This is a genomic window from Micromonospora arida, assembly GCF_042873195.1.
Classification (GTDB): Bacteria; Actinomycetota; Actinomycetes; order Mycobacteriales; family Micromonosporaceae; genus Micromonospora; species Micromonospora arida.
Map to the genome: position 1 here is coordinate 57672 of NZ_JBIALC010000009.1, position 217015 is coordinate 274686.

The window sequence follows — 217015 nt, forward strand, 5'->3', positions numbered from 1 at the left end:
GTTCGGGCTGACCTGGTGGGACTGGCTGGCCGGCCCGAGCGTGGCGATGATCTCGATCATCACGTTGGTCGTCTGGACCACCTCCGGCACCTTCATGCTGATGTTCCTGGCCGGGCTGCAGAACGTGCCGGTCACGCTGGACGAGGCGAGCACCCTCGACGGCGCGTCCCGGTGGCAGCGCTTCCGGCACGTCACCCTGCCGATGATCAGGCCCACCACCTTCCTGGTGCTCACCCTCGGCATGATCGGCTCCTGGCAGGTCTTCGACCAGGTGTACGTGATGAGCCAGGGCGACCCGGCCAAGACCACGCTCACCCCGGCGTACCTGTCGTACCGGACCGCCTTCCGGGACTTCGACTACGGCTCCGGCGCGGCAATCTCCTTCGTCCTGTTTCTGATCATCATCATCCTCACCCTGATCCAGCGCCGGGCGCTGGCCGAGAGGGACACCGACCGGCCGCGCCGCGGCCTGTGGCGTCGGCGCGTACCGGAAAGGTCCTGAGATGGCCGTGCTCACCGACCGCCCGGCGGCGGCGCCCGCGCGGCGACACCAGCGCGCGGCCCGCACCCTGGCCACCCGCTTTCTGGGGTACGCCACGCTGGTCTTCTTCGGGCTGGTGTTCCTCTACCCGTTCGTCATCCAGATCGGCAACGCGCTCAAGACCGAGCCCGACGCGGCGGCGAACCCGCTGTCACCGTTTCCGGACCCGCTCACGCTGGCCGGCTTCGAACGGATCTTCGCCGGCACCAACTTCCCGCTGTGGCTGGGCAACTCGCTGCTGGTGACGGTGCTCGTCACCATCGGCCGGGTCTTCTTCGACTCGCTCGCCGGCTACGCGCTGGCCCGGCTGCGGTTCCGGGGCCGCGGCGGGCTGTTCGCCGCCGTCATCGCGGTGATGGCGGTGCCCGGGGTGGTGCTACTGATCCCGAAGTTCCTGGTGCTCAACCAGCTCGGCCTCTACAACAGCTACGCCGGGCTGGTGGTGCCGCTGCTGGCCGACGCGGCGGGCGTGTTCATCATGAAACAGTTCTTCGAGTCGATCCCGGTGAGTGTCGAGGAGGCCGCCCGGATAGACGGGGCGAGCATCTTCCGTACCTTCTGGTCGGTGGTGCTGCCAATGGCGAAACCGGCGCTGATCACCCTCACCATCCTGTCGTTCCAGGGGTCCTGGAACGAATTCCCGCACAGCCTTGTGTCGGTGCAGGACCCGGACCTGTTCACCCTGCCGCGCGGGTTGGCCGACCTGGTCAGCGGATCGCTCGGCAAGGGCACCCAGTACCCGCTCAAGCTCGGCGCCGCGCTACTGGCCACCATCCCGGTGGCGATCATCTTCGTGGTGTTCCAGCGGTACTTCGTCCGCGACGCCAACGACGGCGCCGACAAGGGCTGACCTGGGTCGGTGCGGCGGCCTCGACCCCGGGGCCGCCGCCCCTGTCACTCGACCTTCTCGGCCGGAACGGCCACGTGCAGGCGCACCTGGGGCACCAGCATGTCGTCGACGTCCAGCGCCCGCGCCGCGCCGTCGGGCTCCCACCCGGTGCTGGTCAGGAACTTGCGGGTCGCCTCGTCACCGTCGAACGCCCAGGCCACCGCCCGGCTCATCCCGTCCTCGCGCCACAGGTCGACGGCGGCGGCGAGCAGCCGACTGCCGTGCCCCCGCCGGCCCCATCGCGGCTCCACCAGCAGGTCGGTCACCGCCGCCACGTCCGGGCCGAGCGCGTCGGCCGGCTCACCCGGGGCCAACGCCTCGCCGTCGGCCGGGCCGGAGGCGGCGAACCCCACCAGATACGATTGCTCGGCCTGTTCGACGGCGACCAGCACCCGGTGCGCGCCCGAGGGCGGCTCCAGCACCGCGGCGCTCCACCGCCGGGCGAGGAACGCCTCGTCCAGGTTGTCGAGCACATGCCGAGGCAGGATCCGGCGGTACGCGACCCGCCAGGTCGCGAGCTGGATGCGTGCGATCTCGCCGGCGTCCTCGGGACGCGCCGGGCGGACGTACCCGAGAGCCATGGGACGGAAGCCTACGCAGGGCGAGGGAGACGACGGTGGCGCAGGGTGCCAACAGGACGACCGCGCAGGTCGTCGGGGTGGTGGTGCTCGCCGCGGCGGTCACCGGGTTCCTCGCCGTCGCCGCCGTCCGGCACGGGTTCTTCGACCTGAAGGTCTACTACGGCGCGTTGACCTGGTGGGTGCGCGACGGTGGGGAGATCTACGACTACCTCAAGCCGGGCACCCAGTACGGCTTCACCTATCCGCCGTTCGCCGCGCTGGTCATGCTGCCGATGGCGTACCTGCCGTGGACGGCCGCGATCGTGGTGAGCGTGCTCGCCAGCGTGGCCACCACCATGGTGCTGATCTGGTGGCTGGTCGACCCGATCGCCCGCCGTGCCGGCTGGACCCGGTGGTTCGCCCTCGCCGTGGCGCTCTGCCTGGCCGCCGCGTTCGAACCGATGCGGGAGACCGTCAACTTCGGCCAGGTCAACACGCTGCTGCTCTTCCTGGTGGCGGTGGACCTGCTGCGGCTGCTGCCAGCCGGCAACCGGTGGGCCGGGGTGGGCATCGGGCTCGCCACCGCGATCAAACTGACCCCTGGCGTGTTCATCGTCTACCTGTTGGTGACCGGGCGGTGGCGGGCGGCGCTCACCGCCGGCGGCACGGCCGCCGGGGTTTCGCTGCTGGCCGCCGCGCTCTTCCCGGACGCGTCCCGGGAGTTCTGGACCGAGGCCCTGTGGAACACCGGGCGGGTGGGCGAACTGGCCTTCGTCTCCAACCAGTCGCTGCGCGGGGTGGTCGCCCGGCTCGACCCGGAGCACCCGAGCACCCTGCTGTGGCTGCTGCTGGTGCTGGGCACCCTGGCGCTCTGGGCCTGGCGCTCCCGGGCCGCCGTCGCGGTCGGCGACGAGGCGACCGGCCTGGCGCTGACCGGCGCGGTGATGTGCCTGGTCAGCCCGGTCACCTGGGTGCACCACCTGGTCTGGCTGCTGCCCGCGTTGATCCTGCTGGTCGACAACGCGATGGCCGCGCCGGCCGGCCGTCGACGGCAGGTCCTGCTGGTCGCCGCGACCATCGGGTACGCGCTGCTGATCAGCCGGACCGTCTGGCTCTGGGAGAAGGACTTCAGCGGCGTCGACGGCTTCCTGGGCAGTAACGCCTACGTGTGGGTCAGTCTGGCGCTGCTGGCTTTCCTGCCGATCCGCCGGTGGCTGACCCCGAACGGGTCAGCGGTCGAGGCGTCCGGTGTACCGCAGCTCGACCAGCCCGACCGGCGGGCCCCCACCGGCCAGCGGCACCTGGTAGGTCGACCGCTCACCGTCCGGTGACAGGCCGGCGCGCTCGCAGAACCGTCGGGCCCGCCGGTTGTCCGCCAGCACCCACGCCCGGTACCCGGCCCAGCCCCGCTCGGTGAGCCCCCTCCGGGCGGCGTCCAGCAGCGCCGCGGCGGTCCCGTCACCCCAGTGGGCCGGCTCCACGTAGAGCGCCACCACCTCGCCGACCGTCGGATCCAGGTCGTCCCGGTCCTGGTTGCGGCGGTACGGCCCGAAGGTGGTGAAACCCACGACCAACCCGTCCATCTCGCCGAGCAGTGTGGTGAACGGGTGTTCCGGATCGGCGGTGCCGACGTCGCGACGACGCTGTGCCCAGGCCACCACGTTGAGCCGCCCGAGCACCTCGTCCGGCATGAAGCCGGCGTAGCCCGCCTGCCAGCCGTGCACGTGTACCCGGGCGACCGCCTCGGCGTCGTCCGGTTCCTCCCGACGGATGGTCAGCATTGCACCGTTCTATGCCCCGTTGGTCGTCACGTCCAGCTTCCCGCACCGGCGTCGTACCGATGAATTAAGGTCGCCGACGATGACCGCACCGGAATCACTCTCGCTCGCCCAGGCCCGCCGCGTGGCGCTATCCGCCCAGGGCTTCGCCGACCCGGCGCCGACGGGCGTGCCCACCCGCCGACACCTGCGTCGCGTGCTGGGCCGGGTCGGGCTGATCCAGATGGACTCGGTCAACGTGCTGCAACGGGCGCACTACCTGCCGCTCTACAGCCGGCTCGGGCCCTACCCGACCACGTTGCTCGACCAGGCCGCCTACCGGCGCCCCCGCGAGCTGTTCGAATACTGGGGCCATGAGGCGTCGCTGGTCCCGGTGGAGCTGCACCCGATGCTGCGCTGGCGGATGGCCCGGGCGCACAGCGAATCGTGGGGCGGCATGCGGCGGATTGCCCAGGAGCAGCCGGAGCTGGTCGCCTGGGTCCGGGACGAAGTGGCCGCCCGGGGGCCGCTGACCGCTGCCGAGATCGAGCACGACGCGCCCCGGGAAACCGGCAACTGGGGGTGGAACTGGTCGGCGGTCAAGCGGGCGTTGGAGTTCCTGTTCTGGGCCGGGGAGGTGGCCGCCGCCGAGCGCAGCACCTCCTTCGCCCGCCGCTACGACCTGCCCGAGCGGGTACTGCCCGCGGCGGTGCTGGCCGCGCCCACCCCGACCGACGCCGAGGCGTACCGGACGCTGGTTGCCCTCGCCGCGCGGTCCCTCGGGGTGGCCGCCGAGCCGGAGCTGCGCGACTACTTCCGGTTGCCGCTGGCCGGCGCCCGGCAGGCCGTCGCAGAGCTGGCCGAGGCCGGTGAGCTGGTGCCGGTCACCGTGGCGGGCTGGCGGCAGCCGGCCTGGCTGCACACGTCCGCCCGGTTGCCCCGCTGGGTGCGGGGCAACACACTGGTCAGCCCCTTCGATCCGCTGATCTGGGAACGTGCCCGCACCGAGCGACTGTTCGACTTCAGCTACCGGATCGAGATCTACGTCCCGGCGCCCCAGCGGGTCTACGGGTACTACGTGTTGCCGTTCCTGCAGGGCGATCGGCTCACCGCCCGGGTCGATCTGAAAGCCGATCGGAAGGCCGGGGTGCTGCTGGTGCCGGCCGCCTGGCTCGAACCCGGCGTCGACCCGGGGGAGACCGCCGTCGCGCTCGCCGCCGAGCTGTACCGCCTCGCCGGCTGGCTCGGCCTGGACGCGGTGGCCCCGCCGACGGCCGGCGACCTGGCCGGTCCGCTCACCGCCGCGTTGGCCGGCGTGTCCGGTGTACCGTGAGCGCGTGACGAGCGCACCCGGACCGGTCGACCAGCCGCACCCCGCCCCGGGCGTGGTCCACACGGCGCCGGCCGACGGTGACACGGATCCAGGTGGCTTCAATTCCGGTGACACGGCTCCTGGTGGCACGGCTCCTGGTGGCACGGCTCCCGGTGGCACGGCTCCCGGTGGTGTGGGTCCCGGTGGCGCGGGTCCCGCCGGCTTCGCACCCTCCGGCTTCGGTCCCGGTGGCGCGGGTCCCGCCGGCTTCGCACCCTCCGGCTTCGGTCCCGGTGGCGCGGGTCCGGAGGTTTGGCCGACGACCCCGCCGGGCGGCTACCCGGCGCCTGAGCCGGACCGGCTCACCCGGTTCGTGCTGCGGCTCTACGAACGTTCCCCGCGCTGGGCGGTGCCGCTGGCCGCGGTCGGCTGCGTCGCCGTCGGCATGAGCTACGCGCTGCTCAGCAACCCGACCTACGCCGACCCGGACGCCGCGCCCACCTGTCTGCTCAAGTTGACCACCGGGCTGGACTGCCCGGGCTGCGGTGGCACCCGCGCGCTCTGGTACGTGCTGCACGGCGACCTCCCGGCCGCCGCCCGGCACCACTTCCTGTTCGTCTTCGCGCTGCCGTTCCTCGCGTACCTCTTCGTGGCCTGGGCGGGGAACCAGGCGTTCGGTTGGCGACTGCCCGAGCTGCGGATCAGCTCGAAGGTCATCGGCGGTTTCCTGGCCGCGTGGCTGGCCTTCTCGGTGCTACGCAACCTGCCCTGGGCGCCGTTCACCTCGCTCTACGTCTGACCGCGCCGCCGCCCGACCGCGCCGCCGCCCGACCGCGCCGCCGCCCGACCGCGCCGCTGTCTAACGCGCCGTCGCCCGACGCGCCGCTGTCTGGTGCGCTGCCGCCGCGCCGCCGCCGCGTCGGCCACGCGCCGCCGCCGATGCGGATGCGGGGTTCGGCCAGCGTGCGCTGTTTGGCGTCCTTTGGAGCTGATTCGTTTACGACATCAGGGGCCCCTCCGGCACCCATGATCGACTCGACATCCAGGAAACCGGGCCATCCACCCGACCCGGATGCCACGACTTTCAGGAACTCGAGTCGATCATCCAGTGGGCAGCCGCACACTCGCGTCCGCGGCGGACGGCGGACGGCGCATTTCGCCCCAAGATCGCGCTCGATCCTGGATGTAGTGGGGTCGGGCGCGACGGATGCCACTACATCCATGGTGTTGCGCGATCTTGCGAGCGAAAGCTGCGGCCGAGCCGCTCGGGCCGCTTGGGCCGTTCGGGCCGTTCGGGCCGTTCGGGCTCGGGCCGCTCGGGCTCGGGCCGCTCGGGCCCGGCTCGCTCGGCTCGCTCGGGTCGCTCGGGTCGCTCGGGTCGCTCGGGTCGCTCGGGTCGCTCGGGTCGCTCGGGTCGCTCGGGTCGCTCGGGTCGCTCGGGTCGCTCGGGCCGCCCGGGTCGCTTGGGCCGGATCGGTTTGTTCGGGTCTTGGGCGCCCGAGCGGAGCTCGGGCCTTGGTCGTCGGCGTGGGTGAGCCCATCCGCTGGGGCTGATGTCGCCAACGATTCAGCTCCAAAGGACGCCAATGAACTGTCCGCCCCGGCCTCGATGACGATGCCCGGACCTGGACCCCGGACCTGGACCCCGGATCTGGACCCCGGACCCTGGACCCCGGACCTGGACCCCGGACCCTGGACCCCGGACCCCGGACCCTGGACCCTGGACCCCGGACCCCGGACCCCGGACCCTGGACCCTGGACCCCGGACCCCGGACCCCGGACCCTGGACCCCGGACCCCGGACCCTGGACCCCGGACCCGGACCTGGACCCGGACCCGGCCAACGCCGTTGGTCGTCGGCGGGTCCGCGGCTGTCTGAGTGATCGACATTGCAGGGGGCGCGCCTGAGTTGGGCCGGGCGGCACCCCACCACTAAAGTCCCAGGAATGCCGGACATGGTGCAGCCCCAGGTCAAGTTGATCGCGTGGACCCAATTCGCGGCCCCGGACGACGTGCCGTGGTCGACCGACGCGGATGGCGGCCAGGCGCTCGCCGAGTTCGCCGGTCGGGCCTGCTACCAGTCGTGGAAGAAGCCGAACCCGGCGACCGCCACCAATGCCGGCTACCTGGCGCACATCCTCGAGGTGGGCCACCTGAGCGTGCTGGAGCACGGGTCGGTCACCTTCTACTTCACCGGGGTGTCCCGCTCCTTCACCCACGAGCTGATTCGGCACCGGCACTTTTCGTACTCCCAGCTCTCCCAGCGCTACGTCCCGGAGCGGGACGCGGCCATGGTCGAGCCGGCGGTCATCGCCGACGACCCGGAGCTGCACAAGAAGTTCGTGGAGGCCGCCGAGGCCAGCGTTCGGGCGTACACCGAGTTGCTGGAGGGCCTCGAGCAGCGCTTCTCCGACGAGCCGAACCCGACGCTGCGCCGCAAGCAGGCGCGGCAGGCGGCCCGGGCGGTGCTGCCCAACGCCACCGAGACCCGGATCGTGGTCTCCGGCAACTACCGGGCCTGGCGGCACTTCATCGCGATGCGGGCCACCGAGCACGCCGACGTGGAGATCCGTGAGCTGGCCGTGGAGTGCCTGCGCCAGCTCCAGGGGGTCGCCCCGAACGTGTTCGCCGACTTCGCGATCACCACGCTGCCGGACGGCACCGAAGTGGCGGCCAGCCCGCACGAGGCGTCCTGAGCCCTTCCCCGGCGGGCCTCGGCTGGTCGTCCGCTAGGTTGGAGGGTATGACGCACGACCACCTCGACGCCGCGACCCGACCGGCGTCCCGCCCCTTCGGCCGGCTGCTCACAGCCATGGTGACCCCGCTCACCCCAGACGGTTCCCTCGATCTCGACGGCGCCGCCCGGCTGGCGAGCCACCTGGTCGACGAGCAGGGAAACGACGCGCTGGTGGTCAATGGCACCACCGGCGAGTCGCCGACCACCACCGAGGCGGAGAAGGAACACCTGATCCGGGCCGTGGTGGAGGCCGTCGGTGACCGCGCCAAGGTGGTCGCGGGCGTCGGCACCAACGACACCCGGCACACCATCGAGCTGGCCGCCGCCGCCGAGAAGGCGGGTGCGCACGGCCTGCTGGTGGTCACCCCGTACTACAACAAGCCGCCGCAGAGCGGGTTGCTGCGACACTTCACCGCGGTGGCCGACGCCACCGGGCTGCCAGTGATGCTGTACGACATTCCGCACCGCTCCGGCGTGCCGATCGACACCGAGACGTTGGTCCGGCTCGCCGAACACGGCCGGATCGTCGCGGTCAAGGACGCCAAGAGCGACCTGACCGCCACCAGCTGGGTCACCAGCCGGACCAGCCTCGCCTTCTACAGCGGCGAGGACGCCCTCACCCTGCCGGCGCTGGCCGTCGGATGCGTGGGCCTGGTCGGCACCTCGACGCACTTCACCGGGGCGCTGACCGCACAGATGATCGAGGCGTACGACGCGGGGGACATGCCGACCGCGCTGGCCCTGCACCGGCGGCTGCTGCCGCTGTTCACCGGCATCTTCCGCACCCAGGGCACCATCCTGGTGAAGGCGGGCCTGGCGTCGCTGGGCCTGCCGGCCGGCCCGGTGCGACCCCCGCTCGTGGACGCCACCGACGACGAGATCGCCCAGCTGCGCGCGGACTTCGCGGCAGCGGGCCTGGAGCTGCCCGAATGAACGAACGACACGATGGACGTCGAGTAACGGCGTCGCAGAATGAGGTGGACGCGTGACCGAGGCGCACATCGAGGCGGAACTGCCCCCGCCGCTGCCGGAAGGTGGCCTGCGGATCATCCCGCTCGGCGGGCTCGGCGCCATCGGTCGGAACATGACCGTCTTCGAGTACGACGGCAAGTTGCTGATCGTCGACTGCGGGGTGTTGTTCCCCGACGTCGAGCAGCCGGGTGTGGATTTGATCCTGCCCGACTTCGGTCCGATCCTGGACCGGCTGGCCGACGTCCAGGCGATCGTGCTGACGCACGGTCACGAGGACCACATCGGCGCGGTGCCGTACCTGCTCGCCCACAAGCCTGACATCCCGCTGGTCGGCTCACAGTTCACCCTCGCCCTGGTCGAGGCGAAGTTGGCCGAGCGGCGGATCCAGCCGTACACGCTGACCGTGCGGGAGGGCGGCCGTGAGCGGCTCGGCCCGTTCGAGTGTGAGTTCTTCGCGGTCAACCACTCGATCCCGGACGCCCTCGCGGTGGCCATCCGCACCCCCGCCGGCCTGGTGCTGCACACCGGCGACTTCAAGATGGACCAGCTGCCGCTGGACGGCCGGATCACCGACCTGGCCGGTTTCGCCCGGCTCGGCGCCGAAGGTGTCGACCTGCTGCTGTCCGACTCCACCAACGCGGAGATCCCCGGTTTCGTCACGCCGGAGCGGGAGATCGGCCCGGTGCTCGACTCGATCTTCGCGAAGGCCAAGGGTCGGATCATCGTGGCCTCGTTCGCCTCGCACGTGCACCGCGTGCAGCAGGTGTTCGACTCCGCCGCCGAGCACGGCCGCAAGGTCGCGCTGATCGGCCGGTCCATGGTCCGCAACATGGGCATCGCCCGGGACCTCGGCCTGCTCAACATCCCGGCCGGCCTGGTCATCGGGATCGAGGAGGCGACCACGCTGCCGCCGGAGCAGATCGTGTTGATGTCCACCGGTTCCCAGGGTGAGCCGATGAGCGCGCTGGGCCGGATGGCCAGCGGCGACCACCGGCACATCACCATCGCCCCCGGTGACACCGTCGTGCTGGCCTCCTCACTGGTGCCCGGCAACGAGACCTCGGTCTACCGGGTGATCAACCGGCTCGCGCGGGCCGGCGCGGTGGTCGTGCACAAGGACGTGGCCAAGGTGCACGTCTCCGGGCACGCGCCCGCCGGGGAACTGCTCTACCTGCTCAACGTGGTCCGGCCCAGCAACCTGATGCCCGTGCACGGCGAGTGGCGTCACCTGCGCGCCCACGCCCGCCTCGGCATCGAGTCCGGGGTGGCCGCCGACCGGGTGGTGATCTGCGAGGACGGCGACGTGGTCGACCTTGTCGAGGGCCGCGCCAGCCTGGTGGGGCACGTGAAGAGCCGGTACGTCTACGTGGACGGCCTCGCCGTCGGTGACGTCAGCGAGTCGCTGCTCACCGAACGGCGGATCCTCGGTGACGGCGGTTTCATCGCCACCACCGTGGTGGTCGACTCGGTCACCGGCAAGGTGGTCGCCGGCCCGACGCTCTCCGCGAAGGGCTTCTCCGAGGACCCGGAGGCGTTCAACCCGGTGGTGCCGTTGGTCACCGAGGCGCTCAACCGGGCCGCGGCGGACGGCATCACCGACCCGCACCAGCTTCAGCAGATCGTCCGGCGGACCGTGGGGCGGTGGGTCAACGACAAGTACCGTCGTCGGCCGATGATCGTGCCCACCGTCGTCGAGGTCTGACCGCACGCGTCACGATGCCCGTCCGCACACGAGGTGCGGGCGGGCATCGCCGTTTTCACGATTGGGCTCGCCGTCGCGGGTCAGCCGCGCTGGAGCCTGCGTCGCAGGAGCAGCAGTCCGCCGCCGAGGGTCAGCAGCGACACGCCGATCAGGCCGTACACGATGGTGGTCGTGCCGGTGCGCGGCAGTTCCGTTGCCTCCGGGGCGGGCGTGGCCGGTGCCGTGGTCGCTGGCGTGGTCGGGTCGGCCGGTGGCGCGGTGGTGGCCGCCCCGCCGCCGGATCCGCCGCCGGTCAGGCGGAGCGTCACCGAGGTGTCCGGGTTGGTGTACCGGTTGGTGGGCGCGAGCCAGAGCCGAACGCTCTTCGTCCCGCCGGTGGCCGCCACCCGTACGTCGAAACTGTCCGTGGCGCCGTCCGCGAGGCGGCGCTCGCGCAGGATCTCGCAGCCCACACCGTTCGTCCGGCCGCTGTCGGAGCACCCCGGTGCGGTCACCCGCACCCCGTCCGGAGTGGCGACGTTCAACGAGTACCCGCCGATGTCGAACGTGCCGGTGTTCGTGACCCGGACCCGGATGGTCGCGGCACCGTCGACGATCGGGCCGGCGGTGGCCCGTAGCCGCAGCGTCGTGCGGTCTGGCCAGTTGATCCGGACGTCGGTGGGTCGGTCGGCGCGGCCAGTGGCGTCCTGACCGGCAACGGAACCCCACTCGGTCACGCCGAAGACCGGCTGTGCAGCCGATGAGGTCACCGTCAGGCGGTACGTCCGATCGCCTCCGGCGGGCAGTTCCGCGCCGCCGCAGACCCAGGTCCTGGGCGCACCGTCGCCGGCCCGGCAGTCGCCGCCCGCGGTCAGGCCGGCATTCGGTGGCAGGCGGAGCACGAAGAAGCCCTTCGCCGCTGTCCCACCCTCGTTGACGACTTTGACCTCCAGCGAACCCGACGGGTGCCACGGGTCGCCGCCGAGGAAGACGATGTCGGCCCGGGCCAGGATCGTCGGCGCGGCGCTCCCGGCCGTCGTGCTCGGCGAGACGGTCGGCTTCGCAGGGGTGGCACCGGCAACGGTTGGGGTGGCGAGGGCGGACAGGACGAGCACGGCGGCACCGAGAATGCCGGACCGGAGCGGGCGGTTCATGACGACTCCCGAGGGGTTGCGGTGGGCTGACGGCGATATCACCCCGGTGCCGTTCTCCCGGTTGCGAGCTGTCGGATGTCGTGCAGTCGCGCGGCAACTGCAACCGTTGGCGCCCCTGGCGAATCAGGGCAGCGCGGCGACGGCCTCGGCGTACGCGATGCCGGTGGCGATGGCGGCGTCCATGAGGACCCGTAGTTGCGCCGGGGCGACCCCGTGCGCCAGGTCGGTGGCCACGTCGCCGGCCAGCACCAACTCGTCGCCGAGGTCGTGCGCGTACGCCTTGGGCAGCAGCCGGTCGTGGTTCCACGCGTTGCAGAAGGCGTACGCCTCGGCGCGGCGGGCCGCCGGCAGCCGGCGGTTGGCCATGGCGCGGGCGTGCAGCACCTCACCGCGCTCACCGGCCCGCCGGAACTGGATCACCGCCCCCTCCCAGTGGCCGACCACGGTCTCGCCCTCGTCCACCAGGTACCGGTCGCCGCGCCCGTCCAGGATCCCGGTGATCATGCCGAGGGAGAGCGCGGACAACTCGCGGTCGCCCAGCTCGGGATCGGCCTCGGTATCGGGCTCGGCCTGGGCGTCGGCCCGGTCGGCGTCGGGCTCGTCGGGATCGTCGGGCTCGTCAGGTTCGTCGTCTGTGGGCAGCGGAACCGGTGCCGCGAGCGGGCGTTCGGACAGCCAGGCGGCCATCCGGCCGGAGTGGTGCCCCGTGCCGTTGCGCGCGTCGAAGCTGCCGGCCAACTCGTTGGCCACCCCGAGCAGCAGCGCCCCGAGCGTGGCGACGTCCAACTCGGTGGCGGTCCGCTCGCCGTACGCCGGCCGGGGCATCGTCCGCCCGCCCAGCCCTGTCTCCACGGCCAGCCCGCAGACCAGTGCCCCGGCGGCGGCGAACTCCATGGCGGCGAGATCGTCGGTCGGCCGGTCCAACCGGGGCAGCTGCTCGGCCAGGATGGTCAGTCCGCGTTCCAGGTGCCCGCCCAGCGCGCAGAACCGCAGGTGCGCGGCGAGGTGGGGGAACGCCGCGCGCTCCCGCCGGTGCCGGCGGTACGCCCGCACGTGCGCCGTCGCCGCCCGCGCCGGCTCGCCGGTGCGCAGTGCCGGCAGTAGACCGGCGACCAGGTCCCGCTCGGGCTGGTCGGTGCAGGACTGCGGGTCGCCGTCGGTCTCCCCGAGCTCGCTGACCGCGGCATGCCACTCGCCCCAGCCGGCCAGCAGCTCGGCACGCCGGGCCGAGGCGCAGCCCGGGCAGCCGCCGGCGGGGCCCGGCCGTTTTCCGGACCATCGCTCGTACCAGTGCCGGGCGGTGGGCTCGTCGCCCAGATGATCGGCGATCCGGCAGTGCAGCTCCGCGACTGTCGGTGTGTCCGGACCATCGGCACCGACCCGGTGGGCCAGGTCGTGCAGCAGGGAGCGGGTCTGGTCCAGCCCGACCCGGGGGGTGCCGAGCAGCGCCTCCACCGCGTACCGCTGGTAGCGCAGCAGCAGCCCGTTCTCCGTTTCGGTGAGCAGGTCGGGCCGGTGGTCGGCGGCGGCCCGGCTGCGCCGGACCGGCTCGACCAGACGCCACCGCTCCCCGTGCAGCAGATACGCCTCGATCAGCGCGAACCGCGCGTCCATCCCGGACCGGACGTCGCCGGCCGCGTCGGCGCGCTCGGCGAGCCGCTCCAGGGCCACCTGCCGGGCCGGGCCGTCGGGGAGGTCCCGGGCCTCGGTGAGCGCGGCCTCCAGCGCCGGTACGCAGCCCCGCGCGAGGCTGTCGCCGGAGCCGGTCGGTGGTGTGCCGGTACGGCTGCCGGTGAACTCGTCCCGGCCGGTCACGACGGCACCGCGCCGGGTAGTCGACGGACCGCCACGGCCAGCTGGCAGCCGGTGGAGATGCCACAGTCGAGCAGTTGGTCGAGCTGGTGTGGGGTCACGCCGCGTTCCAGGTCGGTGATCACCTCGCCGTACACCCGGGCCCGCCCGTCGTCGGCGACGTGGACGAACGCCTTCGGCCAGAGCCGGTCGTGGTTCCAGGAGTTGCAGAACGCGTACAGGTCGGGCACCCGTTCGATGCCGAAGGTCGGATCGACCATGGTGCGGATCTGGAGCAGCTCCCCGTCCCCGCCGACGCGGAGGAACCAGATCAGGTTGTCGTCGAAGTGGCCGACGAGGTCGCCGTCCGGGGTCGGGCCGACTGACCGGCCGCGGGCGGCGAGCACCGCAGCGACCAGTTCGCCGGTCAGCGGACGCAGTGCGCCAGGGTGCCCGGCCAGCGGATCGTCCGGATCGCCTTCGATTTCCGGCGACGCCATGGGGCATCCCTTCTGAGGCGGATATCACGACCGGCGGTGGGGTTCGTGTTACGACGCGCGGACACGACCCGGAAAAGCGGGGATCTGCCCGGCCCCACCGTTACCGTGACTCTATGGCGGGCCGTACCTCTCAGGCGAGCCGGCGGCGCGGCGCGTCGCCGCGCGGTGGCACCAACAGTCGTGCCCGTCAACCGGCGAAGAAGACCACCCGGGCACCGGTCCGACGTCGCACCACCCCGGCCCGGCCCGGCCCGGCGGTCTACGTCGGCCGTGCGGTAGGTGCATTGTGGATGGGGCTGGCGCACGGGATGGGCTGGGCGGTGCGCGCCGCCGGCCGGCAGGCCGCCTCGGCCCGCGACCTCGACCCGGAGCACCGCCGGGACGGCGCCGGGCTGCTCATGTTCGGGCTCGCCCTGCTCAGCGCCGTGGCGCTCTGGCTGTCCGGAGCGGGGCCGGTGGGCGCGCGACTGGCCGACACGGTCCGGCTGTTCCTGGGCGCGATCTCGGTGGTCGTACCGGTGCTGCTGATGATCGGGGCGTGGCGGCTGATGCGTCAGCCGGCCGATCCGGAGCACCGGGGCCGAGGGTTGATCGGCTGGGGTTCGCTGCTGGTGTCGACCGCCGCGCTGCTCCAGATCGGTCAGGACCCGGCCGACCCGCTGGAGCGTGACTTCGCCGGCGGTCTGGTCGGCGCGGGCGTCGGTGGACTGCTGGAGCGGGCGGTCACCGCCTGGGTGGCGGTGCCGCTGCTCGTCCTGCTGCTGCTCTTCGGCCTGCTCGTGGTGACCGCGACGCCGATCAACAAGATCCCGGAGCGGCTGGGTCTGCTCGCCGGTGGGCTGGTCGGCGCACCGGAGGCGGATGAGGAGGCGGACGAGGTGGCCGCCAAGCCGGCGCGCAAGCGACCGGCGAAGCGGATGCCCGCACCACTGGACCCGGACGACTTCGAGGACCTGGACGGCGCGGACCTCCAGGAGACCATGGTGCTGCCGCGCAAGTCTCCGGGGAAGGTGCCGGCGAGCCGCAAGCCGCCGGTCGATCCGCCGGAGCACTCGCCCGCCCCGACCCGGGCCGAGCAGCTCGCGTTGACCGGGCTGTCCGGGGACTACACCCTGCCGCCGGCCAACATGCTCAGCGCCGGGGCCGCCGCGAAGACCCGCAGCAAGGCCAACGACGAGGTGATCGCCGCGCTGACCGGCGTGTTCGACCAGTTCGATGTGGACGCCGCGGTCACCGGCTTCACCCGTGGCCCGACCGTCACCCGCTACGAGGTGGAGCTGGGGCACGGCGTCAAGGTCGAGCGGATCACCCAGCTGTCGCGCAACATCGCGTACGCGGTGAAGTCACCGGACGTGCGGATCCTCAGCCCGATCCCGGGCAAGAGCGCCGTCGGCGTGGAGATCCCGAACACCGACCCGGAGAACGTCGCCCTCGGCGACGTGCTGCGCTCGCGCGCGGCGACCAGCGATCACCACCCGATGGTCGTCGCGCTGGGCAAGGACATCGAGGGCGGCTACGTGGTGGCCAACCTCGCCAAGATGCCGCACATCCTGATCGCCGGCGCCACCGGCGCGGGCAAGTCGAGCTGCCTCAACACCCTGCTGGTGTCCATCCTCACCCGGGCCACCCCGGACGAGGTGCGGCTGCTGCTGATCGACCCGAAGCGGGTCGAGATGACCGGCTACGAGGGCATTCCCCACCTGGTCACCCCGATCGTGACCAACGCGAAGAAGGCGGCGGACTCGCTGGACTGGGTGGTCCGCGAGATGGACATGCGCTACGACGACCTGGCCGCCAACGGGGTCCGGCACATCGACGACTTCAACCGCAAGGTCCGCAACGGCGAGATCACGGCACCGCCGGGCAGCGAACGCGAGATGCGTCCGTACCCGTACCTGTTGGTGATCGTGGACGAGCTCGCCGACCTGATGATGGTCGCGCCGCGCGACGTGGAGGATTCGGTCGTCCGGATCACCCAGCTGGCCCGGGCCGCCGGCATCCACCTGGTGCTGGCCACCCAGCGCCCGTCGGTCGACGTGGTGACCGGTCTGATCAAGGCGAACGTGCCGTCCCGGCTGGCGTTCGCCACCTCCTCCCTCGCGGACTCCCGGGTCATCCTCGACCAACCGGGCGCGGAGAAGCTGCTCGGCCGTGGTGACGGGCTCTTCCTGCCGATGGGCGCCTCCAAGCCGGTCCGGATCCAGGGCGCCTGGGTCACCGAGCGCGAGATCGCCGACGTGGTGAAGTTCTGCAAGGACCAGCGTGAGCCGGAGTTCCGCAAGGACGTGCTGGCCCCGGCGCAGGAGAGCAAGAAGAAGATCGACGAGGACATCGGCGACGACCTGGACCTGCTGGTGCAGGCGGTGGAGCTGGTGGTCACCTCGCAGTTCGGCTCGACCTCGATGCTGCAACGCAAGCTGCGGGTCGGTTTCGCCAAGGCGGGCCGCCTGATGGACCTGATGGAGACCCGGGGGGTGGTCGGGCCGTCGGAGGGGTCGAAGGCGCGCGACGTGCTGGTCAAGCCGGACGAGCTGGACGAGGTCCTGGCCGGCCTGCGCGGCGACGGGGACTGACCCCCGCCGACCCCGGACGCACGACGGGCCCGCCGGAATCCGGCGGGCCCGTGACGTTGGGGAGCGGTCAGTTGTTCATCAGCGCGGCGAAGACCACCAGACCGAGGATCGCGGCGACGACACTGGCCGCGGCGGCGTACCAACCCAGCGGCTTGTCACCGAGCACCGCGCCGACGACGCCCGCGATGACGCCGAGCACGCCGAAGATGATCGGGTTGAGCAGCAGGGCCAGGACCGCGAAGACGAAACCCACGATGGTGATGATGCGGGCGGCGTTGCTGCGGGGACGAACGGTGCTCGGCATGTCGGCCATGTCTTCCTCCTGTTGAGAGCCTGTCGTGACGGATCGATCAATACCCACTGTGGGCGCTGGCCACGCCCGGCGACGGGACACCTCAGTGGAAGATCTTGAGACCGATCACGCCGGCGACCACCAGCAGGAGGCAGAGGATCCGCGGCAGGCTCGCCGACTCGCCGAGCGCCAGCATTCCGACCAGCGCGGTGCCGACCGCGCCGATACCGACCCAGACCGCGTAGCCGGTGCCGACGGGGATGTCCCGCAGGGCGTACGACAGCCCGGCCATGCTCAGCAGCAGGGTCACCACGAACACCACGGACGGGATCAGCCGGCTGAAACCGGCGCTGCGGTCCAGGGCGATCGCCCAGGCCGTCTCCAGCAGTCCCGAGATCACCAGTACGAGCCAGGCCATCGTTCACCTCACCGGAAGTGCCCGGGGCTGCCGCGCCGGGACGAGTCGAGTCTGCACGTCACGCGGGGCGTCTTGGCCTGACCGGGTACGCCCACCACTCGTCCGGAGCGGCCACGAGCATCCGGCCACCGGTGCCGACGCTAGCACCGACCCCGGCGGCGGGCGGTGACCACCGCCACGGTCCGTTGACCTCCACCTGACTTCAACTTGCAGTATCGCCAGCATGACCATGCTCTACGCCGACCCCGAGGTCGCCGCCGCGCTGGACGCCGCCACCACGGTCGACGCCATGCGCGCCGCCCTCCTGGCCGCGTACGAGGGACGCCTGATCGCGCCGCCCCGGGCCGCCGCACCGCTGAGCGGCGGGCGGATGGTGCTCACCGCCGGGCACCTGGTCGGCGAGTGGTACGGCTTCCGCTCGTACGACACCTTCGGTCACCCGCAGGGCGAGCAGTTGGTGGTGCTGCACGACGCCCGGACGGGGGCGATCCGGGCGGTCGCGGTCGGCGAGGAGTTGGGCTCCCGTCGTACCGGAGGGTTGGGGGGCCTCGCGGTCGACGCGCTGGCACGTCCCGACGCCGCCACCCTCGGGGTGATCGGCTCCGGCCGGCAGGCGTGGACCCAGGTCTGGGCCGCCGCCGCGGTCCGCCCGTTGCGCGAGGTGGTGGTGCACAGCCGCTCCTCCGCTCGCCGGGAGGCCTTCGCCGCCCGGGTCCGTGCCGAACTGGGCGTGCCGGCCCGTGCGGTGGCAGACCCGGGCTCGGCCGTCGCCGGGCGGGACCTGGTGGTGCTGGCGACCACCAGCCCGACCCCGGTGCTCTGTGCCGCCGACCTCAGCCCCGGAACGCACGTCAACGCGGTCGGTTTCAAGCAGCGCGACCGCAGCGAGTTCGGCACCGACCTGCTGGACACCGCCGACCTGCTGGTCACCGATTCACCGGCCCAGGCGGCGGACTACCAGCCGCCGATGCTCGCGGCCACACCCCCGTACGCCGGGCGGTTGCGCGACCTGGGCGGCGTCCTGGCCGGCGCGGTCCCCGGCCGGACCACCGCGGACCAGATCTCCGTCTTCTGCTCCACCGGCCTGGCCGGCACCGAGGTGTTCCTGCTCGACGCGCTGACCCGGGTGGCCGCCGCGGCGCGCTGACCGGCCGACGGGACGGGGCTGACCGAATGGTGTCGACCGTCTCCGCAGCCCGCGTGCGTGGGCTCACCCGGCCGGCCCGGTACCCTCGGATGGTGTCTGCCACCTCTCCTTCTCCCGCTGACCACGCCGAGGGCCGTCGCGTCGCCCTGCTGACCCTGGGCTGTGCCCGCAACGAGGTCGACTCGGAGGAGCTGGCCGCCCGCCTGCACGCCGACGGCTGGCAGGTCACCACCGACGGCGAGGGCGCCGACGTGGTGGTCGTCAACACCTGCGGTTTCGTGGAGAAGGCCAAGCAGGACTCGATCCAGACCCTGCTCGCCGCCGCCGGAACGGGCGCCAAGGTGGTCGCCGCAGGCTGCATGGCCGAGCGGTACGGCCGGGAGTTGGCCGACAGCCTGCCCGAGGCCCAGGCGGTGCTGAGCTTCGACGACTACCCCGACATCGCCGCCCGGCTGAACGCCGTCGTCGCCGGCGAGCAGATCACCGCGCACACCCCACGGGACCGGCGGGAGCTGCTGCCGCTGACCCCGGTGCAGCGCCGAGACAGTGGTGTGTCGCTGCCCGGCCACGGCACGGTGACGCGCACCGTCGTCGACACCGACGAGCACACCCCGGCGCACCTGCGCCAGGTGCTGCGCCGACGGCTCGACACCGGTCCGGTGGCCTCGCTGAAGCTGGCCAGCGGCTGCGACCGCCGCTGCGCGTTCTGTGCCATCCCGGCCTTCCGGGGGGCCTTCGTCTCGCGTACCCCGGACGAGCTGCTCGCCGAGGCGGAGTGGCTGGCCAAGAGCGGCGTACGGGAGCTGGTGCTGGTCAGCGAGAACTCCACCTCGTACGGCAAGGACCTGGGTGACCCGCGCGCCTTGGAGAAGCTGCTGCCGCAGCTCGCCGCGGTGACCGGCATCGTCCGGGTGCGGGCCAGTTACCTCCAGCCGGCCGAGACCCGGCCCGGGCTGGTCGAGGCGATCGCCACCACGCCGGGCGTCGCACCGTACTTCGACCTGTCGTTCCAGCACTCCAGCGAGCCGGTGCTGCGCCGGATGCGGCGTTTCGGCTCCACCGACCGGTTCCTTGAGCTGCTGGCCGGTGCCCGCGCCCTGGCTCCGGACGCGGGCGCCCGGAGCAACTTCATCGTCGGTTTCCCCGGCGAGACCCGCGCCGACGTCGACGAGCTGGTCCGGTTCCTGACCGAGGCCCGACTCGACGCGATCGGCATGTTCGACTACAGCGACGAGGACGGCACCGAGGCCGCCGGCCTGCCCGGCAAGGTCTCCGCCGCGACGATCAAGCGGCGCTACGACCGGCTCAGCGCCCTCGCCGACGAGCTCTGCTCGCAGCGGGCCGAGGACCGACTCGGCTCGACCGTCGAGGTGCTGGTCGACTCGATCGAGGACGGCGTGGTGGAGGGTCGGGCGGCCCACCAGGCGCCGGAGGTGGACGGTTCCACCACCCTGGTCGCCCCGGCCGAGGGCGGGGTCGACCTGGCCGCGCTGCGTCCGGGCGATCTGGTACGCGCAACGGTGACCGGCACCGAAGGGGTGGACCTGCTCGCCGTGCCGGATGAGATGATCTCGGCGGCGCCCGGCGCGGCACGGTGACGGCGGGCCCGAGCGGAGCGGGGGACCCAGGTGGTGCGGTGCCGGGAACGCCACGGCGGCCCGAGCGGAGTGCGGCGGTGACCGGGGCGACGGAGTCGACGCCGGGCCGGGTGGTGGCCGTGGTGCCCGTCGTCAACGCGGCAAACGCGTTGACCGCCCTGCGGCTGGTGCTGGTGCCGGTCTTCGCCGCCTCGGTGATCGTGTCCGGGATGACCCACTCCGGTTGGCGGATGGCGGCTTGCCTGATCTTCGCGGTGGCCTCGGCGACCGACCTGGTGGACGGCTGGATCGCCCGCCGCTTCGGCCTGGTCACCTCGGTTGGCAAGGTGGCCGACCCGATCGCCGACAAGGCGCTCACCGGCGCGGCGCTGGTGCTGCTCTCCTGGTACGACCAACTGCCCTGGTGGGTGACCGCGCTGATCCTCGTCCGCGAGCTGGGCATCACCGGGCTGCGGTTCTGGGTGATCCGGCACGGCGTCATCGCCGCCAGTCGAGGTGGCAAGGTCAAGACGGCGCTCCAGATTCTCGCCATCGCCTGGTATCTCTGGCCGATGCCGGCCGCGCTCGCCGCCGTCGGCCCCTGGATCATGGCCGCCGCCGTCCTGGTCACGGTCGCCACCGGTTTCGACTACATAGCCCAAGCCCTCCGCCTCCGCCGCCCCCGCTAACCCCACCCCCGCCCCCGCCCCCACCGGCCCTCCCGGGCCCCACCTCCGTTGATCATGGAGTTGGCGCCAGTCGGGACGGCGTGTCGTGACGCCAACTCCATGATCGCCGCGACGGGGTCGGGCGCGGTCGGGTCGGGCGCGGTCGGGTTGGGCGCGGTCGGGTCGTAGTTGGGTTGGGGATTGGTGGGTGGGGGATTGGTGGCTGGGCACGGACTGGTTTGTGCGACGGAGGTTGGGGTGTCGGTGAACGGTGGCGGGGCGGGCGGTGCCGGGGTGAGTGGTCCTGGGGCGAGTGGCGCCGGGGTGAATGGCGCTGAGGTGGACGGCGTCGAGGTGGGCAGTGCGGCGGCGGGAGTGGTGCACCGGCTGGCCGAACGGCACGAAACCCTTGCCACTGTCGAATCGCTGACCGGTGGGTCGCTCGCCGCTTCGATCGTGAACATCGCCGGGGTCAGCGGGGTCTACCGGGGTGGGCTCGTGGTCTACGCCACCGAGCTGAAGGCGACCCTGGCTGGCGTACCGGATGACCTGCTGTCCGAGCGGGGGCCGGTGGACCCGGACGTGGCGGCGGCGCTCGCCGAGGGTGGCCGGCAGCGGTGCGGCGCGGACTGGGGGCTGGCCACCACGGGGGTCGCCGGCCCGGAGCCGCAGGACGGGAAACCCGTGGGCCTGGTCTACGTCGCGGTCGCCGGTCCGAACGGTGGCGAGGTCCGCCAGCTCGACCTGGGCAGCGGGCGGGACCATGTCCGAGCGGGGGCGGTGGTCGAGGCGCTGCGGTTGCTCTCCGAGCGGCTCGCCGCCGCAACCTCGTGAAGCCGGCGCCAAAGCGGTCGGAGCCACCCGAGCCGACGCAACAGGGACGGCGGCGGGCCCCGGTGAGCCCGTCCCGACGAACCGACGGGCGGGGCGGGATGTCGGCCGGGCCCGCAACGGGTACGGTTGCGGGAAGGCTCCGACGTTCGGGGTCGGCGCGGTCCGCCGCGACCGACCGCCCAGCGGCGGGCGCGAGGTATCCCTCAGGGGGAGGTGCGATGATCCTGCTACGCCGGGTGATCGGTGACGCACTGCGAGCGCGCCGGCAGGGCCAGCAGCGCACGCTGCGTGAGGTCTCCACCGCCGCCAACGTCAGCCTCGGCTACCTCTCCGAGATCGAGCGGGGGCACAAGGAGCCGTCGAGCGAGCTGCTCGCCGCGATCTGCGACGCCCTCGGCGCTCGCCTGTCCGAGCTGCTGCGTGAGGTGAGCGACACCGTGGCGCTCGCCGAGCAGATGCCCGGGGTGCTCGTCTCGATGCAGGACGAGCCGGCCGACGCCGCGCCCAAGAGCACCAACCGGGGTGTCCGGCAGGTCACCTCCGACGGCAAGGTCGCTGTCTCGGTCCGCCAGGACTCGCCGCTCAAGGCCACCCTGCGCAGCACCCGGGTCCGCCCGACCGAGCGCGACCGGGACGTGGTCTGCGCGGCCTGAGCCCGCCGATCCGGTTGACCATGGGCGAGCTGGCCCCGGCCGCGTAGGGTTGCTCGCAGGAGCCGCCGGTGCTGTCGACCGCCCGGTACGGATGCCTCATTGGCGTTCGGCTGGGACGATGGAGACCGGCCGGTCCACGGTCGGTCGGTCCAGCCGGTCCGACGGTGGTGGAGCGACGCTACTGAGGGGATACCGCGGAGATGGCGAACCCGTTCGTCAAGGGTTGGAACTACCTGATGGCGCTCTTCGGTGCCAAGATCGACGAACATGCCGATCCGAAGGTGCAGATCCAGCAGGCCATCGAGGACGCCCAGCGGCAGCACCAGGCGCTGGTTCAGCAGGCTGCCGCGGTGATCGGCAACCAGCGTCAGCTGGAGATGAAGCTGTCTCGACAGATGACCGAGGTCGAGCGGTTGCAGGGCAACGCCCGGCAGGCCCTGGTGCTGTCCGACCAGGCCCGGGCCAAGGGCGACGAGGCCGAGGCGGTGCGGTTCGAGCAGTCCGCGCAGACGCTGGCCAGCCAGCTCGTCTCCGCCGAGCAGGCCACCGAGGACCTGAAGACCCTGCACGACCAGGCGCTGGGCGCCGCCGCCCAGGCCCGCCGAGCGGTCGAGAACAACTCGATGATCCTCCAGCAGAAGCTCGCCGAGCGCACCAAGCTGCTCAGCCAGCTGGAGCAGGCCAAGATGCAGGAGACGGTGGCCCGCTCGCTGGAGTCGATGTCGTCGCTGACCGCGCCGGGCACCACCCCGTCGCTGGACGAGGTGCGCGACCGCATCGAGCGGCGCTACGCGAACGCGATGGGTCGCGCCGAACTGGCCGGCAACTCCGTCGAGGGCCGTATGTTGGAAATTCAGAAGGCCACGATCGACTCGGCCGGCTCCGCCCGGCTTGAGCAGATCCGGTCCAGCATGGCGGGGGAGCAGCTCGGCGGCGCGGCCCAGCGACCGGCCGTGCCGCAGGCCGAGAAGACCGGCCCGGCCAACGACCCGACAGCCGCCGCCCGGCTGGACGAGCTGCGCGCCAGCATGGCTCGCGAGCGGGGCACCGGCGACCCGACCGCCGCCGGCTGAACGACCGGATCGAAGGGGTCACTGTGGCAGACGAGCGGACACGGTACTTCCGGAGGCTGGGTGGGCTTCGCCGGTCGGCCCGACGGTGGAGCGTGCTGGCCGGTGGGCTCGGCGGCGCAACGGTGGTGCTGACTCCGTACGCCGGCCTTGGTCTGCCCGACGCGGCCTGGGCCGGTGCCGCGGGCAGTGCGGTGGCGCTCGCCGCCTGGCGCTGGATCGACGTGCGCGCCCTGGCCGCCCAGCCGGCGCCTCCCGCGCTCGACCCGGCCGAGGCGGCGGCCCGTTCGCGGGCCCGATTGATCGCCGCCGTCGAGCGGCTGCCGGTCGGCCCGGGCGTGCTGGCCGAGGTGCGCCGGGTCCGCTCCCGGATCGCGCTGCGCGGCACCAGCGCCGGAGAACAGTGGGCCCGACTGGACCGGGCGGCGCTCACCCTGGCCGGGATGGCCCCACGGCTCACCGGGCTGGCCGAGCCGGCGGTGCTGGAAGCCGCTGCCGCCGACCGCTCGCTGCGCGACCTGGCCGCGCGGGTGGCCAGCGTCGAACGCGCGCTGCGGCTGGCCCCGGCCGACGCCCGGCCGCCGTTGGCCGAGGCGCACGCCGCGCTGACCGCCCAACTGGAGGGCGGGGTGGCGGCGTACGAACGGCTGGTGGTCGCCGCCGCCGGTTATCTGGCCGAGGACTCCCGACCGGAGACCGCCCACCCGGCCGCCGACCGGCTCACCGAGGCGACCGACCTGCTGCACGGGGTCGCCGGGGCCCTCGCCGAGCTGCGGGCCGTAGGCACCCCGCTGCGCGCGCCGACGCGCTGACGGTGCACGCCCCGAGAGGCCGCGCGCCGACGACGCACCCCACCGCGACCGCGCGGACCCCGGGCCGGTCACTGTGGTGTTGTCACCAGGACCGGCACGGTGTACGGCGAGGTGCCGACGACGTTGAACGACCGGATCCGGTAGTGGTACGTGACGCCCCGGGCCAGCCCCGTGTTGGTGAAGCCGCGGCCGGTCACCGTGAAGGTGGCCGTCTCCTGCTCGAAGGCAGGGTCGAGTGCTCGCTGCACGATGAACCCGGACCCCGCACCGCCGGGTGTGCTCGCCTCCCAGGCCAGGATCACCGTCGCGGTGTCCGGCCCCGGTGCGCTGGCGGTGGCGCTCACCCCGCTGGGGGTTCCCGGCGCGGGTGGTGAGGTCACCGTGGCGACCGTCGACCATGCCGAGGCGGAGCCCAGGTAGGTGGTCCGCACCCGGTAGTAGTACGTGGTGTCCGGTGCCACTGTCGCGTCCAGGTGGTTGTCGCCGACTCCGATCGCCGTGGTGCACGGGCCGCTGGTGAACGTCGGGTTGGTGGCCCGCTGCACGTCGATGCCGGTGGCGAACGAGCGGTTCGTCCAGCGCAGCGCCACCCGCAACGGCGCGGCCGGCGGGAGCGTCGCGACCAGACCGCTCGGCGCGGCCAGGTGCACCGAGGCGGGTACCCCGTTCGACCAGGACGAGTAGCTGACCGCGTTCTCCGCCCGGATCCGGTAGTGGTAGGTCACCCCGGGGGTGACTGTCGCGTCGGTGTAGCGGGTGGCGGCGGCCGCGACGGTGATCGTGGTGACCTCGCCGCCGAAGGTCGCGTCGGTGGCCCGTTGCAGCAGGTGGCTGGTGGCGGGCGGTCGCCCGCCGTTGCTGGTCCAGGCCAGCGCGATCGCGGGTAGCGCGGTGGCCGTGCCGGGCGCCGGTGTGGCGGTCAGCCCGGTCGGCGCCTTCGGCGCCACCCGCAGCACCAGCGGCCGGCTCATCCCGCCGTCGCGGTGGCCGGCGAGCTGACTGTGCCAGCGGTACTCCCAGCCCAGGTTGACCAGTTGGTTGACCACCGTGGCCGGTCGCCCGTCGATCGGGCTGACCGGCGTCGACCCGGTCCGCGCTCCGGCCGGGCGACCCGGGTCGAGCAGCCGGACGCTGTCTCCCAGCTTGAACGGCAAGGTCGGCGCGACCGGGCGCAGCGCCACCACCACGTCCTCCCGGGGGTTGACCCGGATGACTCCCTTCCAGCCCAGCTCCGTGCCGTGCGGGAGTCGCAGCGTGCCGTCCCAGCCAACCCGGTTGATCACCTGCACGTCGCAGCCGGCTACGTGCAACGGCTCGGTCTGCCGAACGTTGCCGCTGATCCGCCAGAGCTGCGTGCCGTCGGTGGGGGCGCCCACCGGCACGGCGGGGTCGGTGGCGAAGAGCACCTCGGTGACCGGGTCGGTCGCACCGAGCGGCAGCGTGGTCGGGTTGAGCGGCCCGGCGTGCGGGTGTCCGACGCCGAGCCGGCCCGCCGACCGGCCGTGGTCGGGCTCGAAGATCTGCTGTGCGGCCTTGACCGCGATCGGCAGGGTCACCGGGCCGGTGCCGGCCGTCGGCGTGAACGTCACAGTGGTGGCGTACACCGGCACCGTCGTCTGCGCCGAGGTCCGGGTGCCGAACGCCGGGTCGTACGCCGGCTGCGGGACGATCGGCGGGCGCTGGCTGGCCGCGTACGCCAGGGGCAGCCGATCGCGCAGCCGGCTCAGGTCGTACGGCGACTCGGGCGTCCCGGTGACGCGGAACTGGAGCACCGTGCGGGTGTTCGGGCCGTACCCCGGTTCGGTCGGGGGTGGGCCGCCCTCGGCGCTGCGGTCCGGGGCGTCGGTGTGCTGGTCGTAGCGGGGGTCGAAGGCGGGCAGCGGAGCGGGAGCGTCGTTGTACAGGATCAGCGTGCTGCCCGGCGGCACGGCGGAGAAGTCGACGAGCACGTCGGCCCGTTCGCCCGGGGCGAGCAGCAGGGTGTGTCCGTCGACGTTCAGCACGGTCGGGTCGAGCCGGTCGTAGCGGTAGCCGATCGGTTGGTTCGGCAGCACCACGGGCGCAGGCAGGAGACCGGCCTCGTTGCCGATCTGGATGAACTCCGGGCCGGCGGTGCGCGGGTCCGGTACACCGCCGTCGCGTCCGTCGGTCGGCCACCCCGCCGGACGGTCCGCCGCCCGCGCGGCGGGCACCATCGGCACCTCACCGGCGTCGGGGTCGGCGAGCACCCCGTCGGCCGTCCACATTTCAGCGTCCGAGCAGGCGCGGTAGAGCTGGAGGTTGAGGCTGCGGTCCAGGCAGGCGTTGAGGATCCGGAACCGGTACGTGCGTGGCCGCACCTCCAGGTACGGGTAGGCGACGCCGTTGACGAGCGGGGTGTCGCCGTACGCCTCGGGAACGGCCGACGGGTGCGGTACGCCGGGGTTCAGCGGCGGCTCGTCCGGCGCGCCGACCGGGTCGTGGTACGGGTTCGGCACCCAGCCGTCGGTGCGGGCGTCGTCCGAGGTGGAGTTTCGGGACCAGGGTCCGTAGTCCCAGCGACCGGTGGGGTTGCGTCCGCCGGACCGGTACGGGTTCTGCCGGGGTTGGTAGACGTGCGGGTGCCAGAGGCTGCCCCGGGCGCCCCAGCGTTCCCGGTCCCAGGTCGGGTCCTCGGCGGCGAGTTGGGTGTCGTCCGGAACGAACGTCTTGTCCTCGATCACCAACGGCACCTGGTCGGCCGGCAGCACCGCGTCGGCGACGAGTTGGTCCTCGGCCGGGTCGGTGAGCAGGTAGAGCGCGAGCTGTCCGCCGTAGACGGTGAGCCGGGCCAGGCCGAGGGTGTTGTCGTGGAACCACAGCAGCCGGCCGCTCTGCTCGTTCGGGAAGTAGAGCGTGGTGGCGCCGGCTCCGGGCGCCGGCATGTCCGGCACGTGGGCCAGGCCGGGCCCGGTCGGGTACGGGGTGATCTCCCCGGCCGGGGTGATCCACTGCCCCGGGTTGCCCGCGCTGGTCCAGCCGGTCTGCGCCCCGGCCAGGTGCAGCACGGCCCTGTTCTGCGGGTACGGCGCCGGTCCGCCCAGTGGGCCCAGGCCGGCCCCCTCGACGGTGTCGTCGACCGGCAGGAACAGCTCGCCGGACCGACCGGTGGGGAGCTGGTTGATGAACTTCACCCGGACCGGTCGACCCCGACGGGCGCGGATCATCGGCCCGAGGTGCCACGGTCGCTCCGGAGGCGCCACCGTGTTGTGGCCGGCCGGGTCGGTGCCCGGGTTGAGCTGCCGGTAGCCGCGCAGCCGGGTGACCGGCAGGTCCCGGTGCAGTCGCTGGGCGTACTCCTGTAGGCCGATCTCGTAGTAGTCGCAGCCCGGATAGCTGATGGTGTCCGGCACCGCCACCGGCAGGTGGCTGCCGAGGTCGCCGCTGCCGGGCTGGCCCGGGAGGGGCAGTGGGTCGACGAACTTGCGCAGCCCGGTCCCGGCCACCATCTGCCCGTCGGGGTCCCGCGTCGGGCGGGGGCTGTGGGCGAAGTTCGGCACCGGGCCGAAGTAGCGGGGCACGACGGCCGGGTCCAGGCTCGCCGTGACAACGGCCTCCTCGGCGGTACGCGGGGCCGGCACGGACCCCGCCCGGCCGTCGGCGTCGGTGTCGCGGGTGGTCCGCTCGAAGAAGGTGGAGCGGAGTCTGCGGAACATCGCCATGACTCTCCCCGGTTCGGGGCGCGAGGTCCGCCACCCCGGCGTGGGGGACCTTGGCACTCTGCTGACGGTCGGTGAGCACTCAACCGCAGCATGCGACTCCGGCGGCCGGTTAGGAATTACCCAATCGTCCGTTTCTGCCATGGATCCCGTCAGGCGAGAGCCTGGTCAGCCGGATGACGGCGGACCCGGACGCTCGGGCTGGCAGACCGGGCACCAGTAGGTGACCCGTTCGCCCAGCTCCTCCTTGCGGATCGCGGTGCCGCAGCGGCGGCAGGGCTGGGCGCGGCGGCCGTACACGTAGCTGGTCTGCCCCCGGTGCAGTGAGCCTGTGCTGCTCTGCGTCCACCTGCCCCGGTTGGCGGCGAGCAGCCGCTGTGCGAGGGCCACCAGGCCCGGCAGGTCGGGCACTTTGCCGACCGGGGTCCACGGTGACACGCCCCGCAGGAACAGCACCTCGCACTTGTAGAGGTTGCCCACGCCGGCCAGGTTGCGCTGGTCGAGCAGCGCCTCGCCGATGGTCTGCTCCGGGTGGTCGGCGAGCCGACGGACCGCCTCGGCCGGGTCCCAGTCGGAGCCGAGCAGGTCGGGGCCGAGGTGGCCGACCAGCTGGTCCTCCTCGGCGGTCGGCACCAGGGTCAGGTCGTGCAGGTGGTAGCCGACCGCGACAGCGCCGGGGCTGCGCAGCACCGCCCGGATCAGGTGCGCGGGCCGGCCGCTCCAGCGTTCCCCCGGGGCGTACGCCCGCCAGGCGCCGTCCATCCGCAGGTGGGAGTGCAGGGTCCAGTGCTCCCCGGTCGGGGCGTTGAGCCGCAGCAGCAGGTGCTTGCCCCGGCTGGCCGACTCGCGGACGGTCCAGTCGGTGAGGTCCGTGGTCGCCAGCTGCGGAACCCGGAAGTCACTGCCGGTGATCCGCGCGCCGGCCAGCGCGCGGTGCAGCACGCGCGCGGTGTTCCAGACGGTGTCGCCTTCGGGCACCCTGCCATCCTCCCTCTTTCGAGCAAGATTCGCATGTGTCGCTATTTGTACTCAGGTTCCTCCTGATCTCCTGACATGCGAAGGTCAGGGGGTTCTGAGGAGAATGCCCATGACGCGACCGCGTTGTCGTATCCCATCCGTCGCCCTCATCGCCACCCTCGCCCTCCTGCTCACCGCAGCGCTCCTACCCGCCACCGGCCCTGCCCCGGCCGCGTCCGGCGGCGCTCCGATCACCCTCGTCGCCGCCGCACCCCGCGACGAACGGTGGAGCGCGGACCTCGCCATCGTCGACCGCGACGATGTCAACGTCCGGCGTACCGACGCCGGCCTCCGCCTGCGGGAGACCCGGTCCACCGGACGCGGCGCCCGCAGCTCGCACAGCGCGGTCGCCGAGGGGATGTTGGTGACCGCTCCCCGCACCCTCGCCCGGCCGGCCACCCGGGTCCGCGCCGAGATCAACGCCGCGGTTCCGGCCCGGGCGACCGTGGAGGCGCAGGTCCGCGGCTGGCGGGCCGCCGGCTGGACGGAGTGGCGGGCGGCCACCGCCGGCGCGGTCTTCGACCGGCCGGTCACCCGGGTGCAGACCCGGGTGGTGCTCACCGCCCTCGATGGCGGCGCCACGGCGACGGTACGGGGCGTGCAGCTCACCGCCGACGCGAACGCCGCCGTCTCCGCCGCCACACCCGGCCGCACCTACCGGGTGTACGCCACCCGCATCGGGCTGGTCGGTGAGGTGACCGCCAACGGCCGGACCGTGCAACCTCGGGACCACTTCGCGGCGCTGCCGTCGCGGCGAGGGCTCTCCCCGCTCAACACCGGTGACTACACCGTGCGGGTCTGCACCACCAGCGGCTCCCGCTGCGAGTACGCCCCGGTCTGGGACGTCGGGCCGTGGAACACCCGCGACGACTACTGGAACCCCTCATCGGTCCGGGAGAACTGGAAGAACCTGCCGCAGGGCCGGCCCGAGGCGCAGGCCGCGTACCAGTCCGGCTACAACGGCGGACGGGACCAGTTCGGGCGGACCGTGCTCAACCCGGCCGGCGTCGACCTGGCCGACGGCACGTTCTGGGACGGGTTGCGGCTGACCACCAACGCCTGGGTGGACGTCGCCTACCTGTGGACCGGTGGCGGGCCTCGCGGGGTGGTCGGTGACGGGCCGCTCAACATCCGCACCGGGGCCAGCACGTCGTCCGCGACGCGGGGCCTCGCCGCCCGCCTGGCCCACGTGCCGATCCAGTGCTACGTCACCGGTCAGTCGGTCGCCGGCCCCTTCCGGACCACCACCCGCTGGAACCGTCTGGCCAGTGGCCAGTACGTCAGCCACGCGTACATCTCCAGCGTGTACGGCGGCAGCGTGCCGGTCTGCTGAGCCACGCTCACCCCGTCGGGCGCCCCGTCAACGTCAGGGGCGCTCGTCGGGGCGAGCCGTGCGCACCATGTCCTGGTAGCGCGGGTGGCTGGCACCGTAGACGGCGTAGTTGAGACGGGCGTGTGTGAGGCTCAGGTCGCCGTTGGGGCCACCGCGGACGGCGTCGGCGTCGGCGTCGGCCTGGCCGTCGTCGGTCCAGAAACAGACGGGGCACGTCCCCCCGCCGGTTCGGGATGCACAGCAGGGACAGCCCACAGGAACCACATGCTCACCCACCGGAGAAGCATTCCACAGTCGAACATCAGCCCGATACCCGCAGGAGGTCCCCCGGGGAGGCCGCGAGGAGGTCCCGGGCCGCCCGCCGTTGACTGCGACCGCGACAGTCGGTGGTCAGCGAGATCCAGGGCACGGCGGACATGCGCGCAGGCTCGTGGACCCGCGCGTTGTGCTGGCGGATACGGGACAGCGCAGTGGCCGACCGGCCCCTCCCGCCGCGGGAAGACGTTGGGCAGACTGCCCTGGTGACAACTCGGAACCTCCCCGCAGTCGGAATCCTGCTGGTCGCCGTCGCACTGAGCGCCGGTTGTGGCAGTGACGACGACGGCAGCCCGACCGCGACCCCGTCCGTCTCGTCCGAGGCGGCCCCGACCGGTCTGCCGACGCCCCAAGCCGCACCCAGTGCCGACGGCGTGACCCCGCCCTCCGCCGCCGCACAGGGCACGACGCAGCGGCGGCCGGCCAGCCCGCCGCCGGTGGTGCTGCCCAAGCGTCCGGCCAGTGCGCCCGGCGCGAAGCAGGTCATCGACGCTTTCCGGGCCGCCGGCCTCAAGGTGCCGCACCCGAAGGATCGCTCGGTCGACTGCGGGCCGGACGGCCTCGGCCTGGGCTGTTCCGAGCTGATCGCCACCGACGCCGTAACCGTCTACGTCTTCCCGGACGAGACCAGCGCCAGTGACATCGCGGAGACCTGGGGTGGCCAGTCGTACCGGCGCGGCGCGGTGGTGCTGAACTACCTGGAGGCGAAGACCCCGGCCGCCGACCGCCCCGGCTACGAGAAGGCCCTCGACAGGCTGGGCTGAGCCGTCGGCGTGTGCGAAGCATGTCGTTCTCTTGACTGTGATGTCTGTGAGTCATCGTGATGACTCACAGACATCAGGCTCTGTGCGGGATTGCCCTCGGCGCGGCCTTGGCTGGCGGGTCAGCCGCGCAGGCGCAGGCCGCGGGGGGTGGCCCGGAAGCCGGCGGCGGTCAACGCGTCCCGCAGCGGCGACGAGTGCACCGCCTCGCCGTCGGCCCGCTCCACCGACATCGCGCCCAACGCCCCGGAGTGGACGGCGTCGGCGAGCGCCTTGCCGGCCGCGGCGAGCGTGTCGGTGTCGTCGGTGAAGGAGAGCAGCGTCCGGCCGCCGCGTTCAACGTAGAGGACGAGGTCACCGCCGACCTGCACCACCAGGGCGCCCGCCTTGCGACCGGCCCGGTGCCCGGTCGCCGGGGTGGCCCCGTCGCCGGAGTCGATCACCCGTTCCGGCCAGGGCAGCGCCGCACCGTACGGGTTGGCCGGGTCGGTCGCGGCGAGCACGGTGGCCACCGCGCCCCGACCCCGGGCTCCGTCGGTCGGCTCGGCCAGCGCGCGCAGCCGGTCCACCGCACCGGGTACGGCGAACTGCGCCGCCCCGAGCCCTTCGACGAAGTAACCCCGGCGGGCCGCGCCGCGCTCCTCCAGCGCCGACAGCACCGGGTAGACCGCCGAGAACCCGCCGACCACCTGCTCGGCCATCACCGCGCCTCGGGTGACCACCCCGTGCCGCTCCAGCAGCAGGTCGGCGAGCGCGGCGGCGCGCCGGGTCGGGTCGAGGTCCCGCTCCGGGAGACGTGACCAGCGGCCGGCGACGGTCGGCGGGCCATTCCGGGTCGGCAGCGCCACCCGACCGGGCCGCCGGTAACGGGTGCGGGGCGCGGACGGCCGGGAGCGGTGCGCGCCGCCAGCGCCGAGCACTGCGCGCAGCGGGGCGAGGGTGTCGTTGCTGAGGTGCCCGGCCCAGACCAGGTCCCAGATCACAGCGGTCAACGCGGCGTCGTCGGTCGAGCCGACCCGGTCGGCCAGCGGTCGGAAGAACAGCGCCTGCCCGTCGCCGAGCGCGTCGAGCACCGCGTCGTGCAGTGGGGTACGGGTCAACGCCTCGTCCGGCGGTGGCAGCAGCAGCGGCGCGGTGTCCGCGTACGCCAGGGTGACCCAGCCGTCGCCCCCGGAGATCGCGCCCGACCCCGCCCAGAGCACCTCCCCGCTCGCGCACAGCTCGTCGAGCTGGGCGGGGGAGTAGTCCGCGACACGGGCGGGCAGCACCAACCGCTCCAGCGCGGACGCCGGCACCGCCGTGCCCTGCAACTGCTCCACAGTGGCGGCGAGCGCCTCCACACCTCGGGCGGACGAGCCGACCTGCTGCCAGCGGGGCAGGAACGTGGCGAGGGCCCGGGGCGGCACCGGCTCGATCTCCCGGCGCAGCGCGGCGAGGGAGCGGCGGCGCAGCATCCGCAGCACCTCGGCGTCGCACCACTGCGCGCCGGCCGAATCCGGGGTGAACTCCCCGGAGACCACCCGCCCGGTGGCGCCGAGCCGGCGCAGCGCCTGCTCGACGACGAACACCCCGAGCCCGAACCGGGCCGCGCAGCTGGCGGCGGCGAACGGCCCGTGGGTGCGGGCGTAGCGGGCCACCAGGTCACCGAGCGGGTCGGCCACCGGGGCGAGGTACGCCTCGGCCACTCCCATCGGCAGCGCCACGCCGAGGGCGTCGCGCAGGCGGGCGGCGTCCTCGACGCCCACCCAGCGCTGCTCGCCCGCGACCCGGACCCGCAGCACCCGGCGGGTGGCCTCCAGCTCGCTGAGCCACGTCTCCGGCACCCCCCGCTCGGTCAACTCGGCGTCGCTCAGGTCACCGAGCACCCGCAGCAGCTCGACGACGTCCTCGGCGTCGCGGGGGCGGCGCTGATCGGTCAGCCACCGCAGCTGCCGGTCGGTCTCGCTGAGCACCGCCGGGTCGAGCAACTCCCGCAGGTCGACCCGGCCGAGCAGCTCGCCGAGGAGCGTGGAGTCGAGGGCGAGTGCGGCGGCGCGGCGCTCGGCCAGCGGGGCGTCGCCCTCGTAGAGGAACGCGCCGACGTAGCCGAAGAGCAGCGACCGCGCGAACGGCGACGGCGCGCTGGTCTCCACCTCGACCAACCGCACCTTGCGGGTGGCCAGGTCGCGCATCAGCCCGGCCAGCGCCGGCTGGTCGAAGACGTCCTGGAGGCACTCCCGGGCGGCCTCCAGGGTGACCGGGAAGTCCGCGTACTCACGGGCGACGTCGAGCAGTTGCGCGGCGCGTTGCCGTTGCTGCCAGAGCGGTTGGCGGCGGCGCGGGTCGCGGCGCGGCAGCAGCAGGGACCGGGCGGCGCACTCCCGGAAGCGGGCGGCGAAGAGGGCGGAGGTGCCGACCGACTCCTCCACGAGTTGGGTGATCTCGTCGGGCTCGAAGACCACCACGTCGGCGCCGGGGGGCTCGTCGGCGGTGTCCGGAAGCCGCACCACGATGCCGTCGTCGGAGGGCATCACCTGGGCGTCCACCCCGTACCGTTCGGCCAGCCGGCGGCCCACCGCGAGGGCCCACGGTCCGTTGACCCGGGCACCGAGCACGCTGTGCACGGCCAGCCGCCAGTCACCCAGCTCGTCGCGGAACCGCTCGACCACTACCGTGCGGTCGTCGGGCAGCGAGCGGGTGGCCTGCCGTTGCTCGCGCAGGTAGGCCATCAGGTTGCCGGCGGCCCAGTCGTCCAGCCCGCCGTCGCGCAGCGCGGTCAGAGCCGCCTCGTCGGTCTGGCGCAGCAGGGTGCGCACCCGGGCGCCGATGGCCCGGCCCAGCTCCACCGGCCGACCGAGCTGGTCGCCCTTCCAGAACGGCATGCGCGCGGCCTGCCCCGGGGCGGGCGAGACCAGTACCCGGTCCGGAGTGATCTCCTCGATCCGCCAGGAGGACGAGCCGAGCAGGAAGACGTCGCCGACCCGGGACTCGTAGACCATCTCCTCGTCCAGCTCGCCGACCCGGGCGGCCCGCTCGGCGCCGGCCAGGAACACCCCGAACAGACCCCGGTCGGGAATGGTGCCGCCGCTGGTCACCGCGAGTCGCTGCGCGCCGGGGCGGCCGGTGAGCAGGTCGGCGGCCCGGTCCCAGACCAGTCGGGGGCGCAGCTCGGCGAAGGCGGTCGACGGGTAGCGGCCGGAGAGCATGTCCAGCACGGCGTGCAGCGCCGAGTCGGGCAACTCGGCGAAGGGCGCGGCCCGGCGGACCAGCACGGCCAGGTCGCCGAGCGCCCACGGCTCCAGCGCCACCATCGCGACGATCTGCTGGGCCAGCACGTCCAGTGGGTTGCGCGGGTAGTGCAGCTCCTCGATCGCGCCGTCGGTCATCCGCTCGGCGACCACCGCGCAGGAGAGCAGGTCGCCGCGGTGCTTGGGGAAGACCACCCCCCGGGAGACGGCGCCCACCTGGTGCCCGGCCCGACCGACCCGTTGCAGGCCGGCGGCCACGCTCGGCGGGGCCTCGATCTGCACCACCAGGTCGACCGCGCCCATGTCGATGCCGAGCTCCAGGCTGGAGGTGGCGACCACCGCCGGGAGCTGGCCCGACTTGAGCGCCTCCTCGATGTGCTTGCGTTCCTCCCGGGAGACGCTGCCGTGGTGGGCGCGGGCGATCACGGGCGGCGCGCCGGTGGCCGCGCCGGACTGGGCCATCACCTCGGCCGGCGGCCGGTTGCGCACCGGACCGGCGGGGCCACCCCAGCGCTGCGCGCCGGACGCCGTGCCGTCGTCGCCCGCCGTGTCGTCGCCGGCCGGCAACCCCTCCGGTACGCCGATCGCGCCCTTGTCCGACGCGGATGCGGCCACCGCCTCGGCGGCCAGCTCGTTGAGGCGGGCGCAGAGGCGCTCGGCACTGCGCCGGGAGTTGGTGAAGACGATGGTCGAGCGGTGCTGCCCGATGAGGGTGAAGACCCGCTCCTCCACGGCCGGCCAGATCGACGCCCTACGCGGCCCGGGGCCGCCGAGGTCGTCCTCCGGTGGCTGCTCCTGCTCGTCCAGGCGGGTCATGTCCTCCACCGGGACCTCCACGCTGACCTCGATGGTCTTCGGGGTGGCCGGCTGGACCACGTCGACCGGGCGGGCGCCGCCGAGGAACTGCGCGCAGGCGTCGATCGGCCGGACGGTCGCGGAGAGGCCGATGCGCTGCGCCGGGGCGGGCAGCAACTCGTCGAGGCGTTCGAGGGAGAGGGCGAGGTGGGCGCCGCGTTTGCTGCCGGCCACCGCGTGCACCTCGTCGACGATCACCGTCTGGACGCCGCGCAGCGAGTCGCGAGCCGCGGACGTGAGCAGCAGGAACAGCGACTCGGGCGTGGTGATGAGGATGTCCGGCGGGGTGCGGGCGAACGCTCGTCGCTCGTCGGCGGGCGTGTCGCCGGTGCGCATGCCGACGGTGATGTCGGGCGGTGCGACGCCCAGCCGGGTGGCCGCCTGCCGGATGCCGGCCAGCGGGGCGCGCAGGTTGCGCTCCACGTCGACGGCGAGGGCCTTGAGCGGGCTGACGTAGAGCACGCGGCACCGCTGGCGGGCCTCGGCCGGTGCTGGCTCGCGGGCGAGTCGGTCCAGTGACCAGAGAAAGGCCGCGAGCGTCTTGCCCGAGCCGGTGGGTGCCACCACGAGCGCGTTGCGGCCGGCGGCAACCGATCGCCAGGCGCCGGTCTGCGCGGCGGTCGGGGCGGCGAAGGCGTTGTCGAACCAGGCACGGGTGGCCGGACCGAACCCGGCCAGCACCGCGCCGGCGTCTGCGTCTGCCCCGGTCACCGGTCCATCGTGCCCCGCCGGTCCGACATCCACGAGCGACCCACGACGGAATGGGCCTCCGAAAGGTAAAAAGCGTGGAACGTGCGCTTAATACGTTAAGTCTCACTTAACTGCTTGATTCCAAGGAGCAACATAAAGTAACTTCACTCGCAACGCGAACCGGGGTGAGGGGATTTGATGGCCGGCGAGCAGCGCACCGTCGAACCGGGCACCGACGTGCTGATTCGCAAGGTCGACAGTCACCTCGCCACGCTCCGCGCAGGCCTGCACGGCCCCGAGCTCGAGCTCGCCGAACGCCTCGCCCACTGCCTGCGCGAGATGGTTCTCTGCACCGCCCAGGCCAGCGCCGCCGACCGGGGTCAGGTCCGCGTTGCCGTGCACTACTTCGTGCTGCGTCGCGAGAGTCGTGGCCGCCTGTTGTCGGTGCGGTCGCTGACCGCCGCCGAGCGGGTGGTCGACCGGGTCGCCCGCCAACTCGGCCGCCTCGACCTGCTGGCCGTGCTACGCCGCGACCGCCCCACCCCCGACGACGCGCAACCCCTCAACAACGCCCTGCTGCGCTGACGACGCCGCACCCCCCTCCCGCGTTGATCAAGAGGCTTGCGTCAGGAACGCGGGCGCGGATGACGCAAACCTCTTGATCAACGGTCCGGGTTGGGGTTGGGGATTGGGGTTTGGGGGGCGAATTCTGGCAAAACCGCCCGGCGGGGGAGGAACTGGCGTCTGATCGCTGCTAGGCGCCACCGCTGCCACGGGCGTCGGCCATGTCGATCGGGAGCGCAGGTGCTGGTACTGCTCATCCTCCATCTTGTGGCGGCCCTCGCCGCGCCCCTGCTAGTCCGCTGGTGGGGTCCGCGTGCGTGCTACCCGCTGGCGCTCGCGCCGGCTGCCGCCTTCTGCTGGGCGCTGGCCCGCACACCGGCCGTCAGCGACGGCGGGGCAGTGGTGGAGACGTACCCGTGGATCGGGCAGTTGGGTCTCGACATCGCGTTGCGCCTCACCACGCTGTCCTGGCTGATGACGCTGCTGATCGGCGGCGTCGGCGCGCTGGTGCTGGTCTACAGCGCCCGCTACTTCAGTGCCGGCTCCACCGGGCTGGCGCAGTTCGCCGCGGTCCTGGTCGCCTTCGCGGGCGCGATGCTCGTCCTGGTCTTCGCCGACGACCTGCTGCTGCTCTACGTCGGCTGGGAGCTGACCACGATCTTCTCGTACCTGCTGATCGGGCACAGCACCGAACGGCGGTCCAGCCGCTGGGCGGCGGCGCAGGCGTTGACCGTCACCACGCTGGGCGGCCTCGCCATGCTTGTCGGGTTCATCATGCTGGGCCAGCACGCCGGCACCTACCGCTGGTCGGAGATCAGCACGCAGCCGCTGCCCGGCGGCGGGTACCTGGTGGGCGCCGTGCTGCTGATCCTGGCCGGTGCCCTGTCCAAGTCGGCGGTGCTGCCGTTCAGCTCGTGGCTGCCGGCCGCGATGGCGGCACCCACGCCGGTCAGCGCGTACCTGCACGCCGCCGCCATGGTCAAGGCCGGCGTCTACCTGGTCGGGCTGCTCGCGCCGGCGCTCGCCACGGTCGGTCCGTGGCGACCGCTGGTGCAGATCGCCGGCGTGGCCACCATGCTGCTCGGCGGTTGGGCCGCGTTGCGGCAGACCGATCTGAAGCTGCTGCTGGCGTACGGGACAGTCAGCCAGCTCGGCCTGCTGGTGGCGGTGACCGGCTCGGGCACACCGGACGCCGCGCTGGCCGGCACCGCGATGCTCCTGGCGCACGCACTGTTCAAGGCGGCGCTGTTCCTGGTCGTCGGCATCATCGATCACAGTGCCGGCACCCGTGACCTGCGCGAGCTGTCCGGGCTGCGGCACTGGTCCCGGCCGTTGTTCGTGGTCGCGGTGCTGGCCGCGGCGTCGATGGCCGGGGTGCCGCCGCTGGTCGGCTTCGTGTCCAAGGAGGCCGTGTTCGGGGCGTTCACCGATCAGCCGGCGCTCCTCACCGGCCTGGTCGCCGGGACGGTGCTCACCGTCGCGTACAGCGCCCGCTTCCTCTGGGGCGCGTTCGCCGACCGGCCGGGGGTGGAACCGGTCCAGCCGGTCCCCATCGCCGCGTCGCTGCTGGTCCCGCCAGCGGTGCTCGCCGGGGTCGGTCTGCTCGCCGGCCCGGCCGCGAGTGTGCTGGACGAGCTGCTGCGCCCGTACGCCGATCTGCTCGGTGGGGTCGACGCGCACCTGGCGCTCTGGTCCGGGCCGACCCCGGCGCTCGGCCTGTCCGTGCTGGCGCTTGTCGGCGGCGGCCTGCTCTTCGCCCTGCGCGGGCCACTCGCCCCGGTGCTGGCCCGGCTGCGGTCACCGGTAAGGGGCAACCAGGGGTACGAGTGGGTCGTGGGCCGGTTCGACCGGCTGGCCATCGAGGTCACCGGCGCGACCCAGCGCGGTTCCCTGCCGCAGTATCTGGGCGTCATCCTTGTCACCCTGGTGCTGGTGCCCGGCGCGGCGATGCTCTCCGCGAGCCCCTGGCGGGCCCGGATTCCGCTCTGGGACAGCGCGCTGCAACCGGTGGTCGTCCTGGTGATCGCGGTCGCTGCGGTGCTGGCGGTCGGTGCCCGCCGTCGTCTGACCGCGATGCTGCTGGTGGGGATGACCGGGTACGGCACCGCGATGCTCTTCGTCCTGCACGGCGCGCCCGACCTGGCGCTCACCCAGTTCCTGGTGGAGACCGCGACGATCGCGGTCTTCGTGCTGGTGCTGCGGCGCCTGCCGGAGCGGTTCTCGGCCCGTCCGTTGCGGCGTACCCGCTGGGTCCGTCGGGCGATCGGGGTGGCGGTGGGCGTGGTGGCCGCCGGGCTGGCCCTCACCGCCGTCGGCGCCCGCCGGGCACCGGACATCAGTGCGGCCTTCCCGGACCTGGCGGTGCTGGAGGGGTACGGCCGAAACGTGGTCAACGTGACCCTTGTCGACATCCGGGCCTGGGACACCATGGGCGAGCTGTCGGTGCTGGTGGTGGCCGCGACCGGGGTGGCCAGCCTGATCTTCGAGCGGTCCCGGACCGGGCCGCGACCGCGCCGGCCGGAGTCCGATCAGCGGGTGGTCGAACACGGTCGGCCGGTGTGGCTGCGCGGCGGTCCCACCCTCTACGAGGAGCGCCGCTCGATCGTGTTGGAGGTGGTCATCCGGCTGATCTTCCATACCGTGGTGCTGTTCTCCCTCTTCCTGCTCTTCTCCGGGCACAACGCGCCAGGCGGTGGCTTCGCCGGCGGTCTGGTGGCGGGTCTCGCCCTGGTGGTCCGCTATCTGGCCGGCGGCCGGTACGAGCTGACCGAGGCGGCGCCGGTCGGTGCCGGTCTGATCCTCGGCGCCGGGCTGGCCATGGCGGTGGGCACCGGCCTGGTGGCGCTGCTGCTCGGCGGGTCGGTGCTGGAGAGCGCCAAGGTCGACCGGGCCCTGCCGCTGATCGGCGACGTCCACCTGGTCACGTCGCTCTTCTTCGACATCGGTGTGTACCTGGTCGTGATCGGGTTGGTGCTGGACATCCTGCGCAGCCTCGGCGCCGAGGTGGACCGGCACATCGAGGCCACCGGAACGGCCACGGGTGGTCTGGCCGTCAACAAGGGGGACCGGTCGTGAGCGCGAGGAGTGAGCCGGGTTTGCGAGCCCCGCAGTCGCGAACAGCGGTGGATTCCGTGAGCGCGAGGAGTGAGCCGGGTTTGCGAGCCCCGCAGTCGCGAACAGCGGTGGATTCCGTGAGCGCGAGGAGTGATCCGGGTTTGCGAGCCCCGCAGTCGCGAACAGAGGCGAAACAGTGACGTCGAGCGGTGCGCGGCCGACGCTGGTGCTGGTGCTGGCCGTCGCGGTGCTGTTCGGGTGTGGGGTGATCCTGCTGTTGGAGCGGAGCCTGACCCGGATCCTGCTCGGGGTGGTCCTGCTCGGCAACGGGGTGAACCTGTTGATCCTGCTGGGTGGGCGCTCGGGTGGGGCACCGATCGTCGGCACCGGTGCGGTGGGGCAGATGAGTGATCCGCTGCCGCAGGCGATGGTGTTGACCGCAATCGTGATCACCTTCGGGTTCACCGCGTTCCTGCTCGCGGTCGCGTACCGCAGTTGGTATCTCACCGGCGACGACGAGGTGCCCGACGACCTGGAGGACCGGCAGATCATCCGTCGGGCGGAGCGGAACGAGGTGGGTGCTGTCGATCACGGTGGGGAGGGCCCGGACGGCGACCCGGAGCAGGTCGATCCCGAGCCCGCCCGCCGTCGGCTCCGACGCGGGGAGGAGGCGTGATGGGTGCGCTGGTTCCGCTGCCGGTGGTGGTGCCGTTGCTCGGTGCGGCACTGACGCTGCTGCTGGCCGGGAAGCCCCGACTCCAGCGTTCGATCAGTGTGTTCTGCCTGGGCGGCACTCTCATCGTGGCTTTGCTGCTGCTCGTGCAGGCGTACCGGCACGGGCCGGTGGTGGTGGCGGTCGGTGGGTGGCCGGCACCGGTCGGCATCGTGCTGGTCGCCGACCAGCTCGCCGCGCTGATGGTGGTGGTCTCGTCGGCGGTGACCCTCTGCGTGCTGCTCTACTCGATCGGCCAGGGTCGCAGCGAGACCAGCGAGTCCACGCCGGTGGAGATCTTCCACCCGACGTACCTGGTGCTCACCGCCGGCGTCACCAACGCGTTCCTGGCCGGTGACCTGTTCAACCTCTTCGTCGGGTTCGAGATCCTGCTGGCCGCCAGTTTCGTGCTGATCACCCTGGGGGGCACCGAGACCCGGATCCGGACCGGGTCGACGTACGTGGTGGTCAGCATTCTCTCCTCGCTGATCTTCCTGACGTCGGTGGGTCTGGTGTACGCGGCCACCGGCACGCTCAACCTCGCCCAGCTCGCCCAGCGCCTCGACGACCTGCCCGACGGCGTCCGACTGGCCCTGGAGCTGATGCTGCTGCTGGCGTTCGCGATCAAGGCGGCGGTCTTTCCGCTGTCGGCCTGGCTGCCGGACAGCTATCCCACCGCACCGGCCCCGGTCACGGCCGTCTTCGCGGGTCTGCTCACCAAGGTGGGCGTGTACGCGATCATCCGCACCGAGACGTTGCTGTTTCCCGGCGGGCACGCGGACAGGTTGCTCATGGTCGTCGCCGGTCTGACCATGGTGGTCGGCATCCTCGGCGCGGTGGCCCAGTCCGATCTGAAGCGGCTCTTCTCGTTCACCCTGGTCAGCCACATCGGCTACATGATCTTCGGGGTGGCGTTGAGCACCGTCGCCGGGCTCTCCGGCGCGATCTTCTACGTGGTGCACCACATCACCATCCAGACCACGCTGTTCCTCGTCGCCGGTCTGGTCGAGGAGCGCGCCGGCAGCACCGACCTGCGCCGCATCGGTGGGCTGGCCCGGGTGGCGCCGCTGCTCGGTGTGCTGTTCTTCGTCCCGGCCATGAACCTCGCCGGGGTGCCGCCGTTCTCCGGTTTCCTCGGCAAGCTCGGCCTGCTCCAGGCCGGGGTGGCGGTCGGCGGGCCGCTGCCCGGGGTGCTGGTGGCGGCGGGCACGGTGACCAGCCTGCTCACCCTCTATGTGGCGTCCCGGGTGTGGAACATCGCCTTTTGGCGCGCGCCCCGGCTGGCCACCACCGAGGCGGCCGTCCCGCTGCCGAGGCTGATGACCGGGGCCACCGTTGCCCTGGTCGCTCTCGGGCTGGCGCTGACCCTGCTGGCCGGTCCGCTCTTCGACGTCACCTCGGACGCGGCCGCCGACCTGCGGCTGCGCACCCCGTACGTGCATGCCGTGCTGCCGGGTGGTGTGCCGTGACCGGCACCCCTGAGCCGGCTCCCGACGCCCCCGCCGTGGTGGGACGCGGCCGGCTCGGGCGCTGGCGCGACCAGGTGGCGGCGCTCGGGTGGCTGGTGGTGGTCTGGAACCTGCTCTGGGGCGACGTCAACTGGGCCAACCTGGTCGGCGGCCTGCTGGTGGGCGGCGCGGTGCTGGTGTTCTACCCGCTGCCGGCGGTCAGCTTCGGCGGCCGACTGCGGCCCTGGGCGCTGCTGGTCTTCGCCGGCCGGTTCGTCGTCGAACTTGTCAGCGCGAGCGTGCACGTCGCCCGGATCGCCGTGCAACCCGGCTACCGGCCGCGCGGGGCGATCATCGGGGTCCAGTTGCGGGTGCCCAGCGACCTGAACCTGGCGCTCACCGCCGAGGCGGTCTCGCTGGTGCCGGGCACGCTGATCCTCGAGGTGGACCGGGACTCCGGAACGCTCTACCTGCACGTCCTGGACACCCACAGGCCGGCTGACCTGGAGGTGGCCCGGGACCGCACCCTCACCCTCGAACGGCGAATCGTCCGCGCGGTGGGCTCGGCCGCCGAACTGCGCCGCATCGAGACCGATCCGTCCGCGAAGGGAACCCGCTCGTGACCACGTTCCTCGCCGTCGTCCTCACCGTCCTGCTGTCGGTGACCGCGCTGCTCGCTCTGCTGCGGCTCTACCGTGGCCCGTCACTGGTGGACCGGGTCATCGCCGCGGACATGCTGCTCGCCACGATGCTCGCCGCGGTGGGTGCCGAGGCGGCGGTCAACCGGCACGCGACAACCCTGCCCGTGCTGGTGGTGCTCTCCCTGCTCGGCTTCGTGGGCTCGGTGTCGCTGGTCCGCTTCGCGGTCCGGGAGCAGCAGTGATCGCGACCATCGCGAACTGGCTCGGCGCCGGTTGCCTGGTGGCCGGCGCGCTGCTCGGCCTGGCCGCCGCGATCGGCGTACTGCGCTTCCCGGATGCGCTGTCCCGGATGCACGCGGCCACCAAGCCGCAGGTGCTCGGGGTGCTCCTGTTGCTGCTGGGCATCGCGTTGCGGCTGCGGTCCCCGTCGGACCTCGGCATGATCCTGCTGGTGGCGGTCTTCCAGTTGGCGACCGCGCCGGTCGCGGCGCAGATGATCGGGCGGGCCGCGTACCGGTCGGGGCGGCTCGACCGGAGCCTGCTCGACGCCGACGAGCTGGCCGAACGGGGATCAGGTGATGGGTCGGCGAGGCCGGCGTGACGACCGCGGGCGTCCGCTGAACCGGACGATTCGCTCCTTCGGCCCACCCCCAGCGGAGTCCCAGCCAGCGCCGATAAAATGAAGGAATGATCGACTCTTCTGCCCAGGAGGGCAGCAGTAGCCAGCCGGGTCGTGCCCGGCATATCCCCGTACCGACGACCCCGGGAGCCCTGAGCGACCCGTGTTGATCGTCGTTGGTCTCCTTCTCATCACTGTTCTCACTGCCGCCACCGGCTACTTCGTGGCGCAGGAGTTCGGCTACGTCGCCGTGGACCGGGGCAAGCTGCGCCAGCTTGCCGACGACGGCGACCCCGCGGCCGCCCGGGCCCTGACCGTCACCAGCCGGCTCTCCTTCATGCTCTCCGGCGCCCAACTGGGCATCACCGTCACCGCGCTGCTGGTCGGCTACGTCGCCGAGCCGTACCTGGGCGGTGGCCTCGCCGACCTGCTCGGCGTGGCCGGCGTCAGCGAGGCGGTCAGCCTGCCGCTGTCGGTGGCGTTGGCCCTGGTCATCGCCACCATCGTGCAGATGGTCCTCGGTGAGCTGGCCCCGAAGAACCTGGCCATCGCCCGGGCCGAGCAACTGGCCCGGGCGCTGAGCCGCTCCACCCTGATCTACCTGGCCGTCGCCGGGCCGCTGATCCGGCTCTTCGACCGGGCCTCGGTCCGGCTGCTGCGCCGCATCGGCATCGAGCCGATCGAGGAGCTGCCCAGCGGCGCCACCCCGGCGGACCTGGAACAGATCATCGCCGAGTCCCGCGAGGAGGGCAGCCTCGACGCCGAGATGTCCACGCTGCTCGACCGAGGTCTGGACTTCCGGGAGCTGACCGCAGGCGAGGCCATGGTGCCGCGCGTCGACGTGCACACCGTCCGTGCGCACGAACCGGTGAGCCGGGTGGTCGAGCTGCTGGACACCGGCCACTCCCGCTTCCCGGTACGCGGTGCGGATGGCGTCGACGACCTGCTCGGCATCGTCGGCATCGCCGACGTGCTCGGCGTACCCCCGGGAGAGCGGGCCACCACCCCGGTGAGCGCGGTGGCCGGGCCGCCGCTGCTCGTACCGGAGACGTTGCCCCTGCCCACGGTGCTCGACCGCCTGCGGTCCGGGCACCGGCAGATGGCGTGCGTGGTCGACGAGTACGGCGGCTTCGCCGGCGTGATCACGCTGGAGGACATCGCCGAGGAACTGGTCGGCCCGATCCGCGACGAGGACGACCCACCGGAGCGGGCACCGGCCCGGCAGGACGACGGGTCCTGGGTGGTGCCGGCCCGCTGGCGGATCGACGAGGTCGCCGACAGCACCGGCATCGCCCTGCCCGAGGCCCCCGAGTACGACACCCTGTCCGGGTTGGTGATGCGGGAGCTGGGCCGGGTGCCCGAGGTCGGTGACCGGTTGGAGATCAGCCTGCAACCCGAGGGGGCGGATGCCGAGGACAACGAGGCGGAGCCCCGCGCGCTGGTCGAGGTGCTGGCCGTGGACCGGCACGTGGCCGACTCGGTGCGGTTGCAGCTGACCAAACCCGAGGTGACCGCATGAGCCCCGGGATCGCACTGTTCAGTTCGGTGATCCTTCTGGCGCTGAACGGGTTCTTCGTGGCCGCCGAGTTCGCCCTGGTGGCCAGCAAGCGCTACCGCCTGGAGCAGGCGGCGGCGAACGGTGGCCGGGCGGCACGGGCCGCGCTGGATGGCGTCCGCGAGCTGTCGCTGATGCTGGCCGGCGCGCAGCTCGGGATCACGCTGTGCACCCTGGGTCTCGGCGCGCTGGCCGAGCCGGCGATCGAGCACCTGCTCAGCCCTCTGCTGCACGCGGTGGGTCTACCGGACGCGGCCAGTCACCTGGTCGCCCTGGTCTTCGCCCTCGGGGTGGTGACCTTCCTGCACCTGGTGGTGGGGGAGATGGCACCGAAGTCGTGGGCGATCACCGACGCGGAGCGCTCGGCGACGCTGCTCGCGTTGCCGTTCCGCGCCTTCGCCCGGGTTTCCCGGCCGGTGCTCTCCGCGCTGAACGCCCTGGCCAACGCGATCCTGCGGCTGTTCGGCGTCAACCAGCAGGACCAGCTCGCCCAGGTGCACGGCCCGGACGAGCTGCGGATCCTGCTGGAGCAGTCCCGAGAGCACGGGCTGCTCGGTGCCGAGCAGCACCAACTGCTGACCAGCATGCTGGAGTTGCAGGGCACGTCGGTGGCGCAGGTGATGGAACCGTTCGCCACCATGGTCACCGTCCGCCGGAACGACCCGGCCGAGCGGATCGAAGAGGTGAGCCGGGACAGCGGCCGATCCCGGCTGGCCGTACTGGACGAGGCGGGCGACGTGTGCGGGCTCGTGCACGTCCGGGAGGCGGTACGGGCGGTCACCACCGGCCGGGTCGCCGTCGCCGGGGAGCTGATGACCCCCGCGTTCACCCTGCCCGCGACGTCCTCGGTCACCGAGGCGGTGGCGGCGATGCGGGCCCGGCAGTCGCAGCTCGCGCTGGTCCGCAACGGCGGTGGCCCGGCCCGGCCGATCGGCTTCGTGGCCCTGGAGGACCTCCTGGAGGAGGTCATCGGGGAGTTCGACGACGAGACCGACACGGTCCCGCGCGGGCGTCGGATGCGCTGACGTGTCGACCCGGTCGCACTGACGAAGTGCGGCCGGGTCAACCTCGGCACGGCAGCGCTGCTCGGCGCGGGCGGGCTTGAGCCGACCCCGACCGGGTAGGCGCGCCTGGTGGGGGCCTCCCGGGCCCCGTCCCGGGAGGGGGCGCGCGGTGCGGCTGACGGGAGTGTCCCCGGAGTCCGGTGGCACCGGGCTCTCCGTGCAGACCACGCTGCCCAATCCGAGTACCCGCCCGGGCCTGCGCCTGCCTGGGCGGGTGACCCTCGCGGCCGGCCCGGAGGACGTGCTGGTGCGGCACATCCGGCTCGGCCTCGTCACCACTGTCGAGCCGGAAGACCCGGCCGCGGCCCGCCGTCTCATGCAGTTTCACCAACTACCCATCGCCGGCCGGTTTGTCGTTCCGGCCGGCCGGCGGCGGGCTGTCGACTTCGCGTTTCCGCTGCCGTGGGAGACCCCGGTGACCACCTTCGGTGGGGTGCCGCTGCTGAGCCTGCGGATGGGCCTGCGGACCGAGGTGTCGCTCGACCCCGACCTCGACCAGGGGGCAATGGTGCCGGTCTTCGTGCATCCGATCCCCACCCAGCAGCACGTGCTGGCGGCGCTGGACACGCTCGGTTTCATGATCCGCCAGTCCGGGTTGCAGCAGGGCGGGTTGCCGGGGGTGGAGCACACCCTGCCGTTGCACCAACGTTGGGGCTACTGGGTGGGGCCGCTCTACGCCGGCCCGATCACCGAGCTGGAGGTGATCTTCGTGACCAACTCGGCGGGCCTGGAGGCGATCCTCTGGATGGATCGCCGGCTGGCGCTGGCCGGAATCACCCACCAGAGCATCAGCAGGTTCCGGATCTGGCACCAGGACGCCGACCGGCGGGACTGGGTCGCCACCGTGGACGGCTGGATCCGCCAGGCGATCAACCGGCACGCCGCCGCGGCCGCGCAGGCCGACTGGTCCGCGCAGATCACGGGGTCGGCCCACGTCAGCCGCCATCCCGACGAGCCGATCCGACCGGGTTACGGCCTCGGCGGCACCGCCGGCGGCGCCGGCGTAGGAGGAGGCGGCTCCGGCGGCGGCGACGGCACCTGACCCCCGACCCCGCGCCCCGCCCTCTCACCCCCGCGATCTTGCAGTTTTCGCGGCGACAAACCGGCTCAGAGTGTTCGTTACGACGACCGAAAGTGCAAGATCGCGGCGGACTAGCCGGCGCTGGCGGTGGCCAGCTTGAGGCTGAAGGCCAGGAAGAGGGCGGCCACGGCGGTGGTGCCACCGGCCGCCAGGCGGCGGCGTTGGCGGAACTGGGCGGCCAGGAAGGTGCCCGCGAAGATCAACGCGGTCAGGTAGAGCGCGCTGGTCACCTGCGCGATCAGCCCGAGCAGCAGGAACGACAGTGCCGGCCAGGCGTAACCGGGGTCGACGAACTGGATGAAGAACGAGATGAAGAACAGGATCGCCTTCGGGTTCAGCAGGCTGATCACCAGCGCCTTGCGGAACGGGCTGCGCATCGCCGCCGGTTCCGCGGCGTCGATGAGCCGCGGCGTGCTCGGGTCGTTGCGGTCGCGCCAGCGCCGCACGGCGCCGAGCAGCATGGTCACCCCGACATAACCGAGGTACGCGGCGCCGGCGTACTTGATCACCAGGAACAGCGGCGGGTACGCCTTGAGCAACGACGCCACCCCGGCGGCGGAGAGGAACATCAGCACCCCGTCGCCGACGAACACGCCCGCGGCGGCCCGGTAGCCGACCGCGACGCCTCGTTTGGCGGCGGTCGAGAGCACGAAGAGTGAGTTCGGCCCGGGCAGCAGGATGATGGCCACGGTGCCCAGCACGTACGTCCAGATGTCGGTGATCCCCAGCACGCCCGCCATCATCACGCCACCGGTGCCGTCCGCAGAAGTCTTTCCCGCAGCCTGGCCTGTGCGTTCGGCCACTCGTCGACGGTCATCGCGTACTGGACGGTGTCCCGCCAGGAGCCGTCCAGGCGTTGTCGGTGCATCCGCAGCACCCCTTCCCGGGTCGCGCCGAGCCGTTCGATGGCCGCCTGGGAGCGAACGTTGCGGATGTCGGTGTGCCAGGTGACCCGTACCGCGCCCAGGTCGTCGAAGGCCCGGCCGAGCAGCAGCAACTTCGCCTCGGTGTTGATCCCGGTACGCCACCAGGGCCGGCCGAGGAAGGTGTAGCCGATCGCCACCGCCCGCCGCTCCGGGTCGATCTCGTAGTAGGACGTGCTGCCCACCACCGCCCCGGTCGCCGCGCACCGCTGCACCCAGGCCACCCGCTCGCCTCGGTGCTGGGCGGCCAGGGCGGTGCCGATCACCTCGGCGGTTTCGGCGGGCGCGGTGGGCGGCGCGACGTTGAGGTGTCGCCACACCTCCGGGTCCGTGGTGGCGGCGTGCAGCTCGTCGGTGTGCGCGAGGTCCAGCGGCTCCAGCCGAACGTGCTCGCCGTGCAGCGGCACCGGGTCGTGCCAGGGCGTGCGGGGCGTCCGCAGGTACGCCGGCAGCGGCGCGGTGACCCCGGCGTCCGGCTCGGGTGCCCCGGCGGTCAGTCGCAGCGGCAGCACGCCGGCCCAGTGCGGCAGGTGCAGGTCGGCCTCGTCCTCGCGGACCCCGCCGGTGCGGGCTCGGACGGACACCTCGCGCAGTGGCAGCGCCAGTACGGCGGTCTCGGACAACTCGCGGCGGCTGGGCGGACGGGTGGCGGTGCTGCGTCCCGCGCCGACCTTCTCGACCAGCGCGGTGAGCATGGCGAGCTTCTCCCGCTCGTCGGTGACCAGTCGGGCGGTGCCGTGCGCGACGACCGAGCGGTAGTTGGCGCTGTGGTGGAACTGGGAACGGGCGTAGACCAGCCCGTCGAGCACTGTCACCGCGACGCAGACCGGCAACCCGTCGTCGCCCCGGGCGGCGAGCAGCGGCCGACTGCCGGTGGAGCCGTGCAGGTAGAGCGTGTCGCCGATGCGGACGTGCAGGGTGGGCAGCACCCGTGGCTGGCCGTCGACGGTGAAGCTGAGTGCGCAGTCGTACGCCTCGTCGAGCACGGCGTGGGCGGCGGCCTGGTCGTAGCTCATCTTGTCGCGGGAGCGGTGGGGTGTGGTCCGGGCGGTGGGTGGATACATGCGCGCGCCCCTTTGTTCTAGTACAATCTCTGATTTGTGTCAGCACACTATCAGCTCACCGGTACGACAGCCGTCGAGATTTCGGCCAGCATCGAGTCCGGCATCCGTACCGGCGCCCTGTCACCGGGGGCCGCCCTGCCGCCCGTGCGGGCACTCGCCGCCGAGTTGGGGGTCAGCCCCGCCACCGTCGCCCGTGCCTACCAGGAGCTACGCCAACGTGGTCTGCTCGCCACCGCCGGTCGGCACGGCACCCGGGTGCGCCCCCGCCCGCCGGTGGCCGCCCGCCGCTCCGCGCTGCGCCCCCCACCGTTGCCCGGCGCCCGAGACCTGTCCCGGGGTGAACCCGACCCCCGTCTGCTGCCCCCGCTGGGCCCGCACCTGGCGGCGCTCGCCACCGAGAACGGCCCGTCGGTCGGCTACTCCGATGCCGGAGTGCTGCCCGAACTGGCCGAGGCCGCCCGCGCCCGGCTGCGCGCCGACGGCGTACCGGCCGGGGAGTTGACGCTCACCGGCGGTGCGCTGGACGGCATCGAGCGGCTGCTCGGCGCCCACCTGCGCCCCGGCGACGCGGTGGCGGTCGAGGACCCGGGCTGGGCTAACCTGCTCGACCTTGTCGCCGCGCTCGGCCTGTGCCCGATCGGCGTACCGGTGGACGACGAGGGGCCGCTGGTCGCCGGGGTGGCCGCGGCGCTCGCCGCCGGAGCGCGGGCGCTGATCGTCACCAGCCGGGCGCAGAATCCGACCGGTGCCGCCGTCTCCGCGGCCCGCGCCGAGGCGCTGCGGACGCTGCTCGCCGGCCGCCGGGACCTGCTGCTGATCGAGGACGACCACGCGGCCGAACTGGCCCGCGTACCCCTGCACCCGCTCGCCGGTGCGACAGCGAGTTGGGCCTTCCTCCGTTCGGTGAGCAAGCCCTTCGGCCCGGACCTGCGGATGGCGGTGCTGGTCGGCGACGAGACGACGGTGGCCCGGGTGAGCGGCCGTACCCGGGTTGGGGCCGGCTGGGTCTCCACAGTGCTGCAACGCCTGGTGCTCGCCCTGTGGCGGGACCCGGCCGTCACCGAGTTGGTGCAGCGGGCGGCGCAGAGCTACGAGCAGCGCCGCGAAGGGCTGCTCGCCGCGCTGGCCGAGCACGGCCTGACCGCGCATGGTCGCAGCGGCATCAACGTCTGGCTGCCGGTCGCGGACGAGACCAGCACGGTGACCGCGCTCCGCGACGCCGGCTGGGCGGTGGCCCCCGGCGCGCTCTACCGCATCGCCGCCCCGCCGGCCCTGCGCATCACCGTCAGCTCCCTGGACACCGCCGACCTGGCCCCCCTGGCGGCGGCCCTGGCCCAAGCCGAGAACCCACCCCCCTCCCAAGGCTTCCCCACCTAACCCCCCACCCCCACCCCCACCCCCACCCCACCCCCACCCCGCCCCACCCCACCCCCACCCCACCCCCGCCCCCGCGATCTTGCAGTTTCGGTTGGCGAAATGTCGGGCCTGTGGAGGTTGGTCTGCGCAGAAAGTGCAAGATCGCGGGGATTCGGGACGGCGGGGACGGGTATGCGGGCGCCCGGAGGTGGGGGACATGGCTTCTGGTGGGGCTCGTAAGGGGATCTGGATCGCGGTGGCGGTGGCGATCATCATCATCGTCATCGTGCTGATCGCGATCGCGTCCGGCGGCGATGGGGGCGGCAACGGGTACTGACGCGAGGCGGCCGGTGCGCCGGGGGCGTATCCGGCGGTGAGCATCGAACGGGTATATAACAGTCGGCATGGCCGAGCAGACCGGGAGTGCTCCGGGCGCCCAGCGGTTCATCCCGCCCGACGCCGACACCATCGACGACCTGCGCACCGCCGCCGGCGGCTGTCGGGGCTGCGAGCTGTACCGGGACGCCTCGCAGACGGTCTTCGGCCGGGGCGACGAGAGCGCCCGCGTGGTGCTCGTCGGCGAGCAGCCAGGCGACATGGAGGACCAGAAGGGACTGCCCTTCGTCGGTCCGGCCGGTCGCCTGCTGCGCCGCGCGGTCGACGACGCCGGGCTCGACCCGGGTCACCTCTACCTGACAAATGCGGTAAAGCACTTTCGCTTTGAACAGCGCGGCAAGCGGCGGATCCACCAGACCCCGGACCAGGTGCACATCACCGCCTGCCGCCCCTGGTTGGTCGCCGAGTTCGCCCGGCTGCGTCCGGAGGTCGTGGTGGTGCTCGGCGCGACCGCCGCCAAGGCGCTGCTCGGCCCGTCCTTCCGGGTCACCCGGCAGCGGGGCGAGCTGCTGCCCTGGCCGGAGTCGGCCCAACACCCCGCGGACTTCGAGCAGGTGCCGGTCGACAACGCCGGAAAGCGGGCCGACGCGCCGCAGGCTCGGCTGCTGGCCACCATCCATCCGTCCGCCGTCCTGCGGGCCGACGACCAGGACAAGGCGTACGAGGGCCTGGTCGCCGACCTCACCGTCGTCACCCGCGCCCTGCCCGGCTGACCGGCGACCGCCCCACGCACCCTGCGCGCCGCCGTGACCTCTTCAGATCTTGGACACTTTCCGTTCGCAGCTGACGGAAACTGTCCAAGATTGACAGTGCGTCGCCGATAGCGCGGGTGGGTAACGGGGGTCGATGGACGTTGACAACGAGGAGCGTCGCGCCGGTGCGCCCGCTGCGGCCGCCGGGCGTCGCGGGAGATGGAAGCGGTTCTTCGAGCGGGCGCCCGGCTTGCAGCTCATGGCCGTCTACTGGGTGCCGATGACGGTGCTCATCGGGCTGCCGGTGCGCTGGCTGTTCGACCGACAGGAATCACTTGACGAAGCCGTGCTGGGTGCCGCGCTGAACGCCGTCTCGATCGGCCCGGCGCTCTACCTGAGCAGGCGGATGGCGGGCCAGCAGAATGCCCGGCGGGATCCCGAGGGGTCCGCGCTGCGCGAGGCGATGCTTACCGGCACCGTGCCCGAGGACGACGCGGTACGGGCCGACCTGCCCGGCTACCTCGCCGGACAGCGACGGGCCACGCGGGCGGCGCTGCTGTCCATCGTGGGTATCTCCGTCGGGCTGATCCTGCTCGCTCTCCTTGCCGCCGACAACGAGGGCTTCGCGGTGATCTTCGGCGTGGTCGCCGCCGTCAGTGTGGCCGTCGCCGCGCGGACCCTGACCCGGATCCGTCGGCTGGCATCCCTGCTGGCCGCGCCCAGCCCAGCGGAAACACCGGGATCGCGCGGGTAGGGCGGCTCAGCGGCCCGCCGTGATCTTGCTGAACACGTCCTTGGCGGCGATCAGACCATCCTGGACCAGATAGAGATCCACCCCGTGCAGCACGGTCCCGCGACGGGGCGTGCTCGAACCGACCGGTTCGGCTGTCGGCAAAACCCACTGCCGCTGGTCGGTGCGGGTGCGCGAGGATGAGTCTTCCCTTCCGACAGGAGCGCCGATGGCGACCGACCTGACCGCGCCGCGTACCGTCGCCCGACCCGACGTCGCGTCGATCCAGCGGCGTACCCTGCGGCTGCTCTTCACCACCCAGATCATCGGCGGGATCGGCGTGACCATCGGCATCGCCGTGGGCGCGCTGCTCGCGGCACGGATCGCCGGGACCGCGGTGGCCGGTGTCGCGCAGAGCGCCGGGGTGGTCGGTGCCGCGCTGCTCGCCGTACCGGTCACCCGGATCATGGCGCGGCACGGTCGCCGGCCGGGTCTGGTGCTGGCGTACGTGGTCGGCGCCGTCGGTGGCCTGCTTGTGGTGCTGGCCGCTGCCACCCGCTGGGTGCCGCTGCTCTTCCTCGGCATGCTGCTCTTCGGCGGGGGCACCGCGGCGAACCTCCAGGCCCGCTACACGGCGGTGGACCTCGCCGAGCCGGCCCGACGGGGGCGGCAGCTCTCCCTGATCGTCTGGGCCACCACCATCGGTGCGGTGGCCGCGCCGAACTTCGCCGCGCTGGCCGACCGCGTCACCACCGGCTGGGGGTTGCCCCCGCTGGCCGGCCCGTTCGCGTTCAGCGCGGCCGCGTTCGTGCTGGCCGCCGTCGTACTCCTCGGGTTGCTCCGGCCCGACCCGCTGCTCACCGCGCGGCGGCTCGCGGCGGCCGACGCACCGGTCGCCGAGCTGCCGCTGGCCGCCGATGCGACGGCGACCGCCGTGGCGGCCGAGGCGCCGGCGGCAGGTGGCGGTGCGACGCCGGCCGCCGCGCCGGTCGAGGTGCGCGCGCCGCGCGGCGCCGGGATGCGTGCGGCCTGGTCGGTGGTACGCGGACAGCCCGCCGCCCGACTCGGCATCGCCGCCGTGGCGGTGGGTCACCTGGTGATGGTGGCGGTGATGGCGATGACTCCGGTCCGGCTCGGTGAGTCGCACGCCGACGCCGACGTGTTGCGGCTGGTCGGCATCGTGCTGAGCCTGCACATCGCCGGCATGTACGCGTTCTCCCCGGTGGTCGGTTGGCTCACCGACCGGCTCGGTCGACGGGCGGTGATCCTCGGTGGGGTCGGGCTGCTGCTGGCCGCCTGTGCGGTCGCCGGCACCGCAGGGCACCACACGCCTCGGCTCTCGGTCGGTCTGGTCCTGCTCGGGTTGGGCTGGTCGGGGACGATGGTGGCCGGCTCGACCCTGCTGTCCGAGTCGGTGGCGGCCGAGGTGCGGCCGAGCGTCCAGGGGCTGTCCGACCTGATCATGGGGCTGGCCGGGGCCGGGGCCGCCGTGGTCAGCGGGTTTGTCATGCAATTCGCCGGATATCCCGTGCTCACCCTGCTCGCGGCGGTCGCGGCGGCGCCCCTGGTGGCGCTAGCGTTGCGCCCGGTGCCGACCGGGGCACCGGACGAGGAGGGCTGATCACTGTGCGGCTGACCGACTTCTGGACGCGGTTGGACGAGGCGTTCGGGCCCGGCTACGCGGCCAGCATCGCCCGCGATCAGGTGCTGTCCCAGCTCGGTGGGCGGACCATCGAGCAGGCCCTGGCATCGGGGGAGCAGACACACGTGGTGTGGCGGGCGGTCTGTGCCGCGTACCCCGACCGGGTGCCCGCTCGACTACGCTGAGCAGCCTTTTCGCCGGTTCCGCGTGTCGCTTGTCGAGTCGTACACCTGTTCGGCTATTGTCCACAGCGGGGTGCTCGTCCACAGCTCGCGGCCCGTCGGCTGGTTTTCTGTCGGACCTAGCGCCTAGCGTGTCCGCGTGACGCGAAGCTCAGCAAAGACGCCGGCGAAGGCAGGGGTGGCAACCATGGCAGCAGGGCCTGACCGGGAGAAGGCACTCGACCTTGCTCTCGCTCAGATTGACAAGCAATTCGGCAAGGGCTCGGTGATGCGGCTGGGTGACCGGCCGGTCGTCCAGACCGCAATCATTCCGACCGGCTCCATCGCGCTCGACGTGGCCCTCGGCATTGGCGGCCTGCCCCGTGGCCGGGTGGTCGAGATCTACGGCCCCGAGTCCAGCGGTAAGACCACGGTGGCACTGCACGCGGTGGCCAACGCCCAGCGCAACGGCGGCATCGCCGCCTTCATCGACGCCGAGCACGCGCTCGACCCGGAGTACGCGAAGGCCCTCGGCGTCGACACCGACGCGATGCTGGTCTCCCAGCCGGACACCGGCGAGCAGGCGCTGGAGATCGCGGACATGCTGATCCGCTCCGGCGCTCTGGACATCATCGTGATCGACTCGGTGGCGGCCCTGGTGCCGCGCGCCGAGATCGAGGGCGAGATGGGCGACAGCCACGTCGGCCTCCAGGCCCGGCTGATGAGCCAGGCGCTCCGGAAGATCACCGGTGTGCTCAGCAACACCGGCACCACGGCGATCTTCATCAACCAGCTGCGGGAAAAGATCGGCGTCATGTTCGGCAGCCCGGAGACCACCACCGGTGGTCGGGCGCTGAAGTTCTACGCCTCGGTCCGGCTCGACGTGCGACGCATCGAGAGCCTCAAGGACGGCACCGACGTGGTCGGTAACCGCACCCGGGTCAAGGTCGTGAAGAACAAGGTCGCCGCGCCGTTCAAGCAGGCCGAGTTCGACATCATGTACGGCAAGGGCATCTCGCGTGAGGGCTCGCTGATCGACGTCGGCGTGGAGCAGGCGATCATCCGCAAGTCCGGAGCGTGGTACACGTACGACGGCGACCAGCTCGGCCAGGGCAAGGAGAAGGCCCGGGAGTTCCTGAAGGAAAACCCGGACGTGGCCGCCGAGATCGAGAAGAAGATCCTGGAGAAGCTTGGCGTCGGGGTCGGCGCGGGTGACGCCGCCGGTGGCCCGGAGCTGCCGCCGGTCGACTTCTGACCGGTCGCTGACCCATGGCAGGACGACGCGCTCGTACGGGGCGAGGCTGGGATGCCAGTCCGCCTCGTACGGGCGACGCCACCGATGCGCCCCGCCCTCGGCGAGGTCGCCGGGGTCGGTCCGAGGAGGCCGACACCGTCGAGTCTCCGGCCCCTCCGCGCGACGAGTCCGAGGTGGCCCGCGAGATCTGTCTGCGCCAGCTCGCCGTCCGGCCCCGCACCCGGGCCGAGCTGGCCGGGGCGTTGGCCAAGCGGGGCATCTCCGAGGAGGTCTCGGCCGAGGTCCTCGACCGGTACGACGAGGTCGGCATCATCGATGACGCCGCGTTTGCCCGGGCCTGGGTGTCCAGCCGGCACGCCGGGCGCGGCCTCGCTCGCCGGGCGCTCGCCAACGAGCTGCGCCGCAAGGGCGTGGACGGCGAGGTGGCCACCGAGGCGCTCGGTGAGCTGGACGAGGAGACCGAGGCGGACACCGCCCGTGGCCTCGTGGAGCGCAAGCTGCGCACCGCCCGAGGCGAGCCGGACGCGGTCTTCCGCCGGCTGGTGGGCATGCTGGCCCGCAAGGGCTACCCGCCTGGCGTGGCCATCCGGGCGGTGAAGGACGCGCTGGCGGCGCAGAGCGCCGAGGCGGCCGAGTTCGCCGAGCAGATCGACGCCGACGCGCTCGCCGACGCCGAGGGCGAGGGCGAGTTGGAGCGTGACAACCGTCTGGTCGAGTGAGCGGTCCGCTGCGACTTCCGATGGAGGTGCGGGCACGATGTTGAAGGCATGTCTGAACGGTGGGCACGGCCGGGAGGCCCATCCGGCCGTGCCGCTCACGGCGGCGGAGCTTGCCGCCGATGCGGCCCGCTGCGCGGCGCTCGGGGTCGCGGCCGTGCACGTCCATCCCCGGGACGAGGCCGGCGTCGAGTCGCTGCGGCCGGCGGTGATCGCTGACGCGCTGACGGCGATCCGTACCGCCCGGCCGGGGCTGCCGGTGGGGGTGAGCACCGGAGCTTGGATCGTGCCGGATCCGGCTGCCCGGGTGGCCGCCGTCCGGGCCTGGCCGGTGCTGCCCGACTTCGCCTCGGTCAACGCGCACGAGCCTGGCGCCGAGGCGGTCGCGGCTGCCCTGCATGAGCGTGGTGTGCTCGTCGAGGCAGGGCTGTGGACGCTCGACGCGGTCGCGGCGTACCGGAGGTGGCGGGTGCCGGCCGGGCGGGTTCTGGTCGAGTGCATGGCCGAGGACGTGGCGGTCGCGTTGGCCGACGCCTCCCGGGTTCTCGCCGCGCTGCCGGCGGACGCGCCGTCGGTGCTGCTGCATGCCGAGGGGCCGGCGACCTGGCCGGTCCTCGCCGAGGCGGTACGCCGGGGTCTGCACACCCGAATCGGGCTCGAGGACACCCTGTACATGCCGGACGGCTCGCCCGCCGCGGACAATGCGGCGTTGGTCGCGGCAGCGGTGGCGGTCGGCGCCAGCTGACGTCGGTTAGACGGTTGGGTCACACCTCGCTCGGTCGTCGGCCCCGTCCGACGACCCCTTGGACGGCACTGAGCAGGCCTGACGCGTCCAGGGGGCAGCACACCTCGCGGAGTTTGTCCCTTCCTGTCCGACGTGATATCAGCGCGCGGTGATGGTTCAACTTCTCTCCGTTCGGGGGGTTTGATCATGAGTCCTTGACCGGAGCACCCCCGGCGACCTAGCCTCGCCATACAGGCTCACATTGCCCGACCAGCGCAGGCTAAGCGCACAACATAGATCGCGTAACAGAACAGCATCACTTTGGCCGACTCCGCGGCCTTTGGCGGCAGTTCCGGACAGGCCGGTCCGGAACGCTGCGACAACTGCACCCGGTCGCCGACGCTGCCCACGGGCACCGCCGGCGGAGAAAGCTACCCACGGCCAGCCGCTCCGGTCGGGCGTCCACAGCCGCAGGAGTGTGCCCCCGGCACGGTCGCTGCGGTCTCGACGTTAGGGGAGGCGGCCATGGCGGGGCGGCGGCACAGGTTCACCGGTAGACCCGACGGGGTCCCGGCATGAACGCGTTCGACCTCGTGCTCCTCGCGGCCGTCCTCGTCCTCGCGGTGGTGGTGATCGGGGCCGTGCTGGTCGGCATCCGGACACTGCGCCGGATGGGCGCCGCGCCGGCCCCGGAGGATCCCGCCTTCATCGCCGAGAAGGACCGCCAGGAGCAGTCCCTCGCGGCCCTGCGGACCGCGGCCGACCAGGCGAACAGCACGATCGACGTGGCGAAGTCAGCGGCCGCCGCGGCCCGTACCGAGGCGGCGGCGGCGAAGGCCGAGGCGAAGGCGGCCCGCGCCGAGGCGCGGCGGGTCCTCGACGACGCCCGGGCCGAGGCGGACACCGTTCTGGAGCGCGCCCACAAGCAGGCCGAGGCGGACGCCGAACAGTTGCGGACGGCAGCCCGGCGCAGCGGCGAGCGGGAGGTCGCGGTGCTCGCCGCCACCACCCGGGAGCAGGCCGCCGAGGTGGAACGTCGGGCAGCTCGGATGGACGAGCGGGAGCGGATGCACACCGAGGAGGTGGAGCGGTCCGCCGAGCGGGAGCGACAGCTCACCGCCGCGAAGGCTGCCCTCGCCGCCCGGGAGGCCGCGCTCGCCCAGCGGGAGGCCGAGCTGACCGAGTCGGAGGAGCTGCGCCGCCGGGAGCTGGAGCGGGTCGCCGGGCTCACCGCCGAGTCCGCCCGACTGGAGTTGGTCGACGCCATCGAGACGCAGGCCAAGCGGGAAGCGGCGCTACTCGTACGGGACATCGAGTCCGACGCGCGCAACACGGCCGAGCAGCGCGCCAGACACATCGTGGTGGACGCGATCCAGCGGGTCGCCAGCGAGCAGACCGCGGAGAGCGTGGTCAGCGTCCTGCACCTCCCCGGTGACGAGATGAAGGGGCGGATCATCGGCCGGGAGGGGCGCAACATCCGCGCCTTCGAGTCGGTGACCGGCGTCAACCTGATCATCGACGACACCCCCGAGGCGGTGCTGCTCTCCTGCTTCGACCCGGTCCGTCGCGAGGTGGGCCGGGTGACCCTGGAGAAGCTGGTCCTGGACGGGCGCATCCACCCGCACCGGATCGAGGAGGTCTACGACCTGGCCCGGCAGGAGGTGGAGCAACTCTGTCTCCGCGCCGCCGAGGACGCCCTGGTCGAGGTCGGCATCACCGAGATCCACCCGGAGCTGGTGACCCTGCTCGGCCGGCTGCGCTACCGCACCTCGTACGGGCAGAACGTGCTCAAGCACCTGGTCGAGACCGCCCACATCGCCGGCATCATGGCCGCCGAGCTGCGGTTGGACGTGCCGATCATCAAACGGTCGGCGTTCCTGCACGACATCGGCAAGGCGCTCACCCACGAGGTGGAAGGCAGCCACGCCATCATCGGCGCGGACCTGGCCCGCAAGTACGGCGAACACGAGGACGTGGTGCACGCCATCGAGGCGCACCACAACGAGGTGCCCCCGCAGACCATTGAGGCCGTGCTCACCCAGGCTTCCGACGCCTGCTCCGGTGGTCGGCCGGGCGCGCGCCGGGAGAGCCTGGAGGCGTACGTCAAGCGGCTGGAACGGATCGAGGAGATCGCGGCGGGCAAGCTCGGCGTGGACAAGGTCTTCGCCATGCAGGCCGGCCGGGAGATCCGGGTGATGGTCAAGCCGGACGACGTCGACGACATCGGGGCGGCGGTGCTGGCCCGCGACGTGGCCAAGCAGATCGAGGAGGAGCTGACCTATCCGGGTCAGATCCGGGTCACAGTGGTCCGCGAGTCCCGGGTCACCGAGATCGCCCGCTGAGTCAGACCGACGGCCGTCGGCAACGGACGCTGGCAGAAGCCCGAAGGCCGCCCCGGATTGCTCGGGGCGGCCTTCGGGCTTCTGGTCGGTGTCGCGTGCTCAGGCGCCGCCGCCGCCGCCCCCGCCCCCGGCCTGGGAGATCAGGGCAGCCGCCGGCGGGTTCTGTGCCGGGGTGCCGGCGGTCTTGCGGCCGCGGGCGAGCCGCCGTTGGACGTACTGGGCGAGCTTCGACAGCGAGTAGTTCACCACGATGAAGAGCACGGCGATCACGACGTAGACCTGGATCGGGTTGCTCAGCACGCCGATGAGCTGCTTGCCGATGTTCAGGGTCTCCTCGTAGCTGATGATGAACCCCAGCGAGGTGTCCTTGAGCACCACGACCAGCTGGCTGATCAGTGCCGGCAGCATGACCCGGAATGCCTGTGGCAGCAGGATCATCCGGGTGGTCTGCGCCGGCGAGAGCCCGATGGCGGCGGCGGCCTCCGCCTGACCGCCGGGCAGCCCCTCCATGCCGGAGCGGAGGATCTCGCCGATCACCACCGAGTTGTAGATGGTGAGGCCGATGACCAGGTACCAGAAGTTGTCGAAGTAGAGGCCGAACTCGGGGAAACCGCGAGCCACGAAGAAGATGGTGAGCACGACGGGCAGGCCGCGGAACACCTCGACGCAGACCCGGGTGACCGCCGACAGCACCCTGCTCAGCCCGCGCAGCAGGTACGCCACCGGCGTCGCCACGCCGGTGAAGCGTCGTCGGATCAGGCTCTTGAGCTGGATCCGCAGCACGGCCAGCAGCGTTCCGACCGCCAGTGAAGCCACGATGGCCAGGGCTGCGGCGAGCAGGGTGTTCTTGAAACCGAGGCCGATCCGCTCCCACACCTGGGAGAAGTTCTCGTTGGAGGGGTCGATCAGCGGGCCCCACAGCTCCATCGAGAGCTGGCCATTCTCGTCCAGGGGCCGGTAGATCAGGAAGTATGCGCCGACGAGCAGGACCACGCCGGCGACGAGGCTGCTGATCAGGGTGATCCGCCGCTGCCGGGGGCCAGGGACGTCGTAGAGGACGCTGGTCTGCTGACTCATCGGGCCACCGCCTGTCGCTTCTCGATCCGGTCCAGCAGGGCGCCGAGCGGCACGGTCATGATCAGGTAGCCGATCGAGATGCCGATGGCGACCGGGACGAAGGCGTAGCCCTCGGCCCCGGTGAGCTGGTCGGCCGTGGCCGACAGGTCACCGGCAACCCCGAAGAAGCCGGCCAGCGCCGAATTCTTGATCATCGCGATGATCACGGAACCGAGCGGGACGATCGAGGCTTTCCAGGACTGTGGCAGCACCACGTAGCGCAGGTTCTGCCCGAAGGTCAGGCCTAGCGACCGCGCCGCCTCCGCCTGGCCGGCGGGCACCGCGTTCACCCCGGACCGCAGCGCCTCGCAGACGAACGCCGCGGTGTAGAGCACCAGGGCGATCAGCGCGAACCGGAAGTACGGCAGGTCGGTGCCGAGCCGGGTGAACAGCGAGTCGAGCACCGGGATGCGGAGGAAGTCCGCGTTGGAGCCGAGCGCCGGCAGGCCGAACGCGGCGAAGAACATCACCACTGTCAACGGCATGTTGCGGAAGACGTTCACGTAGCCGGTGCCGAGCGCGCGGAGCGGCGGCACCGGTGAGATGCGCAGCACCGCAACGATGGCGCCCAGGACGAGGGCACCGATCGCGGCGAGAATGCAGATCTGGAGGGTGAGCCAGAAACCACCCGCAAAGACGTCGAACTTGTCGATGAGCACGTTCACGGGTCGGTGTTCCTCCCCACCCTCCAGATCGAAGGATCAGATCAGTAGCGGTTGATGGTGGGCGCCGAACCCAGTTCCGCGCCGAACTTGCCGGCGGTGTTGTCCCAGGCCTTCTTCCAGCTGCCGTCGGAGACGGCCTTGTCCAGCGTGTCGTTGATGAAGCTGCGGAAGTCCGCGTCCTCCTTCTTCACCCCGATGCCGTACGGCTCCTTGGTGAAGTTGCTGCCGGCCAGCTTGAACGACGCCTCGTCCTTGGCGATGTAGCCGAGCAGGATCACGTTGTCCGTGGTGACGGCGTCGACCTGGCCGCTCTTGAGGGCGTCCCGGCACTTGTCGTAGGTGTCGAAGGGCACCAACTGGGTGGCGACGTCCTTGACGTACTTCTTGATCTCCTCGAACGGCGTCGAGCCGGTGACCGAGCAGACCTTCTTGGTGCCGTCCTTGAACGAGTCCGGACCGGTGATGGTGGTGTCGTCCTTCTTGACCATGATGTTCTGGCCGGCCTCGTAGTACGGGCCTGCGAAGGCGATCCGCTCCTTGCGCTTGTCGTTGATCGTGTACGTCGCGGCGACCAGGTCGACAGTGCCGTTGACGATCACGTCCTCGCGGACCTTCGAGGGGGCCTCGACCCACTCGATCTTGTCCTCGGGGATGCCGAGCTCCTTGACGATGATCTTGGCGATCTCGACGTCGAAGCCCTCCGGCTTGCCGGAGAGGCCCTTCAGGCCGAAGCCGGGCTGGTCGAACTTGGTGCCGACCTTGATCTTCTGGGCCTTGTTCAGCTTCTCCATGGTGCTGCCGGCGGTGAAGGACTTGCTGCCAGCACCGGTGTCCCCGCCCTCGTCGCCACCACAGGCGGTGAGGCCGAGCGCCAGAGCGGCGACCGCGGCGACTGCCGCAACGCGCTTGATACGCATACTCTTCTCCTTCTTCAACGGAGCCCACCGAGTACGGCGCGCTCCACTACGGACGCCTAGTGCGTGAGGATCTTGGAGAGGAAGTCTCGGGCCCGCTCGCTGCGCGGGTTCGCGAAGAACTCCGCCGGTGGGGCGTCCTCGACCAGTTGCCCGTCGGCCATGAAGATGACCCGGTTCGCCGCGTGCCGGGCGAAGCCCATCTCGTGGGTCACCACGACCATCGTCATGCCGTCGCTGGCCAGCGAGGTCATCACGTCGAGCACCTCGCCGACCATCTCCGGGTCCAGGGCGCTGGTCGGCTCGTCGAAGAGCATCGCCTTGGGCTGCATGGCCAGCGCCCGGGCGATGGCCGCCCGCTGCTGCTGGCCACCGGAGAGCTGGGCCGGGAACTTGTCCGCCTGGTTGGCGATGCCGACCCGGTCCAGCAGGGCCAGGCCGCGCTCGCGGGCGGCGGTCGGCTTCTCCTTGCGGACCTTGATCGGGCCGAGGGTGACGTTCTCCAGGATGGTCTTGTGCGCGAAGAGGTTGAACGACTGGAAGACCATGCCCACCTCGCTGCGCAGCTTCGCGAGGGGCTTGCCCTCGGCCGGCAGCGGCTGACCGTCGAAGGTGATGGTGCCCGAGTTGATCGGTTCCAGTCGGTTGATCGTGCGGCACAGCGTCGACTTGCCGGAGCCGGACGGGCCGATCACCACGACCACCTCGCCCCGACCCACCGACAGTGAGACGTCGTCCAGCACGTGCAGCGGCCCGAACCACTTGTTGACCGCGTCCAGCACGATGAGCGGTTCGCCCGTCGTCACGTCGTCCACCGTCCCCTGTCGTCTCCCGGATCGGGGTCGGTTGACCCCCGGTGCGGCCACTGTAGGCGGCCTGATGTGGCAGAACGCAACCCAGCGGGTCACGGAGCGGTAACACCGGTCACGATCGTTCTCGGGCGTCCGATTTTGGTCACCGGATGGGTGGTCGCGGTGGCGATCGTGGCGCCTTGTCGCGATCATTGGTGGATGACCGAACCCGTACGGTTGACCAAGTACGCCCGCGGCGGTGGCTGCGCCTGCAAGATCCCGCCGGGCGAGCTGGAGATCATGGTTGCCGGTCTCGGCCCGGCGACCGGCACCGCCGAGTTGCTGGTCGGGTTGGACCACGGCGACGACGCGGCGGTGGTGCGCCTGGATGAGCGGACCGGCCTGGTCAGCACCGCCGACTTCTTCACCCCGGTGGTCGACGACGCGTACGACTGGGGTCGGATCGCCGCGGCCAACGCGCTCTCCGACGTGTACGCGATGGGCGGCACCCCGCTGGTGGCGCTCAACCTGCTCTGCTGGCCGCGCGACGTGCTTCCGCTGGAGTTGGCCCGTGAGGTGCTGCGCGGCGGCCAGGACGTGGCGCGGGAGGCCGGCTGTCACCTGGCCGGCGGGCACAGCGTGGACGACGACGGCCCGAAGTACGGTCTCGCGGTCACCGGAACGGTCAAACCGGAGGAGCTGATCACCCTCGACGCCGGGCGGGCCGGGGTGCCGTTGTCGCTGACCAAGCCGCTCGGGGTGGGTGTGCTGAACACCCGGCACAAGGCGACCGGGGAGAGCTTTCCGGAGGCGGTGGCCACGATGAGCGCACTCAATCGGGGGGCCGCCCGCGCGGCGGTCGCCGCCGGCATCCGGTGCGGCACCGACGTGACCGGGTTCGGGCTGCTCGGGCACGCCTCGAAGCTGGCCCGGGCCAGCCAGGTCACGGTGGCCATCGACACCGCCCGGGTGCCCTATCTGGCCGGCGCGCGGGAAGCGCTGCGCGACGGGTTCGTCAGCGGCGGCAGCCGGCGCAACCTGGAGTGGGTGACCCCGTGGACCGACTTCGGCGCGGCGGACGAGGCGGAGCGGCTCCTGCTTGCCGACGCGCAGACCTCCGGTGGCCTGCTGGTCGCCGGCGAGGTGCCCGGCGCTCCGGTGGTGGGCGAGCTGCTGCCACGGGGGGAGCATCGGGTCGTCCTGCGCTGACCGGGACCGTCGACCTGCGGCGGGACACGCGGTGGCCGGTGGCGCGAATGGCGCACCATACCCGATAAACTGTCACCTTCCCGCTACTCCGAGCAATGCGGCTCAGGGAAATTTTGCCCGGAATGGTCACAGACCGGTAACTTGCCCCCGGCTGGGGTCAAATGCCCCCCACCATCGTGTGTAAGGCCCGATCCGGAGGCCGGTGGAGACGAACGCAGCGAGGAGGCGGAATGACCGAGCTGTGGAACTGGAGAATCGACGGGGCTCAACCCGTGGAGGTCTACCCGGCGCTGGCGGAAGCGCTTGGTCGGGTGGTGATGCCGCTGGCGGTGGCCGACCCGGCGCGGCTGCCGGCGTACGCGGTGGTGTGTGACGTCTGGCAGGCGCCGGGCGAGTTCGCGACGGTGGTGGACTGCTACGGCGTGCCCGAGCAGCTCTCCGAGCACGCGAGCATCGCCGCACTGGCCCGATTGCTGGGCCGCAACTGCCTGTTGCGCGACGACACGCTCGACGCGGGCCGGCACCTGCTCGTCGCTCCGGACGGCACGGTCCGTCCGGTGCACTTCGACGTGCGGGACACTGAGGACGGTGAGGTGCTCAGCAGGCTGCGGCTCTGCTCGCTGGGTGACCCGGGTTGTCGGGGCTGGTCGCAGTGCCACCGCTCGCGCTGGGCGCCTGACACTGTCGCTCCGGCGCTCGCCGCGGCCTGACCCTCTTCAGGGTCAGGCCCGGCCGGGTGCCGTGACGGTCAGCGGTGGTCAGTTGGCGGCGGTGGCCGACCGGTCGGTGGTGCCCGATCCGGCACCCCGCACCACCAGTTGGTCGAGCAGGGTGCGCGTCGCCTCGGCCACGGCGGCCACCGCTGCGTCGAACGCGGCGGCGTTGTGCGCGGCGGGCGCCCGGAAGCCAGAGATCTTCCGGACGTACTGCAACGCTGCCGCCTCGACGTCCGCGTCGGTCACCTGCGGGGTGAACGGCTCACGCAGCGTCTTGATGCTCCGGCACATGTGGGTTCCTCCTCGGTTGGTGCGCTACTCGACCAACGATGACATCGCTGGGGCTGTTGCCTGTTCCGCGAAGACCCCGAATCGCCCAGAAATACGTTCTGTGCCGCAGTGAACTGCCCGCCGTTGACCCTCACCGTGGGGCGGTGGGCCAACGCCGCAGGACGGGACAACGCCGGTCGGAGGTCCCCCCGGACCGGGCCGCTACCCTGGTAGCCCGAGGGGAAGGGGCACCAACAGGGTGGCTAGGACCTACAACGTCGTCACGTACGGCTGCCAGATGAACGTGCACGACTCCGAACGCATCTCCGGCCTGCTTGAGCAGGCGGGATACGAGCGTGCACCCGCTGGCGACGACACCCCGGACATCGTGGTCTTCAACACCTGCGCGGTGCGGGAAAATGCGGACAACCGGCTCTACGGCAACCTCGGTCGTCTGCGCCCGGTCAAGGACAAGCACCCCGGGATGCAGATCGCGGTCGGCGGCTGCCTCGCCCAGAAGGATCGGGGCGACATCGTCCGCAAGGCCCCCTGGGTGGACGTCGTCTTCGGCACCCACAACATCGGCGCGCTGCCGGTGCTGTTGGAGCGGGCCCGGCACAACGCCGCCGCCGAGGTGGAGATCCTGGAGTCCCTCGACGTCTTCCCGTCCACGCTGCCCACCCGCCGCGAGTCCACGTACGCCGGCTGGGTGTCGATCTCGGTGGGGTGCAACAACACCTGCACGTTCTGCATCGTGCCGGCGCTGCGCGGCAAGGAGAAGGACCGGCGCCCCGGCGACATCCTCTCCGAGGTGCGCGCGCTGGTCGACGAGGGTGTGCTGGAGGTGACCCTGCTCGGGCAGAACGTCAACTCGTACGGTGTGGAATTCGGTGACCGGTACGCGTTCGGCAAGCTGCTGCGCGCCTGCGGCGACATCGACGGGTTGGAACGCGTGCGCTTCACCAGCCCGCACCCGAAGGACTTCACCGACGACGTGATCGCCGCGATGGCCGAGACGCCGAACGTCTGCCACTCGCTGCACATGCCGTTGCAGTCCGGCTCCGACGACGTGCTCCGGGCGATGCGCCGGTCCTACCGCTCCGAGCGCTACCTGGGGATCATCGAGAAGGTCCGCTCGGCGATGCCGGACGCGGCGATCACCACCGACATCATCGTCGGCTTCCCCGGTGAGACCGAGGCCGACTTCCAGCGCACCCTGGACGTGGTCCGGGAGGCCCGGTTCTCCTCGGCCTTCACCTTCCAGTACTCGAAGCGGCCCGGCACCCCCGCCGCGACCATGGACGATCAGCTGCCCAAGCAGGTCGTGCAGGAACGCTACGAGCGGTTGATCGCATGCGTCGAGGAGATCACCTGGGCGGAGAACAAGCGCCTCGTCGGTGAGACCGTCGAGGTGCTGGTCGCGGTCGGCGAGGGCCGCAAGGACGAGCGGACCGGCCGGATGTCCGGTCGGGCCCGCGACGGTCGACTGGTGCACTTCGCGACCGAGACCGCCGACGGGGAGTCCCTCGCCGGTCAGATCCGGCCGGGCGACATCGTGCACACCACAGTCACGTACGCCGCCCCGCACCACCTGAACGCCGACGGAGCGCCGGTGGCGCACCGTCGCACCCGGGCCGGTGACGCGGCCGAGGCGGGTCGCTCCCCGCGTACACCTGGGGTGTTGCTCGGTCTGCCGACGATCGGCGCACCGCCGGTCGTGGCTGCCCCCGCCGCTGGCTGCGCCACCCACTGACCGCACGGAGGGGCCCCTCGCTGAGGGGCCCCTCCGCGGTCAGACGGTGATCTTGCCGGCGCCGGCGCCCGCCGTCACGATGGACTTGACGTTGCTCGCGGTGTCCAGCTGGTAGGAGTACGGGATGCTGGCAACGCTGCCGCCGGTCTGGCCGGTCGGCGAGTTGACGAAGTGGTTGTTGCGGGCGACCAGGCTGCCGGGCCCCGAGTCCCCCTCACCGAGGTGGTACGGGTCGTCGACGTTCTCGAAGTAGTTGCCCTCGACGAGCACGCCGGCGTTCTCGGTGGACGCCACGCCGTAGCCGCCGTTGGCCCGGTAGTAGTTGTTGTACACGTGCACCGGGTTGCCGAAGCGCACCCGGGGGTTGCGCTGGTTGCTGCCGTCGAACCAGTTGTGGTGGTAGCTCACCCGCAGGTGACCGACGTCCTGGCTGGCGTTGTCGTCGCTGTGACCGAGCAGCATGGTCTTGTCGTGGCTGAAGACCCGGTTCCACGAGACGGTGACGAAGTCCGAGCCGCGCTTGATGTCGACGGCGCCGTCGTACCCGTTGCTGAAGCTGTTGTGGTCGATCCAGATGTTGGTGGCCGACTCCTGCACGTTGATCGCGTCGTCGTTCCAGTTGCGGAAGGTCAGGTTGCGGATGATCACGTTGCGGTCGCCGCTGACGTTGAACCCGCAGCCGACGATCGTCGCCCCGTAGTTACCGATGATGGTCTTGTTGGACCGAACCCGCAGCATCCCCGAGCAGGTGATCGTCCCGGTCACCCGGATGACTGCGGCGCCTGTCGCGTTCAGCGCGCTGGTGAGGCCCGAGGCGTTGCTGACGGTGGTCGTGGCGGCGTTGCCGCCACCTGTGGTGCCGCCGTTCTGGGTGGCCCAGCCGACCAGCGCCGACGGCTGCTGGCCGGGCGGGGGAGTGCTCGACGGTGGCGGGGTGGACGGCGGTGGGGTGGTCGGCGGTGGGGTGGTCGGTGTGGTGCTGCCGGTGCAGGCGACGTTGTTCAGGCTGAAGCTGCTCGGAGCCGGGTTGCTGGAGTTGTTCCAACTCGCGTTGAAGCCGAATGTGGCGCTGGCGTTGGTCGCCAGGTTGCCGTTGTAGTCGACGTTGGTCGCGGAGACCTGGCTGCCGCTCTGCGAGGCGGTGGCGCCCCACGCCTGGCTGACCTGCTGGCCGGCCCCGTACGACCAGCGCAGCGTCCACCCGGAGACCGGGTCGCCGAGGTTGGTGACGGTGACGTTGCCGGTGAATCCGCCCGGCCACTGGCTGGCGACCGAGTAGGCCACCTGGCAGCCGGCGGCCGCCTGGGCGGACACGGAGGTCAACAGCCCGGCGGTGACCAGGGTGGCGGTGGCTGCGGCCGTGGTGGCGATCAGCGTCATTCGACGCCGTCCTGTGCGCATGCTGCTTCCTTTCGGTGAGGCGGACGGAGGTGTCGCGACGCCCATGCCCGTGGGCGGCGAATCTCGGCCGGGACCAGTGGTCCTCGGGCCCGCCAGTGCAGGTTCGTGAAGGAAAGCGGCTCCCGCGCTCGCGCTCACCGACAAAGAGGCAAGCGCTTTCCCGATAAAAACATAGAAGACTCTGAATGTAAATGGCCGGGACGGCCGATGCGCTGCGCACCGGCCGTCCCGGCAGCAGCACACCGGCCGCCCGGTGGATCAGCAGCTGGTGCCGCTGAGTTTCACAGTGCCCGGCGCGCTGGCCGTGCCGTTGGCGGTGAAGCCCACGGTGACCGACCCGCCCGCCGGCAGGGACGGAGCGTGGCTGGGAGCTGCCGCGGTGACCGTCGTACCGGACTGCGTGACGGTGGCGTTCCAGCCACTGCCCAACGTCACCCCGGACGGCCAACTCCAGGTGACCGACCACGGGTTCACCGCGCCCGAGCCGGTGTTCTTCACGGTCAACTCGCCCTGGAAGCCGCCCTGCCAGGCGTTGACCTGCCGGTAGGTGGCCGTGCAGGCGCCGGCCGGCGGGTCCGTCGGCGGGTCCGTCGGCCCGCCGGTCGGCGGCCCGCTGGTGCCGCCACCGGACGGCGCGATCAGGTACGGCTGGAGGATCGCCTGCTTGGCGGTGTTGATGTTGGTCCAGTCGTCCAACGCGATACCGCCGGTGTCACCCGAGTTGGGGTTCCACGACCAGTAGGTGAAGGACATCCCGGTCACCCCGGTCCCGGTGTACGCCATCAGCTTCTCCAGCCACACCTTGTCCTTCGGGTCGACCAGGGTGCTGCCGAACTCGCCCATCATGATCGGGGCGATGTTCTGCTTGTAGAGGTAACCGAAGTACTTGTCCCAGATGGCCGGCATGTTCGCCGGGTAGTCCGGGGCGTCGAACCAGGTCTGCCGGTACACCGAGGTGGCGTACTCGTGCGGCGAGTAGACCAACCGGTTGGCCACGTTCAGCCGGACCGGGAACTGACCCGCCTTCGACAGGTTGCCACCCCACCAACCGCAGTCCTCGTCGTTGCTGGTGTCGCCGTCCCAGACGTTGGAGAGGCCACCACTCGGGCAGCTCACCCCCTCCACGAAGATCAACCAGTTGGGCTGGACGCCGAGGACCGCGTTGCCGGCCCGCTCGGCGGCGAGCCGCCAGTCCCGGGTGGTGTCGCCGCAACCCCAGCACGCGCCGGTGGCCGCCGGGTTGGTGCCCTCCGCGTGCGGCTCGTTGTGCAGGTCCGCGCCGATCACCGTCGGGTTGCCCGCGTACCGCTGGGCGAGCATCTTCCAGTCGTTGATCCAGGTCGCCTCGGAAACCGTCGACGTGTACCAGAGCGGCGACTGCCCGGCCGCCGTCGGCCGGTGCCGGTCCAGGATGATCCGCATGCCCTTGCTGCCGGCGTAGTCGATCACCTTGTCCAGGATCTGCAACGGCGACAGCCCGATCAGGTCCGGGTTGACGAAGTCGTTGATCCCACTGGCGGTCGCACCCGGCTTCAGCGCGTCGTTCGAGTACGGCACCCGCAACGTGTTGTAACCCAGCCGGGCCATCGTGTCGAGCTGTCCCCGCCACGGGTTGTTCGACCACAGCCCGTGGAAGGTCTTGTTGTCGGTCTCCATGCCGAACCAGTTGATGCCGGTCAACCGGACCGTCGCGCCGGTGCTGTCCACGATCTGGTTGCCACTGGTATGCAGATAACCCGTACCTGTGCCGGCGGCCACGGCCGGGCTGGTGCTGACGGCGGCGGCGAGGAACACGCCAGCCGCGACGGTGACGAGCGCGGTGAGCGCGCCGCCGAGAGCTTTGGGACGGAACAATTCGAGCTCCACTTCGGAGTTCCGGCGCCGTCCAGAAACGACGCCGGCGGGCGGCCGTCCGCACGTCACGGTCCCCAGGGGTACGCGGACAGTGCGCGACGGCCCATGTCACGCGGACGTGCTCACTCGCGGAAGCTGACCGGCGACCCTCGACGGCGGATGTTCCGCCTTCGTCGCCCTCGCGCCGGTGGCCCTACCTGGCTCCGTCGCTCATTCTGATCAGCCCACGTCAATGCGTCAACCTGCCCCGTCGCCCCGTCGCCCCGTCGCCCCGTCGCCCCGTCGCCCCGTCGCCCCGTCGCCCCGTCGCGTGCCCTGCATGATCGCGCTGGAACATGGATGTAGTGGTATCTGGCCGCCAGGTGGCCACTACATCCTGGATCGAGCGTGACCTTGAGGGCCGTGGGCGGGGGCGGACACGCGGGAGCCCCCGGTCCCGAGCGGGACCGGGGGCTCCGGACGTCGTCAGCTCAGCCGGCCTGCTCGGCGAGTTGGAGGAACTGCCGCTTGGAGGCGAGGGCCTGCTCAGCCTCCTTGATCCGGCGTGAGTCCCCGGCGCTCTGCGCCCGGGCCAGCCGGTCCTCGGCCTCCGCCACCTGCGCCCGCATCTGGGCGAGCAGCGGGTTGTCCTCCTTGGTGGTGCGGCGCCACGCCGAGTCCATCACGTCACGGACCTTGTCGTCGATGACGCGCAGTCGACGCTCCAGCCCGGCGGCCGCCTCGCGGGGCACCCGGCCGGCCTCGTGCCACTGGGCCTGGATCTCCCGCAGCTTGGCCTGGGCGCCCTTCGGGTCGGCGTCGATGTCCAACGCCTCGGCCTCGGCGAGCAGGGCCTGCTTGCGCTCCAGGTTGCCGCGCTGCTCGTTGTCCCGTGCGGAGAAGACCTCGCTGCGCCGGCTGAAGAAGGCGTCCTGCGCACCCCGGAACCGTTCCCAGAGCTTCTGCTCGGCCTCCTTGGAGGCGCGCGGAGCGGCCTTCCACTGGGTCATCAGGTCCTTGAGCTGGTTGGCGGTGGCGGCCCAGTCGGTGGAGTCCGCGAGCTTCTCCGCTTCGGCGACCAACTCCTCCTTGGCGGTCTGGGCCTGCTTGCGCTGCGAGTCCAGGGAGGCGAAGTGGGCGCCGCGGCGGCGGGTGAAGCCGTCCCGGGCGGCGGCGAACCGCTTCCACAGCTCACCGTCGGCCTTCTTGTCGACGCCGCGGATGGTCTTCCACTCGTCGAGGATCTCCTTGAGCCGGTCCCCGGCGGTCTTCCACCCGGTGGATTCGGCGGCCAGCTTCTCGGCCTCCTCGACCAGCGCGGTCTTGCGGGCCAGGGCCTCGCCGCGAGCGGCGTCCCGGGCGGCGCGCGCTTCGCCGGCCTTCTCCTCGGCGAGGGTCGCCAGCTTGTCCAGGCGGGTGGCCAGCGCGTCGATGTCGCCGACCACGTTGGCCTCGGGCAGCGAGGCACGGATCCGCCGGATCGTGCTCAACGAGTGCCCGGCGTCCGCCGCACCCGACTTGAGTCGCGCCTCGGTCAGGTCCACCTCGGTCACCAGGTCGGCGAAGCGACGGGCGAAGTGCGCCAGGCCCTCCTCCGGTGCTCCCGCCTGCCAGGATCCGACCACCCGCTCTCCCTCGGTGGTCTTGACGTACACGGTGCCGTCCGCGTCCACCCGTCCGAAGGCAGTCCAGTCGCTCATGTGCCCATCCTCGTTCTCCCGGCGTCGAGGGATCGATCCCCCGTCGCCGCCACGGCGCAGCCAAGTTGCTTCCGGCATTGTCACAGGTCCGACCCGGTCCGCGTCGAGCGCCTATCGCCGACCGTGACCATACGGTGTCCTAGGGGCCGAATGACCGGATCGGCGCGGAGACGCACCGGGGATTCCCGCTACGGTGGACGGGTGCCACTGGTCGCCGCCGCCGTCTGCCCGCATCCGCCCCTGCTCGTGCCCGAGGTGGCCGGCTCCGCGGCCCCGGAGCTGGACGATCTGCGGGCGGCCTGTGACACCGCCGTACGCCGGCTGTTGGCCACCGATCCGGACATTGTGGTGCTGGTGGGCACCGGCCCGGTGACCGGCCCGATCCGCACCCCGGCGAGTGGTTCTCTCCAGCCCTGGGGTGTCGACCTGGACGTGCCGTTGGTGTCTGGCCGACCGGACCGGGGTGCGGTGCTGCCGTTGAGCCTGACCATCGGCGCGTGGCTGCTGGCCCGTCACGACACTCGACCGCAGGTGACCGCCGTGCAGGTGGCCGCCGACGCCGGCCCGGCCGAGCTGGCCGCGCTCGCCGACGAGGTCGGTGCCGCCGGTGACCGGGTGGCGTCGCTGGTGCTCGGGGACGGGTCGGCCTGCCGGGGCGAGAAAGCACCCGGGTACGACGACGCGCGCGCCCTCCCGTACGACCAGGGGGTTGCCGCGGCGCTGGCCGACGCGGACCTGGACGCCCTGCTCGACCTCGACCCGGTGGTGTCGACGGAGCTGAAGGCCGCCGGTCGCGCCCCCTGGCAGGTGCTCGCCGGCGCGGCCCGCGTGGCCGGTGGTGGGTGGCGCGGCGAGTTGCTGCACGACTCCGCCCCCTACGGGGTGGCCTACTTCGTAGCGTCCTGGGAGCGGGTGTGACGGGCACGGTCGTCGCTGTGGTCGGCCCGACCGCGGCCGGCAAATCTGCGCTGAGCATCGCGTTGGCGCACGCCCTGGACGGCGAGGTGGTCAATGCCGACTCGATGCAGCTCTACCGGGGCATGGACATCGGCACCGCCAAGCTGACCCTCGCCGAGCGGGACGGGGTGCCGCATCACCTGCTGGACATCTGGGAGGTCACCGAGCCGGCGAGCGTCGCGGAGTACCAGCGACTGGCCCGCGCGGCGGTGGACGACATCCTGTCCCGGGGGCGGGTGCCGCTGCTGGTCGGTGGCTCCGGGCTGTACGTGCGGGCGGTGCTGGAGCGCTTCGAGTTTCCCGGCACGGACGCAGCGCTGCGGGAGCGGCTGGAACGGGAGTTGGCCGAGGTCGGCCCGGCCCCGCTGTACGCGCGGTTGCGTGCCGCCGACCCGGTCGCCGCCGAGAGCATCCTGCCCGGCAACGGCCGGCGGATCGTGCGGGCCCTGGAGGTGATCGAGCTCACCGGCGCGCCGTTCGCCGCCTCGCTGCCGCAGCCCACGCCGTACTACCCGTCCGTGCAGCTCGGGGTCGACCTGGACACCGGCCTGCTGGACGAGCGGATCGCGCTGCGGGTCGACCGGATGTGGGCCGACGGCCTGGTGCCGGAGACCCGTGAGCTGGTCGGGCGCGGCCTGCCCGAGGGGCGGACGGCGAGTCGGGCCCTCGGCTACCAGCAGGTGCTGCGCCTGCTCGCCGGTGAGCTGACCGAGGCGCAGGCGCACGACGAGACGGTCCGGGCCACCCGGCGTTTCGTCCGGCGGCAGCGGTCCTGGTTCCGCCGGGACCCGCGGATCCACTGGCTGGACTCGGCCACCCCGGACCTGATCGGGGCCGCCCTGCGTCTGGTGCCGGCGGCTGCGCGATGATGGGGGAGTGGAGTTCACCAAGGGCCACGGCACCGGCAACGACTTCGTCATCCTTCCCGACCCGGACGGTCAGCTCGAGCTGACTCCGGAGCTGGTCGCGGCGCTCTGCGACCGGCGTCGGGGCATCGGCGCGGACGGCGTACTGCGGGTGGTCCGCGCGGCCAAGCATCCGGACGGCGCGGGTCTGGCCGGCGAGGCCGAGTGGTTCATGGACTACTGGAACGCCGACGGCTCGTTCGCCGAGATGTGCGGCAACGGCGCCCGGGTCTTCGTGCGCTACCTGCTCGACACCGGCTTGGCCACGCCCGCAGGCGCGGCGCTGCCGGTGGCCACCCGGGCCGGCGTCGTGCGCGCGCTGGTCGAGGGCGACACCGTGTCCGTCGAGATGCGCCGACCCCAGGTGTACGACAGCTCCGCCGCCACCCTCGGCGGACTGACCCTGACCGGTGCGGTGGTGGACGTCGGCAACCCGCACCTGGTCTGCGTGCTGCCGGCCGGCGTGGATTTGTCGGCGTTGGACCTGACCGTCGCGCCCGGGTTCGACCCGTCGGTCTTCCCGAGCGGGGTGAACGTGGAGTTCATCGTGGCGGGCGACCCGGTCGACGGCACCGACGAGCACACCCTGATGCGGGTGTACGAGCGCGGCAGCGCCGAGACGCTGTCCTGCGGCACCGGTGCCTGCGCGGTGGGCGCGGTGGCGCTGCGCGACGCCGGCCGGGACACCGGAGTGGTCGCGGTCGACGTGCCCGGCGGCCGCCTGACGGTGACGGTCACCGAGAACTCCTGCTGGCTTTCCGGCCCCGCCGTCCTGGTAGCCACCGGCGAACTGAACCCAACAACCCTCCACCCCTAAAGCGCCCCCACCCCCACCCCCACCCCCACCCGTGTTGATCAAGAGGTTTGCGTCAGGGACTACGCGAAACCTGACGCAAACCTCTTGATCAACGGCGTGGCCGGTGGGCGGTTCGCGCCTTACGGGGTGGCGCTGGCGTTTGCCGCGATCTCGGGGAGGTCCGCCGGGCCGGGGTCGGCGGCCGGGAGCGGGCTCGGGTTGTTCGCAGCGGCGCGGACGGCGGCGGCGACCGCCGGGGCGACCCGGGAGTCGAAGACGCTCGGCACGATCACCGTCGGGTTGATCTTGTCTTCGCCGACCACGTCCGCGATGGCCCGGGCGGCCGCGATGGCCATCTCCTCGGTGAACTCCTCGGCGTGCGCGTCCAGCATGCCGCGGAACACCCCGGGGAACGCGAGCACGTTGTTGATCTGGTTCGGCTGGTCCGAGCGGCCGGTGGCGACCACTGCGGCGTGCTTGCGCGCCTCCCGCGGGTCGACCTCCGGGTCCGGGTTCGCGAGGGCGAAGACGATCGAGTCCTTCGCCATCTGCGCGATGTCGTCGCCGGTGAGCAGGTTCGGCGCGCTGACCCCGATGAACACGTCGGCGCCGCGGATCGCGCCGGGCAGGTCGCCGGAGTAGTTCTCCTTGTTGGTGTTCTCCGCCAGCCACTGCCACGCCGAGTTGAGCCCGGTCTGCCCGCGGTGCAGGGCGCCCTCCCGGTCGTACGCGATGATGTCGCCGACGCCCTGGCGCAGCAGCAGCTTCATGATCGCGGTGCCGGCCGCGCCGGATCCGGAGACGACCACCCGGACGTCCTCGAGCCGCTTGCCCACCACCCGCAGCGCGTTGGTCAGCGCGGCCAGCACGCAGATCGCGGTGCCGTGCTGATCGTCGTGGAAGACCGGGATGTCCAGCGCCTCGCGCAGCCGGGCCTCGATCTCGAAGCAGCGCGGCGCGGCGATGTCCTCCAGGTTGATGCCGCCGTAGGCCGGCGCGATCGCCTTGACGATCTGCACGATCTCGTCGGTGTCCTGGGTGTCCAGCACCACCGGCCAGGCGTCCACCCCGCCGAAGCGCTTGAACAGCGCGGCCTTGCCCTCCATCACCGGCAGCGACGCGGCCGGGCCCAGGTTGCCCAGGCCGAGCACCGCCGAGCCGTCGCTGACCACCGCGACGGTGTTGCGCTTGATGGTCAGTCGCCGGGCGTCGGCCGGGTTCTCGGCGATCGCCATGCAGACCCGGGCCACCCCCGGGGTGTACGCGCGGGACAACTCGTCGCGGTTGCGCAGCGCGACCTTCGAGGTCACCTCGATCTTGCCGCCCAGGTGCAGCAGGAACGTCCGGTCCGACACCTTGCGCACGTCCACGCCGTCCAGCGCGGTCAGCGCGTCGACCACCTGGTCGGCGTGACCGGCGTCGGCGGTGTCGCAGGTCAGGTCGACGATCACGTGGGTCGGGTCCGAGTCCACCACGTCCAGCGCCGTGACGATCGCCCCGGCCTCGCCGACGGAGGTGGTGAGCCGGCCGATCGAGGAGGCGTCCGCGGTGACGGCGATCCGGATGGTGATCGAAAATCCGGCGCTGGGCAGTCGGGTGATGGCCACGGGATCCCTCCGTAACGGCTGTGCGGCCGCTCGGCCGCCGCCCGCATTTCTACCGGGTTGTCGCGGCCGACCAGCAATCGCCCCCACTTTTGGCGAGCTTCACCATGGGCATATAGCAGGTGCGTTCGGCGTTGTGTCATGTCAGGATTACGTTCTACTTATCAAAACGGACAGGAGAACCGCTTGCGAGACCAGGAGAGCTTTGTCCCCGTCGAGGACGAGCTCGACGACGTCACCACCGGCGAGATGGAGCTGTCGGAGCGGCAGTCCCTCCGACGCGTCCCGGGCCTGTCAACCGAGCTCACCGACGTCACCGAGGTGGAATACCGCCAGCTGCGGCTGGAGCGGGTCGTCCTGGTTGGCGTCTGGACCGAAGGCACTGTCACCGACGCGGAAAACTCGCTGACCGAGCTCGCCGCGCTGGCCGAGACCGCCGGGTCGCAGGTGCTCGAAGGGCTCATCCAACGTCGTACCCGACCCGACCCGGCCACGTACATCGGCCGAGGCAAGGTCGACGATCTTGGCGCGGTGGTGCTCTCCACCGGCGCCGACACGGTCATCTGTGACGGTGAGCTGTCCCCGTCGCAGCTGCGCAACCTGGAGCAGCGCACCAAGGTCAAGGTCGTCGACCGCACCGCGCTGATCCTCGACATCTTCGCCCAGCACGCCAAGAGCAAGGAAGGTAAGGCGCAGGTCGAGCTGGCGCAGCTCGAATACCTGCTGCCCCGACTGCGCGGTTGGGGTGAGACGCTCTCCCGGCAGACCGGTGGTTCCGGCCGGGGTGGTGGCGCCGGCGGCGGTGTGGGTGTTCGTGGTCCCGGTGAGACCAAGCTGGAGACCGACCGGCGGCGCATCCGTCACCGCATCTCCCGGCTGCGTCGCGAGATCAAGAGCATGAAGACGGTACGCGTGACCAAGCGCGCCCGGCGTTCCCGCAACGCCGTTCCCGCGGTCGCCATCGCCGGCTACACCAACGCCGGCAAGTCCAGCCTGCTCAACCGCCTGACCGGCGCGGGCGTGCTGGTGGAGAACGCGCTGTTCGCCACGCTGGACCCGACGACCCGCAAGGCCACCGCCTCGGACGGGCGGCTCTACACCCTCTCCGACACGGTCGGCTTCGTCCGACACCTTCCGCACCAGATCGTCGAGGCGTTCCGCTCGACGCTGGAGGAGGTCGCGGAGGCAGATCTGGTGGTGCACGTCGTGGACGGCACCCACCCGGATCCGGAGGAGCAGGTCCGGGCGGTCCACGCGGTGCTTGCCGAGGTCAGCGCGGACCGGCTCCCCGAGCTGTTGGTGGTCAACAAGACCGACGCGGCCGACGAGGACACTCTGCTGCGGCTCAAGCGGCTCTGGCCGGACGCGATCTTCGTGTCCGCCCACTCCGGGCGGGGCATGGACGAGCTGCGCACGGCGATCGAGGACCGGCTGCCGAGTCCGGCCGTGGAGGTCCGGGCCGTGCTGCCGTACGACCGGGGCGACCTGGTGGCTCGGGCGCACCGCACGGGTGAGGTGCTCAGCACGTCGCACCTGCCGGAGGGCACTCTGCTGCACGTCCGCGTCGGCGCGGAGCTGGCGGCGGAGCTGACGGCCTTCGACGTGGAGCGGCAAGGGCAGGCGGCCGGCAGCCGGTCCTGAGCGGCCACGGCGTCATCCACCGGAAACGCGCGGCATGCGACACTGGCCGAATGCGCCGCGTTGTTTCCTCGATCACGGTTGCCCTCGGCCTGCTCGGGGCAACCGTGGCGCTCGCCGGAGTCGCCGCAGCGGCTCCCGCCCCTGGGGCGTCCGGGCCGCCCGCCGCGAACCCTGGCCAGAAGCGATGCACGATCACCGACGAGCGGCTACGGGAGCTGTCCGGGCTGGTGGCCACCAAGAGTGGCTACATCGTCATCAACGACAGCACCGACGTCGCGGCGCGCAAGCGGGTGTTCTTCCTCGACAGCAAGTGCAAGATCTCGAAGGAACCGGTCCGCTACTCGGGGCAGGGTCCGTTCGACACCGAGGATCTCGCCCTGTCCAAGGACGGCCGCACCCTCTGGATCGCCGACACCGGTGACAACCCCGACTCGAAGGAGCGCCGCAGCCGCGTCGCGCTCTGGTCGATGCCGGTCAGCGGCGCCAAGGAGCCGACGCTGCACCGGCTCTCCTACCCCGAGGCCAAACCGCACGACGCTGAGGCGTTGCTCATCGGCGACGACGGAAAACCGCTGATCATCACCAAGGTGACCAGCGGCAAGGCCGAGATCTACACGCCGTCGGCGGCCCTCAGGAGCGGCGACACCGAGCCGGTGCCGATGCGTAAGGCCGGCGAGATCACGCTGCCGAAGACCCAGACGGAGAACACCCTCAACACGTTCGGCCGGATCGCCATCACCGGCGCATCCCGGGCACCGGACGGCTCCCGGGTGGTCCTGCGCACGTACGCGGACGCCTTCGAGTTCGACGTGACCGGTGGCGACATCGTGGGCGCGCTCACCACCGGCAAGCCGCGGGTGACGCCGCTGGCCGACCCCTTCGGCGAGGCCATCAGCTACACCTCGGACGGAAAGTCGTTCGTCACCGTCTCCGACGCGGGCCGGTTCACCGAAGACGAGCCGGTCGACATCCTCGGCTACACCCCGTCCACGTCGACCGCCGTGCCACTGGCCCCCGAGGACGGCGCCAAGCCGGCCGCCTCGAAATCGTGGACCGACGGGCTGAGCCTCGACGACATCACGTACATGGTCGGGGCGGTCGGGCTGATCGGCCTGCTGTTGGTCGCCGGCGGAATCTTCGGCATCGTTCGCGCCCGCCGTCGGCCGCCGACCGCTGACGCGTCCGACCCGTCGGAGCCGGACGGCGAGCCGTTCGGCCCGCGCGGTGGCCGCGCCGTTGACGGGTTCCCGGCTGACGATGACCGTAGGGGTGGTGTCTACGGAGGCGGCGCACCGGCCGGCGGCGCGGTCTACGGCGGTGGTGCGGGTCGTGGTGGCCCGGCCCCGGCGGGTGGTGCGGGTCGCGGTGGCCCGGCCCCGGCGGGTGGTGCCGTGTACGGCGGTGGCGGCCGGCCGGCCTCGGCTGACGGTGGTGCGCCACGACCCGACGGCGGCGGTGCTGGCGTCTACGGCGGCGGCGGTCGTCCCCCGGCTGGCGGCGGTGGCCGTCCCCCGGCTGGCGGCGGTGGTCGTCCCCCGGCCAGCGGTGGCGGTCGCCCCCCGGCCAGTGGCGGTGGCCGTCCCCCGGCCAGTGGCGGTGGCCGTCCCCCGGCCAGTGGCGGTGGCCGTCCCCCGGCCAGTGGCGGTGGCCGTCCGCAGGGCGGCGGCGGTGGCCGTCCCGGCGGTGGCGTGTACGGCGGCGACGGCGGTCAGCCCGGTCGCGCGGAGCCGCCACGGCGCGGAGGGCAGGAGCCCGACTACCGGGGTCAGCGGCCCGGCCGCCGCCGCGACGACGACGACGCGCCGGTAGACCCGTACGGGCAGTATCCCGGGGGCGGTCGCGGTCCCCGGGGCGACCGTTACTGATCGGACGCTGAGGGCGCTCAGCCGCCCTGACGAGCGGTGTGGGTGAGCGCTGTTGGCGCCCACCCGCCGATCGGTCAGATCCGGCGGAGCACCGCCACGACCCGGCCCATGATGGTGGCGTCGTCGCCGGGGATCGGGTCGAAGGCCGGGTTCTGTGGCATCAGCCAGACGTGCCCGTCGCGCCGCCGGTAGGTCTTCACGGTCGCCTCGCCGTCGAGCATGGCGGCCACGATCTCGCCGGAGTCGGCGGTCGGCTGCTGCCGGACGACCACCCAGTCGCCGTCGCAGATCGCCGCGTCGAGCATCGAGTCGCCCTTGACCTGGAGCATGAAGACCTCGCCCTCACCCACCAGCTCGCGGGGGAGCGGGAAGATGTCCTCCACGGCCTGCTCGGCGAGGATCGGCCCACCGGCGGCGATCCGACCGAGCATCGGCACGTACGCCGGGGTGGGCCGCTGTGCCCTCGACAGCTCGTCGTCGATCGCCTCGCTGGGGGCGCGGACGTCCACCGCGCGCGGCCGGTTCGGGTCGCGGCGCAGGAAGCCCTTCTTCTCCAACTCCTTGAGCTGGTAGGCGACGCTGGACGGCGACACCAGGCCGACCGCCTCGCCGATCTCGCGGACGCTCGGCGGGTAGCCGTGGCGTTCCACCCAGGTGCGGATGAACTCCAGGATGCGCCGCTGGCGCGCGGTCAGGTCGACTGTCGCCGGGTCGGGGAAGGCGCTGACCACCGGGGTGACCTGGCGCACGGCGGGCTGACCCGTCCGGCTGCGCGCGGCGCTGCGGCGTCGGGTGGCCGGCGGGCCCGCCTCGGTGATCTGCTGCGGGCTCTTCGGCCGGCTGGCCCGGTCCTCGGTCACGTCCGTCCTCCCTGGTCGGCGCTGGGTGCCTCGTCGGCTCGTGGTGCGTGCGGTGGTGCCACGTTGTTCATGACCGTATAGGTGAGATCAGTCATTTTCAAACATCTGTACGACCTCTCACCGGCGTGTCGGGGTGAAAAAGCGCTCCGGTCGTACGGATGTTCTGATAAATGGTACGTCAGGTAGCACTGGTGTTCGATCCTGGACCATTTTCCGGCCGTGTTCGGCCGGCTGGCCGGTAACCCGGGCGGCATCGTGACGTTGGGTCTTCGGGCGTTGTCCGGTGTGTGGATGACCGGATGGTCCGTGACGCGCCGGACACGCCGGCCAACTTGACCCGGGTTCCCCAGCGACATACGGTCAACCCCTAGATGTAGTAGTGACACGGGCGTAAGTTGCCTACAGGTTGGGTTTGACTACCGACCGCACTCCCGTAACGTCGATCACGGCGGGAGCCATCCGAGGATGGCACCGTCGCGGTGAGTCGTGCCCGGGGGCGTCCGGTGTGCTCGCAGTTGATCATTATTTGGAGGTGGGCGATGCGGTGTCCGTACTGCCGGCACGCTGACTCCCGGGTGGTCGACTCGCGGGAAGCCGACGACGGCCAACTCATCCGACGGCGGCGGTCCTGCCCGGAGTGCGGCAAGCGGTTCACCACCGTCGAGGAGGCGGTCCTCGCTGTCGTCAAGCGCAGCGGGGTGACCGAGCCGTTCAGCCGCACGAAGATCATCGGCGGGGTGCGTAAGGCGTGCCAGGGCCGGCCGGTGGACGACGACTCCCTCGCGCTGCTCGCGCAGCGGGTGGAGGAGTCGGTCCGGGCCAAGGGGGCCGCCGAGATCCCCAGCCACGACGTGGGCCTGGCGATCCTGGGTCCGCTACGCGACCTGGACGAGATCGCCTACCTGCGGTTCGCCAGCGTCTACCGCTCGTTCGACTCGCTCGCCGACTTCGAGCGCGAGATCGAGACGTTGCGGGCCGCGGCGCGAGCCCGGGAGCAGGACCGGGCCGATGCGGTGGAAACCGCCGGCCGTACCAGTTGAGTCTTCACAGTTTTTCAAGAGATTGGGACGCGCGGTGGGGCACCGCGCAGACGAGGGGGGCGACGGCGTGACAACTAGCCGTTCACGAAACAAGGCAGGCGCGGGGCTGAAGATCGAGCGGGTGTGGACGACCGAGGGGGTCCACCCGTACGACGAGGTCTCCTGGGAGCGCCGTGACGTCGTGATGACGAACTGGCGGGACGGCTCGATCAACTTCGAGCAGCGTGGGGTGGAGTTCCCGGAGTCGTGGAGCGTCAACGCGGCGAACATCGTCACCACCAAGTACTTCCGGGGAGCGGTGGGGACCCCGGAGCGCGAGTGGTCGCTCAGGCAGCTGATCGACCGGGTGGTCACCACCTACCGCACCGCGGGTGAGGAGTACGGCTACTTCGCCAGCCCTGCCGACGCCGAGGTCTTCGCGCACGAGCTGACCTGGATGCTGCTGAACCAGGTGTTCAGCTTCAACTCGCCGGTCTGGTTCAACGTCGGCACGCCGTCGCCGCAGCAGGTCAGCGCCTGCTTCATCCTGGCCGTCGACGACTCGATGGACTCGATCCTCGACTGGTACAAGGAGGAGGGGCTGATCTTCAAGGGCGGCTCCGGCTCCGGAGTCAACCTGTCGCGCATCCGCTCGTCCCGTGAGCTGCTCTCCTCCGGCGGCACCGCCTCCGGCCCGGTCAGCTTCATGCGCGGTGCGGACGCCTCCGCCGGCACCATCAAGTCCGGCGGCGCGACCCGCCGGGCGGCCAAGATGGTCATCATCGACGTGGACCACCCGGACATCGAAGAGTTCGTGGTCACGAAGGCGCGCGAGGAGGACAAGATCCGCGCGCTGCGTGACGCCGGGTTCGACATGGACCTCGGCGGCTCCGACATCGTCAGCGTGCAGTACCAGAACGCCAACAACTCGGTCCGCGTCTCCGACGAGTTCATGTCGGCGGTCGAGAACGGTAAGGGCTTCGACCTGCGCGGCCGGCTGGACGGCTCGGTGATCGACACCGTCGACGCCAAGAAGCTGTTCCGCACCATCTCGCAGGCCGCCTGGGAGTGCGCCGACCCGGGCCTGCAGTACGACGACACCATCAACGACTGGCACACCTGCCCGGAGACCGGGCGGATCACCGCGTCGAACCCGTGCTCGGAGTACCTGCACCTGGACAACTCCTCGTGCAACCTGGCCTCGCTCAACCTGATGAAGTTCCTCCGCGCCGACGGTGGCTTCGAGGTGGAGAAGTTCGTCAAGTCCGTCGAGTTCGTCATCACCGCGATGGACATCTCGATCTGCTTCGCGGACTTCCCGACCGAGAAGATCGGTGAGACGTCCCGCGCCTACCGGCAGCTCGGCATCGGCTACGCCAACCTGGGCGCCCTGCTGATGGCCACCGGCCTGCCGTACGACTCGGAGCAGGGCCGCTCGGTCGCCGCGTCGATCACGTCGCTGATGACCGGCACCGCCTACCGCCGTTCGGCCGAGCTGGCCGGCGTCGTCGGGCCGTACGACGGCTACGCCCGCAACGCCGAGCCGCACAAGCGGGTCATGCGCAAGCACGCCGCGGCCAACGACGAGATCAAGCCGACCAGCCCGGTGGCCACCGCGATCGTCCGCGAGGCGACCAAGCAGTGGACCCAGGGCAACAAGATCGGTGACAAGTTCGGTTGGCGCAACGCGCAGGCGAGCGTCCTCGCCCCGACCGGCACGATCGGCTTCATGATGGACTGCGACACGACCGGCGTGGAGCCGGACCTGGCGCTGGTCAAGTTCAAGAAGCTGGTCGGCGGCGGCTCGATGCAGATCGTCAACCAGACGGTGCCGCGCGCCCTGCGCAGCCTCGGCTACCCCGAGGAGCAGGTCGAGGCGATCGTCGAGCACATCGCCGACCACGGCCACGTGGTGGACGCCCCCGGCCTCAAGCCGGAGCACTACCCGGTCTTCGACTGCGCCATGGGGGAGCGGACGATCGCCCCGATGGGTCACGTTCGGATGATGGCGGCCATCCAGCCGTTCGTCTCCGGCGCCATCTCCAAGACGGTCAACATGCCGGAGGCGGCCACCGTCGAGGACGTCGAGAAGATCTACTTCGAGGGCTGGAAGCTCGGCCTCAAGGCGCTGGCGATCTACCGGGACAACTGCAAGGTCGGTCAGCCGCTGTCGGTGGCCAAGTCCAACAAGGCCACCGAGCCGGCCGCCGTCGAGACCGCAACGGCCGCGCCGGCCGCGGTCGAGAAGGTCATCGAGTACCGGCCGGTGCGTAAGCGCCTGCCGAAGAAGCGCCCGTCCGAGACGGTCAGCTTCTCCGTCGGTGGCGCCGAGGGCTACCTGACCGCGTCGTCCTACCCGGACGACGGCCTCGGTGAGGTCTTCCTGAAGATGTCCAAGCAGGGCTCGACCCTGGCCGGCGTGATGGACGCCTTCTCGGTGGCCATCAGCATCGGCCTGCAGTACGGCGTGCCGCTGGAGACGTTCGTCAGCAAGTTCACCAACATGCGCTTCGAGCCGGCCGGTATGACCGACGACCCGGACGTGCGGATGGCGGCCTCGGTGATGGACTACATCTTCCGTCGCCTGGCGCTGGACTTCCTGCCCTACGAGCGTCGCGCCGAGCTGGGCATCTTCACCGCCTCGGAGCGGGCCGCGCAGCTGCGGGCCGAGGCCGACGCGGAGGCCGCCGGCGTCACCGGCGCCGAGCTCACCGCGATGGCATCGTCCGCGCCGGTGGAGACCCCGGCCAAGCCGGAGGCTGTCGCCCAGCCGGCCCAGGAGATGGCCGACGTGGCCGCCGCCAAGCCGGCGCCGAGCGTGGGTTCCAGCACCGAACTGCTGGAGGCCGTGATCGGCAAGGCCGCCGACGCGCCGCTCTGCTTCACCTGCGGTACGAAGATGCGGCCCGCCGGTAGCTGCTACGTCTGCGAGGGCTGCGGCTCCACCAGCGGCTGCAGCTGACGTACGCGAAACGCGGCGCTGCCCCGGTCTCCTTGCTGGAGGTCGGGGCAGCGCCGTTTCCAGGTAGCGGTCCGCCCGGTGTTGCCATGATCAGGTGATGAAAAATAGGTGTCAGGGGCCTTCTCCTACCTACTTTTCATCACCTGATCATCACAGGTCGAGAGGAAGTTCGACCAGGGCTGGCCGCTGAATCTCAGGACCGGGTCGGCGATCAGCTTTTGGCGCTGCATCCGGGCTGCGGCACCAGCGTTTCCTGGGCTGGGTCCGATGACCGGGCTACTGGCTTGCGCGTTCGGCGGCCCGCACGGCATTGCGGAACAGCATGGCGACGGTGGTCGGGCCGACTCCGCCGACCCGGGGCGTGATCGCGCCGGCGACCTCGGCGCACGCTTCGTCCACATCCGGTAGGAGGCGCCGCCCGTCGTAGCGGACGCCGGCGCCGATGACGACCGCGCCGGGCTTGACGTGCTCTGGCTTCACGATCCCGGGTACGCCGGCGGCGGCGACGAGGATGTCGGCGCGGCGGGTGTAGCGGGCCCAGTCCGGCACACCGGTGTGTACGACGGTGACGGCGGCGTTCGCGGTCGGGCGCTTCTGGGCGAGCAGCATCGCCAGGGGCCGGCCCAGGGTGGCGCCCCGGCCGAGGATCACGACCTCACGACCGGCGACGGGGATCTCGTAGTACGCCAGGAGGGCTTCGATGCCGGCGGGGGTGCAGGGCAGCGGGCCGGGCAGGCCGACGGCGAGACGCCCCATGTTCAGCGGATGCATGCCGTCGACGTCCTTGTCCGGGTCGATGGTCTGCAGCGCCGCGTCGTAGTCCAGATGCCCCGGCACGGGGTACTGCACGAGCAGCCCGTGTACGGCCGGATCAGTGTTGAACCGGGCGATGGCCTGGTGCAGTTCGGCCTGGCTGGCGGTGGCAGGCAGATGCACGTGCGGGGAGGCGAACCCGAGCGCGGCGGCCTGACGCTGCTTGATGGCGATGTAGCCGGCGCTGGCGTCGTCGTCGCCGACGAGGATGGTGGCGAGGCTCGGTGTGATGCCGCGGCTGCGCAGGCGGGCGGCAGCGTCGGCGGTCTCGGCCAGGACGGCTTCGGCGACGGGTGCACCCGGCAGAAGTCGGGCCGTGCCTGATGGGGTGTGGTGCCCGGCGGATTCGCTGGTCGTGGTCATGACGGTTCCTCGACGCAGGCGCCCAGGCGGTCGACGCCCGCGAGAGGCTCCCCGATGGTTCCACCATCCCCGTGCCGCCAGTCGCCGGTGGTTCGATAATGCCGCATCACCAGGGTGGCTGCCCAGTTGGGCCAGCAGCGCCGCCGCCGGCGCCGGGGCGGGCCGTTCGGTAACACTCGTGCTCCGCCTTACGAAGAAGGGGTGTGAAGGCTACGAGGGAGGACGGCCTGTGAATGAGCCGAACCGAGCCGATGACGACATTTCTGGCATCGGAGCCGATCCGGTGGCCTTCGAGGTCTTCTACCGGCGGCACCTGGAGGCGGTGGGTCGGTTTGTGGCACGGCGGGTGGACGACCCACACCTCGCCGCCGACCTGACCGCCGACGTCTTCCTGGCGGTGATCGAGTCGGCGGCCGGCTACCGGCCGGAGCGGGGTAGCCAGATCGGCTGGCTGTACGGGGTGGCCCGCAACGTCATCGGCGACGAGCGGCGTCGAGCGGCCCAACGGCTGCGGGTGACCGGCCGGCTGGCCGGACGGCGGGACCTGGGCCCCGATGACATCGCCCGCATCGAGGAGCGGATCGACGCCGAGTCGGCGGCCCGCCGCACCCATCGGGCGCTGAGCGAGCTGCCCGAGGGCACCCGGACGCTTGTCGAACTCGTCGCCGTGGACGGCCTCACCGTCGCGGAGGCGGCGGCGGTGCTCGGGGTGTCGCCGGTCGCCGCTCGGGTCCGCCTGCATCGTGCCCGCCGCGTCGTACGCGCCGTGCTTGCCCGTCCGACCACCACCCTCGCTTGATGAGACGGAGATGACGCCATGAACAAGATCGATCAGTCGCCGCAGGGTTTCGAGGAGCAGCTCCTCAGGGATCTGACGGCACACGTCACCCGGCGGGCCGAGATGGTGTCAGCGACCCATCCGGCCGGACGCCGTACCCGGTTCCTGCGCGGTTGGCGCCTGGCCGGAGCGTTCGGGCTCGCAGTGACGCTGACCGCCGGTGCGTTGGCGGTCCAGACCATCAGGGTGGGCGACGAGCCGCCGCCGACGGCCAGCGCGTCGGAGATCTTCCATCTGGCGGCCGACGCGGCCCGGCAGCAGCCGGAGCTCACCGCCCGACCCGACCAGTACGTCTTCACGGAATACCTGGTGACGATCCGGGACCTGCCGGACAGCGGCCCCTACCGAACGGTGCGCAGGCAACTGTGGCAGTCGGCCGGGGGAGTCGCGCACACGCAGGGACGTAGTCGACCGGAAGACGATCCGAACGGGTGGAGCGAGCTGAGGGTGATCCGCATGGGCGATCCCGCCGACCCCGACAAGGAACTCGACGCGTTCCCGCCGCCCGCGTACCACGGCGACCTACCCACCGATCCGGAAACGCTGCTCCGATACCTTCGGGAAAACCCGGTCGACCTGCACCTTCCCGAAGCAGCCGACGAGAAGGCCGTCTACGGGGGCGAGAGCATGCCGTACACCACGGCCCGGTCGATGCTCGACGGCTACGTGCCGCCCCGCGCGCTGGCGGCGCTGTTCGAACTGTTGGCACGGGAGCCCGGAGCGACAGTCATCTCCGGCAACGTGTCGGACGCTGCCGGCCGACACGGGGTAGCCATCCGGATGCCCGGCGTCATCGGTGCGAACATCGACTTGATCTTCGACCGGAACACCCACATCTTCCTCGGCAACCGTGACTCCCTGGTGCGCAACGGCAAGGAGTCGCTGTTCTGGACTGCCGCGCACCTGCGGATCGCAATCGTCGACCGGCCGGGCCAGTTGCCGTGAGTGCTCTGACGTGGCTCGGGTCGGTCAGGGCTGGGCGAACAGCGGGCCGTAGTTCGAGCGGAACATCTGCTCGCCGAGGCGGCGCATGACCAGGTCGCGCAGCGCGGGAGGGAGCCCGGTGGCCTTGTCGCGGCGGTGGGTCTGGCTGAGCACCCATCCGGTGCGTGGGCGTCGCCGCGCCTCGTACCCGCGCAGGGCCTCGGCAATGGACCCGGCGGTGGCCAACGACGAGGCGAGCACGACCGCGTCCTCCAGGGCCATCGCCGCGCCCTGGGCCATGTTCGGCGAGGTGGCGTGCGCGGCGTCGCCGATCAGCAGCACCGGCCCCCGGAACCAGGAGTCGAGGACGACCTCCTGGTTCGGCCCGGCGTGCAGGGTGCTGTCGTCGTAGTCGAGGGCCTTGAGCATGGTGGTGACCGGCTCGGTGAACGTCGCGGCCAGCTCGTCGCGCCAGCCGGGCCGGTCGGCCACCGGGCCGTCGTTGTAGTAGCAGTACGTCTGCTCGGAGCTGATCGGGATGGTCAGGAACTGCCTGCCGCGCCCCAACTGCACCGACCAGACCGGCTCGTCGTCGACGCGGGGAGCAACCCACCGGTACGCGTACTGGCCGAGGTCGCGGGCCGCCTGACCGTCGAAGGCGAGCCGGCGGACCGCCGAGTTCACTCCGTCGGCGCCGAGCACCAGGTCGTACCGTTCGGTGGCACCGTCGTCGAACTCGACGGCGACCTGGTCGCCCTCCGCCACGAGCGCGACCGGTTGGCGGCCCCAGCGGATCGGGGCGTCGCCGACGCCGTCGAGCAGCGCCCGGTGCAGCTGCGCCCGGGGCAGCGACACGCACGGCCCGACGCCCTGCCACAGCGCGGCCACGTCGATGTCGAAGAGGCGACGCCCGCGCTGGTTGGCGCTGCGCTGCCGGCTGATCTCCACGGCGACGTCGACGACCGGCTCGGCCAGACCGAGTACGTCGAGCATCCGGGCGGCGTTGCCGGTGAGGTAGATCCCGGTGCCGGAGTCGGTCGCCGCGGACGCCCGCTCGACCACGTCGATCGTCGCGCCCCACTCGCGCAGCGCCGCCACCGTCGCCAGTCCGGCGACACCCCCACCGACGATCAGTACCCGGACACCGTCACCCCGCACGACACGTACCTCCATTGCTCAGGCCGCCTGAGCTGCTGCTCAACGAGCCGGCCGCCGCAGCACTCTACGAGGCGGGTGAGCCAGCGCACGGGAATGGGGGCTGAATTACCGAGGAATGGGCTGCGACGATGAGGCATGACGACCGCTGAGACGTACGCCGAGTTCGGCAGCCGCGAGGCGCGCGGAGTGTCGCCCACGTATGAGCGCCTGTCGCAGGCCGTCGCCCGCGACGACGATCTCCTCACCCTGCTGGACGGGCTTCCGCCGGCCAAGCGGCAGCCGAATCTGCTGTTCGGCGTCGTTCGCTGGCTCGGCGGCCCGGTCGACGACCCGGCCGCGTTCCACGACTACGTGGTGACGCACTGGCCGGCCATCGAGACGCAGATGCGCACCCGGGCGACCCAGACGAACGAGGCGGGCCGGTGCGCGGTCCTGCTGCCGGTGCTCGCCGCGTTGCCGCAGCCCCTCGCCCTGCTGGAGGTTGGCGCCTCGGCCGGGCTCTGCCTCTACCCCGACCGCTACGCGTACCGCTACGGCGACCATCGGGTCGGCTCCGGTGAGCTGGTCCTCGACTGCGCGGCCGACGGGTTGGCGCCGCCGGCCCGCGTACCCCAGGTGGTGTGGCGGGCCGGCCTGGACCTCAACCCGCTCGACGTGACCGACCCCGACGACGTGTCCTGGTTGGACGCTCTGATCTGGCCGGAGCACGCCCACCGGCGGGCCCGGCTGCGCGCCGCGGCGGCGGTCGCCGCGGCCGACCCGCCGCTGCTGGTCCGCGGCGACCTGGTGGACGACCTGTCGGCGCTGGCCGCGCGGGCGCCGACCGACGCGACGCTGGTGGTCTTTCACACGTCCGTGCTCTATCAGGTGCCGCCCCCGCGCCGAGACGCGTTCGTCCGGTTGGTCCGCGAGCTGCCGGGGCACTGGGTGGCGAACGAGGGGCCGGCGGTGCTCCGGTACGACGGGCTGCCCGACCCGCCGAGCGACGTGCTGCACAACGTCCTCGCGCTCGACGGAAAGCCGCTCGCCTGGGCCAGAGGCCACGGCCAGGCGTTGACCTGGTTCGGCTGACGTCACCAAGCCGCTCTTGCGACGCGGTCAGCTCAACGAGCCGGCCCGGGCATCCGGTGGCGCAGGGCCCGGATGAACCAGTCCACAGCAGGAACCGTCGCATCGCCGGCGGGCCAGCCGTTGAGCACCGCCAACAGGTCGAGGTAGCGGTCCCGGCGCGGGTCGTTGGCCGGCACCAGCCGTTCGAGCAACCGCCGACGCAGGTCGGCCTCGTCGGAGTGACCGTGCAGGCTCGCGTACCGGTTGGTGACGGCTGCGATTACCGGATCGGCGTCCGGGCTGCCCGGGTCGAGACCAGCGGCGAGGGCGGGGGCCACCGCGTCCCGGACCACCGCGACGGCGTCCGGGCGGGGCAGCCCCGGGACGTCGTGGTCGGCGGCGTGCTGTCGCGCCAGCCGCCGCATCCGGGCCTGGAACGCGGGGTCCCGGCACAACTCGGCCAGCTCCAGCCACGCCTCGATCTGCTCGGTGCTGGGGTCGTCGGGAAGCTCCGGCGTCAACGAGACGATCACACCCGGGTATGCGGGCTGGTCGCCGAGGCCGGCGAAGACGCTGTCCAGGAAGTCGGTCACCAACTGCCCGCGTTCGCGGTCGGTGAGCTGGGCCAGCCGGTGCAGCTCGTCCACCTCGCCCGGGCCCGACCCACGCCTGGCCGCGACGGTGAGCACCGCCTGGCGCAGCCGCAGCACCCGGATCTGCACGGCCAACGCCTCGGCGTGCGCGGCGGCGACCTCGTGCAGGGGTACCTCGTGATCCACCACCCGCCGGATGGTGGCCAGGTCCAGGCCCAGGTCACGCAGCGTCCGGACCAGCTCCAACCGGGCCACGGCCGCCGGGCCGTACCGCCGGTAGCCGGCCGCGCTCCGGTCCGTCGGCGGTACGACCCCGCTGTCGGCGTAGTACCGGATGGTCTTGACGCTCAGGCCGGTCCGTCGGGCCAGGTCGCCGATCGTGTGAAACGTCTGCCCGCTCATGCCCCCACCTTCGCGTCTCCCCCCGGTGGAGACTCAAGCCGCCGCGCTCATCGGTCAGCGGACCCGCTCGTGGCGGAGCAGGACCACGCCGTTGCCGAAGACCCGGCTCTCCACCAGCCGCAGACCGGCCGGGGTCTCGGCGTCGGGGAAGAGTCGACGGCCCCGACCGAGCAACACCGGGTGGACGTAGATCCGGTACTCGTCGATCAGGTCGTGCCGGGCGAACGTCGCGGCCAGGTCGGCCCCGCCGAGCGCCAGGTCGCCGCCCGGTTCGGCGGTGAGCTTGCGGACCTGCTCGACGTCGACCTCGTGCACGACAGTGGCGTTCCAGTCGGCGTGGTCGAGGGTGCGCGAGTAGACGATCTTCGGCATGTCCCGCCAGATCCGGGCGAACTCGCGCTCCGGGCCGGTGGCGGTCGGGTCCTGATCGGCGGTCGGCCAGTAGGCTGCCATCAGTTCGTGGCTGACCCGGCCGCTGAGGAACCCGCCCATCGGGGCGATCACGTCGTTGAAGTGCTGGTGCAACTCCTCGTCGACCTGGTGCCAGCCGATGTCGCCGCCCGGGCCCTCGAAGAACCCGTCCAACGACAGACTCATCTGCACAACGATCTTCCGCATCGTTTCCCTCCGTATGCGTCGACGGGTGTCGAACCCGATCGTCGTCGGACCGTACGACGAAACGACCGCTCACCGCGACGACGCCGGAGGTATGTCGGGTGTCGGGGCAGCGGGAGGCCGATCACGACCGGTACCTAGACTGCTGCGGTGAGCGGAGAGCCGAAACCCCTGGCCGACCGGCCGCTCACCGAGCCGCACCCGTCCCGGCTGCCGTCCGAACACCCCGACCGGGCCCGGATCCTCGCCGCGCACACCGCCGCGCTGGCCGCCGGCGAGGCCGGTTACCTCGACCCGGCGAGCGGGCTGTTCGTGCTCAGCGCCGGGTTCCTGGCCCGCCGCGGCACGTGCTGCGGGCGCGGCTGTCGGCACTGTCCGTACGTGGATGATCCACCCTCGGAACAGGCGTAGACGAGGACTTCCGCGCGACACCGACACCCCGTACGGTGTCCGACGGACACCTGGCGGGCGCCTTCCGCCGTCGGTCGGCGAGAGGGTGGAGTGTGCGCGGGCGGATCGTGATCGCCGGGCTTGCCGGGCTGCTGGTGAGTGGCTGTGCCGACGAGGCGGAACCGGCGGCGGTGCCGCCGCCGGTTCCGATCGCGGTGGACGTGGCGGCGGCCTCCTCGGGCGGCGCCTGCCGCCTGCTGGACTTCGCGGTGATCGAGCAGGTGGTGAAGGTCCGCTTCGACGTGGCGGCGGCCAGCGAGCAGGGCGACACCCACACCTGTGTGGTGCGGGCCGCGGGTGCCACCCTGCCGGAGCTGACGCTCAGCGTGACCGAGACCACTATCGACAAGGCCAGCTTCGGCGCGGACGTGGTGCCGGACAAGGCGGCGAAGGTCACCGGGCTGGGTCAGCAGGCGTACAAGCGGACCACCGCCGCGGCGAGCGGGCACGGGCCGGTCGCCGAGGTGGGCTGGCTGGCCGGCGACGGACGGCTGGCCACGGTGAGCTGGACCACGCCCCGTGGCAGTGAGCGCTCGGCGGTGGAGAAGCTGACCGGTGACCTGACCGCGTTGGCGAAAAAGGTGGACACCCGGGCGTTGTGACGCCCGGGTGCCCGATTGGTCAGTTGGCGGCGACGAAGACCCGGGAGGCGACCTCGCGGGGCAGCCGCACCCGGTCACCGGAGCGGTCGATCGACACCCCGTCGCGCTCCTGCGCCACGGTCACCGTGGCGCCCGGGTCGACACCAGCGGCGTGCAGTTGGCGCAGCACGTCGGCGTCCTTCTGCACGCTCTCGCAGATGCGGCGCACCACGACCGACCCGGAGAGGCCGGGGAAGGCCAGGTTGCGCTCGCCCTCGGCGGCCTCGGTGGTCTCCGCCGCCGGCGAACCCAGCTCCTGAAGCCCGGGGATCGGGTTGCCGTACGGGGACCGGGTCGGCCGGTTGAGCAGGTCGTAGACCCGCTTCTCCACCGCGTCGCTCATCACGTGCTCCCAGCGGCAGGCCTCCTCGTGGGCCTCCTCGTAGGGCATCCCGATGACGTTGACCAGCAGCAGTTCGGCGAGGCGGTGCTTGCGCATCACGGACACGGCGCTGCCGCGACCCAGGGCGGTGAGCGTCAGGTGCCGGTCTCCCTCGACGGTGAGCAGGCCGTCGCGCTCCATCCGGGCGACGGTCTGGCTCACTGTGGGGCCACTCTGCTGCAGCCTTTCGGCGATCCGGGCACGCAGCGGTGGCACCCCCTCTTCTTCCAACTCGAGGATGGTGCGCAGGTACATTTCGGTCGTGTCGACCAGGTCGTGAGACTTCATAAGGTCAGCGGCCCTCCGATGCACGATGTTACCTCGGGGAACGGCTGGTGACCTTCGGCGAACCGCGTGGCCTCTGCGTCAATGGTGTTGGATGGTCGCCATGTCCGGTACCCAGGAGCCGTTGGTCGAGGTCGATCGGCTGGTCGCCGAGCTCGACCAGGTCGATCCGCCCACCCTGCTCGACGTCCGCTGGCGGCTCGTCGGCCCGCCCGGCCGCGACGACTACCTCGCCGGCCACCTGCCCGGGGCGGTCTTCGTCGACCTGGACACCGCGCTCTGTGGGGCGCCGGGCGTCGGCGGCCGGCACCCGTTGCCCGACCCGGCAGCGTTGCAGGCCGCGCTGCGGGCCGCCGGCGTCCGGGCCGGTCACCCCGTGGTGGTGTACGACGGCGGCGACGGCATGGCCGCCGCGCGGGCCTGGTGGACGCTGCGCTGGGCGGGTCACCGGCCGGTACGCCTGCTGCACGGCGGCTACCCGGCCTGGGTCGCCGCCGGCCGGCCCGTCTCCACCGACGCGCCCGGCCCGCCCCCCGGTGACGTCGTGGTGCGTCCCGGTGATCTCCCGGTGCTCGACGCCGGGCAGGCCGCCGCGCTGGCCGCCGCGGACGACGCCGTGCTGCTCGACGTACGGGCGGCGCCCCGCTACCGGGGCGAGGTCGAGCCGATCGACCCGGTAGCCGGGCACGTGCCGGGAGCGGCGAACCTGCCCGCCGGGGAGTACGTCGGGCCGGACGGCCGTTTCCTGGCCGCCGAGGTGCTGAGCGAGCGGTTCGCCGCCGCCGGGGTGACCGAGGCGCGGGCCGTCGGGGCGTACTGCGGCTCGGGGGTGACCGCCGCCCAGGCGGTGCTCGCGCTGCACCTGGCCGGCCGCACGGACGCCGCGCTCTACGTTGGATCGTGGAGCAACTGGGTGGCGGACCCGGCCCGACCGGTCGCCTCCGGGTCGACACCCGGCCGCTGACCAGCGCGTGCGGTGGGCCGGCGCCGATCCTCGTGCAACGATGGGCTCATGTCCGACGACACGGTTGTGGTGTGGGACGAGTCGCTGCTCGCCTACGACATGGGTGACCATCCACTCGACCCGGTCCGGGTGGAGCTGACCATCGCGCTCGCCCGCGAGCTGGGCATCCTGAATCGACCCGGGGTGCGGATGGTCAAGCCGGAGCCCGCCGACGATGCCCTGCTCACCCGGGTGCACGCGCCGGCCTACCTCGCCGCGGTGCGCAACGCGCCGCGCGACCCGCTCTTCGCCGGGTACGGGCTGGGCACCTCCGACAACCCGGTCTTCGAGGGCATGCACGAGTCCAGCGCGCTCATCGCCGGCGCCACGGTGGCCGCAGCCGAGGCGGTCTGGCGAGGCGACGCCCGGCGGGCGGTGAACGTGGCCGGTGGGCTGCACCACGCGATGTCCGCCCGAGCCTCCGGCTTCTGCGTCTACAACGACCCCGCGGTGGCCATCGCCCGCCTGCTCGACCTGGGCGCCGAGCGGATCGCGTACGTGGACGTCGACGTGCACCACGGCGACGGAGTGCAGGACATCTTCTGGAACGACCCGCGCGTGCTGACGGTCAGCGTGCACGAGACCCCGCTGGCGCTCTTCCCGGGCACGGGTTTCCCGGACGAGACGGGTGGGCCGGGTGCGCAGGGCACCGCGGTCAACATGCCGTTGCCGCCCGGTGTCGACGACCGCGGCTGGCAGCGCGCGTTCCACGCGATCGTGCCGTCGGTGCTGCGCGCGTTCCGGCCGCAGGTGCTGGTCAGCCAGTGTGGCGCCGACGGGCACCGGTTGGATCCGCTCGCCGACCTGAACCTGACGGTGGACGGGCAGCGGGCCACCTACCTGGCGATGCGGGCGCTCGCCGACGAGCTGTGCGACGGCCGGTGGGTGGCCACCGGCGGCGGCGGATACGCGCTCGTCGAGGTGGTGCCCCGGGCCTGGAGTCACCTGCTGGCCGTGGCCACCGGTGACCCGATCGACCCGGCCACGCTCACCCCACCCGCGTGGCGGGACCTGGTCGCCTCCCGAAGTCTGGGCCGGGAGGTGCCGCTGCGGATGACCGACGACGCCGACCCGTCGTACGAGCCGTGGCAGCCAACCGGCGAGCCGAACGCGGTGGACCGGGCGATCGCGGCCACCCGCAAGACGGTCTTCCCGCTGCTCGGGCTCGACCCGCACGATCCACGGGACTGAGCCGGGCCGGGGGAGGACGTTCCGGTGACGACCGTGGACCAGCCGGTCGACGTGCTGCTCAGCGATGGCAGCACGGTCCAGTTGCGACCTATCGACCCGGCCGACGCTCCGGGCATCGTGGCGATGCACAGCCGGTTCTCCGAGCGCACCCGCTACCTGCGGTACTTCTCGCCGTACCCGCGCATCCCGGAGCGGGATCTGATCCGTTTCGTCACCGTGGACCACCACGACCGGGAGGCGTTCGTGGTGCTGGCCGCCGACCAGATCGTCGCGGTCGGCCGGTACGAGCGGCTCGGCCCGCAGGCCCCCGAGGCGGAGGTGGCCTTCGTGGTGGAGGACGCCTACCAGGGGCGGGGGATCGGCTCGGTGCTGATGGAGCACCTGGCCGATGCGGCCCGCCGCAACGACATCATGAGCTTCGTCGCGGAGGTGCTGCCGGCCAACGGGACGATGCTGCGGGTCTTCGCCGACTTCGGCTACCAGGTCCAGCGCGAGTACGCCGACGGCGTGGTGCACCTGAGCTTCCCCATCGCACCCACCGAGGCCAGCCTGGAGGTGCAGCGCGGCCGCGAACACCGGACCGAGGCCCGCTCGATCGCCCGCCTGCTCGCCCCGCGCGGCATCGTCGTCTACGGCGCCAGCGCCACCGGCCAGGGCGTCGGCGCGGCGGTGCTCGGGCACCTGCGCGACGGCGGGTTCACCGGTGCGGTGGTGCCGGTGCATCCGAGCGCGTCGACAGTGGCGGGCCTGCCCGCGTACCCGTCGGCGGTTGATGCCGGAACGCCGGTGGACCTGGCGGTGGTGGCGGTCCCACCGGAGGCGGCGACCGCGGTGGTCGCCGACGCCGCCGCCGCGGGGGTGCACGGCCTGGTGGTCATCTCAGCCGGCTTCGCCGAGGCCGGCGGCGAGGGCGCGGCCACCCAGCGGGCGCTGGTCCGCGCGGCACACGCGGCCGGGATGCGGGTCGTCGGCCCGAACTGCCTGGGCGTGGCCAACACCGACCCGACGGTACGCCTGAACGCCACCCTCGCCCCGGCCCTGCCGCCGGCCGGCCGGGTCGGCATCTTCAGTCAGTCGGGTGCGTTCGGCGTGGCGCTGCTCGCCGAGGCGGACCGGCGGGGCCTCGGGCTGTCCAGCTTCGTCTCGGCCGGCAACCGGGCCGACGTCTCCGGCAACGACCTCCTGCAGTACTGGCAGGACGACCCTGGCACCGACGTGATCATGCTCTACCTGGAGACCTTCGGGAACCCGCGCAAGTTCGCCCGGTTGGCCCGGCGGATCGGCCGCGCCAAACCGGTCGTCGCGCTCGCCTCGCCGGCCCGCCCGCCCGGGGTCGGTGACGCCGCCGGGCCGGACGAGGTGGCGGTGGCGGCGCTCTTCGCCCAGTCCGGGGTGATCCGGGTGGACACCGTGCCGGAGTTGCTCGACGTGGGTGTGCTGCTGGCCAACCAGCCGTTGCCGGCCGGAGGCCGGGTCGGTGTGGTCGGCAACTCCTCGGCTCTCACCGGGCTTGCCGCGACCGCCTGCGTCGGGCAGGGCCTGAGCGTGGCCGACGGTTATCCCCGCGACGTCGGGCCGAGCGCCGGTGCCGCCGAGTTCGCCGCCGCGCTCGCCGAGACGGCCGCCGACGAACGGGTGGACGCCCTGGTGGTGGTGTTCGCCCCGCCGCTACCCGGCCAACTGACCGAGGTGGACGCCGACGTCACCGCCGCGCTGCCGGCCGCCCTCGCGTTGGGCAAGCCGACAGTGGCGACGTTCCTGGTCGGGCGGCTGCCACCGGGGGTGCCGGCGTACGGCGGCGTGGAGGAGGCGGTCCGCGCTCTCGCCCGCGCGCACCGGTACGCCGAGTGGCTTCGCCGCCCGCCCGGGGTGGCACCGGAGCTGCCCGACCTCGATCGGGCTGCCGCGCAGGCCGCGCTCCGGGCCGAGGCCACCGACCCGGGTGCGCTGCTGGCCGCGTACGGCATCGACGTGGTGGCCTCGGTGTCCGTCGACTCGGTCGACGCCGCGGTCGACGCGGCGGCGCGGCTGGGCTTCCCGGTGGCGCTCAAGGCGGCCGCCCCCGGGCTGCGGCACCGGCTCGACCTCGGCGCGGTCCGGCTGGACCTGCCCGACGAGCCGACCCTCCGCCGGGCGTACGCCGACCTGGCGGCGACCTTCGGCGCGGACGCGCTGGTCCAGCCGATGGTCCCGCCCGGCGTGGCCTGTGTGGTGGAGGTGGTGGAAGACCCCGCGTTCGGGCCGGTGGTCGGCTTCGGCCTGGGTGGGGTCGCCACCGAGTTGCTCGGCGATCGGGCCTGGCGGGCGGTGCCGCTGACCGACCGGGACGCGGCCGAGCTGGTCGAGGAGCCTCGGGCGGCGCCGCTGCTGCGCGGGCATCGGGGGGCCGCGCCGGTCGACCGGGCAGCCCTGGCCGATCTGCTGCTGCGGGTGGGTCAGCTCGCCGACGAACAGCCCCGGGTGCGCTCGCTGACCCTCAACCCGGTGCTCGCCCGCCCGGATGGCATCTCGGTCCTGCACGCGCAGGTGGGGGTGGGTGGCGTGGTCGCCCGCCCGGACACCGGCCCCCGCCGCCTGTGAGCGTGCCCGGTCAGGCGCGGCTGGAGATCTGCTGGACGCCCCAGGTGTTGCCGTCCGGGTCGGCGAAGAAGACGAAGCCGACGTTGTCCAGTGGATCCGGCACCGGCCGGGGGTTCTGACCGACCACCTGGATCTCGCTGACCTCCACACCCCGCCCGACCAGCTCCTCGTGGGCCCGCTTCAGGTCGGGCACCACCAGTTGCAGGCCCTTGAGTGAGCCGGGCGGCATCTCCGGGACGACGCCCTTACCGATCACGATCGAGCAGCCCGAGCCGGGCGGCGTCAGCTGGACGATGCGCGCGTCGTCATTGATCACCGTGTCGTGATCCACAGTGAAGCCGAGCTGGTCGGCGTAGAACTTCTTCGCCCGCTCCACATCGGAGACCGGCACGATCACCACTTCGAGTGTCCAGTTCATGAGTGCTCTTCCTCTGTCGTCGTTGTTGAGTGCAGCAGATCGGCCAGTCGGGTGAAGCTCTGCCCGACGCCCCGCGCCATCGGATAGCGCAGCACGATGTTCCGCCCCTCTGCGGTGGCGTAGAGCAGCGTGGTGGTGACTGTCGTTCGCCCGGCCACCTCGGAGAACTCGTGGCTGACCAGCGTCTCGCCCGGATAGGACTGGTCGTCGAAGCGTTCGGTGCAGACCAGCCGGTGTGGTGGCTCGATCTGCCGGTAGACCCCGGCCTGGACCATCCGGGCACCCTCCGGGCCCTGCGACACGAACCGCCACCGTCCACCGATCCGCAGGTCGACGTCGCACTCCGTCAGCCTCCAGCCGCGCGCGCCGTACCACCGGGCCAGCAGTTCGGGTCGGGTGAAGGCGGCGAACACCAGCCGCGCCGGTGCCTCGAACAGCCGACTCAGCACGATCTCCCGATCACCCGGGGTGTGGACGACGAGCGGGTCGTCGACGTTGGTCAACCGCCCGTTCCGTTCGGTCTGGCGGGCCGACGCTCGGTGCCGGTGTGGTCGACGGACTGGAGTTCGTCGAGCAGTACGTCGAGACGTTGGTAGCTCTCCACCCAGTAGTCGCGGTAGTTGGCGAGCCAGGCCGTGGCATCGCGCAGTGGGCGGGCCTCCAGTCGGCACGGACGGCGCTGGGCGTCCCGCCCCCGGCTGACGAGGCCAGCGCGTTCCAGCACCCTGAGGTGCTTGGAGATGGCCGGCTGGCTCATCGCGAAGGGTGCTGCCAGCTCTGTCACGGTCGCCTCCCCAGCCGCGAGTCGGGCGAGGATGGCCCGCCGAGTCGGGTCGGCCAGCGCCGCGAAGGTCGCATCCAACAGCTCGGTGTCCGCCACCTATAACCTCCTGGTTCTATAACCAGTTGGTTTGTATCGTGATTGGGCGTCTTCGTCAAGCACCCCGACAGCACGGAAGGCCCCGGCGAACCGCCGGGGCCTTCCGTGGGAACCGGGTGCGTCAGCAGGCGTACGCCTCCAGGCGCTGGGCCCGCTCCGGGGCGCGCAGCTTCAGCAGCGTCACCTTCTCGATCTGCCGGATCCGCTCCCGGGACAGGCCGAACTCCCGGCCGACCTCGTCCAGGGTGCGCTGGCGGCCGTCGTCCAGGCCGAACCGGAGGCGGATGACTGCCTGTTCCCGCTGGGACAGGGTGGAGAGCACGATGCTGACCTCGTTGCGCAGCTCGCCCTGGGCGGCGGCGTCGCCCGGCTCGGTGCGCGGGTCCACCGAGGCCACGAAGTCGCCGAGCGCGCTCTCACCGTCGTCGCCGACGGCCTGGTCCAGGCTGACCGGTTCCCGGTCGTAGGAGATCAGCTCGATGACCTGGATCTCGGGGATCTCCAGTGCGCGGGCCACCTCGGCGACCGTCGGCTCGCGGCCCAGCGTCACCGCCAGCTCGCGGCGGGCCCGAACCATCCGGTTGACCTGCTCGACCATGTGCACGGGGATGCGGATGGTGCGGGCCTGGTCGGCCATGGCGCGGGTGATGGCCTGTCGGATCCACCAGGTGGCGTACGTGGAGAACTTGTAGCCCTTGGCGTAGTCGAACTTCTCCACCGCCCGGATCAGACCGAGGTTGCCCTCCTGGATCAGGTCGAGAAACGCCATGCCACGGCCCGTGTAGCGCTTGGCGATGCTGACCACCAGCCGCAGGTTCGCCTCCAACAGGTGGTCCTTGGCCGCCCGGCCCTCCGCGACGATCAGCTCCAGGTCGGCTCGCAGCTCCGCGGAGACCGGGGTGCAGGTGGCCAGCTTCTCGTCGGCGAACAGGCCAGCCTCGATGCGCCGGGCCAGGTCGACCTCCTGCGCGGCGGTCAGCAGCTTCGTCCGGCCGATTCCGTTGAGGTAGGCCCGGACCAGGTCGGTGGAGATGCCGCGCTCGTCGGTGGCGTCCAGGTCGACGAGGGCCTCGGGGGCCCCGTCAGTGAGGGGCGTGGTGGCCGGGCGCGTCCGGTGTTCCGTCATCTGAAGGACCATCTCTGTCTCTCCCCGCTTCCACGTCGGTGCCGTGTTCCCGGCCCAGTGGTGCCGGTGTGAACAACAGCTTGGCGGGCAGGGCGTAAAACGGGAGTGAGGCGATCGGGCACCCGACAGGAATTGCGTCGGATCGCTGGTGCGGTGTGTCGTCGGAGTGTGTGGTTGCCCGCCCCGGCTACGTTGCGGACGGCCGGCCACCTCTGGTCGGCCGGAAACGACAGTTGGAGGACGGTGTGGTCTTCAAGCGGCTCATGAAGGCGATGGGCGTCGGTGGTCCGTCGGTGGAGACGGTGCTGGCCAACGCGAACTGCCGCCCGGGCGGCCAGATGGAGGGCCGGATCCAGGTGCTGGGCGGCGACCACCAGGTCGACATCGACCACGTCGCTCTCGGCCTGGTCACCCGGGTCGAGGTGGAGAGCGGCGACAACGACTACGACACCACTCAGGAGTTCCACCGCCAGCAGGTCACCGGCGCGTTCCGGCTGGAGCCGGGGCAGCGCTACGACCTTCCGTTCCGCTTCGACGTGCCGTGGGAGACACCGGTCACCGAGCTGTACGGGCAGCACCTGCACGGGATGACGATGGGCCTGCGTACCGAGCTCGAGGTCGCCCGCGCGGTCGACAAGGGTGACCTGGACGCCGTGTCGGTGCACCCGCTGCCGGCGCAGGAGCGACTGCTGGACGCGCTGCTGCGGCTGGGCTTCCGGTTCGCACGCGCCGATGTGGAGCGTGGTCACATCTACGGCGTACGCCAGACGTTGCCGTTCTACCAGGAGATCGAGTTCAGCCCGGCGCCGCAGTACGCCCGCTCGATCAACCAGTTGGAGGTCACCTTCATCGCCGACGCGCAGCAGATGCAGGTGGTGCTGGAGGTCGACAAGCGCGGCGGTGTCTTCACCGAGGGGCGGGACGCCTTCGGCCGGTTCACTGTCGACCACGCCACCGCCGACCGTACCGACTGGACAGCCGAACTCGACAACTGGCTCCGCCAGTCCCTAACCCGCCGAGGCCTCTTCTCCTAACCCCAACTACCTCCCACCCCCACCCTCACGCCCACCCCCCACCGGCCGCCCCCGCTGATCATGAGGTTGGCCGGCGATTCGATCTTCAAAAGGCCCGTCAACCTCATGATCAACCGGGCTGGGGTGGGGTGGGGGTGGGTGGGGTGGGTGGGGTGGGGTGGGGTGGGTTAGAGGTCCAGGAGGAGGGTTTGGGGGCCGATGTTGGTGCTCTCGACCAGCATGTGGGTGCGGAAGCGGCCGGTCTCCACCTTCGCTCCTCGTTCGCGTAGGGCGTCGACCACCGCTGTCACCAGTGGCTCGGCGACCTCGGCGGGGGCGGCGGCGGTCCAGCTCGGTCGGCGGCCCTTGCGGACGTCGCCGTAGAGGGTGAACTGGCTGACCACCAGGATCGGCGCGCCGGTGTCGGCGGCGGACCGCTCACCGTCCAGGATGCGTACCTCGTGCACCTTGCGGGCCATCGTCTGAGCGGTCTCCGCGGTGTCGGTGTGGGTCACGCCGAGCAGCACCAGCAGGCCGTTCTCGATGGCACCGACCACCTCCCCGTCCACCGTCACGCTGGCCTGCCCGACGGTCTGCACCACCGCCCGCATCAGGCGCTCACCGGCTCGATGAAGCCGCGCTCCACCAGGTGCGCCACGATCGGGCCGGCCGCCTCGGCCATCTCGTCGGGCTCGACGTCGTGCGCGGCGGCGAGCAGGGCGAGCTGGTCACGCAGCGGCAGCCGGCCGTCGGCGCCGCCGACCAGCGCCAGCACCAGCGGGTCGATCTCCTCGGTCCAGCGCAGGCCGTGCGGCATCGCGAGGACCTGCCGGTCCACCCCCCAGCCCTCGTCGCCCATGGTGGCCTCCTGGCGCAGTTGGAGGCCCTCGGCGGCCCGGTAGCGCTCGGCGAGCAACGCCTCGGTGTCGCGTACCCGGAGAAAGTCCTGGCGGTCGAACCAGGCGGCGACCTGGTCGCCCAGCGGTGGCTGCACCCGCTGGCGCAGATCCTCCACCCGGACCACCGGGTCGGAGTGCCCGCTGCGACGCAGTGACACGATGCCGAAGCCGATGCCCTCCACCTTGTGAGCGTCGAACCAGTCCAGCCAGACGGCCATCCGCTGCGGGTCGGCGGTCTCGCCGACGTCGGTGAGCCACAGGTCGACGTACGCCATCGGGTCGGCCACCTCGCGCTGGATCACCCAGGCGTCCAGGCCGGTCCCGGCGAACCAGCCGGCCACCCGCTCGTCCCACTCCTCGCCTGCGACGTGCACCCAGTTCGCCAGGTACTGCATGGTGCCGCCCTCGGTGAGCAGGCCCGGGGCGGCGGCGGCCAGCTCGGCGCCGATCGCGTCACCGACCCGGCCGGAGTCGCGGTACACGTGCGTGGTCGTGCCCGGACCGACCACGAACGGTGGGTTGCTCACCACCAGGTCGAACCGCCGACCGGCCACCGGGGCGACCATGTCGCCGCGGAGCAGCTCCCAGTCCTGACCGTTGAGGGCGGCGGTGGTCGCGGCGAAGCGCAGCGCCCGCTCGGAGAGGTCGGTGGCGGTCACCGACCTGGCGTGGGTGCCCAGGTGCAGGGCCTGGATGCCGGAGCCGGTGCCCAGGTCCAGTGCGGTGTCGACCGGCCGGCGCATGGTCGCGCCGATCAGGGTGTGGGTCGCCCCGCCGACGCCGAGGACGTGCTCGGCGTGCAACGGGCGACCCGGGCGGGCGCTGGCCGGCACGTCGGCGAGCACCCACCAGTCCTCGCCGTACGGCTCCAGGTCGATGCCGGCACGCAGGCCGTCGCCGTACCGCTCGACCAGCCCGCCGGCCAGCGCCTCGGCCAGGCTCAGCGGCGCCAGCGCGGCGGTCACCGCCGCCTCCGACTCGGTCTGGGCGCAGATGAACACCCGGATCAGGGTGCCGAGCGGGTCGCCGTCCCCGGTGGCCAGCAGCGCGGCCCGGTAGTCGTTGCGGGCGACCGCCGCGGTCGCCTGGGCTCCCAGCCGCTCGGCGATGCCGTGACTGGTGAATCCGGTCCGGGTCAGTGCGCTGCGCAGCGCGTCGACGCCGGCGGGGGAGAGCAGCATGTCGTGTTCGTCCACCCCGACATCCTGCCCTCCGTTGGGTCCCGGGTCAGCGTCACCCGCCGGTAGACGTCGGAGCGTCGGTGTCCGCCCGGGTCAGTGCGCCAGGCAGGATGGTCCGCATGACGCTTGTCCTGCCCATCGACCCGGAGGCCAACCGGCTGCTGGAGCGCAGCCCGCTGGCCCTGCTGCTCGGCATGGTTCTCGATCAACAGGTGCCGATGGAGAAGGCGTTCTCGTCGCCGTACGTGCTGGCGCAGCGGCTCGGCCATGAGCTGGACGCGGCGGAGCTGGCCGGGTACGACCCGGAGGCTCTGGTCGCGCTCTTCGCCCAGCCGCCCGCCCTGCACCGGTTCCCCAAGGCCATGGCGGCCCGGGTGCAGGAGGTCTGTCAGGTGCTGGTGGAGCGCTACGACGGTGACGCGGCGTTGCTCTGGGCCGAGGTCGCCGACGGGCCGGAGCTGCTGCGCCGGGTCGCCGCGCTGCCCGGCTTCGGCAAGCAGAAGGCACAGATCTTCGTGGCCCTGCTCGGCAAGCGGTTCGGGGTGACCCCGCAGGACTGGCGGAAGGCAGCCGGAGACTACGGCGACCCGGGCGCGTACCGGTCGGTGGCCGACGTCACCGACGCCGATTCGTTGCGTCGGGTGCGGGAGTTCAAGCAGCAGATGAAGGCGGCGGCCAAGGCGAAGGCGACCGGCGGCTGAGCCGTCTGCTCAGGCGGCGGTGGGGTGCGCCAGTGAGGCCAGCGCGCGCCGGACGTCGGCCAGCGAGACGGTCGCCGAGTCGTCCAGGTCGGCCAGGCCGGCCTCGATCCACTGGCGCATCAGCGTGGTGACCCCGATGCCCCGGGCGTCGGCGGCGGCGCGAACCCGCTCGTAGGTGTCCAGTGGCAGCCGCACCGAGCGGCTCACCATCGGCACGTCGCTGTCGGGGGTTGGCAGCTCCGCCGCCGGGCTCTCGTCGATCAGCTCGGCGATTCGCTCGCCGCCGCCGTGGAACTGCTTGGTCGCGTCGTTACGGTGCATCGTCACGGCCTCCTCATCTACCGAGATCTCCGCACGGCCTCGTCGTAGCGCTTGGACTCGACGTCGCTCAACTCGCGGGCGGAAAGAATGTCCCAGTCGTTGTCGGTGCCATCGGCCTCGGCGAGCAGCACCGCCAGCCGGCGGCCCCGACGGCCGACGGCGTAGACCACCATCACGTCGTCACCCAGATGACGGATGACCCGTCGGGCGCTGTGCAGCGCCTCCCAGACTTCCCCGGGTGTGACGTCGTAGACCCTCAGGTTGGCCAACGCCTCGTCGGTGAAGCTGAACCTGCTGCCCACATCGCGGAGCGTACCACGTGCGTAACACGAAGCCGGATGACTCGAAGTTCGCTGATCACGGACCTGCGGTGACAGGATGAGGCGTAACCCCCTCGAGGAGGTCCATGGTGAAGCGTCAGGCGTACCAGCCGATTCTGATCACTGACGCCTCGCGCAGCCAGGGCGATCAGCTCAACAGCCGTCAGCGCCGCTACGTCCTGATGATGGGCATCCGGGTGGCCTGCATCATCGCCGGCGCGATCCTGGTCGGTGCGAACGCCCCACTGCTCTGGCTCTGGCTGCCGTTGTGCGCCCTCGGCATGGTGCTCATCCCCTGGCTGGCCGTGCTGCTGGCCAACGACCGGCCGCCGAAGGAAGAGCACCGGCTGGCCAACCGGTTCCACCGCCGGCACACCGACGACACCCCGCCGATGAGCCTCACCGCCGAGGAGCGCCCACACAAGGTCATCGACGTCGAACCCTGACCGCGAACGGGCCAGGGTTCGATCCGTCACGGCCGCGCTGTGCCCGGTGACCGTACGCCGGCCGCTACGCCTGTGGCCGAGCCCCAGCGGTGGAGACGGCGAGCGCACCCAGGTCGGTGGCGCGGCTCAGTGCCGCGGTCGGGGTGGCACCGGCGAGCCACGCGGTGAGCAGGCCGGCCGCGAAGGCGTCGCCCGCGCCCGTGACGTCCACCACCGCCACCCGGCTGGCCGGAGCCACGCAGACCGGCGTGGTGCGGTCCACCCAGACCGCGCCGGCCGCGCCGCGCTTCACCACCACCCGCCGAGCCGTCGCCGACAGCGCCCGCCCCTGCGCCGCCGGGTCCAGCCCGCCGGCCAGCACCGTCGCCTCGTCCGCGTTGACCAGGAGCAGGTCGATGTCGCGTACCCAACCCAGGAACGCCGCCGCGCCGACCCGCCGCAGCGGCGCCGCGGAGGCCGCGTCGACGCTGATGGTGAGCCCGCGCTCGCGGGCGGCGGCCAACGCCCGCAGCCCCGCGCCGCGCGACTCCGCGTCCAACAGGGTGTACGCGGACAGGTGCAGATGCCCAGCGTCGGGGGCCGCCGCGAGGGCCTGCTCGACGTGCGCGGCGCTCAGCCGCAGGTTCGCGCCCCGCTGGCTGACCATGGTGCGCTCGTCGTCGGCGGCCAGCACGATGACCGTGCCGGTCGGGGCGCCCTCGATCCGCTCGATGGCGCAGTCGACGCCCGCCCGCTCCAGCTCGGCCACCCGGTCCCGCCCGGCGTCGTCGTCACCGACGGCGCCGACGAGCGTGACGTCCACCCGCTGTGCGGCGATCCAGGCGGCGGTATTGGCCGCCTGACCGCCACCGCCGAGACTGATCGCGGCCCCGGTGTCCGAGCCGGCCGCGAGCGGCCCGGACAGCACGGCGACCACATCGGTGATCACGTCCCCGACGACGACCACCCGGGCCGGTCGGGTCATGCCGGGACGGCGGTGCCGCGGGCCACCGAGGCGACCGCGATCCGGGCGGCCAGGTCGGCGTTGCGCAGGATGATCCGCACGTTCACCGCCAGGCTCGCGCCCTCGGTGGCCGAGTGGAAGTGCGCGAGCAGGTACGGGGTGACGGCCTTTCCGGTGATCCCGTCCCGCTCCAGCAGGGCCAGGCCCTCGGTGAGCGTCCGGTCGTGCAGGTCCGGGTCGAGCTGCTCGTCGACCGGCAGCGGGTTGGCGATGAGCATCCCGCCGGTGTGCACGGCGTGCTCGTCCCGGGCGGCGAGCACGGCGGCGACCTGCTCCGGCGAGTCCACCGACCAGTCCAGGTCGAAGCCGGCGTCGGTGAGGTAGAAGCCGGGGAACCGGCGGGTGCGGTAACCGACCACCGCGACCCCGAGGGTCTCCAGGCGCTCCAGCGTCGCGCCCACGTCGAGGATCGACTTGACCCCGGCGCAGACCACCGCGATCGGGGTCTGCGCCAGGGTGACCAGGTCCGCCGACTCGTCGAAGGTGTGCGCGGCCTCCCGGTGCACCCCACCCAGCCCGCCGGTGGCGAACACGCCGATGCCGGCGGCAGCGGCCACCGCGCTGGTCGCGGCCACCGTGGTCGCGCCGTCCGCGCCGGTCGCGGCAGCCACCGCGAGGTCGCGGACGGAGAGCTTCGTCACCCCGTCGACGGTGGCCAGCCGGGTCAGCTGCGCGTCGTCCAGGCCGACCACCAGCTCGCCGGCGATCATGCCGATCGTCGCCGGAACGGCCCCGGCGTCCCGAACGGTTCGCTCGATCTCCCTGGCCACCCGCAGGTTCTCCGGTCGGGGCAGACCGTGCGAGACGATGGTGCTCTCCAGCGCGACGACGGGCCGGCCGTCGCGCTGGGCTTCGGCGACCTCGGTGCCGTAGCTGATGCGAAAGTCAGTCACACAGGCACCGTACGGGGTGGGGCCTCGGCCGGCCTCAAGTGGACCCGGCCATGATGACCTGCCAAACTTGTCGGTCGGAGGTGCAGACGTGAGCACAGAGGTTCTCGAGCGTCCGGAGCTGAAGGACGCGGATACCGGTCCCGAGATGTTCCACTACGTCCGCAAGGAGAAGATCGCCGAGAGCGCCGTCATGGGCACTTTCGTCGTCGCTCTCTGCGGCGAGACCTTCCCGGTCACCAAGGCGGCCAAGCCGGGTTCGCCGGTCTGCCCCAAGTGCAAGGAGATCTACGACTCGTACCGCGAGTGAACCTCGGCCGGTGCTTCAGCCGGCGACGTAGCCTGCGGCGGTGACCACCTCCACCGCCCTGCTCCTCGCCGACCTGACCGGGGTGGCGGTGTTCGCCGCGTCCGGGGCCTCGGCGGCGGTGGCCAAGCGACTGGACCTGTTCGGTGTCGCGTTCGTCGGCTTCGTGGCCGCCCTCGGCGGTGGGATCCTCCGGGACCTGGTCATCGACGAGGTGCCGCCGCTGGCCTTCGCCGACTGGCGGTACGCGGCCACCGCCGCGATCACCGCGCTCGCCGTCTTCTGGCTGCACCCGCAACTGGTCCGACTGCGCACCACCGTGCTGGTGCTGGACGCGGCCGGCCTTGCGCTGTTCACCGTCACCGGCACGCTCAAGGCGCTCGACGCCCGGGTGCCGGCCGTCGGGGCCTGCCTGATCGGCATGCTCACCGCGATCGGCGGCGGGCTGGGCCGCGACCTGCTCACCGCCGAGATTCCGGTCGTGCTGCGCCGGGAGATCTACGCGCTGGCCGCACTGGCCGGTTCGGTTCTGGTGGTGCTGCTGTACGTCACCGGGAAAACCGGGCCCGCCCCGCTCACCGCCGCCGCCGTCCTGGTCTTCGGACTGCGCCTGATCGCGCTGCGTCGACGCTGGTCCGCGCCGGTGGCCACGCTGCGCCCGCCGCGCGCCGACGGGGCGGATCCCCGCACCGACCGGGAGTGGTGAGACGGTCGGGCCGCTGTTCGGTCAGGTGCCGGATTGTGACCAGCGTGGCGTCGCCTGGGCCCGACGGCCCGTGCTGGTTATGCTGAGTCGGCCTTCGCGGCAGCTTCTGCGCGGAGGCGTTTTCATGGGCGGCGGATCCTCGTGGCCCTCGCCCGGGGTCCGCCATCGTGCGGTCGGAGAGGAGCTTCGCGTGGCAGCCCGGACGCCGGTGCTCGAGACGTTCCCGGCGCTGCGCGCCTGGCAGCGCAAGGCGATGGTGGAGTACCTGCGTCGCCGTAGCGACGACTTCACCGCGGTCGCCACGCCCGGCGCCGGCAAGACCACCTTCGCCCTGCGGATCGCGGCGGAGTTGCTCGGTGACGGCACCGTGGAGGCGGTCACCGTGGTCGCTCCGACCGAGCACCTGAAAAACCAGTGGGCAGACGCGGCGGCCCGGGTGGGCATCCAACTCGATGCCGCCTTCCGCAACGCCGACCTGCACTCCGCGGCCGACTTCCACGGCGCGGTGGTCACCTACGCGCAGGTGGGGATGGCCCCGCAGGTGCACCGGCGACGCACCATGACCCGGCGCACCCTGGTCATCCTCGACGAGATCCACCACGCCGGCGACTCCCGGTCCTGGGGCGACGGGGTGAAGAACGCCTTCGAACCCGCCGTACGCCGGCTGATGCTCACCGGGACGCCCTTCCGCTCCGACGACAACCCGATCCCGTTCGTCAGCTACGAGCGGGGTGGGGACGGGCTGCTGCGCTCCCGCGCCGACTCGGTGTACGGCTACTCCGACGCGCTGCGCGACGGCGTGGTCCGGCCGGTGCTCTTCCTGGCGTACTCCGGGGAGACCCGATGGCGTACCAACGCGGGGGAGGAGCTGGCGGCCCGGCTGGGCGAGCCGATGACCCAGGACCTGGTGGCCCAGGCGTGGCGTACCGCCCTGGACCCGGCCGGCGACTGGATGCCACAGGTGCTGCGGGCCGCCGACGCCCGACTCACCGTGCTGCGCAACGCGGGCATGGCCGACGCCGGTGGTCTGATCATCGCCACCGACCAGCAGACCGCCCGTTCGTACGCCAAGCTGATCGAGCAGGTGACCGGCGAGAAGGCCGCCGTGGTGCTCTCCGACGACCAGGGCGCGTCCGCCCGGATCGCGACGTTCGCGGCGTCCGACCAGCGGTGGCTGGTCGCGGTGCGGATGGTGTCCGAGGGGGTCGACATCCCGCGACTGGCGGTCGGGGTCTACGCCACCAGCGCCAGCACGCCGCTCTACTTCGCCCAGGCGATCGGCCGCTTCGTGCGGGCCCGCCGGCCCGGGGAGACCGCGTCGGTGTTCCTGCCCAGCGTGCCGCACCTGCTCGGGTTGGCCAGCGAGATGGAGACCGAGCGCGACCACGTACTCGGTAAACCCAAGGAAGCCGACGGTTTCGACGACGACCTGTTGGAACGCGCCCAGCGCGACGACCAGGCCAGCGGGGAGCTGGAGAAGCGGTTCGCCGCGCTCTCGGCCACCGCCGAGCTCGACCAGGTGATCTTCGACGGCGCGTCGTTCGGCACCGCGGCCCAGGCCGGCACTCCCGAGGAAGAGGAATACCTCGGCCTGCCCGGTCTGCTCACCGCCGACCAGGTTTCGCTGCTGCTGACCAAGCGACAGGCCGCACAGCTCGCCGCCCAACGCCGTCGTACGGCCGACGGGGGCGCTCAGCCGGCCGCTGCGCCCACCGCAGCGCCACCCGCACCCATGAGCGCCGCCCAGCGTCGCGTGGCGCTCCGGCGCCAACTGAACGCCCTGGTGGCCGCCCGACACCACCGCACCGGTCAGCCGCACGGCAAGATCCATGCCGAGCTGCGCCGGCTCTGCGGCGGGCCGCCGAGCGCCCAGGCCACCATCGAGCAACTTGAGGAACGCATCGCCACCGTGCAGACACTCTAGATCTGCCCAGCTCGAGGCTGCCCAGCCGCAGCCGGCTGGCTGGGGCGCCGAGGATTGCCTGCCCGGGACGCCCGGGATGCCCTCTACGGGGTGTCTCGGTCAAGATCGCGCAATATCCCGGATGTAGTGGCATCGGTGCGTCGGTGAGGCCACTACATCCTGGTTCGAGCACGATCTTGGCGCTGGGCGCTGGGCGCTGGGCGCTGGGCGCTGGGCGCTGGGCGCTGGGCGCTGGGCGCTGGGCGCTGGGCGCTGGGCGCTGGGCGCTGGGCGTACGGACAGAAAAAGCTGACCGGAGGCACCCTCGGGGTGCCTCCGGTCAGCTATGTCGGTTTGCGGATTTAGTTCGCCATCAGATCGGCGCCACGCCAGCTGAAATCGGGCTCCGTTGCGAACCGCTCGGTGATCTTCACGAGATCCTCCGCGTACTTGTTCGCGTGGTGCCCGCAGAACACCAACTCGCTCCCACCCGCCAGAGTGATCCGGAGCTTCCCGGCAGCATTGCAGCGGTCGCACCGTTCATCGGCGGCTGGGGGCGCCACCGTCTCGGGCGGCGGCGTGAGGGTCGGGGTCATCGCCTTCCTCCTCTGGTCGTCACCGATGAACAATCTCTTCGGTCGTTGCTCACCTATCGTGCAACACCCTTACTAGGCACTGCCTTCCCTGTGTGCCCGCGGGGGACCGAGGTCACACCTGGAAGGGACAGTGTGCCGTGCACCCAGGGTGCCACGTCAACGATCACATTCGTGCATCCGGACGATCACCATCTGGTGTTGCACACCAGGTGGTCAAAACGACACGTTCGGTTGACGAAACCCGCTCAGTCCAGGTAGTCCCGGAGGACCTGCGACCGGGACGGGTGACGCAGCTTGGACATCGTCTTGGACTCGATCTGCCGGATCCGCTCCCGGGTCACCCCGTAGACCTGGCCGATCTCGTCGAGCGTCCGCGGTTGGCCGTCGGTCAGGCCGAAGCGCAGGCGTACCACACCCGCCTCACGCTCGGAGAGCGTCTGCAGCACCTGCTGGAGCTGGTCCTGCAGGAGCGAGAACGAGACCGCGTCGACCGCGACCACGGCCTCGGAGTCCTCGATGAAGTCGCCGAGTTGGCTGTCGCCCTCGTCGCCGATGGTCTGGTCCAGTGAGATGGGCTCCCGGGCGTACTGCTGGATCTCCAGCACCTTCTCGGGTGTGATGTCCATCTCCTTGGCCAGCTCCTCCGGAGTGGGCTCGCGGCCCAGGTCCTGGAGCAGCTCACGCTGTATGCGGCCGAGCTTGTTGATGACCTCGACCATGTGCACGGGGATGCGGATGGTGCGGGCCTGGTCGGCCATGGCGCGGGTGATGGCCTGTCGGATCCACCAGGTGGCGTACGTGGAGAACTTGTAGCCCTTGGTGTAGTCGAACTTCTCCACGGCCCGGATCAGACCGAGGTTGCCCTCCTGGATCAGGTCGAGGAAGGCCATGCCTCGGCCCGTGTAGCGCTTGGCCAGCGACACCACCAGTCGGAGGTTCGCCTCCAGGAGGTGGTTCTTGGCCCGCTCGCCGTCGCGGGAGATCCAGCCCAGGTCACGGACCATCTCCCGGACGAGCTTCTCCTCGCCCTCGTCGGCAGCCCGCAGCCGCTCGGCGGCGTAGAGCCCGGCCTCGATCCGCTTGGCCAGCTCCACCTCCTGCTCGGCGTTGAGCAGCGGAACCTTGCCGATCTGCTTCAGGTACGCCCGGACGGAGTCGGCGGAGGCGGTCAGCTCGGCGTCGCGTCGCGCCTGCTTGAGGGCCTCGGACTCCTCGTCGTCCCACTCGAAGTCGTTGTCGGTCGCGGAGGCGGCGGCGTCGGTCTCGGCGGCCTGGGCCAGCTCGGCCGGCTCCTCGACCACCACGTCCTCGATCGCGGCGGCCAGCTCCTCCGGGTCGATCTCGCCCTCAGCGCCCTCGCCCTTGGCCTTGCCGCCAGCCTTGGTCGGCTTGGCTCCGGCTGCCGCGGCCACCGTCGCCTTGGTGGCTCGGGTCGACTTGGTCGCCTTCGCTGGCGTCGCCGTGGCGGCCTCGGCGGCGGTGCCGGTCGCCTTGCGGGCGGCCACCTTGCGCGGGGCCGACGTCGCCGGGGCGTCGTCGCCGGCGGGCGCCTGCTTCGGTGCCGGCGCGGCGGCCTTCTTGGTGGTCTTGGCGGTGGTCGCCCGGGACGCTGGCGTGGTCGAGCGGGCCGCGGCGACGCGGCGCCGGGTGCTCGCCGAGCCGTCCACCACGACGGTCACTCCCGCCTCGGAGAGCGCCCGCAGGATCTTCTTGGCCTGGGCCGGAGTCACCTCGGCGGACTCGACGGTGCGCGCGAGCTGAGCCGACGTGAGCTGATTACCGGCGCTCTGCGCGTGGGCGATCAGGGTGTCGGTGAGCGAGCGAACGTCGGCGCCGGGCTGGCGGGGTTCTGTCACGAATGACCTTCCGGAGGCGAAGAGCGGGCACGGCGGGTTCGTCCAGCGCAGCGAGGGTTACCGTGCCGGGCGATGTGGTTGAGGGACCCTCGCGTCACGGTCCGGCCGGTCTTCGGCGGTCCGTGCCGCGTGGGCAGGGGTGAATTGTAACGCCGTCTGCGGCGATCATCCTGCTCCGCACCGCGTACCGCCGGTGGGGACCGTCGGTGGGGTGGAGATATGGGCTTCGCGGTAATGATAGCCACGCGGCCGGCGAAGGGCTTCCGTCGTCGAGCCCGGTGGCGCGCAGATCGTGTCCAAACTGCCGTTTGAGCAGGCAGTACGAGGTCAACCTCGCGGTTGCGAGGGTGCGGGTGTGGATCACCGAGGTCGCTGTCGGTCCGGCCGGTGGCGTCCCCACCAGGTCGCGGTTGGGCAACGGTTGTGAGCCGAGCATGGACGGGGCGGTAAGCACTTAACCGACATTACCAACCGAAAGGGGCATATTGGCGGAGGTCGGCCGCTCAAGCTGCGAGGGCGTGCGGGTGCGCTCACCTCGTAGCGGATTCCAGGCGCCAGAAGATCCTGGTCTGGTGCCGTCGTGCGGCGTCGGGAACGATGATCTTCGGAAGCCGGGGTCGGAAGTTTCACCCACCCCCATGCACCCGGAGTGCGGAAAGAGGCGAATCATGACCAACTCGGCCACGACACCGTCGGAGCTGTTGACCATCGCTGTGGAGGTGGCTCGGGACGCGGCGGACACCGCGTACCGGATGCGCGCCGAGGGGGTCGTCGTCGCCGCCACCAAGAGCACTGTCACCGACGTGGTCACCGCCGCCGACCGGGCGGTGGAGCGGCAGATCCTCGACGCGTTGGCCGCGCTGCGCCCGGACGACTCGGTGCTGGGCGAGGAGTACGGCGAGGGAGCTTCCGGCGCGACGCGCAGCGGTGTGCGCTGGATCGTCGACCCGATCGACGGCACGGTGAACTACCTGTACGGGCTGCCGCACTCCGCGGTCTCGCTGGCCGCCGAGGTGGACGGGGTGGTGGTTGCCGGCGTGGTGCGCAACGTGAGCACCGGCGAGCAATGGACCGCCACAGCCGGCGGTGGAGCCTGGCGCGACGGTGTCCGGCTGCGTTGCTCCGGCGAGGTCGATCTGGGGCAGGCGCTGGTCGGCACGGGCTTCGGCTACGACGCCGGCCGTCGGGCGCACCAGGCGCAGGTGGTGGCCGGGCTGATCGCACACGTACGGGACATCCGCCGGCTCGGCGCCGCGGCGCTGGACCTCTGCCTGGTCGCCGAGGGGCGGCTCGACGCGTACTTCGAGAAGGGTCTTGCGGCCTGGGATCTGGCGGCTGGCGGGCTGGTGGCCGCCGAGGCGGGGGTTCGGGTCGCCGGCCTGGCCGGTCGGCCGCCAGGGCCGGATCTGGTGGTCGCGGCCCCGCCCGCGCTCTTCGCGCCGCTGCACGACCGGCTGGCCGCGCTGGACGCCGCCGGCGGTCCCTGACCGGCGGACCAGGCCGGCCGGCCCTCTGAGCGGCCGGCTCCGGCCTTCTGGGCGGGTGGTTCGAGCCTCTGAGCGGCCGGTTCCGGCCCTTGAGCGGCTGCCTCTGGTCGGCGGGCCAGGTCGGTGCCGGTCGCCGACCTGGTGCTGCGGTGGGCCGGTTACGCCGTCACTTGGCGGGTGGGGACGGGCAGGAGCCCTTGGGAGCCTCGGGCGGACCCGAGTCGCCGAGCGACTGGTTGACCTCGGTCGTGGTGGCGAGCTGCTGGAAGTTGTTGCCCAGCACCACGTCCACGGTGTCGTCGGTGCGCTTCGGGTCGTAGCCCGGGGTGGCGTTGTTGAGGAAGTACGCCTGGAGCAGGTGTGCGGACCCGACGCCCTTCGGGCCGTACCGCAGCAACGCGACGCTGTTGACCTTCTTCTCGTTCCCGGTCTTCTTGACCTGGAACTGTCGGTTGCTGAACTCGTCGGCGACGGTGTGGGCGAGGCCGGGCTGATCCGTGGCATTGAACACGTTGATCTTGACGTCTTTGCGCTCGCGCAGGGTCAGATCCGCCAACGGCCAGCCCTCGGGGCAACCCGCCGCGGTGCCCACGTTGCCCTGGCTGTCGCGGACCACGGCCACGACGACGAAGACCAGGGCGATGATCGCCAGCAGGCCGACGACGACGAGTGCTCGCACGCGCGCAAAACTCATCAGGGCACTCCCCGGACCTCAGTGGGTGGTGGCGGCCGGGAACGATCGCTCAGGCCGCCGGCCGTCGAATACGCCGCTGAGGTTAACGGTTGTCCGGCCGTCGCGTGGAAACAGCCCGACATGCCGGCGCGCCGACCGCGAACCGGGTACTACTACCCCTATCTTCGTGTCGCCTGAATCACATTGGGAACAACTTCGCGTGCGGGGGCGTACATCTCAGCCGCAAGGGCGGTATACATGCCTCGCCCAAGGGGGGGTAAGGTTCCGCGCTCGCAGGGGAGTCGCCCCGGCGAGCTCGACCCGTTCGGTCCTCGGGTCGGGTGCCCGACACAAGTGGTGGCCGGCCAACGGAACCGAAACAGCGTCGTCCGGCGTTACAACCGGAAGCGACAACATCGATATGGGAGAGTGAAACCGATGGCCACCGACTACGACGCCCCGCGTCGCGACGAGGTCGACCTCGGCGAGGACAGCCTGGAAGAGCTCAAGGCACGGCGCGTCGACTCACAGTCGGGCGCGGTGGACGTCGACGAGGCCGAGGTGGCCGAGAGCTTCGAGCTGCCCGGTGCCGATCTGGCCGACGAGGAGCTCACGGTCAAGGTGCTTCCGATGCAGCAGGACGAGTTCCGGTGCGCCCGCTGCTTCCTGGTCCACCACCGTAGCCAGCTGGCGGTCGAGCGTAACGGCGAGTTGATCTGCCGCGAGTGCGTCTGACAGCCACAACAACACCGGCGGCGGCCTCCTGAACGAGGTCGCCGCTGCCGGTGTAGGCATGCGGCAGCGGTGGGTACCTGCTTGACTCGTAGCGGGTAGCCACAGCACCGGGAGGTCCGATGAGCGATCGAGGCGGCACCACCGACGGCGGCACGGACGGCCTCGGCGCCACCCGTGGCACGGATGACCTCGGTGCCGCCCGTGGCACGGACGACCTCGGTGCCACCGGCGCCACGGACGACTTCGGTGCCACCGTCGCGGCGTTGACCGCGGACGACATCGCGCCGGCCCGACGCCGTCAACTCCTGACCCGGATGGTCGGGCAGGCCCGTGCCCGGGGAATCTCCGACCTGTTCAAGCCGCGCGCCGCCGTGCGGTGGATGGTCGACACCGTCACCGAGATCGCCCCACACGTGCCGGTACGGGACCTGGACACGCTGCGCCAGCACTTCCCCGGCCTGGACGACGCCGCCCTGGCCGACCGGCTCATCCGCAACGCGTCGAGGACCACCGCGGCGGTCGGCGCGGCCGGTGGGGGCGTCGCCGCTGTCGAGTGGACGGTGGCCCCGACCCTGCTCTCCGCGCCGGTGCTGCTCGCCGCCGAGACCGTGGCCGTGGTGGCGGTGGAGCTGAAACTCGTCGGCGAGCTGCACGAGATCCACGGCGTGGCACTACCGGCCGTCGGCAGCCAACGGGCGGTCGCGCTGGTGCACTCCTGGGCCACTCAACGCGGCGTCAACCCGATGGTGCCCGGCGTGGGAGTGGGAGCGGTGCTCGGCACCGCCGCACGCAAAGAGTTGCGGGACATGCTGCTGCGGCGCTTCGGTCGCAACCTCACCACGCTCGGGCCGTTCCTGACCGGAGCGGCGGTGGCCAGCTTCCTCAACCGCCGGGCCACCCAGCAGATGGCCGACCAACTCCAAGTGGACCTGCGCCGGCGGGGCATCGCCCGGCCCGCGCCACCGGCGGCCCTACCGGGCCCACCGACCGGCACCTGAGCGGCCCTTCGGCGTCGGGTCAGCCCGGCGGCTCGCCCGCCGTCGGATGGGTAGCCGCCAGGGCGTCCCGGGCGGTCAGCACCGCCTCGGCCAGCTCGACCGGGTGGCGGGTGCTCACCACCCAGAACGGGGTCGGATCCGCTGGATCGTCGAGGACCACCTGCACGGCGCCGCCGATCCAGGGTCGCTGCACCACGAAGGCGAGCGGGTCCGCGCCGACGCCGAGAACCTCACGTCGGCCGGCCACGTCCAGTGGCACCACGTCGGCCACGAAACGGACCGGCAGGCGGGCGTCGTCCACCCGCAGCTCGGCGTCGGCCACCCCGACCCGGATCCGGCCCAGCCACCACAGCCCGACTGCGGTGAGCGGCACCAGCACGGCGAACGGCAGCCAGGCGCGGACGCCGGAGGCGCCCATCCAGATCTCGACGGCCAGCAACGCGGCGGCCACCAGCCCGGCCAGCCACAGCCACCAGGGCAGATTCAGCCGCTCGGTGTATGCCGAGCGGGCGGCGACCGGAGGCTGATCGGCGGACGGGGAGGGCGACATGCTCACTCCTGCGAGGGTACGGCGCACGGCAGGTCGACGAACCGGCAGGATGGCAGGGTCACCCCGCGAACCGGACGGAAGAGGGGACCCGTGACCGACGTCGTACCCGTGCCCGTGCAGCTGCTCGACCCGGAGCTGCCGTTGCCCACGTACGCCCATCCCGGCGATGCCGGGGCCGACCTGGTGGCGGCCGCGGACGTGGAGCTGCCACCCGGCGGCCGTGCCCTGGTGCCCACCGGCGTGGCCATCGCGCTGCCGGAGGGGTACGTGGGCCTGGTCCATCCCCGCTCCGGTCTGGCGGCCAGGCTCGGCGTGACGGTGCTCAACGCGCCCGGTACGGTCGACGCCGGCTACCGGGGTGAGATCCTGGTCAACCTGATCAATCATGATCGGGATGTGCCGGCGAAGATCTCCCGCGGCGATCGGATCGCGCAGCTCGTGGTCCAGCAGGTCGCGCGGGCGCGGTTCGAGCCGGTGGTCGAGCTGCCCGCGTCCCGGCGCGGGACCGGTGGGCACGGGTCCACCGGTGGGCACGCCGGGCTGGTGCCGTCGCCGACGGGCCAGGACCGGGTCGAGCGGCGGCCGAGCGAGCCGGGCCGCGGGCAGACGGAAGAGGTGGCAGGGTGAGTGTGAACAGCGGAGGGCAGGCGCAGTGATCTTCTCCCGAAAGCGGGCCGATGCGGAGCGGCAGACCCGTGACGAGCGGGCCACCCAGGTCCCGGACCAGGGCGATGCGACGCCGACGCTGGAGCGCGGCCCGTACGACATCTCCGAGAGCTACGACGACGTGCAGCGACTCGACCTGGGCAGCCTGCACATCCCGGCGATCGCCGACGTCGAGGTGCGGGTGCAGGCCGACCCGCAGGGTGTGGTCCAGCAGGTGGTGCTGGTGCACGGTGACAACGCGCTCCAGTTGGGCGTCTTCGCCGCCCCCCGGTCCGAGGGGATCTGGGACGAGGTGCGCGAGGAGATCCGGCAGTCGCTGCTCCGCGACGGCGCGAGCGCGCAGGAGGTCGCCGGCGAGTACGGCCCGGAGCTGCACGCCCAGGTGAATACCCCGGACGGCCCGACGAACCTGCGGTTCGTCGGAATCGACGGGCCGCGCTGGATGGTCCGGGGCGTGTTCCAGGGTCCGGTGGCCGTCGACCCGGCCATGGCCGGGCCGCTCGTCGAGTGCCTGGACGGCCTGGTGGTCGACCGTGGGCAGGAGGCGAAGCCGGTCCGCGAGCCGCTGCCGCTGCGGCTGCCCCGGGAGGTCGCCGAGCAGGCCGAGGCCGAGGCCGAGGCGGGCGACGCCGCCGCCGCGCCGCGGCAGGTCTGACCCGCGCGCACCGGCCCGCCGGAACCAGCCCCGTCGGCGTACGCTGGCGGCACGGTTCCGGCGCCGCCGGGTCCGGCCGGGGACGGCGAGCGTGGAGAGGGTGACGCGGAGGTCATGATGACCGACGAGGGCCGGGTGTCGCTGCGGCGCATCCTGCAGAGGTTCACCGCCAGCGAGGCCGAGATCGACGCGCAGGAGCTGCGTCGGGAGAGCGCCGAGTGCGGCGGAATCCCCGCCCAGCAGTGCTCCCGGGGTCAGCTGGTCTCGGTCGCCGGTCGGCTGCGCACGGTGGTCTACACGCCGCGCACCAATCTGCCGACCCTTGAGGCCGACCTGTACGACGGCAGTGACGTGGTGACCCTGGTCTGGCTGGGGCGCCGGCACATCGCCGGGATCGAGCCGGGCCGGCACCTGACCGCCCGTGGGCGGGTGGCCGTGCGCGACGACCGCAAGGTCATCTACAACCCCTACTACGAGCTGGACTTGCCCAAGTGACGGCACTGCGGACGGAAGGCCGGCGATGACGACGGGACAGGACCGGGCGGCACAGCCGGATACCGACCCTCAGGGCGAGGAGCCGCTGCCGACGATCGCCGAGCAGATGGCCGACCAGCTCGGCGGCTGGCGTGGGCTGGTCGAGTCGAGCATCCCGGTCGTGGTGTTCGTCGTCGCCAACATCATCGGCGAGCTGCGGCCGGCGGTGATCGCGTCGATCGCGGTCGCCGTGCTGATCGCCGGGCTGCGGCTGGCTCAGCGTCGGCCGATCCGGCACGCCGTCAACGGGCTCTTCGGTGTCGGCGTCGGCGCGGCCATCGCGTGGCGCACCGGCGACGAGCGTGACTTCTACCTTCCCGGCATCCTCTACGGCATCGGCTACGGCGTCGCCCTGCTGATCTCGGCCGTGATCCGGCAGCCCCTCGTCGGCTGGATCTGGTCGGTGTTGGTGGCCAAGGGCCGTTCGGAGTGGCGGTCCGACCCGAAGCTGGTGCGCACCTTCACCCAACTGACCGTGCTCTGGGGCGTGGTCTGGCTGGCCAAGGTGGGCGTGCAGGCCGGGCTCTACCTGGCCCACCAGGACACCGCCCTGGGTGTGGCCCGGCTGGCGCTGGGCTACCCGCCGTACGCGCTGCTGTTGCTGATCACGGTCTGGACGGTGCGCCGGGTCACCCGGGAGTCGCCGCCGGCCCCGCTGCCCAGCGCCTGAGCGAGGCCGGGCCACCCGGATCGCGCAGCGCGCCCGTCGGGGTCAGCGTGAGCTGCGGGTCCGTTCGACGCTGTCCGGCCCGAGGATCACCGCGCGGACCTCGTCCTCCACCTCGGCGGTGCAGACGAAGATCAGCTCGTCGCCGGCCTCGATCGGGTCGTCCGGGCTGGGCACCAGGACCCGCTTGCCGCGCAGGATCGCCACCAGGGCGGAGTCGCGGGGCAGCGGCACGGCGTGGATCGGCTGGCCGACGTAGGGGGCGGTCGGCGGCAGCGTGATCTCGACGAGGTTCGCCTCGCCCTGCCGGAAGGTCATCAGCCGGACCAGGTCGCCGACGGTGACCGCCTCCTCGACGAGCGCGGCCATCACCCGCGGCTTGCTCACCGCGACGTCCACGCCCCACTGCTCGGTGAACAACCACTCGTTCTCGGCCCGGTTGACCCGGGCGACCACCCGGGGCACCGCGAACTCGGTCTTGGCCAGCAGCGACAGCACCAGGTTGGTCTTGTCGTCGCCGGTCGCCGCGACCACCACGTCGCAGCCGGCGACGTCGGCCTCCTCCAGGCTGCTCAGCTCGCACGCGTCGGCCAGCACCCACTCGGCGGCCGGCACCCGGTCCGGGCGCAGCATCTTGGGTTGGCGCTCGATCAGCATCACCTGGTGGCCGTTGTCGATCAGCTCCTGGGCGATCGAGCGGCCCACGTTGCCCGCGCCCGCGATGGCGACCCGCATGGCTCAGTGCCCTCCTTCCGGCGGCGTCGCCGCCACCGACGTGACCGTCGCCACGATGTCATCGCTGACCAGCATGAAAACCTGGTCGCCCTCCTGCATGACGGTGGAGCCGGTGGGCAGCGTGCCGATGCCGAAGCGGATCAGGTAGGCCACCCGTGCCCCGGTCGCGTCCTCCAGCGTCCGCACCGGTCGGCCGATCCAGTCCTTGTGTACGGGCACCTCGACGATCGACACCGTGCTCGTCGGGTCGCGGAAGATCTCCACGTTGCCCTCCGGCACCAGGTGTCGCAGCATCCGGTCCGCCGTCCACCGCACTGTCGCCACGGTGGGGATGCCCAGCCGCTCGTAGACCTGCGCCCGGCGCTGGTCGTAGATGCGGGCGGCGACCCGGGACACGCCGAACGTCTCGCGGGCCAACCGGGCCGAGATGATGTTGGAGTTGTCGCCGCTCGACACCGCCGCGAAGGCATCCGCGCGCTCGATGCCGGCCTGGCGGAGCACCTCGCCGTCGAAACCGGCCCCGGTCACCGTGATCCCGGCGAAGTCGGGGCCGAGCCGGCGGAAGGCGTCGGCGTCCTGGTCGATCACCGCCACCGAGTGCCCTCGGGACTCCAGGCTGTGGGCGAGGGTCGACCCGACCCGACCACATCCCATGATCACGACGTGCACGCTGTCCCTCCCAAGGTGCGTACCACTTCCGCTGCCGGTGGCCTTCGAGTGCGAGCCTGCCACGTCCCGGTCGCGAGCGGGGACCGACCGTACCCCGCCGTCGCGAGCAGCGGTGATCGCCCACCCCCGCGCCCCCGCCGTGGTGGTCGTACTCTTGGCGTTCGTGGCCAGTCCCACCTCGCTGCTGAAGCGGCTTCTCCTCGGTCGACCGTTCCGGTCCGACCGGCTCCAGCACACCCTCCTGCCGAAGCGCATCGCGCTGCCCGTGTTCGCGTCCGACGCGCTGTCCAGCGTCGCGTACGCGCCCGACGAGATCCTGCTGACCCTCTCCATCGCCGGTGCGTCCGCGTACTTCTTCTCGCCGTGGATCGCGCTGGCCGTGGTCGTGGTCATGCTCACCGTGGTGGCGAGCTACCGGCAGAACGTGCACGCCTACCCCTCCGGCGGCGGCGACTACGAGGTGGCCACAGTCAACCTGGGGCCGAAGTTCGGCGTCGGGGTGGCCAGCGCGTTGCTGGTCGACTACGTGCTCACGGTGGCGGTGTCGGTCTCCTCCGGAGTGGCCAACCTCGGCTCGGTGGTGCCGTTCGTGGCCACCCACAAGGTCCTCATCGCGGTGAGCGCGGTGGTCCTGCTCACCGCGGTCAACCTGCGCGGGCTGCGCGAGTCGGGCACGGCGTTCGCCATCCCCACCTACGGCTTCGTGATCGTGATGCTCGGGATGCTGCTCACCGGGCTGTTCCGGGTCTTCGTGCTGGGCGACGAGCTTCGCGCACCGAGCGCCGACCTGGTGATCCAGGCCGAGCACAGCGTGACCGGTTTCGCGCTGGTCTTCCTGCTGCTGCGGACGTTCAGCTCGGGCGCCGCCGCGCTCACCGGCGTGGAGGCGATCTCCAACGGGGTGCCGGCGTTCAAGGCGCCGAAGAGCCGCAACGCCGCCACCACCCTGCTGCTGCTCGGCACCATCTCGGTGAGCATGCTGGTCGGGATCATCTGGCTGGCCCGGCTCACCCACCTCCAGTTCGTCGAGGATCCGAACCTCCAGATCGTCTCCGGCCCCGAGGGGTACGTGCAGAAGACGGTCACCACCCAACTCGGCGAGACGGTCTTCGGTTCCGGGTCGATCCTGCTCTACGTGCTGGCCGGGGTGACCGCCCTGATCCTGTTCCTCGCGGCGAACACCGCGTTCAACGGCTTCCCGGTGCTCGGCTCGATCCTCGCCCAGGACCGCTACCTGCCCCGCCAGTTCCACACCCGGGGCGACCGGCTGGCCTTCTCCAACGGCATCACCTTCCTGGCCCTCTTCGCGATCGTGCTGATCGTGGGCTTCCAGGCCGAGGTGACGAAGCTGATCCAGCTCTACATCGTCGGCGTCTTCGTCTCGTTCACCGTCTCCCAGGTCGGCATGATCCGGCACTGGAACCGGCACCTACGCACCGAGCGGGACCCGGAGGCACGTCGCCGGATGCACCGCTCCCGGGCGATCAACACGTTCGGCGCGGGCCTGACCGGTGCGGTGCTGGTGATCGTCCTGATCACCAAGTTCCTACTCGGCGCGTGGATCGCGATCGCGGCGATGGCGGTGATCTACGTGCTGATGCTGGCGATCCGCCGGCACTACGACCGGATCGCCGTCGAGCTGACCCCACCGGACGAGGGCCGGGCCGTGCTGCCCGCCCGCAACCACGCGATCGTGCTGGTCAGCAAGGTGCACCAGCCGACGCTGCGGGCCATCGCCTACGCCCGCGCCACCCGGCCGGACACGCTCACCGCGGTGACCGTCAACGTGGACGAGAAGGACACCCGGGACCTGCAGGCCGACTGGGAGCGACGGGAGATGGCGATCCCGCTCACCGTGATCGACTCGCCGTACCGGGAGATCACCCGCCCGATCCTGGACTTCGTCGCCTCCACCCGCCGCAAGTCGCCCCGGGACGTGGTCACCGTGTTCATCCCGGAGTACGTGGTCGGCCGTTGGTGGGAGAACCTGCTGCACAACCAGAGCGCCCTGCGCCTCAAGGGCCGGCTGCTCTTCGAACCGGGTGTGATGGTGGTCAGCGTGCCGTGGCAGCTCGCGTCGACAGCGAGCAAGAACCTGGACCGGCTGGACGCCACGCTGTCCCGGACACCGGCGCGGGGGCCCCGCAGCGCCGTGCCACCACTGGTCGCCACGCCGCCGGTGGCCGCGCCGCCCGGCGAGGGCGGGCCCGAGAACAGCGCAACGATGGGGAACAGTCGTGACTGAGCCGGGCGGTCCGCGGACCGCGACACCCAGGACGCCGTCGGCGTCGGCCTCATCGGCGTTCGAGCGGGGGCTGGCCGAGACCGACCGGGTCGAGCTGACCGTCGACGCCGTCGCCCCCGGCGGGCACTGTGTCGCCCGGGTGGACGGGCAGGTGGTCTTCGTCCGGCACGCGCTGCCCGGTGAACGGGTCATCGCCGAGGTCACCGAGGTGCACCGGGGGTTCGTCCGGGCCGACGCGGTGACCGTGCTGGAGCCCTCACCGGACCGGGTCGAGCCGCCCTGCCCGTACGCGAAGCCGGGTGCCTGCGGGGGCTGCGACCTCCAGCACGTCGCACCGGCCGCGCAGCTTGCCTGGAAGACCGCAGTGGTCCGCGAGCAGTTGGTGCGCCTCGGTGGGCTGACCGACGTCGAGCTGGACCGGCTCGGCGTCCGGGTCGAGGCGTTGCCCGGTGGGCTGCTCGGCTGGCGCTCCCGAGTCCGTTACGCGGTCGACGCCGCCGACCGGGCCGGCCTGCTCAAGCACCGCTCGCACGAGGTGGTGCCGATCGACCGCTGCCGGATCGCCCACCCGGCCATCCAGCAGCTGCCGGTGCTCACCCCCGCCGGTGCGCGCTGGCCGGCCGCCGAGGCGGTGGAGACCGTCGCCAGCACCGGCGGAGACGTCACCGTCACGGAGATCCGCGATGGGGTGCCCGCCCCGGTCAGCGGCCCGACCGAGGTCCGCGAGGTCGCCGCCGGACGGGACTGGACGCTGCCCGCGTCCGCGTTCTGGCAGGTACACCCGGCCGCCGCAGACGCCCTCTCCACGGCCGTGTTGGAGTTGCTGGACCCGCAGCCGGGCGAGGTCGCCTGGGACCTCTACGGCGGCGCTGGGTTGTTCGCCGCCGGGCTGGCCGCACGGGTCGGCGCGACCGGCCGGGTGACCCTGGTCGAAGCGGCGGCGCAGGGTGTCGCCGCCGCCCGGGAGAACCTCGCCGACCTGCCCAGCGTCGAGGTGGTGTCGGCCCGGGTGGAGACCGCGCTGGCCCGCCGACGAATCACCGGCCCGGTCGACGTGGTGGTGCTCGACCCGCCGCGCTCCGGGGCCGGCGCCCCGGTGGTCCGCGCGCTGGCCGCCGCCGGCCCGCGGGCGGTCGCGTACGTGGCCTGTGACCCGGCGGCGTTCGCCCGGGACGTGCGTACCTTCGCCGACCTCGGTTGGCGGCTGGCGGCGCTGCGCGGATTCGATCTCTTCCCGATGACGCAGCACGTCGAGCAGGTCGGGCTGCTGCTTCCGCCGGACGCGCGGTAGAACACCCCGCGTCGGCTGTGGCAGCGCCTGACCGGGGGCTCAGCTGCCCACACCCCGCCCGGCCCGGGTGCGTGGGGCTCGGGCCGGGCTGCGGAGTACCGGGGGGCCGATAGACTCTCCGTTCATGAGTGTTGAAGAGGACACGGCCAACCACGGCCGGCTGCTGGGGACGGTTCGCGGTCCGCAGGACGTCAAGCGGATGTCTGGCGAGGAACTGGACGTCCTCGCCGCCGAGATCCGGGACTTCCTGATCACCAAGGTCTCCCGTACCGGCGGGCACGTCGGGCCCAACCTCGGTGTGGTCGAGCTGACGCTCGCCATGCATCGCGTCTTCGACTCACCCCGGGACCGGCTTCTGTTCGACACCGGCCACCAGGCGTACGTACACAAGATCCTTACCGGGCGTCAGGCCGGCTTCGACAAGCTCCGCCAGCGCGGTGGCCTCTCCGGCTACCCCAGCCAGGCGGAGAGCGAGCACGACCTCATCGAGAACTCGCACGCTTCCACCGCGCTCTCCTACGCCGACGGCCTCGCCAAGGCGTACGCCCTGCGGGGCGAGGCGCGCAGCGTCGTGGCCGTGGTCGGTGACGGCGCGCTGACCGGCGGCATGTGCTGGGAGGCGCTGAACAACATCGCCACCGCCGGCAACTCGCTCGTGATCGTGGTCAACGACAACGGCCGGTCCTACTCGCCGACCATCGGCGGGCTGGCCGACCACCTCTCCTCGCTGCGGCTCAACCCGGGCTACGAGAAGGTCCTCGACACCGTCAAGGACGCCCTCGGCTCCACGCCGCTGGTCGGCAAGCCGATGTACGAGGTGCTGCACGCGGTCAAGAAGGGCATCAAGGACGCGGTCGCCCCGCAGGCCATGTTCGAGGACCTGGGCATCAAGTACGTGGGCCCGGTGGACGGGCACGACGTGACGGCGGTCGAGGCGGCGCTGCGCGCGGCCAAGAACTTCGGCGGCCCGGTCATCGTGCACGCGGTCACCCGCAAGGGCTACGGCTACCGTCCCGCCGAGGAGGACGAGGCGGACTGCCTGCACGGCCCCGGCAGCGCCTTCGACGTGGAGACCGGCGCGCTGCTGGCCGCCCCGTCGGTGAAGTGGACGCACGTCTTCGCCGACGAGCTGCTGGCCATCGCCGACGAGCGCCCGGACGTGGTGGGCATCACCGCCGCCATGGCCGAGCCGACCGGCATCGCCAAGCTCGCCCGCAAGTACCCCGAGCGGGTGTACGACGTGGGCATCGCCGAGCAGCACGCGGCCACCTCGGCGGCCGGGTTGGCGCTCGGTGGTCTGCACCCGGTGGTGGCGGTCTACGCCACCTTCCTCAACCGCGCCTTCGACCAGGTCCTGCTGGACGTGGCGATGCACAAGCTGCCGGTGACCTTCGTGCTGGACCGGGCGGGCATCACCGGCCCGGACGGGCCCAGCCACTACGGCATCTGGGACATGTCGGTCTTCGGGGTGGTGCCGGGGCTGCGGATCGCCGCTCCCCGCGACGCCGCCACCCTGCGTGAGGAGCTGCGCGAGGCGATGGCCGTCGACAACGGCCCGACCGTGGTGCGGTTCCCGACCGGTGCGGTCGCCGCGGACCTACCGGCGCTGCGCCGGGTCGGCCCGGTCGACGTGCTGGCGGAGTCCGCCCGTACGGACGTGCTGCTCGTCGCCGTCGGCTCCTTCGGCCAGTTGGGCATGGAGGTGGCCGCCCGGGTCGCCGAGCAGGGCTACGGGGTCACCGTCGTCGATCCCCGCTGGGTGCGTCCCGTCCCGGCGGAGCTGGTCGACCTGGCCGCCCGCCACCGGCTCGTGGTCAGCGTCGAGGACGGCGTCCGGGTCGGCGGGGTGGGCGACGCGCTCGCCCAGGCGATGCGCGACGCCGACGTCCGGGTGCCGCTCAAGGACCTGGGTGTGCCGGCCGACTGGCACCCGCACGGCACCCGCGCGCAGATCCTCGCCGACCTGGGTCTGACCGCTCAGGACGTGGCCCGCAACGTCACCGGTTGGATCTCCGGCCTGGACGCCACCCCGGACCGCCTCACCCCCAGCGACGCGGCCGCACAGAACTGACGAGAACGAAAGACGGCGGGCGTCCCGAGGGACGCCCGCCGTCGCATATCCACCCCAGCCACGACCTCCCGGCCCTGCCTCCGCCCGGCCTTCGCCGATCTTGCACTTCCGGTTGCCGTGATGCGCCTTGAGTGCCGATTTGTCGGCACAGAAAGTGCAAGATCGCGCGGGGTGGGGGTGGGGCTAGCGGGGGGAGATTGAGCGGTAGTGGGTTTTGTCGGTGTTGGCGAGGCTGTAGGTCTGGGAGCGGGACGGGGTGGGGATGACCACCAGGCCGGGGCGCTCGACCAGCAGGGGAGTGCCCGGCGGAACGGACAGGGAACTGTCCCGGGTGGCCCGCCAGCTCAGCACCACCAGCGGCTGACCGGGCACCGGCAGCTGGTACGCCTGCAACGGGGTGGCCCGGTCGGCGGGTGAGACGACGGGCGCGCTCCCGTCGGCCGGTCGATAGATCACCGCCGTCATCGCGCCGGCGTCGGTGTCCCAGCTGAGCTGCTGCAACTCGGCCGGCTCGCCGCCGCCGAGGGCCACTTCGCCGAGCGAGCGCACGGTGAGCTTCGCCATCGGCCAGGACGTCGGCACCGAGCGTGGGGCGTCCCGGTCCCCGATCCGGCGCGGGATGCTGCCGAAGGGGCCCCGATCGCCGGACAGCACGCAGGTGTCCAGGCCGGTGAGCGCCCGCCGGCCCGTGCCGGACTCGTCGCGGACCAACGGGTAGCGCGGGTCGACGGTGCCGGTGCCGAGGTCGAGCAGCCGGTCGGCGGCCCGCCCACGGGGGAGCGACTCCGTGGTTCGCAGGGTCGCGGTCACGCCGACTGCCGTGCAGGACGGTACGTCGACCGGTGCGCTGAGACCATCCGCGATGGTCAACGTCCGGTCCTGTGGCCCGAGGAGACGCTGCACCCGGGCCGAGACCAGGTAACGCCGGCCACCGGCCGTCTGCACCGGCAGCACGTCGGAGTAGACGAGGTAACCCGGATCGGTGTACTCGGTGGCGCGGGTCACCGCGTACCGGTCGCCCTCGCGAGTCAGTTGCAGCAGCCAGGACGCGCTTTCGCCGGGCACGTCGGCGGCCACCAGCGCCACCGGGGCGCCGTCGACCCGACCGGAGAAGAGGATGCCTGACGAGGGCAGGTGCGCGCGGTCGTCGGCCGGCGACCGCCAGCCCCGGACCGCCGCGGTGACCGCTGCCGTCGCGGTGGCGTCCCCGGCGAGGTCGCCGCGGGGCGGCCAGACGGCGAGGGTGCCATCCAGGCTGTCGTACCCGACCCGGAGGTCCTGCGGCTTCCGTTCGGCTACCGGACCGCAGGCCGTGCCGGCCAGCAGCGCGCTCAGCAGGACGGGAAGCGCCCTGCCGTACCGACGGCCTGGAGTCACCTGGCCCGCCCCCGATCGCCTCGCCGTCGCTGTCGGAAAGCGCCATAGTACGAGATGTCCGATGCGGCGCCTCAGTTGGCCGGCAACCGAACCACCACAATGGACACCACCGGCGGTTCAGGGCGTTTTGGTTGCTCCGGTAGACTCCGCCGACTGTGACGCCTGCCGAGTCCCGCGCCCTGCCCGCGCCGCACCCGGAGGCGGCAGCCGACTCCGCCGAGCTGGTGAACTACCGCACACCGGCCGGCCTCTTCGCCGGCCCGCCCGCGTTGGCTGCCCCCACCACGGCGCCGGCCAGCCCCGTAGCGCCGGCCGAGCCCACAGCGCCGGCCGAGCCCGAAACGCTGGCCGAGCCCGGAGCGCCGGCCGAGAGCGCGGTGCCGACGCGGGCGCGGTGGCGTCGGTGGACTCGGCGTCGGCAGCACCTGGCGGTGGGCGGGTTGTTCCTGCTCGCCGCACTCTGGGTGACCAGCCGGATCTGGCTGGACCCGTCCGGTCGGGTGGCCTCGCTCTACACCGGTGACCCGGCGCAGGTGCAGTTCTTCCTCGCCCATTCGGTACGCGTGGTGCTGCACGGCGAATACCCGTTCTTCACCGAGCAGTTCAACTACCCCGACGGCGTCAACCTGATGGCCAACACGGCCGTGTTGGCGCTGGGCATCCCGATGGTCCCGGTGACGCTGCTCTTCGGGCCGGCGGTCTCCTTCGTGGTGCTGGTCACGCTCGGTCTCGCCGGCACCGCCATGGCCTGGTACCTGATGCTCTCCCGCCACCTGGTGCGTACCCCGCTCGCGGCGGCGGTCGGTGGCTGGTTCTGCGGGTTCTCGCCCGCGATGCTCTCGCACGCCAGTTGGCACCCGAACATCATCAGCCAGTTCCTGCTGCCGTTCATCGTGTGGCGGGTGCTGGTGCTCACCCGCTCCGCAAAACCGGTTCGGGACGGGGCCCTGCTCGCCCTGCTGGTCACCGCTCAGGCGTTCATCAACGAGGAGATCCTGCTCTTCACGGCGCTGGCCTGCGGCGTCTTCCTGCTGGCGGTGCTGGCCCAGGAGCCGGCCCGTTGGCGGGCGGCGTGGCGACCCCTGGGCGTCGGCGTGGTGACCTGCGCGGTGCTGGCCGGGGCGCTGCTGGCGTACCCGCTCTACGTGCAGTTCGCCGGGCCGATGGCCTACCACGGGCTCAGCGACGCGGTGAAGGACTACGGCAACGACATCGCCGCCTTCTTCGCCCCCGGCTCGCCCACCCTCGGCGGCAACCAGCGAGCCAACATCAACCTGGCGCCGAACTACTCCGAGGAGAACGCCTTCTTCGGCTGGAGCCTGTCGATGCTGGCCATCGGCATCGTGGTCTGGCTGCGCCGGGAGTTGATCGTTAGGGCGCTCGCGGTGACCGGCGTGTTCTTCGCCGTGCTCTCCCTCGGCGAGCGGGTCTCCTGGTGGGACCGCGAGCTGATCACCGGGCCGTGGCAGTGGTTGGTCCACCTGCCGCTGCTGGACGCGGTGGTGCCGACCCGGTTCGGGCTCATCACCAGCGTGGTGATCGGTCTGCTGCTGGCGCTCGCCGTCGAGCGGGCCTGGGCGCTACGCCCGGCCGACCGCCGTACCGTCCGGGTGCTGACCGCAGCGGGCCTGGCCTTCGCGCTGCTGCCGATCGCACCGATGCCGCTGCGGATGGTCTCCCGGCCGCCGGTGCCGGACTTCATCACGGCGGACCGGTGGCGGGCGTACGTCGGGCCGGACCAGACGCTGGTGCCGATCCCGGTGCCCAGCATGGGCAACACGCACGGCATGCGCTGGGCGGCGGCCACCAACCTCGACTTCAAGATCCCCGGCGGTTACTTCCTCGCGCCCCGCAACGGCAACACCGGTGACGCGGGCCGGTTCGGCGGTCGTCCCAGTGGGGTGGGGCAGATGCTGGAGGAGGTGGCGACCACCGGCCGAACGCCCAAGCTGGACGACCGGCAGCGTCGGCGCTTCGCCGACGAGCTGCGGCACTGGCGGGCGGCGATCCTGGTGTTGCCGGTGCGGCAGCAGAACGCCGAGCCGCTGCGACGTACGGTCGAGGAGCTGGTCGGCCCGGGCCGCCAGGAGTTGGATGTCTGGGTCTGGGACGTCCGGACGCTCACCGACCGTTCGGTCTGATGACCACCGGGACGACGTCCCCGAACATCTCGCCCCCGGCGACGGTCGGCGCGGACCGCTCGGCCTGGCTGCGGGACGCGCTGGTGGTGGCCGGCTATCTGGGCCTCGCCGTGCTGGTGACCAGCGGGCAGTGGGGTCACCCGTGGCGGCTGTTCCACCAGGCGGGTGACCAGATTCTCTTCGAGTGGATGCTGGCCCACGCGGCGCATGCCGTGGTCGAGGGGGAGAACCCGCTCTTCAGCACCGGGTTGAACGCGCCCGACGGGGTCAACCTGATGGCGAACACCTCGGTGCTCGGCCTGGGTGTCCCGCTCACCCCGGTCACAGTGCTCTTCGGCTCGCAGGTGGCGTTCTGCGTGGCGGTCGTCTGCTGCCTCGCCGGGACCGCTGTCGCCTGGTACGTGCTGCTGCGCCGCCGGCTGGTCGGCACCCGGGCCCCGGCCGCGGTGGGTGGACTGATCTGTGGCTTCGCCCCGGGCATGATCGCTCAGGCCGGCGCCCACCTGCACATCGCCGCCCAGTTCCTGGTGCCAGCGATCCTCGCCCTGGTGTTCCGGCCGGCCTCGGAGACGAGGCGACACGGCGTGTGGCGGCCCGGCGTCGGCCTGGGACTGCTGCTCGTCTGGCAGGTTTTCATCGGCGAGGAGGTGCTGGTCTTCCTTGTGCTCGCGGCCGGCGTCTTCGCATTGGGTTACGCGCTCGCCGACCGGGCGGCCGCACGGCGGCTGGCGCCGGCGCTCTTCGGTCGACTCGCGGTGGCGGCCGGCGTGGCGGCGGTGCCGTTGGCGTACCCGCTGTGGTTCCAGTTCCACGGCCCGCAGCACTACTCCGGGATGGCGTTCGCCACGCAGGGTTTCCAACTGGACGTCGCTTCGTTCACCGCGTCGGCCCGGCAGACCGTGCTGGGTGACGACTGGCTGCCGGGGTTGCTCTCGCCGAATCCGACCGAGGAGAACTCGTTCTTCGGCCCGGGCCTGCTGGTGCTCGCTGTGGTGATCGTGATCTGGCAGTGGCGACGACCGCTGGTCCCGGCACTGGCCGCCTGCGGCGTGGTCTTCGCCCTGCTCTCGCTCGGCGGCGAGCTGCGGGTGGACGGTGAGGCCACCGGCATTCCGGGGCCGTACCGGCTGGTCGGCGGGCTGCCGTTGCTCGATCTCGCGGTGCCGGCCCGGTTCGCGCTGGTCTGCGTACCGGTGCTGGGTGTGTTGGTGGCCCTGTCCCTGGACCGGGTCCGGGCCGCGCGTGGGCCGAACGTGGCGTCGGGCCTACCGGTGCGGCTGCTGTGGGCCGGCGCGGTCGCCGCCGCGTTGCTGCCCCTGATTCCGACGCCGATCCGCGTGGTGCCGGTCGCGCCGGTGCCGGCGTTTCTCGCCGCCGGTGGCTGGCGTCCGCTGGTGCCGCCCGGTCGGACGGTGGTCGCGGTGCCCCCGGTCACCGGTGCCGGGCGCAGCCCGGTGATGCTCTGGTCCGCCCGTACCGGTCTGGCGTTCGCCGCGCCGGGCGGTTACTTCATCGGCCCCAGCGGCCAGGACGACCCGGCGGCCCGCTGGGGTGCGCCGGACCGGCCCACGTCGGTGCTGTTGGGGCAGGTGGCCGAGACCGGCGTGGTGCCGGTGCTCGGCGACGCCGACCGCCGCCAGGCCGTCGAGGACCTGCGGCACTGGCGTGCCGCGGTGGTCGTACTCGGGCACCTGGAGCACGGTGACCCGGTCCGCCGAACCGTCGACGACCTGCTCGGCCCGGGCCGACCGGTCGACGGCGGATGGTTGTGGGACGTCCGGGACCGGGTCGGCTAACTAACCCACCAGGGCGCGTACGTCCCACACCCAGACGTCGTCGACCCGCTGCGGCGACCCCAGCAGGGCGGTGACCAGCTCACGGAGCACCGCCTCGCGGGGGTGCGCCCCGAGCACCACCACCGACGCCCGCCAGAACCGCAGGTCCTCGACGGCCTGGCGGCGGTTTTCGTCGGTCAGCTCCGGAACGGTGCCGGTGTCCATGGTGGAGTAGATGAGGGAGCTGGTCGGTCGGTTCGGCGCACCGAAGACCCCCTCACCCAGCTCGTTCGGGCCGATGAAGTAGCCGCCCGGAACGGGAAACTCCTGCCCGGTCAGCGCACTCCACCGCAGCGTCGGCAGACCGTGCACGTTGCTCGGGATCGGCACCGGCACCAGGGTTCGACCCGCCGGCACGTACGGCCGCCAACCGCCCGCCGTGATGAAGTGCGGCGGTGGGTCGATCTGCTGGGCGGGCAGCGGGCGGGGGAAGAGCGGCAGCACGGCGAGGGCGACCGCCGCGTACCCCACCGGGCGCAGCCACCGACGGCGCGACGCGACCGGCTCGGCGGGCTCGGGGGAAACAGCCGGGGCCCCTTCGGCGGCGCGCTGGGCCGGCACCCGCGGCCGGTCGGCCACCGGGCGCCCCTGGCGGTGCGCGGCGTCCCAGGTCAACGCGAGCAGTACGCCCACCGCGGCGGCGACCACCAGCGTCAACCGGGTCGGCATCATCATCTCGACCAGCGGCAGATCGTCCGACACGTACGACCACGGGCCGCGCACACCGGTCTCCACACCGTTGAAGCGCACCCACGGCCCGATCGCGGCCACGCTGAACACCACGATGAGCACCGCGGCGATCCGGGCGGCCAGCGAGCGGCGTACGAGCAGCACCAGAGCCACCACCGAGAGCAGCACCAGCGGCCAACCGAACCAGGTGTTCTGCTCGGTCAGACCGATCGTCTTCTCCACTGCCGGGTCACCGGCCCAGGTGTCCCGGGCGAAGGTGACGAAGGCGACCAGGTCCTCGCCCCAGTTGTGGAACACGCCGCCCTGCAGGCCCCGGTAGGACTGCGGCCCGTTGAACTGGAACCAGATCGGGTACGCGGTGAGCACCAGGGCCAGTCCGCCGGCGACCCCGAGCCCGGCCAGGAACGTGCCGGCGGCGGCCCGGGTGGCCCGCGGCCGCTGCACGGCGTACGCCAGCACGATGACCAGGCAGGCCAGCGCGGTGAGCAGCAGCATCTCCTCGTTGATGAAGATCTGGTACGCCACCAGCGCACCGAGCACGAGACCGTTGCGGCGCCACCGGCCCGGCTCACCCAGGGTCAGCACCCGCACCACGATCAGCGGGAGCAGGAAGTTGGAGACGAAGTTCGGTTGGCCGTTGGCGTGGTGGATGATTCCCGGCGCGAAGCCGAGGAACGCGCCGCCCACGAACGCCGCCGCTCGGGAGCGCACCAGGTGGCGGGAGAGCATCCAGTAACCGGTGCCGGCGGTGGCAGCCAGCGCCGCGCCCAGGTAGAGCGAGTACATCACCTGGGGGCCGAGCAGCATGGTCAGCGGGGCCAGCGGCAGGGTCACCCCGAGCAGCGAGGTGTTGGCCATCATGTTCACCCCGTCCGGGGCGTTCTGACGGGCCGTGAACAGCGGGTTCTCCAGGTGCCGTACCGAGTACTCGCCGTGCGCGAACAGCCACTCGAACCAACTGTGATCGGTGGGCAGGTGCGAGGAGACCCGGCCGTTGACGTCACCCCAGTAGTTGAGGCAGACGAAGACGCCCAGCAGCACATAGGCTCCGAGGGCCAACAGATCGGCTCGGGCCGGACGGCGTCGAGGCCGCCGTGTCGACTCGGCCTCGGCCGGGTCGGCGTCGGTCACGGGATTCAGCGAAGGGTCTACCACCGGCACAGCCACGACGCGCCATCGTACAGGCGGGGTTCCGTCACTTTTGCCGGGCCGGTGCGCTGACGGTCGGTTTGCCGGACGGTGACTCGTCGGCCAGCCTTACCTGGTGACGGAAGGACGGTCCTTGTCGATCATCGAGCTGGGCGAGATCCGGGACGAGCCCGTGTCGGCACCTCCGGTTCGCCGCCCGCGCGCCGTCGGTCGCCCGCTGCACAGCGCGACTGTGCTGGTGCTCAGCCTGGTGATGCTGGCCGGTGCCGCGCCGCAACCGCAGAGTACGGTGAGCGTGGTGCCGGCGTCGCGGATGGCCACCGCGTATCTGGCCGGCGACGCCGTCTACGTGGTCGATCCGCCGACACCCGACGGGGAGCGGTACCTGACCGCGTACGCCCAGCCGGCACCGACCGGCGTCGGGGTGCGGCGGCGGTGGCAGGCGCCGCTGGCCCGCACGGGTGACTACCTCGACGTCCGGGTCGAGCGGGGGTTGGTGCTGGCGCTGGCGGTCAACGCCCCGAACCGGCTGTTCCAGACCACCGCCTTCGACACCGCGACGGGCAGGCAGCGCTGGCAGCATCCCGGTGCTGCCCAGCCGACGCCCGGCGGTGTCCTGATGGTGACCAACGGCCGGGAGGGCGGGTCGGGCGCGATGAGCGGGGTTGAGCCCGGCACTGGCCTGGTGCTCTGGTCGGTGCCGATCCCGCCGGCCGCCAGCCCCACCTACCACCTCACTTCCGAGGGGCAGGTCGACCGGTTCGTGCTCCTGCAACCGACCGGCGAGGTGCAGGTGCACGACGCCGGCACCGGCCAGCTGCTGCGCAGCATCGACACGCTGCCCGGGGACCGGTCGGCGTACCAGCGGGTGCAGATCGTCGACGACCTGCTGCTGCTCGTTCCGCCGGGCAGCACCCGGCTGGTGAGCTTCGGGCTGGCCGAGTTGGAGCCACGGTGGACGGCGGAGGTGACGTTGGTGTCGCATGTGCTCGAATGCGGTGGCCTGCTCTGTGCGGTACCGCAGACCGGTGGCCTCCAGGTGCTCGACCCGGCCACCGGCTCGGTGCGGTGGTCGGAACCGGGCCAGGACGTCCTGGCCGACGTCCGGTACGGTCGGCTGCTGATGGCCCGGCCCGGCCAGGGGTACGCGGTGCGGGACGCGGCCACCGGGCAGGTACGAATCGAACTGGGCGTGTGGAGTCTGATGCCGGTGCTGGGGCCGGACGATCCGCTGGTCGGTGTGCGGCGGGGTGACGACGGTCGGATGGTCGTCGCCGAACTGGACCTGGTGGCCGGTCGGACGCGGATCGTCGACGTGCTGCCGGGCATCGCCGGCAGCTGCCAGGCGTCCCTGCCGGTCCTGCTCTGCCAGCGCCTCGACGGCACCACCGCGCTGTGGCGGTTGACGCGATGACCGGGCCGGTGATCGACCTCGGTGAGCTGCGGCACGACCCGGACCCGGACCCGGTGCCCCGCCCGCCCCGCGCTCATGGTCGTCCGCTGCGCTTGGCGCTGGTCGTGGTGCTCGCGCTCGTCACGCTCGCCGGCTCCGTCGTCACACCAGCCCGGCCGGCCCCGGTGACGCTGCCGGTCCGGTCCGGGTCCGACGTCATGGTCGACGGTGACCTCCTCCTGGTCCTGGAGCCGACCAACACCGCGACCCGACGGGCGCGGGTGGCCGCCTATCGGTTACCCGGCGGCGAGCCGGTCTGGCAGGCGCCGCTGTCGGCGGAGGCCAGGTACTGGGGGATGACGCCACTGGCCGGGATGCTGCTGGCCACCGGCTACGAGATCGGCCCGGAGGGTCGGGACACAATCACCGTCGCGCTGGACCGGGCGACCGGGGCGTACCGGTGGCAGCAGCCGGGCACCGTCTCCAAGCTGACCGACGGCAATGTGCTGCTGCGTAGCGGCGGCGAGACCTTACCGTCCACTCTGCGCGCGGTCGATCCGTGCTGCGGCACCGTGCGCTGGCAGCTCTCCGGCACCAGCCCCGAGACGACTGTGCGGGGCACCGACCGCGGGGTGGACCGGGTGGTGCTCAGCCAGGTGGATGGGCCGGTCGAGGTACGCGACGCGATCACCGGCGCGGTGCTGGCCCGCGCCGACCTGCGCCCACCCGACGGCGGTCGGATCGGCCTGGACCTGACAAAGGACCTGCTGCTGGCCATCGACAGAGGCTCGGGCACTGTCACCGCGTACGAGCTGGACCAGCTCAAGCCCCGCTGGACCCGGGCCAGGGTGCACGTCGACTTCGCGCTGGACTGCGGCCCCGTCCTGTGTGTGCGCACCGGCAACAACGAACTGCAGGCGCTCGACCCGGCAACCGGCGAGGTGCGCTGGAGCAGCACCCAGTGGGGGTGGGCCTGGCCGACCGACGGCCGGCTGATGGCCAACATCAGCGGGATCGGTCCGTCGGAGCAGTACGTCGTGCTCGATGCGCTGACCGGCCGGCAACTGGCCGACCTGGGCCGGTGGGAGCTGTACCAACTCGGTCCCGGCGGTCGGTTGGTCGGCATACGGCGGCACCCCGACGCAGGGGTGATCGTCGGCGAGTTGGACGTCGGCGCCGGAGAGGTGCGCATCGTGGACGTGCTGCCCGACGCCACCGGGGAGTGTCAGGCGATCACCGGCTACCTGGTGTGCAGTGCGGCCGGCGGGTACCAGCTCTGGAAACTGACCGACTGATCACCAGTTGGCCTGGGCGGGTGGCGGGGGCAGCGGCACCGACGCGGGTCGCAGCACGTACGCCACCCCACGGCTTCCCCGTTGCCAGACCGCCTCGAACGCCTGCCGGGGCACTGTGCGACGGACAGCGTCGTCGTCCGGGGCGTACGGGTCGTTGAGCACCGGGTCGCCGTCGCCGCTGAAGCCGACCAGGACCATCAGGTGCCCACCGGTGTCGTACCCGAGCCCCGGCACCTCGTCGGCCCGGAACGCGGCGGAGACGATCAGGGGGATGCCGGCGGCGACGAACTCCTCCGCCTCGACCAGCGACCGCAGCCGGGTGACGAACGCGTCCACCCCGTGCAGACCGGCGTACGCGGTGTTGAACGGCCAGTTGCCGGCCCCGGCGTACGCGTGGTCGTAGCAGTGCCGGGCGGCGTGCACCACCACCGGACGCGGGCCGGACGGCTCCACCCAGGCGTAGCGGTCCGGCGTCGGCTCGGCGCCCCAGTAGGCGAGCACCATCGAGGTGCAGGTGGGGCTGCACCAGGAGTCCCCGCCACCGCCCCACTGCGGGTACTGGCCGGCGTGCAGGCGCTGCGAGTAGCGGGGCACGTCCAGGACCCGGCCCCAGGCAGCGGACGGGACGGGCTCCCCCGCGTACCCCTGGTTGGCGATCGTGGGGCCGGTGGCGACCGCGCCGATGCTGCGCAGCACCGGCCCGGTCGGGCTGCCGGCGGGCCGGCACAAGGTCACCCGCGCCTGCCAACCGGTGGCCGTCGCGCCGGTCACGATCAGGGTGTCGGTGTCGACCCGGGCGGCACTGTCACGCTGTCCGGGCAGCGAGGTGCGCCGTACGGTGCCGTCGCCGGCGGCCCAGCGGGCCAGCCGGTACCAGTCGGTGCTGGGCGCGTCGTCGTGCCAACCGCGCAGGTCGACCTCGATCCAGCAGCCGTCCGGGGTGTCGGCCGTCCAGGACGGCACCACCTCGGCGACGGCGAAGCCGACCCGTACCGGCGGCGACGTCCAGGTGCCCCGTTCGGCGACGCCGTCGAGGACCAGCCCTCGACCGCTGGCGAGCAGGCCGTCGCCGCTGCCGCTGCTCGTGTCGGCCGGCAGGTGGAAACCCTGGTAGGCGATGTCCCGTCGGGTGGGTGGTGCCGCAGTGGTCATGCCAGTCCGTCCGTCGTTCGGTGCCGCCGGCCAGCATCGCGTACGCCGCGGTCGCCCGCAACGCCGGCCGGCACGGACGGCGAGGGACGATGGTTGCCGGCCGGCACTAGGTTGTCGGTGGTCAGCAGCGAGGAGGCCGGGATGCGGGTACTGGTGGTCGAGGACGAGCGCAACCTCGCCGACGCGATCGCACGCGGGTTGCGCAAGCGGGGGATGGCGGTCGACGTGGCGTACGACGGCGACGCCGGCCACGAGGCGGCGTTCGTCACCCGGTACGACGTGGTGGTGCTCGACCGCGACCTGCCGGGTGTGCACGGTGACCAGATCTGCGCCGACCTGGCGGCCTCCGGCGCGTTGACCCGGGTGCTGATGCTCACCGCCAGCGGCACTGTCGCCGACCGGGTGGAGGGGTTGCAGCTCGGCGCGGACGACTACCTGCCCAAACCGTTCGCCTTCGACGAGTTGGTCGCCCGGGTGCAGGCGCTGGGCCGGCGGGCCACCCCGGCCGCGCCTCCGGTGCTCGAACTGGCCGACCTGGTGCTCGACCCGGCCCGCCGGGTGGCCACCCGCGCCGGGCTGCCGGTGGACCTCACCAACAAGGAGTTCGGGGTGCTCTCCGAGCTGCTCAAGGCGCGTGGCGCGGTGGTCTCCAGTGAGGAGCTGCTGGAACGGGTCTGGGACGCGAACACCGACCCGTTCACCACCATCGTCCGGGTCACCGTGATGACGTTGCGCAGGAAGCTCGGTGACCCGCCGTTGATCGAGACCGTGGTCGGGGCGGGCTATCGCACCGCCGAGGTGGGCGCATGAGCCGCCGGCTGCGACCCACCCTGCGGCTGCGGCTGACCCTGCTCAACGGGGTGCTGCTGATCGGGGCGGGAGCGATCCTGGTGTTGCTGGCCTGGCTGCTGGTCCGCGACGCGTTGCGTCCCACCGACGAGTTGGTGCCCGGCACGATCGTGCTGCTCTCCGACGGCCGGCAGATGGACGCCGCCGAGTGGCAGCGGCAGTTGGTCGACGCCGCCTCCGGGGAGCTGCTGGCCAAGGGCCTGGTCGCGCTGCTGGCGATCAGCGTGGTCGGGGTGGCCGGCGCGTACGCGGTGGCCGGTCGGGCCCTGCGCCCACTGCACCAGGTCACGGCGACCGCCCAGCGGCTCGGTGAGGCGACCCTGGACCAGCGGATCGGCTACTCGGGCGCCGACGACGAGGTGGCCGAGTTGGCCAAGACGTTCGACGCCATGCTGGACCGGATCGCGTCCGCCTTCGAGGCCCAGAAGCGTTTCGTGGCGAACGCCTCGCACGAGCTGCGTACCCCGCTCGCCGTGATGCGGACGGAGATCGACGTTACGCTCAGCGACGACGACGCGGACACCGCCGAGTACCGCCGGATGGCGACAGTTGTGCGCGACGCTTCCGAGCGGGCCAACGGCCTGGTGGACGCGCTGCTGGTGCTGGCCCGCAGCGAGGCGCAGGCCGGGCGGCAGTTGGGCCGGCGTACCGAGTGTGACCTCGCCGCGGGCACCGCCAACGCGCTGTCGGCGATGCGCCGCGAGGTGGAACGGATCGGCCTGCGGGTGCAGACGTCGCTGGAGTCCGCGCCTGTCGTCGGTGACCCGGGGCTGCTCGACCGGCTGGCCGGAAACCTGATCGAGAACGCGGTGCGCTACAACCACCTGCACGGTCGGCTCTGGGTGCGTACCGGCACCGACGGTGACCGGTCCTGGCTGGTGGTGGGGAACACCGGGTTCGAGGTGGACCAGGCCGACGTGCCGGGGTTGTTCGAGCCGTTCCGCCGTGGTGGCCGCGAACGCACCGGAGCCCGTGGCTCCGGCCTGGGGCTGTCCATCGTCCGGGCGGTCTGCGCCGCGCACGGCGGCACCGTACGGGTGGTCGCGCAGCCCGGCGGTGGCCTGGAGGTGACTGTCACTCTGCCGTCGTCGGACGCCCCGGCCGTGCCCGGAACGGTTTCCGCCGCCGGCTGATCGGGGTTGCGCGCCCCGCTGGCCCGGTGGCAAGATCGCGTCGTCAGCTCGAGAGGGAAGGGGGTGCGTCGATGTCCACCAATCTCGGCTCCGCGCCCCGGGTCAGCGTCGGCTGACGTCCCGGAGGCGGAGCGCCCCCGCACGGGTAGGGCGCTGATCGCCCACTCGATGGGGAACCAGTTCCTGCGTGGTGCGCCGGGTACACGGGCCGCACCACGTCACCACCGTGGAGGACCACTGTGAGTTCGACGATCCACAACATCAGCATCGACTGTTCCGACACGTACGCGCTCGCCGGCTTCTGGGCGCAGGTCTTCGACTGCCCACGGCAGCCCGACGACTTCCCCGGCGACCCGGAGGCGATGCTCCTGCCGCCGGGTGGCCCGGAGGTGCTGTTCATCGCGGTACCCGAGGGCAAAACGGTGAAGAACCGACTGCACCTGGACCTGCAACCCGCCGACCGGACCCGGGCCGAGGAGGTCGAGCGACTGCTCGGCATCGGTGCGACGCTCGTCGCCGACCACGTCGGCCCGACCGGTGGTGGTTGGGTGGTGCTCGCCGACCCGGAGGGCAACGAGTTCTGCGTGCTCGGCAACGCGGCCGAGCGGGCGGCGGCAGCGGCGGCGCGAGCCGCGGCAGCGGTTGCCGAACCGGCCTGACCGTCGACGTACGGCACGGGGCCCGGCCACCCTCGGGTGGCCGGGGCCCCGTGCCACGCTGCTGGGGCAGGACTTGCCCGCGAGATTCCGGCGTTGGCCGTGTCGTAGCGCGGTGACTAGACGAAGGCTGTCATGCCCTCGTATTCCGCCACCGGGGCGGCGCCGACATGCTCGTACTCGAGCAGGAGCAGACCCTTCGCCGTCGCCTCGTGGTGCACCAGTCGGAGGCCGACGGATGCGCTCGGCTGGTCGAGCAGCCGCCGCCCGGAGCCGGCCACGGTGGGGGCCACGACGAGTCGGAGTGTGTCGACGAGGCCGGCCGACAACAGAGCCTTGCCAAGTCGTGCGCTCCCGTGGATCTGGAGCTCCCGTCCTGGCTGAGTCCTGAGCTCCCCGACGGTGTGGATCGGGTCGCCGTGGAGCACGGTCGTCGGGTGCCAGCTACCGTCCGCGAAGGTGTTGGTCACGACGTACTTCGGTAGTGAGTTCATCCGTTCGGTGAACGGATCGTCCGGGTCGGTGATCTGCGGCCAGTCGCGAGCGAACGCCTCGTAGGTCCGCCGTCCGAGCAGCAGACCGTCGGCAAGACCCAACCAGTCCGAAGTCCGGCGGACGAAGACTTCATCCAGGTAGGGCACGAGCCAGCCGCCCCGGGTGAAGTCGTCGCTCGTGTCCTCGGTCGGCGAGCCGGGACCCTGGCTGACGCCGTCGAGAGTGACGAACTGGGTAAGGACGATCTTCACAGCGCCCCCTGGCTCTCGGCGAGCCCGGCGAGTTGTTCGGTGACCGAGCCCCAGCCGTCCGCGAAGCCGATCTTCTCGTGAAGGTCACGAGCGGCGGGATCACCGTGGCGGACGATGATCCGGTAGTCCGTGCCGTCCGGATGGTCCTTCATGGTGATCTCCGCCGTCATCGGAACCGGGGTGGGGTTCGCGGGCCGCCAGGCGCTGTCGATCACGTTGGTGAACACGATCCGTTCGAGGTCGTCGACGACGAGGAAGCACGCGTCGAGGTGCCTGACGAACTCCACCCCGTCCTCGCTCAGTCGGGTCACGAGCGCGCCACCGGGCCGGGCGTCCAAGCGATCGACGCGGCACAGGGCCGGCGCCGGTATCCACCACTTCTCGAAGCGGGACGGGTCGGTCCAGGCGCCCCACACGGCGGCGCGAGGGGCGCGGATGACCCGCGCCATGGTCAGGTCGAGGTCGGGATTCATTGCTGGTTCTCCTGCTCATCGGTGACGAGGCGTTCCAGGCGATCCGTGCGCTCTTCCCAGATCCGGCGCTGCTCCGCAAGCCAGTCGTCGACGACGGCGAGGCGCTCGCGGTTGAGCACGCAGGTGCGCACCCGGCCGGACTTGGTCGTGTGGATCAGTCCGTTCGACTCCAGCGTCCGCACGTGCTTCATGAACGAGGGGAGGGTCATCGGAAGTTCGCGGGCGAGGTCGCCGACGCTTGTCGGACCGCGGCCGAGGCGTCGGATGACCCAGCGCCGGGTCGGGTCAGCGAGGGCGACGAACACGCCGTCGAGCTGCGCCGAATACTGTGCCATGCGGCTAAGTGTTGCTGGAGTTGACACTTAGCGCAAGAGCAAAGTATCCCCGGCCCGGGGAGTGGCTGCCGTGCCGACCGCAGCCGGTCGGCGAGCTTCAGGAGAGCAGCAGGGGCCCCGGCCACCCGAGGGTGGCCGGGGCCCCGGTCGCGTACGGATCAGGACTGCTGCTCGACCTGGCCCCGGATCGCGGTGAACTCGGTCTTCGCCTGGTCGGCGGACTTGAAGTACATCACCACCATGCCCAGGCTGCCCCGGTCGGCCCAGACGCAGATGCCCAGCGGCACGGTGTCGGCCTTGCCGTCGCCGCAGCGCGCCTCACCGCCCAGCGGGCCGGCGTCGACGGCCGTCATCTTGTTCACCGTCAGCTGCTTGGACAGGCCGTCCACATAGGCGTCGAGCTCCTTCTTCGGGTCCGACAGCAACCCGGACACGCCCGTGATCATGACGAGGTCCTGCTTGGTCGGGTCGCCGTAGAAGGCGGCGACCGTGCTCGTCTCGTTCCCCGCCGCCGTCTTCATCCCGCTGACCGCCTGCTCGGCGGCCGTCTGGAGCTCCGGGTTGGTGAGCTTCGGCCGGCCGGCGAGGGTGGCCGGCGCGACGACCCGGGTCTTGCTGGCGTCCAGCGCTTCGTTCACCGGCCCCTTGGCGACGGCCCAGATGATCGCCGCGCCGCCGACGCAGAGCACCAGCACCACTGCCAACACGATCAGCACGATCTTGCCGACGTTCGACTTCTTCGCCGGGGGAGGACCGCCGGCCAGGTTCGGGTCACCGTACGGCTGACCCGGCTGCGCGGACGGGAAACCAGGCTGGGCCGGCGGGAAACCGGGCTGCGCGGGCGGGAAGCCCGATTGCGCGGGTGGGAAACCACCGGGCTGCTGTGGGTGTCCCTGCTGCTGCGGCGGCGGCCAGCCGCCCGACTGCTGCGACGGGTCGGGGGAATCGTGCGGCGGGCCGTAGGGATTGGCCGGCGGCTGGGACATCAGTCAGCTCCAAGATGGGGGTGCAAAACGCGTGATCCTAACCCGGCGTGGCGCCCGCCGTCGTCCCCGCGGAAACCCCATCCTGCTGCCGCCTGATCACAAACGGTCGCGGTGGCCGGTCCGTCCAACAGGGACGGTCCGACCACCGCGACGGTGGTGCTGCGATCGGTCAGGCCGGCAGGCTCGCCGCACCGCGCGGCAGGAACCGCTGGCCGGTCACCCGCTCGGAGGTGCCGGTCCGATCCAGGTACGGCGTGACGCCGCCCAGGTGGAACGGCCAGCCGGCGCCCAGGATCATGCACAGGTCGATGTCCTGCGCCTCGGCGACCACACCCTCGTCCAGCATCAGCCGGATCTCCTGCGCGAGCGCGTCGAGGGCGTTCTGGCGTACCTGCTCGGCGGTCAGCGGCTGGTCACCAACGACGAGCAGCTTGGCCACCTCGTCGTTGACCTGGTCGTCGACCACGATCGGTTGGCCCGAGTCGGCGATCCGCTTGAGGTTCTCGCTGACCCCGAACCGGTCCGGGTACGCGGCGTGCAGGGTGCCGCCCACGTGGTACGCGACGGCCGGCCCGACCAGCTGGAGCAGGGCCAACGGGCGCATCGGCAGGCCCAGCGGGTCCAGTGCGCTGTTGGCCACGTCCAGCGGGGTGCCCTGGTCGACGGCGGCGAAGACGGTGCCCAGGAAGCGGGTGAGCAGCCGGTTCACCACGAACGCCGGAGCGTCCTTGACCAGCACGCTCGACTTCTTGAGCTGCTTGCCCACCGCGAACGCGGTGGCCAGGGTGACGTCGTCGGTGCGCTCGCCCCGGACGATCTCCAGCAGCGGCAGCACCGCCACCGGGTTGAAGAAGTGGAAGCCGACCACCCGCTCCGGGTGCTCCAACTCGGCGGCCATCTCGGTGATCGACAGCGAGCTGGTGTTGGTCGCGAGCACCGCCTCCGGGGAGACGATCTTCTCCAACTCGGCCCAGACCTGCTTCTTGACGCCCAGGTCCTCGAAGACCGCCTCGATGACGAAGTCCGCGTCGGCGAAGGCGCTCTTGTCGACCGTGCCGCTGACCAGGCCGTACAGCTTGGCGGCGGTGCCCTTGTCCATCCGGCCCTTGGTGACGGCCTTCTCGATCTGGGTGTGCACGTAGCCGACGCCCTTGTCCACCCGGGACTGGTCGAGGTCGGACATCACCACCGGCACCTGGAGGCGGCGGGCGAACAGCAGCGCCAGCTGGCTGGCCATCAGACCCGCGCCGACGATGCCGACCTTGGTGATCGTGCGGGCCAGGCCCTTGTCCGGTGCGCCGGCCGGGCGCTTGGCCCGCCGCTGCACCAGGTCGAACGCGTACAGCCCGCTGCGCAGCTCCTCGGAGAAGACCAGGTCCGCGAGTGCCTCGTCCTCGGCGGCGGTGCCGGCGGCGAAGTCGCCGTCCTTCGCCGTCTCCAGCAGGTCGAGCGCCTTGTAGGCGGCCGGGACCGCGCCGTGCAGCCGCTGGTTCAGCGTCTCCCGGGCGAAGTAGAGCACGCCCGCCCACATGTCCTTGTCGACCTCGGGCCGGGTCACGGTGACCTGACCCCGGACCACGCCGGCAGCCCACTCCAGGGACCGCTCCAGGAAGTCCGCAGGCTCCAACAGGACGTCCGCGATGCCCAGCTCGGCCGCCTGCTTGGGCTTGAGCATCTTGTTCTGCATCAGCGGGTTCTGGATGATCACCTGGGTCGCGGCGGGGATGCCGATCAGGTTCGGCAGCAACTGGGTGCCGCCCCAGCCGGGCACCAGACCGAGGGAGACCTCGGGCAGCGCGAGGGCCGCCGCGCCGCCGGAGAGCGTCCGGTAGTGGCAGTGCAGCGCCAGCTCCAGGCCACCGCCCATCGCCGCGCCGTTGACGAACGCGAAGGTGGGGACGGTGCTGTCCTTGAGCCGGGCGAAGACCCGGTGGCCGAGCCGGCCGATCTCCAGCGCCTGCTCGCGGTCGGCGAGCTGCGGCAGGCCGACGATGTCCGCGCCCACGCAGAAGATGTACGGCTTGCCGGTGACCGCGATGAACGCCGGGTCGGCGGCGAGCGCGGCGGTGATCGCCTCGTCCAGGCTGGCCAGCCCACCCGGGCCGAAGGTGTTCGGCTTGGTGTGGTCGAAGCCGTTGTCCAGCGTGATCAGGGCGGCGGGCCGGTCCAGCCCCGGCACGTTCACCTGGCGCAGCAGCGCCCGGGTGACGACCTCGTTCGGTGCGGCGAGCGCGCTCACTTGTTGCCCTCCGTCCAGTGCGGGTTCTCCCAGATGACCGTGCCGCCCATGCCGATGCCGATGCACATCGCCGTGAGGCCGTAGCGGACCTCGGGGTGCTCGGCGAACTGGCGGGCCAACTGCGTCATCAGCCGCACGCCGGAGGACGCGAGGGGGTGGCCGATGGCGATCGCGCCGCCCCACGGGTTGACCCGCGCGTCGTCGTCGGCGATGCCGAAGTGGTCGAGGAAGGCGAGCACCTGCACGGCGAACGCCTCGTTCAGCTCGAACAGGCCGATGTCGTCGATGCTGAGCCCGGCGAGGCGCAGCGCCTTCTCCGTCGACGGGATGGGGCCGATGCCCATCACCTCCGGCTCGACTCCGACGAAGCCGAACGACACCAGCCGCATGGCGACCGGCAGGCCCAGCTCGCGGGCGGTTGCCTCGTCGGCCAGCAGGCTCGCGGTGGCACCGTCGTTCAGACCGGCCGCGTTGCCCGCGGTGACCTTGCCGTGCGGGCGGAACGGGGTCTTCAGGGTGGCGAGCTTCTCCAGCGAGGTGTCCCGCGGGGCCTCGTCCACTCCTGCCAGACCCCAGCCACCCTCCGCGTCGCGGATGGCCACTGGCACCAGGTCGTCCTGGAGCTTGCCGTTGGCGTACGCCTTGGCGGTCTTCTGCTGCGAGGCGAGCGCGAACGCGTCGGTGCGTGCCTTGGTGATGTGCGGAACCAGGTCGTGCAGGTTCTCCGCGGTGGAGCCCATCACCAGCGCGGACGGGTCGACCAGCTTCTCCGCGACGATGCGCGGGTTGGGGTCGACGCCCTCACCCATCGGGTGGCGGCCCATGTGCTCGACGCCACCAGCGATGGCGATGTCGTACGCGCCCATGGCGATGCCGCTGGCCACGGTGGTGACCGCGGTCATCGCCCCCGCGCACATGCGGTCGATGGCGAAGCCGGGAACGGTCTTGGGCAGCCCGGCCAGCAGGGCGGCGGTGCGGCCGATGGTGAGGCCCTGGTCGCCGATCTGGGTGGTGGCCGCGATGGCGACCTCCTCGACCCGCTCCGGGGGCAGCTGCGGGTTGCGGCGCAGCAGTTCCCGGATGCAGCGGATCACCAGGTCGTCGGCGCGGGTGTTGGCGTACATGCCACCCGCCTTGCCGAACGGGGTACGGACGCCGTCGACGAAGACGACGTCGCGAACTTCACGGGGCACTTGAGCCTCCTAATCGACCGTGGTTCGGCCTTCGCGCCGGGCGGCACGCCGGACCGGACAAGGGTCGCCGACACGGGCACGTTTCCCTCGAATGCTACTCGCCAGTAACCAACCGCGTCCCCACCCCCGCCTGTGGCCCACCCCACACCCACCACTCCACAACCACCAACCGCACACCCCCGCTCGTCCAGCCTCCGACGATCATGAGGTTGACGGGGCTGTGGATCTCCCAAAGGCCCGTCAACCTCATGATCACCCGGGCTCGGGGGGGGGGTGGGGGGGGGGTGGGGGGTGGGTGGGGTTAGGGGGTTGGGGTTGGTGGGGTCAGGGCTTCGGTCAGGTCGGGGGCGAGGAGGCCGATCTGCCACTCGCGGGCATTGAGGCCGCGCAGGGTCTCCGCGACCGACGCCTCGGTGATCTCCTCCGGCGGGGTCCAGGCCACCCGGCGGATCGAATCCGGAGTGATCAGGTTTTCCGGCGGAAGGTCGTGCTCACCGGCGATGCGGATCACGACCTCCCGGCAGCGGGCCAGCCGACCGGCCGCCACCGGGTCCCGCTCGGCCCATCGGTGCGGCGGAGGCGGGCCCTCCACGGCCGGCGAGACCGGCAGGGAATCCTCCGGCAGTTGCCGGGCGTCGTCGAGCGCGGCGAGCCAGGTGCGGGCCAGCCGACGGACCGACCGACCACCGAAGCCGGGGAGGGTCAGCAGGGTCTTCTCGTCCTTCGGGTCCAGTTCCGCCGCGGCGATGATCGCCGAGTCGGGCAACACCCGACCGGGAGCGGCGTCCCGCCGGGCCGCGATCTGGTCCCGGGCGTACCACATCGAGCGGACCCGGGCCTGGGCCCGCGCCCCCCGCAGCCGGTGGATGCCGGAGGTACGCCGCCACGGCTCCGCCCGGACCCGGGGCGGACGTGCCCCGGTGCGGACCAGGGCGGCGAACTCCTCCGCGGCCCAGGCCGACTTGCCCTGGCGGGTCAACTCGGCGTCCAGCGCGTCGCGCAGGTCGGTGAGCATCTCCACGTCGAGGGCGGCGTACGTCAACCACGACTCTGGCAGCGGTCGGCTCGACCAGTCGGCCGCCGAGTGGTGCTTCTCCAGGGTGAACCCGAGCAGCTGCTCGGTGAGCGCGGCCAGCCCGACGCGTTCGAAGCCGGCCAGCCGAGCCGCCAGCTCGGTGTCGAACAGTCGGCGTGGACGCAACCCCACCTCGGCCAGGCAGGGCAGATCCTGGCTGGCCGCGTGGAGGACCCACTCCGCCTCACCGATCACCGCGTCCAGCGCGCTGAGGTCGGGCAGGGGCAGCGGGTCGATCAGCGCCGTGCCCGCACCGGCCCGGCGCAGTTGCACCAGGTACGCGCGCTGGCTGTAGCGGTAGCCGGAAGCCCGCTCGGCGTCCAGGGCGACCGGGCCGGTGCCCGCCGCGAAGCGGGCCACGACCTCGGCAAGCTCGGCCGGGGTGGCCACCGGATCGGGGGTGCCGTCACGCGGTGCGATCAGCGGAACGGGCCCACCGTCGGTCGGGTCGGCCCCCTCGCCCGCCGGCTGCGGCTGGGCCGACGGCGGGTGCTGGGGTGCGTTTCCCGGAAGTTCTTCGGTGGGCCGACGGCGCAGGGGTGGTTCGTCGGTCACCTGCCAACCCTAGTGCGCGCGGAGATCCGGCGGGTGCAGCCGGTCCGGCGTGTGTCGATCAGGTGTCCGCAAAGTGTCCTCCCGAGGGCCGAACGTCAGGCTGCGCCGGCCGGGCGGCGATCGGAGAGGGCGGTGACGCCGGGTGGGGGGAGACCGGCGGTGGAGGCGAGCAACGCGCACCAGCCGTGCAGGTGTGGGGTCAGGTCGTCGTCGATCGGCGTCCAGGACGCGCGGATCTCGATGTCACCGATGGTCGGTGGCCCGGCGAGATCGCCGAACCGGGTCGACATGGTCTGCGTCACCGTTCCGCCGATCGCCCGGTGGCCGGCGTCCTGGGCGTCCAACGCGTCGGTCAGCCACGTCCAGCCGACCCCGGGCAGCAGCGGGTCGGCGGCCAGATCGACCTCCAACTCGGCGGTCACGTAGGTGACCAGCCGCAGGGTGCCCTGCCACGCCTCGTGCCCGACCGGGTTGTGCAGCAGGATCAGCCGGCCGGTCGCCACCTCGTCGTCGTCGCGCAGCACGGTCGCGGCGAGCGCGAACGTGTACGGGGCCAGCCGCTGGGGCGCGCCGACCTCCTCCAGGGTGATCTCCGGCCGCGGGGCGGCCGACCGCAGCCCGGCGACCGCTCGGGCGAACGTCTCCGGGAGGGCGATCGGGGGGGCCATGTCGGCAGCCTATGCCGCCGCCCGTCGCCCGCTTCGACGGCGCGCCGACGCTCGTGAAGGGCGCCGGGCGTAAGGAACGGTGCCCTTCCTCTCACCCCCACCCGATTGGGGGTGGCCGGCGTGGCACGATTGCGGCGATGACCACGGACACCACGGGCACTGTCGCCCGAGACGGAGATTCCCGCCCCGGCGGACCGGCCGACTCGCCCTTCATCCGGGCCTGCCGACGTCGGCCCGTCCCGCACACCCCGGTCTGGTTCATGCGCCAGGCCGGCCGCTCCCTCCCGGAGTACCGGGAGATCCGGGCGAGCGTGCCGATGCTGGAGTCCTGCCGGCGCCCGGAGCTCGTCACCGAGATCACCCTCCAGCCGGTGCGCCGGCACGGCGTGGACGCGGCGATCCTGTTCAGCGACATCGTGGTGCCCGTCGCCGCCGCCGGGATCGACCTGGACATCGTGCCGGGCACCGGCCCGGTGGTGGCCGAGCCGATCCGCACCGCCGCCGACGTGGAACGGATCCGCCGGATCACCCGCGACGACGTCTCGTACGTCGACGAGGCCGTCCGGCAGTTGGTGGTCGAGCTGGGCGACACCCCGCTGATCGGTTTCGCCGGCGCGCCGTTCACGCTGGCCAGCTACCTGGTCGAGGGCGGGCCGTCGCGCACCCACGCGAAGACCAAGGCCCTGATGTACGGCGACCCCGAGCTGTGGCACGCGCTCTGTGCCCGGCTGGCCGAGGTGACGTTGGCCTTCCTGCGGGTGCAGATCGAGGCCGGCGTCTCCGCCGTGCAGCTGTTCGACTCGTGGGCCGGCGCGCTCTCCGAGGCCGACTACCGCCGTTTCGTGTTGCCGCACTCGACCACCGTGCTGAGCGGGCTGGTCGATGACTGCTCCGGGTCGGGGCGCGGCGACAGACGCGCCGAGCCGGAGCGGTCGCCCGCCGGGGTGCCCCGGATCCACTTCGGGGTGGGCACCGCCGAGCTGCTCGGCGCGATGGGCGAGGCCGGGGCCGACGTGGTCGGCGTCGACTGGCGTACGCCGCTGGACGTGGCCACCGGCCGGATCGGCGCGGACAAGGCGGTGCAGGGCAACCTGGACCCGTGCGTCCTGCTCGCGCCGTGGCCCGTCGTCGAGGCCGAGGTGCGCCGCATCCTGGAGCAGGGCCGGGCGGCCCCCGGGCACGTGTTCAACCTCGGCCACGGGGTGCTGCCGGAGACCGACCCGGAGGTGCTGACCCGGGTGGTCGCGCTGGTGCACGAGCTGTCCAGCCGCCGAGCCGACCAGGGCTGACCGGGAATGCGGCAGCCCTGGCGGGTGGCGGTGGTCGGCGGCGGGATCGCCGGCCTGGCCGCCGCGGTCCGCCTGCGCGACCGCGCACCCGCCGGCACCGAGATCACGGTGTACGAGCAGTCCGGCGTGCTGGGCGGGAAGTTGCGCTCCGGGGAACTGGCTGGTCAGCCGGTGGAGTTCGGCGCGGAGTCGTTCCTGATGCGCGACCCGACCGGCGCCGAGAGCGCGGCGGTGGCGTTGGCCCGCCGGCTCGGATTGGCCGAGAAGATCGTGCACCCCACCGTGGGGCGGGCCGCGCTGGTCATCGACGGAGGGCTGCGCCCCATCCCGGGCGGCACCCTGGTGGGCGTACCCGGGGATCTGGATCGGGTGGCCACGGTCGCCCGCCCGGCCGCGGACGCCGACACCGACGGCGGTCGGCCGCTGGTCGGGCCGGACGCGGACGTCTCGGTGGGCGCGCTGGTCCGGTCCCGCTTCGGCAACGAGGTGGTCGAGCGGCTGGTCGACCCGATGCTGGGCGGCGTGTACGCCGGCCGCGCCGACGATCTTTCCCTGGTCACGACGATGCCGGCGCTGGCCCGCACGGCCCGGGTGGAGCACACCCTGGTCGGCGCGGTCCGGGCCGCGCAGGCCGCCGCGCCGCGTGCGCCCGGCGCCCCGGTCTTCGGCACCCTCGCCGGTGGGCTGAGCACCCTGATCGAGGCGGCGGTGACGGCCAGCGGCGCGACGGTACGGCGGGACGCCGCCGTGCGCGAGTTGACCCCCACCGGCACCGGCTGGCGGCTCACCGTCGGCCCGACCCGTGACCCCGAGCTGGTGGACGTGGACGCCGTGGTGCTTGCGGTGCCGGCGCGCCCGGCGGCGCGGCTGCTCGCCGGCCCCGCGCCGGCGGTGGCAGCGGGCGTCGGCGCGCTGGACTACGCGAGCGTCGCACTGGTCACCATGGCGTTGCCGCAGCCGCGACTGCCCGAGCTGTCCGGCTTCCTGGTGCCGAGTACCGAGGGTCTACTGATCAAGGCGGCGACCTTCTTCACCACCAAGTGGGGGCACCTGCGCCGGCCCGACGGGTTGGCCCTGGTGCGCGCCTCGGTGGGCCGGTACGGCGAGGAGGCGCACCTTCAGCGCCCCGACACGGACCTGGCGGCCACCGTGCACCGGGAGCTGTCGGCGGTGCTCGGCACCCCGCTACCCGCCCCGGTCGACGGGCACGTGCAGCGGTGGGGCGGTGCGCTGCCGCAGTACGCGCCAGGGCACGCCGACCGGCTCGGCGCCGCGCGGACAGCGCTGCGGGCAGCGCACCCCACCCTGGTCCTCGCCGGCGCCGGCTACGACGGCGTCGGCATTCCGGTCTGCGTCCGCTCCGGCGAGACGGCGGCCGAAGAGATCATCACAGCACTGGGAGGATCGGCGAGATGACCGAGCAGACCAACGCGGCCCGGTTGCGGGAGCTGAACGAAAGCATCCGCTACACCATGTGGTCGGTGTTCCGGGCCAGTTCCCCGCTGCCGTCGCTGCGGGACAACGTCACCGGCGAGGTGGTGTCCCTCTTCGAGGAGCTGGCCGGCAAGGACGTCGTGATCCGGGGCGTGTACGACGTCTCCGGGCTGCGCGCCGACGCGGACGTGATGATCTGGTGGCACTCCGCGTCCAGCGACGCGCTCCAGGACGCTTACCTGCGGTTCCGCCGCACCACGCTGGGCCGGGCGCTGACCCCGGTGTGGTCGCAGATGGCGCTGCACCGGCCGGCCGAGTTCAACAAGAGCCACATCCCGGCGTTCCTGGCCGGTGAGGAGGCTCGCCCCTACATCTGTGTGTACCCGTTCATCCGCTCCTACGAGTGGTACCTCCTGCCCGACGCCGAGCGGCGCGAGATGCTGGCCGAGCACGGCAAGTTGGCCCGCGGCTACCCGGACGTACGGGCCAACACGGTCGCCTCGTTCGCGCTCGGCGACTACGAGTGGATGCTCGCCTTCGAGGCCGACGAACTGCACCGGATCGTTGACCTGATGCGGGACCTGCGCGCCTCCAGCGCCCGCCGGCACGTCCGCGAAGAGGTCCCGTTCTACACCGGCCGCCGCCGTTCGGTAGCCGAAATCGTCAACTGCCTGGTCTGACGGGCCCTCCGCCCCCAGCCTTCCGCTCGCCCCCGCCCCGCCCCGCCCCCGCGATCTTGCACTTTCTGTCCCGACGAAAGGGGCATAGGGCGCGATCTGGCAACCGAAAGTGCAAGATCGCCGCGCTGGCTGCCTGGACTCGTCGATCACGGAGTTGTGGTGCCTGTTTTGGGAATCCGTGGGCGCTTTGTCGACCACCACAACTCCGTGATCGACGAGGGGCGCGGGGGTTGGACGAGCCGGCACGGGGTTGGGGAGGCGGCATGGAGGGTGACGGAGCGTCTCGCTCAGCGTGACGGGGTGAGGTGTGGTGGTTGGAGGGGGCGGAGCATGATCTGTTCTCGGCGTACGCCGTCGGGCATCAGGTCACCTGGCTCGTCGGTCAGGCGGAAGCCAGCGCGGTGGTAGAGGGACTTGGCGCGCGCGTTGTCCGTCCTGACGGAGAGGCGTAGCCGCTCGGCGCCACGCTCCTGGGCCCAGCGCGCCACCTCGTTCACCAGGCGGTCGCCGACACCGCTGCCGCGAGCGTCGGGGTGCACCCACATCGAGATCAGGTCCACCATGAGCGGGTCCGACGTGGGTACGCCGCTCGACATCCCAACCGGACGCCCGGCCAGGACGGCCACCAGGTGGAGTGAGCCGGGGATGCTCAACCGGTCGCGCCAGCGCTGCTCGCGATCGCCGTCGCCCTGCCAGTCGGCGAGCCGTGAGCCGAACGCTTCCGGTGCCTCGGCGAGGGCGGCCAGCCGCAGCTCCCGCCAGGTGGGCCAGTCGTCGGGGGTGAGCACCAAGATGTCGATCATGCGGAGATGGTGCCCCCCGCGGATCGCCGGGCACCACCACATTTTCCGCCGTCCGGCGCCGCACCCCCGCCCGGGTGCGGCGCCGGACGGGGATCAACTGGTCGTCGTACAGGAGACCAGCGGAACCGGGTTGCTGCCGTTCCACGAGCCGAGGAAACCGAACGTGGTGCTCGCTCCGGCGGCAAGCGTGCCGTTGTGGTTGGCGTTACGTGCGGTGACCAGCGTGCCGTTGGTGCTGACCGTCGCGTTCCACGACGAGGTGACCTGCTGGCCGTTGCCGTAGTTCCAGCTCACCGACCAGCCGCGGGTCGGTGAACCGCCCGCGGTCACCTTCACGTCGGCCTGGAAGCCACCGGACCACTGACCGGTGACCTGGTACGTCGCCGTGCAGGCACCGGCCGGCGGCGGGGTGGTCGGCGGGGGCGTGGTCGGCGGTGGGGTGGTGGGCGGCGGTGTCGTCGGCGGGGGCGTGGTGGGCGGTGGGGTGGTCGACCCGCCGCCGAAGTCGACGTCGCTGCACAGGTAGTACGACTGGTCCAGGTGGCTGGCCTGCCAGACGGTGTAGACGATGTGCCGTCCGGTGCGTCCCGGTGCGTTCACCGGGATCTGGATCGAGACACCGCCGGTGTCCGGGTCCCACTGGGAGGCCGGGGTGTTACCGATCTGGCCGGCCAACTCCAGGTTGCCCCAGCCGAGCGGTTGGGTGGCGGAGTTGAAGCCCTGCTTCGTCACGTACACCCGGATGTAGTCGGCGCCGTGACTGGCCTGGTCGAAGAAGCGGAGCCGGAAGTTGTTCGACACCGCTGTGGTCTTCCAGGCGCCGATGGTGTCCAACGCGTTGTAGCGGGGGCTCTGCGTGCGTCCGCCACTGCACAGTTGGCCGTCGGGGACGGCGGCCTGGTGGTTGCCGCCCACGCCCTCGCGGAACAGGCCGTTCCAGTTCCACATGGCGGCCGGGTCGGCCTGCCAGGCCTGCCAGCACATCGGGTCCTCGGTGGCCATCCGAGGGTTCTGGAAGTCGCTGCCCCAGCGTTGCCAGCAGCTGTAGTTACGGGACGCCGGGTCGACGACCGAACCATGCGCCGAAGCGGACTTGGGCAGCATGGTGGTCAGTGCGGTCGTCAACAGGAGCGTGATGGTCGCCATGATGGCGAACAACCAGAGCACGCGTCGTGATCGGGTGAAAGACATGGAGCCCCCGGGGGGATGAGGTCGGACGTCGACACCCGGATCGCCGGGAGTTGCCCACTCCCGTGCCTGGTCGCTGGCTCCCGCGACGGCTCTACCCGGCACCATGCCAGCTCGATCGTCAACCGTCAATGGCATCGCGCCGCATCGGGGTGTGCGGGATGCCGTCCTCGACGTACTCGGGGCCGCTCTCCGCGAAGCCGTGCCGGGCGTAGAACGCGACCAGGTGCGACTGGGCGTCCAGCACGCACTGTCGGTTGCCCACCACCTCCAGCGCCGCCGTCATCAGCCGGCCGGCGTGTCCGCCGCCACGCGCCGCCGGGGCCACCACGACCCGACCGATCCGGGCGACACCGTCCGGGTCGGCCAGAATCCGCAGGTACGCAAGCGGCGCGCCGCCGTCGGTGAGCCAGACGTGCCGGGTGCCCGGCTCGACGTCCCGCCCGTCCAGCTCCGGGTACGGGCAGTTCTGCTCCACCACGAACACGTCGATGCGCAGTTTGAGCAGGTCGTGGAGGGTGCGGGCGTTCAGGTCGGCGAAGGAGGCCGTCCGTAGTTCGGTGGTCTGCTGGGGCATCCACCGATGGTAGGTCGGGCGGGTTCACCGGAGATCCGCCCGGTCGGGTGCGAGGTAGGTGGCGGCCACGGCGGTGAGCAGCAGGACACCGCCGACGATCACCGGCAGGGGGAGCGGTTCGCGCAGCAGCGCCACCGCCAGCGCCGCGGCGGTGAGCGGTTCGAGCAGGGTCAGCACTGCCGCGACGCTGCCCGTGGTGGTGCGCAGCCCGGCGTAGAACAACGCGTACGCGACGGCCGTGGTGACCACACCGAGGTGCAGCAGCAGCGCCAGGGTGTCGAGGCGTACCGGCACGCTGACCCCGGCGACCAGGGCGAACGGTGCCAGGGTCAGCGCGCCGACCGTGGTGGAGATGGTGGTCAGCGTCATGGGCGCGGTGCGCTGCGACACCCGACGGCTGACCAGGGTGGTAGCCGCGTACCCGAGGCCGGAGCCGGCTGCCGCGAGCAGGCCGAGCAGCGGGGCGGGCGCCGCCGCGCCGGGGTGCTCGGTGGCGGCGGTGATCAGGACGAGGCCGGCCAAAGCCGCAACCAGCGTGCCGAGTCGCAGCGGGCCGGGGAGCCGGCGGGCGTGCGCCGACTCCCAGGCCGCGGCGAGCACCGGTGCCAGGCCCAGGCTGACGATGGTGGCCACGCTGACTCCGGCCCAGGCCACGGCGGCGAAGTAGAGCGCCTGGTAGAGGCCGAGGCCGACGCCGGTGAGCAGCAGCGGTACGGGTGCGGCACGCAGGGTGGTCACGATCGTGCGGAGCCGGCCGGCGGTGCACGCCAACAGCACGAGCGCGGCGATGGCGAGGCGGTGGAAGCCGATGCTCACCGGGCTGAGCCCGGTGTTCTCGCGCAGGAGTTGCACCGCCACACCGGTGGTGCCCCACAGCACCCCGGTGACGGTGATCTGGATCAGGCCGCTGCGGGCGGCGTGGCTGGCGGCCAAGGCGGCCGGCAGCGCGGTGCGGGTCGTGGACACGGGAGCGCTCCGAAGGGTGAGCCGTTGACGGGGACGACGTCGACGGAGCGCGTACGACAGGGTGGCCGAGCGGGGTCAGGTCACCCGGTCGGCGAGAGGCGCGGCGCTCCGCTCAGGAGCGCGGCGGGGGCAGGACGCCCAGGAACGGCCGCATGGCGACGACCGTACCCCAGCGTGGTGGTCCGGTTGGCCCGCGGCCGGGTGGGCGCGGTCAGGCCGGGCGGGCGGGCGCGGTCAGGCCGGGCGGGCGCCGACGGCGTCGCGGATCTCGGCGCCCACCGCGCCCTCGACGGCGCGGGCGCAGTGTGCGCAGCAGAAGAAACGGCCGTTGACCTCGACGCCGTGCCCGACGATTTTGACCTGGCAGTGCTCGCAGATCGGTGCCATGCGCTGGATCGCGCACTCGAACGAGTCGAAGGTGTGCACGTCGCCGCTGACGGTGTGCACCTCGAACGCCATCCAGTAGTCGTTGCCGCAGACCTCGCAGGTTGCCACCGAAAACCTCCGTTAAATGGACAAGTGCCTACAGAATCCCTCAGGCGGCGCCGACGTGGGGCGGAACGTCGACGCCTGGCCACGGCGGGCGGCGTGTCGGCGTCGGCGTGTTGCCCGTCGTGCCGGGTGAACCGCCGCAACCCCCGGAGGCCGTTACCTCGGCACCGGCGGCGTCTGGTTGGACGACGGGTCGGCCGACCAGGTCGACGACCGGGACAGCCTGCTCCAGCTCTGCGAAGAAAACTGCCGTCATCTATGGATTTATCGATGAGAGTCTTTACTGTTAACAATGTTTAAATTACGTTGAGGGCACCCACCGGACCCTGGAGAAGGAGCTGTCCCCATGCGTCGAAGAATCACCGTCCCGCTGGTGGCGGCGGGCGCCGTCGCCGCCACCCTCACCGTTGCCGCCCCCGCCCAGGCGCACGGCTACGTCTCCGCCCCACCGAGCCGGCAGGCGCTCTGCGCGCAGGGCAGGGTGCCCGACTGCGGGCAGATCAAGTACGAGCCGCAGAGCGTCGAAGGGCCCAAGGGCCTGCGTAGCTGCAATGCCGGAATCGCCCAGTTCGCCGTCCTCAACGACGACAGTCGGGGCTGGCCGGCCACCTCGGTGGGCAGCTCGCTGACCTTCACCTGGGTGAACACTGCCCGGCACGCCACCAGCAACTGGGAGTACTGGATCGGCAACACCCGGGTCGGCGTGGTCAACGGCAACGGCCAGCAGCCGGGCGCAACGGTGTCGCACAACGTCAATCTCGGCGGCTTCTCCGGCCGACAGAAGATCCTCGCGGTGTGGAACATCTCCGACACGGCGAACGCCTTCTACTCCTGCATCGACGTGCAGATCGGCGGCGGAGGGTCGACCCCGACGCCCACCCCCACCACCTCACCCACCCCACGGCCCACCCCGACCACCACGCCGACGACTCCGCCCGCGCCGGGCGGCAGTTGGACGACGGGTCGGGCGTACCAGGTCGGCGACCAGGTCACCTACGGCGGAGCGACGTACCGCTGCCGGCAGGCGCACACCGCGATCCCGGGCTGGGAGCCGCCGAACGTACCGGCGCTCTGGCTCCAGGTCTGACCGCACGGGTGCGGCCCCATGGTCGCACCCGTGTCGCCGCTCTCGCGTGAACGGAGCAACCGGCATGCCCCGCCGTACCCCGCTGGCGTCCCTCGTTGCGGCTCTGCTGCTCACCGGAGCCTGCGCCGGACCGCCCACGTCGAGCCCGTCGACCCTGCCGCAGCCGGCCCCCGCGTCCCCGGCCGGGTCGGCGGCGGCCGGGTCGGCGGGTGCCGGGTCCGCGATCGAGGCGGACGCGATGAGCGGGATCGACGTGGTGTTCCTGAGCACCATGGTCGGGCACAGCGAACGCACACTGCAGATCGTCCGGCTGGCCCGGGACCGGGTGCGCGACGACGCGCTGCGCACCCTGGCCGCCGCCGTCGAGGCGACCGAGGCCGACGAACTGGCCGCCATGCGCGGCTGGTTGCCCACGACCGGGCCGGGTGCCAGCGCGACCGCACACCACCACGACGGGCACGGCGACGACGCCGCGCTCGACCGGCTGCGGACCGCGCCGGACGCGGACGTCGACCGAGTGCTGCGCGACGTGCTCGCCGACCACCAGCGATCGGCCGCCGACCTGGCCCGATCCCACGTCGGCGTCGGCCGCAACGAGCGGGTCCGCGACCTGGCCCGGCGGATCGAGCAGTCCCGGACCGCCGAGGTCGAGCTGCTCAGGGGTACGGGTACGCCCTGAGCGCGGTCACGCGGTCACGCCCTGGGTGCCCGGGTCAGCGGGGTTCCAGCTTGATGGAGACCGAGTTGACGCAGTGCCGGGTGTCCTTCGGGGTGAAGCCCTCGCCGTGGAAGACGTGCCCGAGGTGACTGTCGCAGCGGGCGCAGCGGATCTCCGTACGTGCCATGCCGAGGGTGCGGTCCTCGATCTCCTTGACCCGGCCCGGGATGGCGTCGTCGAAGCTCGGCCAGCCGCAGTGCGAGTCGAACTTCGTATCGCTGGAGAACAGCTCCAGCCCGCAGGCGCGACAGTGGTAGACCCCCTGGGTCTTCGTGTCCACGTACTCGCCCGTCCACGGGCGTTCGGTGCCGGCCTCCCGCAGGACGTGGAACTCCTCGGGGGTCAGTCGGACCCGCCACTCTTCGTCGGTACGGGGCAGCTCGTTGTCGTCAAGACTCACCCCTCAACGGTACGTCGAACGTCGGGGGCGTGGCATAAGGTCGCGGGATGGGTGGCACCAAGGCTGCGGCCGCCGAGGTCGAGGTGGCCGGGCACACCGTTCGGCTGAGCAGTCCGGACCGGGTGATCTTCCCCCAGCGGGGGTTCACCAAGGCGGACGTCTTCCACTACTACCTCGCGGTCGGCGACGGGATCATGCGCGCCCTGCGGGACCGACCGACCACCCTGCAACGCTTCCCCGAGGGCGTCGAAGGCGAGGCGTTCTTCCAGAAGCGGGTGCCCACCCGTGGGGTGCCGCCCTGGGTGACGACCGCGCAGATCACCTTCCCGAGCGGGCGGAACGCGGCGGAGCTCTGCCCGGCCGATCTGGCGCACGTGGCCTGGGCGGCGCAGATGGGCACGATCGTCTTCCACCCGTGGCCCGTGCGGGCCGCCGACGTCGACCGCCCCGACGAGCTGCGCATCGACCTGGACCCGCAGCCCGGCACCGACTTCGCCGACGCGGCGCGGGCCGCCGGCGAGGTCCGCGCGCTCCTCGACGAGCTGGGCGCGACCGGTTGGCCGAAGACCTCCGGCGGCCGGGGCGTGCACGTCTACCTGCGCATCCAACCCCGCTGGACGTTCACCGAGGTGCGCCGGGCCACCATCGCGCTGGCCCGGGAGGTGGAGCGCCGCAACCCCGACCTGGTCACCACCGCCTGGTGGAAGGAGGAGCGCGGCACCCGGGTCTTCGTCGACTTCAACCAGATGGCGCGCGACCGCACGATCGCCTGCGCGTACTCGCTGCGGGCCAACGCGCGGGCCACCGTCTCGACCCCGGTCAGTTGGGACGAGCTACCCGACGTCGACCCGGACGACTTCGACCTGCGCACCGTGCCGGCCCGGCTCGCCGAGCGAGGTGATCCGCACGCCGGCATCGACGACGCACCGTGGGACATCACCCCGCTGCTGGAGTGGGCCGAGCGCGACGCCGCCGCCGGCCAGGGCGACCTGCCGTACCCGCCGGACCACCCGAAGATGCCCGGCGAGCCCAAGCGGGTCCAGCCGAGCCGCGCCAAGCGCACCCCCGACGGCCCGTGACCGCCCCGCTGCGTCGATGGCGGGTGCGGCCTGGCTCGATCCCGACCAGCTCCCGCGCCGCAACCACCACCGACGGACGTAGGCGGAACGGCATCGACCAGGCGGGAAGGCTGCTGGGGTGTGGGGCGGGCCCTCGGCGGTCTGCCGCTCGGTGACGATCTGCCGTCGACCACTGTGGATCTTGTCGTACTAGTCTGTGCCGCATGGCCTTACGACCGGACGAGTTCTACGACCGCGCGGTCGCCGCCGCGGACGACGAGCGCCGCCTTCCCCTGGCGCGGATGACCGGGTGGGAGATCAGTCCGTTCGAGCCGGACGGACTTCGAGTGTCGCCGCTACGGCCTCCGGTGCTGCCGGAGCCGGCACGGCACGGCGAGGACCCGGCGGACTGCGATACCTGCCGCAACCGGGACGAAGGGATCTGGTTCAACGAGCGTTGGCGGTTGATCCGAATCCCGGGCGTGGGCGTCCCGCTGGCGCTCATGCTGTTGCCGCTCGATCACCACGACATGGAGGATCTCCCTGACGAGCTGGCTGCCGAGCTTGGGCTGTTGAGCACCCGGATCGTTCGTCACATCCAGGCGCTGCCGCACGTCTCGCGGGCGCACGTCCACCGCTTCGGGGATGGCGGCGCTCACCTGCACGTCTGGTTCTTCGCTCGGCCCGAGGGGCAGGCTCAGTTGTTCGGGTCGTGGCTGATCGCCTGGGACGACCTGCTGCCGGAGTACCCATCGGACGTGGCGGACGCCGACGCCGCGGCCGTCGTGGACGCGTTGATCGAGTCCCACGGAGGTCACCGGCTGTCAGACCCGGCGGATAGCTTGCCCGCATGACGAGCGCCGAGCTGGCTGAGCTGATCGTCGCGGACGCCGACGCGTTACGCGCCTGGTTGTCGGCCAACCACGCCACGTCGCCCGGCGTCTGGCTCGCGCTGACCAGAAAGGGTGGCACGGTCACGACGCTGACCTGGCAGCAGGCGGTCGACGAGGCCCTGTGCGTCGGCTGGATCGACGGTCAGGCCCGTAAGCGGGATGAGGAGTCGTCCTGGATCCGGTTCACCCCACGTCGGCCCCGTAGTGTCTGGTCCCAACGCAACGTCGCCAACGTTGCCCGGTTGGAGGAGCAGGGGCGGATTCTGCCGGCGGGCCGCGCCGCGGTGGACGCCGCGAAGTCGGACGGGCGGTGGGCGGCCGCCTACGCCCCGCCGTCGGAGGCGGAGGTGCCGGCCGACCTGCTCGCCGCCATCGCCGCCGAGCCCGCCGCCCAGGCCATGCTGGACGTGCTCACCAAGGCCAACCGGTTCGCCCTCATCCACCGCCTCAACGCGGTCAAACGGGCGGAGACCCGCGAGCGCAAGATCGGTGAATTCGTCGCCATGCTGGCCCGTCACGAGACGTTCTACCCCCAGAAGGCGAAGCCGGCACCCGAGCCGACGCTTCCACGACCAGGCAGCCGCGACCGAGACAACCGATTGACTTTCGATAGGTAACGAGCGAAACTCGTCAAGCTGCCGAACTCACCCTGAGGTCAACGGACCGTCGTGCTCGCTGCCGGCCCAGGCATCCGAGTTCGTGCCCGCTCGATGTCTGGGGCGTGCGCGACTGCCCATTCGCCGACGGCGATGACCAGTGGCAGGAGTGAGCGGCTCAGGTCGGTGAGCGCATATTCGACACGCTGCGGTGTCTGATGACGGCTGATCAGCCCGTCGCTCTCCAGGGTGCGCAGGGTGCGGGTGAGGATGCGTCGGCTCAGACCGTGAATGGTGCGGTCGAGTTCGTTGAAGCCACGGGGGCGTTCGCGGAGCACCGCGAGAACGAGAACACTCCACTTCTCGCCTACGCGACGCAGCACGTCGGTTGCGGGACACGCCGCGCGGTGGGCGAGGGTCACGGGTAGCTGCAGTGCCGGTGACATCGATGTGCCTTCTTTCGAGTGGGCCGACAAAAGCCAACGATGAAGTATGCGCACAGTGGTGATTGCGGGCGGGACACGTGGCATCGGCGGTGCCCTTGCCGACGAACTGCGGCGGGCCGGAGATCGGGTGGTCGCGATCGGCAGTGCCGACGCCGACCTCACCTCGGTCCGGGAGACCTCCGCACTGGCAGACCGGTTACCGGACAAGATCGACGTGTTGGTACTGGCGGCAGGGCGCTTCGACCAGCGGCGGATCGTCACCAGTGAGGGCTTCGAACAGACCTTCGCGATCTACGTCCTCGGGCGCTATCTGCTCGCCGAACGGCTCCGCCCGGCATTGGAACGTGCTCAGACACCGGTCATCCTCAACCTCAGCGGCACCGGCGGAATCCGGGCCGGCCGAATCCACTGGAACGATCTGCAGTTGGCCAGCGGGTACACCATGTTCAAGGCGACGATGCAGGGCGCGCGCGCCAACGACCTCCTCGGCGCCGGCTTCGCCGCGCACAACCCGCACAGCCCCATCCGATACGTGCTGTACAACCCGCTGTTTGTCGACAGCGGTATGCACCGTCAACTCCGCCAACCGATGCGCGCCCTCGTAGGGGCGTCCGCCGCGCTCCTCGGATCCTCCACCGCTAGCGCGGCCACTCTCCTGGCTGCCTTGCTGGCCGAGCCGCCGGCCGCTCGGCTGACTGCGCTGCGGCGCGGCGCGCCGGTCCCCCTCACGCGACCGGAGTTCGACCAGTCGGCGGCTGCCCGGCTCTATACGATCCTTGCCGAGCTGACCGCTGCCGCGTGAGCCGTCCTGTGGCGCCCCGGCGGCGCGCCGGTTCGGGAGGGCGGCTGCCGGTGCGGCGCAGTGGAGGCGCGACAGACCGATTGACTTTCGATAGGTAACGAGCGAAACTCGATGCATGGTTACGGAGCATCGAGCGGTTGCCGCTCTCAGAGTCTTCCTCGTGGTGCTGTTCGGGGTCCTGGTCGTGTTCCAGACCCTCTCGCTGCCCGGGCAGTTCGCGTACATGGCCCAGGAGTCCCCGGAGGACGCCTACCTCCGCTGGCCGGCCACGATCGTTGCGGTGTTCTGGGTGCTGTGCGTCCAGGTCGTCATCGTCGCGACCTGGAAGCTGCTCAGCCTGGTCAAGAGCGACCGCATCTTCACCGAGGCATCTCTCAAGTGGGTGGACGCGATCGTCTGGGCCATCGCCGCCGCGTGGGTGGTGCTGGTGGCGGTCTTCCTCTGGGTCGGGTTCAACGCGGACGACCCGGGGCTGCCGCTGCTGCTGTTCCTGCTGACGGTCGGCGTCAGCGTGCTGGGGCTCCTCATGGTGGTGATGCGGGCGCTGTTGCGGCAGGCCACCACCCTGCGGACCGACATGGAAGCGGTGATCTGATGCCCATCGTCGTCCGCATCGACGTCGAGTTGGCCAAGCGCAAGATGAGCGTCGGCGAGTTCGCCGAGCGCGTCGGGCTCACCCCCGCCAACGTGGCGGTGCTCAAGAACGGCCGCGCCAAGGCGGTCCGCTTCAGCACCCTCGAAGCGATGTGCCGAGTCCTCGACTGCCAACCCGGAGACCTGTTGGAATGGGTCGAGGAGGAAACGCCATGAGATACGTCCTGATCGTCGGCGTCGTCCTCTCGGTAGCGCTCGGCACCACCGTCGTGGTGCTCGGCGGGGCCGACGACTCCCCGGGACTGCAGCTCATCGGCGTCATGCTGGTGCTCTGCGCGGTGGTTTTCGGCATCCGCAACCTTCGAGGCCGCAACTAGCCGTCCCGCCCCGACAGACTCTCGGTAATAACGATCATGTAACGGGCGCGAACCTTTCCCGGTAGGTGGCCTGTCTTGATGGTCGTCGGCCCGCCAGGGCCAGGGGAGGCGTCGGATGAAGCTGGTGTGGAGGCGGGCCCGCGAGGCGCGAGGGTTGCTGGTTGCGGCGGTGATCGCTGCCCTCGTCGCCGTCGCGTTGGTCACGGGGCTGTCCGACTACAACCGTCGGGCGGTGGACGCCGGGCAGCGGGCACTGGTCGCCGCCTCGCCCGCCGAGGAACGCGGCCTTCTGGTCAGCGGCTCGGGTGGGCGGGACGCGGCCGAGTTCGCAACCCGGGACAAGGCGGTCCGAGCCGAGTTCGCCACCGGGCTCGGCGGCGTCCCGGTCAGTGTCACGGCCGCCCGTTACGGCACCGGCCGGGAGCTGACCGGCGACCTCGGGCAGATCCCGCGTACGGCCGACGAACCGGTCTTCGCGAACCTGGCCACGCTCCCCGACCTCGCCAGCCACGCGGAGCTGACCAGCGGAGCCTGGCCCAGCCCCGGAGCGAACCCCGTCCAGGTGAGCCTGCCCGAGCGGGTCGCCGGCGCCCTCGGCCTGGCCGTCGGCGAGCGCGTCCCGGTACGCGACCGGGCCACCGAACGACGCGGGGAGTTGGTGCTCGCCGGCACCTGGCGGCCCCGCGACCCGTCGGCCGCGTACTGGCTGCTGGCCCCCGGCGTGGGGGCGGGCAGTGCCAGTTCCGGCACCTCCTACGGGCCGTTCACACTCGACCCGGCCGACTTCGTGGCCACCTTCCCGGGCTCGGTGTCGGCGTCCTGGCTGGCCCAACCGGACCTCGGTGCCGTCGACACCGCCGACCTGCCCGCCGTTCGGAAAGCCCTCACCGAGGCGGTCTCGGCCGTGCCCGAGGCCGCCCAACTGGGCAGCTCCGGGCAGACGGTGACCAAGATGCCGCAGTTGCTGGACCGGATCGGTCGCGCCGACCTGGTGGGTCGCTCGTCGCTGGCCACCCCGCTGCTGCTCATCCTGGTGCTCGCCGGGTATGCGCTGGTGCTGGTCGCCGCACTGCTGCACGAGGACCGCCGCCCACAGACCGCACTGCTGCGCGCCCGCGGCGCCGCCCGTCGGCAGTTGGCCGGCCTGGCCGCCCGTGAGGCGACCCTGGTGGTCGCCCCGGCCGCCGTGCTCGGTCCGCTGATCGCCGGTGAGGCGTTGCGGTACATCCGACCCGGCGGGTCGGGTGACCTTTACACCGCCGGCGGCAACACCACCCTGGTCTGGGCGGCGGCAGCGGCCACCGCGGCCGGCTGCCTCGTCGCCATGGTCCTTCCGGCGCTGCGTGGCGCCGGGACGTACGTCGCCGACATGGCGGCCCGATCCCGGCCGAACCGGGCCGCGAGCGTCCAACGCGCCAGCGTCGACCTGGTGCTCGTTGCGCTCGCCGTGCTCGCCTGGGTGCAGCTGCGCCGGTACGCGTCCCCGCTGGCCGGTTCGGGTGGCCAGCTCGGGCTCGACCCGCTGCTGATCGCCGCCCCGACGCTCGGTGTGCTGGCCGGTGCCGTGCTGGCGTTGCGGGTGCTCCCGCCGCTCACCCGGTTCGCGGAGCGGTTCGTCGACCGACGCCCCTGGACCGCCACCATGTTCGGCATGTGGCAGGCCGGCCGTCGTCCCCACGCCGGCCCGGTGCTGCTGCTCGCCCTCGCCGTCGGCGGCAGCACCCTGGCCTGGTCGCTGATCAGCACCGGCGAGCGGTCCCAGGTCGAACAGGCCGGCCACACGGTCGGCGCCGACCTCCGGGTGACCGAACGGACCGGGGGCGCCCCACCGACCCGGGCCGGTGAACTCGCCGCGCTGCCGAGCGTGGACCGGGTACTGCCGGCGTGGCGCGACGAGATCCGGGTCGGGCGGGAGAACCTGCCGGCGACCGTGATCGGTGTCGACCCAGCCAGCGCCCCGGGCGTCGTCCGGCTCGCCGACCGCCTCGGCGACGGATCGGCGGCGGAGCAGTACCGGAAGATGGTCGACGCGCGGGGAGAGCCCGCCGGCGTCGAACTGCCCGCCGGGGCGCGCGAGATCACCGGCACGATCCGTACCCCGGTGAGCAACGCCGCCCGGTCGGTGAAGGTCGCGGTGACGCTGCTGGTCACCACCCCTGACGGGCTTGCCCGGCGGCTGCCGGCGGCCAACGCCGACGGCGACGGCCGGGCCACCCCGTTCACCGCGCCACTGCCCGACCTGAGCGGGGCGCGGCTGCGGCTGGTCGGCTTCGAGGCCGACGGTGGGTTGGCCGCCGGCAACTCCTACGAGCTCCAGGTGGACGGGCTGACGGTGGTCAAGGCCGACGGCACGAAGCAACCGGCCGAACTGGGCGGCGACTGGGTCGTGACCGCCCCCGGGATGCAGCCAATGCCGGTACGGACCACCGGCGCCGGGTTCGCCGCAGCCCGCTCGGTCGACGTGATCCCCGGCGGGCAGTTCAGGTACCAGCCACCCACCCGGTTCACTGTCGTGCCGGGCGGAGACAACAAGCCCATACCGGTGTTGATGACCCCTGGGGTCATCAACGCGCTGAGCCTGCGCATCGGCGACACCGTCGACCTGACCCTCTCCGGGGCGACGCTGCCGGTGCACCTGGTCGGCGAGCTGGACTCCGTGCCGGCCACCACCGGCGAGGGCGTCCTGCTGGACCTGCCGGTCGCGGTCGACGCGATGATCCGGAGCAGCGGCGCGGTGCGACCCGTACCGGAGTGGTGGGTCGGGGCCAGCGACGCGAACGCCGCTGCCCAGGCGGCCAGAGCGCTACCCGGCGTCACGGTGCTCAACCGGGAGGCGGCCATCGAGGCGGCCGCCGACGACCCGTACTGGCGCGGCTCGCGTACCGGAATGCTCGCCGCCGCGCTCGGCGCGGTGCTCCTCGCTCTCGTCGGCCTGATGGTGGACGTCTGGGCCACCGCCCGGCGTCGGCTCGGCGAGTTCGCGGTCCTGCACACCCTCGGCGCCACGCCCCGGCTGATGGCCCGGGCGCTGCTCGCCGAACAGACGTTCCTCGCCGGCATCGGCGTGGGCGTCGGGTTGTTACTCGGCACCGCGGTCAGCGCGACGATGGCCCCACTGGTCATCCTCACCCCGGCCGCCGGCCGGCCGACACCCCCGGCGGCGTTCGTGCTGCCCTGGGTGCCGATCGGCCTGACCGCGGTCGGTCTGCTGCTGGCGGCGCTCGCCTTCAGCGCGTTCATCGCCACCGGCATCCGTCAGCGGGTGGCGGCGGTGCAGCTGCGAATCGGGGGAGAACGATGAGCGTCGGGGCGGCCGTCCGGCGGGTCCGGGCGTACGGGGGGCAGTTCCTGCTGCTGGCGGTGCTGACCCTGGTGGTCACGCTGCTGATCAGTGGAGTGCCCCGGCTGGTCAACCGGCTCGCCGAACAGGGGCTGCGAGCACAGCTCAACAGCGAGCCGGCCGCGCGCCGGGACATCTCGTACACCACCAGCGTTGAGTCCGCGACGTCGCGCCGGACGGCGATGGGCGACGCCGCCGAACGGTTCGACGCCCTGGCCGCGGAGATGCCGCCGCCGGTGCGTTCGGCAGTGACCGAGCGGTGGTACAGCGTCGAGACCGCAGCGGCCCGCGTGGTCGGACCGGACCTGGCGGCCCGCAACCTGCTGGTCGACATGGGCCTGCGGGCCATGCCCGACATACAAGGCGCGAGCACCCTCGTCGAAGGGGCGTGGCCGAGCGAGACCTACGTTCCCGACCGGCCGATCGAGGTGGCGCTCGACGTCGACGTGGCCGGCAAGCTCAACCTGCGCGCCGGCAGCCAACTGCGCATCGGCAACACCGACGACAAGGGCAGACTCACCGACGGTGCCCCGTTGGTGGTGACCGGGCTGTTCCGCCCCGTCGACCGCGCCAACGGCATCTGGGACGGGCTGCCACAGCTGCTGCGGATCATCGAACCGCAGGGCGATGGCCAGCCGTTCGTCATCGTCGGCGTCGTCGCGCAGTCGCCCCTCAACAAGCGGGCCGCCGAGGGCTGGCCGATCCAGTCCAACTGGCGGTACCGACTGGGCGTCGACCGGATCGACGCACGTGAGCTGGACCAGCTCATCGACGGCCTTCAGGTGATGCAGCGCAACCAGCCGACGGGGCTCACCCTGACCCAGGGCGCCGACGTTCCGTTGCGCGCGTTCGCCGCTCAGATCAACGCCGTCCGGACGTTGCTCGCGGTGATCGCGGCCGGCGTCCTGGCCACCCTGGCGGGGCTCATCGTGCTCGCAGCCGGTCTCGCCATCAGACGACGTCGCTCGGAGTTCGCGTTGCTGCGCGCCCGTGGCGGCGGGGCCACCGCCGGTGCCCGGCGCAGCCTCGCCGAGTCGGTGCTGGTGGTGCCGGTCGCCGCCGTGCTGGGCTGGTGGCTGGGCACCCTGGTCCCCGGTGCCCCGGATCCGACCACCCCGTACGTCATCGGCGTGACCGTGCTGGTCACGCTGGCCCTGCCGTTGGCGACACTGGCCGTACCGGCCGGCGGAGCGGGGCGCCGGGACCTGATCCGGGTGCGCCCGTCGGCCCGTCGGCTCACCGTCGAGGTCTCCCTGCTGCTCCTGGCCGGGCTCGCCGCGGTGCTGCTGCGTCGGCGTGGCCTGACCCTCGGCGAGGTGGACCCGCTGCTCGTGTCGGTGCCGGTGCTCCTCGCGATCGCGGCGGCGGTGCTGGCGCTGCGCGCGTACCCCTGGCCGTTGTTGCTGGTCAGCCGGCTGGCCGCGCGGACCCGGGGCAGCGTGGCCTTCCTCGGCACGGCCCGCGCCGGCCGAGCGGCGGTCGCCGCCCCGCTGGTCGTGGTGGTACTGGCGATCGGCACCGCGGCGTTCTGCGCGGTCGTGGCCGCCGGCGTCGACGCGAGCCGGGAGCGGGCCGCCGCGCAGATCGTGCCCGCCGACGCGGTGATCCGCGGGGAGCGCTTCGCACCCGACACCGTCGACGAGCTGGGCCGTCTGCCGGGGGTCCGGGCCGTTACCCGGGTGCTGTACCAGGACGATGAGCGGTTTGCGTCCGACGAGGTCGGCACCGACGCCTTCATCGAGCAGACGGACGTGCTGCTGGTCGACGGCTCGGGGTTGGACACCGTCGCCCGCGAATCCGAGGTGGACCTCCCGGTTCCGGCCGCGCTGCGCACCGCCGCGCCCGGCTCGGGTCCGCTGCCGGCGATCGTCTCACCGGCGGTCGCCGCGGACCTGACGAAGGCCGGGCTGGACGACTCGGCCTTCATCTCGGTGCAGGGCCAGCGGTACGAGTTCCGGGTGGCCGGCACCCAGGACCGTTTCCCGTTGCTGGCGGCGAACACCAGCCGGTTCGTGATCCTGCCCTGGCAGGCCCTGCCGACGCGTACCACCATCCCGGTGCCGACCAGCCTGCTGATCGCCGGGGACTCGCTGGACGCCGAGGCGCTGCGCGTCGCCGGCGACCAGGGGCAGGAGCGCTACCAGCGGGACGGCACGGTCACCGGTCGGGAACGGATGATCGGGGTCACGGTCGACACCCGGGCGGACGTCCGCCGTGACCTTGGCGAGGGCGGGGCGAACGGGGTGCTGGCCTTCGGTTTCGTGGCCGGCGCCGCCGGCGGCACCGTGCTCGGGCTGTTGGCCATCGCGTTCACCGTGCTGGCCGGGGCGCGTGCCCGGGGCCAGGTGCTGTCCCGGCTGCGCACCCTCGGCCTGTCCCGCCGGCAGTGGCGAGGGCTGCTGCTGGTCGAGTTGACCCCGCTGGTCGCGGTGTCGGTGCTGACCGGCGCGCTGGTCGGTGCGGTGCTGCCCCTGCTGCTCAACCCGGTGCTCGGCCTGTCCGCGTTCACCAGTGGTGTGCCGGTCCGGGTGGCTTTCGAGCCCAGCCTGGTCGCCGCTGTGCTCGCGCTCGGGGCGGTCGCCCTCGGCTTCGCGGTCGCCGTCGAGGCCCTGAACAACCGCCGGTTGCGCCTCGGAGAGGTGCTTCGGCTCGGAGAGGAGAGCTGAGATGACCGCTACCGCCCAGACTCCACTGGTGCCTGACCTGGCCGCCCTGCAACAGCGGGCCGCGCTTCGCGCCGCCGAGCGGGCCGGCGGGCAGGACCGCCTACGCGGGCACATCGTCTGCGACGGCCTGGTGCGCATCTTCAAGACCGAGGGGGTGGAGGTGGTCGCCCTGCAGGGGCTCGACCTGGTCATCGACCGGGGTGAGCTGGTGGCGATCGTCGGTGCCTCCGGTTCGGGCAAGTCGACCCTGCTCAACATCCTCTCCGGCCTGGACACCCCGACCGCCGGTATCGCGCGGGTGGCCGACTACGACCTGCTCTCGCTCTCCGCGAAGCGACGGCTGAGCTACCGCCGGCAGCTGGTCGGGTTCGTCTGGCAGCAGACCGGCCGCAACCTGCTGCCGTACCTCAGCGCCCTGGAGAACGTCGAGCTGCCGATGCAGTTGGCCGGCAAGCGCAGCCGCAGGGCCCGCCGGGAGCGGGCCCGGGAACTGCTCGACCTGGTCGGTGTGGGCTACTGCGCCGACCGGCGGCCCGGGCAGCTCAGCGGTGGCGAACAGCAGCGGGTCGCGGTGGCGGTGGCGGTGGCCAACGACCCGGAGGTGCTCTTCGCCGACGAGCCGACCGGTGAGCTGGACGAGGCGACCGGCGCGGAGGTCTTCGGGGCGCTGCGCACCATCAACGCGGAACTGGGCGTGACCATCGTGGTCGTCACCCACGACCACGCCGTGGCCACACAGGTCCGCCGGACCGTCGCGATCCGCGACGGCCGGACCGCCTCCGAGGTACGCCGGACCGCGCGGACCGACGCGGACGGCAACACCGAGCTGGTCAGCGAGGAGTACGCGGTGCTGGACCGCAACGGGCGGATGCAGCTGCCCGCCGCCTTCGTCGACGCGCTCTCGCTGAAGGAGCGGGTCCGGCTCGACCTGGAGCCGGACCATGTGCAGGTACGGCCCGGCAACCGGGCCTCGGACGAGCGGGGGGCGCGGGCATGAGCCGGCAGAACGTAGTGGTGACCGGGGCGGCCGGTCTCGGCGGTGCTGCCCCGGCGGGCCCCGACGAGGTGGTCCGGGTCAGCGGGGTCAGCCGGACCTTCGGCCGGGGTGAGCACGCCGTGCACGCGGTGCGGGACGTGTCGTTCACTGCCAACCGGGGCGAGCTGGTTGCCATCCGAGGTCGGTCCGGGGCCGGCAAGACGACGCTGCTGAACCTGATCGGTGGGCTGGACCGGCCGGACAGCGGTCAGGTGGTGGTGGCCGGGCATGAGGTGACCTCGGCCGGGGAGACGGAGCTGCTGCGGCTGCGCCGGGGCACCGTCGGGTTCGTGTTCCAGACCTTCGGGCTGGTGCCGATCCTCTCCGCCGCCGAGAACGTGGGCGTGCCGTTGCGGCTGGCGCAGGTGCCGGCCGCGGAGCGGGAGGAGCGCGTCGCGGTGCTGCTGGAACTGGTCGGCCTGGGCGGGCACGCCGCACAGCGCCCGTACGAACTCTCCGGTGGCCAGCAGCAGCGGGTCGCGGTGGCCCGGGCGTTGGCCAACGAGCCGGACCTGCTCATCGCCGACGAGCCAACCGGTCAGCTCGACTCGGAGACCGGCCGGTCCATCATGGACCTGCTGCGCGCGGTGGTGCACGCCCGCGGTATGACGGCCCTGGTGGCCACGCACGACCCGGCCCTGATCGACCTCGCCGACCGGGTGCTCGTCCTGCGCGACGGCCGCCTGGTCGACGGCTGACGGCCAGCGAACTGCTGCCCGACGCTGTCCCACGCCTCCCGCCTGCGGCGGGTGGGAGGCGGGTGGGCTGGGCGACTCCCACTACCCCGCCGGGCGAACGCGACGCCGGGTCAGAGCGCGAGCTTCATGCCCTCGTGGCTGGCCACGAAGCCGAGGCCCAGGTAGAAGCGGTGCGCGTCCTCGCGGGTCTTGTCGGTGGTGAGCTGCACCAGCGCGCAGCCACGCTCGCGAGCCTGGTCGACCGCCCAGGTCATCAGCTGTCGGCCCAGCCCCTGGCCACGCCGGTCGGAGCGGACCCGGACCGACTCGATCAGCGAGCGCTCGCTGCCGTGCCGGCCCAGGCCGGGGATGTAGGTGATCTGCAGGCAGCCGACCAGTTCGCCGGCCTGCTCGGCCACGATCAGCTGGTTACGCGGGTCCGCGTCGATGGCCGTGAACGCCCTCTCGTACGCATCGTCGACCTCGGTGAAGTCGCGCGCCTTGCCCAGGACGTCGTCGGCGAGCAGGGCGATGACGGCGGGCAGGTCGGCCCGGACCGCCTCCCGGTAGATCACGTCGCTCATGCTGGCGATCCTGGCACACCGAAACCGGTGAATGGGTCTGTGTCGGTTGCGGACGAGGGGCAGCATGGGGCGGCATGGAGCTAGTGCTACTGCCGTTCCGCTGGATATACCGGGCGTTGGTGTGGTTCGCGAACTCGCCCCGCACGCTGATCACCTCGTACCTGTTGATGATCGTGGTGGCCGGGGTCATCTACGGGGAGGTCGAGCAGCGCAGCCCGGCCGACGCCGTCTGGTGGGCGGTGGTGACCGCCTCCACCGTCGGATACGGCGACATCTCGCCGACCACCTGGGCGGGCCGCACACTGGCCGCGCTGCTCATCTCGACCATGGTGCTGCTGGTCATCCCGCTGATCACCGCGCACTTCGCGAGCCGGCTCATCGTCGACGACGACGCCTTCGAGCATGAGGAGCAGGAGCAGCTCAAAGCCGACGTGCGCCGGATGCGGGCGCTGCTGGAGGAGTTGGCCACCCGGCAGGGGATCAATCTGCCCCCACTGCCGCCCACCCAGCCCGTCAGCGGGCCGGGCAGCGCTGCCCCTCCGGTGGCACGGTCAGGTCGATCAGGTAGGCGTCGACCGCGTTGGTGATGCAGGACGTCTGCGGGTAGGCGGTGTGCCCCTCGCCCTCCCAGGTCAGCACCCGACCGACACCCAGCATCGACGCGAGCCGCGGCGTCTGCTCGTACGGCGTCGCCGGGTCGCCGGTGGTGCCGACCACCACGATCGGCGGCGCGCCGTTCGCCTTCCCGGTCGGGTACGGGTCACGCCCGCCCGGCCACTCGACGCAGCTCAGCATGCCGACCGCCAACGCCGGCCCGAACAACGGGTATTTCCCGCGCCACTCGGACTGCAACTGTCGGATCTGCTCCCGGCTCGGCTTCTCCGTCTCGTCGGCGCAGTTGATGGCCAGGTTGGCGTCGAACAGGTTCGAGTAGTGCCCGTCGTCCTCCCGGCCGGCGTACGCGTCGGCGAGCCGGAACACGTCCTTCGGGTCGCCCTCGGCGAGCTTCTCGATCGCCTGGGCCAGCTCCTGCCAGCCGGATTCGGTGTAGAGCGAGGAGATGACGGCGTAGAACACCCAGCCGGCGGTGGCCTCCCGCCCGTCGGCGCCGCGTACCGGGGAGACCTTGGCCTTGTCGATGGCCGAGGTGACCGCGGCGCGGGCGTCCGGGGCGATCGGGCAGCGGCCGGCGTTCGCCGCGCACCAGCGGGTGAAGTTGGTGAAGGCCCGTTCGAAGCCACGGGCCTGGCTCTCCGAGCCCTCGACCAGCCGCTGCTGCGGATCGACCGCACCGTCGAGCACCAGCGCCCGCACCCGCTGTGGGTAGAGCTGGGCGTACGTGGCACCGAGCAGGGTGCCGTACGAGTAGCCCAGGTAGGTGAGCTTGTCGTCGCCCACCGCGGCGCGAACCGCGTCCATGTCGCGGGCGGCCTGCTCGGTGCCGTACAACGGCAACTGGTCGCCGTAGCGGTCGCCGCAACCGCGCCCGATCCGCTGGCTCAGGCCGACGAAGCCGTCGAATGCCGACTGGCTCGCCGGATCCGGGTCGAAGCCGAAGCTGGCGTCCAGGTCGGCGTCGGAGATGCACTTCACCGGGCTGGACCGGGAAACCCCGCGCGGGTCGAAGCCGACGATGTCGAAGCGCTCGGTGATCGAGGCCGGCAACCCGCCGAACTGGGGGCCGAACGAGAGGTAGACGGCGGTGTCGACACCGGAACCGCCTGGGCCGCCCGGGTTGATCACCAACGAGCCCACCCGGTCGCGCTGCTTGGTGGACCGGGCGCGCAGCAGGGCGATCTCGAAGGTCTGCCCGGCACCCGGGCCGGCGCTCGCCCCGCCGCCGGTGCCCCAGTCGCGGGGCACCGCGATCCGGGTGCACTCGTAGCGCATGTTCGGTGCGCCCCGCCCGACCAACTCGTCGGGCACCTCCGGGCAGGGCCGCCAGTTCGGTGCGCTGCCGGTCGGGGCGGCCGCGCCCTCCACCTCGGTGCGCGGTGCGAACGCCGGCAGCGTGCAACCGGCGGTGAGTAGCGCGGCGACGCCGAAGGCGGCCAGAGTGCGACGGACCCGGCGGCTGGTCGCCATTCGAGGCTGGTCGGCGGTGCGGGTCACGTGGTCCTCCGGAATCGGGTCGACGGCCAGGCTACGCCGAGCCGGTGGCGGCTCGGTCCACGGTGGCCGTCGGGTCGCCGCGCAGCACCTGGTCCACGTCGAAGCGGATCGGCCGGTCGAGCTGGTCGTAGCGGCAGGATCGGGGGTCGCGGTCCGGGCGCCACCGAACGAACTGGGCGGTGTGCCGGAACCGTTCGCCCTCCATGGCGTCGTAGCCCACCTCGACCACCAACTCGGGGCGCACCGGCTCCCACTCCAGGTTCTTCGTGCCGGTCCACCGGCTGACCCCACCCGGGATGCGTTGGCCACGCTCGTGGTCGCCGTGCACCCACGGGTGCTCGCCGCCGGTGTCCCGATAGGGCGCCAGCTCGTCGAGCAACTCGGCGCGGCGGGCCATGCTGAACGACGCGCTCACGCCCACGTGGTGCAGGACCCCGTCGTCGTCGTACAGGCCGAGCAGCAGCGAGCCCACCACCGGGCCGGACTTGTGCCAGCGGAAGCCGGCCACCACCGCGTCCGCGGTGCGGGCATGCTTGACCTTGAACATCAGTCGCTTGCCCGGCTCGTACGGCAGGTCGGCCGGCTTGACGATCAAACCGTCCAGCCCGGCGCCCTCGAAGACGTCGAACCAGCGCCGCGCGGTGTCCGGGTCGGTGGTGACCTGGGTGACGTGCACCGGCGGGCGCACCCCGGCCAGCGCTTCCACCAGCCGCTCCCGGCGGCGCGGGTAGGGCTGGTCGAGCAGGGCCTCGTCACCGATCGCCAGCAGGTCGAACGCGACGAAGTCGGCCGGGGTGGTCTCGGCCAGCATCTTCACCCGGGACGCGGCCGGGTGGACCCGCTGGGCCAGCAGCTCGAAATCCAGCCGGGGCTGGCCGCTCGGCCCGTCGCGCCGAATCACGATCAACTCCCCGTCGACCGCGCACCGCTCCGGCAGCTGCCGGCGGGCCTGCTCGACCACCTCGGGGAAGTAGCGGGTCATCGACTTGCCGCCCCGGCTGGCCAACTCGACCTCGTCGCCGTCGCGGAACACGATGCACCGGAACCCGTCCCACTTGGGCTCGTAGGTCACCCCGGGCGTGGTGGGCAGTTTGGGAACGCTCTTGGCCAGCATCGGCTCGACCGGCGGGTTGATCGGCAGGTCCACGCCGACCAGTCAATCAGACGGTGCCGACAGTCGTGAGGCAGATCACCGTGGATGGCGGGGCGGCGTGTCCGCCTACGCGCCGCTCGTCCCCGCCGGGCGAATCGAATAACCCCAGGTCGGAGCTACTTTCGCGAGGTGTCCGAGTGGGTCTGTGACTGCTGCGGGCGGTGGCGGGTGAGCGTCGAGCTGATCCGGGGCCGCTACCGCTTCCGGCTGACCCGCCGCTACCCGGAGCGGTTCGGCGGCGGCCGGAACGTGCTCGGCGAGGTCGGCTCGGTACCCGAGCTGGAGGAGCTGCTGCGGCGGCGTACCCCGCTCACCCTGGCCGACCTGCGCGAGGCCGCCTGATCCGCGCGCGGCGGCGGCGTGCGGTGTGCGCGGCCGGGAACCAGCGGGTGCCAGGCCCGGTCCGCCTCCACTGAGGAGGGACGGACGGGATCGAGCCTCGGTGTCACAATGCTCCCGGCGGCCTCGTCCGGATCCCTGGCGGTGCCGAACGGTGCCGCCGGGGAGGAGACGACATGCGGTTCGAGGCCGACACCGAGATCGCCGCGGATGCCGAGCAGGTCTGGGCGGTGCTGGTCGACGTGCCCCGCTGGCCCGAATGGACGGCCTCGGTGACCCGGGCCGAGCGGGGGGAGCCGGGGCCGCTGACCGTCGGCGCCACCGCACGACTGACCCAGCCGAAGCTGCGGCCGGCGGTGTGGCGGGTCACCGAGCTGACCGAGCGGCGGGAGTTCGTCTGGGCCTCCGACGCGCCGGGTGTGCGGACCACGGGGGAGCACCGGCTGCTGCCGCTGCCCGACGGGCGTACCCGCGTCGAGCTGGTCATCAACCAGTCCGGCCCGCTGGCCGGCCTGATCGGCTGGCTGTACGGCGGGCTGTTCCGCCGCTACGTGCGGATGGAGGCCGACGGGCTCAGGCGTCGCTGCGAGCGGGGCTGACGGCCGGCTTCTCCAGCACGGCCAACGAGATGCCGTTCGGGTCCGGGCGGTGCGCGACGATCCGGTAGCCGTGCCGCTGGTACAGCCGCAGGTTGCGCGCGCTGTCCGCGCCGGTGAACAGGGTGAACCGGGCCGCCCGGCCGGCGCAGGCCCGCTCGACGGCGGTGAGCAGTTGCGCCCCTACACCCCGCCCCTGCTGGTCCGGGGCGACCGAGAGGCGGCCGACGTGCGCGGTGTCCCCGTCCAGGTGGGCCCGCACCGAACCGACCAGCCGGTGGCCCAACCGGGCGGCGAGCACGATGCTCGGGCCGGCCAGCACCGCCGCGACCTCGTCCAACGTCTCGGTCAGCGGAGGCAGGAACGGATCGGTGTAGTGCTGCGCCTCGCTGAGGTACGCGGCCCGCTGCACGGTGAGGATCTCGCCGGCGTCCACGACACCGGCCGGGACGATGCTCGCCTCTGCGTTCATCCGGGCAGCACACCACAGCCGCCGTGGCCATCGACGGGCGACCCGACCGCACCGGCCGTACCCTGGCCCGTGTCCGGTCGAGGTCGAGGGGGCAACGGTGGCCGAGCTGACGTACCCGGAGGTGGGGTCGACCCGGCGCGGGCCGCTGCCTGGCGGGTACCACCACCTGCGCCACCGGTATCCGTTGCCCGGCGGCTGCTTCGACACCGCCGCCGACGCGGTGCTGAGCTGGCGGCTGCACCGTGCCGCCGGCGTCCGGATGCGCACCGACGCGCCGCGGGCCACCGACGGTGTGCTGGTGACCGCCGGCCTCGGCGTCGGCCCGGCCCGCCTCTGGGGGCCGTGCCAGGTGGTCTGGAGCGTGGACTCGCCCACGCTCGCCGGTTTCGGCTACGGCACCCTGCCCGGGCACCCGGAGCGGGGTGAGGAGGCGTTCGAGGTCGTCCGCGACGACACCGGCGCGGTCTGGTTCGAGGTCCGCGCGTTCAGCCTCCCGGACCGCTGGTTCACCCGCACTGGAGGGCCGGCGGTTCGGGCCGTGCAGCACGCGTACGCCTGGTGGCTCGGCCGTACCCTGCGTCGGCTCTGCGCCGGTCGCTGACCGCCGTGGCGCCGGCGAGACTCAGAAGCGGGCGAACGAGCGGATCGGGGCGCGCGGGCCGTACTTCGGAGCCCGGATGCCGGCCGCCTCCAACAGCAGACACACCCGGCCCCGGTGACCTCTGAACGGCTCCAGCAGGGCCATCATCCGGGTGTCGTCGCCACGCGGTTCGCCGGCGAGCGCCCAGGCCACCGTGTTCGGGATGTGGTAGTCGCCGACGCTGACCGCGTCCGGGTCCCCGTACGCGATCCGGACCACCTCGGCGGCCGTCCACGGCCCGATGCCGGGGATCGCGGTCAGCCGGCGGGTGGCGTCGTTGGCGTCGGTGCTGCGCTCCAGGCGGTCGGCCATCGCGGCGGCGCGCCGGAGCGTGTCGGCTCGGCGCTGCTCCACCCCGAACGGGTGGAACACCCAGTACGGGGCCGCGGCCACGGTGGCTGCCTCCGGCGGCAGGAGCAGCGGCTGCAACGGGCCGGGAGCCGGCTCCCGGAAGTGCCGCACCATCGCCGCGTACGCCCGGTAGGCCTCCTTGCCGGTGACCTTCTGCTCGAAGACCGCGCGCAGCAGTCGGGGGAAGACCTCCCCGGTGGCGGGCATCCGGAGGCCCCGGTGCTCCCGGGCGAGCCGGGCGACCAACGGGTGCGCCGCAGCCAGTTCGGTGAAGCCGGTCAGGTCGTCGCGCAGCCCGGCGATCGCGTCGGCGCGGGCGAGGACGTGCTCGGCGCCGGGCCCGTACCCCTCGGCGAGCAACTCGCCGCCAGCCGGTCGCAGCGCGAGCGTCGCCGGACCGTCGGGGGTGCGGGTGGCCCACCAGAAGGTGCCGGCCGCCACCCGGGCGCACGGGTCGTACGGGCTGAAGGTGAGCGCGCGGACCGAGGCGGTGAGCCGGTAGCCGACCGGCGGGTGCAGCACCCTGGTCGCGGCGGGCTCCGTGGCGGTCACCCCGCCACTGTGCCAGGCACCGAGGCGGCACTGGTAGCCGGTATACCGGTGCGCGGCCGGATCCGGCAGCAGCGGGAAGACATCATCGGTCCACCGTTGTGCCGCATTCGTGCCATCCGAACGGACAGAATTAATTGGGCGAAATAGTGCAAGACTATCATATGTGACGATTGTCGGTGGGCGGGACATCGGTCGTGTGGTTGTTTGGTGACCAGTAGGTGAAGATGCTGCTACGGGCTCACCTGCGGTGGCTATACCCGTCCGGAACGGGCAGGCCCGGGGTTGGGTGGTGGTCGGTGATCCGCGGCAGTAGCTGCATGCGCCTCGACCCTGCCCAGCTCGTCGCGCAGCGTAACGGGGAGCTGTGGAAAGGCATGCGGTGATGGCTGCGCGAGTGAACGTCCGGTCAGAACGGCCACCCGCATGATCGCCCTACGGATCTACCGCGCGCTGCCCCCACCTGTGCGGCGCCGACTGGTCAACCTGCTTCCCGCGCACCGACGGCTGGGGGTCGTGCGTACCCTCTCCGGGCCGCGCGGGGGCGGCACTGTCCACCCGCTGGGTGCCCGGGTGGCGGTGCCTGACGGCGGGGTCCGTACCCGGGCCGAGGTGGTCGCCACGGCCACGCCGTTGGAGGTGTGGCACCGCAACCTGACGGCGGTCACGACCGCCCTGGAGTCGGCCGGAATCGACTACCACTGCCTGCGTAACGATGACTTCCTCCGCAGCTCGGTGGCGGTTCTCGACGACCACCGTGCCGCCGTCAGTCGGCTGGTACGGTCGGCGCCCGCGCTGGAGGGCGCGCACGTCCGGGTCGTCGAGGTGCTGCCTGGCCGAGATCAGCCGGAGGCGGCGCCGGCAGAGGTGTTCCAGATCTGGTTCCCGACGACCGACGCCCGAGCGGGTGTGGTTCTCGGCGCGCAGTTCGCCTGCGAGGTCGAGTTCTGGACGCGACACGACGACGTGGTCCGCGCCCCCCGGCACAACGCGGTGATCGACGAGGCGCCCGTGGGGGCGGAGCCGGTCCGGGTCGCCGCCGCGCTGCTCAGCCACTTCGTGCCCGAGGCGGACGACCACACGTACCGCACCCGGCGGGATCTCACCGTTCGCGCCCCCGACCGGGTGGGCTTTCCGATCGACGCCGTGTACACCTGGGTGGACGGTTCGGACCCGGAGTGGTTGAAGCGGAAGATGGCAGCACTCGGCACCCCCGATGGTCCGCTGCACGCGATCGCGGCGAACACGTCGCGCTACCACAACCGCGACGAGCTGCGGTATTCGATGCGTTCGCTGCACAGCTTCGCACCGTGGCTACGCCGGATATTCCTGATCACCGACAGTCAGTTGCCCAGCTGGCTCGACCCGACCCACCCGATGGTCACCGTCGTGTCGCACGCCGAGCTCTTCGCCGACCTCGGCGGTCAGTCGTCGTTCAACTCCCACGCCATCGAGGCCCGGCTGCATCGCATCGACGGTCTGGCCGAACACTTCCTCTACCTCAACGACGACGTCTTCCTGGGCCGGCCACTGCTGCCGACGCACTTCTTCCACGCCAACGGGATCGCGAAGTTCTTCCTGTCACCGGCGCAGTTCGGGCTGGGTGAGGCGAAGCCGACCGACGCGCCGGTGAAGGCTGCCGGAAAGAACAACCGCCGGCACATCCAGCGGCAGTTCGGCGTCACGATCACCCAGAAGATGAAGCACACGCCGTTCGCACTCCGGCGCAGCATCATGCGCCAGATCGAGGTCACTCTGCAGGCGGACGTGACGGCGACCGCCCAGCACCGCTTCCGCCACTACGGCGACCTCTCGATCCCGTCGTCGCTGCACCAGTACTGGGCGTACCTGACCGCACAGGCGGTCCCCGGGGACATCGAGTACGAGTACGCCGACCTCGGTCACCCCTCGACGCCCGCCCGCCTCACCGAGCTGCTCGCTCGTCGGCACCGTGACGTCTTCTGCCTCAACGACACCGACTCGGACCCGAATACGTTCCAGGAGCAGGAGAGCATGCTGGCCGACTTCCTGCCGCGCTACCTGCCCTTCCCGGCCCCGTTCGAGCTGCCCGACGACGTGATCGCCGAACGCCGGAAGCTCGGGGCCACCGACCTGTGGCGACAGGCTCGCGGCGCCGACCGGCGCGGTAGGCAGTTGGACGCGCCGACGACCCCCGCACTTCGGGTCGGCCGGCATGCGGACTCGGCAGTGGTGCACAAACCCCGGGTAGGACCGCGGCTGGACGCGCCGACGCTACCCTCGGGCCGCATCGCCTCCGGCCGGCATGCCGCGCACCAGACGGAGGATCCCCGCCCGGGACCAGACCTGCCGCCGCGGTAGACCCGAAGTCGAGGTTCCCGCTGAGCGGGAACCTCGACAGGGCTCCGCTCAGCGGGCCCGGTTGCGGATGCTGCCTCGCTCGAACTGACTGGCCACGGGGAAGTAGCTCTCGAGGAAGGTCATGACGATCCGGCCCTGCTCCGCCGCGTCCAGGTGACCGTGGTGAGTGTCGTTCAGGCAGAACGAGTCGTAGCTCCGGGTCGTCATGATCTGGGTCAGCTGCGGGTGCTCCGACGGCTCGCCGGTGTTGACGTAGCTCATCCGGATGCTGCCCGGCACGGACCGCCCGGTGAGGTAGCCGACGTAGTGGTGCAGCGAGGACGCGACCGAGACGTCCGAGTGGGACCGTAGCTGGGACGTGGCGGTGAGCTTCACGTCGTCGGGGAACTGTCGATCCAGGTCGTTGGCGACGCTGCGGGTCATCGCGTATGGCGCGTGCAGCAGGCCATGGGTCAGCGTACGACCGAACGCGCTCCGGATCAGCTGGCGGTTGTTCTTGGCCGCGCTGAAGTTGTAGTCGTCCTCCGCGGCGACGTCGAGCATCGGGATCGGTGTCGGCGACAGGAAGAACTTCGCCAGGCCGGTCGGGTCGAAGAACAGCGTCTGCCGGACCGGGCGGCCCAGGAAGAAGTCGTCGTTGAAGTAGATGAAGTGCTCGGCGAGGCCGTCGATGTGGTGCAGTTGCGACTCGATGGCGTGTGAGTTGAACGTCGGCAGGGTGCCGCGTCCCCCGAACAGCTCGCGGTGGTCGACGACGGAGACCCGGGGGTGGTCGGTGTCGAGCCAGGTCGGGGTCTGCCCCGCCGTCACCACGTAGATGTTGCGGACCCACGGCGCGTACATGTCGATGGAGCGCAGCGAGTAGCGCAGTTCGTCGCGGTCCCGGAAACGAGCTGATCCGTCCGCCGCAGCGAGTGGCTCCCGCCCCAGCTCCGCGAGGACCCGGTCCTTGGCCGCGCGCCACTGCGGGTCGTCGCCGTCCACCCAGGTGTAGACGACGTCGACCGGGAAGTCCAGATCGGATACGAGTCGGTGGGTGAAGGGCTCGATGGTGGGATGCTCCCGACCCCGCACGGTCAGGGTGGCCGGTGTCATGGCCGCCACCGGGACGCTGGGGCCGACCAGCGTGGGACGAGTGGCGACCAGCGCCGAGCCGTCCTGGGACGGGGTCCAGAACTCGACGTCACAGCCGAGCGCTGGCCCGTACCGGAGGGTCCGCGACGACGACACCACCGGCCGGAACAGCCGCAGGCCGATGGCCTCGGCGGCCTGACTCTCGCTGGTGAGGCACGCGGCGAGGGTCACGGCCGTGACCTTGGCGCCCGTGGTGAGGGTCTCGGCGTAGAAGGGCGCGGCGGAGAACTCCTCCGCGAAGGCGGCGAAGACCGCGTCACGATGCTCCGGGGCGACCACCACCCGGTATCGGACGCCGTGGTCGCGCGCCACCCAGTAGGAGATGCCATGGCGCCAGAGGAGATCGGTCACCGCTGTGAAGTTTTCGTGGGCGGCGTCGGCGGGTGTCAGGTTGTCCCGGACGATGCTGAGGCGACCGCCGGAGCGGACCAGCCCAGAGACGGTCTCCTGGATGCGCGCCTCGACGGTCGCCACGTCCAACCCGCTCGTGACATGAGCGGGACGGGGAGCGGCGGGAGCGAAGCCGGCTCCGCCGGTGCGCCCGATCCACGCCGCGAGCCGGTCGGCACGCGCCTGCTCGCCCTCGGCCCGCCCCGCGATCAGGTCCGCGTAGAGCTGTTCCCAGCGGTGCATGATCGGGTCGATGCGGTAGTCCTCGGCGGCGCGCAGGGCACTGGCACCGAAGTCCTCCCGCAGCCGATCATCCGCGATGAGCTTCATCATCGCGTCGGCCAGACCGTCGATGTCGCCCGAGCTGACCAGGAAGCCATTCGCGCCGTGGGTGATGATCTCGGCCGGGCCGGTCTGGATGTCGTACGCCACCGCCGGCACGCCGGCCGCGAACGCCTCCAGCAGCACCAACGGCAGTGCCTCACCGTCGCGCGAGGAGAGCAGCGCGATACTGGTCTTCGACCACTCCTCGACCATCCGGTTGGTCGGTCCGAGCACCTGCACGTTGTCGCTCAGGCCGAGGTCGGCGGCGAGGCCGCGCATCTCCCCGAGCAGCGGGCCGTCGCCGAAGATCCGCAGCGTCCACTCCGGGTACGTGTCGGCGACTGTGCGGAAGGCGCGGATGGCGTGGTCGATGCGCTTCTCCGGCACCATCCGGCCCGCCACGCTCACCACCGGGTTGCGGAGGGTGGACCGAGGACGGAACCCGTCGGGGATGCTGTTCTGGATGACCTCGATCCGCGGGCAGGACGAGGCGAAGGTGTCGACGAACCAGTCCCGGGTGCGGTCGGTCAGCACCACCAGCGCGTCCAGTCGCGGGGCGAACTGGAACAGCGGCTCGCCGGTTCCGCCCCGCAACTGCGACGGCCGGTGCTCCTGGTGCACCGTGACCACGGAGGGCGGCGCCAGTGTGGTGGCCATGGCCATCAGCGCCGGCGAGGAGGAGACGAGCACGTCGGTGTCGAGCGACCGCAGCGCCCGGTCGATCTCCAGGTCGGCCAGGCGGCTGCCCTGCTTCTCCCACCGGGCCGGCATCAACCGGCTCGGGCTGCGGTACAGCGCCGCGTACGCCTCGTCGTCGACGTTCGTCGGGCGGATCGGCCGCGGGGCCGGGCCGGTCAGGTCGACGAGGTACCGCATCCGTACCCGCTCGTCGGCCTGGAAGAAGCCCTCGTCGCTGGTGCGGTAGACGCTGATCACTTCGACCGTGTGACGTCGCGCGAGGTGGTCGGCCTGCGTGAGGATGGCGCGCTCCGTGCCGCCCATGGCATCTGCGGTCAGCAGGAGAAATGTGATCTTCAACTCGGGGTCCCCGTGAAACGTGTGAAGCGGAGGCAGGCCACCGCCAAATTGCCGGCTGGGGTGTAGTACGGGCGGTAACCAGCGAACTGGTCGCCGTCGAGCGGCAGAACGGCCCGGCTGACGCGGAGGACCGTACGCGGGTCGGTGAGGTCGTGCAGGAACCGACCGAGCCGGACCACGCGGGTGGCGGAGGTGCGCACCCACGCTTCCCAGATGACCTCCTCGCCCAGCTGGTCCGGCGCCAGGTCGGCGAGGGGTACGACGAACTCGAAGTCGTCGCCGACCAGCGTGATGGGCACGACCACGTCGGTGCCACCGCCCCGCGGCGTGAAGACGATCGCCGGAGCGTCCTGCGCCCGTACGCCGACGAGCCGGGCCCGGATCCGGGCCTCAGCGTGGCCGGTCGCGAGCTGGACCACCTCGGCCCTGGCGCGCGCGCCGGTGACGGTGAGCTGTGCGAGCCCGTCGCCGCTGCGCCCCGGCCGGTACGACCAGCCGGACACCGGGTGCGGCGGGTTGCCCACTGTCGGTCCGTCCCGGTCCGGGGTCTCCTCGACCGTCAGGGAGAAGCGACGTTCACCCGCCGGGCCGGCGTCCACCGCGAGCCCCATCGACCAGGTGCCTTTGCCCAGCGCAATCTCGTCGGTGGAGTCACCGAGACGGGCCACCGCCTCCACGGCGAGCCGACCGGCCTCCCGCCCGACCCTCGCCGGGCAGCGGAGCGTTTCGCCGTCGCGGACGAAGAAGATTGCGGCCCGGTCGGTCGGTTCGGTGTCGGCCGGCAGCACCGCGTGCACGTGCAGCGTGCGCCCGTCGAGGACGGCGAAGAAGTCGCAGTCGGCCGACGGCAGCCCAGCCACCGGGTCGTGCCGCAGGCGGGTGACCCGCTCGACGAGCCGGTCGGTGACCAGACCGGCGCGACGGCGGGCACCGTGCATCGCCTGAAGCAGGCGGGGTTGTGCCATCCGGTTGGCCGGGTTCACCGGACCCACTCGGGTTCGTCGGTCGTCCCGTCGGCCCCGCCCGCCGCAAGGGCCTGCTCACCGGCGACCACGGCGGCCTCCGGAAGGTACGTCGCGGCCCGCGCCGTCGCCGTCATCCTCGCCCGCTCCGCCTCGACCTCGGCTGTGAGCTCGAACGGCGCCCGGAATGGGAAGTACGCCGAAAGGAAGTCGGTCAGCATGGCGAGTTGCTCGGAGAGGAGGACCTCGCCCGAGTCGGTGTCGTTGAGGCAGAACACGTCACAGTGCCGCCGGGCCAGCAGGTTGGCCAGCTTCACCGGGGTGGACGGGTCGGCCAGGTCGGCGTACGTGTAGCGGATCGACCCGGGCACCGCCTGACCGGAGAAGAACGACCAGTAGTGCTGCAACGAGGACGGGATCGAGAGATCTTTCGGATGCCGGAACTGATGCCCGGCGGTGCCCACCACCTCGGCCGGCAGGTGCCGCTCGATGTCCTCCAGCACGCTTCTGCGCAGCGGGTAGGGGACGTGCCGCATCTTCTGCGTGATGGTGCGTCCGAACCGTTCCTCGATGTGCCGGCGGTTGTTCTTGCCGGCCGCGGTCACCGGTGCGTCGTAGACGGTCGCCGGGCCGACGTCCAACTGGGCCGGCGACGGAAAGAACTTCGCGATGCCGTTGGCGTGGAAGAACGTGGTGGGGAGCAGCGGGCGCCCGAAGAACATGTCGTCGTTGACGTAGATGAAGTGCTCGCTGAGGCCCGGGATGAGGTGCAACCGGGACTCGATGGCGTGCGAGTTGAAGGTCGGCAGCTGGCCGGTGTCACCGAAGATCTCTCGGTGGCGCACCACCCGCACGGTCGGGTGCTCGACGTCCAGCCACGGCGGGACCTGATCGTCGGTCACCAGGTAGATCTGCCGGACCCACGGCGCGAACGACACCACGGAGCGCAGTGAATACCGCAGCTCGTCGCGGCTGGCGTAGCGGGAGGAGTGCGCGCCGACCAGATTGATCTCGGCCTGCCCGTGCTCGCGCAGGGCCGCGTTCTTCCGGGCCTGCCAGTCGCTGTCGTCACCGTCGACCCAGGTGTAGACGAGGTCGATCGGGAAGGTGATGTGCTCGTGGCCCAGGCCGGCGAACTCGGAACGGGTGCGGTAGGTGGCCGGCCCACCGGCCGGCACGAAGCGGCTGAGCTGGGACGCCGGGACGCGGATCGTTTCGCCCGTCTCCGGTACGGCAGTGGCGACCTGGTTGCCGCGCGGCGCTACGAGGTCCGCCTCGGGCTTCTCCTGCGGCGAGACCGTGCGCCAGAACTCGACCTCGCAGGCGAAGGCGCTGCCGAGGACGGTGTGACCGAAGGGGTCGGTGACCGCGTGGAAGACCTGCGCGATGGCGTCACGGTGGCTGGCGCTGACCTCGCGGCGGCCGGAGTCGACGAAACGCAGGGTGACCCCGTCGGCCGATGTGGCCCGGGCGAGCACCTTGAGCACCTTCACCCGGTGCTTGCGCGGCACGGCGATCGCGCTGCGCAGGTCGTCGGCGTGCCGCACGTGGAAACCGTCGATCCCGGCCTTGTCGAACGCCCGGGTGACCAGGTCCAGGTTGCGCTGCCGGAGGGCCAGCGGCGTCGCCTCCTCCACCACCCGTGCCTGCACCCGGTGGCCGTCGACATCCCGGACCTGACGCACCTCACCGGGCGCGGTCCGGGATCGGCGGGCGGCGGTGACCTGGGTCAACCGACGGACGAGCCAGAGCTGCCGCTGAGGCGGCACGAGCTGGATGAGCTTGTCCCGGTACGCCTTCGGCACCACCCGGTGGGGGCGCAGCATCATGCTCGACCGCCGTTCCGACGCGTACGCGCGTCCCTCGCGATCCGGCGGCGCGGGCGGGCCGGGCCACTCCGTTCCGACCGCGGAAGGGCAACGATCACCCTGCGTTCCACGCCTTGCCCCCGTTTCCTGTCGTCGACCGGCGAGCGGTCGGCGTCGTCCCATCGCCTGTGCGGGCATGCCGCATGGGCGGCCGCCTCACCTCGCCGGTCGCGCAGCGGAAAGGTATCAGTGCGATCTCCACCGGAACACCCTCTCCTCACCTCGGGGTAACTGTCCGTTCGGATTACATCCGACAAATAGTGCATTTACCATTCACGACGTACCGTCGGTGCCGACGGCGAAATGTCACTGCGCGGACGAACAGGCCCGCCCCGCATCGGTGACCTGGTAGATCCGCACGTGGCCCTCCCGGTGGACCAGGGTCACCCGTTTGCTGTCGTCGAGCCGCTTCTGCTTGTAGTTCGCCTGCCAGCCCTTGTAGTCGCGGCCGCCCACCACGACGTACTCGATACCGAACCGGCGTACCGTGCAGCCCTGGTTCTTCGGCCCCTTCTGGTTGACCAACCAGGTGAACGCCCGCCACCGGTCCGTGTAGTTGTCCCGGCCCACCTTCTCCAGCGGTGGGATCCCGAACAGCGTCGGGACGCCGTAGTCGGCGTGGGCCCAGGACATGAACTGCCGGTGCCGGTCGTACGCGACCACCTTGCCCGGCGGCGTGTGCTCGGCCAGCCACTCGAAAGTCCGGGTGTACTCCTGCCCGACCGGCGCCCGCTGCACCATCGTCTTCCGCAGCGGGCGCCACGTGTCGGGCACCAGGGCGAGCGACGCCAGACTCGCCACCACGACCGAGGCCGCGACCGCTGCGGGGACAGCGGATCCGCGCAGCGTCCCGGCACGGGCGACGAACCGCACGAGCAGCCACTGGACTCCCAACCCGATGACGGTCGCGCCCGCCACTGTGAGCACCCCGTACACCGGGAAGATCATCGAACGGGGTCGTTCGGCGTCGCCGTACCAGAGGCCGGCCAGGGCCTGTGCGGCCGACGAGCCCGACGCGACGGTCCAGATCCCCAGGAGCGTGAACAGGACGCCGGCCAGCAACCACGGGCGGGCCCAGCGCACCTGCGGCAGCACCAGCGACAGGGGAGACGCGAGCAGGCAGGCGATGACGATCCAGACGCCGACCTGAACGGCCAGCCCGTCGAGCTGGGTGTTGTTGCCCGGCCCCGGGAAGCCCCACAGCACGTAGCGTTGCGGATCGGTGACCCAGTATTCGATCGCCTTGCCCCACTGGCCGAGCAGTTCGGGCGGCTCGGTGATCCGCTCACCGCCGGCGCCCAGGATGACGCCGATCAGGGGCAGGATCGGGACGAGGCCCGCGACCGCCGCCGCGCCGATGCCCGCCCCGCTGCGGCGCCAGGTCAGGGCCCCCGGCACCACCAGGAGGAAACCGAGCGCGAGCACGCCGACGAAGAGGACGTCGTACGAGTGCATCATCACGATGCCGGCGCCCCCGAGGCCGGCCAGCAGGCCGAGCCGTACCGGATGTGGGCCGCGCAGGGAGAGTGCGAGCAGCAGGGCGACGCCACCGGCCAGACAGGGAGCGGTCTGCTCGTTGACCCGACCGGTGATCAGTGAGGTCCACATCGGGCCGAGGAAGGCCGGAGCGGTGGCGGCGGCGGCCGCGATCACCGGTCCCCCGCGGAGGATCCGGACGGCGGCGTAGATGCCGGCCACCAGGGCGAGCGGCCCGATGACGATCGCCCACGCGGTCATCGTCGTGCTCAGCAACCCGCCGGACAGGTGGGTCGCCTGCGCCCAGGCGACGTTCTCCGCCAGCGGATAGAACTCGCAGGAGGTGACCGTGTCGGTCGAACCCGAACTGCACACCGAGGGAATGTCGACGCTGTTCGTGTCCAGAATGCGCCTCGCCATGTACCCGTGGTTCATCGCGTCCCAGCCGGGAGTGGCGACGAGTCTCCCTACCATCGCCCAGCCGTACGCCAGGCTCACCGCCGACGGCACGGCGACGGCGATCAGGTCGGCGCGGCGCGGCAGGACCGGCCGGACCGGCCGGATCCGGAAGCGCGACACCTTTGAGCGGCGGTGGTCGCCGTTGGTGTCGTCGGCGTCGCGCTCGGCGGTTGGCTGCTGGTCAGCGGCCTTGCGTCGGGAGAGCAGCCGGGAGAGCGCGACCGCGGCGCCGGCCACGAGCAGCTCCGCGACGAGCACCGCCGAGGCGCTGTCGGGCAGCCCGAGCGCGGGCAGCCAGGCCATCGCCAGCGCGATCAGGCCGAGGGTCAGGGCGGGGGCGGCCGCCCAGGCAACCCAGCGGTACCGCCCCGGCGGAAGGGCGAAACCGAGCAGCGCCCCGGGCACGACGGCCACGAAGAGGGCGATGAGTGTGGTCAAGATTGGTTCCCTCCGTGGGTCGCCGCGCAGCCGCGGCGGCCGGAAGAGTACCGGAACGAGGGCGGTGGGCGGTGCCCTCCTGTTGCCGAACGTTGGCGCCGCCGTTGGGACGGCTGATGCCGCTGATCCCCGAAGGTCCCTCAGCACGACGGTGGCCGGTCGCGCCCTCCCCGGCGACGACCGACCACCGTGCCCTCGTGGGCGACCAGGCTCAGTACGAGTAGCCCGAGCCGCCAGCGTCGTTCGAGCCGCTGTCCGCCGGCGGTGCGACCGCCTTCGGCGTGCCCTTGGGCAGGCAGCTCAGGTTCTTCTTGCCGTCCGGCTGGACCACGAACCAGGTGCCACCGACAGCCTGGCCCTTCCACTGGCCGGGCTTCTTGTCACCGATGTAGCGGTAGACCGGCCAGCCGCCGACGGTGAGCTGACGGGTGCCGTCCTGCCGGGTCACGCTGCCGACCTTGTCGTCCGAGACGCCGGTGAGCTCCGGGTTGCCGTCGGTCAGTGCCGGAGGCCACACCTCGGCGCACTTGTCGACACAGTTCGACGACGGCGGGTCGGCGGTGTCCTTGTCGAAGCGGTACAGGATCCAGCCGTCCTGGTCGGTCACGACCTTGCCCATCCGGGCGACACTCTTGCCGACCAACTTCTCGGTCAGGTCGACGTCCGCGGGCGGGGCGTCGGCGGCGGGCGCCTCCGGGGAGGCCGAGGCCTCAGGTTCAACCGTCGCGGTGGGCTCGGCCGCGGCGACGGCGACCGGCTCGGCCGCGCTCGAGTTCGCCCCGTCGTAACCTGCGGGAGCGCAGGCCGTTAGTGCGACCATCGCGCTCGCGACGATGACGGTCCGCTTCATCTGTGCCACGTGCCCTCCTCATTCTTGACAGTTCACCCATAGGTACGGCGGGCGGGCTGTCAAGGTTGAAGTAGTAACAGTGGTCAATTTCACGTAAACCGATTGAACCGTTTTCGGCCGCCGTGCGTACGCCCCCGCGAGGGACCCTTTGTGTGACGACAGATCGGCGCCGGTCATTGTGACAATGACCGGCGCCGATGCGGTAGGCGCGCTTACATGGGTACGGTGACCAGCGGACTCGCCACGCCGTTGGCATCCACCGACTGCACCTGGAGCTGCTTGATGTCCTTCGGCAGAGCCGACGTCGAGGCGCTCAGTTCGAGACCCTGCGGCCGGTTGTTGGTGCCATAGCCGCCCTCCGGGACCGACCAGGTCGAGATGACCTCGGTGGTGGCGTTCTTGCGTACCACCACCAGTCGGCAGACGCGTGGGCCGGGCAGCTTCCGCAGGCTGAAATTGATCCGGGTGCCGTAGTCCTTGGTCACCAGGAACATGGTGGTCTGCACACCGGTGGTCGGGTCGGTCGCCTCGACCTGGTCGCCCTCCACCTCGGTGCCGCCCACACCCGGGCCGCTCGGCGCGGCCGTCGGCACGCTCGTCGGCGGGTCGTTGGGCGCGCTCGGGGTCGACCCGGCGAGCACTCCCGGCGGTTGCTCGCTGCCGGTCACGCTGACGAAGCCGTACCCGGTCAAACCGCCGAAGACCACCACCGCGGCGGCCGTCGCGAGCATGTGACGAAACCGGGTACGCCGCCGGTCGGCCCGGACCGCGCCGAGTGTCCGGTCCAGCAGTGCCGGGTCGGTCGCCGTCTGCTCCAGCGCCATCATCGTCTCGCCGTCGATGTCGGAGAGCAGCCCGACGACCGGCACCATCGTCTCCAACTCGGCCGCGCACGCCCAGCAGGTGGCGAGATGCTCCTCGAACCGCTCAGTGTCCTGCTCGTCGAGCACACCGAGCGCGTACGCCGCGACGTCCATGTGGTCCGGCCGGCTCATTCTGTCACCCCCCGCTCCTGCAGAGCCGTGCGCAGCGCGCGCAGCGCGTAGTAGACCCTCGACTTGGCGGTGCCGAGCGGCAGGCCCAACTCCTCGGCGGCCTCCGGCACCGTCCGCCCCCGGAAGTACGTCGAGATCAGGATCTCCCGGTGCGACTGACTGAGCGTACGCAGCGCGTCCGCCACCGTCATGGTGCGTAGCACCCGGTCGGTGCTGTCCGCCTCGGCGAACGCGGTGAGGTCCCGGTCGTACGTCTCCGGCGGCCGGGCCTCCTGGCTGCGGTGCTCGTCGATGGCTATGCGGCGGGCCACCGTGACCAACCACGGCCGCAGCGAACCCTGGCCCTGGGTGCCCAGGCGGTGCGCGTTGCGCCAGGCCCGCAGCAGCGTCTCCTGGACGATGTCCTCCGCGCGCTGCCGGTCCCCCCCGGTGAGACGCATGACGAACATCAGCAACGGGCCGGCGTGTTCGGCATAGAGCTGACGGATCAACTGGTCGGAGTGGCTGGCCTCGGTTGTCGTCGCCTGATGGCGCCCGGGCGCCGGTCGCGGCGTCACCGGACCATTCTGGCGAGGCGTCGCCCGCGCGTCGACCCCTCGGGCAGACGAGGTTGACCGTGACGAGGGTCGCGCCGACAACCAGTCAGCGCGTACCGCGTCGCCATGCCAACCGGCCGCCACCGCGTGCATGCAGACCTCCGGGATGTCCGTGACCAACGCCGGCCCACGAGGTGGGCCGCCCGGTGGTACGCAACGCCCGCCCCGGCGGATCAACAAACGACGAAAAAACTTCCCCGCCGCTGTCGAGTGGACGGTCAGCGCCGTACCGAGAACAGCCCTGGCGGTGGTGGATCGGAGCCGGTCGCGTCGGCGTCCCGCACGACCTGCGCGCCACCGACGAAGCGGTCCAGCTCGTCGCCGGCCACCACCCGGCCGGGGAACCAGTCGCCGGCAGCGCGTCTGGTCAGCTCCGGCACCGGTGGTGTGGACCGTCCGGCGACCAGCACCAGATTCCCGTACCGGCGCCCACGCAGCACCGCCGCGTCCCCGACCAGACAGGCCTGCGGCAGCACCGATCGGACAGTGGCGACCTGCCCACGGGCGTGCCGCAGCGGCGGGCCGTCGGCGAGGTTCGCCAGGTACCAACCAGCGGGGCGGAGCACCCGGGCCACCTCGGCGGCGTACTCCACCGACGTGAGGTGGGCCGGCGTACGCGCACCGGCGAACACGTCGGCGACCACCACGTCGTAGCTGGCCTCCCGGGTGGACGCCAGCACCGCCCGGGCGTCCTCCACCCGGACCCGCAACCGGGCGTCGGACGGCCACGGCAACGCCCGACGGACCAGCTCCACCAACGCACCGTCCACCTCGGCCACCCGCTGGGTCGACCCGGGTCGGGTGGCGGAGACGTACCGGGGCAGGGTCAGCGCGCCGCCGCCCAGATGCAGCACCCGCAGCGGCTCACCGGCTGGTGCGATCAGGTCCACGGCGGCGGCCAACCGCCGCACGTACTCGAACTCGAGGTGGGTGGGATCGGTCAGGTCGACGTGCGACTGCGGCGCGCCGTCCAGCAGCAGCGTCCACGAGCCGGCCCGGTCCGGAGCCGGGACGAGCTCCGCCAGCCCGGTGTCCACCTGCTCGACCACCCGGTCACCCGCCCGCTTACGCCCCATCGGAACCAGTGTCCGCGCTCATCGGGCGGCGCGGGCCGCGGCGGTCAACGCACGGTGCAGCAGCCGGGAATCGCCGAGCAGGGCCCGCAGCCGGCGCTCCAGGCCGGCGATCGGGATCAGGTTCTGCGGGGCCCGCGGATCCTTGTACGGGGTGGAAGCGAAGCGCGGCAGGGTCACCAGCGACAGGTCGGCCAGCTCGATCGCCGCCTCGACGGGCAGGTCGGCGGAGCACTCCACCCGAACGACGCCCGCCCACGGCGCGCCGATCGCCACCGGCAGCCGCAAATACCACGACCAACCACCCCAGGCGGTGCCGAGCCGGAACACCGGGGAGCGCTCACCCGACGCCATACCCGTCACCACCGCGGTCAGCCGGGCATCCAGGTACTGACTGTGCTGCGTCTTGATGTAGCCCAGGGTGCGCGGCAACTGCCGACGACTGCGCAGCGGGCCGTCCACCACCAACAGGTCACCGTCGACGCGGGCGGCGTCGGACACCGCCACCTCCAACGCGGTCAGCGGGCCCTGCACGGCGGCCGGCAGCTTCGCCAGCTCACCGGTGCCACCCACCCGGTGCACCGGGTAACGGATCGCACCCGCCACCACATCCTGCGCCGACGGGCTCGCGGTGAACAGGCCCCGACCGACCCGGGTGCCCGCCAACTGCGCCGCACCCCGCCCCAGGTCACACCGGACCACCCCGGCCGCGTACGAGGCGGCCAACCCGGGGAACGACAGGCCGTCGGTCTCCGCCGTCCAGATGCTCGCGTCGATGCGGCGAACCCCGTCGACCAGCAACACCACGTCGGGTGCCCGCACCCCGGGGCGTACCCCGATCGCCCGCCAGTCCACGGCGGGCAACTCCACATCCGCGTCGACCTGGGCGCTGCTCGGCGCGGCCGGCCCGGCGGCGGACGCCTCGAAGGACGCCCCGTACGCCGGATCCCACGAATCCACGAAGAACGCGGCGTCACTCACCGGCCCGTCCGCTCCACGCGCGCGGACCGGGCATCCTTGCGCACCTCGAAGCGGACCGGGATCCGCTCGGCCAACGCCGGCACGTGGGTGACCACCCCGACCATCCGATCGCCCCGGGCCGCCAGGTTTTCCAGTGTCGCCGCCACCGTGTCCAGGGTGGCGGCGTCGAGCGTGCCGAAACCCTCGTCCAGGACGATCGACTCCAGGCTCGCCGCCGTGGTGGACATCCCCGCCAACTGCTCGGAGAGCGCCAACGCCAGCGCCAGCGACGCCTGGAACGTCTCACCCCCGGAGAGGGTGCGCACGCCGCGACGCAGCCCCGCGTCGTGGTGGTCGACCACCACGAACTCGCCCTTGTCGTGCACCAGCTCGTACTGCCCGGAGGACAACTCCCGCAGGATCCCCGACGCGCCGTCGACCAGCAGGTCCAACGCCTCGGCCAGCAACCACCGCTCGAAGTTGTTGGCCCGCAGGTGCCCGGCGAGCGCACGCGCCACCTGCGCCTCCCGCTCGTGCCCCGCCCGCTGCTCGCGCAACGTCCCGGCCTGCTCGCGACGCTCGTGCAGCCGCCGCCGGTCGGCGTCGGCCCGCTCCACCGCCACTGTCGCCGCGTGCACCGGGTCGTCCCCGACCGGCACGTCGGCGGCGGCGAAGATGCCCGCGATGGCCCGCTGCACCCCGTCGGCCACCGACTCGGCCTCCGCCACGGCGGCGGCCCGACCGGCCCGCTCGGCACGGCGGCGGTCCGCCTCGGTGGTCGCCCAACCGGTCAGCGCCGCCCACGCGGCAGCCACGTCGTCCCGGTCGGTCGCCGGTGGGCCGAACCGGGCCAACCCGTCACGGGCGGTGTCGAAGGCCCGCCACGCCGCCCGCAGCCGCTCCTCGGCGGCGTCCACCCCGGCCCGAGCCTGCCGAGCGGTCTCGCGGCCGGCCCGGACCGCGGTTGCCGCCTCCTCCAGCGCGCGCCGCAACCGGGCGTGCTCGGCCAACTCCCGCCGCAGCACGGCCGGCTCGGCCGCGCCGGAGAGCTGCCCGTCCAGCTCGGCCAGCCGGGTCTCCATCTGCTCCTGCCTGGCTCGCGCCTGCACCAGCAGCCGCTCCAGCTCCCGCGCCGCCGTGTCCCGCTCCTGAACGGTCGCCTGCGCGGCCTTGGTAGCTGCCCGCGCGGCCTTGCCCGCCGCCGTCGCGGCGGCCACCGCCGAATCGGCCGGCACCGCGGGCACCTCGGCCACCGGCTGCTCGCACACCGGGCACGCCGCACCGGCATGCAGGTGCACCCGCAGGCTCACCGCCAGGTCGGTGGCCTTCGCCTCCTCGTGCGCCCGGAAGGCCGCCTCCAGCTCGGCGTCGGCCCGCTCGGCGGCCACCCGTGCGGCGGCCAACGCCGCCACCGCGGCGGCATGCTCCTCATTCGCCGCGCGCACCGTCGCCCGGACCGTGTCGGCCTCGCCGGACAGCCGATCCCGATCGTCGTACGCCCGCAGTTGCAGTCGCAGCGCGCTCTCGTCACCGGCGGCGGCCAGCTCGCCGCGCAGCTTGTCCTCCCGCTCCTCGGCCAGCGACACCCCGTTCGCCGCGGCCTCGGCGTCGGCCCGCGCCGCGGCGACCGCGCGAGCGACCTCGGCTACCCCAGCGGGCGCACGCACCCCGGTCAGCACGGTCAGCTCGTCGTCCAGCGCGGTCAGTGCCCCCGCGGCCTCCCGTGCGGTGACCCGGGCAGCCGCCAGCTCCGGCACCGCCTCGGCCACCGCGGCCGCCAGCTCGGCCATCCGCTCCACCCGGGCGTCGGCCTCGGCCAACGCCTCGTCGTCCACGCCGGTCAACCCGGCGAGCACCTGGTCGACCGCCTCCAGCCGGGCCTCTGCCTGCGCGGCGCGCGCCGTCGCCTTCTTCTGCACGTCCTCGTAGACGCCGAGGCCCAGCAGGTTGACCAGGATCTGTTGCCGCGTCGCCGGCTTGGCGTGCAGGAAGTCGGCGAACTGCCCCTGTGGCAGCACCACACAGCTGGTGAACTGCTCGTACGGCAGCCCGACCGCCTCCAGCACCGCCTGCTCCATCTCGGCGGGAGTGCCGGCCACCACCTCGCCGAGGTCGTCCGGGCTCAACCCGGTGTCCAGTTTTGTCACGTCGAAGCCGGCCGGCATCAGCTGCAACCCGGCGTTCGCGGTCTTCACGTTGCCCCGGCCGTCCCGGCGGACCACCCGGGTCGCCACGTAACGGGCGCCGCCGGACTCGAAGACCAACCGCACCCGCGCCTCGGTCGCCGACGGCGCGAGCGCGTTCGCCAACCCTCGGGCGCCACCCCAGCGGGGCACCATGCCGTAGAGGGCGAAGCAGATCGCGTCCAGCACTGTCGACTTGCCCGAACCGGTCGGGCCGATCAGCGCGAAGAAGTCGGCGTCGGTGAAGTCGACTGTGGTCTCGTCCCGGAAGACCGTGAACCCGGCCATGTCCAACCGCATCGGACGCATCAGTGCTCGACCTCCTCGAAAAGCTCGTCGAAGAGCTCCCGGACACCCTCGTCGGCGTGGCCCCGGCTGTCCAGGTAGTCGGCGAACAACTCCCGGGGCGAACGCCCCGAACGCTGGGCGATGCGAGCGCCGCTCCCCGGCGCGGCCAACAGCTCCGGGTCGATCCGGATCTCCAGGGCCCGGGGGAGCAGCTCCTGAATTTCCTCGCGCAGGCCGGCGCGGGGCTGCTCCCGCACGTACACCCGCAGCCACGCGTCCGGTGCCTCGATCTCGGCGAGCTGGGCCAGGGTGCCCCGCACCGTGCGCAGCGCGCTCGCCGCCGTCACCGGCACCTCCCGCACCCGGGCGGCGGTGCTGGCCGTCACCTCGACCATCGTCACCGAGGGGATGTTCTCCTGCTCACCGAAGTCCACAGCGAGGGGACTGCCGCTGTACCTCACCGGGCAGGGGCCCGCGACCCGCTGCGCCCGGTGCAGGTGACCCAGCGCCACGTAGTGCGCGGTGGCCGGGAAGACGGTGGCCGGAACGGCGTAGCCCAACACGGTGTGCGCGTCGCGCTCGCCACCACCGGTGGCCGCGCCGGTCACCGTCAGATGCGCGGTGACCAGGTGCACCCGGTCCGGTTCGGTGAAACCCTCGGTCAGTCGCCCCAGCACCCGGCCCAGGTGGTCGGCGTACGTCTGGTTGGTCTCCGCGGCGGTCAGCTCGTACATCTCCAACGCGCGCACCGCGTACCGCTGGGACAGGAACGGCAACGCGGCCAACCGCCACCGCTCGCCACCGGCGGTGGTGCCGTCGATGACGTGCTCGTCCGGGTTTTCCCGCACCCCGCCCCGCAGGGTGATGCCGGCGGCATCGGCCCACGGGCGCAGCGCGTCCAGCGCCGGGCCGTTGTCGTGGTTGCCGCCGATCGCCACCACGTCCGCGCCGGTCCGCCGTAGCGCCGTCAACGCCCTGGTGACCAGGCGGGTCGCCTCCGAGCTGGGCGCGGCGGTGTCGTAGAGGTCACCGGCGACGATCACCAGATCCGGCTGTTCGGCACGGGCGATCTCGATCACCCCGGCCAGCACGGCCTTGTGCTCGTCGGCCCGGGACTGCCCCTTGAGCACCTTTCCCACGTGCCAGTCGGAGGTGTGCAGGATCTTCATGGCTGTGCCGGCCCCTAGCTAGAACGGGATGTCGTCGTCGGTGCCGCCACCGGAGCCCACCACGGCGAACGGGTCGGCGGACTGGGTGATCGAGCGCAGCGTCTCCGATGGTGCCCGGCCCGCCTCGGAGACCCGGGTGGCCCAGGCCGGGAACGGGAACTCCAGGCAGAGCGGCACCGGGATGTCCGGCTGGTTGACGAACATGGTGCCCGGCTTGGCCAGCAACGCCCGCTGGCGCTGCGCGGGCGGCAGGAAGCCGTACTCCGGGCGGGACGCCTCGGCCGGGTCGAGCCGGCCGACCACCCGGATCGCCGAGTTGGTGACGATCCGCCGCTCCACCTCGCTCGCCGTCTGCTGCGCGCCGATCAGGATCACCCCGAGCGAGCGGCCCCGCTCGGCGATGTCGAGCAGGACCTCCTTGATCGGCGAGGAGCCCTCCCGGGGGGCGTACTTGTTGAGCTCGTCGAGGACGACGAAGAGCAGCGGCTTGGCGGTGCCGGACTTCTCCTTGCGCTCGAACTCGCTCTTGAGCGTCACACCCACCACGAACCGCTGCGCGCGGTCGGGAAGGTTGTGCAGGTCAACCACAGTGACCTGGGCCGACTCGCTCGTGTTGATCGAGTGGGGGCGGCGGGTGGCGAGGTCGCCACGGATCAGCCGGGCCAGGTCCTTCTTGCTGCCGATCAACCGCCGGGCGAACGCGTTGACGGTGCCCAGCCCCACCGCGCTGCCCGCCCAGTCCGAGCGGGTCTCGTCGTCGTTGAGCTGATCGACGATGTGGTCGACCAGATCGCCGTAGGAGCCGAGGCGGACCCCGTCGATGCTCACCCCGCCGTCGGCGGGCTGGGCGTAACGGGCCAGGTGCGCGGCCACCGAGTGGACCACCATCGTGTACTGCTGGCGCTCGTCGTCGGCGTCGGCGAAGACATACGGCAGCAGGCGGTCGGTGCAGAACTCGCTCAGCGTCCAGTAGAACGCGTCCACCCCGGTGAGCCGGCTGCTCACATCCGGCGTGCCGGCCGAGTCGCCGACCCGCGGTGGGGCGTACACCCGCACGTCGGGGAAGGCGCCGGCGCTCAACCCGAGCTTCGCGTACGCCGCGCGGGTGGGCTCGTCGAGGCGGGTGTTGGGGTGGTCCAGGAAGAGCAGATCCTCACCCTTGACGTTGAAGATCAGCGCCTTGGCGTTGACCGCGTCGCCGCCCAGCACCCCGGAGCGGAACACCGAGTAGAGCAGGAAGGTGGCGAAGCTGGTCTTGGTGGCCACCCCGGAGATGCCGGAGATCGAGACGTGCGCGCCCCGACTGCCGTCGAGGAAGTCGGCGTTGAGGTAGACCGGCACCCCGTCGCGACCCATCCCCATCGGGATGCGCCGCTCCATCCGGTCGAAGTGCAGCGCGCGCGCCCGGGCGTCACCCTCGGCCCGGTGCACCACCGCGCCCGGAGTCGGCGGCACGTAGAGCTCCGGATCGACGCGGGTGGTGGTGACCTCGGCCGCCTCCTGCACCTGGGCGGGCAGCGTGCCGTCAGCGATGGCGAACACGTCGGACTCGAACTGGGCGCCCTCGTGGCGCGCGCGGACCTGGGTGACCACCCCGGCGATCGTCACCGGCTCCCGGTCCGGCAGCTCCCGTCGCGTGACCACCACGTCGTCGAGCTGGAGGTAACTGCCGGGCGCCACGGCCGTCCAGAACTGCAACGGGGTGGCGTCGGCGGTGCCCAGCACCCGCCCGACCGCCTCGCCAGGGCTGTCGAGGTCGACGTCGGTCATCGGGCGACTCGGGTCGCTCGGGCATCACGGTCGGCGCGCATGCCCTGCATCCTGCCCGAGGAGTACGACAGGTCGCCACGCGACGCGTCGGACGACACCATGCGCCGTCACACTCATGACGCTGGGTGCTCGACCGAGCGCATGAGGTGGGCGGGAGTCGTGTTGGCGTGCACCGCGCGAGGTCGGACTCAACTCCCGGGGCACCGGTCGCGTTACCTAGGCATGGAGCACGTATGAATGACGACTTCGGCGCCTTCGTCGCGACGAGCGGCCCGCGACTGCTCCGCTTCGCCGTACTGATCACCGGGCAGCGGGCGGACGCCGAGGACCTGCTGCAGGAGGTGCTGGAGCAGGCGTACCCGCGCTGGCAGGTGGTCCGGCAACGGCAGCCGGAGGCCTACCTGCGTCGCGCGATGACCAACAGGTTGGTCAGCCGGTGGCGCTCACCGTGGAACCGGCGTCGGGTCGCCGGTCTTCCGGACGTGGTACCGCAGCAGGATGAGATGACCCGGGTCGACGACCGGGAGTTGCTGCTGACGGCACTGCGGGAGCTTCCACCGCGGATGCGGGCGGTGGTGGTGGTCCGGTACTGGCTTGGCTTCTCCGAGGCGGAGGCTGCGGCCGAACTGGACTGTTCTGTGGGCTCGGTGAAGAGCCAGGCTTCCCGTGGTCTGCACCGCCTGCGGGTGCGACTTGAGGCGGCCGGTGTTCCCCCACTCGACCTCGACCTCGCGGAGGAGAACCATGCGTGACCACGAGGTGGCCGCCCTGCTCGACCACGCCGTCGCGACCGTGGAGCTGCCACCCGGTCTCGCCCAACGGGTCGTCACGGGAAGCCGGGCGCGTCGCCGTCGGCGTCTGCTGCTCTCGGCCGGCATGGTGGCCGTGGTGGTCGCCGCCGGGGCACTGCTGCTCCCGCACCTGGGGCCGGCCGGTAGCGAGGGCGGGGGCGCCGGGCCGATCGCCGCTGCCGGGGTTCCGGCCGGGATCGTCGGCCCCGACGGTCGACCGGTGACGGAGGCGCAGGTCGTGGCTGTCGGCCGGGTCGGTACGGAGACGCTCGTGCTGATCCGGCGCGAACCACGCGCCGAGGAGCGGGCCGCCGGGGGACAGGCTGTCGAGGTCCTGACCGCCCCGGACGTGGGCGAACCGCGCCGGTTGCTCGACCACCTCTCGTACGACCTGGCCTGCGTCGACGGTGACGTGGTCTGCGCGGCTGTCCGATCCGCCGGCAGTGGGCTGGGCGTTGCCGTGGCCCGTCGCTCCGGGAGCCGGCTCTACGTCCTGGTCCAGGCGCCTCAGGGGCGTACCGTCGAGGTCGTCGCCAACGGCGTGCCGCATCCGCTCGGCGCGGCGCCGCGGGGCGCGGTGGTCGAGGTGGTCGCCGCCGAGCCGTACGAAGAGGTGCAGGTCTGGGCGAGCACCGAGGACGGCCGGCGATACCAGATCCCGTGGGCTCCCGGGGCGGTGCTCATCGACTGAGATCTCACGGACGGGCGTGGCGGAGCAGGAGGACGCCGTCCTCGGCGGCGAGCACGTGGCGCAGTGGCAGGTGCCGGGGTGGTGCGGCGTCGCCGGCGGTGATTCGGCCGGGGCCGGGCCCGGCCAGCAGCGGCGAGACGGTGAGGCACAGCTCGTCCACCAGGTCGGCGGCGGTGAGCGCGCCGAACAGGTGTGGGCCGCCCTCACAGAGCAGTTGGGTGAGCCCGCGGCGGTGCAGCTCGGCGAGACCGGCGGCCAGGTCGACCCGCTCGGCGCCGCAGCGCAGCACGTCGGCGACGTCGGTCAGCCCGGGCGGCGGATCGGCGTCGGCGTGGGTGAGCACCACCGGGCGGGTCGGCGCGTCGGCGAAGGCGGCCTGCGCCGGGTTCAGGTCGAGCGAACCGGAGACGACCACCAGCGTCGGGTACTCGGCCAGCCCGTTGGCACGGCGCCAGGCGCGGCGGCGCTCGTTGAGCCGGACCGCCCGGTACTCCTCGTGGCGGAGTGTGCCGGCGGCCACGACCAGTGCGTCGCAGACCATCCGCAGCAGGCCGAACACCCGCTTGTCCGGCTCGCCGGAGAGCCCGGCGGAGTAGCCGTCCACGGTGACCGCGCCGTCCAGGCTGGCCACGAAGTTCATCCGCAGGCGGGGCTTGGCGGCGCGGCCGTAGAGGGCGGTCAGCGCGGCGTCGTCGAGCGGCTGCGTCGACGGCTCGGGCCAGAGCCGTCGGATCGGAATTCCGACGGTCATTCGCCGGCCGGACCGGTGACCGGAGGGGTGGGTTCGGCGGTACGGTGCTGGCAGTCGCACCAGTTCCGGCCCGGGCAGTCGTCGTGTCGCCGGGCCCGGCACGCTCGGCAGATCATGCTCGCAGCCTAAGCCGCGGGAGGACAGGACAGCATGTCGCGTCAGATCTTCCAGCTGAAGATGTCTCTCGCCGGGACCCGCCCGCCGGTGTGGCGTCGGGTGCTCGTGCCGGCCGGCTACACGCTGGACCGGCTGCACCGAGTGGTGCAGCACGCGATGGGTTGGCGGGACTGCCACCTGCACTCCTTCGAGATCGACGCGGTGCAGTACGGCGAGCCGGACCCGGACGGGGAGTTGGCGTTGCACGACGAGCTGGACGTGCGGCTCGACGCGGTGCTCGGCAAGGGCAGCCGGTTCTCCTACACGTACGACTTCGGCGACTGGTGGGAGCACGACCTGGTCGTGGAGGACGCGTTGACGGCCGACCCCGACGAGCGGTACCCGGTCTGCCTGGCCGGCGAGCGGGCCTGCCCGCCGGAGGGTGTCGGCGGGCAGTTGGGCTACCAGGCGCTCGTGGAGGCCCTGGACGACCAGACCGCCCCGGCCGACCTCGCCAGCCCTCGTCAGGCGATCCTGCGTGACTGGGCGGGTCCGACCTTCGACCCGTCCCGCTTCGACCCCACCCGCGCAACCACCCTCCTCCGCCACTTCTGCTAACCCGCCCCCGCCCCCGGCCCCTGCGTTGTTGATCAAGAAGTTTGCGTCAGCAGGGCTCCGTTTTCTGACCGAAACCTCTTGATCGCCGGGGGCGGGGCGGGGCGGGGGTGTGGCGGGGGTGTGGCGGGGGTGTGGCGGGGCGGGGGTGGGAGTGGTCAGCGATAACGATCTGGGAACGCTCCCATCGCCCTATTGACACTCCCGTTACCTGTCGGCAATCTCATGGGAGCGCTCCCGGAGGTGGCATGGGTCACTCACGCATCCCCGGCCTGGCGCGATGAGACACCCCCCACCACAACCACCAGCCTCACCACCGGAAAGAGGGGTCAGCGCATGAGTGTCACCACGCGGCGTACCCGCCTGGCGGCCGCTGCCCTGGCCGCGATCACCGCAATCGGCGGTCTCGCGGCCTGCGGCAACGACGACGACAAGCCAGCGGCCGGCGAGAAGCCGGCCAAGCTGGTCGTCGACACCTTCGGCGAGATGGGCTACGACGATCTCGTCAAGCAGTACGAGAAGGACACCGGCATCAAGGTCGAGCTGCGCAAGACCGCACAGCTCGGTGAGTACCGGCCGAAGCTGGTCCGCTACCTGGCCACCGGCAAGGGCGCGGCGGACGTCACCGCCCTGGAAGAGGGCATCCTCAACGAGTTCAAGCCCAACGCGCGCAACTGGGCCGACCTCAGCCCGCTGGTTACCGACCACTCCAAGGAATACCTGCCCTGGAAGTGGGAGCTGGGCAAGGCGCCGGACGGCCGGCTGATCGGCCTGCCGACCGACGTCGGCAGCCTCGCCGTCTGCTACCGCAAGGACCTGTTCCAGGCGGCCGGCCTGCCCACCGAGCGCGACCAGGTGTCGGCGCTCTGGCCGGACTGGAAGGGCTTCCACGACGCCGGTCTGAAGTACAAGCAGGGCAGCGGCGGCAAGGCGTTCATCGACTCGATCACCGCCGTCTCCAACGGTGTGCTCTTCCAGGGCAACGGTGATCTGTTCTACGACAAGGAAGACAACATCATCGCGGACACCAGCCCCGCGGTGAAGAACGCGTGGGACACCGCCACCTCGATGGCGGACATCTCCGCCAAGGCGTCGACCTGGTCGCCGGAGTGGTCGGGTGGCTTCAAGCAGGGCACCTTCGCGGCCACCTTCTGCCCGTCCTGGATGCTCGGCATCGTGTCGGACAACTCCGGCCCGGCCAACAAGGGCAAGTGGGATGTCGCGTCCGTGCCGGGTGGCGGCGGTAACTGGGGCGGCTCGTGGCTCGCGGTTCCGGCGCAGAGCAAGTACCCGAAGGAGGCGGCGAAGCTCGCCGAGTACCTGACCAACGCCAAGAGCCAGGTGGAGGCCTTCAAGCTCAAGGGCCCGCTGCCCACCAACCTCGAGGCGCTGAAGAACGAGGCCTTCCTCAGCTACACCAACGAGTACTTCAGCAACGCGCCGACCGGCAAGATCTTCGGGGAGAGCGTCGCCAAGATCCAGCCGATCCACCTGGGTCCGAAGCACCAGGCGGTGAAGGAGAACGCGCTCGAGCCGGCCCTGCGGGCGTTCGAGAACGGGCAGGCCGACAAGGCCAAGGCCTGGGAGCAGTTCACGAAGGATGCCAAGACTCAGGGTGCCTTCTGAGTGATTCCCTGCCGGTGGCGTTCGGGGTTTCCCGGACGCCACCGGCCGGTCCCCTCCGCGTAGCGCCCTGCGCGAGGGCCCCCGGGCCTCGCCGGAAAAGGAAATTCGCATGAGCCTGTCGGCCACGACGGCACGGCCGTCGCCAGCAGCACCGCCTTCTCCCGACGTCGATCGCCGACGTCGCCGGGGAAGGTTACTCAACCGCCTCGATGTCAAGTACTCGCCGTACCTCTACATCGCCCCGTTCTTCCTGATCTTCGGCGTATTCGGGCTGTACCCGATGCTGCGTACCGCCTGGATGTCGCTGCACGACTGGGACATGATCGGCGAGCACACGTTCATCGGCTTCGACAACTACACCCGGCTGGTGTCCGACGAGTACTTCTGGAACGCGCTGGTCAACACGTTCGGCATCTTCGCCCTGTCGACCATCCCACAGTTGTTGCTCGCCCTCTTCCTGGCGAACCTGCTCAACCGGAGCCTCCTGCGCGCCAAGACCTTCTTCCGGATGGCCATCTTCATGCCGAACGTGGTGTCGGTGGCCGCGGTCGCGATCGTCTTCGGGATGTTGTTCCAGCGGGAGTTCGGCCTGTTCAACTGGCTGCTCAGCTTCGTCGGTGTCGACCCGGTCGACTGGGACGGCCACCGGTGGAGTTCCTGGACGGCCATCTCCTCCATGGTCAACTGGCGGTGGACGGGGTACAACACCCTGATCCTGCTCGCCGGCATGCAGGCGATCCCGAAGGACCTCTACGAGGCCGCGGAGATCGACGGTGCCGGTCCGTGGCGACAGTTCTGGCAGATCACCCTGCCCATGCTCAAGCCCACCTTCATCTTCGTGGTCATCCTGTCCACGATCGGCGGCATGCAGCTCTTCACCGAGCCCCTGCTCTTCGGCAACGGCAACATCATCGGTGGCAACCAGCGGGAGTTCCAGACGCTGGCCATGTACATGTACGAGATGGGCATCGTGAACCTGAACACCGCCGGCTACGGAGCCGCGGTCGCCTGGGCGATCTTCATGATCATCATCGTGGTGTCGCTGTTCAACTTCCTACTCGTCCGCCGCTCGGCGAAGTGAGGAGAGATCGATGATCTCGGCTTCCCAGCGCCTGTGGCGCACCAGCCCGCTGACCTACCTGGCGCTCGTCCTGGCGGCGCTGCTGTCGATCTACCCGTTCTACTACATGCTGGTGATCGGCACTCGCAGCCTGGACAACATCAACGACGTACCGCCGCCGTTGACCCCCGGTGGCGCGTTCGGTGACAACTTCGGGCGGGTGCTCGACAACGACGCCGCCAACTTCCTCACCGGCATGATGAACTCGATCATCGTCTCCTCGGTGGTCACCGTCTCGGTGGTGCTCACCGGTTCGCTGGCCGGGTTCGCCTTCGCCAAGCTGAAGTTCCGCGGCAGCAACGCCCTCCTGCTGGCGATCATCGTCACCATGATGATCCCGACCCAGATGGGGCTCATCCCGCTCTGGGGCATGATGCAGGACCTGGGGTGGTACGACACCCTCTACGCGGTCACCGTGCCGTTCCTGGTCACCGCATTCGGCGTGTTCATGATGCGGCAGTACGCCAGCCAGGCGATCTCCGACGAGCTGATCGAGGCCGGCCGCGTCGACGGCGCGAGCACGTTCCGGATCTACTGGAGCATCGTGCTGCCCGCGCTGCGTCCCGCCGCCGGCGTCCTCGGTCTGCTGACCTTCATGGAGACCTGGAACTCGTTCCTCTGGCCGTACGCCATCCTCACCCCGGAGAACCCGACCCTGCAGGTCTCGCTCTCCTTCCTCTCGTACGCCTACTACACCGACTACTCCCAGGTGTTCGCCGCCACGGCGATCGGCACCATCCCCCTGGTAATCGTCTTTCTCGTGTTCGGCCGCCAGATCATCGGCGGGATCATGGAAGGTGCCGTCAAGTCGTGAGCAACCCCGCCAGCCCACCCGCCGTCGACGTCCTCGACGAGCGCCCCGGGCTGACCTTTCCACCCGGATTCCTCTGGGGGGCCGCGACGGCGGCATACCAGATCGAAGGGGCGGCGGCCGTGGACGGCCGCACCCCGTCGATCTGGGACACCTTCAGCCACACCGAGGGCCGGGTCCTCTCCGGGCACACCGGCGATGTGGCGTGCGACCACTACCACCGCCTCGGCGAGGACGTCGCGCTGATGGCCGAGCTGGGCCTCAAGTCGTACCGTTTCTCGGTCTCCTGGTCCCGGGTGCAGCCCGGCGGCACCGGCGCGGCCAACCCGGGCGGCCTGGACTTCTACCGGCGACTGGTGGACGAGCTGCTGGCCAACGGCATCGAGCCGTGGCTCACCCTCTACCACTGGGACCTGCCGCAGCCGTTGGAAGACGCCGGCGGCTGGCCGGCCCGGGACACCGCGGCCCGCTTCGCCGACTACACGACCCTGGTGGCCGACGCGCTCGGTGACCGGGTGCGCTACTGGACCACGCTGAACGAGCCGTGGTGCTCCGCGTTCCTCGGCTACGGCTCCGGCGTGCACGCCCCCGGCCGCACCAACGGAGCGGACGCGGTGCGCGCCGGACACCACCTGATGCTCGGTCACGGCCTGGCCGTGCAGGCACTGCGGGCCGCCCGGCCGGCCGCCGAGGTGGGCGTGACCGTCAACCTCTACCCGGTCGACCCGGCCAGTGACAGTCCCGCCGACTCCGACGCCGCCCGGCGGATCGACGGGTTGGCCAACCGGTTCTTCCTGGACCCGCTGCTGCGCGGGTCGTACCCGGAGGACCTGGTGGCCGACCTCAGCACGGTGACCGACTTCGAGCACGTGCGCGACGGCGACCTGGCGACCATCTCCACGCCGCTGGACCTGGTCGGGGTCAACTACTACAGCCGGCACGTGGTCGCCGCGCCGGTCGAGGGCGTGGAGGCCGACCCGGCCCCCTCGTGCTGGCCGGGCAGCGAGGACGTCCGGTTCGTCACCCGCGGCGTCCCGGTCACCGACATGGGCTGGGAGATCGACGCCCCGGGTCTGACCGAGACGCTGCGCCGGGTGAACGGCTACACCGACCTGCCCCTGTACGTCACCGAAAACGGCTCCGCGTTCGTCGACTCGGTGGTCGACGGGCAGGTCGACGACGTCGACCGGCTGGCCTACTTCGACGCCCACCTGCGCGCCGCCCACGAGGCGATCGACGCCGGAGTGCCTCTGCGGGGATACTTTGCCTGGTCGCTGATGGATAATTTCGAATGGGCCTGGGGTTACACCAAGCGGTTCGGCATGATCCACGTCGACTACGACAGCCAGGTCCGCACCCCCAAGTCCAGCGCCAAGTGGTACGCCTCGGTGATCCGGCGCAACGGTCTGGCCGCACAATAGGCTCGGGCCAGCCATCAGGACGGCCCCGGCGTCCACCTCTCGCAGGTGGCGCCGGGTCCGCCCGCCGTCGGAGGAGCAGACGATGACAACGCAGCGCACCCGGTCGCTCGGGCGCCCGACCCTCGACGCGGTCGCGGCGCGTGCCGGCGTCGGTCGGGGCACGGTCTCCCGCGTGGTCAACGGCTCGCCCCAGGTCAGCCCTGAAGCCCGGGCCGCGGTCCAACAGGCCATCGCAGAGCTGGGGTACGTGCCGAACCGGGCCGCCCGTGCGCTCGTCACCCAGCGGACGGACTCCGTCGCGCTGGTGGTGTCCGAATCCGGCGAGCGTGTCTTCACCGAGCCGTTCTTCGCCGCGATCGTGCGGGGGATCAGCTCCGGGCTGCTGGAGACGCCGATGCAGCTCTGGCTGGCCATGGCCCAGTCGCCGGTGGAACGGGAGCGCGTCGAGCACCACCTCACCAACCAGCACGTCGACGGCGTACTGCTGCTGTCGTTGCACGACTCCGACCCGCTGCCGACGCTGCTGGAGGAGCGCGGCCTTCCCGCCGTGCTCGGCGGTCGGCCCGCCCGGATGCTGCAACCGGGCGCCCAACCGGCCTGGTTTGTCGACGTGGACAACGTTGGCGGGGCCCGGCAGGCGGTGGAGTACCTGGCGAGACAGGGCCGGCGACGCGTCGCCACCATCGCCGGTCCGCAGGACATGGGTGCCGGCCTGGCCCGGCTGACCGGCTACACCGACGCGGTCAAGGCCACCGGGGCCGGTGTCAACCCCGACCTGATCGCGTACGGCGACTTCAGCGAGGGCAGCGGCGCGGCCGCCATGCGTCGCCTGCTGGACGCCTGCCCGGACCTGGACGCGGTCTTCGTCGCCTCCGACCTGATGGCGTTCGGTGCGCTGCGTACCCTGCGCGAGGCCGGCCGCCGTGTGCCCGAGGACGTCGCGGTGATCGGCTTCGACGACGCGACCATCGCCCGACAGGCCGAACCGCCGCTGACCACTGTCTTCCAGCCGGTGGAGGAGATGGGCCGGCAGATGGCCCGCCTGCTGGTGGCCCGGATCCGTGGCGAGGAGCTACCCGCCTCCCACATCCTCCTGGACACCCAACTGGTCCACCGAGCCTCCGCCTAACCCCCCCCGGAACCCGCACAGCGCGCGCCCGCACAGCGCGCGCCCGCACAGCGCGCGTCGATCATGGGGTTGGCCTGGACATTTCCGGCATCCCGGCTCGCCAACCTCATGATCAAGAAGGCCGACAGGGCAAGATCGTGCTCGATCCTGGATCGAGTGGCCTCCCGGCGACCGCACACCACTACATCCAGGATCGAGCGCGATCTTCAGGTGTCGGAGCGTGCGGGGGCGCGCGCCGGCGTGCGGGCGAGGCGTGCGGCGGGCGGGCGTGCGGCGGGCGGGGGCGTGCGGGGGCGGGCGTGCGGCGTGCGGGGGCGTGTGGTGGGCGTGCGGGGCGCGGGGCCGGTGCGGTGGGCGTGCGGGGCCGGTGCGGTGGGCGTGCGCGGGTGGGTGGGTGAGTGGGTGAGTGAGTGGTGCAGGGTTGGTGCCCGGCGGTCAGGCGGGGGTGGGGGCCCAGCGGCGGAGTTCGCGCTTGGCCAGGGAGTTGCGGTGCACCTCGTCGGGACCGTCGGCGAGGCGCAGGGTGCGGGTCTGCGCCCAGAGGGCGGCCAGTGGCGTGTCCTGGCTGACACCGGCGCCGCCGTAGGCCTGGATGGCCTTGTCGATCACCCATTCCGCCATCGCCGGCGTGCCGATCTTGATGGCCTGGATCTCGGTGTGCGCGCCCTTGTTGCCGACGGTGTCCATCAGCCAGGCCGTCTTGAGCACCAGCAGCCGGGCCTGCTCGATGCGGACCCGGGACTCGGCGATCCACTCCCGGACCACGCCCTGCTCGGCCAGCGGTCGGCCGAACGCGATCCGTTCGTTCGCGCGGCGGCAGAGCAGCTCCAAGGCCCGTTCGGCCATCCCGATCAGCCGCATGCAGTGGTGAATCCGGCCGGGCCCCAGCCGGGCCTGGGCGATGGCGAAGCCGGTGCCCTCGGCGCCGATCAGATTCTCTGCGGGCACCCGGACGTCGGTGAAGTCGATCTCGGCGTGCCCACCGTGGGAACCGTCGGTGTAGCCGAAGACGGTCATGCCTCGGCGCACTGTCACCCCGGGGGTGTCCCGGGGGACCAGCACCATGCTCTGCTGGCGGTGCCGGTCGGCGGTGGGGTCGGTCTTGCCCATCACGATGAAGATCTCGCAGCGCGGGTCCATGGCCCCGGACGACCACCACTTCCGCCCGTTGATCACGTACTCGTCGCCGTCGCGCGTGATCCGGGTGGCGATGTTGGTGGCGTCGGAGGACGCGACGTCCGGCTCGGTCATGCAGAACGCCGAGCGGATCTCACCCTCCAGCAGCGGCATCAGCCAGCGCTGCTGCTGCGCCTCCGACCCGAACTCGGCCAGCAGCTCCATGTTGCCGGTGTCCGGTGCCGCGCAGTTGACCGCCTCCGGCGCGAGGTGTGGGCTGCGCCCGGTCAGCTCGGCCAGGGGGGCGTACTGGAGGTTGGTCAGGCCGGCGCCGTAGCGCGGGTCGGGCAGGAAGAGGTTCCACAGGCCGCGCTTGCGGGCCTCCGCCTTCAGTTCGCCCAACACCGGGGTACGCGACCACGGGTCCCCGGCGGCCACCTGCTCGGCGTGCACGGCCTCGGCCGGGTAGACGTGCTCGGTTAGGAACCGGGTCAGCTCGTCGCGCAGCTCCTCGGTCCGGCTGTCGTATGAGAAGTCCATCACCGCTCCCTGGCGGCGGTCAGCCCGTGCGCGACCAGCGGTGCCACCATCTCGCCGATCCGGTCGAAGCCCTCGCCGAGCGTCTGCCCGAGCGTGTGGCGGTAGTGGATGCCCTCGCAGATCACCGCGAGCTTGAAACAGCCCAACGCCACGTGCCAGTGCAGCGGACCGACGTCGACATCGCTGCGGCCGGCGTACCTGTCGATCAGCTCGCTGCCGGTGGGGAAGCCGGCGCGCGGGCCGAGCCCGTCGGCGACGGGGTTGCCCGCGGCGGTGTCGCTGCCGCCGAGCACGTCCCAGTACGTCAGCAGCAGCCCCAGGTCGGCGAGGGGGTCGCCGAGGGTGGCCATCTCCCAGTCGAGCACCGCGTGCACGGCGACCGGGTCGGCCGAGGCGAGGAGGTTGTCCAGCCGGTAGTCGCCGTGCACGATCCGGCCGGCGTTCGCGCCCTCCGGGGCGGTCGCCGCGAGCAGGTCACGCAGTTCGTCGATACCAGGCAGATCACGGCTGCGGGAGCGGTCGAGCTGCCCGGCCCAGCGGCGGACCTGCCGGGCGAGGTAGCCCTCGGGGCGGCCGAAGTCAGCCAACCCGACGCTGGACGGCTCGACGCTGTGCAGCGCGGCGAGCGTGTCCATCATCGCCATGGCGAGGGCCCGGCGTCGTTCGTCGCCCAGCGGGTCGGTCTGCGAGCGGGTGCGGAACACCTCGCCGGGCATCCGCTCCATCAGGTAGAACGGCGCGCCGATCACCTCGGGGTCGGTGCAGAGCAGCAGCGCGCCCGGGACCGGCACATCGGTCGGTGCCAGCGCGGAGATGACCCGGAACTCGCGGCCCATGTCGTGCGCGGTCGCCAGCACGTGGCCCAGCGGTGGGCGGCGCAGCACCACCTCGCGGTCGCCGAGACGCAGCAGGTAGGTGAGGTTGGACTTGCCGCCCGCGATCAGCGTGGCACGCAGCGGCCCGATGGCCAGCTCGGGTCGGTGCTGCGCCAGATGGTCGGCGAGTCTGTCCAGGTCCAGCCCTGCCGGGGAGACGGGAACGGCCCCCGGCCGTGACGCGTCGACGGCCGGATCGCTCATCCGACTAGTTGATGGCAGCCCGCTCACGTTGTCAAGGTCAGAATTTCCGCTCGGGACATGCCCCTGCAACAGGGACGAAATGGTCAACTACCAGGCTGGGGTCAGCCTGCCGGCCGCTCTCTCGCCGGCCCGCCGAGCGGAGGGACAGATATGTTGCTGCGAGTTCGGGTCACCCTGCCGGACCGTCCGGGCACCCTCGGTCAGGTCGCCCGCACCTTGGGCGTCTCCGGGGCGGACATCGTCCAGGTGGTGGTCCTCGAACGACTCGGAGGGCGCGCGGTGGACGACTTCACTGTCGTCTGGCCGGGCGCGGCGCGGGTGGAGCGGCTGCTGGCTGGCCTCGCGGCGATACCGGGCGTGCGGGTGGACGGCGTGTGGCGGGCGATCGGCGCGCCCACCACCACCGGCCAGGATGCGGAGCTGTTGGCCCAGGTCGCGGCCAACCCCGCCGACGGGCTTGCCACCCTGGTCGACGCGGTGCCGGGGCTGCTGGCAGCCGACTGGGCCGTGGCCGCCGTGGTGCCGGTCGACTGGGCCTCGCGGACCGGAGGCGGTGGGGCGACAGTGGGGCACGCGAGCTGGCGTACCCCCGTGCCCCTGCGGCTGCCGGAGGTGACCCCGCTGCGCGGTCGGTCGATGACCACGCCCGACGGCACCCACCACGCGATCGCGCCGTTCGGCCGGGCGGGCCTGGTGCTGGTGGTTGCCCGCGACCGCACCGAGACCCTCTCCGCTGCCGCGTTCCACAGCACCGAGGTGGACCGGCTCACCCAGCTCGTCCGGGCCAGCACGGTGATCCTCGGTGACCGGCTGGACCTGGTGGGCGCGCCCCCGGTCAGCGCCAATCCCTGAGGCGCCACCCGTCGACCGGGCGGTCCGCAGGGGCCGGACCTGATTGATCTAGCCTCCTCGGATGGACATCTCCACTGATGGATATCGCGCGAAGACCGCCGAGGGCGGCGGTCGCGTCCCGTCCGGTGCGCCGCGGGGCTACGAGGCGGACGCCAAGCTGCCGCCCCCGCCGGTGCCCCGGCGGCGGCCGGGGATCCAGATGGCACCCACCTACGCGGACTTCGGTACCGAGCCGCCCCGCCTCGGCAACGTCGAGATCACCGGCACGCACCGGTCCTCGGCGGCGGACGACCACCTGGCGATCAACGCCGGCGGGTCGGTCGAGTTCGAGTTCGACGTGCCCGACCCGGCGGTGGTCCGGGAGGCCTGCGTCACCCTGGTGGCGCTCGTGTCGATGCTGGCCGGAGGCCCCGGGTACGCCCCGCTCACCGTTCACCTCAACGGCCGGCCGCTGGCCGATCAGCTGCGTATCCCGAACGGTGGTGGGCTTCCGCAACGGCTGGTCTTCGCCGTCCCGGCCGAGGAGTTGGTGCCCGGCCGGAACACGATGCGGATCGCGAGCGGCGTCGACGCCCGCAGCATGCTGTGGCTCTACCGAGTCACGGTCGACCCGATGAACGCGCACGACCAGGCGGGCCTGTCCCTCGTCCGGCAGGCGATCGCCAAGCCGGTGCTGCGGTACGCGAGCGACGCCGGCGAGGTCACCATCTTCGTCGATCGGGGCGAGCAGTCCGTCCTCGACCAGGTGGCGTGGGCCGACACGTCCGGCGCCGAGTACGCGATCACGTTCGAGAAGCGACAGCGGGCCTTCTACGGCTGGCGGCGGCAGCAGGGTGGAGAGCCGACGGAGTTCCGTGGCCGGCTGACCGGGCGCCGCACCGTCGCCAAGGAGGCGTGGCGCTTCGACACCGAGGAGGGCTGGGCCGGTGGCTGGCACCGCTCGGGTGACCTGCTCCTCGCGGTGGAGGTGCGCGGCTGCCCGGTCACCAGGTTGGCCTGGCGGGACCTGCGCGGCAACAACGGCACGATCGCCTTCGGCGTCGGTGGGTTCCTGGGCACCTACCAGCGGGTCGGGGAGGGCCCCATCGGCTACCGCGGCCGTTTCGCGTAGCGGCGGATCCGGTGACCCGCCGCGCGGGGTCGACCTCCTGAGCGCAACCCGTCACCGCCGGGCAATCGGGCGGCAACAGCGGGGGACGAGGGTGGTACCCGGGGAAGGGAGCCAACCATGACGTTGTGGCGGATCCGAGCGACAGTGGACGACCGACCGGGTTACCTGTCGGTGCTCACGGCGAGCCTCGCGCTGCGTGGGGTCAACATCCTCACCGTGCAGGTGCAGCCCACCGAGCAGGGCGCGGTGGACGATTTCCTGGTCGACGCGCCGGACGCGCTCGACGAGGCCGCGCTGATCGCCGCCGTCGAGCGTGGTCGGGGCCGGGACTGCTGGGTGGCGCGCAGCGAGGCGCGTGGTCTGGCCGACCAGCCGACCCGGGTGCTCGGGCTGGCCAACCGGCTGGTGCGTGACCCGGACGCGACGGGTGAGGCGTTGCGGACCCTGCTCGCTGCCGACGTCGTCACCTGGCGACCAGCGGCGGTCGGCGGCGAACGGGGGATCACCGGGGCCGACATGCTGTTGGCGGACCCGGCGGGCGGTTCGTTCGCGCTGCGCCGGGCCGCGCCCGACTTCACCCCGGCGGAGTACGCGCGGGCGCAGGCCCTGGTCGAGCTGGCCGCCACCGTGGCGCGCCGGGCCGCCGAGCAGGTCACCCTGGTGCTGCCCGACGGCGCGGAGGTGGCCGTCCGGCCGGCCAGCGCCCACGATCTGCCCGGCGTGGTGGAGCTGCACGAGGCGTGCTCACCGCGTAGCCGGCAGCGGCGTTACCTGGGCGGGGCGTCGCTGCCGCAGCCGGCCCGCCTGCGTCGACTGCTGGAGCCGAGCCGAGGGGTGACGCTGATCGCCAGCACCACCGGCTCCGACGGCACGGCCGAGTCGGTGCTCGCCATGGCGAACCTGCTCGGCGAGGGCGACGAGGCCGAGGTGGCGCTGCTGGTGCGGGACGACTGGCAGCGGCGTGGGCTCGGCTCGGCGCTGCTGCGCCGGGTGGTCCAGCACGCCGACCGGTCCGGGTACGCGGCGCTGGTGCTGCACGTGCAGGCCACCAACGACCCGATGCTGCGTACGCTGCACCGGCTGGGCCGGCCCGCTGCGGCGGAGCGCGACGGCGGGCTGCTCACCCTCACCGTCCCGCTCGCCGTGGCCGCCAGGGCGGACCGGGAGGGCGCGTTCTCCACGCCGGGTGTCTAAGCCTGTTTCATGAGAGCTGACCCCAGGGCCCTGTTCAGGGCCGGGACGGCTCGCGGCGGCCCGAGACGCAGAACCGGTTGCCCTCCGGGTCGGCGAGCACCACGTACGGCGGTTCGGTCGGGTGTGGATCGGTGGGATAGTCCCGCCAGTCGACGATCCGCGCGCCGAGGGCGAGCAGTCGGTCGAGTTCCTCGTCGAGGGGTCGGTCGCCGGCGTCCAGATCCAGGTGGAGCCGGGGGAACTCCCGCACGGGGCTCTCGCTGAGGTCCATCGCGAGGGCCGCGCCCGACACCCCCGGCGGCGGCTCCAGCACGATCCACTCGTCGCCCGTGAATCGGGGCTCGCGGCGACGGTAGCCGAGGGCCGCGGCCCAGAACGTTCCTGCCCGCTCGGCGTCGGACACGCCGAGGGAGACCTGCGCGATCAATGCCATTTCCCGACGGTACGCGCCGACGAGGGCCCCTTGCGCGCGGCGAGCGTCCACAAGGGGCCGGGTCGTCAGGTGGTGGGGTAGCTGCTGTAGGCGGGGAAGTTGCCGTAGAGCCGGCTGTCTCCGCCGACGGTGACGGCCTGCACCAGTAGATCGCCGCCGACGAACGCGCCCTTCCAGGAGGCGCCCCGGCCGCCGAACGGCTCGTCCCGGTCACCGCGTGAGCGCGGTTTGTTGATGCCCACCTTGAACGCCTGCAGGTCCACGGCGAGCTTGCCGGCCTCGTCGGTGTCGTCGCAGGCCAGCGAGGCCACCAGCGCGCCGTTGGAGGCGTTCATCGCGGCCAGCAGCTCGTCCGTGGTGTCCACCACGACGATCGTGTCGACCGGCCCGAACGGCTCGGCGTGCATCAGCCGGGACCGTCCGGGCGGGGCGAGCAGCACCGATGGCGCCACGTACGCCGAGGTGTCCTGCCCGGGAAGGAATGGCGCGCCGGCGAGTTTGCCCCGGTGCAGGGGGATCGCGCCGCCACGGACGGCCTCGTCGACGGTGCGGCGGAGCTCGTCGGCCTTGGTGGCGCTGATCAGCGGACCGAAGTCCAGCTCGGGCAGCGGGTCACCGGCGGCCCAGTCGTCGCCGACGGCGAGCGGGTGACCGAAGCGGACCGAGCGGACGACCGGCAGGTACATGTCGAGGAACTCGTCGACGAGGTCGCGTTGCACCACGAACCGGGGGTACGCGGTGCAGCGCTGCTTGCCGTACTCGAAGCCCTTCCTGAGGTGCGTGGCGAGCAGGTCCCACTGGGAGAAGTTCCAGATGCCCCAGGCGTTGAGACCCTCCTGCTCGATGAAGTGCCGCTTGTCGCTGTCGAGCAGCGCGGCGGCCACCTTGCCGCCGTTGGACCGGCCGCCGACGAACGCCACCGCGCCGATCTCGGGTGCCCGGACCAGCACCTCGGACAGCTCCCCGCCGCTGCCGGAGACGAGCGTGGCGGGCAGCCCGGCCCGGCGCATCAGCGCGTGCGCGACGGTCAGGCACACCGCGCCGCCCTGGGACGGGGTCTTGGCGATGACCGCGTTGCCGGCCAGGAGCTGCACCAGTTCGGCGTGCACCAGCACGCTCATCGGGTAGTTCCACGACGCGATGTTGCTGACCGGGCCGGGCAGCGGCTCGCGGCCGTCGGCGAGCATCCGATCGATCTCGCCCGCGTACCAGCGGACGCCGTCGAGCGCCCGGTCCACGTCGGCGCAGGCCAGCCGCCACGGCTTGCCGATCTCCCACACCAGCAGCAGGGCGAGCAGGTCGCGGTGGGCGGTGAGCGAGTCCAGGGCCTCGGCGACCCGGGCCTTGCGGTCGGTCAGCGGGGTCTGGGCCCAGGCCCGGTGCGCGGCGGCGGCGTGGGCGACCGCGGCGCGCGCGGTGGTCGCGTCGACCCGGGGCAGGTTGATGAGGACGGTGTTGTCCACCGGGGTGCGGACCGGTGCGGGCTGGCCGACCGCCCGCCATTCGCCCTCGACCAGGTTGTGCAGGGTGGGGACGCCATCGACCTCGGCGCCGAACGCCTCCGGGGTGGCTGCCACCGCGCGGGCCAGGACGTCGGTCCAGGCGGTGTCGTCTGCGAGTCGTAGTGCCATCGCTTCTCCTCAGGGTTGACCAGGGAGCGGCGGCGTCGACGGCACCGCTGGTGAGCGGTACTGTCTCGCGCTTCGTAGTGGGTCAGCAACAGTACGTTTGTCTGGCTGGCCGCCGGAGCGCTCGAGGGGTGCGAAAGTCTTCGCGGAAGCTCCGGTCGTGAGCTGCGCAAACGTCATTCATGCATCGAGAAGCATCGATGCTGTGAGATGGTCCGCAATGGTTACTCGCGAGTACGGAAGGACCGCCGCTCGCGTCGACCCTGATCGGCAGGCTTCCCAACCAGCGACCCGCCCATTACATTGTCGGTTATCCATGGGAGCGCTTCCACGGCCCGTGGTCACACCGCCACCCCCGCTGTCGCCGGTGGCCGTGCCGCCCGTACGCCGTCCCGCGTCGGTGCGACCACCGGCGGCGCCTCCGACAGGAGTCCGCCATGCGCCACCTGACCCGGCCGTTCAGCGGCCAGCCCGGCCGGTCGCCGGCCGCCGACCAGCCCTGGCCGCGGCGGCTGCTGGCCCTCGGTGTCGCGCTGCTCACCGGCGCGTCCCTCGCGGTGACCGCGCCACCGTCCGGGCCCGCCGCCGCCGCCGCCGCGCCGGCGGCGACCTACAACTACGCCGAGGCGTTGCAGAAGTCGCTGCTCTTCTACGAGGCGCAGCAGTCCGGTCGACTGCCCGACTGGAACCGGGTCTCCTGGCGCGGAGACAGCGCGCTCACCGACGGCGCCAGCGCGGGTGTGGACCTCACCGGCGGCTGGTACGACGCCGGCGACCACGTCAAGTTCGGTTTCCCGATGGCGTTCAGCGCCACCATGCTCGCCTGGGGCGCGGTCGAGTACCGCAGCGGCTACACCGCCTCCGGGCAACTGCCGCACCTGCTCAACAACCTGCGCTTCGTCAACGACTACTTCATCAAGGCGCACCCGTCGGCCAACGTCCTCTACGGACAGGTCGGCAAGGGCGACGACGACCACAAGTGGTGGGGCCCGGCCGAGGTGATGCCGATGGCGCGGCCCGCGTACAAGATCGATGCGAGCTGTGGCGGCGCGGACCTGGCGGGGGAGACGGCGGCCGCGATGGCCGCGTCGTCGATGGTGTTCCGGCCCACCGACGCGACCTACGCCGACAAGCTGCTCGGGCATGCCCGGCAGCTCTACACCTTCGCCGACACGGTGCGGAAGGCGTACCACGAGTGCATCACCGACGCCACGAGCTTCTACCGCTCGTGGAGCGGCTGGCAGGACGAGCTGGTCTGGGCCGCGATCTGGCTGCACCGGGCCACCGGCGAGGCCAGCTACCTGGCCAAGGCCGAGAGTGAGTACGACAAGCTCGGCACCGAGAACCAGACGACGACCCGCTCCTACAAGTGGACCATCGCCTGGGACAACAAGCAGTTCGGCGCGTACGTGCTGCTGGCCAACCTGACCGGCAAGCAGAAGTACGTCGACGACGCCAATCGGTGGCTGGACTACTGGACCGTCGGGGTGAACGGGCAGCGGGTGCCGTACTCGCCGGGCGGGATGGCGGTGCTGGACTCCTGGGGCGCGCTGCGCTACGCCGCGAACACCTCGTTCGCCGCGCTGGTCTACAGCGACAAGACCACCGACACCACCCGCAAGGCGCGCTACCACGACTTCGCCGTCCGGCAGATCAACTACGCGCTCGGCGACAACCCCCGCAACTCCAGCTACGTCATCGGGTTCGGCGCCAACGCACCGAAGAACCCGCACCACCGCACCGCGCACGGCTCCTGGTGGGACAGCCAGACCGTGCCTGTCGAGACCCGGCACACCCTCTACGGCGCGCTGGTCGGCGGCCCGTCCTCGGCCAACGACGCGTACAGCGACAGCCGCTCGGACTACGTGATGAACGAGGTGGCCACCGACTACAACGCCGGCTTCACGTCCGCGCTGGTCCGGCTGACCTCCGAGTACGGCGGCACCCCGCTGGCGAACTTCCCGGTCGCCGAGACGCCCGACATCGACGAGCTGACCGTGGAGACCACCGTGACGCAGGCCGAACCTCGGGCCACCGGGCTCAAGGTGATGGTCTACAACAAGTCCGCGTTCCCGGCCCGCGCGCTGACCGACGGCCGGTTCCGCTACTACTTCCGGCCCGACGGCACCGGCCCGGTGCAGGTCACCGCCGGCTACACCCAGGGCTGCCCGTCCCCGACCACGGCCAAGCAGTTCAGCGGCGACATCTGGTACGTCGAGGTGGACTGCGCCGGGTACACCATCGCCCCGGCGGGTCAGTCGCAGCACCGGATGGAGGTCCAGTTCAAGGTCGGTGTGCCGGAGGGCGGCACCTGGGACCCGACCAACGACCCGTCGTACCAGGCCACCGCCGGGCCCAACCGGAAGGTGCCGCTCTACTCCGGCGCCACCCGCGTCTGGGGCGAGGAGCCGGGCCCGGTCGTACCGGACACCACCAAGCCGACCGTCCCGGGTACTCCCGTGGCGTCCAACCTCGGCCCCCGCACTGTCACCCTGACCTGGGCGCCGTCCACCGACAGCGGCGGCAGCGGCCTCGCCGGGTACGACGTCCGCGAGTTCATGGTCGGTAACGACGTGGTGGCGACCCGACGGGTCACCGAGAACTCGATCACCATCACCACGCTGCTGCCGGAGCGGACGTTCGAGTACACCATCGTGGCGCGCGACGGCGCGGGCAACGAGTCGGCCGCCTCGCCGAAGCTCAGCGTGACCACGCCACCGGCCGGCACCGCCGACACCACAGCGCCGAGCACCCCCGGCACGCCGGTCGCCTCGGCCGTCACCGCCACCGGGCTCACACTGGCCTGGACCCCGTCGACCGACAACGTGGGCGTCACCGGTTACCGGGTCTACCGCGAGGCCGGCACCACCGACGTGCTGGTCGGCTCGCCGACCGGCACCACCCAGGCGGTGTCCGGACTGACCGCCTCGACGGCGTACCAGTTCTACGTGGTGGCCGTGGACGCGGCGGGCAACACCTCCGCGGCGTCCACGCCGGTCGCGGTGACCACCGCGGCCCCGCCGGTCGGCGGCACCTGCACGGTGGGGTACGCCACCACCGACTGGGGCGGCGGCTTCACCGCCAACGTGTCGATCACCAACACCGGTACCACCGCGATCAACGGCTGGACCCTACGGTTCAGCTTCCCCGGCGGGCAGAGCGTCAGTCAGGGCTGGTCGGCGGCGATCAGCCAGAGCGGCGCGGCGGTCACCGCCACGAACCTGTCCTACAACGGCACGATCGCGGCGGGCGCGTCGGTGAGCTTCGGCTTCAACGGGACGTACAGCGGCGCCAACCCGAAACCGACCGCCATCACCGTCAACAACACCCCCTGCACCATCGCTTGACCGGCGCCGCGACGAGATCTTGGACAGTTACCGTTCCGGCCGGACTGTGCTGTCCCGAGACATGTGTCAAGGGGAAGTCCCGATAGATGTGTCAGGTGTTGTTGATCAGGTTGTTCGGGTGAGGCTGATGTAGGTCCG

At 72.0% G+C, this 217015-nt stretch carries 196 protein-coding genes and 2 riboswitches (1 of these 198 running past the window's edge); of the genes, 111 read left to right on the forward strand and 85 right to left on the reverse strand.

Features of this window, described 5'->3' with window-relative positions:
* Window positions 1-502, forward strand: the 3' portion of a protein-coding gene (locus tag ACFYP0_RS24245; protein ID WP_356976935.1) for a carbohydrate ABC transporter permease. It extends 620 nt beyond the left edge of the window; the window shows 502 of its 1122 coding nt (coding positions 621-1122); the start codon falls outside the window, past its left edge; the stop codon is at window positions 500-502.
* A 1-nt stretch (window position 503) separates the two neighbouring features.
* Entirely contained in the window at window positions 504-1391 is an 888-nt protein-coding gene (locus tag ACFYP0_RS24250; protein ID WP_124854112.1) for a carbohydrate ABC transporter permease, read from the forward strand.
* Between the two features lie 44 nt (window positions 1392-1435).
* Here ACFYP0_RS24250 and ACFYP0_RS24255 read toward each other — a convergent pair whose 3' ends face one another.
* On the reverse strand, window positions 1436-2011 hold the full coding sequence (locus tag ACFYP0_RS24255; protein ID WP_124854113.1) for a GNAT family N-acetyltransferase: 576 nt from the start codon (window positions 2009-2011) through the stop codon (window positions 1436-1438).
* 35 nt (window positions 2012-2046) lie between these two features.
* Between ACFYP0_RS24255 and ACFYP0_RS24260 the strand changes: the two genes are divergently transcribed.
* On the forward strand, window positions 2047-3321 hold the full coding sequence (locus ACFYP0_RS24260) for a glycosyltransferase 87 family protein (RefSeq protein ID WP_356976937.1): 1275 nt from the start codon (window positions 2047-2049) through the stop codon (window positions 3319-3321).
* Here the strand turns inward: ACFYP0_RS24260 and ACFYP0_RS24265 are convergent.
* Window positions 3220-3771 (reverse strand): GNAT family N-acetyltransferase, encoded by a 552-nt coding sequence (locus ACFYP0_RS24265; protein ID WP_356976939.1) that lies wholly within the window; start codon window positions 3769-3771, stop codon window positions 3220-3222. The two genes, ACFYP0_RS24260 and ACFYP0_RS24265, sit on opposite strands and share 102 nt — an antisense overlap.
* A 79-nt stretch (window positions 3772-3850) precedes the next feature.
* On the opposite strand from ACFYP0_RS24265, the gene ACFYP0_RS24270 reads away from it, so the two are divergent.
* The 5 genes from ACFYP0_RS24270 (at window position 3851) to ACFYP0_RS24290 (ending at window position 10469) form a co-directional block, all read left to right on the forward strand.
* On the forward strand, window positions 3851-5080 hold the full coding sequence (locus ACFYP0_RS24270; RefSeq protein ID WP_356976941.1) for a winged helix-turn-helix domain-containing protein: 1230 nt from the start codon (window positions 3851-3853) through the stop codon (window positions 5078-5080).
* A gap of 172 nt (window positions 5081-5252) precedes the next feature.
* Window positions 5253-5858 carry a DUF2752 domain-containing protein gene (locus ACFYP0_RS24275; protein WP_356977093.1) on the forward strand — a complete coding sequence of 202 codons (606 nt, stop codon included), beginning with the start codon at window positions 5253-5255 and terminating at the stop codon, window positions 5856-5858.
* A gap of 1155 nt (window positions 5859-7013) precedes the next feature.
* Window positions 7014-7754 carry an FAD-dependent thymidylate synthase gene (gene thyX, locus ACFYP0_RS24280; RefSeq protein ID WP_124854127.1) on the forward strand — a complete coding sequence of 247 codons (741 nt, stop codon included), beginning with the start codon at window positions 7014-7016 and terminating at the stop codon, window positions 7752-7754.
* Between the two features lie 47 nt (window positions 7755-7801).
* On the forward strand, window positions 7802-8728 hold the full coding sequence (gene dapA / locus ACFYP0_RS24285; RefSeq protein ID WP_355500484.1) for a 4-hydroxy-tetrahydrodipicolinate synthase: 927 nt from the start codon (window positions 7802-7804) through the stop codon (window positions 8726-8728).
* Between the two features lie 52 nt (window positions 8729-8780).
* On the forward strand, window positions 8781-10469 hold the full coding sequence (locus ACFYP0_RS24290; RefSeq protein ID WP_124854118.1) for a ribonuclease J: 1689 nt from the start codon (window positions 8781-8783) through the stop codon (window positions 10467-10469).
* An 80-nt stretch (window positions 10470-10549) separates the two neighbouring features.
* Here the strand turns inward: ACFYP0_RS24290 and ACFYP0_RS24295 are convergent, their stop codons facing one another.
* The 3 genes from ACFYP0_RS24295 to ACFYP0_RS24305 all read right to left on the reverse strand — a co-directional run bounded on the left by ACFYP0_RS24295 (window position 10550) and on the right by ACFYP0_RS24305 (window position 13893).
* Window positions 10550-11602: an LPXTG cell wall anchor domain-containing protein gene (locus tag ACFYP0_RS24295; RefSeq protein ID WP_355500481.1), complete on the reverse strand. Its 1053-nt coding sequence runs from the start codon at window positions 11600-11602 to the stop codon at window positions 10550-10552.
* Between the two features lie 123 nt (window positions 11603-11725).
* The gene (locus ACFYP0_RS24300; RefSeq protein ID WP_355500578.1) at window positions 11726-13327 is read right to left on the reverse strand and encodes a type III secretion system chaperone family protein; all 1602 of its coding nucleotides are present in this window, start codon (window positions 13325-13327) and stop codon (window positions 11726-11728) included.
* Between the two features lie 86 nt (window positions 13328-13413).
* Window positions 13414-13893: a YbjN domain-containing protein gene (locus tag ACFYP0_RS24305; RefSeq protein ID WP_124854121.1), complete on the reverse strand. Its 480-nt coding sequence runs from the start codon at window positions 13891-13893 to the stop codon at window positions 13414-13416.
* 113 nt (window positions 13894-14006) lie between these two features.
* Here ACFYP0_RS24305 and ACFYP0_RS24310 point away from each other — a divergent pair, with 113 nt between their 5' ends.
* The gene (locus ACFYP0_RS24310) at window positions 14007-16466 is read left to right on the forward strand and encodes an FtsK/SpoIIIE family DNA translocase (protein WP_355500478.1); all 2460 of its coding nucleotides are present in this window, start codon (window positions 14007-14009) and stop codon (window positions 16464-16466) included.
* Between the two features lie 67 nt (window positions 16467-16533).
* On the opposite strand, the gene ACFYP0_RS24315 is transcribed toward ACFYP0_RS24310, so the two are convergent.
* Together ACFYP0_RS24315 and sugE are read right to left on the reverse strand one after the other, a co-directional pair.
* Complete coding sequence (locus ACFYP0_RS24315; protein WP_124854123.1) at window positions 16534-16779, reverse strand: hypothetical protein; 246 nt, start codon at window positions 16777-16779, stop codon at window positions 16534-16536.
* Between the two features lie 82 nt (window positions 16780-16861).
* Window positions 16862-17176, reverse strand: coding sequence for a quaternary ammonium compound efflux SMR transporter SugE (sugE, locus tag ACFYP0_RS24320; RefSeq protein ID WP_091400443.1), 315 nt, complete (start codon window positions 17174-17176; stop codon window positions 16862-16864).
* A gap of 61 nt (window positions 17177-17237) precedes the next feature.
* Window positions 17238-17308: riboswitch (guanidine-III (ykkC-III) riboswitch) on the reverse strand.
* 91 nt (window positions 17309-17399) lie between these two features.
* On the opposite strand from sugE, the gene ACFYP0_RS24325 reads away from it, so the two are divergent.
* The 7 genes from ACFYP0_RS24325 (at window position 17400) to pspM (ending at window position 23937) form a co-directional block, all read left to right on the forward strand.
* Entirely contained in the window at window positions 17400-18323 is a 924-nt protein-coding gene (locus ACFYP0_RS24325; RefSeq protein WP_355500475.1) for an ornithine cyclodeaminase family protein, read from the forward strand.
* A gap of 89 nt (window positions 18324-18412) precedes the next feature.
* Window positions 18413-19921 carry a 30S ribosomal protein S12 methylthiotransferase RimO gene (gene rimO, locus ACFYP0_RS24330; protein ID WP_124854125.1) on the forward strand — a complete coding sequence of 503 codons (1509 nt, stop codon included), beginning with the start codon at window positions 18413-18415 and terminating at the stop codon, window positions 19919-19921.
* Window positions 19922-19998: 77 nt separating this feature from the next.
* Window positions 19999-20589 carry a CDP-diacylglycerol--glycerol-3-phosphate 3-phosphatidyltransferase gene (pgsA, locus tag ACFYP0_RS24335; RefSeq protein ID WP_124854126.1) on the forward strand — a complete coding sequence of 197 codons (591 nt, stop codon included), beginning with the start codon at window positions 19999-20001 and terminating at the stop codon, window positions 20587-20589.
* Window positions 20590-20892: 303 nt separating this feature from the next.
* The gene (locus ACFYP0_RS24340; protein ID WP_355500575.1) at window positions 20893-21402 is read left to right on the forward strand and encodes a CinA family protein; all 510 of its coding nucleotides are present in this window, start codon (window positions 20893-20895) and stop codon (window positions 21400-21402) included.
* A gap of 218 nt (window positions 21403-21620) precedes the next feature.
* Complete coding sequence (locus tag ACFYP0_RS24345; protein WP_124859510.1) at window positions 21621-22055, forward strand: helix-turn-helix domain-containing protein; 435 nt, start codon at window positions 21621-21623, stop codon at window positions 22053-22055.
* A 200-nt stretch (window positions 22056-22255) separates the two neighbouring features.
* Window positions 22256-23128 (forward strand): PspA/IM30 family protein, encoded by an 873-nt coding sequence (locus ACFYP0_RS24350; protein ID WP_124859508.1) that lies wholly within the window; start codon window positions 22256-22258, stop codon window positions 23126-23128.
* Between the two features lie 23 nt (window positions 23129-23151).
* Window positions 23152-23937: a phage shock envelope stress response protein PspM gene (pspM, locus tag ACFYP0_RS24355; RefSeq protein ID WP_124859506.1), complete on the forward strand. Its 786-nt coding sequence runs from the start codon at window positions 23152-23154 to the stop codon at window positions 23935-23937.
* A 68-nt stretch (window positions 23938-24005) separates the two neighbouring features.
* On the opposite strand, the gene ACFYP0_RS24360 is transcribed toward pspM, so the two are convergent.
* Together ACFYP0_RS24360 and ACFYP0_RS24365 are read right to left on the reverse strand one after the other, a co-directional pair.
* The gene (locus ACFYP0_RS24360) at window positions 24006-27617 is read right to left on the reverse strand and encodes a hypothetical protein (RefSeq protein ID WP_356976947.1); all 3612 of its coding nucleotides are present in this window, start codon (window positions 27615-27617) and stop codon (window positions 24006-24008) included.
* Between the two features lie 165 nt (window positions 27618-27782).
* A complete protein-coding gene (locus ACFYP0_RS24365; protein ID WP_124859502.1) occupies window positions 27783-28592 on the reverse strand; it encodes a DNA-formamidopyrimidine glycosylase family protein in 810 nt (269 codons plus the stop codon).
* A 109-nt stretch (window positions 28593-28701) separates the two neighbouring features.
* Between ACFYP0_RS24365 and ACFYP0_RS24370 the strand changes: the two genes are divergently transcribed.
* On the forward strand, window positions 28702-29964 hold the full coding sequence (locus tag ACFYP0_RS24370) for a hypothetical protein (RefSeq protein WP_355500467.1): 1263 nt from the start codon (window positions 28702-28704) through the stop codon (window positions 29962-29964).
* A gap of 33 nt (window positions 29965-29997) precedes the next feature.
* Here ACFYP0_RS24370 and ACFYP0_RS24375 read toward each other — a convergent pair whose 3' ends face one another.
* Window positions 29998-30240, reverse strand: coding sequence for a CPCC family cysteine-rich protein (locus tag ACFYP0_RS24375; protein ID WP_356976950.1), 243 nt, complete (start codon window positions 30238-30240; stop codon window positions 29998-30000).
* 245 nt (window positions 30241-30485) lie between these two features.
* On the opposite strand from ACFYP0_RS24375, the gene ACFYP0_RS24380 reads away from it, so the two are divergent.
* Window positions 30486-31043 (forward strand): hypothetical protein, encoded by a 558-nt coding sequence (locus tag ACFYP0_RS24380; protein WP_355500464.1) that lies wholly within the window; start codon window positions 30486-30488, stop codon window positions 31041-31043.
* A gap of 119 nt (window positions 31044-31162) precedes the next feature.
* Here ACFYP0_RS24380 and ACFYP0_RS24385 read toward each other — a convergent pair whose 3' ends face one another.
* Window positions 31163-35866 (reverse strand): ATP-dependent helicase, encoded by a 4704-nt coding sequence (locus tag ACFYP0_RS24385; RefSeq protein ID WP_386997672.1) that lies wholly within the window; start codon window positions 35864-35866, stop codon window positions 31163-31165.
* Window positions 35867-36010: 144 nt separating this feature from the next.
* On the opposite strand from ACFYP0_RS24385, the gene ACFYP0_RS24390 reads away from it, so the two are divergent.
* The 10 genes from ACFYP0_RS24390 (at window position 36011) to ACFYP0_RS24435 (ending at window position 46511) form a co-directional block, all read left to right on the forward strand.
* Entirely contained in the window at window positions 36011-36397 is a 387-nt protein-coding gene (locus ACFYP0_RS24390) for a hypothetical protein (RefSeq protein WP_355500460.1), read from the forward strand.
* A 219-nt stretch (window positions 36398-36616) separates the two neighbouring features.
* On the forward strand, window positions 36617-39451 hold the full coding sequence (locus ACFYP0_RS24395; RefSeq protein WP_355500457.1) for a Na+/H+ antiporter subunit A: 2835 nt from the start codon (window positions 36617-36619) through the stop codon (window positions 39449-39451).
* A gap of 175 nt (window positions 39452-39626) precedes the next feature.
* Window positions 39627-40106, forward strand: a complete 480-nt coding sequence (locus ACFYP0_RS24400) for a Na(+)/H(+) antiporter subunit C (protein WP_355500454.1) — start codon at window positions 39627-39629, stop codon at window positions 40104-40106.
* The gene (locus ACFYP0_RS24405) at window positions 40106-41611 is read left to right on the forward strand and encodes a Na+/H+ antiporter subunit D (RefSeq protein WP_355500451.1); all 1506 of its coding nucleotides are present in this window, start codon (window positions 40106-40108) and stop codon (window positions 41609-41611) included. Before ACFYP0_RS24400 ends, ACFYP0_RS24405 begins: the two co-directional genes overlap by 1 nt.
* Window positions 41608-42213 carry a Na+/H+ antiporter subunit E gene (locus tag ACFYP0_RS24410; protein ID WP_355500448.1) on the forward strand — a complete coding sequence of 202 codons (606 nt, stop codon included), beginning with the start codon at window positions 41608-41610 and terminating at the stop codon, window positions 42211-42213. The genes ACFYP0_RS24405 and ACFYP0_RS24410 overlap by 4 nt, the downstream gene beginning before the upstream one ends.
* The gene (locus ACFYP0_RS24415; protein WP_124854284.1) at window positions 42210-42473 is read left to right on the forward strand and encodes a monovalent cation/H+ antiporter complex subunit F; all 264 of its coding nucleotides are present in this window, start codon (window positions 42210-42212) and stop codon (window positions 42471-42473) included. The genes ACFYP0_RS24410 and ACFYP0_RS24415 overlap by 4 nt, the downstream gene beginning before the upstream one ends.
* Window positions 42473-42832, forward strand: coding sequence for a monovalent cation/H(+) antiporter subunit G (gene mnhG / locus ACFYP0_RS24420; RefSeq protein ID WP_355500572.1), 360 nt, complete (start codon window positions 42473-42475; stop codon window positions 42830-42832). The genes ACFYP0_RS24415 and mnhG overlap by 1 nt, the downstream gene beginning before the upstream one ends.
* Window positions 42833-43013: 181 nt before the next feature.
* Window positions 43014-44369 (forward strand): hemolysin family protein, encoded by a 1356-nt coding sequence (locus ACFYP0_RS24425; RefSeq protein WP_355500445.1) that lies wholly within the window; start codon window positions 43014-43016, stop codon window positions 44367-44369.
* A complete protein-coding gene (locus ACFYP0_RS24430; RefSeq protein ID WP_355500442.1) occupies window positions 44366-45430 on the forward strand; it encodes a hemolysin family protein in 1065 nt (354 codons plus the stop codon). Before ACFYP0_RS24425 ends, ACFYP0_RS24430 begins: the two co-directional genes overlap by 4 nt.
* A 148-nt stretch (window positions 45431-45578) precedes the next feature.
* On the forward strand, window positions 45579-46511 hold the full coding sequence (locus ACFYP0_RS24435) for a sporulation protein (protein ID WP_355500439.1): 933 nt from the start codon (window positions 45579-45581) through the stop codon (window positions 46509-46511).
* Between the two features lie 110 nt (window positions 46512-46621).
* Here ACFYP0_RS24435 and leuE read toward each other — a convergent pair whose 3' ends face one another.
* A complete protein-coding gene (leuE, locus tag ACFYP0_RS24440) occupies window positions 46622-47293 on the reverse strand; it encodes a leucine efflux protein LeuE (protein ID WP_355500436.1) in 672 nt (223 codons plus the stop codon).
* Window positions 47293-48537, reverse strand: coding sequence for a bifunctional pyridoxamine 5'-phosphate oxidase family protein/GNAT family N-acetyltransferase (locus ACFYP0_RS24445; protein ID WP_355500433.1), 1245 nt, complete (start codon window positions 48535-48537; stop codon window positions 47293-47295). The genes leuE and ACFYP0_RS24445 overlap by 1 nt, the downstream gene beginning before the upstream one ends.
* 36 nt (window positions 48538-48573) lie before the next feature.
* Between ACFYP0_RS24445 and ACFYP0_RS24450 the strand changes: the two genes are divergently transcribed.
* The 3 genes from ACFYP0_RS24450 to ACFYP0_RS24460 all read left to right on the forward strand — a co-directional run bounded on the left by ACFYP0_RS24450 (window position 48574) and on the right by ACFYP0_RS24460 (window position 51735).
* Window positions 48574-49914 (forward strand): aminotransferase class I/II-fold pyridoxal phosphate-dependent enzyme, encoded by a 1341-nt coding sequence (locus ACFYP0_RS24450; RefSeq protein ID WP_355500430.1) that lies wholly within the window; start codon window positions 48574-48576, stop codon window positions 49912-49914.
* Window positions 49915-50297: 383 nt separating this feature from the next.
* Entirely contained in the window at window positions 50298-51002 is a 705-nt protein-coding gene (locus ACFYP0_RS24455; protein WP_112622139.1) for a UdgX family uracil-DNA binding protein, read from the forward strand.
* 133 nt (window positions 51003-51135) lie between these two features.
* On the forward strand, window positions 51136-51735 hold the full coding sequence (locus ACFYP0_RS24460; RefSeq protein ID WP_356976955.1) for a hypothetical protein: 600 nt from the start codon (window positions 51136-51138) through the stop codon (window positions 51733-51735).
* A gap of 6 nt (window positions 51736-51741) precedes the next feature.
* On the opposite strand, the gene ACFYP0_RS24465 is transcribed toward ACFYP0_RS24460, so the two are convergent.
* A complete protein-coding gene (locus tag ACFYP0_RS24465; RefSeq protein ID WP_356976957.1) occupies window positions 51742-51876 on the reverse strand; it encodes a hypothetical protein in 135 nt (44 codons plus the stop codon).
* 64 nt (window positions 51877-51940) lie between these two features.
* On the opposite strand from ACFYP0_RS24465, the gene ACFYP0_RS24470 reads away from it, so the two are divergent.
* From ACFYP0_RS24470 to rny, 6 genes are all read left to right on the forward strand, one after another.
* Window positions 51941-53332, forward strand: coding sequence for an MFS transporter (locus ACFYP0_RS24470; protein WP_356976959.1), 1392 nt, complete (start codon window positions 51941-51943; stop codon window positions 53330-53332).
* A gap of 5 nt (window positions 53333-53337) precedes the next feature.
* On the forward strand, window positions 53338-53538 hold the full coding sequence (locus ACFYP0_RS24475) for a DUF3046 domain-containing protein (RefSeq protein WP_030489422.1): 201 nt from the start codon (window positions 53338-53340) through the stop codon (window positions 53536-53538).
* 184 nt (window positions 53539-53722) lie between these two features.
* On the forward strand, window positions 53723-54769 hold the full coding sequence (recA, locus tag ACFYP0_RS24480; RefSeq protein WP_007456801.1) for a recombinase RecA: 1047 nt from the start codon (window positions 53723-53725) through the stop codon (window positions 54767-54769).
* A gap of 14 nt (window positions 54770-54783) precedes the next feature.
* Window positions 54784-55488, forward strand: coding sequence for a regulatory protein RecX (locus tag ACFYP0_RS24485; RefSeq protein WP_386997680.1), 705 nt, complete (start codon window positions 54784-54786; stop codon window positions 55486-55488).
* A gap of 37 nt (window positions 55489-55525) precedes the next feature.
* On the forward strand, window positions 55526-56230 hold the full coding sequence (locus ACFYP0_RS24490; protein WP_386997682.1) for a 3-keto-5-aminohexanoate cleavage protein: 705 nt from the start codon (window positions 55526-55528) through the stop codon (window positions 56228-56230).
* 554 nt (window positions 56231-56784) lie between these two features.
* A complete protein-coding gene (gene rny, locus ACFYP0_RS24495; protein ID WP_356976965.1) occupies window positions 56785-58551 on the forward strand; it encodes a ribonuclease Y in 1767 nt (588 codons plus the stop codon).
* A 99-nt stretch (window positions 58552-58650) separates the two neighbouring features.
* On the opposite strand, the gene ACFYP0_RS24500 is transcribed toward rny, so the two are convergent.
* From ACFYP0_RS24500 to ACFYP0_RS24515, 4 genes are read right to left on the reverse strand one after another with little or no spacing between them, the layout of a single operon-like run.
* On the reverse strand, window positions 58651-59628 hold the full coding sequence (locus ACFYP0_RS24500) for an amino acid ABC transporter permease (RefSeq protein WP_356976967.1): 978 nt from the start codon (window positions 59626-59628) through the stop codon (window positions 58651-58653).
* Entirely contained in the window at window positions 59625-60332 is a 708-nt protein-coding gene (locus ACFYP0_RS24505; protein ID WP_112586661.1) for an amino acid ABC transporter permease, read from the reverse strand. Before ACFYP0_RS24505 ends, ACFYP0_RS24500 begins: the two co-directional genes overlap by 4 nt.
* 41 nt (window positions 60333-60373) lie before the next feature.
* Window positions 60374-61249, reverse strand: coding sequence for a glutamate ABC transporter substrate-binding protein (locus tag ACFYP0_RS24510; RefSeq protein WP_124860133.1), 876 nt, complete (start codon window positions 61247-61249; stop codon window positions 60374-60376).
* 56 nt (window positions 61250-61305) lie between these two features.
* On the reverse strand, window positions 61306-62061 hold the full coding sequence (locus ACFYP0_RS24515; protein ID WP_088946762.1) for an amino acid ABC transporter ATP-binding protein: 756 nt from the start codon (window positions 62059-62061) through the stop codon (window positions 61306-61308).
* A 195-nt stretch (window positions 62062-62256) separates the two neighbouring features.
* Here ACFYP0_RS24515 and selD point away from each other — a divergent pair, with 195 nt between their 5' ends.
* Window positions 62257-63246, forward strand: coding sequence for a selenide, water dikinase SelD (gene selD, locus ACFYP0_RS24520; RefSeq protein WP_356976970.1), 990 nt, complete (start codon window positions 62257-62259; stop codon window positions 63244-63246).
* A 230-nt stretch (window positions 63247-63476) separates the two neighbouring features.
* Window positions 63477-63956 carry a hypothetical protein gene (locus tag ACFYP0_RS24525; protein ID WP_091400520.1) on the forward strand — a complete coding sequence of 160 codons (480 nt, stop codon included), beginning with the start codon at window positions 63477-63479 and terminating at the stop codon, window positions 63954-63956.
* A gap of 48 nt (window positions 63957-64004) precedes the next feature.
* On the opposite strand, the gene ACFYP0_RS24530 is transcribed toward ACFYP0_RS24525, so the two are convergent.
* On the reverse strand, window positions 64005-64253 hold the full coding sequence (locus ACFYP0_RS24530) for a DUF2277 family protein (RefSeq protein ID WP_355581361.1): 249 nt from the start codon (window positions 64251-64253) through the stop codon (window positions 64005-64007).
* Between the two features lie 238 nt (window positions 64254-64491).
* Here ACFYP0_RS24530 and miaB point away from each other — a divergent pair, with 238 nt between their 5' ends.
* Window positions 64492-65985 (forward strand): tRNA (N6-isopentenyl adenosine(37)-C2)-methylthiotransferase MiaB, encoded by a 1494-nt coding sequence (gene miaB / locus ACFYP0_RS24535; RefSeq protein ID WP_355501949.1) that lies wholly within the window; start codon window positions 64492-64494, stop codon window positions 65983-65985.
* 39 nt (window positions 65986-66024) lie between these two features.
* Here miaB and ACFYP0_RS24540 read toward each other — a convergent pair whose 3' ends face one another.
* The 3 genes from ACFYP0_RS24540 to ACFYP0_RS24550 form a co-directional block, all read right to left on the reverse strand.
* A complete protein-coding gene (locus tag ACFYP0_RS24540; RefSeq protein WP_356976973.1) occupies window positions 66025-67386 on the reverse strand; it encodes a pectate lyase family protein in 1362 nt (453 codons plus the stop codon).
* A 258-nt stretch (window positions 67387-67644) separates the two neighbouring features.
* Complete coding sequence (locus tag ACFYP0_RS24545) at window positions 67645-69240, reverse strand: cellulase family glycosylhydrolase (RefSeq protein WP_356976975.1); 1596 nt, start codon at window positions 69238-69240, stop codon at window positions 67645-67647.
* 470 nt (window positions 69241-69710) lie between these two features.
* On the reverse strand, window positions 69711-70919 hold the full coding sequence (locus ACFYP0_RS24550) for a DUF349 domain-containing protein (RefSeq protein ID WP_356976977.1): 1209 nt from the start codon (window positions 70917-70919) through the stop codon (window positions 69711-69713).
* A gap of 150 nt (window positions 70920-71069) precedes the next feature.
* On the opposite strand from ACFYP0_RS24550, the gene ACFYP0_RS24555 reads away from it, so the two are divergent.
* Genes ACFYP0_RS24555 through dapF form a run of 3 tightly spaced genes read left to right on the forward strand, consistent with a single transcriptional unit; the run spans window position 71070 to window position 73598 of the window.
* A complete protein-coding gene (locus ACFYP0_RS24555; RefSeq protein ID WP_356976979.1) occupies window positions 71070-71837 on the forward strand; it encodes a hypothetical protein in 768 nt (255 codons plus the stop codon).
* A complete protein-coding gene (gene miaA / locus ACFYP0_RS24560) occupies window positions 71822-72745 on the forward strand; it encodes a tRNA (adenosine(37)-N6)-dimethylallyltransferase MiaA (protein WP_386997772.1) in 924 nt (307 codons plus the stop codon). Before ACFYP0_RS24555 ends, miaA begins: the two co-directional genes overlap by 16 nt.
* Window positions 72746-72752: 7 nt before the next feature.
* The gene (dapF, locus tag ACFYP0_RS24565; protein ID WP_356976983.1) at window positions 72753-73598 is read left to right on the forward strand and encodes a diaminopimelate epimerase; all 846 of its coding nucleotides are present in this window, start codon (window positions 72753-72755) and stop codon (window positions 73596-73598) included.
* 119 nt (window positions 73599-73717) lie between these two features.
* Here the strand turns inward: dapF and ACFYP0_RS24570 are convergent, their stop codons facing one another.
* Entirely contained in the window at window positions 73718-75184 is a 1467-nt protein-coding gene (locus ACFYP0_RS24570) for an NAD-dependent malic enzyme (RefSeq protein ID WP_356976985.1), read from the reverse strand.
* A gap of 183 nt (window positions 75185-75367) precedes the next feature.
* On the opposite strand from ACFYP0_RS24570, the gene hflX reads away from it, so the two are divergent.
* Window positions 75368-76822: a GTPase HflX gene (gene hflX / locus ACFYP0_RS24575; RefSeq protein ID WP_356976987.1), complete on the forward strand. Its 1455-nt coding sequence runs from the start codon at window positions 75368-75370 to the stop codon at window positions 76820-76822.
* A 50-nt stretch (window positions 76823-76872) separates the two neighbouring features.
* Entirely contained in the window at window positions 76873-78687 is a 1815-nt protein-coding gene (locus ACFYP0_RS24580; RefSeq protein WP_386997691.1) for a hypothetical protein, read from the forward strand.
* A 74-nt stretch (window positions 78688-78761) separates the two neighbouring features.
* Here ACFYP0_RS24580 and lexA read toward each other — a convergent pair whose 3' ends face one another.
* Window positions 78762-79547 (reverse strand): transcriptional repressor LexA, encoded by a 786-nt coding sequence (gene lexA / locus ACFYP0_RS24585; protein WP_030337371.1) that lies wholly within the window; start codon window positions 79545-79547, stop codon window positions 78762-78764.
* A gap of 539 nt (window positions 79548-80086) precedes the next feature.
* On the opposite strand from lexA, the gene nrdR reads away from it, so the two are divergent.
* Both nrdR and ACFYP0_RS24595 read left to right on the forward strand, forming a co-directional pair.
* Entirely contained in the window at window positions 80087-80587 is a 501-nt protein-coding gene (nrdR, locus tag ACFYP0_RS24590) for a transcriptional regulator NrdR (protein WP_356976991.1), read from the forward strand.
* 67 nt (window positions 80588-80654) lie between these two features.
* The gene (locus tag ACFYP0_RS24595) at window positions 80655-83528 is read left to right on the forward strand and encodes a vitamin B12-dependent ribonucleotide reductase (protein ID WP_386997693.1); all 2874 of its coding nucleotides are present in this window, start codon (window positions 80655-80657) and stop codon (window positions 83526-83528) included.
* A 276-nt stretch (window positions 83529-83804) separates the two neighbouring features.
* On the opposite strand, the gene ACFYP0_RS24600 is transcribed toward ACFYP0_RS24595, so the two are convergent.
* On the reverse strand, window positions 83805-84704 hold the full coding sequence (locus ACFYP0_RS24600; RefSeq protein ID WP_356976993.1) for a bifunctional 5,10-methylenetetrahydrofolate dehydrogenase/5,10-methenyltetrahydrofolate cyclohydrolase: 900 nt from the start codon (window positions 84702-84704) through the stop codon (window positions 83805-83807).
* A gap of 13 nt (window positions 84705-84717) precedes the next feature.
* Window positions 84718-84799, reverse strand: a riboswitch (ZMP/ZTP riboswitch).
* A gap of 134 nt (window positions 84800-84933) precedes the next feature.
* On the opposite strand from ACFYP0_RS24600, the gene ACFYP0_RS24605 reads away from it, so the two are divergent.
* Entirely contained in the window at window positions 84934-85503 is a 570-nt protein-coding gene (locus ACFYP0_RS24605; protein ID WP_356976995.1) for an RNA polymerase sigma factor, read from the forward strand.
* Window positions 85504-85521: 18 nt separating this feature from the next.
* Window positions 85522-86487, forward strand: coding sequence for a CU044_5270 family protein (locus ACFYP0_RS24610; RefSeq protein WP_386997696.1), 966 nt, complete (start codon window positions 85522-85524; stop codon window positions 86485-86487).
* 24 nt (window positions 86488-86511) lie between these two features.
* Here ACFYP0_RS24610 and ACFYP0_RS24615 read toward each other — a convergent pair whose 3' ends face one another.
* A complete protein-coding gene (locus tag ACFYP0_RS24615; RefSeq protein WP_355501924.1) occupies window positions 86512-87624 on the reverse strand; it encodes an FAD-dependent monooxygenase in 1113 nt (370 codons plus the stop codon).
* Between the two features lie 135 nt (window positions 87625-87759).
* On the opposite strand from ACFYP0_RS24615, the gene ACFYP0_RS24620 reads away from it, so the two are divergent.
* On the forward strand, window positions 87760-88695 hold the full coding sequence (locus ACFYP0_RS24620) for a DUF2332 domain-containing protein (RefSeq protein ID WP_386997698.1): 936 nt from the start codon (window positions 87760-87762) through the stop codon (window positions 88693-88695).
* A gap of 32 nt (window positions 88696-88727) precedes the next feature.
* Here the strand turns inward: ACFYP0_RS24620 and ACFYP0_RS24625 are convergent, their stop codons facing one another.
* A complete protein-coding gene (locus tag ACFYP0_RS24625; RefSeq protein WP_386997700.1) occupies window positions 88728-89669 on the reverse strand; it encodes a MerR family transcriptional regulator in 942 nt (313 codons plus the stop codon).
* A 54-nt stretch (window positions 89670-89723) separates the two neighbouring features.
* Entirely contained in the window at window positions 89724-90287 is a 564-nt protein-coding gene (locus tag ACFYP0_RS24630; protein WP_356977005.1) for a dihydrofolate reductase family protein, read from the reverse strand.
* A gap of 147 nt (window positions 90288-90434) precedes the next feature.
* On the opposite strand from ACFYP0_RS24630, the gene ACFYP0_RS24635 reads away from it, so the two are divergent.
* Entirely contained in the window at window positions 90435-90695 is a 261-nt protein-coding gene (locus ACFYP0_RS24635) for a DUF5522 domain-containing protein (RefSeq protein ID WP_356977007.1), read from the forward strand.
* 92 nt (window positions 90696-90787) lie between these two features.
* On the forward strand, window positions 90788-91336 hold the full coding sequence (locus ACFYP0_RS24640; protein WP_356977009.1) for a hypothetical protein: 549 nt from the start codon (window positions 90788-90790) through the stop codon (window positions 91334-91336).
* A gap of 19 nt (window positions 91337-91355) precedes the next feature.
* On the opposite strand, the gene ACFYP0_RS24645 is transcribed toward ACFYP0_RS24640, so the two are convergent.
* Window positions 91356-92045 carry a metal-dependent transcriptional regulator gene (locus ACFYP0_RS24645; RefSeq protein WP_091400569.1) on the reverse strand — a complete coding sequence of 230 codons (690 nt, stop codon included), beginning with the start codon at window positions 92043-92045 and terminating at the stop codon, window positions 91356-91358.
* Between the two features lie 100 nt (window positions 92046-92145).
* On the opposite strand from ACFYP0_RS24645, the gene ACFYP0_RS24650 reads away from it, so the two are divergent.
* The 3 genes from ACFYP0_RS24650 to ACFYP0_RS24660 are packed head-to-tail and all read left to right on the forward strand — an operon-like array spanning window position 92146 to window position 96816.
* Window positions 92146-93006, forward strand: a complete 861-nt coding sequence (locus ACFYP0_RS24650) for a sulfurtransferase (protein ID WP_386997703.1) — start codon at window positions 92146-92148, stop codon at window positions 93004-93006.
* Window positions 93007-93054: 48 nt separating this feature from the next.
* Window positions 93055-94236 (forward strand): acetoin utilization protein AcuC, encoded by a 1182-nt coding sequence (locus tag ACFYP0_RS24655; protein ID WP_386997705.1) that lies wholly within the window; start codon window positions 93055-93057, stop codon window positions 94234-94236.
* 24 nt (window positions 94237-94260) lie between these two features.
* On the forward strand, window positions 94261-96816 hold the full coding sequence (locus ACFYP0_RS24660; RefSeq protein WP_355501900.1) for a bifunctional acetate--CoA ligase family protein/GNAT family N-acetyltransferase: 2556 nt from the start codon (window positions 94261-94263) through the stop codon (window positions 96814-96816).
* Window positions 96817-96826: 10 nt separating this feature from the next.
* Here ACFYP0_RS24660 and ACFYP0_RS24665 read toward each other — a convergent pair whose 3' ends face one another.
* From ACFYP0_RS24665 to sigB, 4 genes are all read right to left on the reverse strand, one after another.
* A complete protein-coding gene (locus ACFYP0_RS24665; RefSeq protein ID WP_124854412.1) occupies window positions 96827-97234 on the reverse strand; it encodes a VOC family protein in 408 nt (135 codons plus the stop codon).
* Window positions 97231-97737, reverse strand: a complete 507-nt coding sequence (locus ACFYP0_RS24670; RefSeq protein WP_355501897.1) for an SRPBCC domain-containing protein — start codon at window positions 97735-97737, stop codon at window positions 97231-97233. Before ACFYP0_RS24670 ends, ACFYP0_RS24665 begins: the two co-directional genes overlap by 4 nt.
* Window positions 97734-98114, reverse strand: coding sequence for an ArsR/SmtB family transcription factor (locus tag ACFYP0_RS24675; protein ID WP_124854414.1), 381 nt, complete (start codon window positions 98112-98114; stop codon window positions 97734-97736). Before ACFYP0_RS24675 ends, ACFYP0_RS24670 begins: the two co-directional genes overlap by 4 nt.
* 121 nt (window positions 98115-98235) lie before the next feature.
* Window positions 98236-99252, reverse strand: coding sequence for an RNA polymerase sigma factor SigB (sigB, locus tag ACFYP0_RS24680; RefSeq protein ID WP_386997709.1), 1017 nt, complete (start codon window positions 99250-99252; stop codon window positions 98236-98238).
* Between the two features lie 233 nt (window positions 99253-99485).
* Between sigB and ACFYP0_RS24685 the strand changes: the two genes are divergently transcribed.
* Complete coding sequence (locus ACFYP0_RS24685) at window positions 99486-100274, forward strand: sporulation protein (protein ID WP_386997774.1); 789 nt, start codon at window positions 99486-99488, stop codon at window positions 100272-100274.
* A 167-nt stretch (window positions 100275-100441) separates the two neighbouring features.
* On the opposite strand, the gene dtd is transcribed toward ACFYP0_RS24685, so the two are convergent.
* Both dtd and ACFYP0_RS24695 read right to left on the reverse strand, forming a co-directional pair.
* Window positions 100442-100864 (reverse strand): D-aminoacyl-tRNA deacylase, encoded by a 423-nt coding sequence (gene dtd, locus ACFYP0_RS24690; RefSeq protein WP_124858896.1) that lies wholly within the window; start codon window positions 100862-100864, stop codon window positions 100442-100444.
* Window positions 100864-102348: a DUF7782 domain-containing protein gene (locus tag ACFYP0_RS24695; protein ID WP_386997711.1), complete on the reverse strand. Its 1485-nt coding sequence runs from the start codon at window positions 102346-102348 to the stop codon at window positions 100864-100866. The genes dtd and ACFYP0_RS24695 overlap by 1 nt, the downstream gene beginning before the upstream one ends.
* Before the next feature lie 95 nt (window positions 102349-102443).
* Between ACFYP0_RS24695 and ACFYP0_RS24700 the strand changes: the two genes are divergently transcribed.
* The gene (locus ACFYP0_RS24700; RefSeq protein ID WP_355501969.1) at window positions 102444-103034 is read left to right on the forward strand and encodes an HhH-GPD-type base excision DNA repair protein; all 591 of its coding nucleotides are present in this window, start codon (window positions 102444-102446) and stop codon (window positions 103032-103034) included.
* Between the two features lie 9 nt (window positions 103035-103043).
* Here the strand turns inward: ACFYP0_RS24700 and ACFYP0_RS24705 are convergent, their stop codons facing one another.
* Together ACFYP0_RS24705 and ACFYP0_RS24710 are read right to left on the reverse strand one after the other, a co-directional pair.
* Window positions 103044-103355 carry a hypothetical protein gene (locus ACFYP0_RS24705; protein WP_124858894.1) on the reverse strand — a complete coding sequence of 104 codons (312 nt, stop codon included), beginning with the start codon at window positions 103353-103355 and terminating at the stop codon, window positions 103044-103046.
* A gap of 17 nt (window positions 103356-103372) precedes the next feature.
* Complete coding sequence (locus ACFYP0_RS24710) at window positions 103373-103657, reverse strand: hypothetical protein (protein ID WP_355501891.1); 285 nt, start codon at window positions 103655-103657, stop codon at window positions 103373-103375.
* A 104-nt stretch (window positions 103658-103761) separates the two neighbouring features.
* On the opposite strand from ACFYP0_RS24710, the gene ACFYP0_RS24715 reads away from it, so the two are divergent.
* On the forward strand, window positions 103762-104121 hold the full coding sequence (locus tag ACFYP0_RS24715) for a DUF3099 domain-containing protein (protein ID WP_355501888.1): 360 nt from the start codon (window positions 103762-103764) through the stop codon (window positions 104119-104121).
* Window positions 104122-104185: 64 nt separating this feature from the next.
* Here the strand turns inward: ACFYP0_RS24715 and ACFYP0_RS24720 are convergent, their stop codons facing one another.
* Together ACFYP0_RS24720 and ACFYP0_RS24725 are read right to left on the reverse strand one after the other, a co-directional pair.
* Window positions 104186-105085, reverse strand: a complete 900-nt coding sequence (locus ACFYP0_RS24720; protein WP_356977027.1) for a carbohydrate kinase family protein — start codon at window positions 105083-105085, stop codon at window positions 104186-104188.
* Window positions 105082-106017 (reverse strand): pseudouridine-5'-phosphate glycosidase, encoded by a 936-nt coding sequence (locus tag ACFYP0_RS24725; protein WP_386997714.1) that lies wholly within the window; start codon window positions 106015-106017, stop codon window positions 105082-105084. The genes ACFYP0_RS24720 and ACFYP0_RS24725 overlap by 4 nt, the downstream gene beginning before the upstream one ends.
* An 88-nt stretch (window positions 106018-106105) precedes the next feature.
* On the opposite strand from ACFYP0_RS24725, the gene ACFYP0_RS24730 reads away from it, so the two are divergent.
* From ACFYP0_RS24730 to ACFYP0_RS24740, 3 genes are all read left to right on the forward strand, one after another.
* A complete protein-coding gene (locus tag ACFYP0_RS24730; protein ID WP_007456912.1) occupies window positions 106106-106324 on the forward strand; it encodes a DUF3039 domain-containing protein in 219 nt (72 codons plus the stop codon).
* A gap of 40 nt (window positions 106325-106364) precedes the next feature.
* Window positions 106365-107027, forward strand: a complete 663-nt coding sequence (locus ACFYP0_RS24735; RefSeq protein ID WP_356977031.1) for a trimeric intracellular cation channel family protein — start codon at window positions 106365-106367, stop codon at window positions 107025-107027.
* 190 nt (window positions 107028-107217) lie between these two features.
* The gene (locus tag ACFYP0_RS24740; protein ID WP_356977033.1) at window positions 107218-108951 is read left to right on the forward strand and encodes a DEAD/DEAH box helicase; all 1734 of its coding nucleotides are present in this window, start codon (window positions 107218-107220) and stop codon (window positions 108949-108951) included.
* A gap of 341 nt (window positions 108952-109292) precedes the next feature.
* Here ACFYP0_RS24740 and ACFYP0_RS24745 read toward each other — a convergent pair whose 3' ends face one another.
* Together ACFYP0_RS24745 and ACFYP0_RS24750 are read right to left on the reverse strand one after the other, a co-directional pair.
* Window positions 109293-109526, reverse strand: coding sequence for a DUF7455 domain-containing protein (locus ACFYP0_RS24745; protein ID WP_030337431.1), 234 nt, complete (start codon window positions 109524-109526; stop codon window positions 109293-109295).
* A gap of 245 nt (window positions 109527-109771) precedes the next feature.
* A complete protein-coding gene (locus ACFYP0_RS24750; protein WP_124860011.1) occupies window positions 109772-111382 on the reverse strand; it encodes an RNA polymerase sigma factor in 1611 nt (536 codons plus the stop codon).
* 668 nt (window positions 111383-112050) lie between these two features.
* Here ACFYP0_RS24750 and ACFYP0_RS24755 point away from each other — a divergent pair.
* On the forward strand, window positions 112051-112869 hold the full coding sequence (locus ACFYP0_RS24755; protein WP_355577012.1) for an inositol monophosphatase family protein: 819 nt from the start codon (window positions 112051-112053) through the stop codon (window positions 112867-112869).
* Window positions 112870-113035: 166 nt separating this feature from the next.
* On the opposite strand, the gene ACFYP0_RS24760 is transcribed toward ACFYP0_RS24755, so the two are convergent.
* On the reverse strand, window positions 113036-113548 hold the full coding sequence (locus ACFYP0_RS24760) for a LytR C-terminal domain-containing protein (RefSeq protein WP_208741328.1): 513 nt from the start codon (window positions 113546-113548) through the stop codon (window positions 113036-113038).
* A 432-nt stretch (window positions 113549-113980) separates the two neighbouring features.
* Here ACFYP0_RS24760 and ACFYP0_RS24765 point away from each other — a divergent pair, with 432 nt between their 5' ends.
* Together ACFYP0_RS24765 and ACFYP0_RS24770 are read left to right on the forward strand one after the other, a co-directional pair.
* Window positions 113981-114277 (forward strand): DUF4193 domain-containing protein, encoded by a 297-nt coding sequence (locus ACFYP0_RS24765; protein ID WP_007075406.1) that lies wholly within the window; start codon window positions 113981-113983, stop codon window positions 114275-114277.
* 119 nt (window positions 114278-114396) lie between these two features.
* A complete protein-coding gene (locus tag ACFYP0_RS24770; RefSeq protein ID WP_386997719.1) occupies window positions 114397-115275 on the forward strand; it encodes a hypothetical protein in 879 nt (292 codons plus the stop codon).
* Between the two features lie 19 nt (window positions 115276-115294).
* Here ACFYP0_RS24770 and ACFYP0_RS24775 read toward each other — a convergent pair whose 3' ends face one another.
* On the reverse strand, window positions 115295-115831 hold the full coding sequence (locus ACFYP0_RS24775; RefSeq protein ID WP_386997721.1) for a DUF3093 domain-containing protein: 537 nt from the start codon (window positions 115829-115831) through the stop codon (window positions 115295-115297).
* Between the two features lie 84 nt (window positions 115832-115915).
* Here ACFYP0_RS24775 and dut point away from each other — a divergent pair, with 84 nt between their 5' ends.
* The 4 genes from dut to ACFYP0_RS24795 all read left to right on the forward strand — a co-directional run bounded on the left by dut (window position 115916) and on the right by ACFYP0_RS24795 (window position 118350).
* Window positions 115916-116452 carry a dUTP diphosphatase gene (gene dut, locus ACFYP0_RS24780; protein ID WP_091400603.1) on the forward strand — a complete coding sequence of 179 codons (537 nt, stop codon included), beginning with the start codon at window positions 115916-115918 and terminating at the stop codon, window positions 116450-116452.
* Between the two features lie 25 nt (window positions 116453-116477).
* Complete coding sequence (locus ACFYP0_RS24785; protein ID WP_357010599.1) at window positions 116478-117146, forward strand: DUF3710 domain-containing protein; 669 nt, start codon at window positions 116478-116480, stop codon at window positions 117144-117146.
* Between the two features lie 114 nt (window positions 117147-117260).
* Window positions 117261-117641, forward strand: coding sequence for an OB-fold nucleic acid binding domain-containing protein (locus ACFYP0_RS24790; RefSeq protein WP_124860023.1), 381 nt, complete (start codon window positions 117261-117263; stop codon window positions 117639-117641).
* A 25-nt stretch (window positions 117642-117666) separates the two neighbouring features.
* Complete coding sequence (locus tag ACFYP0_RS24795) at window positions 117667-118350, forward strand: DUF3159 domain-containing protein (RefSeq protein WP_355499337.1); 684 nt, start codon at window positions 117667-117669, stop codon at window positions 118348-118350.
* A 42-nt stretch (window positions 118351-118392) separates the two neighbouring features.
* On the opposite strand, the gene ACFYP0_RS24800 is transcribed toward ACFYP0_RS24795, so the two are convergent.
* Window positions 118393-119082 carry a potassium channel family protein gene (locus tag ACFYP0_RS24800; protein ID WP_124860027.1) on the reverse strand — a complete coding sequence of 230 codons (690 nt, stop codon included), beginning with the start codon at window positions 119080-119082 and terminating at the stop codon, window positions 118393-118395.
* Between the two features lie 3 nt (window positions 119083-119085).
* Window positions 119086-119751 (reverse strand): potassium channel family protein, encoded by a 666-nt coding sequence (locus ACFYP0_RS24805; RefSeq protein WP_112586756.1) that lies wholly within the window; start codon window positions 119749-119751, stop codon window positions 119086-119088.
* Window positions 119752-119914: 163 nt separating this feature from the next.
* Between ACFYP0_RS24805 and ACFYP0_RS24810 the strand changes: the two genes are divergently transcribed.
* From ACFYP0_RS24810 to dxs, 3 genes are all read left to right on the forward strand, one after another.
* Entirely contained in the window at window positions 119915-121996 is a 2082-nt protein-coding gene (locus ACFYP0_RS24810) for an APC family permease (RefSeq protein WP_386997725.1), read from the forward strand.
* Window positions 121997-122066: 70 nt separating this feature from the next.
* A complete protein-coding gene (locus ACFYP0_RS24815) occupies window positions 122067-123287 on the forward strand; it encodes a class I SAM-dependent RNA methyltransferase (protein ID WP_386997776.1) in 1221 nt (406 codons plus the stop codon).
* Between the two features lie 124 nt (window positions 123288-123411).
* Window positions 123412-125358 carry a 1-deoxy-D-xylulose-5-phosphate synthase gene (dxs, locus tag ACFYP0_RS24820; RefSeq protein WP_356977048.1) on the forward strand — a complete coding sequence of 649 codons (1947 nt, stop codon included), beginning with the start codon at window positions 123412-123414 and terminating at the stop codon, window positions 125356-125358.
* A gap of 183 nt (window positions 125359-125541) precedes the next feature.
* Here dxs and ACFYP0_RS24825 read toward each other — a convergent pair whose 3' ends face one another.
* A complete protein-coding gene (locus ACFYP0_RS24825) occupies window positions 125542-126735 on the reverse strand; it encodes a hypothetical protein (protein WP_386997727.1) in 1194 nt (397 codons plus the stop codon).
* Between the two features lie 269 nt (window positions 126736-127004).
* On the opposite strand from ACFYP0_RS24825, the gene ACFYP0_RS24830 reads away from it, so the two are divergent.
* Together ACFYP0_RS24830 and ACFYP0_RS24835 are read left to right on the forward strand one after the other, a co-directional pair.
* Entirely contained in the window at window positions 127005-128876 is a 1872-nt protein-coding gene (locus ACFYP0_RS24830; protein ID WP_356977103.1) for a hypothetical protein, read from the forward strand.
* Window positions 128876-130672, forward strand: coding sequence for a hypothetical protein (locus ACFYP0_RS24835; protein ID WP_356977050.1), 1797 nt, complete (start codon window positions 128876-128878; stop codon window positions 130670-130672). The genes ACFYP0_RS24830 and ACFYP0_RS24835 overlap by 1 nt, the downstream gene beginning before the upstream one ends.
* Here the strand turns inward: ACFYP0_RS24835 and ACFYP0_RS24840 are convergent, their stop codons facing one another.
* The gene (locus tag ACFYP0_RS24840) at window positions 130673-132541 is read right to left on the reverse strand and encodes a hypothetical protein (protein WP_386997778.1); all 1869 of its coding nucleotides are present in this window, start codon (window positions 132539-132541) and stop codon (window positions 130673-130675) included.
* A gap of 142 nt (window positions 132542-132683) precedes the next feature.
* Here ACFYP0_RS24840 and ACFYP0_RS24845 point away from each other — a divergent pair, with 142 nt between their 5' ends.
* A complete protein-coding gene (locus ACFYP0_RS24845) occupies window positions 132684-133964 on the forward strand; it encodes an outer membrane protein assembly factor BamB family protein (RefSeq protein WP_386997729.1) in 1281 nt (426 codons plus the stop codon).
* On the forward strand, window positions 133961-135238 hold the full coding sequence (locus ACFYP0_RS24850; protein ID WP_386997731.1) for an outer membrane protein assembly factor BamB family protein: 1278 nt from the start codon (window positions 133961-133963) through the stop codon (window positions 135236-135238). The genes ACFYP0_RS24845 and ACFYP0_RS24850 overlap by 4 nt, the downstream gene beginning before the upstream one ends.
* Here the strand turns inward: ACFYP0_RS24850 and ACFYP0_RS24855 are convergent, their stop codons facing one another.
* Window positions 135239-136390 carry a peptidase C39 family protein gene (locus ACFYP0_RS24855; protein WP_386997733.1) on the reverse strand — a complete coding sequence of 384 codons (1152 nt, stop codon included), beginning with the start codon at window positions 136388-136390 and terminating at the stop codon, window positions 135239-135241.
* Window positions 136391-136531: 141 nt separating this feature from the next.
* Between ACFYP0_RS24855 and ACFYP0_RS24860 the strand changes: the two genes are divergently transcribed.
* The 3 genes from ACFYP0_RS24860 to ACFYP0_RS24870 all read left to right on the forward strand — a co-directional run bounded on the left by ACFYP0_RS24860 (window position 136532) and on the right by ACFYP0_RS24870 (window position 139031).
* Window positions 136532-137200 (forward strand): response regulator transcription factor, encoded by a 669-nt coding sequence (locus tag ACFYP0_RS24860; protein ID WP_355499306.1) that lies wholly within the window; start codon window positions 136532-136534, stop codon window positions 137198-137200.
* The gene (locus ACFYP0_RS24865; protein WP_124855554.1) at window positions 137197-138372 is read left to right on the forward strand and encodes a sensor histidine kinase; all 1176 of its coding nucleotides are present in this window, start codon (window positions 137197-137199) and stop codon (window positions 138370-138372) included. The genes ACFYP0_RS24860 and ACFYP0_RS24865 overlap by 4 nt, the downstream gene beginning before the upstream one ends.
* Window positions 138373-138611: 239 nt before the next feature.
* Entirely contained in the window at window positions 138612-139031 is a 420-nt protein-coding gene (locus ACFYP0_RS24870) for a VOC family protein (RefSeq protein ID WP_355499303.1), read from the forward strand.
* A 116-nt stretch (window positions 139032-139147) separates the two neighbouring features.
* Here the strand turns inward: ACFYP0_RS24870 and ACFYP0_RS24875 are convergent, their stop codons facing one another.
* The 8 genes from ACFYP0_RS24875 to ACFYP0_RS24910 form a co-directional block, all read right to left on the reverse strand.
* Window positions 139148-139774 carry a dihydrofolate reductase family protein gene (locus ACFYP0_RS24875; RefSeq protein WP_355499300.1) on the reverse strand — a complete coding sequence of 209 codons (627 nt, stop codon included), beginning with the start codon at window positions 139772-139774 and terminating at the stop codon, window positions 139148-139150.
* Window positions 139771-140247 (reverse strand): SRPBCC domain-containing protein, encoded by a 477-nt coding sequence (locus ACFYP0_RS24880; RefSeq protein ID WP_355499297.1) that lies wholly within the window; start codon window positions 140245-140247, stop codon window positions 139771-139773. The genes ACFYP0_RS24875 and ACFYP0_RS24880 overlap by 4 nt, the downstream gene beginning before the upstream one ends.
* Complete coding sequence (locus tag ACFYP0_RS24885) at window positions 140244-140582, reverse strand: ArsR/SmtB family transcription factor (RefSeq protein WP_355499294.1); 339 nt, start codon at window positions 140580-140582, stop codon at window positions 140244-140246. Before ACFYP0_RS24885 ends, ACFYP0_RS24880 begins: the two co-directional genes overlap by 4 nt.
* A gap of 158 nt (window positions 140583-140740) precedes the next feature.
* Window positions 140741-141568 (reverse strand): hypothetical protein, encoded by an 828-nt coding sequence (locus ACFYP0_RS24890; protein WP_355499291.1) that lies wholly within the window; start codon window positions 141566-141568, stop codon window positions 140741-140743.
* 169 nt (window positions 141569-141737) lie between these two features.
* On the reverse strand, window positions 141738-143807 hold the full coding sequence (locus ACFYP0_RS24895; protein WP_355499289.1) for a 3-hydroxyacyl-CoA dehydrogenase NAD-binding domain-containing protein: 2070 nt from the start codon (window positions 143805-143807) through the stop codon (window positions 141738-141740).
* Window positions 143804-145000 (reverse strand): thiolase family protein, encoded by a 1197-nt coding sequence (locus tag ACFYP0_RS24900; protein WP_124855538.1) that lies wholly within the window; start codon window positions 144998-145000, stop codon window positions 143804-143806. The genes ACFYP0_RS24895 and ACFYP0_RS24900 overlap by 4 nt, the downstream gene beginning before the upstream one ends.
* Window positions 145001-145301: 301 nt before the next feature.
* On the reverse strand, window positions 145302-146630 hold the full coding sequence (locus tag ACFYP0_RS24905; RefSeq protein ID WP_356977062.1) for a ribonuclease D: 1329 nt from the start codon (window positions 146628-146630) through the stop codon (window positions 145302-145304).
* 95 nt (window positions 146631-146725) lie between these two features.
* Window positions 146726-147298: a DUF3000 domain-containing protein gene (locus ACFYP0_RS24910; protein WP_355499284.1), complete on the reverse strand. Its 573-nt coding sequence runs from the start codon at window positions 147296-147298 to the stop codon at window positions 146726-146728.
* 137 nt (window positions 147299-147435) lie between these two features.
* Here ACFYP0_RS24910 and hemE point away from each other — a divergent pair, with 137 nt between their 5' ends.
* From hemE to hemQ, 3 genes are read left to right on the forward strand one after another with little or no spacing between them, the layout of a single operon-like run.
* The gene (gene hemE, locus ACFYP0_RS24915) at window positions 147436-148587 is read left to right on the forward strand and encodes a uroporphyrinogen decarboxylase (protein ID WP_124853369.1); all 1152 of its coding nucleotides are present in this window, start codon (window positions 147436-147438) and stop codon (window positions 148585-148587) included.
* A 6-nt stretch (window positions 148588-148593) separates the two neighbouring features.
* Entirely contained in the window at window positions 148594-150003 is a 1410-nt protein-coding gene (gene hemG, locus ACFYP0_RS24920; protein WP_124853368.1) for a protoporphyrinogen oxidase, read from the forward strand.
* Entirely contained in the window at window positions 150000-150701 is a 702-nt protein-coding gene (hemQ, locus tag ACFYP0_RS24925) for a hydrogen peroxide-dependent heme synthase (RefSeq protein ID WP_124853367.1), read from the forward strand. Before hemG ends, hemQ begins: the two co-directional genes overlap by 4 nt.
* 287 nt (window positions 150702-150988) lie before the next feature.
* On the opposite strand, the gene ACFYP0_RS24930 is transcribed toward hemQ, so the two are convergent.
* The 5 genes from ACFYP0_RS24930 to ACFYP0_RS24950 all read right to left on the reverse strand — a co-directional run bounded on the left by ACFYP0_RS24930 (window position 150989) and on the right by ACFYP0_RS24950 (window position 154730).
* A complete protein-coding gene (locus tag ACFYP0_RS24930) occupies window positions 150989-151504 on the reverse strand; it encodes a GNAT family N-acetyltransferase (RefSeq protein WP_124853291.1) in 516 nt (171 codons plus the stop codon).
* Between the two features lie 93 nt (window positions 151505-151597).
* Window positions 151598-152695, reverse strand: a complete 1098-nt coding sequence (locus ACFYP0_RS24935; protein WP_355499280.1) for a lytic polysaccharide monooxygenase auxiliary activity family 9 protein — start codon at window positions 152693-152695, stop codon at window positions 151598-151600.
* Window positions 152696-152813: 118 nt separating this feature from the next.
* Window positions 152814-153269 carry a GNAT family N-acetyltransferase gene (locus ACFYP0_RS24940; protein ID WP_124853297.1) on the reverse strand — a complete coding sequence of 152 codons (456 nt, stop codon included), beginning with the start codon at window positions 153267-153269 and terminating at the stop codon, window positions 152814-152816.
* A 24-nt stretch (window positions 153270-153293) separates the two neighbouring features.
* A complete protein-coding gene (locus tag ACFYP0_RS24945) occupies window positions 153294-154235 on the reverse strand; it encodes a DMT family transporter (RefSeq protein ID WP_244218714.1) in 942 nt (313 codons plus the stop codon).
* 234 nt (window positions 154236-154469) lie between these two features.
* Window positions 154470-154730 carry a Prokaryotic metallothionein gene (locus tag ACFYP0_RS24950; protein WP_091400670.1) on the reverse strand — a complete coding sequence of 87 codons (261 nt, stop codon included), beginning with the start codon at window positions 154728-154730 and terminating at the stop codon, window positions 154470-154472.
* Between the two features lie 343 nt (window positions 154731-155073).
* On the opposite strand from ACFYP0_RS24950, the gene ACFYP0_RS24955 reads away from it, so the two are divergent.
* Both ACFYP0_RS24955 and ACFYP0_RS24960 read left to right on the forward strand, forming a co-directional pair.
* Window positions 155074-155814: a lytic polysaccharide monooxygenase gene (locus tag ACFYP0_RS24955; protein WP_355499276.1), complete on the forward strand. Its 741-nt coding sequence runs from the start codon at window positions 155074-155076 to the stop codon at window positions 155812-155814.
* A gap of 64 nt (window positions 155815-155878) precedes the next feature.
* Window positions 155879-156493 (forward strand): DUF305 domain-containing protein, encoded by a 615-nt coding sequence (locus tag ACFYP0_RS24960; protein ID WP_124858818.1) that lies wholly within the window; start codon window positions 155879-155881, stop codon window positions 156491-156493.
* 34 nt (window positions 156494-156527) lie between these two features.
* Here the strand turns inward: ACFYP0_RS24960 and msrB are convergent, their stop codons facing one another.
* On the reverse strand, window positions 156528-156932 hold the full coding sequence (gene msrB, locus ACFYP0_RS24965; RefSeq protein WP_091400676.1) for a peptide-methionine (R)-S-oxide reductase MsrB: 405 nt from the start codon (window positions 156930-156932) through the stop codon (window positions 156528-156530).
* Between the two features lie 47 nt (window positions 156933-156979).
* Here msrB and ligD point away from each other — a divergent pair, with 47 nt between their 5' ends.
* The 3 genes from ligD (at window position 156980) to ACFYP0_RS24980 (ending at window position 159500) form a co-directional block, all read left to right on the forward strand.
* On the forward strand, window positions 156980-158011 hold the full coding sequence (ligD, locus tag ACFYP0_RS24970; protein WP_124858817.1) for a non-homologous end-joining DNA ligase: 1032 nt from the start codon (window positions 156980-156982) through the stop codon (window positions 158009-158011).
* Window positions 158012-158214: 203 nt separating this feature from the next.
* A complete protein-coding gene (locus ACFYP0_RS24975) occupies window positions 158215-158844 on the forward strand; it encodes a hypothetical protein (protein WP_124858816.1) in 630 nt (209 codons plus the stop codon).
* Window positions 158841-159500, forward strand: a complete 660-nt coding sequence (locus tag ACFYP0_RS24980) for a YdeI/OmpD-associated family protein (RefSeq protein WP_124858815.1) — start codon at window positions 158841-158843, stop codon at window positions 159498-159500. Before ACFYP0_RS24975 ends, ACFYP0_RS24980 begins: the two co-directional genes overlap by 4 nt.
* Window positions 159501-159538: 38 nt before the next feature.
* Here ACFYP0_RS24980 and ACFYP0_RS24985 read toward each other — a convergent pair whose 3' ends face one another.
* Window positions 159539-159925, reverse strand: a complete 387-nt coding sequence (locus ACFYP0_RS24985; protein ID WP_124858814.1) for a winged helix-turn-helix transcriptional regulator — start codon at window positions 159923-159925, stop codon at window positions 159539-159541.
* Window positions 159926-159971: 46 nt separating this feature from the next.
* On the opposite strand from ACFYP0_RS24985, the gene ACFYP0_RS24990 reads away from it, so the two are divergent.
* The 8 genes from ACFYP0_RS24990 to ACFYP0_RS25025 all read left to right on the forward strand — a co-directional run bounded on the left by ACFYP0_RS24990 (window position 159972) and on the right by ACFYP0_RS25025 (window position 169438).
* Window positions 159972-160727 (forward strand): short-chain dehydrogenase, encoded by a 756-nt coding sequence (locus ACFYP0_RS24990; protein WP_124858813.1) that lies wholly within the window; start codon window positions 159972-159974, stop codon window positions 160725-160727.
* Window positions 160728-160842: 115 nt separating this feature from the next.
* Window positions 160843-161322 (forward strand): DUF2975 domain-containing protein, encoded by a 480-nt coding sequence (locus ACFYP0_RS24995; protein WP_356977069.1) that lies wholly within the window; start codon window positions 160843-160845, stop codon window positions 161320-161322.
* Complete coding sequence (locus tag ACFYP0_RS25000) at window positions 161322-161537, forward strand: helix-turn-helix domain-containing protein (protein ID WP_030336216.1); 216 nt, start codon at window positions 161322-161324, stop codon at window positions 161535-161537. Before ACFYP0_RS24995 ends, ACFYP0_RS25000 begins: the two co-directional genes overlap by 1 nt.
* Window positions 161534-161698, forward strand: coding sequence for a hypothetical protein (locus ACFYP0_RS25005; RefSeq protein ID WP_167493726.1), 165 nt, complete (start codon window positions 161534-161536; stop codon window positions 161696-161698). Before ACFYP0_RS25000 ends, ACFYP0_RS25005 begins: the two co-directional genes overlap by 4 nt.
* A 115-nt stretch (window positions 161699-161813) precedes the next feature.
* A complete protein-coding gene (locus ACFYP0_RS25010) occupies window positions 161814-164999 on the forward strand; it encodes an ABC transporter permease (RefSeq protein ID WP_356977071.1) in 3186 nt (1061 codons plus the stop codon).
* Entirely contained in the window at window positions 164996-167704 is a 2709-nt protein-coding gene (locus ACFYP0_RS25015) for an FtsX-like permease family protein (protein ID WP_124858810.1), read from the forward strand. Before ACFYP0_RS25010 ends, ACFYP0_RS25015 begins: the two co-directional genes overlap by 4 nt.
* Before the next feature lies 1 nt (window position 167705).
* Window positions 167706-168701: an ABC transporter ATP-binding protein gene (locus ACFYP0_RS25020; RefSeq protein WP_124858809.1), complete on the forward strand. Its 996-nt coding sequence runs from the start codon at window positions 167706-167708 to the stop codon at window positions 168699-168701.
* A complete protein-coding gene (locus tag ACFYP0_RS25025; protein ID WP_356977074.1) occupies window positions 168698-169438 on the forward strand; it encodes an ABC transporter ATP-binding protein in 741 nt (246 codons plus the stop codon). Before ACFYP0_RS25020 ends, ACFYP0_RS25025 begins: the two co-directional genes overlap by 4 nt.
* Window positions 169439-169548: 110 nt before the next feature.
* On the opposite strand, the gene ACFYP0_RS25030 is transcribed toward ACFYP0_RS25025, so the two are convergent.
* Window positions 169549-170001 carry a GNAT family N-acetyltransferase gene (locus tag ACFYP0_RS25030; RefSeq protein WP_355499242.1) on the reverse strand — a complete coding sequence of 151 codons (453 nt, stop codon included), beginning with the start codon at window positions 169999-170001 and terminating at the stop codon, window positions 169549-169551.
* A 74-nt stretch (window positions 170002-170075) separates the two neighbouring features.
* Between ACFYP0_RS25030 and ACFYP0_RS25035 the strand changes: the two genes are divergently transcribed.
* Window positions 170076-170588 (forward strand): potassium channel family protein, encoded by a 513-nt coding sequence (locus ACFYP0_RS25035; RefSeq protein ID WP_355499239.1) that lies wholly within the window; start codon window positions 170076-170078, stop codon window positions 170586-170588.
* Here the strand turns inward: ACFYP0_RS25035 and ACFYP0_RS25040 are convergent.
* Window positions 170515-172086: an alpha/beta hydrolase gene (locus tag ACFYP0_RS25040; protein WP_355499443.1), complete on the reverse strand. Its 1572-nt coding sequence runs from the start codon at window positions 172084-172086 to the stop codon at window positions 170515-170517. The two genes, ACFYP0_RS25035 and ACFYP0_RS25040, sit on opposite strands and share 74 nt — an antisense overlap.
* A 58-nt stretch (window positions 172087-172144) precedes the next feature.
* A complete protein-coding gene (locus ACFYP0_RS25045) occupies window positions 172145-173260 on the reverse strand; it encodes an ATP-dependent DNA ligase (protein ID WP_355499236.1) in 1116 nt (371 codons plus the stop codon).
* Window positions 173261-173395: 135 nt separating this feature from the next.
* Between ACFYP0_RS25045 and ACFYP0_RS25050 the strand changes: the two genes are divergently transcribed.
* Together ACFYP0_RS25050 and ACFYP0_RS25055 are read left to right on the forward strand one after the other, a co-directional pair.
* The gene (locus tag ACFYP0_RS25050; protein ID WP_124858806.1) at window positions 173396-173608 is read left to right on the forward strand and encodes a hypothetical protein; all 213 of its coding nucleotides are present in this window, start codon (window positions 173396-173398) and stop codon (window positions 173606-173608) included.
* Window positions 173609-173781: 173 nt separating this feature from the next.
* A complete protein-coding gene (locus ACFYP0_RS25055) occupies window positions 173782-174204 on the forward strand; it encodes an SRPBCC family protein (RefSeq protein ID WP_124858805.1) in 423 nt (140 codons plus the stop codon).
* Here the strand turns inward: ACFYP0_RS25055 and ACFYP0_RS25060 are convergent.
* Window positions 174179-174673, reverse strand: coding sequence for a GNAT family N-acetyltransferase (locus ACFYP0_RS25060; protein WP_124858804.1), 495 nt, complete (start codon window positions 174671-174673; stop codon window positions 174179-174181). The genes ACFYP0_RS25055 and ACFYP0_RS25060 overlap by 26 nt on opposite strands.
* Before the next feature lie 97 nt (window positions 174674-174770).
* On the opposite strand from ACFYP0_RS25060, the gene ACFYP0_RS25065 reads away from it, so the two are divergent.
* Window positions 174771-175274 carry a DUF1990 family protein gene (locus ACFYP0_RS25065; RefSeq protein WP_355499232.1) on the forward strand — a complete coding sequence of 168 codons (504 nt, stop codon included), beginning with the start codon at window positions 174771-174773 and terminating at the stop codon, window positions 175272-175274.
* 21 nt (window positions 175275-175295) lie between these two features.
* Here the strand turns inward: ACFYP0_RS25065 and ACFYP0_RS25070 are convergent, their stop codons facing one another.
* A complete protein-coding gene (locus ACFYP0_RS25070) occupies window positions 175296-176216 on the reverse strand; it encodes a DNA-3-methyladenine glycosylase family protein (protein ID WP_355499229.1) in 921 nt (306 codons plus the stop codon).
* 423 nt (window positions 176217-176639) lie between these two features.
* Here ACFYP0_RS25070 and ACFYP0_RS25075 point away from each other — a divergent pair, with 423 nt between their 5' ends.
* Entirely contained in the window at window positions 176640-178553 is a 1914-nt protein-coding gene (locus ACFYP0_RS25075) for a stealth family protein (RefSeq protein ID WP_355499226.1), read from the forward strand.
* 48 nt (window positions 178554-178601) lie between these two features.
* Here the strand turns inward: ACFYP0_RS25075 and ACFYP0_RS25080 are convergent, their stop codons facing one another.
* The 12 genes from ACFYP0_RS25080 to ACFYP0_RS25135 form a co-directional block, all read right to left on the reverse strand.
* Window positions 178602-181439, reverse strand: a complete 2838-nt coding sequence (locus tag ACFYP0_RS25080) for a stealth conserved region 3 domain-containing protein (protein ID WP_355499224.1) — start codon at window positions 181437-181439, stop codon at window positions 178602-178604.
* Window positions 181436-182404 carry a hypothetical protein gene (locus ACFYP0_RS25085; RefSeq protein ID WP_355499221.1) on the reverse strand — a complete coding sequence of 323 codons (969 nt, stop codon included), beginning with the start codon at window positions 182402-182404 and terminating at the stop codon, window positions 181436-181438. The genes ACFYP0_RS25080 and ACFYP0_RS25085 overlap by 4 nt, the downstream gene beginning before the upstream one ends.
* A gap of 14 nt (window positions 182405-182418) precedes the next feature.
* Window positions 182419-184230 (reverse strand): stealth conserved region 3 domain-containing protein, encoded by a 1812-nt coding sequence (locus tag ACFYP0_RS25090; protein ID WP_355499219.1) that lies wholly within the window; start codon window positions 184228-184230, stop codon window positions 182419-182421.
* Window positions 184231-184575: 345 nt separating this feature from the next.
* Window positions 184576-186642 carry a DUF6541 family protein gene (locus ACFYP0_RS25095; RefSeq protein ID WP_355499216.1) on the reverse strand — a complete coding sequence of 689 codons (2067 nt, stop codon included), beginning with the start codon at window positions 186640-186642 and terminating at the stop codon, window positions 184576-184578.
* A gap of 211 nt (window positions 186643-186853) precedes the next feature.
* Window positions 186854-187501: a hypothetical protein gene (locus ACFYP0_RS25100; RefSeq protein ID WP_124858797.1), complete on the reverse strand. Its 648-nt coding sequence runs from the start codon at window positions 187499-187501 to the stop codon at window positions 186854-186856.
* 203 nt (window positions 187502-187704) lie between these two features.
* Window positions 187705-188487, reverse strand: coding sequence for an anti-sigma factor family protein (locus tag ACFYP0_RS25105; RefSeq protein ID WP_124858796.1), 783 nt, complete (start codon window positions 188485-188487; stop codon window positions 187705-187707).
* A complete protein-coding gene (locus ACFYP0_RS25110; RefSeq protein WP_091400696.1) occupies window positions 188484-189176 on the reverse strand; it encodes a sigma-70 family RNA polymerase sigma factor in 693 nt (230 codons plus the stop codon). The genes ACFYP0_RS25105 and ACFYP0_RS25110 overlap by 4 nt, the downstream gene beginning before the upstream one ends.
* Window positions 189177-189301: 125 nt before the next feature.
* Complete coding sequence (locus ACFYP0_RS25115) at window positions 189302-190159, reverse strand: spermidine synthase (RefSeq protein WP_355499211.1); 858 nt, start codon at window positions 190157-190159, stop codon at window positions 189302-189304.
* An 18-nt stretch (window positions 190160-190177) separates the two neighbouring features.
* Window positions 190178-191137: a hypothetical protein gene (locus tag ACFYP0_RS25120; protein WP_091400698.1), complete on the reverse strand. Its 960-nt coding sequence runs from the start codon at window positions 191135-191137 to the stop codon at window positions 190178-190180.
* Window positions 191134-193608: an SMC family ATPase gene (locus ACFYP0_RS25125; protein ID WP_355499208.1), complete on the reverse strand. Its 2475-nt coding sequence runs from the start codon at window positions 193606-193608 to the stop codon at window positions 191134-191136. Before ACFYP0_RS25125 ends, ACFYP0_RS25120 begins: the two co-directional genes overlap by 4 nt.
* Window positions 193608-194756: an exonuclease SbcCD subunit D gene (locus tag ACFYP0_RS25130; RefSeq protein ID WP_112675573.1), complete on the reverse strand. Its 1149-nt coding sequence runs from the start codon at window positions 194754-194756 to the stop codon at window positions 193608-193610. The genes ACFYP0_RS25125 and ACFYP0_RS25130 overlap by 1 nt, the downstream gene beginning before the upstream one ends.
* Before the next feature lie 18 nt (window positions 194757-194774).
* Window positions 194775-196526 carry an ATP-binding protein gene (locus ACFYP0_RS25135; protein WP_356977080.1) on the reverse strand — a complete coding sequence of 584 codons (1752 nt, stop codon included), beginning with the start codon at window positions 196524-196526 and terminating at the stop codon, window positions 194775-194777.
* A gap of 233 nt (window positions 196527-196759) precedes the next feature.
* On the opposite strand from ACFYP0_RS25135, the gene ACFYP0_RS25140 reads away from it, so the two are divergent.
* Window positions 196760-197278 (forward strand): SigE family RNA polymerase sigma factor, encoded by a 519-nt coding sequence (locus tag ACFYP0_RS25140; RefSeq protein ID WP_356977082.1) that lies wholly within the window; start codon window positions 196760-196762, stop codon window positions 197276-197278.
* Window positions 197271-198008: a hypothetical protein gene (locus ACFYP0_RS25145; RefSeq protein WP_356977084.1), complete on the forward strand. Its 738-nt coding sequence runs from the start codon at window positions 197271-197273 to the stop codon at window positions 198006-198008. Before ACFYP0_RS25140 ends, ACFYP0_RS25145 begins: the two co-directional genes overlap by 8 nt.
* A gap of 4 nt (window positions 198009-198012) precedes the next feature.
* On the opposite strand, the gene ACFYP0_RS25150 is transcribed toward ACFYP0_RS25145, so the two are convergent.
* Window positions 198013-198759, reverse strand: a complete 747-nt coding sequence (locus tag ACFYP0_RS25150) for a pyrimidine reductase family protein (protein WP_356977086.1) — start codon at window positions 198757-198759, stop codon at window positions 198013-198015.
* Window positions 198760-198909: 150 nt separating this feature from the next.
* Between ACFYP0_RS25150 and ACFYP0_RS25155 the strand changes: the two genes are divergently transcribed.
* The 6 genes from ACFYP0_RS25155 to ACFYP0_RS25180 all read left to right on the forward strand — a co-directional run bounded on the left by ACFYP0_RS25155 (window position 198910) and on the right by ACFYP0_RS25180 (window position 205577).
* Window positions 198910-199473 carry a plasmid pRiA4b ORF-3 family protein gene (locus ACFYP0_RS25155; RefSeq protein WP_356977088.1) on the forward strand — a complete coding sequence of 188 codons (564 nt, stop codon included), beginning with the start codon at window positions 198910-198912 and terminating at the stop codon, window positions 199471-199473.
* 333 nt (window positions 199474-199806) lie between these two features.
* On the forward strand, window positions 199807-201096 hold the full coding sequence (locus ACFYP0_RS25160; RefSeq protein WP_355495296.1) for an ABC transporter substrate-binding protein: 1290 nt from the start codon (window positions 199807-199809) through the stop codon (window positions 201094-201096).
* Window positions 201097-201205: 109 nt separating this feature from the next.
* Window positions 201206-202177: a carbohydrate ABC transporter permease gene (locus ACFYP0_RS25165; protein WP_124853397.1), complete on the forward strand. Its 972-nt coding sequence runs from the start codon at window positions 201206-201208 to the stop codon at window positions 202175-202177.
* A 10-nt stretch (window positions 202178-202187) separates the two neighbouring features.
* A complete protein-coding gene (locus ACFYP0_RS25170; RefSeq protein ID WP_124853396.1) occupies window positions 202188-203030 on the forward strand; it encodes a carbohydrate ABC transporter permease in 843 nt (280 codons plus the stop codon).
* Window positions 203027-204448 (forward strand): GH1 family beta-glucosidase, encoded by a 1422-nt coding sequence (locus ACFYP0_RS25175; RefSeq protein WP_355495293.1) that lies wholly within the window; start codon window positions 203027-203029, stop codon window positions 204446-204448. Before ACFYP0_RS25170 ends, ACFYP0_RS25175 begins: the two co-directional genes overlap by 4 nt.
* 82 nt (window positions 204449-204530) lie before the next feature.
* Window positions 204531-205577: a LacI family DNA-binding transcriptional regulator gene (locus tag ACFYP0_RS25180; RefSeq protein ID WP_124853394.1), complete on the forward strand. Its 1047-nt coding sequence runs from the start codon at window positions 204531-204533 to the stop codon at window positions 205575-205577.
* A 435-nt stretch (window positions 205578-206012) separates the two neighbouring features.
* Here the strand turns inward: ACFYP0_RS25180 and ACFYP0_RS25185 are convergent, their stop codons facing one another.
* Entirely contained in the window at window positions 206013-207233 is a 1221-nt protein-coding gene (locus ACFYP0_RS25185) for an acyl-CoA dehydrogenase family protein (RefSeq protein WP_355495290.1), read from the reverse strand.
* The gene (locus ACFYP0_RS25190; RefSeq protein ID WP_386997757.1) at window positions 207233-208312 is read right to left on the reverse strand and encodes a phosphotransferase family protein; all 1080 of its coding nucleotides are present in this window, start codon (window positions 208310-208312) and stop codon (window positions 207233-207235) included. Before ACFYP0_RS25190 ends, ACFYP0_RS25185 begins: the two co-directional genes overlap by 1 nt.
* Before the next feature lie 150 nt (window positions 208313-208462).
* On the opposite strand from ACFYP0_RS25190, the gene ACFYP0_RS25195 reads away from it, so the two are divergent.
* The 3 genes from ACFYP0_RS25195 to ACFYP0_RS25205 all read left to right on the forward strand — a co-directional run bounded on the left by ACFYP0_RS25195 (window position 208463) and on the right by ACFYP0_RS25205 (window position 211469).
* Window positions 208463-209164: an amino acid-binding protein gene (locus tag ACFYP0_RS25195; RefSeq protein ID WP_124855454.1), complete on the forward strand. Its 702-nt coding sequence runs from the start codon at window positions 208463-208465 to the stop codon at window positions 209162-209164.
* Between the two features lie 61 nt (window positions 209165-209225).
* Window positions 209226-210275, forward strand: coding sequence for a hypothetical protein (locus tag ACFYP0_RS25200; RefSeq protein WP_386997759.1), 1050 nt, complete (start codon window positions 209226-209228; stop codon window positions 210273-210275).
* Between the two features lie 117 nt (window positions 210276-210392).
* Complete coding sequence (locus ACFYP0_RS25205) at window positions 210393-211469, forward strand: GNAT family N-acetyltransferase (protein WP_124855450.1); 1077 nt, start codon at window positions 210393-210395, stop codon at window positions 211467-211469.
* 34 nt (window positions 211470-211503) lie between these two features.
* On the opposite strand, the gene ACFYP0_RS25210 is transcribed toward ACFYP0_RS25205, so the two are convergent.
* Window positions 211504-211902, reverse strand: coding sequence for a VOC family protein (locus tag ACFYP0_RS25210; protein WP_386997761.1), 399 nt, complete (start codon window positions 211900-211902; stop codon window positions 211504-211506).
* A gap of 65 nt (window positions 211903-211967) precedes the next feature.
* On the reverse strand, window positions 211968-213533 hold the full coding sequence (locus ACFYP0_RS25215; protein ID WP_386997763.1) for an aldehyde dehydrogenase family protein: 1566 nt from the start codon (window positions 213531-213533) through the stop codon (window positions 211968-211970).
* A 434-nt stretch (window positions 213534-213967) separates the two neighbouring features.
* Here ACFYP0_RS25215 and ACFYP0_RS25220 point away from each other — a divergent pair, with 434 nt between their 5' ends.
* Window positions 213968-216877: a glycoside hydrolase family 9 protein gene (locus ACFYP0_RS25220; RefSeq protein WP_386997765.1), complete on the forward strand. Its 2910-nt coding sequence runs from the start codon at window positions 213968-213970 to the stop codon at window positions 216875-216877.
* Window positions 216878-217015 lie beyond the last annotated feature (138 nt).

Coding starts and splice junctions, on each gene's coding strand:
- ACFYP0_RS24510 (WP_124860133.1), bottom strand. CDS start 61,249: ATGCGTATCAAGCGCGTTGCGGCAGTCGCCGCGGTCGCCGCTCTGGCG.
- ACFYP0_RS25015 (WP_124858810.1), top strand. CDS start 164,996: ATGAGCGTCGGGGCGGCCGTCCGGCGGGTCCGGGCGTACGGGGGGCAG.
- ACFYP0_RS25030 (WP_355499242.1), bottom strand. CDS start 170,001: ATGAGCGACGTGATCTACCGGGAGGCGGTCCGGGCCGACCTGCCCGCC.
- ACFYP0_RS25205 (WP_124855450.1), top strand. CDS start 210,393: ATGACGTTGTGGCGGATCCGAGCGACAGTGGACGACCGACCGGGTTAC.
- ACFYP0_RS25200 (WP_386997759.1), top strand. CDS start 209,226: ATGGACATCTCCACTGATGGATATCGCGCGAAGACCGCCGAGGGCGGC.
- leuE (WP_355500436.1), bottom strand. CDS start 47,293: ATGATGGCGGGCGTGCTGGGGATCACCGACATCTGGACGTACGTGCTG.
- ACFYP0_RS25035 (WP_355499239.1), top strand. CDS start 170,076: ATGGAGCTAGTGCTACTGCCGTTCCGCTGGATATACCGGGCGTTGGTG.
- ACFYP0_RS25125 (WP_355499208.1), bottom strand. CDS start 193,608: ATGCGTCCGATGCGGTTGGACATGGCCGGGTTCACGGTCTTCCGGGAC.
- dxs (WP_356977048.1), top strand. CDS start 123,412: ATGAGTGTTGAAGAGGACACGGCCAACCACGGCCGGCTGCTGGGGACG.
- ACFYP0_RS25105 (WP_124858796.1), bottom strand. CDS start 188,487: ATGAGCCGGCCGGACCACATGGACGTCGCGGCGTACGCGCTCGGTGTG.
- ACFYP0_RS25075 (WP_355499226.1), top strand. CDS start 176,640: ATGATCGCCCTACGGATCTACCGCGCGCTGCCCCCACCTGTGCGGCGC.
- ACFYP0_RS24995 (WP_356977069.1), top strand. CDS start 160,843: ATGGTTACGGAGCATCGAGCGGTTGCCGCTCTCAGAGTCTTCCTCGTG.
- dapA (WP_355500484.1), top strand. CDS start 7,802: ATGACGCACGACCACCTCGACGCCGCGACCCGACCGGCGTCCCGCCCC.
- ACFYP0_RS25025 (WP_356977074.1), top strand. CDS start 168,698: ATGAGCCGGCAGAACGTAGTGGTGACCGGGGCGGCCGGTCTCGGCGGT.
- ACFYP0_RS25110 (WP_091400696.1), bottom strand. CDS start 189,176: ATGCACGCGGTGGCGGCCGGTTGGCATGGCGACGCGGTACGCGCTGAC.
- ACFYP0_RS24930 (WP_124853291.1), bottom strand. CDS start 151,504: ATGATCGACATCTTGGTGCTCACCCCCGACGACTGGCCCACCTGGCGG.
- ACFYP0_RS25085 (WP_355499221.1), bottom strand. CDS start 182,404: ATGGCACAACCCCGCCTGCTTCAGGCGATGCACGGTGCCCGCCGTCGC.
- ACFYP0_RS24625 (WP_386997700.1), bottom strand. CDS start 89,669: ATGAGCGGGCAGACGTTTCACACGATCGGCGACCTGGCCCGACGGACC.
- ACFYP0_RS25210 (WP_386997761.1), bottom strand. CDS start 211,902: ATGGCATTGATCGCGCAGGTCTCCCTCGGCGTGTCCGACGCCGAGCGG.
- ACFYP0_RS25040 (WP_355499443.1), bottom strand. CDS start 172,086: ATGGCGACCAGCCGCCGGGTCCGTCGCACTCTGGCCGCCTTCGGCGTC.
- hemG (WP_124853368.1), top strand. CDS start 148,594: ATGCGGCAGCCCTGGCGGGTGGCGGTGGTCGGCGGCGGGATCGCCGGC.
- ACFYP0_RS24555 (WP_356976979.1), top strand. CDS start 71,070: ATGACCGGATCGGCGCGGAGACGCACCGGGGATTCCCGCTACGGTGGA.
- ACFYP0_RS25090 (WP_355499219.1), bottom strand. CDS start 184,230: ATGATGCTGCGCCCCCACCGGGTGGTGCCGAAGGCGTACCGGGACAAG.
- ACFYP0_RS25140 (WP_356977082.1), top strand. CDS start 196,760: ATGAATGACGACTTCGGCGCCTTCGTCGCGACGAGCGGCCCGCGACTG.
- ACFYP0_RS24975 (WP_124858816.1), top strand. CDS start 158,215: ATGGCCTTACGACCGGACGAGTTCTACGACCGCGCGGTCGCCGCCGCG.
- ACFYP0_RS24270 (WP_356976941.1), top strand. CDS start 3,851: ATGACCGCACCGGAATCACTCTCGCTCGCCCAGGCCCGCCGCGTGGCG.
- ACFYP0_RS24405 (WP_355500451.1), top strand. CDS start 40,106: ATGGGTGCGCTGGTTCCGCTGCCGGTGGTGGTGCCGTTGCTCGGTGCG.
- ACFYP0_RS25000 (WP_030336216.1), top strand. CDS start 161,322: ATGCCCATCGTCGTCCGCATCGACGTCGAGTTGGCCAAGCGCAAGATG.
- ACFYP0_RS24490 (WP_386997682.1), top strand. CDS start 55,526: ATGTTGAAGGCATGTCTGAACGGTGGGCACGGCCGGGAGGCCCATCCG.
- nrdR (WP_356976991.1), top strand. CDS start 80,087: ATGCGGTGTCCGTACTGCCGGCACGCTGACTCCCGGGTGGTCGACTCG.
- ACFYP0_RS24470 (WP_356976959.1), top strand. CDS start 51,941: ATGGCGACCGACCTGACCGCGCCGCGTACCGTCGCCCGACCCGACGTC.
- ACFYP0_RS25215 (WP_386997763.1), bottom strand. CDS start 213,533: ATGGCACTACGACTCGCAGACGACACCGCCTGGACCGACGTCCTGGCC.
- ACFYP0_RS24855 (WP_386997733.1), bottom strand. CDS start 136,390: ATGACCACTGCGGCACCACCCACCCGACGGGACATCGCCTACCAGGGT.
- hemE (WP_124853369.1), top strand. CDS start 147,436: ATGACCACGGACACCACGGGCACTGTCGCCCGAGACGGAGATTCCCGC.
- rny (WP_356976965.1), top strand. CDS start 56,785: ATGAACGCGTTCGACCTCGTGCTCCTCGCGGCCGTCCTCGTCCTCGCG.
- ACFYP0_RS25180 (WP_124853394.1), top strand. CDS start 204,531: ATGACAACGCAGCGCACCCGGTCGCTCGGGCGCCCGACCCTCGACGCG.
- ACFYP0_RS24985 (WP_124858814.1), bottom strand. CDS start 159,925: ATGTCACCGGCACTGCAGCTACCCGTGACCCTCGCCCACCGCGCGGCG.
- ACFYP0_RS25150 (WP_356977086.1), bottom strand. CDS start 198,759: ATGACCGTCGGAATTCCGATCCGACGGCTCTGGCCCGAGCCGTCGACG.
- ACFYP0_RS24525 (WP_091400520.1), top strand. CDS start 63,477: ATGACCGAGCTGTGGAACTGGAGAATCGACGGGGCTCAACCCGTGGAG.
- ACFYP0_RS25055 (WP_124858805.1), top strand. CDS start 173,782: ATGCGGTTCGAGGCCGACACCGAGATCGCCGCGGATGCCGAGCAGGTC.
- ACFYP0_RS24610 (WP_386997696.1), top strand. CDS start 85,522: ATGAACAAGATCGATCAGTCGCCGCAGGGTTTCGAGGAGCAGCTCCTC.
- ACFYP0_RS25195 (WP_124855454.1), top strand. CDS start 208,463: ATGTTGCTGCGAGTTCGGGTCACCCTGCCGGACCGTCCGGGCACCCTC.
- ACFYP0_RS24745 (WP_030337431.1), bottom strand. CDS start 109,526: ATGACCCCGACCCTCACGCCGCCGCCCGAGACGGTGGCGCCCCCAGCC.
- ACFYP0_RS25170 (WP_124853396.1), top strand. CDS start 202,188: ATGATCTCGGCTTCCCAGCGCCTGTGGCGCACCAGCCCGCTGACCTAC.
- ACFYP0_RS25010 (WP_356977071.1), top strand. CDS start 161,814: ATGAAGCTGGTGTGGAGGCGGGCCCGCGAGGCGCGAGGGTTGCTGGTT.
- ACFYP0_RS24645 (WP_091400569.1), bottom strand. CDS start 92,045: ATGAAGTCTCACGACCTGGTCGACACGACCGAAATGTACCTGCGCACC.
- ACFYP0_RS24960 (WP_124858818.1), top strand. CDS start 155,879: ATGCCCCGCCGTACCCCGCTGGCGTCCCTCGTTGCGGCTCTGCTGCTC.
- selD (WP_356976970.1), top strand. CDS start 62,257: ATGACCGAACCCGTACGGTTGACCAAGTACGCCCGCGGCGGTGGCTGC.
- ACFYP0_RS24345 (WP_124859510.1), top strand. CDS start 21,621: ATGATCCTGCTACGCCGGGTGATCGGTGACGCACTGCGAGCGCGCCGG.
- ACFYP0_RS24910 (WP_355499284.1), bottom strand. CDS start 147,298: ATGGCCCCCCCGATCGCCCTCCCGGAGACGTTCGCCCGAGCGGTCGCC.
- ACFYP0_RS24485 (WP_386997680.1), top strand. CDS start 54,784: ATGGCAGGACGACGCGCTCGTACGGGGCGAGGCTGGGATGCCAGTCCG.
- ligD (WP_124858817.1), top strand. CDS start 156,980: ATGGGTGGCACCAAGGCTGCGGCCGCCGAGGTCGAGGTGGCCGGGCAC.
- ACFYP0_RS24310 (WP_355500478.1), top strand. CDS start 14,007: ATGGCGGGCCGTACCTCTCAGGCGAGCCGGCGGCGCGGCGCGTCGCCG.
- ACFYP0_RS24265 (WP_356976939.1), bottom strand. CDS start 3,771: ATGCTGACCATCCGTCGGGAGGAACCGGACGACGCCGAGGCGGTCGCC.
- recA (WP_007456801.1), top strand. CDS start 53,723: ATGGCAGCAGGGCCTGACCGGGAGAAGGCACTCGACCTTGCTCTCGCT.
- dtd (WP_124858896.1), bottom strand. CDS start 100,864: ATGCGGGCGGTGGTGCAGACCGTCGGGCAGGCCAGCGTGACGGTGGAC.
- ACFYP0_RS25220 (WP_386997765.1), top strand. CDS start 213,968: ATGCGCCACCTGACCCGGCCGTTCAGCGGCCAGCCCGGCCGGTCGCCG.
- ACFYP0_RS24715 (WP_355501888.1), top strand. CDS start 103,762: ATGGTGAAGCGTCAGGCGTACCAGCCGATTCTGATCACTGACGCCTCG.
- ACFYP0_RS24390 (WP_355500460.1), top strand. CDS start 36,011: ATGGCCGGCGAGCAGCGCACCGTCGAACCGGGCACCGACGTGCTGATT.
- ACFYP0_RS25005 (WP_167493726.1), top strand. CDS start 161,534: ATGAGATACGTCCTGATCGTCGGCGTCGTCCTCTCGGTAGCGCTCGGC.
- ACFYP0_RS24720 (WP_356977027.1), bottom strand. CDS start 105,085: ATGACCCGACCGGCCCGGGTGGTCGTCGTCGGGGACGTGATCACCGAT.
- ACFYP0_RS24800 (WP_124860027.1), bottom strand. CDS start 119,082: ATGCGGGTCGCCATCGCGGGCGCGGGCAACGTGGGCCGCTCGATCGCC.
- ACFYP0_RS24700 (WP_355501969.1), top strand. CDS start 102,444: ATGGTCCGCATGACGCTTGTCCTGCCCATCGACCCGGAGGCCAACCGG.
- ACFYP0_RS24860 (WP_355499306.1), top strand. CDS start 136,532: ATGCGGGTACTGGTGGTCGAGGACGAGCGCAACCTCGCCGACGCGATC.
- ACFYP0_RS24770 (WP_386997719.1), top strand. CDS start 114,397: ATGAGCGATCGAGGCGGCACCACCGACGGCGGCACGGACGGCCTCGGC.
- ACFYP0_RS25145 (WP_356977084.1), top strand. CDS start 197,271: ATGCGTGACCACGAGGTGGCCGCCCTGCTCGACCACGCCGTCGCGACC.
- ACFYP0_RS24765 (WP_007075406.1), top strand. CDS start 113,981: ATGGCCACCGACTACGACGCCCCGCGTCGCGACGAGGTCGACCTCGGC.
- ACFYP0_RS24350 (WP_124859508.1), top strand. CDS start 22,256: ATGGCGAACCCGTTCGTCAAGGGTTGGAACTACCTGATGGCGCTCTTC.
- ACFYP0_RS24600 (WP_356976993.1), bottom strand. CDS start 84,704: ATGACCACGACCAGCGAATCCGCCGGGCACCACACCCCATCAGGCACG.
- ACFYP0_RS24955 (WP_355499276.1), top strand. CDS start 155,074: ATGCGTCGAAGAATCACCGTCCCGCTGGTGGCGGCGGGCGCCGTCGCC.
- ACFYP0_RS25160 (WP_355495296.1), top strand. CDS start 199,807: ATGAGTGTCACCACGCGGCGTACCCGCCTGGCGGCCGCTGCCCTGGCC.
- ACFYP0_RS24705 (WP_124858894.1), bottom strand. CDS start 103,355: ATGCACCGTAACGACGCGACCAAGCAGTTCCACGGCGGCGGCGAGCGA.
- ACFYP0_RS24890 (WP_355499291.1), bottom strand. CDS start 141,568: ATGTCCCAGCCGCCGGCCAATCCCTACGGCCCGCCGCACGATTCCCCC.
- hemQ (WP_124853367.1), top strand. CDS start 150,000: ATGACCGAGCAGACCAACGCGGCCCGGTTGCGGGAGCTGAACGAAAGC.
- ACFYP0_RS24325 (WP_355500475.1), top strand. CDS start 17,400: ATGACCATGCTCTACGCCGACCCCGAGGTCGCCGCCGCGCTGGACGCC.
- ACFYP0_RS24255 (WP_124854113.1), bottom strand. CDS start 2,011: ATGGCTCTCGGGTACGTCCGCCCGGCGCGTCCCGAGGACGCCGGCGAG.
- ACFYP0_RS24540 (WP_356976973.1), bottom strand. CDS start 67,386: ATGCGCACAGGACGGCGTCGAATGACGCTGATCGCCACCACGGCCGCA.
- ACFYP0_RS24655 (WP_386997705.1), top strand. CDS start 93,055: ATGTCCGACGACACGGTTGTGGTGTGGGACGAGTCGCTGCTCGCCTAC.
- ACFYP0_RS24665 (WP_124854412.1), bottom strand. CDS start 97,234: ATGAACTGGACACTCGAAGTGGTGATCGTGCCGGTCTCCGATGTGGAG.
- ACFYP0_RS24935 (WP_355499280.1), bottom strand. CDS start 152,695: ATGTCTTTCACCCGATCACGACGCGTGCTCTGGTTGTTCGCCATCATG.
- ACFYP0_RS25165 (WP_124853397.1), top strand. CDS start 201,206: ATGAGCCTGTCGGCCACGACGGCACGGCCGTCGCCAGCAGCACCGCCT.
- ACFYP0_RS24990 (WP_124858813.1), top strand. CDS start 159,972: ATGCGCACAGTGGTGATTGCGGGCGGGACACGTGGCATCGGCGGTGCC.
- ACFYP0_RS25135 (WP_356977080.1), bottom strand. CDS start 196,526: ATGACCGACGTCGACCTCGACAGCCCTGGCGAGGCGGTCGGGCGGGTG.
- rimO (WP_124854125.1), top strand. CDS start 18,413: ATGGTGTCTGCCACCTCTCCTTCTCCCGCTGACCACGCCGAGGGCCGT.
- ACFYP0_RS24370 (WP_355500467.1), top strand. CDS start 28,702: ATGACGCGACCGCGTTGTCGTATCCCATCCGTCGCCCTCATCGCCACC.
- ACFYP0_RS24500 (WP_356976967.1), bottom strand. CDS start 59,628: ATGAGTCAGCAGACCAGCGTCCTCTACGACGTCCCTGGCCCCCGGCAG.
- ACFYP0_RS24850 (WP_386997731.1), top strand. CDS start 133,961: ATGACCGGGCCGGTGATCGACCTCGGTGAGCTGCGGCACGACCCGGAC.
- ACFYP0_RS24940 (WP_124853297.1), bottom strand. CDS start 153,269: ATGCCCCAGCAGACCACCGAACTACGGACGGCCTCCTTCGCCGACCTG.
- ACFYP0_RS24755 (WP_355577012.1), top strand. CDS start 112,051: ATGACCAACTCGGCCACGACACCGTCGGAGCTGTTGACCATCGCTGTG.
- ACFYP0_RS25190 (WP_386997757.1), bottom strand. CDS start 208,312: ATGAGCGATCCGGCCGTCGACGCGTCACGGCCGGGGGCCGTTCCCGTC.
- ACFYP0_RS25185 (WP_355495290.1), bottom strand. CDS start 207,233: ATGGACTTCTCATACGACAGCCGGACCGAGGAGCTGCGCGACGAGCTG.
- ACFYP0_RS24360 (WP_356976947.1), bottom strand. CDS start 27,617: ATGGCGATGTTCCGCAGACTCCGCTCCACCTTCTTCGAGCGGACCACC.
- ACFYP0_RS24580 (WP_386997691.1), top strand. CDS start 76,873: ATGCGCCGCGTTGTTTCCTCGATCACGGTTGCCCTCGGCCTGCTCGGG.
- sugE (WP_091400443.1), bottom strand. CDS start 17,176: ATGGCCTGGCTCGTACTGGTGATCTCGGGACTGCTGGAGACGGCCTGG.
- ACFYP0_RS25130 (WP_112675573.1), bottom strand. CDS start 194,756: ATGAAGATCCTGCACACCTCCGACTGGCACGTGGGAAAGGTGCTCAAG.
- ACFYP0_RS25115 (WP_355499211.1), bottom strand. CDS start 190,159: ATGGGGCGTAAGCGGGCGGGTGACCGGGTGGTCGAGCAGGTGGACACC.
- ACFYP0_RS24620 (WP_386997698.1), top strand. CDS start 87,760: ATGACGACCGCTGAGACGTACGCCGAGTTCGGCAGCCGCGAGGCGCGC.
- ACFYP0_RS24650 (WP_386997703.1), top strand. CDS start 92,146: ATGTCCGGTACCCAGGAGCCGTTGGTCGAGGTCGATCGGCTGGTCGCC.
- ACFYP0_RS25060 (WP_124858804.1), bottom strand. CDS start 174,673: ATGAACGCAGAGGCGAGCATCGTCCCGGCCGGTGTCGTGGACGCCGGC.
- ACFYP0_RS24315 (WP_124854123.1), bottom strand. CDS start 16,779: ATGGCCGACATGCCGAGCACCGTTCGTCCCCGCAGCAACGCCGCCCGC.
- ACFYP0_RS24885 (WP_355499294.1), bottom strand. CDS start 140,582: ATGGCACAGTATTCGGCGCAGCTCGACGGCGTGTTCGTCGCCCTCGCT.
- sigB (WP_386997709.1), bottom strand. CDS start 99,252: ATGGTCCTTCAGATGACGGAACACCGGACGCGCCCGGCCACCACGCCC.
- ACFYP0_RS24880 (WP_355499297.1), bottom strand. CDS start 140,247: ATGAATCCCGACCTCGACCTGACCATGGCGCGGGTCATCCGCGCCCCT.
- ACFYP0_RS24530 (WP_355581361.1), bottom strand. CDS start 64,253: ATGTGCCGGAGCATCAAGACGCTGCGTGAGCCGTTCACCCCGCAGGTG.
- ACFYP0_RS24550 (WP_356976977.1), bottom strand. CDS start 70,919: ATGAGCGACTGGACTGCCTTCGGACGGGTGGACGCGGACGGCACCGTG.
- ACFYP0_RS24430 (WP_355500442.1), top strand. CDS start 44,366: ATGAGCCCCGGGATCGCACTGTTCAGTTCGGTGATCCTTCTGGCGCTG.
- ACFYP0_RS24250 (WP_124854112.1), top strand. CDS start 504: ATGGCCGTGCTCACCGACCGCCCGGCGGCGGCGCCCGCGCGGCGACAC.
- ACFYP0_RS24305 (WP_124854121.1), bottom strand. CDS start 13,893: ATGGCGTCGCCGGAAATCGAAGGCGATCCGGACGATCCGCTGGCCGGG.
- ACFYP0_RS24455 (WP_112622139.1), top strand. CDS start 50,298: ATGGCCGAGCAGACCGGGAGTGCTCCGGGCGCCCAGCGGTTCATCCCG.
- ACFYP0_RS25020 (WP_124858809.1), top strand. CDS start 167,706: ATGACCGCTACCGCCCAGACTCCACTGGTGCCTGACCTGGCCGCCCTG.
- ACFYP0_RS24630 (WP_356977005.1), bottom strand. CDS start 90,287: ATGCGGAAGATCGTTGTGCAGATGAGTCTGTCGTTGGACGGGTTCTTC.
- ACFYP0_RS24460 (WP_356976955.1), top strand. CDS start 51,136: ATGGACGTTGACAACGAGGAGCGTCGCGCCGGTGCGCCCGCTGCGGCC.
- ACFYP0_RS24790 (WP_124860023.1), top strand. CDS start 117,261: ATGATGACCGACGAGGGCCGGGTGTCGCTGCGGCGCATCCTGCAGAGG.
- thyX (WP_124854127.1), top strand. CDS start 7,014: ATGGTGCAGCCCCAGGTCAAGTTGATCGCGTGGACCCAATTCGCGGCC.
- ACFYP0_RS24835 (WP_356977050.1), top strand. CDS start 128,876: ATGACCACCGGGACGACGTCCCCGAACATCTCGCCCCCGGCGACGGTC.
- ACFYP0_RS24795 (WP_355499337.1), top strand. CDS start 117,667: ATGACGACGGGACAGGACCGGGCGGCACAGCCGGATACCGACCCTCAG.
- ACFYP0_RS25155 (WP_356977088.1), top strand. CDS start 198,910: ATGTCGCGTCAGATCTTCCAGCTGAAGATGTCTCTCGCCGGGACCCGC.
- ACFYP0_RS24295 (WP_355500481.1), bottom strand. CDS start 11,602: ATGAACCGCCCGCTCCGGTCCGGCATTCTCGGTGCCGCCGTGCTCGTC.
- ACFYP0_RS24445 (WP_355500433.1), bottom strand. CDS start 48,537: ATGTATCCACCCACCGCCCGGACCACACCCCACCGCTCCCGCGACAAG.
- ACFYP0_RS24980 (WP_124858815.1), top strand. CDS start 158,841: ATGACGAGCGCCGAGCTGGCTGAGCTGATCGTCGCGGACGCCGACGCG.
- ACFYP0_RS24865 (WP_124855554.1), top strand. CDS start 137,197: ATGAGCCGCCGGCTGCGACCCACCCTGCGGCTGCGGCTGACCCTGCTC.